Here is a 230686-nt window from a genome sequence, read left to right on the forward strand (position 1 = left end):
CCCGCGGCCGACCGCATCCGACAGGCGCAGCTCGCCGGCGTGGCCCATCGCGCCGACGTAGAAGCTGGCGATCTGGCGGTTGTGCCGGTCCGTCGACACGAAGAACGACGCGGTGTGCACGCCGTCCACGGCCTTCACGTGCGCCGTGTCCACGCCGGCGGCCTCGAGCCGCGCGCGGTCCTCGGCCCAGTCCTGGCCGACGGTGGCCATGACGGCCGGCCGCTCGCCGAGGAGCGCCAGGTTGTAGGCGATGTTCACCGCACAGCCGCCCGGCTCGCGCCGCAGGCTGTCGACGAGGAAGCTGACGGAGAGGACATCGAGCTTGTCCGGGATGATGTGCTCGGTGAAGTCGCCCGGGAAGGCCATGATGTAGTCGTTGGCGATCGAGCCGGTGACGAGGATGCGCTTCATGCGGCGGTGGCCTCCCGGGGTGGCGCGGACATCGCGCCGGTGGCACCGCCGCTCGGCGTCGCGGCTCGGGCGAGCGGCGCGGCCGATCCGTGATCGCGCGCGCCGGCGTTCGCGACGGCGTCGCGCAGGCCGGCGGCGAAGGGCGGCCGGACGACGCCCTCCTCGGTCACGATCGCCGTGATGAGGGACTGCGGCGTGACGTCGAACGCCGGGTTGAAGGCCGGCGTTCCGTCCGGCGCGACGGCATGCCCTTCGACATGGGTCACCTCGTCGCCGTCCCGCTCCTCGATGACGATCGCCTCGCCGCCGGGCGTCTGCAGATCGATGGTGCTCGTGGGCGCGACGACGTAGAACGGCACGCCGTGGTGCCGCGCCAGGATCGCCAGGCCGTACGTCCCGATCTTGTTCGCGGCGTCGCCGTTGGCCGCGATCCGATCCGCGCCGACGAGCACGGCGTCGATGCCGCCCTGCGCCATCCGCCACGCCGCCGCGCCGTCCACGATGAGCGTGTGCGGGATGCCGAGCCGTCCGAGCTCCCAGCACGTCAGCTTGGCGCCCTGCAGCCGCGGCCGCGTCTCGTCGACGATCACGTGGACCCGCTTGCCGCCCTCGTGCGCCGCACGGACGACGCCGAGCGCCGTGCCGTAGTCGACCGTCGCCAGGGCGCCGGTGTTGCAGTGGTGGAGCACCGTCGCCTCGTCGGGCAGCAGGGCCGCGCCATACGCACCCATCCGACGGTTCGTCGCGATGTCGGCGTCGGCGATCGCCTCGGCCTCGGCCAACAGCATGGCCGCCGTGTCGCGCCCGCCGCTGCGCTCGAACGCGTCGAGCATCCGAGCGACGGCCCACGCCAGGTTCGAGGCGGTGGGGCGGGCGGCGATCAGCGTGGCGGCGGCCGCATCGAGGTCGGCGCGGAGGCGTGCGCTGTCGTCCATCCCTACGGGCTCCGACGTGCGCGCCGTCGACAATTGCGCCCGCGATTCGCGCGCCGCCAGTGCCATTCCGTACGCCGCCGCCGCGCCGATCGCGGGCGCGCCGCGGACGGCCATCGTGCGGATCGCGTCGGCGACGGCGTCGACGGAGCGGAGCGCGATGACCTCGTGGCGGGCGGGCAGGAGGCGCTGATCGATCATCTGAACGGCGTCGTCCGCCCAGAAGACGGTGCGGGTGCTGTCGATGGTGGGGATCCCTCGCGGCTGGGGTCGGGGCGGAGCGGCCGGGGCGGCCACCGCGCAAGGGCGATGGTGCGCGCCGGGCCGGCGCAAACGGCGGGCGATTGTAGCATGCGGGCAGAAGGGGCCACAAGGCGATCGGATCGTCGCTGGACTATCCTCGCTGGACTGTCCCGCGATCGCCGCGGAGCGCGGAGTCCACAACCGTCAACGGTGCGCGCGCGTACGCCGTGGCCGGCGGAGTTCATTCACGAGGAGCGACGAATGGCCGAACTACAAGCCTGGCCCAAGCACTTCGCGTCGTGGTGCTTCCACGTCGCGGCGGACGACGAGAGGATCACGACGCTCAACGTGCCGTGGGCGCTGTCCGGCGGCTCGTTCGAGCTCGACGGAAAGCGCTTCGAACTCGTCCGCGCGCCCAACTTCGGCAACTTCCAACTCGTCGGCCCGATGGGCGTCGAGGCTTCGGCCGCCAAGCCGAGCGCCTTCGTGCGGCGCTATGCCGTGGAGTACGGCCGGCGCCGCTGGACGCTGGAGGCCGCCCAACCGATCGCGCGCCGCTTCCGCCTCGTGGAGGACGGCGCGGTGATCGGCGACGTCGCACCGAACGCACCGATCAGCCGACGCTGCCGGATGAGCTGGCCGGACGATGTGCCGCGTCAGGTGCAGGTGTTCCTGTTTTGGCTCGTCGTGCTGCAGTGGCGGAGGGCGTCGCAGCATTGATTCCGGCCTGGTCAGGTCGCCCGGCGGCAGCCGGGCCGTCGTCGTCCGCACCTCAGTTGACCCTTCGTATCGCACCGCACAACACACCGGGAGTGAGTTGCAGATGACCGATACCGTCCATCGTCCTTCCGTCTCGCCGCAGGCGTCCTCACGCCCGCCGTGGTCACCGCGCGGCAGCACCATCGTGGCAGATGTTATCGTTGGCGTAGCCTTGAGCGGCGTGTTCGACTCTGTGCTGACCGATCGACTCGGGATCCTTCCACTGACCGCAGAGGCTGCGTCGATCGCGCTGGTCGTGTTGATCGTAGCGGTCGTCACCGTGCCCTGGTGGGCGGCGCTTGCCCGGCGGCGGCCAATGCCCAAACTGCCCCCGGTCGTTCCGATGGAGCACTCCTCTGCCTTGCGGAGACTCTATCGACGCTTCGGATGGGTCCCGCTCGCGCCACCCATCGCGCTCGGAGCTGCAATGGAGTTTGGCTTTCGCCTCAACGGAATGTCGGCGGCCGGCGATGCTGTGGTGACCCTCGCGATGGTTCTGGCGCCGTTGTCGTACATCTATTGGAGCGGAGACCGGTACCGCTAGCCCTCGCCCGCGCCCCGTTCGGCCTGCGCCGTTGGCGGTGGCGACAGGGTCGCGGTCGTCGTCATCGGGACCACTCAGGCGTCCGTCGGCGCCGCGTCGTCGACCGGGCCGAGGACGTCGTCGACGGCCACGACGATGTCGGGGAACGCCGCCGGGCGCAGTTCGTCGCCGCGGCCGAAGCGCTGCTGGAGGCGGTAGCCGGCGGCGTCCGGGTCGCGGTGGACCTCGACGGTCGCAGCGTTCAAGTCGACGAGCCAGACCTCCACGATGCCGGCGGCGGCGTAAAGGGGCAGCTTGATGTAGCGATCGAGTCTGAGCGTCGTATCGGCGACCTCGATGAGCCACAGCACGTCGGCGGGCAAGGGATGCGCCCGGCTGTAGAAGTCGTCGCGCAGCTTGAGGATCGAAAGGTCCGGTTCGGGCTCGGACCAATCATCGAGGCGCACGGGGTCTTGTACGCCGATGATCACCCGTCCCTGCAGCAGGCGGAGGAGCAAGCCATTCAGCCGCTTGACGCACCCGGCATGAGGGCTGTTGATCGTCATCTTGAACACCACCTCCCCGTCCAGGAGCTCCGTGCGCGCCCCCGGCTCGATCAAGCCGACCTCCGCCATCCGGTGGTAGTCGTCCACCGTGAAGCGGCGCCGCACGGTGAGCAGAACGGGGTCGTGCGTGATCGGTCCGCGGTCGGCGCCCGGGACGCGGGCGTCATGCGGTGTAGCTGGCCTCGACGTTTCTACATCGGGGGCCGGAAGGGTGGGCGCGATCATCGTCGCCTCCTGTCGCGAAGGGGTGGCCGGGTCAGTGTAGCAGCGCCGGTGCGACGATGGCTTGGACGTGGCGGTAGAGGCGCCAGAGCTCGGGGACGGTGTGGCCGGGGTCCTGGAACGGGTCGAGGTTCACATGGCTGAAGACATCGAACGTGCGGGCGCGCGCCAGGTGGCCGAGCGGTTGGGCGGCGGCGTTCAGCGCGTCCGTTTCGGTCGACGGGATGAGCGAGTCGCCGATGTCGTTCATCGTGAACAGCGGCGCGCGCAGGCGGTCGAGGTGGGTCGCAGGGGAGAGCGCGGCCAGGCGGGCGCGCACGGCGGGCGGCAGGCGATCGATCGCCCGCAGCGCGCCGTCGTACGTCACATCGTCGCCGAGCAGATCGGCGATCACGATCGGCCCGTCCGCGTCGTCGATCTGCTCCAGGAGGTGCAGCCGGATCACGCGCTCGCTGAGAGGGTCGACTGGCCACGGTACGGGCGTGCCGGACGGCACGCAATCGACGTTCGGCGGGCAGACGATGTCGCCGCGCGGCTTGTGCCCGCTCACGACGGCCGCCACGAGCGTCTCGAGCCGGTAGTAGCCGCCGAACCACGCCACCCAGGCCACATCGTCGGCGATCGTCGGCTCCTCGGCGGCCAGCAGCGCGAGCGACGCCCCGACGCACACGCCGAACAAGCCGATGCGGTCAGGGTCGACGTCCGCGCGGGCCGCCAGCTGACGGTACGCGGCGACGAGCATCGCCACGGCGTCGGGCGTCAGGCGCTCGGCCCGCAATTCTTCGTTGGCCGGGATGAGGACGAGGAAGCCGAGCCGCGACAGGCCGTCGCCCAGCTTGCGGACGCGCGGGTCGTCGCGGGCGGCCTGGTTGATGCCGAGCGAGACGACGATGGCCGGGAACGGGCCCGATCCGCGAGGCACGTAGACATCGGCCGGCCATCCCGGCGCGGTCGGGACGGTTGGCGACGACGGGTCGACGATGCGGATGTCCTCGCGCACCGGGGCACGCGTCACCCACGTGAGCGGGCGGACGGTCACCGGCGGCATGAGGTCGGGCATGAACAGGAGGGTACGGAACGCGACCCGTCCCGCCGGGACGAGCGTCGCCAGGGCGACGGCGGCCCCGGCGACGGCGGCGAACACGACAGCCGCACGACGAAGCGTGCGGCGTCGCCGGTCGATCACCGGCCCTGGCCGCCGAGCACCCGATAGCGGAAGCAGTCCACCGTATGGTCGTTCACCATCCCGACGGCCTGCATGTGGGCGTACACGATCGTCGGGCCGACGAACTTGAAGCCGCGCGCCTTGAGGTCCCTGGAGAGCGCCTGCGACGCGGGCGTCTCGGCGGGCAGCTCCGCCATCGACCGCCAGGCGTTCTGGACCGGGCGGCCGTCGACGAAGCGCCAGAGGTAGGCGTCGAACGTGCCGAACTCGGCCTGCACGTCGAGGAATGCCCGTGCGTTGCCGATGGCGGCCGCGATCTTGGCGCGGTTGCGGATGATCCCGCTGTCGCCGAGGAGGCGCGCAGCGTCGGCGTCGCCGTAGCGGGCGACGGCGTTCGCGTCCCAGTCGGCGAAGGCGCGGCGATAGCCTTCGCGGCGGCGGAGGATCGTCAGCCAGCTCAGGCCGGCCTGGGCGCCCTCGAGGATGAGGAACTCGAAGTGCTTCCGGTCGTCGTGGACCGGCACGCCCCACTCGGTGTCGTGGTAGCGGACGTAGTCCACGTCCGTCCCGCTCCACTGGCAGCGAACGATCCCGTCGCCGTCATCGGCCATCGAGCGCCCTCCCCGGTGTGACTTGCCTGCCGCGCGTCCCGCCGCTTGAATGATGCCATGGCAAACGACACGAATGGGGACGTCGGTGACACCGCAGTCGACGGCACCTCCGCCGAAGAGCGCGCGGCCCGCGCGCAGCGCCTTGCCGAGATCGCCCGCCCCACCTCGCGCGACCGGGCCAAGGCGTGGCAGTCGCACATCGACCGGGCGATCGCCGAGGCGGCGGAGCGCGGGGCGTTCGACGACCTGCCGGGCAAGGGCAAGCCGCTGGCCTTCGACACCGAGGTCGACGACGACATGTGGCTGGCGAACCACATGCTCAAGGGCCAAGGCTTCCGGCCGGCCTGGATCGATCGCGCCCAGGAGATCGCCGCGGAGGCGAAGGCGATCACCGCGCGCGTCGACCGCTTCGTGGCGGACTGGACCGGCGCCGGCGCGGCCGTGAACGCCACGGCCGCGCGCGAAGCCGCCGTGGCGCGCGTCTCGGCCGAGATCACCGACCGCATCACCGCGCTGAACCGGAAGATCGATACGCACAACATCGATGTACCGAGCGGAAATTTGCAGCGACGACGGGTGGCGGCGGAGGATGTGATCGCCGGGCTGCGGCGGCGGGTGGGGGTGTAGGATCACGTTGCAGGCGACGATCCCGCGCGCCGTGCGTCCATGACGTCGGCGCCGCGCTGGCGCACGCCGGCCGCCCTTGTGGCCGCCTCGCTGCTCGCCGCCGTGGCCGCGTGGTGGCGGGCGCCGCTCGGTGTGCCGGCACCCGACGCAGCGGGCGGGGCGGCACGGCCGGCACCGGCGATGTCGTTCCCGGCATCGTCGGGCGGGTCGGCATCGTCGATCAGGACGACTCGCTCGCGACCATCGTCCGCCTCGACAACCGTTTCGGCGATGTCGTCCCCCACCCCGGCGCCCGGCACTGGCCCCGACACCGATCGCGCGCCCCGCGGCTCACCGGCCGCACCGGGTACGCCCTCCACCGACGCGGCACCCTTCGCCTTCGTCCCCGACACCCGCCCGCCGGCCGACGTCGCCGCCTCGCACGTCGGCCCGACGGTGGCGGCCGCGGTCGTGCACTGGCACGCCGCGCGGACCGCCGCGGCGCAGATCGGGGCCGACGGGATCGCGGGGACGCCGGAGGCGATGACGGCGGCGGCGGCGGATGCGGCAGACGCCTACGATCGCTTTGCCGCGGCGGTGCCGGTGCTGGCCGACCAGGCCGCCCTCGGTGCGGGCGGCGCGCTGAGCCTGGCGGGCGACGATGCGAGGGCGGCAGCCGCGTTCGCGACCGCGGCGGCAGGTGCGGGGGACCGGGCGACGGCCGTGCTCGCGCGGATCCAGCTGGGCAACGCGCGCCTGTCGCAGGGCCGAGCCGACCTGGCGCGCGCCGCATACGCCGACGCGCTCGATCACGTCGAGGACGACGGCAGCCGGGCGCAGGCGATGGCCGGGCTCGTGGCGGCGGAGCTGGCGGCAGGGGACGGGAAGGCCGCGGTGGCGATGCGGCTGCGGCTCGTGCGCGAGCTGCCGGGTTCCGCGCCGGCAGCGGTCGCCCTCGAACAACTGCGCGACGCCGGCGTCGCGGTAACGGTGCAGGAAGAGGCGGCGGTCTACCGGGCGCAGGGCGACACGGCGCGCGCGGACGCACTGCTCGACGGGGCGGTCGTCGGTACGTCGGCGGGCACATCGGCCGTCGCCGCGGACGAGGCGGCCTGGCTGGACGCGCGGGCCAGGGAGGCCGAGGGGCGGTACGAGGAGGCCGCGGCGGCGTTCGCATCCCTGGCAACCGACCACCCGGCGTCGAAACGCGTGGCCGAGGCGCTGTGGCGGCGGGCGTGGCTGGCGCTGGTCGGCGAGGCCGGCGGCGACGCGGAGGCGGTCGCCAGCCTGGACGCACTGGCGGCCCGGCGACCCGACGACGCACGCGCCGGCGAGGCGGGCGTGCTGGCGGGCATCGTGCTGTGGCAGGCGGGCCGGGGCGGCGAAGCGGCGGCCCGCTGGCGGGAAGCGGCGGCGCGGGCGGAGGCCGCCGACCGGTTCGTCGACGCGGCGCGCGCGCACTTCTGGCTGGGCAAGGCGGCCGGCGGTGCCGACGAGGCGCAAGCCCATTGGCAGCGGACGATCGAACTCGACCCGCTGGGCGACGGGGCGGCGCGGATCGTCGAGCTCGGACGGCGCGCGGACGACGGCGGCAGCCACGACGCGTCGTTGGCCGGCGGCGCAGCCGGCCGATCGCTTGGCAGCGCCGAAGCCCAGTGGCTGTCCACGTGGATGACGGGCGTCGACGCGCCCGGCTGGCAAGCGGCGCAGCAAGCGGCGGCGACCCGGTTCGACGTGGTGCGCGGCGCGGCGTGGCTGGCGCTGGGCGAGCGGCCGCGGGCGCTGGCGGCGTGGCGGGCGGCGATCCGGTCGGCGGCGCCGGGCGACCGGCTGGCGATCGCCCGCATCGCGCTGGGCTTGGGGGTGCCGTCCATCGCCAGTTCGGCCGCCGAGCAGGTGCTCACCGCTGCCCCGGCGGGGGCGCGGGCCGCAGCTCCCGTCGCCGTACTGGAGCTGGCGTATCCGCGGCCCTGGCGCGACGAGCTGGCCGCCGCCGCAGCCGAGCACGCGGTGCCCGTCGACCTTCTGGCCGCGCTCGTCCGTCAGGAGAGCCGCTGGGAACCGACGGCCCGGTCGGGGGCCGGCGCGCGCGGGCTGACGCAGGTCATGCCGGCGACGGGCCACGGGATCGCCGGCTCGCTCGGCGTGGCCGGGTTCAGCGAGGAGCAGCTGGACGATCCGGCCCTCGCGCTGCGCTTCGGCGCCCAGTACCTCGGCGTCCAGCTGCGTCGATTCGACGGCCGGGAAGCCGTGGCGCTGGCCGCATACAACGCCGGGCCGGGCAACGCGGCGGGGTGGTGGGCGACGGCGGGAGGGGACGTCGACGTCTTCGTCGCGCGGATCACGTTCCCGGAGACACGGCGGTACGTGCGAGGGGTGATCGCGGCCGAGGGGGTGTATCGGCGGCTGGGCGGGCGGTGATGGGGGGCGGATGCGCGGGATAGGTGGAATACGGTGGGTGACGCCCATCCATCGCACTGTGCCCATGGCCGCGCAGCGCGCGGGCGCTCCGGCCGAGGAAGTTGTTGTCGTGCGTCTTCTCGCGTGACTCCGATCAGGGAGTTGGGCGCGTCGTCACGTCCGCCGAAGGTAGGCCAGCCAGTACACCGCCGCCACGAGCAGCGTGCCGCCGACGATGTTGCCGGCCGTGACGACCGCCACGTTCAACGCGATGCCGGTCGCGCTCACTTGCTCGGGGGCCAGCAGCCAGGCATACGGCAGGAAGAACAGGTTGGCGATCGAGTGCTCGAAGCCCATCGCGACGAATGCGGCCACCGGGAAGACGATCGCCACGATCTTGTCGACGACGCTGCGGCCGGCCATCGCCAGCCAGACGGCCAGGCAGACGAGCCCGTTGCACAGGATCGCGAGCGCGAACATCGACAGCGGGCTGAGTTCGGTCTTGTAGACGCCGATGGCGACAATTGTTTGGCCCACGGCGCCCTGGCCGAGCGTGTGGACGCCGCCCAGGTACGCGAGCGCGACCGTCCCGAGCGCGCCGACGGTGTTGCCGGCGTACACCAAGCCCCAGTTGCGCAGTACCGCGCCAAACGGCAGCAGGCGCGATGCCCAGGCCATGGCGATCAGGTTGTTGCCGGTGAAGAGCTCGGCGCCGGCCACGACGACAAGGATGAGCCCGAGGCTGAACGCGCCGCCGCCCAGCAGGCGTGTCGGCCCGAACCCGAGCGTCGACCCGCTCATCACGACGCTCGACAGGAGGGCGCCGAGGGCGATGAACGCGCCGGCGAGGACGGCGAGGACGCCGGTGCTGACGGCATCGCGCCGGCCCTTGGTGACGCCGACGTCGCGGACGCGGCGGGCGATCTCTTCGGGCGTGTAGGCGTCGAGGGTCGGGTCGGCGGACATGAGGCTCCCGATGTGCGCGACGGTCCATGTGAACGGCGGCGCCCAACCAGCCACAGGCCGCTGCATCGCGACCGGGTGCGCCGGACCCAAGTCCGGCACGCTACCTTACCTCCCTCGAACGATCGGCGTCAATCCCTTGCCTGGCGCGACGGGTGGCGTCCGTTGACCGCGGCGCGGCCATGGGTCAAACTTCCGCCCCATCCCCACCAGCCTGTCGATGACCTGAACCCAAAATAGGGGCAAGCCATGGACGGCGCCAGAGCCGGAATCGCGATCGAGCCGATCTTCGATCACCTTGACGTCCTGCCGATCGCGCTGGCCGTCGCGGCCGTCGCGCTCACTGTGACCGTCGGTCGCGCCGTCGTTCGACCGCAAGTCGGAGGGGGGGGCGCCCTCCGCTCGCTGCGCGCCCTCGGCAACCGCCGCTTCACCCTCCTGTGGATCGGCCAAACGGTCTCGCGGATCGGCGACTACGTGTACGAGATCGTCCTGGCGTGGTGGATCCTCGAGCTCACCGGCTCGGGCGCGGTGATGGGTTCGGTACTGATCGTCTCCTTCTTGCCCGTGGCGCTCTTCACGATCATCGGCGGTGCGGTCGTCGACCGGGTGTCGCGGTTGGGCGTCATGCTCGTCAGCGACGTCGTGCGGGCGGTGGCGGTGCTCGGGGTGGCGGCGTGGGCCTACGCTGGGCACCTCGAGCTCTGGCCAATCTACGCCCTCGGGCTGCTGTTCGGTGTGGGCAACGCGTTCTTCGGCCCGGCCTACTTCGCGCTCGTGCCCGAGCTCGTGGACGAAAAGGACCTGCCGAGCGCAAACGCGCTGACGAGCATGAGCTTCCAGCTGGGCCGCATCGCCGGGCCGGTGATCGGCGGGCTGATCGTGGCGGCGGGCGGGACCGAGCTCGGGCTGCTGCTGAACGGTCTGTCGTTCGTCGTCGCGGCGGCGTTCCTGGTGCCGCTGATTGGGCGGATGCGGCGGGTGGCAACGCCGGACGCGACGGCGGACGCGACGACGGACGCGACAGTCGAGCCTGCAACAGCGCTCGTCGTTCAGCCCGGCAGCGATGCGACGGCGATGATCCGGGACGCCCTCGAGCCGGCGATCGCCGAGGTGGGCAGCGGCGACGGCGACGGTGTCCTCGTCGTCGGCAGCGGCGGCGACGGCAGCGACGGCGGCGGGGGAATCGACGGCTCGCAACGTCCGCATTGGCTGGACGACGTGCGCGAAGGCTACGCCGTCGTCGCCGGCTCGCCGATCGTGCGGACCGGGATCCTCGTGAACGCAGTGGCGGCGGCCTGCCTGGTCGGGCCGTTCGTCGTGGCGATGCCGTTCCTCGTCGACGAGCGGTTCGACGGCGACCCGCGCGTGTTCGGCTTCCTGCTGGCGTTCTTCCCGATCGGCTTCGTGCTCGGCAGCCTGTGGGGTGGGCGGCACGACAAGCTGCCCCACCGCGGGCGGATCATGTACGGCGGCATCGCGCTGGCGGCGGCGATGCTGGCGCTGTACGGCCTGCCGGTGCCCCTGTACGTGCTGGCCGCGGCGGCGCTCGTCAACGGCTTCTGCCTCGAGCTGACGGGCCTGGCGTGGGTCGGTCTGCTCCAGGACCACATCCCGGGCGACAAGCTCGGCCGCGCGGCCAGCTTCGATCAGCTGGCGGGCTTCATCACCGTCCCGATCGCGTTCGCCGCGGCCGGTTGGGCGACGGACCTGTACGGCGCGGCGCCGACGTTCCTGGTGGGCGGGTTGTTGGCGGCGGTGTTGGCGGTGGGGGCGCTGGCGATACCGGCGGTGTGGCGGGCGTCGTAATCCCGCGCGTACGTTCGACCCGATCCCGCGTCGTTCGCGACGATGGGCACCCACAAGGGGTGCCCCTACGGGGTGATTCCGAGATCCGCCAACAACCGCCCCAGAAACGCCGCGTCCCCGAACCGCGCCTCGCCCGCCGTCGTGTCGATCTGCGATCCGGTCTGGCGGACGGCGACGATGCCATGCTCGTCGAGCACGTACAGCCGCTGGATGCCGGCGCCCTTGGCGGCGACGACGCGGGCGGGCCGGCCGGGGGCCGGGCGGTCGAGGTCCGTGAGGAGCCACCACGTCAGGCCGTACGTCGGGCGGACGTCGCTGCCGATGAAGCACTCAGCCAGCAGGTCCGCGCGCACGAGCTGGCGGCCGTTCCATCGGCCGTGCTGGCGGACGAAGTCGCCGAACTTGATCCACTCATCGGCCGTGAACTGGGCGCCGGAGGGCAGGCGCGGCATGCCGTCCGTGCCGCGGCGCCAGACGTCGTAGCGGGCGCCGATGGGCTCGAGAATGCGGGCGTCGAGGTAGGCGAGCGGGTCGGCATATCGCCCCTGGAGCTTGCGGCGCATGAACTCGCCGAAGGCTTGGTACGGGACGGGGCCGTACTCGAACGTCGTGCCGGGATCGGACGTCGCCGGCGCCGCAATCGCTTCGGCGTACGTCGGGACGTTGCCGACGGCGCCTGCGTCGAGGCCGCTCGTGAGGCTGAGGAGGTGGCGGACGGTGATCTTGGACTTGCGCGGATCGCCCTGCCACTCCGTGACGGTGCCGGCGACGACCTCGTCCCAGCCGGTGAGGATGCCGTCCTCGATGGCGGCGGCGGCCATCACGCCGCTGAAGCTCTTTGTGCCGCTGGCCAGGGCGTTGGCTTGGTCGGGCGAGCCACCGTTCGGGTAGTCGGCGCAGACGGGCACGCCGTCGCGGGTGACGTAGAGGGAGACGCCGTCGGCGGCGGCGCTGTAGGCGGCGGCTTGGGGGCAGGCGGCGGAGGTGAGGGGGGGCGACGTCGGGGCGGCGGCGGGTGGCGTGGCGGTGCGGGTCGCGGCGGTGGCGGTGGGCCACCGCGTGGCGGTCGGCGACGGCCGGGCGGTGGTGGGCAAGCGTGTGGCGGCCGGCGGCGTCTGCGCCAGTTCGGTTGCGCGCTCGCCCGCGAACGGACTTGTGGGTTCGGCGCCGGCGTGGGCGATGGGGAGCCAGAGGCGAGCGTCAGCGTGGGTGGATGTCGGCCCGGCGACGGGCGTCGGGGTCGATGTCGGCACGTCGGCGATGGGCTGGCGCGCCTCGAGCGTTCGGCAGGCGGCGCCGGCGCAGGTGTGAAGTTCGCGCACCCAAGCCGATTGCACCGCGAGGAGTTCCTCGTGGGCGGTCGCGGCGAAGTTGTCCAGTTGGTGGGGGTCGGCGTTGTTGTCGTACAGCTCACGCTCGCCGGTGGCGTGTTCGATGTACGTAAGGCGCGAGGTGCGGAGGGCGATGTAGGTGGCGGAGGAGACTTGGGCGGCGGAGGAGGTGCGCGAGAGGCCGAGGAGACCGTCGGGGCGCGACGGCCTAAGGCCCTCTCCCCCCGACCCACTCCCCCAAGTCTGGGGGAGGGGGAGGATGCTTAGCGGCGATAGGCCAGGACGTTCTTGGCTTCGGGCAATCTGATCGCCGTCCGGCGGCTCGAAGAGGCCGGCGCGGGCGCTGGCGACATCGCCGTCCCGTCGGGCGACGGCCGTCGCTTCGACGCCCCGCTCGTTCTCGAACGGGTACTGTTCGACGAGGAACGCTTGGCGCCACGTGCCCGGCGCGGGAATCCCGTCGATATCGTCCCTCAGGTACGGCGCAAACGAGCGCCCGTCGACGAAGTCCGGCACGGCCGCGCCCCCCAGCTCGGCCAGCGTCGGTGCGATGTCGACGTTGCCGGCGAGGACGTCGTCGACGACGGTGCCCGCAGCGATGCCGGGACCGCGGATGTAGAACGGGACGTGGATGTCCTCTTCGTAGGCGGTCTGCTTGCCCTGCGGCAGGCGGTGCTGGCCGATGTGAAAGCCGTTGTCGGAGGTGAAGATGACGTACGTGTTGGCGAGTTCGCCGCTGGATTCGAGGGTGGCGATCAGGCGGGCGACCATCTCGTCGACGGCCATCATCGATAGGACACGGTTGCGGTAGAGCTCGTCACCCGTGGTCATCTGGCGCGCATTGAGGGGCGGGCGGGCGGCGAGGGCGGCGGGCTTGTCGGAGACGTCGGCTTCGTTGTACGAGCCGCCGCGGGGCGCCTTGAGGTCGGGGAGGAGAGCGGCGTGGCGGGGGGCCGGGTCGGCGGGGGCGTGCGGGGCGTAGGGAGTGATGAAGGCGAAGAACGGCGCTTCGGCGGGAGCGGCGGCGGCGATGAAGGCGTCGGCCTTGGCGGCGAGGACGTCGGTGATGTGGTCGGCGGGCGTGCGGCCGTAGCGGACGAGCGTGCCGTTCTCGTTGAGGGTGTAGTTGTAGGAGCCGTACGGGTTGCCGGCGGCCGGGCTGAACCACTCCGACCAGCCGGCCGGGATGTGCGTGTCGTCGCCGACGAGCGGGTAGCCGTTGATGTACTTGCCGATGAGGGCGGTGCGATAGGACGCCGCCTGCAGCCACGTCGCCAGCGTGGACGACTCGAGGCCGAGCGGCACCATCCGCTCGTAGCCGCCGGTCGCGCCGCCGTTCGTGTAGACGCCGTGGTTGTGGGTGTACTGGCCGCGGAGGTAAGTCGTGCGCGACGGGCAGCAGAGGGAGTCCGTCACGTAGTAGTCGTCCAGCGTCGCGCCCTCGTCGGCGATCAGGCGGTGGATGTTCGGCGCGTACTCGCGCGCCATCGTGCCGAGGTCGGTGTCGAGGTCATCGGCCAGGATGAGGACGATGTTCGGCGAAGGAGCAGTCTGAGCCGCCGACGTCGTTGTGATTGCTGATGTCGTTCGCGCCACCGACCCGGCCAGGGCGAGCACGACGGTACCCAATCCGAAGCCAATCAAACGTCGAGTGGCGGGCATGTCCGTCACCTCAAACTCGGGGGGCGCGGGGGGCGCCGTGCGGTTGAGGGAGAGAACGCGCGGGCGGAGCGGTGGTTAGATGGCGTTCGGCCGCACTCGGATCACAAGCTCCGGGCGGTCGTACTCGTTCACCCGCCGCGCATCGGGCGGAATCGCCATGTTGCTGCTCCGGAATCTCCACATGGAATCGTGACAGGAAGCCACATTGTGTCGGGTAAGCACTCCACATTGCTTTACCGCCATCCACCACGTTGCGTTCCTGAAGCCGCGACCCCGCCGTTCCCGCAACCTCACCGCTCCCTCCGCCCCTCCCCCGCCCGCCGCGCCGCCCGCGCCGCCGGCCGCTTCGCGCCCTCGTCCCACCGGAGGATCGTCGACACCGCTTCAGCCCCCCCACCCGATCGCCCGTGCCGCCGCCCCGCCGACGGCGACCGCGCCCACGCCCAGCACGACGTTCGCCGCGCCGTTCGCCGCGGCCCGCGACACCGCACCGCTGTTCAGGAACGCCACCGTCTCGACCCCGAAGGCCGAGAACGTCGTGAACCCGCCGAGCACGCCGACCAGCACGAACAGCCGTGCCCCCTCCGCCCCCAAGCCCCGCGACGCGATCGCCGTCACGAACGCCCCGGCGCAGAAGCAGCCGAGCACGTTGACCGCCAGCGTCCCGTACGGCAAGCCGCTGCCGAACGCACGCGTGGCGGCGCTGGATAGGGCATAGCGCGCCATCCCGCCGAGCGCGGCGCCGGCGGCGACGAGGAGGTACCGCTGCAATTCGCACCCTCCGACGACTGGTTCCACAGCGACGACAACCGGCAAGCGTTTCCGCACTTGCCGCTCCGCAGACGATAATACCTCCTCGTTCGCCGCGCCACCGGAGGCCCACATGCCCAGCGACGATCGATCCGCCGTCGTCCCCTCATCGGACGACCCGTCGGCCCGCGCCGAAGCCCTCCGCCGCGAGATCCGCCGCCACAGCCACCTCTACTACGTCCGCGACGCCCCCGAGATCTCGGACGCCGAGTATGACGCACTCTTCAAGGCGCTGCAGGACATCGAGGCCGCCCACCCCGACGTCGTCACGCCCGACACGCCGACGCTGGCCATCGGCGGCCCGCCGGTCGATGCCTTCGGCAAGGTCCAGCATCCGCACCCGATGCTCTCGCTGGACAACGCGTTCAGCGCCGAAGGCGTGCGGACGTGGGGCGAGCGGGTGCTGCGGCGGCTGGCGGAAGTCGACGGCGATGCCGCCGCGGCGGCGCGAGCGGCGTCGCTCGCCTACGTCCTCGAGCCCAAGGTCGACGGCGTGGCCGTCGCGCTTCGCTATCGCGACGGTGTCCTGGTCCAAGGTGCGACGCGGGGCGACGGAACGCTCGGCGAGGACATCACCGCCAACGTCCGCACGATCCGCGGCGTCCCGCTGCGCGTCCCGGCCGTCGACGGGCCGCTGCCCGACGGCGTCGCGGTCCCGCCCGATCTCGAAGTGCGCGGCGAGGTCTACCTGCCGCTCGATGGCTTCGCGGCGATGAACGAGCGCGCGCTCGCCGTCGAGGGCCGGACGTACGCCAACCCGCGCAACGCCGCCGCCGGCAGCCTGCGCCAGCTCGATCCGACGATCACCGCGTCGCGCCCGCTCCGGCTGATCACGTACGGCGTGCCCGACCCGCACGCGCTCGGCGTCGCATCCCACTGGGACCTCCTGAACGCCCTCGAGGCGATCGGCCTCCCCGGCAACCCCGACCGCCGCCGCTTCGCCGACCTCGATGACGCGCTGGCCTACGCCGATGCCTGGCTGGCGCGCCGCGCATCGCTGAACTACCTGGCCGACGGGATCGTCCTCAAGGTCGATGCGCTCGACCTGCAGGACGCGCTCGGCAGCGTTTCGCACCACCCGCGCTGGGCGATCGCCTACAAGACGGCGTCCGAGGAGGCGACGACGGTCGTCGTGGCCATCAATGTGAACGTCGGCCGGACCGGCAAGCTCGTGCCGCACGCCACGCTCGCGCCCGTCGGGATCGGCGGCGTGACCGTCAGCCAGGCCACGCTCCACAACGAGGACTACGTCACCGAGCGCGACATCCGCGTCGGCGACACCGTCCTCGTCAAGCGGGCCGGCGAGGTGATCCCGCAGGTGATCAAGGTCGTGCCCGAGCTCCGGCCGAGCGACGCGCTGCCGTGGCACATGCCGGACCGCTGCCCGGTCTGCGGCGAGCCCGTTACGCGCACGCCGGGTGAAGCCGACACGTACTGCACGAATGCCGCCTGCCCCGAGCAGCTCGTCCGACACGTCGAGCACTTCGTCGCCCGCGGCGCCATGGACATCGACGGCCTCGGCGAGAAGCTCGTCGCCCAGTTTGTCACGGACGGCCTGATCGCGGACGTCGCCGACCTGTACAACCTCGTCCCCGCCGACCTCGAGGGCCGCGAGGGCTTCGCCGAGAAACGGATCGCCAACGTGATCGCCGCGGTCGACGCCAGCCGCCACCGGCCGCTGCGGCGCCTGCTGATCGGCCTCGGCATCCGCCACGTCGGCAGCACGGTGGCCGCCGCGTTGGCCGGCGCCTTCGGCAGCCTGGACGCGCTCGCCGGGGCCGACGAGACGGCGCTGACCGCCGTGGACGGCGTCGGCCCCGAGATCGCCGCGTCCGTCGTCGCATGGTTCGCCGTGCCGCGCAACCGTGCGCTCGCCCAGCGCCTGACCGCGGCCGGCGTGCGCGTCGCCGACCCGGACTGGACGCCGCGCGCGGCGGTCGAGGGTGGAGGCGACGGCGGCGCAGCGAATGGGGCGGCGGGCCCGCTCGCCGGCAAGAAGCTCGTCCTGACCGGCACGCTGCCGACGATGACGCGCGAGGAGGCCGCCGCACGCATCGAGGCCGCCGGCGGCAAGGTCGTCGGCAGCGTCAGCGCGAAGACGGATTACGTCGTGGCCGGCGAGGCGGCGGGGTCCAAGTTGGCGAAGGCGCAGGCGTTGGGTGTGGCGGTGATCGACGAGGCGGGGCTGATCGACCTCGTTGGAACGGGCATTCCAATGTAGGAGCACCCCTTGTGGGTGCCCCTACGGGGTGGTTGCGGTGGTCTCCGGCGTCGCCGCGGGCGTCGGCGTGGCCGGCGCCGGCGTGTCCGTCGGGATCGGCGTGCCGAGGGCGCGGCTGTACTCGCGCTCCAGGAGCGGCAGCATTGTCTCGTAGTCCACGTAGCCCGGGATCTGCTCGGCGTGCTCGCCGGCCAGCAGGATGAACCACGGCGTGCCGTTGATCTCGCGCTCGAGCGCCGTGTCGGCCAGCTCCTTGACGATCGGGCGGTACTGCTGGGACTCGACGCACGCCGTCAGCTTGTCCATGTCGACCCCTTCGACGTCCTCGGCCACCTTCAGGATCTCGGCCATCGAATCGGCCTCGTCCTGGGCGTCGGCGGCTTCGGTCAGGTCGTCGAACGCCTCGTACAGCGCGTCATGCATCGCCCAGTACGCGCCCTGCTCGCCGGCGCAGTGCGCAGCCTCGGCGCCGATGACGGCCGGGAAGCCGTGCATCGTCAGCGGAAGGTCGAAGAACTGCAGCTTGGCCTTGCCGGTCTCGATCCAGTCCTTGCGCAGTGACGGCATCGTCTCGTCGAAGAACTGCCTGCAGTACGGACAGCGGTAGTCAGAGAACTCCATGATCAGGAGCGGTGCGTCGGCGTCGCCGTCCTCCGGCAGCGTGAACGTCTCGGCCAGCTTCTCGACCGTGGCGTTCGGCGTCGGCTCGGGCGTTCCCTCGCCATCGGACGCCATGGCCTCGCCGATCTCGGCGGCCAGCGTGCCGCTCATCGGCGTCGAAGCAGCGGCCGCATCGGCCCCGGCCGTCGCCGTTCCGCCCTCGTCCGACTCGGACGCCCCGCCGCCGCACGCCGCCGGGGCCAACAGAAGTGCCGCCATGAGCAGCGCCAGCACGACAGATGATTTCACGCGTTCAGACTCCTCTTGGCGGGGCGTGGACCGGTCCATTATAGGGCGCGGCGGGAACGGATCGACAACGGTGTCGCGTGCGCGGGCCGGCATCCCCGACCGTATGCTATCATCGCTCGGCTGGACGGATTCGGATCAGGAGACAACGATGGACGAGACCCAAGCAGCGGCGGTCGATGGGCCGCTGGGCAATACGACGCAGCTCGATACGCCGGACGAGCGTGTCATCGAGATCGGCTGGCAGGCACTGCTCCTGCCCGTGCTGGCGGTGGCTGTCGTCGTCGCCGGCTGGTACCTCGGACGGATGATCGGCGGCGGCAAGGTCGTCGAGACGCTTCCCCCGCCTGCGCCGGTCGTTGCCGTGCCCACCAGCCAGGTCGTCGTGATCGGCCCGGACGGCCGGCCGATGCCGATGACGGGCAGCTCCGGGATCACCGACGCCGGTGTGGACCCGTACGCCCAGCCCGACCTCGACAACGACCCGACGATCTTCCCGCTGCGCGAGGTGTCCCACCCGCTGCTCGACAAGCCGGTGCCGGACTTCACGCTCACGCAGCTCGACACCGGCGAGGACGTCAGCCTGTCGTCGCACGCCGGCAAGACGGTGCTCGTGAACTTCTGGGCCACGTGGTGCCCGCCGTGCCGGCGGGAGATGCCATGGCTGCAGAAGGCGCACGACAACTACAAGGACCAAGGACTCGTGCTGCTGGCCGTCGATGGCGGCGAGAAGGTGCCGCCGAGCATGGCCGAGGAAACAATCCAGCGCTACGTCACGCAGAGCGGCCTGACGTTCCCGATCCTGTGGGGCGATGCCGCCTACCAGCTCCAGAACGACTGGAACGTGTACGGCCTCCCGGCGACGTTCCTCATCGACACCGAGGGCGTCGTCCGCCTGGTCCACACCGGCATGTTCCCGAACAACGCCACGCTGGACCACGAGGTCCGCAAGGTGTTGGGCCTCGAGGAACCTGCGTCGTAGGTTCGAGGAGGGCACGGCGTGCCGTGCCCCTGCGATCAATCCGATGCCGCCCTGTCGCCCGCCGATGACGACACCGCCGGCGCCTTCTGGCGCCGCGCCAGCGCCGCCAGGCTGATCTCGCGCGCCAGGATCTCCTCGACCATCTCGCGCTCGTAGCGGTCGGACAAAGTCTCGCGCGGCCGGAGCAGCAGGTAGATCACGCTGCCGATGCCGGGCAACGCCAGCACGAGCAGGACGGACAGCAGCCGCAGCGCCCGGTCGCGCGTCCGGGCGGCGGCGTCGCGGGCCGTCCAGAACCCCACGCTGAACACGAGCAGCGCCAGCGCGCCGCCACACAGCGCACCGAGGGCGGGCAACAGGGCCGAGATGGAATCGGGCATCGTCGGCGGGACCTTTCGGGCGGGCGTCGGACCCGGGCGCTACGTCGGCGCGGCGGAGCGGGTGCCGCGGAGGGCGATTATAGGTAGCCCGCCCGGCGCGGTATAATCGCCCCTACCGGTTGCATCGACGTCGTCGTCGCGCCGGCCGAGGTGAGGAGCATCCCGATGGTCGAGGTCAAGGTCGAGAGCATCCGGGTCAGCCTGATGAACCAGCAGCGGCTGGTGCTGCTGCGCGAGAAGGACGGCCCACGCTTCCTGCCGATCTGGATCGGCCCCTTCGAGGCCGACGCGATCACGCTTGGCCTCCAGCACACCGAGATCGATCGACCCCTCACCCATGACCTCCTCCGCGGCGCGATCGAGCAGCTCGGCGCCCACGTCCACCACGTCGTCGTCAACGAGCTGGCCGATGAGACCTACTTTGCCCGGATCGTCGTCACCCGCGGCGACGAGACGATCGAGATCGACAGCCGCTCGAGCGATGCCATCGCGCTGGCGGTGCGGGTTGACGTGCCGATCTACGTGGCCGACGAGGTGATGGCCGCCGCCGGCCAGCTCCCGACGGCCGAGCCGGACGAGGTGGCCACCGGCGCTGCCCGACCGCCGGCCGCCCGGTCGGCAGCCAGTGACGAGGACGGCCTCGACGTCTTCCGCGACTTCTTCGAAGAGCTCGATCTCGGTGACTTCGGACCCCCAGCCGACGGCGAGGACTGACCTCGGCGCACCTCCCAGGCCCTCGAGGCCCCTTGGCCCCCGATGCTCGATTCCAACACGGTCGCCCCCGCCAACCTCGACGCCGAGCAGGCCGTGCTCGGTGCGCTCCTGATCGACCCGGCCGCCGCGCCGCAGGTCGTCGGCTTGCTGCAGCCCGACGACTTCTTCCGACCGGCGCATCAGAAGGTCTTCGGTGCGATCACCGAGCTGTTCCGGCGCGGTCTCGCGGTCGACTATCTGACCGTCGCCGCCGAGCTCGAGCGCGCGAACCAGCTCGTCGACGTCGGCGGCAGCGCCTACCTGACCGAGCTGATGGCGCACACGCCCGTGGCGCACTACGTGGAGCACTACGCCGGCCTCGTCGAGCGGGCGTCCGTCATGCGCCGCCTGATATCGGCGGCCGGCAAGATCGCCCAGATCGCGTGGCAGGACGACGCCGAGACCGTCGAGGAGACGATCGACGAGGCCGAGGGCGTCCTGTTCAACGTCTTCAAGGACCGCCAGCGCCGCGAGCTGCTCTCTTTGCGCGAGATCATGGATGCCTACTTCGAGCGGATCGAGGACATCCAGGCGAACCGCGAGTCCATGCTCGGCACGCCGACGGGCTTCGTCGACCTCGACCGCCTCCTCGGCGGGCTGCAGCCGTCCGACCTGTGCATCGTCGCCGGCCGGCCGGGCATGGGCAAGACGAGCTGGCTCCTCTCGGTGGCGGCGAACGTCGCCATCGAAACGGGCCTGACGGTGGCCGTGTTCAGCCTCGAGATGAGCGCCGAGCAGCTGGCGCAGCGCTTGCTCGCCTCCAAGACCGGGATCTCGGCCCAGGATCTTCGCATGGGGCGGATTCGCAACGACCGCGACCTCGAGCTCCTGACCCGGGCGATGGGCGAGCTCGCCGGCGCACCCCTCTACATCGACGACACGCCCGGCATCTCGCCCTTCGAGGTCCGCGCCAAGGTCAGGCGCCTCGTCTCCGAGCGCGGCGTCGACCTCGTGATCATCGACTACCTCCAGCTCATGCAGGCCGGCAAGCGCGTCGAGAACCGCGTCCAGGAGATCGGCCTCATCTCGCGGAGCCTGAAGTCCCTCGCCCGCGAGCTGAAGGTGCCCGTCATCGCCGCCAGCCAGCTCTCGCGCGCCGTCGAAAACCGCGCCGACCGCCGCCCTCAGCTGTCCGACCTGCGTGAGTCCGGCGCGATCGAGCAGGACGCCGACATCGTCCTGTTCCTCTACCGCGACGCCGAGGCCGGCAAGGAGACCGAGCGGTCGAACATCACCGAGGTCATGGTCGCCAAGCACCGCCACGGCCCGACCGGACAGATCGAGCTCGTGTTCATCGGCGCCGAGACGCGCTTCGCCGACCTGGCCAAGGCACCGAGTGGCGCCGCGCTCGAGGCGCCACCGGCCGGCTGGGGCGCCCCGTGACGGCCCGGCCGACGCGCCCAACGCCCGGGCCGGCGATCTCGCGCCGCCCCGGCCCTGCCGGCAGCGCACGCCCCGCCGGCGAGGCCGCCCGCGACCCGCGCGCCGCCTTCGGCTACCCGTCCGGCGCCCGCACGACGCCCGTGCCCGACGTGCTCTTCAGCCGCGACCTCGCCGCGCTGGCCGACCCGCTGGCGCTGCGCGTCCTCCTCTGGGCGATCTGGCAGGTCCACCGCCGCCCCGCCGGCGCCCCACCGGCCGTCCGCGCATCCGACGTCGCGTCCGACCTCGGGTTGCGGCGGGCGGCCGCCGCGCGCCTCGACGCCCCGGCCGGCGAATCGTCGTCGCGCACGGGTGCCGCCGCGACGGCGGCGATCGGTGAGGCGTGCCGCGTCCTCGTCGCCCAAGGCCTGTTGCTCGATGGCGGCGGCTGGTACGCCGTGAACGACCGCGCCGGGCGGCAGGTGATCGACGACGTGGCGGCCGATCCGGGCCGCTGGCCGGACCTGGCGGCGTTGGCGACCTCGTCGAATGCGACGTCGTCGTCGCTCGCCGCCGGGCAGGCGGCACGCATCGCGATTCCGACGGAGTCCGACGAACAGGCCGATCCGGCTGATCGACCGAACATCTTCGTCCTGTACGAGCAGACGATCGGCATGGTCAGCCCGATCCTGGCCGACGAGCTCGCCGAGGCCGCGGCCACCTATCCTGCGGCGTGGCTCACGCACGCGTTCCGTCTGGCGGCGGCTGCCGGCGCGCGGAAGTGGAGCTACGTCCGGGCGATCCTCACGCGCTGGGCGCGCGAAGGCTATGACGGAGATGACGATGAAATCGCTGGGCGACGCGCTGAGACCTCTCGCCGACCCGATAGCGAAGGCCCGTACGCGGCTTGGGTCAAGCACTAGCGCGGACGATGCCGCGGACGACCGCGCGTCCGGACCGCCGCCCTGCCCGATCTGCGGCGGCGTCGGCTGGCTGCGCCACGACGTCCCGGTCGGCCACCCCGAGTTCGGCCGGGCCTACCCGTGCCGCTGTATCGCCGACGATCTGGCGGCGCGGCGGGCTGAGGGCGTGCGGCAAGCATCGCATTTGGCGGCGCTGGACGGGATGACGTTCGAGACGTTCACGATCGAGGCCTCCGGCAACTCGCCCGAGTCCGCCGCCAGCCTCCACACGGCGATGACCGAGGCGCGCGCGTTCGCGGCGCAGCCCAAGGGCTGGCTCGTGCTGTGGGGCGGCTACGGGACGGGCAAGACCCACTTGGCGGCGGCGATCGCCAACGCCCGGCTGGCGGAGGGCGAGCCGGTCCTCTTCGTCGTCGTCCCCGACCTCCTGGACTATCTGCGGGCCGGATTTGCCCGCGATGCGGACGGCGACCTCGACGCTCGGCTCGAGGCCGTCCGCGGCGCGCCGCTCCTCATCCTGGACGACCTCGGCACGCAGGCGCCGACGCCGTGGGCCGGCGAGAAGCTCTTCCAGATCCTGAACCACCGCTACACCCACCAGCTGCCGACCGTCATCACGACCAACGTCGCCCCCGACGCGTTCGACGAGCGCCTGCGCTCGCGCTTCGGCCACGCCGGATTCGCCAAACAGATCGACATCCGGACGATCGACTACCGCCTCGGACTGCCGCACGAGTCGGACGAGCTCTCGAGCCTCCATCTCTATGCCGATCAGACCTTCGCCACGTGGAACGTGCGCTCCGGTTATGTCCAGCGGACGGAAGCCGAGCACCTCGCCCGCGCCCAGCACGAGGCATACACCTGGGCGATGAACCCCACCGGCTGGTTCGTCATCCTCGGCGCACACGGCGTCGGCAAGACGCACCTGGCCGCGGCCATCGCCAACGCGTACGTGGCCAACGGCGGCGACGCGCTCTTCGTCGTCGTGCCCGACCTCCTCGACCACCTCCGCAACACGTTCAGCCCGAACAGCAAGGTGGACTACGACCAGCGCTTCGACGAGGTCCGCCGAGCGCCCCTGCTCGTCCTCGACGACCTCGGCACGGAGAGCGCGACGCCGTGGGCGCAGGAGAAGCTCTTCCAGCTCCTGAACCACCGCTACGCCGCCCGGCTGCCGACCGTCATCACGACGACGAGCAACCTTGACAACCTCCACTCCAGCCTGCGCACGCGGATGTTCGACCGGCGGCTCTGCACGCTCTTCGAGATCGTCGCGCCGCCTTACCACGGGCCGACGACGCCGAGCGCCGCGCCCGGCGCGGCCAGGGGCGGTGGGCGGCGGCGTTCGGCGTGATCGACAGCGTGATCGACCGTGTGATCGGCGACGGTTCCGCCGGATGATGACCTTCCCGCCCCGCCGCATCGTCCTCATCAAGCCATGCTGCATCGGCGACGTCCTGATGGCGACGCCGCTCGCGCGCAGCCTCAAGGCCGCCTGGCCGGACGCGCGGATCGATTGGGCCGTCGGCGACCACAGCCGTCCCGTTCTCGTCGGCAACCCGGACATCCACGCGCTCGTCGACGCAACCGGCACGCAGCGCGGGGATCTGCGCCTGGCGGCCGTCGCCCGGCTCGTGCGCACGCTGCGCAGAGGCGGGTACGACGCGGCGTTCATCGCCGAGCGCTCGCCGATCCCGGCCCTGATCGCCCGGCTGGCCGGCATCCCGGTGCGCGTCGGGCTTGACAGCGGCGGACGCGGGTGGCTGCACACCGAGGGCGTGCCGACAGCGCCCGCCGATCCGCGCCACGAAACCGAGATCTATCTCGATCTGGCCCGCGCCGTCGGCGTTCAGGCAGCTGATCCGCGCCCGGTGTTCGTGCCGTCGGCGGGCGACGAGGCGGCGGCCGATGGGGCGATCGCGGCCGCCGCGACACCGATTGTCGCGGTCGGGGCGGCCCCCGCAGCGCCAAGCGGCGTGCGGACGCCGGCCCTGCCTCGGCCGTGGCTCGTCATCCACCCCGGCGGCGGCCAGAACCCAGGCGCCGAGCACCTCGCGAAGCGCTGGCCCGCCGCGGGCTTCGCCGGGATCGCGGCCCGGTGGGCGGGCCTTGGCGGCACGGCGCTCGTCGTGGGCGGGCCGGACGACGTCGCGCTGGCAGCCGACGTGGCGGCGGGTGCCGCGACGTTCGGGACGCACGCCGTCGACGTGGCCGGCCAATTGTCACTCGGCGCCACCGCCGCGCTCATCGCCCGCGCCGATGCCTACCTCGGCAACGACAGCGGCGTGGCGCACCTGGCTTCGGCCGTCGGCACGCCCTCCGTCGTCGTCTTCGGGCCGACGAGCGCGCTGCGCTACGGGCCGGTGCCGGGGGCGGGCGAGGCGGTCACGCCGGGCGGCTGGGGGCGGCCGATCGAGGCGGTGACGGTCGAGGCGGTGTGGGATGCCGTGCGGCGGGCACACCGGACCGCGCGCGACTGATCTCGAATGGCGGAAACAGAGGGCCGACGTCCACCGCGGCGCCCTGGGACGCCTGCGCAACGCCCGCCCCCCATACTCCCCATGCTGGCCAGCACCACCCACGCTTCGACGATTCGTTCCACCGACGATTCGTTCCACCAAGGGAGGGTCAACATGGTTCAACCACGCCGCAAGAGCGCCCGCGCCGTCGCGCTGACGCTGGCGGTCACGGCCGCGGCGACGGCGGTGTTCGTCGCGGCTCTGCTCGGCAGTCGCCGGATCGCCGAGGTCCGCGAACGCGATTCCGACGCCGGACCCCGATCGGGTTCCGCCGTGCGCCAGCCGATGCTCGGCGCCACGCTCTTCGCCCCGAGCGCCGTCCTGAATGCCGACGTCTCGGGCGGCATCCCGGAGAGTTCAACGGAGTCCGAGTGGTACGTCAAACACATCGCCTTCCTCGGCGACGGCGACGACATCGTCTACACCGTCAACAAGGCGTATCCGAACCCACCGGCCCTCTTCCGGCTGGCATTCGATCCGGCAGCGCAGGGCTACGCGGCCACCGGCATGGTGCTCGCCGGCCTCGACGGCGGGCAGCGCGCCTACATCGACATCGCCGCGATCCCGAACAGCGACGGCGTCGTCGCGCACGTCCAGTCATGGGACATGGCGGACCTGAACCGCAGCGTGACGGCGCCGCGCGATCTCTTCCACCTGAGCACGGACGGCACCACGATGACGAACCTCACGGAGGGCTGCTGCATGATCGACGGGTACGCGCTCACGCCGGACGGCCGCTCCGTCATCGGCCTCGACGCCGGGGGCGACCTCCTCCGGATCGACATCGCCACACGCGCGTCGACGACGATCGCGTCGGGCCTCAAGACTCCGGTCGGCGACGGCGGCGGCGCGTTCGACGTCTCACCGGACGGCAGCCGTATCGCGCTGGCGGCCATGTCCGACCTGGACAGCAGCCTCGTCCAGATCATCGACAGCACGACCGGAACGCCGATCGCCCAGGTGCCGCTGCCGGGCGAGGCGATGCCGGACGTCGGCTTCGACGCTGCCGGCGCGCGGCTGTACGTCCTGCGCGCCAAGGCCGGCCACCAGACGGCGGCGGGCGCGGCGACGTACCAGACCGACCTGGCCGTGTATGACTTGGCCGGCCGGACGCTGACGCACGTCGCCGACCTGACCCGCGCCACCGGCCAGACGGCGCTGCCGGGCGAGCTCGTCATCGCCGCGAACCGCGTCTTCGTCGTCCAAGGCGGCACGTTGTACGAGATCGACACGGCCACCGGCACGGCGCACCGGATCTCGGCCGCCGGCGTGACCGTGCTCGGCAACGTCATCGCCCGCCCGGTGTCCGGCGGGCTGCGCGTGGCGTATGTGAAGAGCGAGCCGGTCGTCGTGAACGGCGTGACGCAGCACGTCAAGCAGCTGATCGAGACCACCGTGCTGCCCTGGTAAAAGATCGCAAGCACCGGCCCGCCAACCACCGACCGGCAGCGACGACGCCCCCCAACCGGCTCAACATCCAACTTACACTGGGAGTGAACGATGTGCTCGCGCAAACGGAGTGCAGCGATCGGCGTCGCGTTGTCGCTGATCGCGGATCTTGGCATCGCCGCCGGCGTCTCGGCGGCCGGCCTGTCACAGCCGGCGCCGGTTCCGCTGCCGGTTCCGTATATCTCGCAGCTCTTCTTTCAGGACAAGTGCACGTGCGACTGCCAGGGCGGCACGTGCCCGACGCACTGCCGCAGCACGTCGCTGAACGGCCACAACAACTGCGGGCCGGCATCCGTGGCGATGATCGTCGAGGCGAACGGCCGCCGCCCGGCCGGCGTGAGCGATCAGGCGTTCGTCGCCCAATTGCGGCAGACGATGACGGGCCGCGCGGACGGGCCGTGCAACCCGCCGACCGACTGGGACGACCTCGACCGGGGCGCCGCCGCGCACGGCCTCTGCTTGCGCGAGCAAGCGATGGGCATCGCCTCGATCGAGGCGATGAACCGGAGGTGCATCCCGGTGATCGGCCTCGTCAGCACGTCGCCCGCCAACTTCCCGGGCCTGGACAATGCCGACCTCCACAAGAACCGCAACGGCCGGTTCGGCGACCACTTCATCGTCATCGTCGGCTTCGACGGCGACAACGTGCGGTTTCTGAACCCGCTCGTCGCGCCCGTGCCGAGCCGTTCGAACGCCGTGCGAACGACGTCGCGGGCCGTCATGATCACCGCGCTCCAAAACGCGCAGCCCGGCGATTTCGGCCACGGCTACGGCGATCCGCTCGGCGGCTGCGACGGCGTTGGGCGGTGCAATCAGGGCGTGTCAGGCAGCGGGGCCGGCAGCAGCCCCGGCCCGCGGCCCGTGTTCGACATGATCGAGATCAGCCTTGGCCATACGTGCAGCGACGACGCGTTCGCGTTCTTCTTCAAGCGGCCGGAGCACGGCGGCTTCAACGAGCGCCGCAAGGTGACGCTCCACGCCCGCGCGACGACCGGCCGGTTCACGACGCACATCGTCCAGATGCCGGCCGAGAAGGGCTGGAGCGGCACGATCGAGCGGATGCGGATGGATCCGGTGGACAACCACGGCGACGACAGCTGCCTGGTCGGCCTGAGCTACCTCTGGCTGCGCGACGACGGAGGGCAGACCGGGCGATTCTTCCCGTTCTTCGAGCGCGCCGGCATCCCCGGCCGCCCGCTCGGCCGACTGCTGGACTGGCAGACGACCGGCGGCAGTCTGGAGGACCAGGGCCCGTGCTGCGAGCCGAACGGCCAACCGCGCCGGTCGTGGCTGCTCGAGGTCACCGGCGATGACCCGCAGATCCAGAACGACCGCATCGACCTCGACACCGGGCGGGATGGCTAGTACGCCACCACTGTAGAGCAACGAATCAACGGCTGAAGCCGTCGCTGAGGGTGGCGCTGCGCGCCACCGCGCGCCTGCCTTCGCAGGCGCCAGGGCGGACGGACATGGCATGAAAGAGGGGCCGGTGCGTAACGCACCGGCCCCTCCAGCTTCTGCTTGTACCGACCTTGCTGTCGCTTCGTCCGCTCCGCTAGCGCGTCGTCCGGTTCGCCCGGAGCGCGCGGCGGCGGGCGCGGCGTTCGGCCTTCTTCTTGGCCAGACGGCGTTCCTCGCTCGGCGGGGTGAACCACCGTTTGCGGCGGTACGTGCTGAGAATGCGGGACTTGGCGACCTCCTTGCGGAAGCGCTTCAAGAGACCCTCGAAGCTTTCGCCGGGCCGCGAATCAACAGACATGTGCCATCACCCCCTTCCCTGGCTGGTTGCCGAACGGCGAGTCTAGCACGCGGCCGCGCGGGCCGCCAGTTTCAGTGCACGGCGCGCCAACCTCGACCACGCCCGTCGCAATGATCCGGGCGCAGCCCGCGGACTTGTGCCGCCCGGCCGCCTTCGACTATCCTCCGCCGGCGCGCGGCGCCACGTGCACCGATGAGGTCGAACCGCTTGGAACAGTTCCTGTGCGGCTGGTATTTCTACGAAGCGGTCCTCGCCGCGCTGATGGCAGCTTCGGCCGGCGGCCGAACGTGGCTCGGCCGGTCGGGGATGGCCGCCGCGGTCTTGGCCCTCTACGTCCTGCTCGCGCAGCGGGACGTTGTGGCCACCCAACCCACGGTGTTCCTGGCCGCCAAGATCGCCGTCCCGGTGGTCGGCATCCTCGGGCTCGTGTTTGCGCGGCGCTCCGACACCCGTCAGATCGCGCTGTTGCTGGCCTTCTCGGGATCGGTGCCCGTCGTGCTGTCGTTCGTCGATATCCCATGAACGGTCGCATGAACGATCCTTTGCGTGATCCTCTGCGTGATCCCATGGCCGACGCGTTGTCCCCCTGTGCGGCAGTGGCCGCATGACGCCCGACCCGCGCCGCCCCCGCCGCACGCCGGCCGACGCCGGCGCATGGGCCGATCGGCTCGAGCGCTGGCTGGCCGTTTATCGCGCGCGCGTGGATGCGCTCGTCGACGAGGCGCCCGACGCGTTCCGCAGGGCGGTGCGCCTGGCGCGGCAGCCGAAGGTCATCGAGGCGACGCTGGCGATCGCGCTCGTCATCGTCGGCGGGCGGGTGGTGCGCTGGGCGCTCAAGCCGGAGTCGCGGGCGTGGTTCAAGACGGTGACCGGCGAGGAGTCGCTCGTCGAGGGCATCAAGGGCGTCGGGGCGTTGGCGATGCTCCAGCTCACACAGCCGCGGCTCCAGCTGGCGCCGGACGCCCCGATCGACCATCTGGCCGTCAGCCCATACGGGGTGAACACGTTCCTGCAGCTGGAGCCGGACGAGGAAGTGGTCAAGCGTTCGTTCGAGCGGATGCGCGCTGCCGGGATCGGCTGGGCCCGGCAGCAGTTCCCGTGGGAGGACATCGAGATCCACGCCCGGGGAGACTTCGAGGACCGACGCAACGATCCGGCGCGTCCCGCGTGGGACAAGTACGACCGGATCGTCCACTGGTCGGATGTGTACGACGTCCAGCTGCTGGTCCGGCTCGACAACCCGCCCGACTGGGCTTACGCCGACGTCGCGGCCGAGGGCGAGGCGCGGATGGGCCCGCCGAGCGACCTCGCGGACTATGCGAACTTCGTCAAGGCGGTGGCCGGGCGCTATTGCGGGCGGGTGCGCTACTACCAGATCTGGAACGAACCGAACATCTATCCCGAGTGGGGCGAGCGAAAGCCCGATCCGGCCGGTTACGCCAAGCTGCTGAACACCGCCGCCGCCGCCGCGCGCTCGGTCTGCAACGACGTCGTCGTCGTCAGCGCCGCGCTCTCGCCGACGACCGAGCAGTCGGATCGCAACGTCAGCGACCTGGACTTCCTCCGGGATCTGTACGAGCTCGAGCAAGTCGACGCTGCCGCGTACCCCAACGGCTACTTCGAAGAAGGCTTCGACGTCCTCGGTGCCCAGGGCTTCGGCCTCTGGACGGGCCCGACCGACCGCCGCGCCAGCGCCGACCGCACGAACTTCAGCCGCGTGCTCCTGCTGCGCGACATCATGGTCCGCCACGGCGACGAGGCGACGCCGATCTGGCTGACGGAGTTCGGCTGGGACAGCCCGCCGGAGAAGGCCGAGGACGGCACGCCGTTCCCGGCCACGTACGGCCGCGTCACCGAAGCGCTGCGCGCCGAGTACACCCGCGATGCGTACGAGCGCCTCCAGGACGAGTGGCCCTTCGTCGGCGTCGCCTGCCTGTGGTTCCTGCGGCGGCCGGATCGCGAGTGGCACAGCCGACCCGAGGGCTGGTTCCGGCTCCTGGAACCCGACTGGACGGAGCTGCCGGCCTACGCCGCCGTGAAGGAGATCGGGCGACGCTCGCCGCGTCTGATGCGCGGCCGCCACGCAGTCACCGACCCGGCCCTGTTCTACTCCGGCCCTTGGCGCGACCCATCCGACACGGATCTCGGCCTCGCCACGCGTTTCGGGAGCACGAGCGCCGAACTCAACTTCAGCTTCCGCGGCACCGGCTGGCGCCTCGTCCTCGACCCGTACAGCCGCGGCACGGCGCCGCAGGACGACGAGGGCGACAAGGTCGAGGAGGACGAGGGCAAACAGGGCCGAGCACGACACGCCTGGCCCGCGGTCGCACACGCGCAGGGCGCGACGGCGCCGCCACCGGCGCCGCTCCTGACGGCGCGCGCAATCGTCGACCGCGCCACCCTGGTGCCCAGCGTCTCGCCCTCGCCTCCTGCAACAACCACGCTCGCGACCACATCGACGCTGGCCACGACCGCCACGCTCGCCACCAACTCGACCGCGGCAACCACCCCGACGCTCGCCGTAACGTCCACCGCTGCCGTGACCCCAACGCTCTCCCCGCCGACGCCAACGCTCGCAGTCACGGCGACGAAGGCGTCCGACCTCGCCCCGTCGGCGACGCTGACGGGGACCACGCCGCTGACCGGCCCGATCACGCTGTTCGTCTTCCGCGACAGCGTCACGCGCACGGTCACGATCGCCTCCGGCGAGGCGGAGTACGGCGAGGACGACCTGCCGTTCGGCGACCACAGCGTCATCCTGCGCATCGACGCGGGCGAACTGCCGCTGGACGAGGTGCGGATCACGGCGCCCGATCCACCGGACCCGCTCCGGCCGCTCAAGCTCGGGCTGCTGCGCTGGGCGCTGTACATCGCCGCCGCAGTCGCCGCGGTGCTGGCCTTCCGCCGCTTCCGCCGCCGCACGATCGCGCGCGCCGCCGCGGCATGAGCGACCGCGGCCGCGGCGCGCGGGCCGATGCGGCACGGTGGGTTGTCGTTGCGCTGCTGCTCGTCGCCGTTGCGCTGCGCGGCTTCCGTCTGGCCGACGCCGACATCTGGTGGGACGAGGCCCTGGCGGTCTGGGCGACACGCCAGGGCCTCGCCGAGGCCACGCGCTGGACCGCGGGCGATGTCCATCCGCCCCTGTTCTTCTGGTCCCTCCGGCTCTGGCTGCGCCTGGTGGGCGACAGTCCGTTCGCGCTGCGGCTGGTCGTCGTGTTCACGGGCGTCGTGCTGACCGCCCTCGCCTGGCCCCTCGGCCGGCGCCTGGCCGGCACGTCGGGCGGCGTGCTGGCCGTCGCCGCCGTCGCCACGTCCCGCTTCCTGGTGTGGTGGTCGATGGAGCTGCGGATGTACGCGCTGGCGGGGGCGTGCTTGATGGCGGCGACGTTGGGGGTGATGCGGTGGTTGGAAGGGCGAGGGCGGGGCAGGGCGAGATGGGATATGGCGTTGTATGTCGTCGGGGCGACGGGGGCGCTGTACAGCGTGTATTTGGCGGGGGCGGGGCTGGTGGCGCTGAACGTTGTCGTCGGGTGGCGATTGTTGCGTCGACGGCCCGAAGCCCTCACCCCCCGACCCCCTCCCGAACCCCGCTTCACCTACGGTGCGGCGGGGACCCCGTCGAACCGTTCGGGGCAGGGGGAGGATGCTTGGCGAAGGACCGTCGAATGGGCGGCGGCGCAGGTGGCGGTACTTGTCGCGTTCGCGCCGTGGGCGATCTATGCGGGCGGGCGGATGTCGTCATGGCGGGTCGTTCAGGACGGGCCAAGCCTGTGGTTCACCGTCAAGCTGTGGCTGACGTTGTTGGCGACCGGCGTGTCGACGGATATCGACAGCGCCTGGCCTTGGGTCAGCACATTCACCCTCACCCTGGCAATCGCCTGGCTCATCGCCACGCTCGCCCGTCGTCCGTCCACCCCGCCAACTATCCTCCCCCTCCCCCAGACTTGGGGGAGGGGGTCGGGGGGAGAGGGCCTTAGGCCGTGGACCACTACGTCCGACACCCGCCTCATCACCCCCCTCCTCCTCGCCCTCCTCCTCATCCCCCCCCTGTCCATCTGGGCCATCACCCAACCCCGCTCCTTCTTCTACAGCCCGAACGTCGAAGCGCGCTACTTCGCGCCCTTCGCGGCCCCCGCCCTGGTCGTGGTGGCTGCGATCATCGCCCGCGCGGCCACTCGCCACCGCTCTGCCTGGGGACTGGCGGTCCTCGTGCTCGCCCCCTCGCTCGCCCACCTCCCCGCCTACTACGCCCCCCGCCGCGCCACCGACACGCTGCCGACGATGTCCCTTGCCATCTGGAGCCAGGCCGAGCCCGGCGACGTCGTCGTGCTCGTCAGCGGCAACCGCTACCCGCTGTGGCTGTACCACTACGGCCGGGAGTGGGTGCAGCCGCTGGGCAACCCGCGCTACGAGTTCCCGGCGGACGCGCCGCCACGATGGGCCGATCGGCCGCCCGTCGTCCTGTTCCCCGACCGCGGCAGCGAGACGTTGGCGGGTCACGACGACTGGCAGGCGAAGCTTGATGGGATTGTCGACGCGCATCCGCGGGTGTGGCTCGTCGAGTATGGGCGCGATTTGCAGGATCCGAACGACGAGGTCGAGGCGTGGCTGGCGGGGCGATTGAAGCGGGTGCTGTCGGAGGGGTATGGGGCGGACGCGCTCCACCTGTTCGCCCGCGAAGACCGCGAGCCGGCCGTCCGAGCGCTCAGCGCGCGCTGGCCCGGTGCGACGCTCCTCCACAGCGATCCGGCACTGCGAGGGGCACGCTTCCCCAACAGGTTGGCGATCGGTTTCCGCCCCGCGCGGCGCGCGTACGCGGGCGAAATCGTCAACGCGACCCTGTTTCCGATGCCCGAAACGCGGACCTCTCTCGCCAAAGCACCCGACGGTTCGACCTTCACAGCCTGCCAGATGAAGGTCGTCAGCACGGTCGACCCTGGCGACGGCTACTACCGCGCCGATTGGACGATGTCGGCCACGGCAAATGTCACAGACGTATCGCCCCGGCGCCGAGTCCGAGCCTCGCTGTGGATCGATGCCACGGGACATCGCCATCTCGTTGAGGTCAGCGGCTGCGGCGAACCGTGGCTGCCGATCTGGCCGCTCGATGTCCTACGCCGCTGATGCCGGCAGCCTAATCCGTCCACTCCAACTCCACCTCCCCAAACCGCACCGTGTCCCCTTCCCCCACCCCGTGCTCGCGCAGCACGTCCAGCACCCCGTCCGCCTGCAGGATCCGCTGGAAGCGCTCGACCGCGTCGCCGTTCTGAAAGTTCGTCATCGCCGCGATGCGCTCGACCCGTACGCCGGCCACGCGCCACGCCCCGTCCTTGTCGCGCCGCACGGTGAACGCTTGCTCGTCGACGGCGCCGGGGCGGAGAACCGGGATGGCCGGCGCGGCCACCTCGGGCGGCGGCAGCGACCGCACCAGGCGGTGGACGTGGCGCAGGAGGTCGTCGACGCCGGACATCGTCAGCGCGCTGATCCCGTGGACGTCCGCGGCGCCGGCAGCGGTCAAAGCGGCGCGCAGCTCGGGCAGGCGGTCCTCGACGTCCGGCAGGTCGAGCTTCGTGACCGCCACCACCTGCGGCCGGGCTGCCAGCGCCGGGCTCGATGCGGCCAGCTCGGCGTTGATCGTCCTGTAGTCGGCCGCCGGATCCGCCGCGCTGCCGTCGACGAGGTGCAGGAGCAGCCGCGTGCGCTCCACGTGGCGCAGGAAGCGATCGCCCAGTCCGGCACCTTCGCTGGCGCCCTCGATCAGGCCTGGGATGTCCGCCAGGACAAGCGTGTCGTAGCCGATGTCCGCCACGCCGAGGTTCGGGACCAGCGTCGTGAACGGGTAGTCGGCGATCTTGGGCTCGGCCGCCGTGATCGCCGCCAGCAGCGTGCTCTTGCCCGCGTTCGGCAGGCCGATGATCCCGACCTCGGCGATCAGCTTGAGGTCGAGCCGGATCCGCCGCCTCTGGCCCGGCTCGCCGTTCTCGGCCTCGCGCGGCGCCTGGTGCGTCGGGCTCTTGAAGGCGCTGTTGCCGCGCCCGCCCCGCCCGCCCTTGGCCACCGTGAGCGTCTGGCCGTGGGTCACGAGGTCGCCGATCAGCTCGCCGGTGTCGGCATCCCAGACGACGGTCCCGCACGGCACGGCCAGTCGGAGCGCCTCGCCGTTCTTGCCGTGCCGATCGTGGCCGCCGCCGTGTCCGCCGCGACCGGCGGCGTGGCGCTGCGTGAAGCGAAAGGTGTACAGCGTGTTCTGGTTCTCGTCGGCCACCAGCACGACGTCGCCGCCCTTTCCACCGTGGCCGCCGTTCGGACCTCCGCGCGGCACGAACTTCTCGCGGCGGAACGCGACGGCGCCGTTGCCGCCGTCGCCGCCCTCGACGTCGATCGTCGCTTCGTCTAGGAACACGATTTGGCCTCGAATCGGGTGTGCCTCAAGTGGCCGCTCACGGCGCGGCCCGTTCGGCCCGGGCGAGGTTGAGCGCGGGCACCGTCGCGGCGTCGCCGGCGGGCGGCGCCAGGTGGGCCAGCCGCTCGGCGACGCGCTCGAGGTAGGACCGATCCGTCACCGTGAACGCCGCCGGCTGGTCACTGTCGACGTCGATCTCGCCGATCGCGCTGCCGTCCGGCGCGAGGATCGGCACGACGATCTCGCTGCGCGTCGAGGCGAAGCATGCCAGGTAGCGCGGGTCGGCCGCCACGTCGTCGACGACGATGGTGGCACGCTGCTGCACCGCTGCGCCGCAGATCCCTTCACCCACCGGGATGGCGACGTGCTCCGTCGGGTGGCCGACGAACGGGCCGAGGTGGAGGACATCGTCCCGCACCAGATAGATGCCGGTCCAATGGAAGTGCGGGAACTGCGCACTCAACGAGACGACGGTCGTTGCCAGCACCTCGGGCCAGGCCGCCGCACGATCGGCGCGCTGCGCGTCAAGGTAGGCCAGCAGGGCGTTGGCACCGCCTTCCGCACCGGCCAGCTCAGGTTGGAGTGTCATTGAGATTCCTCATCGCGCGACCGCGCGGCGGTTTGGGACGACCGAAGAGGCCGACCCCGTATGCTATACTCGCCCGGCCCCAGGTCCAACAACGCCCCGCCCGTTCCATCCGGCTCCGACATCCCTGTGCGTGATCGCCGCACCCTCGCGGAAGCCGCTCGCCGCCGACCAGGTTCCCATGGCCACCACCCGACCGCTGCCCACGATCCCGGCGCCGGCGGCCCGCCCCCGCTCGAGCTGGCTGCTGCGCATTCTCTTCACGCTCGTCGTCCTCTTCCTCGGCGCCGAGCTCGTGACGCTTGGCGCGATGGTCGCCTTCGCCGGCCTGTCGTGGCGCGACAGCGCCGTGCCCGTCGCGCCGCCGGACGCGACGCCCGCCGCGGTCGTGCCGGAAGCCGACGCTGCAGCGGCCGCCGCGGCCGGCCCCGGCGTCTGGGACCGCCACGGCCCGGTGAACATCCTGCTGCTCGGGATGGACCGCGACATCTGCGAGGGCGCCGACCCTGAGTCCACGGCCAACCGCACGGACACGATGATCGTCGTGCGGATCGACCCGCGGACGGCCAAGGTGACGATGATGAACCTGCCGCGCGACCTCTGGGTGTTCGTGCCCGGCCACGGCAGCCAGAAGCTCACGACGGCGCACTACTGGGGGGAGGCCGAGGGATACGAGCCGGACGGCGGCCCGGGGCTGGCCAAGCAGGTGATCTGGGACAACTTCGAGATCCCGGTCCACCGCTATGTGCGCGTCGACTTCGACGGCTTCCTGAAGATCGTCGACGCCGTCGGCCCGATCACCGTCGATGTTCCGCCCTCGCCGGGCGATCCGACGGTGGGCCTCCACGACGACATGTATCCAACGGCCGACTGCCAGCACATGACGATCGACTTCCCGCCGGGCCCCAACGACCTCGACGGGGAGCGTGCGCTCCAGTACGCCCGGTCGCGCTACTCCACCAGCGACCTCGACCGCTCGAAGCGCCAGATGCAGGTCCTGATCGCGATCAAGAAGGCCGGCATGCGGCCCGGCGTCATCCTGGACCTGCCCAAGCTGATCCCGGCCCTGCAGGACACGGTCGACACCGACCTCACCCCGCGGGAGATCTCGTCGCTGGCCCGCATCGCGCTGCGCATCGGCGACGGCGACATCTACCGCATGCCGATCGACGAGCGCGTCGTCTACCTGGATTCCGTCCCGTCGGGCGACAACATGACCTCGATCGTTCGCCTGATGCCGGCCGAGTGGAACCTCGTCCGCAGCGCCTTCCTGGCGATGGAGCCCGACCCGCTCGTCACGCCGACGCCGACCCCGACGGACGTCGTTCCGCCGACCGTCCCGCCGGAGCCGTAGCCCGGGCGACGGATTCGTCGGCCCCGTCGCCCGCAGCCAAAGGGCGCGGCATGCGGCGAGCGGGCGATGGGATGCGGGTGATGGGATGCGTGTGAGCGGAGAGGGGCTCGAACCCCCGACCTCCTCGGTGTAAGCGAGGCGCTCTGACCAACTGAGCTATCCGCCCGGACGAACGCTAGGCCGGGCCCACCAAGGGCCGGGCCGACGCGAGATCGGGCCATTGTAGCGCGCCCGGCTCCGGCGCCGGCCCGTCACATCGGCCAGAGCAGCGGGACCAGGAAGAGGACGACGGCCATCAGGATGAACGTCAGGGGAAAGCCGACCTTGACGAAGTCGCGGAAGCGGTACTTGCCCGGCCCGTACACCAGGATGCAGGACGGCTCGAAGGGTGTGATCAGCGACACGGATGCCCCGAGCATGATCGCGATCGCGAACGTGCGCTCGTCGGCGCCGAGCGACCGGGCCGCATCAATGGCGATCGGTAGCACGACGAGGGCCGCGGCCGCGTTCGACATCGGCTGGGTCAGGATCAGCGTCAGCGCGAAGAAGCCCGCCAGGACGACGCGATCCCCCCACGGCTGGAGCGCGCCGACGATGCCGTCTGCCAGGAAGCTCGCCGCGCCGCTCTGATCCATCGCGATACCGAATGCCGTCATGCCGCCGATCAGGATGAGCAAGCGCCAGTCGATGAACTCGTAGGCCTCGTCCATCGTGATGGCGCGCGACAGCACGGCCCACAGAGCGGCGGCGAGGATGCCGATCGGCAGCGGGACCCAGCCGAGGAAGCCGAGCACGAGCGCCGCGCCGAATACCCCAGCCGTGATCAACCCGCTGCGGGGCGACGCGTAGAGCGCGGGATCGAGTTCCTCGAGCGTCCAGAGGTCGGGATGGCGGCGCAGATAGGTCAGGCGCTCGGTCGGTCCCTGAACGAGCAACAGGTCGCCGGTCTGCAGCACGACGCGCGACAGCTCGTCGACCAGGGAGTGGCCGTGCCGGTAGATCGCCAGCACGGTGAGCCCATAGCGCTCACGGAAGTTCGCCTCCTGGAGGTTGCGGCCCTGCAAGTCCGATTGCGGCGTGACGATCATCTCGACGACCCGGATGGCATCGCCCTGCGCGCCGAGGTCGGACAGCTTGGATTCGGGACGGATCTCGATGCCGGCCTTCGCCTTGATCTTCACCAGATCCTCCGACCGCCCCTGCACGAAGTACACGTCGCCGGCCCGGATGACGGTCCGCGGCTGCGGCATGAACGTCGTGCCGTCGCGGGCGACCTTGAGGACGCGCACGCCCATCGCCGCCAGGTCGGAGCCGAAGATTCGCTGCCCGATGAGCGGCGAGCCCTCGGGGACGACGACCTCGCTGAGGTACTCCCGGATCTCGTACCCCTCGGCCAGCGTTTCCGGCTTGTGGTCGGGCAGCAGGTGTCGACCGATCAAGAGCATGTAGGCGATGCCGACCACGACGATGACGATTCCGACGGGCGCCAGCTCGAACAGGCCGATCGGCCGCATGCCGTGGCGCGCGATGTAGCCGCTGACCGCCACGTTCGTCGAAGTTCCGATCAACGTGCACGTGCCGCCGAGGATCGAGGCGTAGGCGAGCGGCATCAGCACCTTCGACGGGCTGACGTTCATCTTGCGCGCGACGCCGAGGACGGGCGGCAGGAACACCGCCGTGGCGGTCGTGTTGTTCGCGAACGCCGAGACGGCGCTGACGAGCGCCATGACCGCGAACACGAGCCGGTTCGTCCCGCCGCGGGCCAGCATGTGCAGGCGCGCGCCGAGTGCATCCATGACGCCGCTGCGCTCGAGGGCGCCGCTGATCACGAACAGCGAGGCGAGGATGACGAGGATCGAGTCGCTGAAGCCGGCGAACGCCTGGTCCACCGTCAGGACGCCGCTCATCACCAGGGCGATGAGCATGATCAGGGTGATCACGTCGACCGGCACCTTCTCGGTCGCGAACAGCACGATGGTGACCCCGAGCAGGCCGAGGACGATCGCGATCTGCATGCGGCGGGCTCCGCGGGCACGTCGGGGGAGTGCTAGTACCCCACCACTGAACACGCTCGTGGTGGCTACCAGAGATACGGAACCCGGAGAATCTGCAGTGGTGGGGTACTAGTCTATCATCACACCCCGCCCCCGGCGACGCGCGCCGGAACGCGCCGCGCAGAGGAGACCACGATGGGCGTGATGTCCACCGATACCGTCGACGGCACCGTTCGCGCCGGCGGCGCGAAGCCCCGCTTCAAGTGGGAGGATCCGTTCCTCCTCGACGACCAGCTCTCCGAGGAAGAGCGGATGGTCATGGGCGCGGCGCGCGACTACGCCCAGGCCAAGCTCATGCCGCGCGTCCTCATGGGCCACCGGCACGAAACGTTCGACCGCGCCGTTTTCGAGGAGATGGGCGCGCTCGGCTTCCTCGGCCCGACGCTGCCCGAGGAATACGGCTGCGCCGGCGTCGGTTACGTGAGCTACGGCCTGATCGCCCGCGAGATCGAGCGCGTGGACTCGGCCTACCGTTCGACGGCGAGCGTCCAATCCAGCCTGGTGATGTACCCGATCTACGACTTCGGGACCGAGGCGCAGCGCCGGAAGTACCTGCCCAAGCTCGCTTCCGGCGAATGGGTCGGCTGCTTCGGCCTGACGGAGCCGGACCACGGCAGCGACCCGGGCGGGATGATCAGCCGCGCCGTCAAGGTGGACGGCGGCTACAAGCTGAAGGGCGCCAAGACCTGGATCACGAACAGCCCGATCGCGGACGTGTTCGTGATCTGGGCGAAGACGGAGGACGACGTGATCCGCGGCTTCGTCCTCGAGGCCGGGATGCCGGGCCTGTCCGCCCCGAAGATCGAGGGCAAGTTCTCCTTGCGCGCTTCACCGACGGGCATGATCGTGATGGAAGACGTCTTCGTGACCGACGACCACCTCCTGCCGGGCGTCGAGGGTCTGAAGGGTCCGTTCAGCTGCCTGAACAACGCGCGCTACGGCATCTCGTGGGGCGTGATGGGTGCGGCCGAGTTCTGCTGGCACGCCGCGCGGCAGTACACGCTGGACCGCAAGCAGTTCGGCCGGCCGCTGGCGGCCAACCAGCTGATCCAGAAGAAGCTGGCCGATATGCAGACCGAGATCACGCTCGGCCTGCAAGCGTCCTTGCGCGTCGGCCGCCTGAAGGACGCCCACCAGGCGACGCCCGAGATGATCTCGCTCATCAAGCGCAACAACTGCGGCAAGGCCCTCGACATCGCCCGCGTCAGCCGCGACATGCACGGCGGCAACGGCATCGCCGACGAGTACAACGTGATCCGCCACGTCCTGAACCTGGAAGCGGTGAACACGTACGAGGGGACGCACGATATCCATGCGTTGATACTGGGGCGCGCGCAGACCGGGATCAGCGCGTTCGAGTAGGGGGGGGGGGGGGGGGGGGGGGGGGGGGGGGGGGGGGGGGGGGGGGGGGGGGGGGGGGGGGGGGGGGGGGGGGGGGGGGGGGGGGGGGGGGGGGGGGGCGGGCCGCCCCCTTAACGCCTAGGGGCACCCCTTGTGGGTGCCCTCCCGCCCGCGCCACCTTACCGCGCAATCACATCACGCGAACATGTCCGCGACGCGGATCGCCACATCCGGCGCCGCCAGCGCCGTGACGAAGTCATCGCCCGCGAAGCGACCGAACTCGGCGTACGCGCCGGCGCCGGCGCCGGCGTCGAGCCGCAGCACGAGCACGTCGCGCGCCTTCAGATCGACGATCCAGTACTCGGGGATGCCGGCTCGGGCGTACTCGGCGCGCTTCTCGACCCGGTCGCGCTTGATGCTGCGGCTGTCCGGTGACACAACCTCGACCGCCAGATCAGGAGGCTCGGCGATCTCGCCAGCCAGCCGATCGAGATGCGCCGCTGTGTAGAAGCCGATGTCGGGTTCTCTGATCGTGCCCGCACGCAAGTGCACCGGCATGGGCGCGGGTACTGCCTGACCGGCGGTCGATCCGAGCAAGCGGCGCAGAATCCGGGCGACGATCAGCTGGTGGGCTGGAGTGGGCATGTTGTGGATCACAAGCTTGCGACCGACGAGCTCGATGAACGCGTTGCGGTCACCGATGAAGGACACGTACTCCGCCTCGGTCCAGTGACGCCCTTCGACCGACTGCCGGAGCGACTCGACATCGTGTCGTTCGGTGGTTCGGGTCATGAGTTGGCACCCCCTTGCTTGCAAGCATTCGAAGGGTAGCATCCCCGACCGAGGCACGGAAGGTCGCTCGCGCCACGTTCGCGACAGGCTGTGGACACCGCAGCGACGCACATGCGCTCGCGTAGAAGGGTCGGATCTGTCCGCCAGCCTCGCCGTCGCGTGTTGTATCTTCCGCGCCGGCCGATCGCGCCTCCCTTCACCGCCGCGGCCGGCGCGTCCCGCTCTCGCGCGTGTGCTACGCGGGTACGAAGGACTCCAACCACGATGCGCCGAATCCCCCTCCCCTCGCTCGCCCACGCGATCGGGCTCGCCGTCGTCGCCACCTTGGCCCTCGCGGCCCTCTCGACGCGACCCGCCCTCGCCCAGCCGCCCCCGACCGTCTCGTCGTGCATCCCGCGCCCGGACGCCGTCGCCGAGCCCGGCGTCCTCGCGCCCGGCGACGTGACGCACGTCACGCTGCGGTCCGCGTTCGACGGCTGCGGGGTCATCTCGAGCGAGCTTCGTATCGTCCTCGTGCTCGACGGTTCCGGCTCGATGGCCCGAGATCACGCGATGGTGAAGGCCGCTGCCGTGGCCCTCGTCGATGCGCTGAAGATGCCGGAGACGCCGGGCACTCAGGTGGGCGTCGTCGGGTTCAACAGCACCGCCAAGGTGTATTGCCAGCTAACGAACCGTCGCTCTCAGGCGGTCGGCTGCATCCAGCGGATCGGCGCCGTGGGCGACACGTGCATCGACTGCGGGATCAAGGCGGGCATCGGCGTCCTGAGCCACGGGCGGACCGACGCAACCTTCCGCGACCGGTTGCGAGAGGTGATGATCGTCCTGTCCGACGGCGAGAACATGAGCGGCTGTGGCACCGTGCAGGCCGCCGCCGGGCAGGCGAAGGCGCAAGGGATCCACGTCTTCACGATCTGCCTCGGCGGCGGCTGCGACGTGGCGTGCATGCGATCGATCGCGACGAACCCGCGTTCGTTCTTCGAGGCGCGCCAGGTCGGACAGGTCGGCAGCATCCTCGACCGCATCCGCGAGCAGCTCGACACGGGCTGGCTGCGGCGGCTGGTGATCTCGGCGACGCTGACCGCGGACATGACCCTGATCGAAGATTCGTCCTCCCCGCCGGCCGCATCCGTCAGCCCCGATAACCGCACACTGCGCTGGGACAATTCCGACGTCTGGCTGCCGAGCGCGGAAGTTCGATTCACCGTTCGCGTCCCGGCGGCGAGCGGCACCTATCCGATCCTCACCACCGCGTCCGCCGTGTTCACCGATGTCGTCCACGCGGGCGGGGCGTTCGCGTTCCCGATCCCGCGCGTCGAGGTGATCATCAATCCCCCGACGCTCACCCCTGCCCCGGCGACGCCGACGTCGGACCAGCCCCCGCTCCCGACAGCCATCGGGCCGACGGACACGCCCGCGCCCCCTGGGCCGACCGCCACACCCGCACCGCCCGACCCGGCCGTCTGCCCCCGCCTCGCCGCACGCCTCCCCCAAGCCGCCATCGACGCCGCCCTCGCCGACCCATCCCGCGTCGGCGGCTGGGGCGTCCCGTGCCGCGTCGGGCAACCCCTCGGTCCGATGAACCCGCCGCGGCGCTGGCTGGACCTGCGGAACGGGAACCTGCCGTGGCATCCGGTGTTCAACGGGGTGGTGTTCAAGTGCGGGTGCGGCTGAGGTCGGCACATCGGCCGATCCATCGGCCAACACGCCGAATCCGCGTTCTGTCCGCCCAACCTACCCCAACCCCGCCCCCCGAATCGCCTCTATGCACCGCACATAATGCGCGTCCTCATCGACTCCCATCTCCTCGATCCCCAGGGCGATGTCCTCCCGCGACACCGCCGCCGCGAACGCCTTGTTCTTCAGCTTCTTGCGCACGCCGCCCGCGTCCAGCGACGCCAGCCCGTCCGGCCGCACCTTGCCGCACGCCACGATGAACCCGGCCAGCTCGTCGCACGCGAAGAGCGCCTTGGCCAGCGGCGTCGTCCGCGGCACGCCGGAATACGTCGCGTGGCCCAGGATCGCCTCGATGATGCCCTCGTCCACATCGCCCCGCTCCCGGAGGTGCGCGACGCCGACGAACGGGTGCTCGGCCGGCGTCGGATGCCGCTCGTAGTCGAAGTCGTGCAGCAGCCCGCACGCCGTCCAGCGCTCGACCTCATCGGGCGCCAGCTCAACTGCGTACGCGGCCACGCAGGCGGCAACGGCCTCCATGTGGTGCCGCAGCGCCGGGTTGGCCGTCCATGCGTGCATGAGCCCGCGGGCATCGTGGGCGGAGATCGAACTCGTCATCGATTCGTCCTAACAGGAGACGCGGGTTCAGCGGCACCACCCCGTCCGTCGATCCTACCACCATGTCTCGCCCCCGTCACCGCCCAAGATGCCACCCCCCGCGGCCACCACGCCCACCCCCCGCGTAGGGGCGACGCATGCGTCGCCCGAAGACCCCCCGCCCCACCCCCCACCCCCGTCCAAACACCCCCACCCCTCGTGTTCAAACCCGCAAGGCGGTGCGCACTCCGCCGTCCTATCTCCCGTCGCCCGTCCACCCATCCGCTTCGAGCAAGCCCCATCGTCGACGACAAGGAGTCCTTGCCCATGTCCCGCCCCTACGCACTGCCGACCCGACCGCTCGTGGTCCTCGTCGCCGCCATCGCCGCCGCCACCGCGTTCATCGCATGGCCCGCGCCGTCCCACCTCACCGCCGCCGCGCCCGACGACACGTCCGCCGTCGACCGCGCCGCACTTCCGGACGACACGGCCAAGGGCGATCCGGCAGCCGGTCCGAACGCGGCGCCCGCGTCCCCGTGCGTCGCCATCGCCCGCCGCGAGCCCGCCCACACCGCGGCCCGTGTCGGCGAACCGCTGACGGTGACGATCCGCATCGACACCGCCTGCCAGGGCGAGCCGTTCCCGGTGAACATCGTCTTGGCCGTCGACACGTCGCTGGAGATGGCCGCGCCGGCCGGCGACGCCGCGCGAACGGCGATGGAAGCCTGGCTGGGCGACCTCGGTCTTCCGGACGGCCGCGGCATCCGGATCGGCGTCGTCGGCTTCGGCTCGAAGGTGACGCTGACGTGCAAGCTGAGCGACACGCAGAGCGTGATCCGCGCCTGCCTGAACCGCCTCGGCACGAGCGGCGCCGCCCGCCCGGCCGTCGGCCTGGCCGAGGCGACCGCACTGCTGCGGCGCAGCCGTTCGACGGCCCCGCCATCGATCGAACCGCGCGAGATCATCCTCCTCGTCTCGGCCTGGCGCAACGATCCGAACACGCGCGGCAACGCCGGCTGCAGCGAGGTGGTGCAGACGGCCGGCACGGCCAAGGGCCGCGGCATCCTGCTGGCCACGCTGGCCGTCGGCGCGTCGGCCGATGCGCCGTGCCTCCGCTCCGCCGCCACGTCCCCGCGCTACGCCTTCTCGACCGCGGTCGCCGGCCCCGCCGCCGCGTTCGCCGGTCTGACCGAGGTCGTCGACCGCACGACCAGCGACCACCAGACGATGTTCGTGCAGCGGATCGCGGTCACCGACACGCTGCCCTCGTCCGTCGCGCTCGTCGAGGGCAGCGCCAGCCCGCCGCCGGACGTGGCCGACACCGCCGCCGGCAAGGTCGGCTGGACGGTGCCCGTCGGTCCGTCGCGCTCCGTCACGCTGAGCTACCAGGTGACGCCGTTCGAGGCGCGCGGCATCGGCCTGCCCCGCCGGAGCACCGGGCTGTTCCAGGATGGGCTCGGCCGCCGACGCTCCTTCCCGCTCCCGACGATGCTGCTCGAGGTGGCGGGGCCATGAGGGCGGAACCAGCGAACGCCGACGACCCCTGCACCCATCGGAGAACCTCGATGCCCATCGTCCCCACGACATCGCCGCGTAGAGCCGTGTGCCGACTGCACGGCTGGAGAGCAGTCGATCCGTACGGCGGCCCCGCCTGCATGGGCTGTCGGCGCCTGAAGCGACAAGCCGTCCCGATTCCGGTGTTGTGGTGGGCGGTGAGCCATCCGTCGCAGGTACATGGCTACGGCATCACGTGCAACCCCAATGTGCCCATCGGTCCAACAAATCCGTTTCGCAACAAACTGACGCTCATCAACCCGAACGTGCGATACCATCCCGTGTTCAATCCGTTGGTCTGGCGGTGCGGCTGCCGGTGATGGGCGGCGGCGATTCGGTCGGACCACCCGTTCTCGACCGATAGCGTCGCGTCGGCTCGATTTCAGGGTACCATGCCGCCATGGACTCTCCCACGCCGAACCGACGCCCCAGCGCCGGCCTGATCAACCGCTCGGCCATCCCGCTGGCCATCGCGTTGGCCGTCGCTGCCGTCGCGATCGGCATCCGGCAGGTGAGCCAACGCCCGGCCGACGCCCTCGTCGGCCCGAAAGGCGCCATCACCCCCACCCGCCCGCCCTACGACCCCGTCCGCTGGCCCACCGCCGCCGCCGGCGTTCCACCGCCCCCGGCCGCCGTCGTCGCCCACGGCGCCGCGTTGTACGATGCGCACTGCGCGAGCTGCCACGGCGTGAACCTCGAGGGCCAGCCGGACTGGAAGCGCACGCTGCCCGACGGTTCGCTGCCCGCCCCGCCGCACGACGTCAGCGGCCACACCTGGCACCACGGCGACGGCGAGTTGCTGCGGATCATCGCCGAAGGCGGAGTTGTCTACATGCCCGAGTCGAAGATGCCGGGGTTTGCCGAGGTGATGAGCGACGACGACATGCGCGCGGTGCTGACGTTCATCAAGTCGTCGTGGGGCGCCGAGCAACTGGCGTGGCAGGCACAGATTACGGCGGGCGAAGTCGGCCCGCAGGCGGCGCCGTGAGCCGCCCGGGCCAAGCGGCGCATCGGCGAACCTGGCGCGCCAGGCGATTCATGCGGACCGTCCTGGCCGTCGTGGTCATCGTCCTCACCACGGTCCTCTCGACGGCCCTGGCCATCGCCAGGCGCCCGGACCTGCGCGCGCAGAACGTCGACGCGCCGACGACGGCCCCCCTCGCGCTGCCGTTCGTCGGGCGCGGCGTCGACCTCGCCTCGCTGCCCGTGCCGCCCACCGCGCCGCCGACCGCGACGCCCTCCGCCACATCGTCCGCCTCCGCCACGTCCTCGGCGACTGCTACACCGACCGCGACGTCGACGAACGCCCCGACCGCAGCGCCCACCGCCGCACCAACCCCTGCCGTCGCCGTCGACGGCCCCGCGTCACCACCGCCCACTACGACCTCCACGTCGAGGCGGGCGTCGGCCTTGACGGCGCCGACATCGGACGACTGCTCGAATCCGCGTACCCGCAGCTGGCCGCGTTCTTCGGCGGAGAGCCGCCGGTCGTCGGGCCGACGGGACGCCTGCCCGGAAAGATCTTCGGGACATCGGCGGCGATGGCGGCCGCGATGGCCGCGGACGGGATCACGTACGGTGGCGGGGGCGGCTACTACCATCCGACGAATCGCACGTTCTACGCTTTCGCCCAGCCAAGCGCCTTCTTCACGCGCATGCTCATCCTCCACGAGGCCACCCACCAGTTCCACTACCTGAGCGCCACCGGCAACCACGGCTACAGCGGGTTCTGGTTCGGCGAGGGCCTGGCCGAGCACTTCGGGATGCACAACTGGGACGGGACGCGCCTGGCGATGGGCATCGTCCCCGCGATTTCGCTCGAGGACTACCCAGCCCAAGCGCTGGCCGAGTTCGACGCGAAAGGGCACGACCTCGCCGCCCTCGTCGCCGACCGCGCCGGCTGGACGCGGCCGAGCGGCTGGGGCGTCGTCAGCTGGCTGATCGATGAGCGGCCGGAGGGGGCCAAGGCGTTGTTCGATCGATTGAACCGCCGCGAAGATCTCGCGGCCTCGTGGACCGCCGTCTTCGGACCGGTCGCCGACGCCGACGCCGCCGCCTACCGCGCCTGGCTGACCCGCCACCAACAGCCGTGGCGCGAGGTCTGGCGCGCGTTCGAGCAGCGGGGCGATGCGCTCATCGGCGCGTCGGGCGTGAATGCGATCGCCGTCCGCAAGTGGGTCGCCGACGCGCAGCCCGACACGGACGACGACGATCCCGCATCTGCCCCCCTCGCCGTCTCCCTCGAGCCGCTCGCCGGCCCGCTCCGCGCCGGCATCATCGTCGGCTACACGGACGCGGCCCACTTCGTCGTCGTCCAGCTCCTGGCCAGCCGCGACATCTGGGCGTTCCGCATGTCCCCCGCCGGCTGGCAATGGCTCGCGGGCGCGCGGGCGCCGGATGCGGACCCGGGACGTGCGGCGGGGCGCGACGTGCTGGAGGCGCGGCCGGTGGACGGCGGGGGGTGGACGGTGGCTGTGAACGGCGCGGACGTGATCACGGTGCCGGACGAGGGGCTGGTGGGGTTGAACGTGGACGGGTGTACGGTGGCGTTTCTGGGGGTTGAGGGGGGTTGAGGGCCTTAGGCGGCGCAAGATGCCGAATTCGGGCTCGGCGGTCCCAGGACGATGTGGTTCGGTTCCCAACGTGATGTCATGATCCCCCACGGCCCGTGTTCTATCCCCCATGACACCGACCGACCGCGCGATGCCCCGGCTCATGCGCCCCGCCCTCGCCGCGACCCTCGCCCTGGCCGCGGCCCTAGCGCTTCTTGCGGCGGCGCCCGCCGCGACGTCGCACGCTGTCCGCACGCACGCCCCCGAGCCGACCGCGACGCCGTTGCCGCCTTGCGCCGTGACGGCCACCCGCGCCGTCGAACCACTCACGGCGCGCGTCGGCGAGACGGTCGACGTCACCGTGGTGCTGGGGGCGCGGTGTCCGATCGAAATGTTTCCGCTGCATATCGTCTATGTCGTCGATGCATCGGCGGACATGAAGACCGCCGAGGGCCGCGAGGTGCTGCGGAGCGTGCGGCGATCGATCGCCGCACTGACTCCGGACGATCGAACCGTCCTGCGCATCGGCATCGTCGGCTACAACTCGCGTGCCGCGGTGAGCTGTCCGGTGAGCCGCGACACGAGCGCCGCGATTCGGTGCATCGACCGCATCCGGCCGCGCGGCGAAGCGCGCCCGGAAGTCGGCCTCGATCGCGCGCTCGGGCTTCTCACGTATGCCCGCGCCCTTGGCGGCGGCGATCGGAACGCCATTCGCGAGGTCATCGTCCTCGTCGCCCGGCAACCGCGCGGCGTATCCCAGTGCAGCGGCGCGCTCTCGGCCGCCGGTCACATTCGCGGTCAGGGCATCCTCCTCGTCACCGCCTGCGTCGGCGACAGTTGTGACGACGACTGCATGCAGAGCCTGGCCCTGACGCCCCGCTACTTCCTCGATTGGCGGCCGCCGCAGGCGATCGAACAGCAACTCGATGCGTTGTTCCGGTCGATCACCAGAAACTTCTCCAACTCTCTCCGCCTCTGGTCCATCGCGATCACCGACACGCTGGCCACATCCGTGACCCTCGTCCCGAACAGCGCCCGACCCGAGCCAAACACCACCGGCCAGGCGCCGACGACGCTCGTGTGGCGACCGACCCACGTGCCCAAGGAGGGGTGGACGATCACCTACCGCGTCCGCCTCGACGCAATCGGCAAGATCACACTGCCCGCCGGCGGCAGCGGCTCGTTCATCGACAGCCGCCACCGTTCCGGACGATTCGATGTCCCACCCCGACACATCGATGTCCTGCCGTAACGTCCGTCCTTCCTGGCACCAGCGCAAGCAGCCGCGCGGTGGCGCGCAGCGCCACCCTCCCCCTGCGCCCAATCTGCACACCCTGTCGCCTCTCTGTCGCGCCAACGGCCCAAAACCCCCTTGACGCCCGCCCACAACCGCGCCATCCTACCGCCGCGGCCGCCTCTGCCCTGGCCGCAGCCGCCCGTTCATGCCAAGGAGCCGCCGATGGCCGGTCGCACCGCCCCGCGACCCCCCCGCCGCGTTCGATACGCCCGCCACGCCGATGACGCCCATGTCATCGACGACGCCAACGACGACGCGCCCCCGCCCACGTTCGGCCGCGCGCTGTTCGTCGCCGTCGTCCTGTGCGGCGTCCTGTCGGCCGCGCCGTCCGTCCGCGTCGGCACGGTGCAGGCGCAGTCGAATCTCGACGACTTCGTCTCGGCCTGCGCGAACAACGGCGCCGACCCGTGGCTCGTCACGGCGGCCTACCCGCGCGGCAGCTCGGGCGATGGCGAGGCGGCGCTCGTGGCGTTCCACGACACGCGCAACAACTCGGACCACCGCACGCTGGCCACGAGCGGCCAGATCGGCGCGGCCTACGGCCTGGCGTTCGATCGCCAGCGCGCCGTGCTGTACGCCGGCGCGTTCCACAAGCGCGGCACGCACTTCGGCCCGGCCGGGCCGGGCGGGGTATACGCGTACGACGTTCGAACCGGGCAGCTGAGCACGTTCGCCACCGTCCCGAACGCCGGTGCGGACAGCCACAACGCCGGGGCCAACTACTTCCCGGACGCGGCCGCCCGCAACGGGGCCGGCAAGATCAGCCTGGGCGATGTCGAGCTCTCGGCCGACGGCAAGGAGCTGGCGGTCATGAACCTGAACGACCGCCGGATCTACCGCTTTAGCGTGGAAGGCGCCGCCCTGCTGGGCAGCTTCACCCACGGCGCATCCAACCAACCGTGGGCCGGCGATGCCCGCCCGTTCGGCCTCGGCTGGCACGACGGCCGGCTCTACCACGGCGTTGTGAACAGCGCCCAGACCTCGCGGCGCAACAACGACCTCGAGGCGCGCGTCTACAGCAGCAACGCCGACGGCAGCGACATGCGGCAGGAGGCGCGGACGATCCTCTCCTTCGACCGCGGCTGGATCTGGCCGGGCGACGGCGAGGCCAAGTGGCAGGTCTGGCGCGACCCGCCGGGCACCGTCGATGACGACCACGGCCGCTACCCGCAGCCCATTCTGGCCGACATCGACTTCACGGACGGCGGCGATCAGATGGTCCTCGGCTTCCGCGATCGCTTCGGCGACCAGACCTTCTACACCACGCCGCCCAACCAGCCGCCGCCCGGCGAGCGGATCTACAACACGCCGGCCGGCGACATCCTGCCCGCCTTCCGGAAGAACGGCGCTTGGGAGATCCAGATCTCGCCCGAGTACTACGACGGCGACTTCGGCCCGCAGCGCGACAATCACCAGGAGACCAGCTACGGCGGCTTGGCCGTCATCCCGTGGGCCAACCGCGTGGCCTTCGCCGGCAACTCGCCGCAGCGGATCAGCTCCGCCGGCGTCACGTGGCTCTCGACCACCGGCGGCGACGCGCAGGCGCGCGAGGAGCTCTACGTCTTCGGCCAGGGCGACAACTTCGGCAAGGCGAACGGCCTCGGCGACATCGAGCTCCTGTGCGCCCAGCAGCAGGTGACCCCCACGCCCGCCCCCAGCGAAACGCCGTCCGCCACCGCCACCGTCCCGACGGCAACGGCGACGAGCACGCTCACTCCGACGCTGACCGCCACCACGACGGCAACCACCGTCGTCACGGCCACGTCGACGGTGACCGTCACAGCCACCGCCGTCAGCACCGAAACGCCCACGACGATCCCGTCGCCGACAGTGGTCATGACGGTCACCGTCCCGGTCTCCCAGACCACGCCCATCGTCGTGACCGTCACCTCGCCACCTGACACCCCGCGCCCACCCGACACCCCGGATGCGCCCGAGGAAGAGCACGAGGAGCGCAAGGACACTCCCCAGGAGCAGCCGCAGCCGACGCCCGTCGAGGTCGGCCCGACGCCGCTGCCGGGCTGGCCCCGCACGGGCGGCGGCGGCACGGCGCACCTTCGCCTGCCGCGGCGACTCGGCGGGGATGCGTCGTGGCTGTGGGTGATGATGTGCGTGGGGGTGGCGGTGGTGCGGAGGCGGCGGTGGGGGCGGATGCCGCGGGTGCGCGTGGTGATCGTGCGGCGGTAACCCCTATCCGTCCTATCCGTCAGCGCCTGCGGCGCTGTCACCATTGGGTCCCAAACGCGCCTGGGGGAGGACAGGCGCGCCTCAGCGCGCCGGGAGGGGTTGCACCCCCTACGCCCTAACCCCCAACGCCCCCCCCTCATACGTCACCCCGAGCGGCCCTATCTCCACCCCCGGCGCCCCCGCCTCGACCCTCCCCGCAGCCCACGCCGCCATCCCCAACCGCCCCGCCACGTCGACCACCGTCGCCGCATCCGCTGCCGCCGCGTACACCGCGAACCCGGCGCCCATGTTCAACGTCGCATACGACTCACGGTCATCCAACCCTGCATGGTGCCGGATGAAGCGCAAGACGGCCGGTACCGGCGGCAGAACGTCCAGCACATACCGCAGGTCGGCGCGAGGCGCGCGCATCAGCTTGCGCCAGCCGTGGCCCGTCACGTTCACCAGGTAGCGGATGTCCACGCCGGCCTCGAAGAGTGCGGCGACGAGCGACGCGTAGATCGGTGTCGGTGCCAGCAGCGCCTCGCCGAAGCAGTGCTCCCCGACCGGCGTCGCGTACCCCTCCGGCAGCCGCTCCGCCACCCGCCGCGCCAGGCTCAGCCCGTTCGCGTGGATCCCGGTGCTTTCGATCAAGACGATCCGATCCCCCGCGGCCAGTCGGTCACCGAGCACCAGCCGCTCCTTCGGCGCGATGACGCCGATCGCCGCCCCCGCCAGATCGATCGTGCCCGGTTCGATGATCCCGGAGAGCGCCGGCGTCTCGCCCCCGCCCCACGTCGCCCCCGCCAGAACGCACGCCGCCGCCCAGCCGTCGACGAGGTCGCGCGCCCGCTCGCGGTCGTCGAACCACGCCCCGTCACCCACGGCCCAGTACGCCGTGACCACCTGCGGCGCGGCGCCGACGACGATCAGGTCGTTGACGATCATCGCCACGGTGTCCTGCGCCAGCGCGTCGTAGTGGCTGCGGCCGGTGATCGCGCGCGTGGCATCCGCCACGAGGCTCTTGGTGCCGAGGCCCTCGATGACCATCGCGCGATAACGGTCGCCCTCGTCCCAGACGAACGCGCTCTCGCCGCGGCTGGCGGCCACTTCGGAGTGGTCGAAGCGCGCCAGGGCGCCGGCGGTGGCGGCGGCGGCGCGCTGGGCCATGACCTTGGCGGGGTCGAGGGAGGTGTAGTCGACGCCGGTTTGGGCGTAGGTTAGGGGTTGCGTCAGCAGAGATGGGGTGTCCGGGTCGGGGGCGCTCATGGGCGGAGTATCGTCGTGGGTCTGGTTGGGGTCAACGATCGCACACGCGCGCTGCGCACCAAGTTAACGGTTGCGCGGCGGCCGCGCGGCGGTGAACCGCGGTTGCACGCACCGCGGTACACGGTATGCTGGCGCCACGCCCTTCGCACCGCCGCCGCATGATCCAAGGAGCTTCCGATGCCCTCCACCGACCCCACCGCCCCGGCCGGCCGACCCAGCGGCAGCCGCAGCCCCCGCGCCGGCCTCCCGATGCTCATCGCCCTCCTCTCCGTCACCGCCCTCGCCGCCGGCATCGTCACCCGCATGTTCCCCAGCCTGCCGACGCGCCAGGCGGTCGGGCCGGGCGAGCGGTTGCTGGAGGAGGTGATCGTCGACGAGTTCGCGATCAAGGCCGAGGCGAAGGCGCTGGAGCACGTCGTGCTGCAGCTCGATCTGCAGAGGGACTGCCCGTGGCCGGACTGCACGGTGCCGTGGGGGCACGTGCCGACGTTCACGCTGTTCGATGACGGGCAGGTGATCTACACGGGCACCGGAGACTTCCCCCGCTACCTGGTGCAACGAGGCATGGCCCTTCCCGAGGAGTGGACGCCGCTGCTCCAGCAGATGTCGGCGCTCATCGACGCATCGATGTCCCCGTTGTCCCGTTTGTCCCCGACGACGCCCTGCCCGGCGAGCGGCGGGTGCAGGGGCGCGGACGTCATCGTCCGCATCCGGCGCGAGGGTCGACTGGAGACGTACGCCGCGTCGGAGGGCAGCGATCCGGTAACCGTCGATGCCTTCGAAGCGATCGTCGAACGGATCCAGGGCTGGCCGCCGCCGATCGACCGCCAGGTGTTCACCCCGAACATGGAGACGGTCTGGGATGTGACCGGGGGGGCGGCGGATGCCTATGCCTACCCGGCGCCCCCGCCGCCGTACAACGACATGTCGTACTTCTCGGAGACGCAGCTGCCCAGCGAGCAGTTCCCGGTCATGGTCGAGATGGGCCGCGGAACGCAGCTGCACGACTTCGACGCGAATGCACGTGGGGTCGACGATGGGACGGATGCCGACACGTTCCCGTCGGCGTACGACAACGGAGTCCCGGAAGCCTACTGGTATCGGCCCGAGGGCCACTGGCTGATGCGCCCGGTGTTCGACCGTGGCGGGGTCCCCATCGCCAAGGAACCGATGAAGCTGGCCGTCGTGCCGTGGATCTACCCGAGTGAGAACGTCGAGGTCCAGATGGTCGTCGAGGCCTACGCCGAGGCCCTGCTCAACGCCGCCGTCGCCCGCGCCGTCCACGACGCGACGGCCGAGGCCCTCCTGTTTCCGATCCCCGACGAGACGGACTTCCCAGAGGCACACGACATCGCGATCACTGCCATCGCCGAGCCGCTTCGATATGTGCTTCCCACCCCCTTCCCCACCGCCGCTTTCGTGCAGTGGTCCGACGACGGCCGCCCAACCCTCCCCACCGCCCGCGGCATCCAAACCTGGATGCAGTGGTACCGCTACGACGAGGACCGCGCCGCCCTCATCCGCCTCCGTCAGGCCGGCTTCGAGTGGTTCAAGCAGCGCTTCGCCTGGGCCGACATGCAGCCCACCGGATCGCAGGGGATGGACACGGCGCACAGCGACCTCTACATCCAGACGGTGAACGACCTCGGCGGGCGGGTGATGATCCAGCTGGCCGTGCCGCCCGCGTGGGCGGTCGATGCCGGGAGCGACGACCCGTTCAACCTGATCGTCTGGGAGCGGTTCGTGAGCGCGTTCGCGCTGCGCTACAGCGGCAAGGTGGACGCCTACGAGATCATGAACGAGCCGAACCTGGCCCGCGAGTGGGGCGGGGCCCCCGATCCGGCCGCCTACGCGCGCGTCCTGAAGGTGGCGTACGACGCGATCAAGTCCGCCGACAGCAACGCCGTCGTGATCAGCGCCGGCCTGGCGCCGACGGGGGACCGGATGCCGGAGGCGATGGGGGACGACACGTTCCTGCGCGAGCTGATCGAGGACATGGACGGGACGATCGATGGCTACCTTGATGCCATCGGCGTCCACGCGGCCGGCTTCAAGGCCGCGCCCGCTGTATCTCCCGACGAGGCGGCCGCCAGCCCAGAGCTCGGGGGTCACCGGACGTTCACGTTCCGGCGAATCGAGGACCTGCGGGCGCTCATGATGGAGCGGAGCCGTGCGTACGCGCCGCTGGTCGTCACGGAGTTCGGCTGGACCGTCGACCCGCGCCCGGCCTCGCCGTACCACTGGGCCGCCATCGATCCGATCGAGCGTGGCAAGTTCATCGCCACCGTGTTCGAGCAGAACACGGCCCTCTTCGAGAACGATATGTGGCTCGGCGGCCCCATGATCCTCTTCAGCGCCGCCGACCGCGCCTGGACCGCCGACGACGAGGCGTTCTGGTGGGCGGTGGCGGATGCGGATGGGAATGTGGATGGCGCGGTGCGGGAGGCGCTGGGGATGGGGACGAACGAGTTCTCGGACGACTGACCGCCCAGGGGCCGCGTGACCGGCCCCGAAGCACGACTGCCGAGCGGCGAACCCAACCCCTGCCGAACCACAATAGGAATCGCGCCGGACCATGGATGGTTCGGCGCGATTCCTATTGCGGTTCGGCACGATTCCATCCATGGTTTCGCGCGATTCCTTGGTTGGATCGGCGAACCTCCATGATCGGAATCCGTTATCGGTGCCTTCGTCGTGCCGATGCACGTTCGACATCGTCTTGAACCAGGTCGGCGTTGATGGCGATCGCTGCCGTGGACCCGGCGCCGGCAGCGCTGATCACTTGGGCGCGCGGATCGACCACATTGCCCGCCGCCCATATGCCGGAGACGCTGGTGCGGCCGGTGGCGTCGACGGCAACGAACCCGGCCTCATCGAGGGCACAGCCCAATTCAGAGAGCAGACCATCGGCGTGCGGGCGATTGCCGGGTCGGATGAATACTGCCGTTCGCGCGATCACCCGACCGTCGGTTAGCTCGACGCCGGTCATCCGGTCATCTTCGACGACCAGGCGCGCGACCTCACCGCGGATGATACGGATCGCTCGTGCTTCCAGCCGTGCTTCTTCGGCTGTGGTCAGATCATAGGTGTGGCGGAAGAAGACGACGTCGTCGGACCACTGCCGGACCAGCTCTGCGTGCAGCGTCGAGCCGGGCTGGGTGCCCAAGACCCCGAGGGGTTGGTCGCGCACCTCCCATCCATGGCAGTACGGACAGTGCAAGAGGTCACGGCCCCATCGCTCGCGCACCCCGGGGATCTCCGGCAGCTCGTCGTCCACCCCGGTCGCGATCAGGATGCGCCGCGCCGTCAACACCGTGCCGCCAGCCAAACGAACGGAGAATCCGGGCTCGATCCCTCGCACCCGATCCTGAAGCATTTCGACACCATAACCGATGACCTCGGACCGCCCCACGCCCAAGAAGTCGCCCGGCGGCATCCCGTCGCGGGACAAGAACCCTTGCATGTGAGCTGCGGGAGCGTTGCGTGGCGCTCCCGCATCGACCACGACCACCCGGCGTCGGGCCCGGCCCAGGACGAGAGCGGCGCTCAAACCGGCCGCTCCACCCCCCACCACCACCACGTCATGCGGCTCGGCTTCCATCCCGGTCACCTCTATGGTTCGATGTGCGGGTGCCGGACGTCACCAGCTCGACGCCCCAGAGTCCACGGCATCACCCCACGCCGATGACCACCTTGCCCTTGGCATGACCCAGCTCCAGATAGGCGATGGCCGTCGGAATCTCGGCGAACGGATAGCGTCGGTCGATCGCCGGGCGCACCTTGCCGCTCTCGATCAGTCCCGACAGGAACGCCAAGTCCTCGGCGGTCACATGCGCCGCCACCATGGCGATGTCCTTCCCGCCGCGGAGCGCAACCCCCATCATCTTGGGGACGCTGGTGAACCCCGTGACAGCCGCCTTGCCGCCTGGAGCGAGCGCTCGTTTGAGATCAGGCACCGAACGGTTCCCGATCGTGTCGAGAATGCGGTCGTAGCGCTCGCCGCTATGGGCGAAGTCGGTCGTCTTGTAGTCGACGACGTGATCGGCGCCGAGCGAACGAACCAGATCGACATTGGCGGAGCTCGTCACGGCGGTCACTTCGGCCCCGAATGACTTGGCGATCTGGACCGCGAAGGAGCCGACACCGCCGGACCCACCGTTGATCAGCACCTTCTGCGTCGCATCGATCGCCCCATGGTGTCGAAGCCCCTGGAGCGCGGTCACACCAGCCATCGGCACGGCAGCCGCTTCCTCGAAGGACAGGTTGCCGGGCTTCGACGCCATCACCCCCACGGGTACGGCAACGTACTCTGCGAAACATCCGTATCCATGGTCCAGGAGGTTGGCGTAGACCTCGTCACCCGGCTTGTATTGGGTAACGCCGTTGCCGACCGACTCTACCTGCCCGGCGACGTCCACGCCGAGAATCGGGTTCTTCGGCCGTAGCCAGCCCAGGACCGCACGCGAGAAGAGGGGCTTGGCGCGCATGGAGTGCCAGTCCGCCGGATTGACGGATGTCGCCAGTACCCGCACAAGGACTTCATCGGCGTCCGGTACAGGCTTCGCCACCTCCACCATCCGAAGCGCTTCCGGCGGTCCATACGTTTCCCCAACGAGGGCTTTCATTCTGTACCTCTCTGTAATACGCCGCGAACGACACGCCGCGGACGACCTTTACCCTGTCGTCACGTCCGCCGGCGACTCCAGTCCAGCGGTGATGGGAGACGGCTTGAACCCCTTGACGACGAGGTAGATGCCGAGGGACAACTCCCAGATGAACTCCGGGATCGTCGCAAGGCCCTGGATCGACGAACCGCGCGGGGTCAGGCCCAGCATGACGGCGATCCCCGATGCCATGATGAGCGGACCGCCGATCAGCCCGAGTATCGCCATGCCTCGCGGCACGAGACCGGATCGAACCATCAGCCAGCCAAGGATGAGTCCATTCGCGAGGCCGGCGAAGAAGCCTGGCCCAAGCAGGAACGACCGATCATAGATCGCGACGAAAACCTCGCCGATGTCATTCGTGCCTGTGCCTTCCTGCCGCATGAACACGAACGTCAGGACGCTCACGATCCCGATGGCGATGAACACACACTCCATGACCCGGGCGGTGACGTAGCTGAGCGCGCCTGCTTCGCTCTGCCGCTTGAGGATCGGGTAGAACACCACGGCGGTACCGATATTGGCGATGATGAGGACGATCTCGAGGACGGCCCCCAGGGCTAGTACTCCACCACTGAACATGCTCGTGGCGGCCACCAGAGTAGGGAACCCCTAGAATCCACAGTGGTGGAGTACTAGGCTGGTCGTCGGGTCGGCACCTGTCCCCGTGATGAGGCCGGGGTTCTCCCGCATCGGGGCATACAGGAAGAAGTAAGCCGGGATCGATGTGGCGAAGGTGATGATCCAGAGCCAACCTGAAAGTGCAGCGGTTCGCCGCAAGTTCATGGGGTCCTCTTCCTTCCAATCGAGTGATCGTCGATTCGGCGGCGGACGTTCGTCCTACCACCCCTCATGCGTTCTGCGGGATCGCCCGCAGGTCCGGACAGAGCGGCTGTCGCTCTCTGGTCACGGCTTCGTCCCCGCCCGCGCCCGACGCGACAGTGGTCGCCGGCACGTTTGCGGTAGCTTGCGCGAAGTGGATCCTGCGCGATGGTAACACACGCAAGCTCGTGTCGACCGGCTCGTGAGCGACCGGCCGGCGACGTACGGGCGCTCGACAGGAGGGCGGGCTCGCGGGGTGGCATCGTGCGCCCATGGAGCGAGCGCCACACGTCCCGGATCGGTGTGGGCCTACTCCGGCATCCGACGATCGCCCTCCGGCTCGCGCCCATTCCGATCGCACTCTCCGCTGCGTTGCAGACCACGCCCCCCAAGTTAACGGTTGCGCGGCGGCTCCGCGGCGGTCGAACGCCCCCCTCGCGCGCCCCAAACCCCGTTACATTGGACGCCAGCGTTTCAACCGCTGGCCCGCACCGCCCACCCCGTGGACCGGCCGTGAGCCAGCACCCGACCGAGGAGGTCAACACGGTGTCCACGTTCCTCGAAGCATTCCAAGCCTTCGGCCCGCGGTTGGTCTACAACCGTACGGCCACCACCGCCGAGGTCGCCCAGACGCTGGCCGGCCGCACCGGCCTGAAGCACGGGCAGGCGCTCATGGTCCTGCGCGAGCTGCACGAGGTGCTCCTGCAGTACGGGGCAGGCGGCACGCCCGTCGAGCTCGACGGCATCGGCCGCTTCCGCCCGACCATCCTGCGCGACGGCAAGCTCACGTTGCGCGTCGTCATCGACGCCGAGCTGGCCAACGGCCTGAACCGGCTGGACAGCTACCGCGGTGAGGTCGTCAACCGCGGCCACATCGGGCTGGATGACGCCGGGTACAAGGCGCTGTGGGACGCCGCGCATCCGGACAATCCGCTCGAGCTGCCGGCGAAATCGGCGCGGGTGGCGTAGGCTCCGGGGCGCGACGATGCGCGGCGCGTAGGCCCTGGGGCGCGCAATCGACAGCGGCGGACCGGATGGGTCCGCCGCTGTTGGCGCCGCGGGTCGGATCGTCCGGTAACTCGGAACAAGGGTTGTCGCTCCTCACAGCATCATCCATCGATTGATGGACGCCAAGGACGTCCGCAATCATCCTCCCAGAACGCATCGAGTGGTCGGAAATCCACCACGGCGTGGTGGAATCCCGTAGGTGGTGGACGAGGTCTACCCGCCGTCCTGACGTTTCGCTCGATCTCCGACGCAGGCCGTCAAGCGGCGGCGGAGGGTGCGGCATCGCGCACACGGACCACCCTCACCCGCTGTCCTCCGCCTGACCAATGATTTCCCAGCGATCCTGCAGGACCAGTGCGGTCCGGATGAGGCCGGCGTGCGAGTATGCTTGCGGCGTGTTGCCCAGAGCCAGGACTGCGTCCGGGTCGAACATCTCCGACAGCAGTCCCGTCGGACCGCAGCACGAGAGCATGTCTTCGAACAGCGCGATCGCGTCGTTCCGACGGCCGATGCGCCAGAGCGCTTCGGCGAGCCACGCCGCGCAGATGTGGAAGCCGCCCGCGTCGCTGCCGGAGATACCGTCCGCGAAGCGGTACCGAAACACCGTCGGTCCGCGGCGCAGATGCCGCTCGACGAACTCGACGGTCGACACCACCCGCGCGTCGTGCGCCGGCAGAAGTCCCGAGATCAGCACCCACAGCGATGCCGCATCCGCCTCATCGCTCCCGTAGGCGGCGGTGTACGCACCGACACCCGCATGCCACCCGCGCGTCAAGACATCGGCAGCGATCTCGTCACGCAGCTGCGGCCACTTTGGATCGACGGCTCGTCCCAGATGATCGGCGATCCGCACGGCCCGGTCCACCGCCACCCACGCCAGCACCTTGGAATGGAGATGGTGCCGCACGCGGTGCCGGTGTTCCCAGATGCCGGCATCCGCCTCCGTCCAGCGGCTCCCCACCGCAGCGATCAGCGTCTCGACGAGTGCCCACCACCGGTCGGCGAACGGCACGCCCAGCCGCGCCAACGACCCCATCAGGTCCAGGACGGCGCCGGCCACGTCCAACTGCAGCTGCTCGGCCGCGGCATTTCCCACGCGGACGGGTCGCGAGCCGAGGTAGCCGCACAGGTGGGCCAGCTCGCCCTCGCCCGGCGGCCACTCGCCGCCCACACCGTACAACGGCCGCAAGCTGCCCGCCGCGGGCTCCATCCGCTGGAGGGCGAGCCAGTCGACGAAGCCGATGGCGTCCGCCGTATCGCCCAGCCGGATGACGGCCTCGAAGGCGTAGGCGGCGTCGCGCGGCCAGCAGTAGCGGTAGTCCCAGTTGCGCACGCCCCCCGGCGCTTCGGGCAACGATGTCGTCGCGGCCGCGACGGGCGCGCACGTCGGCGCATACACCAGCCCGCGGAGCACGCGCGCCGAGACCTCGATCGGGTCCGCCCAACGGGGCGGCAGCGCCAGCGGCGGCGCAGCGGCCCGCCAGGCCGCGGCCACCTCGGCCGGCGCAGGCGCTTCGCCCTTGGCGCCCACGCGCAGCACGAGCCGCAGCGGGCCCTCGAGCTCGAACTCGGCGCTCGCGGTGTGATGCTCGCCCTCACGGGCGATGGACCACACGACGCCGGACGATTCCAGGTGGTGGGGGGTCACCACGCCCGCAATACCCAAGCCCGTTGCCTCGGGCACGAGTCGCGCCGGCCGGCGCGCGAAGTCCGGGCGCGGGGCGAAGAGAATGCGCACCCGGGTGCCCGGACGGGACGGGCGCAGCTCGCGCACGAGGATCGTCCCGTCTTCCACCGGCACGAGGGCATCGTGCACCACCAAGTCGTCCCAGGTCGTGGCGAGCACGAGCGACCCGGGCAGGTAGCTCTGTTGCCCGGGCGCCGTCGTTCCGGCGGGCCGCACGAGCCACCGTCCGGCCGTCGGACCGCCGAGCAGGCTGGCGAACAACGCCGGGCGGTCGAACCGCTCGGGTGCCAGCCAACAGATGGTGCCGTCCGGAGCAACGAGCGCCGCCGTGTGGCGATCGGAGAGCAGCGCCAACTCGTCGATCGCGGCCGGCACGGTCTGCGCCAGGGCGCGGCGGCGGCCTTCCGCCAATCGCACCAGCGCCTCGGCAGCGGCGGCCGGGTCCGGCAGCCGGAACGCGGCGCGGGTCCGGCCCGGACCGATCTTGATGCCCACGTCGGCGCTGCCCAGCACGGCGAACGCATCCTCGTCCGTCCGGTCGTCACCCAAGCACAGCATGCAGGTGGCGCCCAGCTCGGATCGCAGCCGCGAGAGCGCGAGCCCCTTGTCGGCCTGCACCACCGACAGCTCGACGACCCGCTTGCCTCGCCGCGACCGAAGCAGACCCGGCGGTCCGTGTTGCCGCAGCATCGGCATCCTGCGCGCCAGTCGAGCCAGCGCCTGGGCGGCGTCGGCGCGGTCGGCGCAGCGATAGTGCAGCGCAACGGAAGCGTCCTTGCGCTCGACGGTCACGCCACCAAGCCCTTCCGCCACCGTCGTCATCACCTCGCCCACGTGCTTCAGCAGTCGGCGGGCGGGCTCGTCCAACATGCCCGCCGTGCCCGGCTCGAACTCCGAACCGTGACCGCCGACGCGCAGCACTTCGGCGGACATCGTGCCGAGCCGCATGTCCAGATCGACGAAGGCACGGCCGCTGATGACCACCACATGGGTGTGCGGGAGACGCGCCAGCAGCAGCAGCGCCCGGCGCGCACGTGGCAGCATCGCGGCATCGGCTGGATCGTCGACGATCGGAGCGAGGGTTCCGTCGAAGTCGACGGCGACGAGCAGGACCGGGGTCGACATCAGGGTGCCCAGGGCGTCGTCCACGCCGCTCAACGTACCGCGTCCTTCATGCCGTGGTGCCGGGCGCCGGTGCGGTGATCGCATCGAGGGCGCGTCGGGCCCAGTCGTGAACGTCCTGGCGCTGCGCGGCCGTCCGCAGCGCACGCATCCGGCGCCGCTGTTCGGACTCCGGCATGTCGAGCGCCCGCTCGTAGGCATCGGCCACGCCGTCCACATCGTACGGGTTCACCAACAGCGCCTGTCGCAGGTGCCGAGCGGCACCGGCGAACTCGCTCAGGATGAGCACGCCCAGATTGCGCACCCGCGCCGTGACGAACTCCAACGCCACGAGGTTCATCCCGTCGCGCGGCGGCGTGACCACCATGATGTCGGCGGCGCGGTAGTAGGCCACGAGCTCGTCGATGTCCAGCCGCGCATATTGATACTGCACGGGCACGCGACCCAAGCGCGCGTACCGTCCGTTGATCGAGCCAACCAACTGTTCGATCTCGCCCCTTGTGGCGGCGTAGTTGAGGGCCATCTCACGGCTTGGGACGGCCACCTGCAGGAACACGGCGTGCTCGGCGAGGTCAGGACGGCGCTGCAGGAGCGTCTCGAATGCGCGCAGCCGCGGCCGGATGCCCTTGGTGTAGTCCATCCGGTCCACCCCCAGGAACAGCCGCCGCCCCTCCAGAAGGCCACGAATCTCCGCCATCTTGTTCAACGTGTTCTCCGCCCGCGCCAGCGCCACGATGTTGTCGGTGTCGATTCCGATGGGCAGTGCGTCGACCCGGATGGGGCGCCCGCCGTGTACGAGCCCTCCCCGCGTCCGCCACGCACCGGCAAGGCTGCACGCGGCGGCTCGGAAGTGATCGGCATCCTGGCGGGTCTGGAAGCCGAGCGCATCCGCGCCTAGGAGCCCGCGCAGCAGCTCGGCGCGCCACGGCAGCTGGGCGAACAGGTCCGGCGACGGGAACGGGATGTGCAGGAAGAGTCCGATCCGGACATCCGGGCGAAGCTCGCGCAGTCGTCGGGGCACCAGCGCCAGCTGGTAGTCGTGGACCCACACCGTCCCGCCCGGTCCGGCCGTCTGCGCGGCCAAGCCGGCGAAACGGTCGTTGACCGTCTGGTAACAGTGCCACCAGTGACGATGAAACGTCGGGAGGCGGATGCGGTCGTGAAACAGCGGCCAGAGCGTGCCGTTGCTCATGCCGTGGTAGTAGTCGCGCACCTCGTCGTCGCCGAGCGGCACCGGGACCAATCGGATGCCGCGCGGGCTCGTGCTCGGCAGGCCCGACGCGGAGCCGCCCGGCCAGCCCACCCACGCGGCCCGCCGCTCGCGCATCACAGGCTCGAGCGCCGCAACCAGGCCGCCGGGCGAAACGACCCATCGGCTCCGGAGTCGCTCGACGGGCAGTCGGTTGGCGACCACGGTCAGATCCACGCTCAGATCAGCGGACAGTCTAGCGGTCAGATCAACGCTCAGATCAATCGTCCACCTCGCAATCTCACGCGCCGGGCCCGCAAGCACGGTGCGGAGGGCGAGGTCCAGGCTACCAGCCCTTGGCCGATCCGGCAACCACCTCGGCGACGGAACGAGCGCGGTCGACCGCCCGGCCCGACACAAGCCACCGCCCGGAGCGCCTGCGTCGCCGGAGGTTGAGGCGTGTGAGGGGCATAGCAGGGTGATCCTGGGGTCGGAGGAGGCCAGAGAGTCTCCGATCGTTGACGCGTATCATGTACGGTGGCCCGTCCACCCGGACGAGGGCGTACGCGCACCCTGAACCGAGTCGCCCGTGATCGACATCGACAAGGTAAGCGTTGTCTATTGGGGTTCCTTATCGCATGTTTTCGTTCCAATACTACCGGAACCCCCATCATCGAGATCGCGCGACGTCAGGGGCAACGGGTTGAGCTGCGGCCGGCGGCGTAGTGCACGGTTCGCCGTCGCGATCGCGCGAAGACAACGCACGGCCGATTGGACCTACCCCACCACCGTCTTCACGTTCACCCACTCCATCACCCCCCACCGCCCCAGCTCCCGCCCGTACCCGCTCGCCCCCACCCCGCCGAACGGTAGCCGCGGATCCGATCGCACGAAGGCGTTCACGAACGCCGCGCCGGACTCCAGCCGCTCCCGGGCGATCGCCTCGCCCCGCGCCGCGTCGCGCGTGAACACGGCCGCGCCTAGGCCGTAGGCCGATGCGTTCGCCAGCGCGACGGCATCGTCCTCATCCGCGGCCTCGACGATCACCGCCGCCGGGCCGAACAGCTCTTCGTCGAACGCGGGCATGCCGGGCCGCACGTCGCACAGCAGCGTCGGCGGGTAGAACGCGCCGGGGCCGCTCGGCACCACGCCGCCCATCACCAGCCGCGCGCCGGCCGCCGCCGAATCGACCACCTGACGGTGCAGCGCATCCCGCAGATCGCGGCGCGCCAGCGGGCCGAGCGTCGTCGCCTCGTCGTGCGGATCGCCCATCACCACCGCCGCCAGCCGCTCGATCACGCGAGCCTCGAACGCCGCGCGCACGGGCGCCTCGACGATGAAGCGCTTGGCGGCAATACAGCTCTGGCCGCCGTTGATCATCCGCCCCGTGACGCACGCCGCCGCAGCAGCGTCGAGGTCGGCGTCCGCCAGCACGACGTAGGCATCGCTCCCGCCCAGCTCGAGCACCGACTTCTTCAGGTGCGCACCGGCCAGCGCCGCCACCGCCCGCCCGGCGCGCGTGCTCCCGGTGAGCGTCACGCCGGCGATGTGCGGGTGGGCGATCAGCTCGGGGACGATGCCCGGATCGGCATCGATGTCGATGAGCGGCGCCTGGAAGACGCCCGCCGGCAGCCCGGCGGCCGCGAACACGTCGACCAGCGCCAGCGCGCAGCCCGGGACGCTCGGCGCGTGCTTGAGGATCACCGTATTGCCGGCCGCCAAGGCCGGAGCCGCGAATCGCACGACCTGCCACAGCGGGAAGTTCCACGGCATGATCGCCAGGAGCACGCCAAGCGGCCGGTAGCAGACGTAGCTCGTCGCGAACTCCGTGGCCACCGGCTCGGGCGCCAGGAACTCGGCCGCGCGCGCCGCGAAGTACGCGCAGCCCGTCGCGCACTTCTCGACCTCCGCTCGTCCCTCCCGCACCGGCTTGCCCATCTCGTCGGCCATGAGCGCCGCCAGCGCATCGACGCGGCCGCGCAGCACGTCGGCGACCGCGTCGAGCACCCGGCAGCGCTCCGCCGGCGGGACGTCGCGCCACGCCAGGTAGGCCGCATGGCCCATGTCGACCGCGCCCCGCACGTCCGATGCCGTGGCGGCCGGATAGGTGGCGATCACTCGACCCGTCGCCGGGCTCATCGCGGTGAGGGACATGGCATCAGCACCCCCGTGAAATCGGCGCCCAACCTTGCGCTATCCATTGACCGCACTTGCGTGTTCTATCCCGTGTCCTCACCGCAACCCTCACCGCACCAACCCCACCAACACCGAGACGCGTGCCTTCCCCCGTACGCGCCTCGCCTCCCTCTCCCAGGCTGAGCCGCTCGGTCGCACCGCGATCGAGCGGCTCAGCCGTTTTTGGCGGGGGTGTCGCCGCGGCGTCACGGCCGATTGCGATCCGCTGCGCCGCCCGACCCGCCAACCCCCGCTGCGATCCCCGCCGCGATCCCCGCCGCCACGCGCCGGTGCCATTCCGCCTTCGGGTGGCCGTCCACGGGAAAGTACAGCGCGTCGTCCGTCGCGCCGTTCATATCGGTCAGATCGATGGAACGGACGCCGCTGTCGGCGAGGAGCCGGCGCATCCGGGCCACGTTGGCCGCCGCCCCGTCGGGGTAGCGGAGGGGCAGGAGAACGACGTGGAACGTGGCCCCCGCGGCCCGCGTGACGCGGTCCATCTGGCGGACGGCCGCCTCGGTGTTCGCCCACTCGATGTCGATCAGCGCCGGGTCGCCGGCCGGGAGCGCGTCGGCCAGCCCGATCAGCCGATCGAACTCCGGCCGGCCGCCCTTCACGCGGTACAGCGGCAGGCGCTGGTGCGAGCGCTCGACAAGCTCGAGCCACGACGGGTCGGGGCCGTTGCGGCTGATGTGGAAGTCCAGCCAGCCGTACAGCACGCGCTCCAGGCCCGGCTCCGACGGCGCGATCTCGTCCAGCCACGCCATCGCCTGCATCGTCCCGTAGCCGTTCACGCCGCGGTTGCGCACGTCCATGTACGGCCAGTGGTCGCGCTGCAGGACGGCCGGGTACGGCACGTCGTCCGCCACACCGTGGCCGAAGGTGAACGAGTCGCCGAAGATCTCCACGACCGGGCGGCCGGCGGGCGCGTCGCGGTGGGCCGGGATGTCCCGCGCGCCGCGGGCGTCGATCGAGTACGTCGCATCGAACTCGTCCGTCCGCAGGTGGCCGACGGCGCCCGGCACATGCCTGTGGCCGCGGATCGGGTCCGCCGTCATGTAGCCGGACGGCGCCAGCGTCGGCGCCGGCTCGCCCGCCTGCCGCACCCGCTCGAAGCCTCGCCCGAGGTCGATGCCGGCCATCCGCGCCGCGACGATCCCGACCACGACAGCCGCGATGACGCCGCAGCCGACGGCGGCGAGGCGGAAGGCCAGTGGGGGGGGCGCCGCTCGTCCATCGTCCGGCGGCATCGGCATCAGTCCGGCGACGTCAGCGGCGCCGGCACGATGTCCGACAGCGGGCGGCCGTCCGGCGAGGCGTCCGCCTTGTCGACCAGGATGCCGCCAAGGACGAGGACGTCGATGTCGGAGTGGACGAACGTCGCCAGCGCGTTGGCGGGGGTGTCGACCATCGGCTCGCCGCGCAGGTTGAAGCTCGTGTTCAGCAGGACGGGCACGCCGGTGCGCTCGCCGAACTTCTCGATGATCCGGTGGTAGGCCGGGTTCGCGTCGCGCCGGACCATCTGCAGTCGGCCGGTGCCGTTCACGTGCGTCACGGCCGGGATCTCGACCCGTTTGGCCGGCGGGATGTCGGCCACCATCAACATGTACTCGGCCGGGCCGATCCGATCGCCGTCCGGCAGCACGAAGTACTCCCGCGCCCGCTCCTCGAGCACGACCGGCGCGAACGGCCGGAACGGCTCGCGGAACTTGATCTTGACGTTCACGATCTCCTTCATCTCCTCGCGCCGCGGGTCCGCCAGGATGCTCCGGTTTCCGAGCGCACGCGGTCCCCACTCGGAGCGCCCCTGGAACCAGCCGACCACCCCGCCGCCGACGAGGACGTCGACGACGCGGTCGTACAATGCTTCGCGGTCGTCGTACGCCGTGTAGCGCAGGCCGAGGTCGTCCAGCACACGCCGGGAGGCCGCATCGTCGTACTCCCGGCCCCAGTAGGCGTGGTCCATGACGAACCGCCGCGGCCGCTGCAGCACGCAGTGCTCCGCCCATAGCGCCGCGCCGAGCGCGCCGCCCGCATCGCCGGCGGCGGGCTGGATCCAGACCTCTTCGAACGGACCCTCGGACACGATCCGCGCGTTGGCCACGCTGTTCAGCGCGACGCCGCCCGCCAAGCACAGGCGCTTGGCGCCGGTGCGGTCGTGGGCCCGGCGGGCGAGGCCCAGCATGATGTCCTCGGTCACCCGCTGGATGCTCGCTGCGACGTCGGCGTAGTACTGGTTCGTCTCTGCCGCCGCATCGAGCCGGTCCGGGTGCGTCCGCGGCGTGTGGAACTCGCTCTCGCCGCGGCGGGCCGGGCCGAACAGCGCGGTGAATCGGTCGTTGTACGTGCGCTCGGTCGAGCGATGGAAGCTGAAGTAGTCCATGTTCAGCCGGAACGCACCGTCGGATGAGAGGTCGACGAGCCGCCACACCTTGTCGACATGCTTGGGCTCGCCGTACGGCGCCATGCCCATCACCTTGTACTCGCCCGAGTTCACCCGGAAGCCGAGCCACGCCGTGAAGGCCGAATAGAGCAGCCCGAGCGAATGCGGGAAGCGAATCTCGTCCAGGAGCTCGATCCGCGACCCGCCCCCGTTCCAGTCCGCCGTGCCGCGCCCGATCGTCGTCGTCTGCCACTCCCCGACGCCGTCGCACGTGAGGATCGCCGCCTCGTCCCACCGCGTGCAGAAGAACGCGCTGGCGGCGTGGGACATGTGGTGGTCGGCGAACAGGATCTTGTCCGGCGGCACGCCGAGCTTGTCCTGGATGAGGCTCTTCACCCAGAGCTTCTCGTCGAACCACGCCACCATCGACTCCCGGAACACGGCCCATGTGGCCGGCCACGACGTGAGCGTCGTCTGCAGGATCCGATCGAACTTGCGCAGCGGCTTCTCGTAGAAGACGACGTAGTCCAGGTCAGCCGCCGTCAGCCCAGCCTGTTGCAGCGCGAACGCCACGGCGCGCTCCGGGAAATCGTGATCGTGCTTGCGGCGGCTGAAGCGCTCTTCCTCGGCAGCCGCGACGAGCAGACCGTCGACGAGGAGAGCGGCCGCGGCGTCGTGGTAGTGGCATGACAGGCCGAGGATGTTCATCGGGGCGGCTTCATCGGAGCAGCCTCATCGGCGTGGTCCATCAGAACTGCCGCCGCGCCGCGTCGAGGCCGTCGGCCTGTTGGTCGGCGTCGATCCAGGCGGCGGTGCGGCGTCGCAGAGCCAACGGATCCTTCGTCGCGCGGCTGTAGAGCGCGAACGGCACGAGGATCGTGAAGTAGAACACCGTCATCGCCACTCGGCCGACGAGGTCACCCACGGCGTGGCCGAAGCGCTTCCAGAGCCGCCACGCTTCCCGAGGTCCTCGCACGAGCGCGACGATGGCGAACACCGTCACGACAGCCGCGAGGACCTTGAGGAGCAGCATCGACGAACGCGCTTGGATCGGGTTCGACTAGAAAAGCGAGTAGATGAACGGCCCGACGCCGGACGCCGAGGCGAAGACCAGGAACAGCCCGAACCCGACGAGCACGACGACCATCGGGATCAACCACCACTGCTTCTGATGCCGCAGGAACGCCACGAGCTCCCGCGCGGTGCCGGCATTCGTCCACATGTTGCGCAGGAGGCGTCGCACATCGCACCTCGGATCGTTCGGCGGTGGCGGGGCAGGGCGGGGCGGGGCGGGGCGACGGTATAACACATCGGGGCAGGAGGGAGCAACGTAGGGGACGGACTACGGGCAGGCACGTGGCCTGCCCGTAATTCCTTGCGAAGGACCGAGTGACCGGCCGCCAGAGGCGGCGCGGACAGATGGAGAGTGATCGTGGACGCGTATAATGTTCGACAGCATGCCCGATCGGAAGAGGGCGTACGCCCACTCTGAACCGAGTCGCCTGTGATCGACATCGACAAGCAGGTTGCCTATTGGCGAGACGTAGCGGACGAGGACTGGGTGGTCGCATGCTCGCTGATCCGTCAGCAGCACACCCGTCATGGCCTGTTCTTCGCTCATCTCGCGCTGGAAAAGGCGATCAAGGCGCACGTCTGTCGGGTCACTCGCGATCTGGCGCCGCGAACCCACAATCTGGTGCGCTTGGCCGAAGTCGCGAGTCTGCGCATGTCGGATGAGCAGATCGATGTGCTCGCGGAGTTCAACGCCTTCAGCCTCGAGGGCCGCTACCCCGAGCAGCTCTCGGCGCCACCAACCGCAGCGGAAGCGATGGACTGTCTCGAACGAGCGGAGCCGGTGTACGCATGGTTGATGCAACAACTGTAGTCGTCGTGCGGGCCTACTTGACGGCACTCGAGCATGCGGGCCTTGATGTGTCCTGTGCCGTCGTGTTCGGATCGCATGCCGCTGGTGGGGCGAGCGAGTGGAGCGACATCGACGTCGTCGTTGTCTCACCCGCGTTCGACGCCCCGCGCGACCACGGGGCCGCCGCCTTCCTTTGGCGCGTCGCCGCCCGCGTGGACAGCCGGATCGAGCCGATCGCGTGCGGCGCGCAGCAGTGGCAGGACGATGACACGAGCGCGATCATCGAGATCGCGCGGCGGCATGGGCAGCGGGTGGAGATGCGGCCGGCGGCCTAGTAGTGGCGCTGCGACACCCCATTCCCAGATCGCGCCCATCACATCGCCCGCTCACCGCCCGCCCCACCACACCGCCCGATCACACGGCAGCTCCCGCGCGATCTGCCGGTACACCTCGGCCAACGCGGTCGCATCACCCGCGTGCCTGACCTTGCGTGGGTCGTCCACGAGCTGAGCCAAGAACGCCGCGTCCGCATCGCCCCCAAGCCCCACCGCCAGCACGTCGATCCCCGCCCGCCGCAGCGCCCCCGCCGCGTCCACCGCCGCCTGCGGCTCCGCGTCCTGCCGCCCGTCCGTGAGCAGGACGACGGCCTGCTTCGCGTCCGGACGCGGGCTGGCGAGCATCGTGCCGAGCGCGAGCGCCAGGCCGCTGTCCATCCGCGTGCCCGCGGAGAGCGCGATGCGGTCCACGGCGCCGACGAACGCCGCGCCGTCCGTCGTCAGGCCGATCATCAGGCGCGCGTCCGTGCTGAACGTCACCAGGCCGACGCGGTCCTTGCCGAGGCGGAGCATGTCCACGAACGCGCGCGCCGCGTTCTGCGCGGCGGCCAGCTTGTCGCCGGTCATGCTGTTGGAGGCGTCGAGGATCAGCAGGACGTCCAGGGGTTGGAGTTCGGGTTGGCACGGGGCTTCGCGGAGGACGAGCGGGAGGTAGATGCTGGCCGGCGCCGGCGTGGGTGTGACCGTCGGCGTCGGCGTGATCGTCGGCGTCGGGGTCGGCGCGACGACCTCGATGTACGGGATCGGGAACACGAACTGGCGCTGTGCGCCGTCCGCGTCCGTGGAGTCCGCTACCGCCAGCCGGTTCGTCGGGATGCGGCGTCCCGTGCGCAGCGGCCGCACCCGCAGCGAAAGCGTGATACCGGTGCTGGGCAGTACGCCCCGTCCCCACGTCACGCGCCCATTCCCGACGCCCGCGGGCGGGAACGACGAGTCGGCCACGTACTCCACGTCCGCCGACAAGGCATCGTTGATGACGAGGTTGCCGATCCGGCTGGCCGTAATCTGGTGCGCCAGCTGAGTGAAGACCAAGTACAGATCGTCCGCCGTCCAGGTGGCGAAGTAGTGCACCGGACTGCTCGCGATCGGCCGCAGTACCCAGTGCGAGGGAGGGCTGCCAAATGCGACAACGAAGATCTGGATCCCCGCGTCCTTCGTGCGCTGGGCCTCGATCTTGGTTGACGGGCCCTCCATGCCGCCGTCAGACATCAGGATGATGATCGGGATCGCTGACGAATTTCCAGCTGTCAGAAGGTGGTCCCTTGCCTTCGCAATTCCAGAGTCGATGCTTGATCCATCGCCCGCCTCCTCCTGAGAATCACCGAGCAGGGATCCGAGATCGCGGTGCTCATGCGAAAGCTGGCTGACAACTGAAGCCCGCGCGCGGAACACCACCATTCCCAATCGGTGCCGCTGTAGGTCGATCGCCTTGTCAAAGTCGTTGAGCGCCTTTCGAATCACCTCCGCCGCTTCGGTCATGGAGGAAGAGTTGTCCACCACCAGCACAATGTCGGCAGCGAGCCCCGTGTCGGCCATCGGGCAATCCGCCCGCAGGGTAAGCGTGATGCCGACGGTGTTCCCAAGAACTACCGTCGATGGTCCGGCGCGCTTGTCGCCCATCATGATGCAGCTTGAGCGGGACGGTGTTGGCGTCGCCCCAATCAACGGTGTCTCGTCCGACAGCGGGTCGAAGCGATAAAGCACCCGCTTGCGCGCGTCCAGAACATACACGCGAAGCTGTTCGTCGATTCCGACGTCCGCGATCTTAAACGGTGCGCCGTTCTCCTCTGCTGGCCAGCGGACGATCAGGTTCCCGCTCGCCAACTCGCGCAGCTCCAGCCAACCGTCCCACATCGCAGTCACCACAATGCGGCCCACCTGCTCGTGATCGACGACCGCCACGAACTGCGGTCCGACGGCGTAGCCCGCCGCCACGTCGGCCAGCGGTGTCCCATCGGGAGCAAAGCGCTGTAGGCGCTTCTCGATCAGGTCTGTAGCCACAAGCTCGCCATCGGGATAGATCGCGATATCGAACGGCCATAGCTCGCTCTTCGATGTGCCCGTCACCACCAACCCCGGCACGCCGGTCAAGGCATCGTGCCAGCGGATCTTCTTATCTGAGCGGAGAGCCACCGCCAAGTTGCCGGTGCTCCACGCCACACGACCCATCCCACCGCAGTTGCACGAGACATCCCACGGTGGCTGCAGCTGTCGGGTCCAGGTCCGTGCGGACGAGGTGGTCCGAGGCCGTGATCATGACGACGTCATCAGTCGTCGGACCAACAGCATCGACGCTGACGAGCTCCGAGGCGACCGGGCGTGCGCCGAGTTGGACGAGCTGGCGGTCGTAGGCAACGATCCGCCGCTCTTCATGATCGTAGACCACGACGCCGTCGCTCGTTGCCGTGCCCAAGCGCATCGAGCCGTCGCCGCAGGCAGTCCACCCGCGCTGCGTCGGCTTGTCAGGCATTGCGCCGTCGGGCGGACCCGCGTGGACCGTGGCAACGGGTTGATCGGCCGCATCGAGCCGGGTCAGGACAAGACCGTCGTCGTCCGCCCCAAGAGTGACCATCCCTTGGCTTTGCGCAGCACCGCTGAGCGGCCAAGCCTCGATCGTCGACGCTCGATAGGACACACCGGGCAGCGGCACGTCGCTCACTCGGCGCCCCGAAGCGTCCACGACAACGTGATGAACCGTGCTCGTCGCAGCGTCGACGGCGATCACGTGCACGGTCGTCCCGACGGCGTCGATCGCGAGCGGCTGCAGGCGACCGATGTCGACCATCTTGTCCGTGTATGGGCTCACGGTCTGTACGTGAACCGTGCCGTTCTCTTTGATCGATGCCACCCGGTCCGCAGCCACCATGTCGAACGAACCGGCCTGACGACGCACCACGGAGATCAGCAACTGCCGGTCCGCATTGATCGCGCCGGAGCGGTCGCTGATAAGGATCGTGCCCGGTTGGACCAAGTAGACCTCGCCCCCGAACATCGCAAGATCTGTGAACTCGGCCCCGATGCGGAGCGTGCTTGTAACCGTGCCTTCGGGTGACCGCAATTCAACATAGGTCGGGCGATACCCCAGCTGCGGCCTGCCGTTCTCGATCGCGAAACGAGTCCAAAGCACGGCAACGTCGCCATCAGGCGATGCATCGATCGCAATTGGAACAAGCACACCACCGCACGCCAACTGTGCAAGCTGATGCCGCCACCGCTCCCGCTCGGTCCCATCCGCGTTGAACACCACAACCGTGTGGCTCGTGAAGTCCGCCACGTACATCGTGCCTTCGGGACCGAGGGCTACGTCCGTCGGTAGGAGCCGCTCGCCGGGCACGTGGTCGAGGGATACCGAGGCGGCGAGGCGGTAGCTGCGGGGAACGCCAACGTCGCTCGCTGCGTCAACGGCCGCCGCCGTCGGCCGCGAGTCGGGCACGCCCGCCGTGCGGCCGCTGCCCCGTCCACTTCCGATCGCAAGCGCGCATCCGATCGTGACGGCGAGTCCGAGCCATGCGCTCCTGTCCCAGGCGACATTCCTGAGCACCACGGCGCACCTCCTGATCCCTCGACAGCAAACGGGGACGACGACACCGTGAAGACGCGGTCGCCGCACATGCAGACTACGGCCGACGATTGGAGTCGTCAAGGCATTGTTGGGCAGCGACCCACCGACCCTCCCCGCATTGGCCCCCCACCCCCCACGCGGTACAATCACCCCCGTGCCGTCGACCCTCCCGCCCCCCGGCGCAGGCGGCGAGCACGCCGTTCGACAACCGCATGCTCCTCCCGAGGCGCAGGTTGCCACCCTTCTCGCCTGGACCCGGCAGCGGCCGGGCCGGGACGGTCCGTGGGCAGTCGCCGCGATCGCTCGGGCGCTGTCGGTCCGCACGTCCAATCGACGACCCTGCGGCCACGACGCCCGATCGTACGGTGCCGCACGAGCCGTCCAGACATGGACGGCTTTTTCGTTGCGTGCACGTGTGCGCCTTCGCGCCGGCGGCCCGCTCATCGGAGGCTTGCGATATGAGCGCCCAGATCCCGCCCGCATCCGTCGATCCCGCCGTCGTGGCCGCCGGCCGCTCCAAGGTCACCGTCCGCACCGTCGCCGCCAAGCGCAAGAGCGGCGACGCGATCACGATGCTGACCGCCTACGACTACCCGTCGGCCCAGATCGGCGACGCCGCCGGCATGGACATGCTCCTCGTCGGCGACTCGCTGGCGATGGTCGTCCTCGGCCACGAGAACACGCTCTCGGTCACCGTCGACGAGATGCTCCACCACTGCCGCGCCGTGAAGCGCGGCGCCGCGTCGGCGATGCTCGTCGGCGACATGCCGTTCATGAGCTACCAGGTGGACGTGCCATCCGCGCTGCGCAACGCCGGCCGGTTCCTCCAGGAAGGCGGCATGGACGCCGTCAAGCTCGAAGGCGGCCGGAGCGTCGTGCCCCAGGTACAGGCGATCGTCGCGGCCGGCATCCCGGTCATGGGCCACATCGGCCTGACGCCGCAGAGCATCCACGCCCTCGGCGGCTTCCGCGTCCAGGGCAAGACCGCCGCCGAGGCCAAGCGCCTGCTGGACGACGCGCTGGCGCTGCAGGCCGCCGGCTGCTATTCCATCGTCCTCGAGAGCGTCCCGGACCGACTGGCCGCCGACATCACCCGCCGCCTAACGGTCCCGACGATCGGTATCGGCGCCGGTGCCGGCACGAGCGGCCAGGTGCTCGTCTTCCACGACGTCCTCGGCCTGTTCGAGCGCTTCACGCCCAAGTTCGTCCGCCGCTACGCGGAGCTCGGCGTCGCCGCCCGTGACGCCATCAGGCAATACGCCGACGACGTCGCCGCCCACAGCTTCCCGGCCGCCGAGCACACGTTCACGATGAGCGACGAGGCCTGGCAGGCGTACAGCGAGCTGGCCGACGGCCCGGCCGGCACGGCGACGTCCGCTCGCCGCCGAACGGGCGTCGCCGCGCCGACCTCGACGCGCTAGCCGACACCGCTAGGCCGCCGCGATGAACGAACCGCGCCCGCCGATCACGATCCTCGGCACCGGCGCCCTCGCGATGCGCTTCGGCGCGACGCTGGCGCGCGCCGGGCACGCGGTGACGCTGGCGGGGACGTGGGCGGAGGGGTTGGCGGCGATGGGAGGGCGGGGGATCGAAGTGGTGGAGGAAGGTCCGCTTCCCCCGGCGGCCTACGGCCCCCTCCCCCCGACCCCCTCCCCCAATTCTGGGGGAGGGGGAGGTTGGTTTGCCGGGGTGGAGACCATCGACCTCTCGGCGAACAAAGTGCCCCAGTCCTCCCCCCCCCAACCCGTGATCCTCCCCCTCCCCCAGAATTGGGGGAGGGGGTCGGGGGGAGGGGGCCGCAGGCCGTCGGGGATCGAGAGCCGTATGCCGTCGGCGGAAGCGGACCTCAGCCCATCCCGTTACCTCCTCGTCCTCGTGAAGTCCCACCAAACCCCACGCCTCGCCCCCGTCGCTGCCCGCCTCGCCGCCCCCGACGGGCTGATCGTCACCCTCCAGAACGGTCTCGGCAACGCCGAGTGCCTCGCCGCCGCCGCCGGCCCCGACCGCGTCGCCGTCGGCGTCACGACGCTTGGCGCGGCGGTCGCCGGGCCGGGGCGCGTGCGGTTCGGGGGGGACGGGACGGTGACGATCGGGCGGTCGGCGGCGACGGCAGCGCGCGTGGACGCCCTCGTCGACATCCTGGTCGCCGCCGGCATCGACGCGGCCGCGACGGACGACATCGCCCCGACGGTGTGGCGCAAGCTCGCCGTGAACTGCGCGATCAACCCTCTCACCGCCTACCTCGGCGTCCCGAACGGCCGCCTGCTCGAGGATCCCCAGACCATCGCCCTCCTCCACGCCGCCGCCGCCGAGGTCGCCGCCGTCGCCGCCGCCCTCGGCATCCCCCTCGACGCCGACGTCGCCGCCCTGGCCGAGGCCGTCGCCGCCCGCACCGCCGCCAACCGCTCGTCCATGCTCCAGGACACGGACCGCGGCGCCCCGACCGAGATCGACGCGATCAACGGCGCCGTCGTCCGCGCCGGCGAAACGGTCGGCGTCGAGACGCCCGTCAACGCCGCGCTGTGGCACGCGATCGTCTCCCTCACCGCCGACGACGCCGCTTCGCCGCGTCCTCGCGACGTCGGCTCGCTGATCGAGAGGACCGCTCGATGTCCGTGACGTTCCTCGCCAACCCAGCCCAGCTGCGCGACTGGCGCGCCGCCCTCCCCCCTGCCGCCACCATCGGCTTCGTGCCGACGATGGGCTACCTGCACACCGGCCACGCCTCGCTCGTCCGGCGCGCCGCAGCGGAGTGCGATCTGGCGATCGCCAGCATCTTCGTCAACCCGAGCCAGTTCGACCGCGCCGACGACCTGGCGGCATACCCGCGCGATCTCGACCGCGACCGCGCGCTGCTCGAGGCCGCCGGCTGCCGCGCCGTCTTCGTGCCCGAGGCCGCCGACATCTACCGCCCCGGCCACCAGACCTGGGTCGTGCCGGGGGACATCGCCTCGCCGCTGGAGGGCGCGTCGCGGCCGGGGCACTTCCGGGGTGTCGCGACGGTCGTCCTCAAGCTCTTCCACCTGGTGCAGCCTACGCGGGCCTATTTCGGCCAGAAGGACGCCCAGCAGGTGGCCGTGATCCGGACGATGGTCCGCGACCTGGACGTACCGGTCGAGATCGTCCCATGCCCGACCGTGCGCGAGCCGGACGGGTTGGCGATGTCGAGCCGGAACAGCTACCTCACGCCGACGGAGCGCGCCGCGGCGCCCGTCGTGTACCGCGCGCTCGAGGCGGCGCGCATCGCCTTCGAGGCCGGCGAACGCGATGCCGAGACCCTTCGCGCCATCATGCGCGCTGTCGTGGCGACCGAGCCCCTCGCCCGGCTGGACTACGCCAGCATCGCCGACGCCTTCACGCTCGCCGAACTGCATGGCGCCGAACTGCAACGCCCCGAACCGACGCGCGCCGAAGGCGGGGCCGTCGCATCGATCGCCGTGTTCCTCGGCCGCGCGCGCCTGATCGACAACCTTCTCCTCCCGGCACCAACGGCCCCGGCCGTGCCCGCCCGCCACTAGGAAACAGCCACCGTGCACCGAACGCTCCTCACCGGCAAGATCCACCGCGCCACCGTCACCGGCGCCGACCTGCACTACGTCGGGTCGATCTCGGTCGACGCGTCGCTGCTCGATGCCGCCGGCATCCTGGCCCACGAGCGCGTGCAGGTCGTGGACGTGACGAACGGCAACCGGCTCGAGACGTACGCCATCCCGGCGCCGCCGGGCAGCGGCACGATCCAGTTGAACGGCGCCGCGGCGCACCTCGTCGAGGTCGGCGACCTCGTCATCATCATGGCCTACGGCCTGTTCGGCGACGCCGAGGCGCGCGACTGGCAGCCGCACGTCGTGCACGTCGACCGGCACAACCGCGTCGTCGAGGTCATGCACGGCGTCGTCGGCGGGGCGTACGAGACGTGCTGAGGTGATGGTCGGTCCATGCGTCGCCCGCGCAGGGGTTGACAGCCGCCGCGTTCCATGATAGGCTGCCGCGCAATTCGACGAAAGGAGGCGCACGCGATGATTTTCGACCGGCCGTTCGGCACTTCGCCCAAGGCATGCGTGCGCCTGGACATCGTGTAGTCAGCGACGTCTGATCATCAGACCTTTCGCGGCCACGGGGCACACGCCACCGTGGCCGTTTTCGTTTCCACCGGCGCTGCGTGCCGGACCTCGAACGCCACGGTGACTTCCACCGCGGCGTTTTTCGTTGCCCGTTCCCCGCGCCGACCCGGCTGTGACGCCGCCCCATGCCTGACGCCGAATCGCATTCCACGACCCAAGGAGTCTTCGACGATGCGTTCCAACAGCTTCCGTTCCCGCACGCCGCGGGTCACCAACACGTTCATCGCCAAGGGCGGCCGCCAGCGGCCGCCGGATCCATGGTCCCGATCGAAGCAGCGCCCTCCCGGCCGCGACGCGCAGGCTGCCGAAGCCGCCGCGCCCGCCGCGCCGCCCCCTTCGCAAGGCGAGACGCCCCATGAACCCAACCACGCCGGCTCAACCGCTGACGTCGCCGCCACCGCCGCATCGGACGACATCGTCGGCGCCACGAACGCCGCACGAACGGACGCCGCCGACGGCGCGGCGGCTGATCCGCCACTACCTCCGTCCGCACCACGCTAGGATCGCCGTCCTTGCCGTGCTGCTGCTCGGCCACATCGGCCTGCAGCTCGGCATCCCGCAGTTCATCCGCGCGTTCATCGACCGCACGGTCGCCGGTGCGCCCCCATCGGCGCTCGTGGGCATCGCGGTGGCGTTCCTCGGCGCGGCGGTCGTCAACGAGCTGCTGAGCGCCGCCGTCACCTGGATGGGCCAGGACGTCCGATGGCGGGCGACGAACGCGCTCCGCGCGGACCTGACGCGGCACGCGCTGCGGCTCGACCTGACGTTCCACGGCGCCCAAACGCCGGGCAAGATGATCGAGCGCCTGGACGGCGACGTCACCGAGCTCTCCAACCTCATGAGCGACTACGCGTTGCGGGCCGCGGGCAACGTCCTTACCTTGGTCGGCGTCCTCGTGCTCCTGGCGCGCGAGGACGGCTGGCTCGGGCTGGCGTTCCTTGGCTTCGTCCTCGCCGTCGGCGCCACGTTCCGGCCGATCGCCCGAGTGGCTGTGCCGGCGTGGGCCGTGTCCCGGGAGGCGAACAGCGAGTTCATCGGCTTCATTGAGGAGCGCCTGCACGGCACCGAGGACATCCGGGCCGCCGGGGCAGTGGGTTGGACGATGGCGCAGCTGCAGCACGCCACGGGCCGCATGATGCGCGTCGAGCGGCGGGCCTCGCTCCTGGGCAGCTCACTGTGGATGGCGACGGTCATCCTGTTCACGGCGGCGCACGCGCTCGCGCTCGGCTTCGGCGCCCACCTCTACGTCAGCGGCGCGATCACGATCGGCACGGTTTATCTGATCTTCCACTACACGGAGATGCTGCGGCATCCGTTCGAGATGCTCGTCGAACAGCTGCAGGACCTGCAGCGGGCGGCCGGCAGCTTGAAGCGCGTGACGGAGCTGCTCGGCACTCCCTCACGCGAGACGGACGTCGACGCACCGCAGCGGCTGCCGGCCACGCGGGCGCTGGGGGTGCGGTGCGAGGCCGTGGGCTTCCACTACCCCGACGGCGCGGCGGTCCTGCAGGACGTGTCGTTCGATCTGCCGCCGGGCCGCGTCCTCGGCCTGCTGGGGCGCACCGGCTCCGGCAAGTCGACGCTGGCGCGGCTGCTCATGCGGCTGTACGACCCGACGTCGGGCGTCATCCGGCTGGGCGAGGTCGATACGCGCGCGGCGGCGCTGGCCGAGGTGCGTGCGCGCGTCGCGTTCGTCACGCAGGACGTCCAGCTGTTCAGCGCCACGGTGCGCGACAACCTGACACTGTTCGACCCCTCCGTTCCCGACGCGCGCGTGACCGACGTCATCGCGTCGCTCGGCCTCGGCGGCTGGCTCGAGGCGCTGCCGGACGGACTGGACACCGAGCTGCAGACGGGCGGCGGCGGGCTGTCGGCCGGCGAGGCGCAGTTGTTGGCGTTTGCCCGCGCGTTCCTCAAGGATCCGGGCCTGGTCATCCTGGACGAGGCATCGGCGCGGCTCGACCCGGCCACGGAACAACGGATCGAGGTCGCCGTCGACCGGCTGCTGCACGGGCGGACCGGCATCGTCATCGCCCATCGCCTGGGGACGGTCCACCGCGCCGACGACATCCTGATCTTGGAGGACGGCCGCGTGCGCGAGTACGGCGACCGCGTGGCGCTCGTCGCCGACCCCGCGTCGCGCTTCCGGGCGCTGCTGGCCACGGGCCTCGAGGAGGTGCTCGCATGACCGCGAATGTCGATCTGGAAGACATGGTGGAACTCGCGACGGCGCGCCCGCCGAGCACGTGGTGGATGGCCGCCAAGCTCGGGCTGGCGTTCCCGAGGATGTGGCTGGCCGACGCGGTGGCCTGGGGCATCGTCTGGGCGTCGCCGCTGGCCGTCGGGATCGTGCTCAAGAACGTTCTCGACGGGCTGACGAGTGCCGAGCCGCTGGCCGCGCTGCCGTGGGGCATTGGCGCGCTCGTCGCGTTCGCGGCGCTGCGGCTCGGCGCGATCGTCGGCGGGATCTGGGTGAACATGACGTTCGTCAACCACGTGGCCGTCCTGCTGCGCGCCAACGTCATGGACCGCCTGCTGGCGCGCCCCGGCGCGCTGCCGCTGCCCGAACCGCCCGGCAAGACCGTCAGCCGGCTGCGGGACGATGTCCGCGACATCATGTGGGCGACGGAGTGGACGGTCGACCTGGTCGGCATGTGCACCGTCGGCATCGTCAGCCTGATCGTCCTCGTCCGGGTCGACGCCGTCATCACGGCGCTCGTCTTCGTGCCCTTGATCGGCGTCGTCTGGCTGGTGCATCGGCTGCGGAGCCGGCTCATGCACTACCGCGATGCCGCCCGCATCGCCACGGCGCAGGTCACGGGCTTCCTGGGCGAGACGTTCGGCGCCATCCAGGCCGTCAAGGTGGCCGGCGCCGAATCGCCCGTCGTGGCGCGCTTCGACCGCCTGAACGAGACGCGGCGCACGGCGGCGATGGCCGACACGCTCTTCTCGGCGCTGCTGAACAGCGTGTTCGTCGGCGTCGTCAACCTCGGCACGGGCCTGATCCTGCTCATGGCCGCTTACCGCATGCGCTCGGCATCGCTGAGTGTCGGCGATCTGGCTTTGTTCGTCTTCTACATCGGCGTCGTGGCCGACAGCACGTTCGCGTTCGGCAACCTGCTGGCGCGCCACAAGCAGGCCGGCGTGTCCCGCGACCGCCTGACGCGCCTTCTGGACGGCGAGCCGGCGGAGTCGCTCGTCGCCCCGCGTGTCCTCGACCTCGGCGATCGGCCTCCGGTGCCGGCGGTCGTCGCCCGGCGCGGCGCGGACCGGCTCGATGACCTGTCGGTCCACGGCCTGACGTACCGCCACCCGACGACCGGCCGCGGCGTGTCCGACATCGATCTGCATGTCTCAAACGGCGAGTTCGTCGTGATCACCGGCCGCATCGGCGCCGGCAAGACGACGCTCGTTCGCGCGCTCCTCGGGCTGTTGCCGCCGCAAGCGGGCGAGGTGCGATGGAACGGTCGGGCCGTGGCGATCGACGATCTCCACGCCTGGATGGTCCCGCCGCGCGTGGCCTACAGCGGCCAGGTGCCGCGCCTGTTCTCGGACACGCTGCGCGACAACCTCCTCCTCGGCCACGCCGCCGGCGACGATGCCCTGGCCGTCGCCCTCCACACCGCCGCGCTGGACGCCGACGTCGCCCACCTGGACGGCGGCCTCGACACGCGCGTCGGTCCGCGCGGCGTCAAGCTCTCCGGCGGTCAGCTCCAGCGCGCCGCCGCCGCCCGCGCGCTCGTCCGAACGCCAAGCCTGCTCGTCTTCGACGACCTGTCGAGCGCGCTGGACGTCGAGACCGAGGCGGAGTTGTGGCGGCGGTTGTTTGCGCGGGCAGGGGATCGGGCGACAGCCGATCTCGCCTCCTCACAGGCGTCGCCAACTCGCAACGGCGGTCGGCACCATGCCGTCGACCCTGTGGATGACGGCGCGACGGCCGGACCGCCCACCTGTCTCGTCGTATCCCACCGCCGGCCCGCGCTCCGCCGCGCCGACCGCATCGTGCTGCTGGCCGAGGGGCGGGTCGAGGGGGTGGGGACGTTGGACGAGCTGCTGGCGGTGAGCGGGGAGATGCGGGCGCTGTGGGCGGGGGAGGGGGAGGGGGACGACTTCACTTGACCGGCGCTACCGACCGATCTCGACGATGGACCGGCCTCGGCAGATCCCTCATGCCCCCGCCATCCAGTGAAACAGCAAGTCCTGCTCAAACGTCTCTCCCCCCGCCTCATGGATCAGCCGCAGCAGCTGTGCCCGGTGGTCCGTGCCGTGGTTGCAGACGTGCAACAGGATCTGCCACGTCGCCAGCGGCAGGCCGGGGATCGGCTGCGCCGCGACATCGGCCTCGGTCAGCCCGGCGGCGAACGCCTCGACGGCCGCCAGCGAGCGCTCGACGAGCGGGGCGACGGCGGCCCGGTCCGGAAACTCGTCGACCGGCGGCCTGGCTTTGCGCTCGCCGCCCCGGAGGCCGTGCAGCCAGCCGATGTCGACCATCGCCAGGTGCACCAGGTGGTTGCGGATGCTGCCGTGGCCGTAGTCGACGGGGGCGACGAAGGCCTCCGGTGAGAGCGTGGCCGTCGCGTCCCAGACGCGGCGGTTGAGGGCGACCTCGTAGGCGAGCATCGTGCGGAGGAGGTCGAGCGCGGCGGGTGCGGCGGGGGTCTCGACAGCGGGCGCGGTCATCGCGATTCTCTTTCGGGAATATCGACGCATGCGAACGAATGTTCGCAATCGTACCCCCCGGAAGCCCAAAACGGCCCCCCCCACCCCCCCCCAAAAACCCCGCCCCCCCCCCGGCGGCCCCAACCCCGCCCCCGGCGGGGGGGGGGGCCCGGCCGGCCCCCCGCCCCCCGCCCCCCGCCGGGCCGGCCGGCGCCCCCCCCCCCCGGCCCCCCGCCCCCAAAGCACCCCCCGGGCGGGCCCCGCGGGCCCGCCCCCGGGGGCCCCGCGCGGGGGCCCGCGGGGGGGGAGGGGGGGAGCGCGGGGGCCGGCCCCCCCGGGGGGCCGCGGGGGGGCCCCCCTTCCGCGCCCCCGGGGCCCCGCCCCCCCCCGGGGGGGGGCCCCGGGGCAACCGGGACCCCCCCGCCCCGGGGGGCCGGGGGGGGGGCCCCCCCGGGGGCGGCGGGGGGGGGGGCGCGCCCCGGCCCCCCCGGGGGGGCCGCCACCCCCCCCCCCCCCGGCCGGGGGGCCCCCCCCCTTGGGGGGAAAAAAAAAACCCCCCCCAAACCATCACCCCACCGCGAACAACATCCCCACCCCGCCCACCGCCACCACCGTTCCCACCACCGCCTGCCCCGTCACGTGCCGCCCCCGCGCCGCCTCGACGGCCAGCACGAGGATCGGCGAGATCGCCATCACGGCCGACGCCAGCCCGACGGGCGCCTCGCGCACCGCATAGAGCGAGAGCCAGATCCCGATGAACGGCCCGCAGACCGCCCCCGCGGTGATGAGCGCCAGCGCCCGCCGGTCCCGCCAGGCGCGGACGACGTGCGGGATTCGGCCGCGGACGAAGGCCAGCAGCCAGAGGATCACGGCCGCGATCAGGATCCGCCCGAGCGTCGCGGAGAGCGCGGAGTAGTCGCCGACCATCGCCCGCTTCGAGGCGACGAGCCCGGCCGCCTGCCCGAGCGCGCCGACGAGCCCGAGCACGACGCCCCGCGTGAAGAGCCGCGCGTCGTCCGCGCCCCGCCCGCCGGGCGTCCGCTCGGCGACGACGATCGCGACGCCGCCGACGGTCAGGACGATCGCGGCCACTTGGAGCAGCGCCAGGCGCTCGCCGAGCAGCCCCCAGCTGAACAGCGTGCCGAGGATCGGCGCGAGGGCCATCAACAGGGACGGCAGCCGCGGCCCAAGAAGGACGTAGGCCTCGAAGAGCGCGATGTCGCCGACGACGAGGCCGGTCAGGCCGGACACCGCCAGCCACCGCCAGCGCTCCGCGTCGGCATCGATCGGCACCGGTGCGCCGACGAGCAGCCAGTGCGCGGCGCCGAGCAGGGCGATCGCGATGAGCAGCCGCGTGAGGTTGACCGCTTCGGAGCCGACCCGCCGGCCGCTCGCGCTGAAGAACAACGCCGTGCCCGTCCAACCGATCGCGGTGCCGAGGGCCGCGACGAGGCCCAACGTCGTCCCCGAGATCAACCGCTGGTGCTCCCCTGCCCCATCCGCCGCGCCAACCGCCGCGTGGCCGCCCGCGTGCTCGGGTCGAACGCCTCCAGAGCCTCGTCGGCCAGCCGGTCGAGGAGCCGGGCGGCCTTGTCGGGATCGCTGCGCCGGACGGCGAAGTCGCCGTCGTCGTACGTCACGAACTCCCGGCTGGCGTTGATCGCCTCGGCCCGGACGATATAGGCCACCGTTGGATCGGTCACCTTGCGGCGGCGGCCCATCCGGCGCTTGCGCACCGTCTCGACGGCCGCCGTGGCATCCGTCAGCACGTCGCTGCCGCCAAGGGCCATCCACGTTCCGACGTCGCGCGTGAGCAGGAGCAGGGCGTCGCGCTCCTCGTCGGGCGAGTGCGGGAAGCTGATCCGGATCGTCAGCGGCTCGGACGCCGTGACCTCTTCGACGCCGCGCGCGGCGTCCGGGACGACGAGCACGGCCGTCACCTCGTACGTCCCGGGCTCGGCGAAGCTGAAGCCGGCCGCGCCGAACGTCAGGTTCAGGTTGGCCGAGATCGTCGCGCCGTCCGGCAGCTGATCGGCCGCCGGATCGCCGGCGTCGAGTTCGTAGTCGCGCAGGACGATCGGCTGGAACACCATGGCGCCGCGCGGCGCGAAGAGGCCGGCGGCGGGGGCGGCGCCGGACGACGCGCGTTCGGCGACATCGGCGGCGCTCGGGAAGGCATCCGTCGGGCCGCGGTCCGTGCCGTCGAGACGGCGGAGGTAGATGCGGAGGTAGCCGGCCTTGGGGTCGAGGTAGAAGGACGGCAGGTCGCGCGGCGCGCCGCCGTGGTTCGCCAGCTCGGCGGACAGGTAGACGGGCTGGGCGTAGCTGAAGACCGTGCCCGTGGCCGGCGGGACGAGGGTCAGCGCGAGACCGGTCGACCGCTCCGCCGGCTGGAATGGCGCGGCGTTGTCCGTCGGCTGCCAGTAGCGCGCGCTGTGGAACGGCAAGCCGCCGGGCACGACCGCCGGCCACGGACCGTGGTGCAGGAACGCCAGCTCGTCGGGGTCGAACGTGAAGCCGAAGTCCTGCCAGAAGCGCACACGCTGGTTGCCGCCGAGGTAGCGCCAGTCGTAGTTCATGAACGAAGTCGAGTCCGATCGGGCGATCTCGGCCTCGAAGCGGTGGGCCAGGTTCAGCGCGTGGCCCAGCTCGTGGACGACGGTCTGCACCGTCTTGCGCTCCGGGCCGGCCACATGGCCTGCGATCGGCGCGGTGAACACGGCGGCGCCTTGGCGCGGCAGGCCGTTCGCGTCGTCGATGCCGGCATCGAACATGATCCCGAAGACGCGCGGGTCGCGGCACGCGCCGAGCAGGAGAAGGTGGAGATGCCAGTCGCGCCGCGTCGTCGTGGCGGCGGCGAAGCGCGTCATCAGGCCGTGCAGCTGCGATTCGTCCCAGCCCGTGGCCGTCGACGGGACCGTCGCCGGGTTCGTCGCGATGACCGTCGCCACGCCGGCCGTCGCCAGGCTGGACTCGACGGTGACGGCCGAACCGGCCGCGTCATGCCATGTCGGCAGCGCCGCGACGCCCTCCTCGCGCACGACCTCGATCGCCAGCGTCCGCAGCGCCGCCCGCTGCCACCGTGCCGCGAGGACGACCGAGCGCCCGGCGACAAGCGCACCGAGCGGCGCGTCCAGGCGGACCGTGACGCTGGCCTCGGTCGCCGATGTGGCCGTCCATTGCACCGTGCCAGTGGCGGTCCGCCCGCCCTCGTCCTGGCCGATGGCGGCGACGAGCGCTTGGCCGGGCCGGACCACGACGCCGGGCGCGCTGGCGACGGATGCCTCGAACCGGCGCTCGGTCGACGGGGCAACGCCGGCCGTGAACAGATCCAGGCTGAGCCGGCCACCTTCGGCCTCGAGCCGCAGCTCGCCCTCGAGCCCCGGCGCCGAGAGCGCCCACGCCCCGTCGCGCAGCGCAACGCCGGCGGCAGCGGCATCGGCACCGGGCGGCCGCTGCCAGCCGAGCACGGCCAACCCCTCACCGACGAGCGTCACCGCGCGGGCCAGCGCGTCCAGACGCGCCTGCTCCACGGCCGTCAGCGGTCGGCCGAGGCCGCGCAGGTGCTGATGCTCGGCGAACAGCTCGTCGCGTGCGGCCGCGATCCGGTCCTCGGGAGTGATGGCATCCGGTGGCATGCGGACGAGGATAGCGGTGCTGGGCGGTGGGGGGAAAGCCGTGGGATGATGGGTTCGAAAGATTTCGGGTCAGGCGCATCGCCTGAGGCCCTCACCCCCCGACCCCCTCCCCCAAGTCTGAGGGAGGGGGAGAATCACGGGTTGGGGGAAGAGAATAGGAGCATGTGACGTGAGGCTCTCCCGCCAAACGATCTGGATGGCCATGTGGACCCTGCTTGCGGCCGCACTTCTGGCCGGGTGCCGAGCTCAGCCGGCCGGTTCGGCGGCGACGGTCGAGCCTTCGGCCACCGTTCGTGCCGACGACGCGGCCGGCCACGACGTCGGCACGAACGCTGATGCCCACCGACATGACGGCGAGGCCACCGGTGCGACCGCCCTCGGCGCCACCGAACCGGTCACCGGCCCCGTCCATCCCGGCACGGCCGCGATGGCCCGCCGGCTGGCGACGATGATCGAGGCGATGCCGGTCGAGGAGGACATCTTCAGCAGTGAGCGGCGTCTGGCGCAGATGCTGGCGCTGCCCCGCCCGGCGGATGTTGGCGAGCAGATCGAGGAGCGGTTTCGGATCGGCAACGAGCAGCTGAGCGCCGGCCAGCCGGAGGCGGCGGCCGCGACGCTTGGAGAGGCGCGCCAGGCGCTCGAGCAGCTCGGCCACGACCTCGCGACCTCGAGGGCGCTGCGCGACGTGACGTCGCTCGAGGCCGTGAGCTGGCTGCGATGGGGCGAGGTGCTGAACTGCGCCGTGAACCACAACGCCGACTCGTGCCTCCTGCCGATCCAGGGCGGTGGTGTCCACACCGACCGCCGCGGCGCCGACCGCGCCGTCCAGCTGCTCGATCCGCTGATGGCAGCGGACGGGACCGACCTCACGAATCGTTGGGTGCTGAACATCGCCCACATGGCCCGCGGGACGTGGCCGGACGGGCTGACCGAGGCCATGCGCATCCCGCCCGCGGCGTTCGCTTCGGATGCGGACATCGGCCGATTCATCGACGTCGCCCCCGCCGCCGGTCTCGCCCCGGCCGACCAGGCCGGCGGCGCGATCGTCGACGACTTCACGGGCGATGGGAACCTCGACGTCGTCGTCTCGTCCGTCGGGCTGCGCGATCCGCTGCGGTTCTACGTCAGCCGCGGCGACGGGACGTTCGAGGAGCGGAGCGGTCCGGCGGGGCTGGCCGGGCTGACGGGCGGGCTGAACCTCGTGCAAGCCGACTACGACGGCGACGGTTGGCTGGACTTCGTCGTCCTGCGCGGCGGCTGGACGCAGCCGGCGCAGCCGCTGCCGAGCTCGCTCGTGCGGAACCGGGGCGACGGGACGTTCGAGGATGTCACGGAGGCGTCCGGAATGGCGAACCGGCACCCGACGCAGACGGGCGCATGGGGCGATTACGACAACGACGGTGACCTCGACTTCTACGTGGGCAACGAGACACACGGCAGTGCGACACAGGGCAACGCTTCGCAACGGGGCACCGTCCCCCACCCCAGCGCACTGTTCCGCAACAACGGCGACGGCACGTTCGACGAAGTTGCGGCGGCGGCCGGCGTCGACACGCCCGGTTTCACGAAGGGCGTAACGTGGGGCGACTACGACAACGACGGCCGGCTTGACCTCTACGTCAGCCGCCTCATGGCCGCCAACGCTCTGTTCCACAACCTGGGTCCGGACCCCAACGGGGTCTGGCGATTCGAGGACGTGGCTGCCGCAGCCGGCGTGACCGAACCGCTGCTCAGCTTCCCGGCGTGGTGGTGGGACCACGACAACGACGGCTGGCTCGACCTGGCCGTCAGCGGCTACGGCGACCGGGACGGGTCGAACGACCGCAACGGCTCCGCGGCGGCCAACGTGGCCGCCGACGTCCTCGGCCTGCCGACGAACGCCGACCGCTTCCACCTCTACCGCAACCGACGGGACGGGACGTTCGAGGACGTCGCCCCCGCCGCCGGCGTGGACGGCGTGATCTACACGATGGGCGGCAACTTCGGCGATCTCGACAACGACGGCTTCGACGACTTCTACCTCGGCACCGGCAACCCCGACTTCCGGAGCCTCCTGCCCAACCGGATGTTCCGCAATGCCGGCGACGGCACGTTCCAGGACGTGACGACGTCCGGCGGCTTCGGCCACCTCCAGAAGGGCCACGGCGTGAGCTTCGCCGACATCGACAACGACGGCGACCAGGACGTGTACGAGGACCTGGGCGGCGCGTACGACGGCGACTGGTACCCGAACGTCCTGTTCGAGAACCCCGGCCACCCCGCGAACCACTGGGTCACGCTGCGTCTGAAAGGCCCCGGCTTGAACCCGTCGGCCATCGGCGCGCGCGTCACGGTGCGGGTCGCCACGGCCGGCGGCCCGCGCACGGTTCACCGCGTCGTCGGCTCGGGCGGGAGCTTTGGCGCGAACAGCCTGCAGGTCGAACTTGGGCTGGGCGCGGCGACGGGAATCGAGCACGTCGAGGTGCGCTGGCCGGGCGCCGTCGAAGGGGTGGAGGCGTTCGCGGGTGTCGGAATGGACGCGGTCTGGCGGTTGGAGGCAGGGACTGGGACGGCAGAGGCGGTGCAACAGGCGGCGTTTCGGTTGGGCGGGGGGTAATTGGTCCGGCTAATTGGTCCGGCGGCCACCATCCGACCGTCGGGACCCCGCACCGAGGCCCGCATAGGGGCACGGGGCGTGCCGTGCCCCTATGCAGCGGATTCCGCGACGCCGTCGCCTGACTGTGGCACGTCGCTCGAGCGACTGCCAGAGTGGGCTGCCTGAACTACGGACAAACCGTCATCGCCCTCCCCAACCCCCCATACACCGCCACCAGATCCTCCGCCCCCGGCGCCGCATGGTACCGCCCCGCGTCGCCCGCGATCTCCGTCAACAGCACCGCGTCCACATCGTCCCCGAGTCCCACGGCGTGGAGGACGATGCCGGCCGCGCGCGCTTCGGCCGCCGCGGCGAGGGCCGGGGCGATGCCGGTCGACGGACGGCCGTCCGTGACGACGATGATCGCGCGGACCGCATCGGGGCGGTCGTCGCCGAGGGCGCGGGCGGCCGTCGCGATCCCCGCGTCGAGCGCGGTGCCGACGCCCGTCGTCAGGGCGGCGACGGCGGCGGTGGCGGCCGCGCGGTCGGCGGTGAGTGGGAGCGACAGCGCCGCCTGCCCGTCGAAGGCGACGACGGCGACGCGGTCGCCGTCGCGGAGTGCGTCGATGAAGGCGAGGGCGGCGGCTTGGGCGGCGGCGAGCTTCGTCGGTCCGCCGGCGGTCGTCGGCGCGTTCATGCTGCTCGAGATGTCGATCGCCAACACGACGTCGAGCGCGGCGCGGGCGGTCGTGCACCGGCTGACGTAGCCGATCGGCAGGTAGGCGGGGCGGAGCGGGGCGTCCGTCGGGGTGGCGGTCGGGATGGGCGTCGCAGTGGCGTTGGGCGTCGGCGTCGTGGTGGCCGTCGGGACCGGCGTGGCGGTGGGCGGGGCGATCACGTCGACCTCGGGGACGGGGAAGGTGAGGGAGCCCGGGTTCGCCCAGCCGTCCGTGTAGTCGGCCCATGCCCTCACGTTCGTCGCTTGCCGCCCGGTCGTCGTCGGGATCAGGCGGTACATCAGCGGCTGGCCGGTGTAGGCGACATCGGTGAGGTCCCACGACAGCGTGCGCGTGGCCGCGTCGAATGTGGCGGGCGGGACGGCGCTGCCGGGGACGTAGTCGAACGCGGCAGGGATCTCGTCGCGCACGGCGGCGCTGGCCAGGAGTGCGGCAGGGCGGTCGAGGAGCGAGACACGCTGGTAGACCGGGACGGCCGCGCCGGTGCCGCCGCCCTGGTTGCCGCCCGGGCCGCCGCCGCCGAACAGGTTGAGGACGTCGAGATCGCTCGAAGCGAGGAGCGCCGAGTCGCCCGAGCCGTTCACGACGACGACACGCGCGCCCATCGCCCGCAGCGCCTCGGCAGCTGGCTCGGCGTCCTGCTGCTCCTCGCACGTCGTCCGCTCGGCCTTGATGCAGTACTGCGCGCCGATCAGGACGACCACCGGGCGGCCGCCGGCAGGGGCGCGGCTCAGCTCGTCGGCCGCCTCGACGAGGGCGTTGCGCTCGCTGGACTCGTTGCCGCCGCCGGCGTTCAGGGACTCGAGGGACGTGATGACGCGTGAGACATCGTGCGTCCAGCGCTGGCTGAACTCGGTGTTCACGTAGTAGGCCATCAGGCCGATGTTGTGGCGCTTGAAGTCCGCCAGCCCGACGACCGCCTGCGTCGCGCGGATGAAGTTGTTGGACTTCGTGTTCACGACGAGGAGGATGTTCGACGGCTCCTCGACGGCGCCGCACGACCCGGTGATGTCCAGGGTGACCGTGATCGGCTGGCCGACGCCGACCGTCGCGGGGGCCGCGGTCTTTGCGCCGTTGGCGATGCACGTCTTGCCCGCGAGCACCTCGCGCGCCGGCCCGCCGTCGGAGGCGAAGACCGAGACGACCGAGGCGAGGCGGTCGGCGACGTAGACGCGGCCATCGGGCGCGACGGTCAGGTCGGCCAGGTTGCGGGCCTGCGCATTCTCGTTGGGCCGCGCGTTGAACCGGGCGCGCTCCGTCCCATCGGCGTCCAGGCGAACGACCTCGCCGCGGGAGGTGAGAACGAAGAACGTGCCGTCCGGACCGCCGGCGATCCGCCAGCTGTCGCTCGGGCCGGTGAGCGTGCGGGCGATCTTGCCGTCCTTGCCGCGGACCTGGATCTGGTCGCGCAGCGCATCGAGGACGTAGATCGTCCCGTCGGCGCCGCTGCCGACGTCGGCGTACAGCGCGTTGCGGTCCGTGCCGCCGAGGGCCCACGCGGCCTTGCGGCCGCGGCCGAGGCGCTGGAAGGCCAGCAACTCCTGCGCCTCGTTGTTCAGCATGAGGAGGAGATCGTTCACGGGATCGAAGTGCAGCTCGGTGACCTCGGCGCGGGCGGGGGCGGTCGTCGTCCAGACAGGGACGAGGTAGTCGATCGGCTCGCCGTTGTACGTGCCGGAGGCCATCGTGAACAGGCCGAGGCACGGCGTGTCCGTCGGATCGGCGCGGTTGCCGGTGTGGCACGTGCCGTAGCCGATGACGCCGTCCGCCGTGCCGTCGCCGGTGGCCATCGTGAGCGTGACGGAGACGGCCTCGGTCGGGAACGTCTCGAACGGGAGGACGATTTCGGGCGCGCCCGCGCCGGAGTAGCGGCGGACGCCCCGGAAGTCGCTGATGAAGAGCATGTCGTCGGAGACGGCGTCCACGCGGCCCGGACCGCGGAACGTGTCCTCGTCGATCGGCTGCATCGCCGACACGGTCTGGACGGCGGCGAACGAGCTGTCGACGTAGCGCACGACGGCCGGCCGGCGCTCGGCGTTGGGATCGGTGCGGTCGAGGGTGAAGGTCGACATCGAGTAGAACAGGCCGGCGCGGGCGTCGACGTACGGGCTGAAGAAGCCGGTGACGTTGGCCGAGGCCTGCGGTCCGCGCAGGAACGTGACGGCGCCGTCGTCGATCAGGCACGGGAAGGCGAGGAGGGTGTCGTCGTCGATGACGTCGATGTCGCGGCCGGAGCAGCTGCGCTGGCGGGCGCCGAAGCCGCCGGGGCCGGCGGGCGGACGCCCACCGCCACCACCGGTCGTCTGGCGGTACTTGGCGTCGGTGAGGTCGAGGGTGCGCAGCAGCCGGACCGGTACGTCGCCGCCCGCGCCGGGCGCCTGGGCCGGGCGACCGTCGACGTCGCGGGCCGGCGCGGACTCGGCATCGACATCGGTGCCTTGCGCAGGACCGGCAGCGACATCCGGCAGCGGCGCGTCGAGGTGGAAGACCTGGATGCGCGTGCCGTTGCGGTCGCCGACATAGATATCGCCCGACGGCGCGACCGAGACATCGACGAGCTGTCGGAACTTGCCCTCGCCGCTGCCGCGCTGCCCGAAGCTGAACTGCTCGCGTCCGGCGGAATCGAACGCGCGGACCCGGCTGGAGAGCACATCCGCCACCCAGAGCCGCCCGTCCGGTCCGAGCGACATGCCGGCGGCGTAGATGTCGGTCCAGGACGTCAGGTAGCCGCCGGCACGGTCGTAGACGACGATCCGGTAGCTGTCGCCGTCCGCCACGTACACATGCCCGGCGACCTCGTCGACCTCGATGCGGCGCGGGTCGCCGAGCCGGGCGGGTCCGGTGCCGTCGCCGCCGAACGTCTTCGTCCACGTGCCGTCCGGCGCCATCATGCTGATCCGGTTGCTGCCGGCGTCCGCCAGGTAGACCGTGCCGTCGTCGGCGGCGGCCAGGCCCTGCGGCTGCATGACGAGGTCGGGCGTCGCGGCGGTCTCGGGCCACTGGTCGATCATGCGGTAGGCGAGCATGTCGGCGGGGGCTTGGGCGCGAGCCGGGGCGTGGGGCGCGACGGCGCCGGCGAGGGTCGCGGCGACGAGGATGGCAATGGAGATGGTGACGGGGATGGTGACGGGGACGGCGACGGGAACGGCGACGGGAACGGCGAAGCGGGACGCGGCGCGGAACGGGCGGGACACGCGCGCGGTTCGCGGCAAACCCATGGCAACACTCCTGATTACGGCGCATCGGCCAGCGGCTGGGGGGCGGGCTGGGCGGATGGTGGGGGGCGTCGGTGGGGACGCGGGGGTATTAACGCCGCTGGAGGTTGCGATGGGGAGGTGGAGATGTAAACGGTGTGTAACCGCGCCACCGCGATCGCACCGCGCACGAACGCGCGAACGCCGTGAACATTCGCGTCAGCGCCGCGGGCCGGAACAAAACCGGTCACCGCTCCCCAAACAACCGGCGCCGGGCCCACGGCGGCAGGGCCGGGGGGCGGCCGGCGGGAGGGGCGGGGCGGGCGGCGCCACGGCGCCCCGGCGCGCGGGGCGGGGGGCGGGGGGAGGGGGGGGGGGGGGGGGGGGGGGCGGGGGTGGCGCCGGTAATCGAACTCGATGCCGTGGCTCTCTTCGCCGTCGGGCGTGATGTTGTAGTGCGTGATCACCAGGTTGTCGGGCGCGCGCAGCTCGAGGGTGGTGCGCCAGCCCCAGTCGGGGCCGGGCGGTGCGGGGTAGTGGCCCAGGACGTTGGGCATGTCGGCAGGTGCGCCGCTCTGTCCCAGCGAATACATGATCCGCGTGCCGTTGTGGTGATCGTTCACCCAGGCGGACTGCCACCGCTTGTCGTCGAGCGAGTAGCCGATGATCGCCAGTCCCAACATCGGCTCGCCGCCGAGCGAGCCTTCGTACTCGTGCACGAGGAACGAACCGTCCAGCGCGAGCCGGGTGGATCCCTTGACCGGCGACTCGTCGCCGAGCTGGCCCGGTTCAAACCAGGTGCGTGCGGTGCCCAGCCACTCTCCGGCCATCGAGGCCAGTTGGGCGTGCGGGCCGTCGTGCTTCGACTGCTCCAGATTGCTGGTCATGATGGCGCCTCCGCGGCTCCGTTCGAGCAGATGATCCGCGGACCCACGCGGCTACCGGCGCAGCCACAGGATCGGGACGATCGATCCTACGCTCAGAAACTCCGGATCGCCCGTAAGTAACGTCGCCTTGGTCTCGATCGCGAGCGACAATGCGAACGCATCCGCGTAGGCGATCGAAAACTGTGCCTTGAGGTGGGCGGCGGCCAACGTGCGCTGCCGATCCGCATCCACGACCTGAATCGGCAGCGCGTCCACCGCCGCGATCAGCCGCTCGGCCATGGGAAGCCCGCGCTCCCGTTCGGTGACGTAGATGGCCTCGCCCAGGTTGATGACCGAGAGGTAGAGATCCAGTTGGCCTGCTTGCGCCCGAGTCAGAACATCACGAACGACCGCTGCGTCCGGCTCGTCTTCGAAATGCGCGAACAGCGCGAAGCTGTCGAGGACGAAGCGCGTGCGATCAACCGTCGCGCTCACGTTCGTCGGCCCTTTCCGCCAGCAACGCGTCGGTCAACGAGGTGGTTCCCTTCAGCATGCCGGCAGAGTCCGCGATCGGATCGATCAAGGCCGGCACGATGGCGATGACCCCGCCGTAATCGACGATCTGTACATGCTGGCCGGGTTGCAGCCCGTACCGCCGACGCAGTTCGGCCGGGATCACGATCCAACCCTTGGCCGATATGACCGCGGATGCCATGATGAACCCCTTTGTTATACCAATTGCCTCGGAAGTATAACGCCCTGGTGCTTGTCCGGCAATCGGCCGGAGCGATGCCGGCACCACTAGCGACGGTTGCGCGACGGTCGCGCAGCGGTCTTCACGCGATGATGCCGGCTCGAACATGCTTACACTGGCGGCTCAACCGTTTGCGACTGCAACCGCCGCACTCCGAACCAAGGAGACTCCGTCGATGCCCCCTTCAACGTCCGCCGTCACCGCTCACCGCACCACCATCCTCCGATCGTTCACCATCGGCCTCTCCCTCGTCGTGGTCATCGTCGCCGCCGGCTGCGCGCCGGGAATGCCAACGGATGGTCCCACATCGACCGAGGAACTTGCGCAACCCGTGCCGACGATCGCCCTCCCGCCCGATGTCGTCGTCGCCTGGAGCGCGGACGACGGCCTGTGGGTGCAGGCGGGCGTGTCGCCGTCGCGCCGCATGACGGACACGGTCGCCGCCTTGACGGCGACGCTCTCGCCCGACGGCCGACACGTCGCATTCCTTTCCGCGGCGCCGGACGGCTTCGACCTGCGCGTCGCGAACGTCGCCGACGGCACTGTGCGGACGCTCGCCTCCGGCGCGCAACTGGCGCACGACGTTCCGGCGCCGGCGGACATGCCTACCGGTACCGTCACGCGGATCGAGCGAAGCTATCTCGGCTGGCTGCCGGACAGCACCGCCGTCGGCTTCACGACCGTCGCCGACGGTCCGGGCGACTTCGGCGGGTGGCGCCCCCGCAACGACCTTTGGCTAGCGCGGCTGGACGGCGATGCACCGACCGAGGTGCTCGCGGCCGGCCAAGGCGGCCACTTCGTGTTCTCCCCCGACGGGCGCCACGCCGCGATCACCCGCCGCGACGGCTCGACGAAGTCGCCCAACATGGACGCCGTGTATCGGGCCGACATTCCGGACGGTGAAGTCCGCGTCCTGCTCACGCATGCGACCGTCAGCAGTGGATCCGATTGGCAGACGCACAACGTGCCGCAGTGGACGCCCGATGGCGCGGCGCTCCTGGTGGCGGTACCCGCCAATCTTCCCGCCGCCAACGACGGTTGGGCCGAGTACGACGACCCGTTCACACTGCTGCGTCTGTCGCTCGACGGCACCCCGACCATCGTCGCCGAGGTCGGACCGGGATCGGTGCCGTGGACCCAGTACTATCACGGCTACTGGTCACCGGACGGTCGGTCAGTGGCCTACCTGGCGCCACCGGTCGTCGACTCCGATGCGGCGACGGCCTACCCGCCCCCGACGACCGGCCCGCCGACCGGGCCGCGGACACTCGTCATCGCGGGCGGCGACGGCGCCGATCCCGTGCCGTACGATGATGTCGCCGACCGTCCGGTGCTCCTCGAGTGGTCGCCCGACGGCACGCGGTTCGTCTATCGCGCCCGCACGGTGGATCACGGTCAGGGCGCGCCGACGCACCCGCTGCTGCTCGGCGCGCGCGGGGCGCTGCCGCGGCCGCTGGACGGCATCGACACTTCGCGCGATGCGCGCGTGCGCTGGCTCGATCCCGCCCACGTCCTGCTCATCGCGGCCGATGGCCTGACGGTGCTGCGGCTGAATGACGACGGTGCAGTCATCGGACGCGGGGAAGTGGTGCGGGGAGCCGTGGGGTTCGGGGATGCGGCGTGGGTACGCGCGCGTTAGGGCCGTCATCGTGGCATCGAATGCGCCTTACAGTGACCAGCAATAGCAGCTCAACCGCCGGACTAACATATCAGATCTGATGGGCCGAGTGCGCCCGCCCCAGCAGGACGCCGCACCAGCACCAAGGTCAAGCCTTCCCCGTCCCAACGTTCTGAGCCGCGCAGCCGACGACCTGCCGACTAGCCGAACTGGCTCTCTCTCTGAATCGCCGCGCCGTTGACCTTGGCGCCAACCCTACATCGGCGCACCGACGAGTTGCCCGCTCACGTCGTTCGCCCCCCACCTCCCGTCGCACAGATCGTCGCATGCACCTCGTTCGTCAGCCGCTCGACCGCGATCGTCAGCTCGGTGTTCTTCTCAAGCAACGTGCGCAGTTCCGAGGTGTTCTGGAAGGTGTGCATCGCCAGCTCGGAGTTGATCTGGTCCTCGCGCTTGGCAGCGATCAGCAGGATGGCACCCTGCAGCCCGGCGACCATCGACAGCATCAGGTTGAGCAGGATGTACGGGTACGGGTCGAAGCCGCCCTTCGCGCCTGCGGCGCCGATGTGGAGGACGGAGTTCACCGTCATCCAGACGCCCATGAACGCCAGGAACAGCAGCACGAAAGGCCACGAGCCCATGAGGTTGCGGACGTGGTCGGCCGCGCGCTCGCCGCGCGTGAGCTGATCGTGTCGCCGAACGCCGGGGTGAAGGTGCCAGCGCGTGGACCATGGCATGGTCGACTCCATCGTCGAGGTGAAGGTAAGTGAGCGAGGCAGAATCGTCGGGCAGACATGATTCAACCACCCTCGCGGCCCGAGGCCAAGCGTCGAGAGCAGCCCTACGGCGATCGCACCGCAATCACGCTGCGTGCGCCTGCCGCGTCGACACGCACGGCCGTCGGATACAATTCGCCCCATGCCGATCTACCAGTACCTCTGCCCCCACTGCAACCGCATCTACGACTTCCTCTCCCGCACCGTCACCCCTGCGCGCGACCCTGTCTGCCCGCGCTGCTCCTCGACCAACCTGACCAAGCAGGTCTCGCGCTTCGCCGTCGTCCGCGGCGGGCGCAGCGGCGAGGACGACGGCTTCGGCGATGACGGCGGCTTCGGCAGCGGACCCGATCCGCTCAGCGATCCGCACAACGCGGCCGAGATGGAACGCCTCATGGCGGACGCCGAGCACCTGGACGACAACAACCCGCGCGAGCTCGGCCGCTTCATGCGCCGGATGACGGAGCTGGCGGGCGAGCCCGTCGGCCCGGAGATGGACGAGGCGCTGCGCCGGCTCGAAGCGGGCGAGGATCCGGACCGGATCGAGGACGATATGGGGGACATCATGGGCGAGCTGCCGCCGGACGGCACGCACGACGGGCCGGCGGGGGATGCCGCGTACGTCGAGCCGCAGGCGGGCGCGTCAAGCGGTGATGGCGGCGATGGCGAGGTTGACGTCGCCTCCGCGGCCGGCGGGACGGTCAAGCGGGGGCGGCCGGTGAAGGATCGGGGGCTGTACGAGCTGTAGGCCGGCGGCTCGGATCGGTGGACATGGATGGCGATCACACCGGATCGACGGGCGCCCCACGTTCCAACGGGTCGAACGCGCGATTCAACGGGATCAGAAGGACCCATCAACGGCATCAAACCGTCCATCCAACGCCGTTAAGTTCAACCGTCACCTCCTTCGTCAACGCCCAACGCGCACCAAGCAACGCTCGACGCGTACCGAACGCGGAAGCCGGCCGACGCGTCCTCGCCATCGGCCGGCTTCCGCCCGCGCGTTGACGTGCTACTTCAGCACGCCGCGCTCCAGTGCGCTGTTGACCAGTTCGACGAACCCCTGCCGATACCCCGCGCCGTCCGCCCCTCGCCCGGCCGCCGCCATGTCGCCCACCATCGCCCAATCCGCGCTGCCCTTGAACGGCGAGTCGCGCAGCAGCATGCCGAACGCGGCGACGGCGGCGGCGAAGCGCAGTTCGGTCGTCGCATCGGCCATCGCCTGGCCGCCGTCGATGACCGGGACGGCCATGCGGGCGCTCGCCGCGCCGTCCGGCTGCTTGTAGCGCAGCTTGACGACGAGCAGCTCGCCCGCCGCGCCCGGATCCGCCGCGGCACCCTGGTAGCGAAGCGGGTCGATCTCGGGCGTCGGCGTCGGTGTGACGGCCGGGTCGGGCGTCGCCGTCGGCGGCATCAAGCCGGCGAGAGCGGGGTCCCACGTGGCGGAGGGCTCGGGCGTCGGCGACGCAACCGCCGTCGGGACGGCGCCGCCGGCCGGGACGACCTCGTACAGTGCCGTCATGCTGTGACCGGCCCCCATCTCGCCGCCGTCCTTCGCATCGTCGTTGAAGTCCTCGGCCGCCAGCAGCCGGTTCTCGTAGCCCAGCAGGCGGTAGCCGGCCACCGTCGCCGGGTTGAACTCGACTTGCAGCTTCACATCCTTGGCGATCGTCACCAGCGTCCCTCCCAGCTCCTCGACGAACACCTTGCGTGCCTCGGCCGGCGTGTCGATGTAGGCGTGCTGTCCGTTGCCCCGGCCGGCGAGCGCCTCCAGCATGTCGTCGCGGACGTTGCCCGTCCCGAAGCCGAGGACGGTCAGGAAGACCGGCTTGTCCGCGCCGCCCTCCTTCGCCCGCGTTTCGACGAGCCGCTTGAGCTGCTCGGGATCGTCGACGCCGACGTTGAAGTCGCCGTCCGTGGCGAGGATGATCCGGTTCACGCCCCCGTCGATATAGGCCGAAGCGGCGACGTCGTACGCCAGCGCGATCCCATCGCCGCCCGCCGTAGAGCCGCCGGCCTCCAGCCCCTCGATCGCCGCGGCGATGGCGGCGCGGTCGTGGCCGGCCGTCGGCGGCAGCACGAGGCCCGAGCTGCCGGCGTAGACCACGATCGACACCCGGTCGTTCTCCTTCAGCTGGTCGATCAGCAGCCGCAGCGCGAGCTTGACCAGCGGTAGCTTGTTCTCGACCTGCATCGAGCCCGAGACGTCGAGGAGGAACACCAGATTGGCCGCCGGCCGCGCGTCGTTGTCGATCGCCCGCCCCTTGATCCCGATCCGCACGAGGCGGTGATCCGGCGCCCACGGCGCTTCGGCGGACTCGATGTGCACCGCGAACGGGTCGTCGCCGCTGGGCGGCGGATCGTCGAAGCGGAACGCGTTCAGGAGTTCCTCGACCCGCACCGCGTCACGCGGCGGCCGGTCGCCGGCCGTCAGGAAGCGACGCACGTTGGCGTACGAAGCGGAGTCGACGTCGAGCGCGAACGTGGACAGCGGCGCGCCGGCGGCACCGAGGAACGGGTTGTCGTAGATCGGCGCGTAGCGCTCGCCCGACGGGTCGTCCTCCTGGGCGGCCCGCCCACCCATCGGCAGCCGAAGCGGCAGCTCGCCCATGTGCGTCGCCGGCGCGCCGCCGTTGCCGTAGCGGGCGGGGGCAAGGTCGGGGAACAGGCCGTTCACCGTCGCAGATCCGCCGCCACCAAACATGGCGACCGGTGCCGGCGCCATCGCACCGCCCGTTCGCGGCGCCAGCGGCACGGGCGTCGAACGGAGGAGCGCGGCGAGGGCCGTCACGGTCACTTGGAGCGGTGGAGCGACGACCGGCGTCGGTACGGCGGACGGCGTGTCGGGTGCGGCCGCGATGACCGGAGGCGTCGGCGCGGCGGCGGCGGCGGTCGGTGAGGACGGGGGTGCGGGCGGCAGCGTCGGCGCGCTGCGGCAAGCGGCGGCGGCGGCGATGACGGCGGCGGCGGCAACGACGGCGGACAGGACGGAAGGGGACAGGACCGGAATCGTGGACATCGGCCGGGACATTGAAGCCTCCTCGCGCTCGGCCATGGATCAGGGCCCCATGATGTGCGAGGATTCCGTGCAATTGGTGGGCCATTGACCGCCGCGCGACCGCTGATTGCCCGACGCTGGGGCTTGGCTCCCCCGCGCGAACGGCGCCTACGGCCCAGTGTTCGTTCGCACGCCCCGAGGCGATCTGCCTACGGCACGAACGCCACCGGCAACACCACCCACCCTCGTCCCGGCACAGGCACCGTCGGCACGGCGGCCGTGGGGCGCGGTCCCGGACCGGGCGTCGCTCCGCCGCGTTCCCCTTCGATCAGGTCCCACAGATCGCACTTCGCCGCGCGCCATCCGGCCGTCATCGCCTGCTTGGCGCCCAGCAGCATGCCGTTGTCGGCAGCTGGGTCGTACCGCGTCCACGCGACCGGGTCGTCGGCTGCTTCCCCCGCCGCTGCTGCCGCACCGGCCCCGGTTCCTGGCTCATCCAGTGCCGCGACCCGCGCCCAGTAACCCTGCATCGCCGCCGCCAGTTGACGCGCCTCGGGCGTGAGCGCGGCGCCGAGCGGGCTGGAGAAATCGGCGAAGAGGAACGGGATCTCCGCGCCGTGATGGCTGCCGAGGTCGCGCTGGCGCGCGAGGGCTGTGACGAACGCGTAATGGTAGAGCCACGTGGGGTGGCCGATCGCGGCGCGCGCACGGGCGACGCGGCGGGTCGGGCAGACGAAGCCGGCGTCGCCGGTGACGTCGGCGAGGGCAAGCCACGGCGCGTCGTACATGGCGACCGGGTACAGGGCGAGCACGGCGGGTGCGCTCGCACGATAGAGACTGCGCACCGTCGCTTCGTAGCCCGCCGCGGTCAGCGTCGCTTTGAACGGCAGCGCGAAGACCGTGCCCTCGTCGGCATTCGCGCCGAGGACGAAGGGCACGCGGCTCGCCGGGCCGTCTCCACGGGCGAGGGCCTGCATGGGCGGCTCGGGCAGGGCGTGACCGTCGATGACGAGGTCGTAGGTTTCGGCGCCCGGGTTCAGGATGCCGATCTCGCCCGGCAGCGCCGCGAGCACGGCGGCTGTGGGCAGCGCGCGCAGGCACGCGCCGACGTCCGGTGCGGCTGCGCATCCGGCAGCCGCGGCGAAGCGCCCGCCTTGGTCGGTGGCCGGCGGCAGCGGACCCGCACCGTCGAGGCGGCGAAGCGCATCGCGGCAGGCGCCGCTCTGCATGATCGCCCCGTGGAACAGGCCGGCCGCCAGGGGCGATGCGAGCAGCGCGCAGACGCTGACACCGCCGGCCGACTCGCCGAAGATCAGCACCCGTTCCGGGTCACCACCGAACGCCGCGATGTTGTCCTGCACCCAGTGCAGCGCCTGGATCTGATCGAGCAGCCCATAGTTGCCGGCGCCGGGCGCCGAGTTCGGTTGGTCGATGAAGGCCGGGTGGGCCAGATAGCCGAGCGCCCCGAGGCGGTAGTTGGCCGTCACGACGACGACGTTGCCGTTCGTCGCCAAGCCCTTGCCGTCGTACAGCGGATCGACGGCCGATCCCTGAACCAGGCCGCCGCCGTGGAACCAGACCATCACGGGCCGCCGGGTCGTGCCGTCGCCGCGGTCCGGTCGCCAGATGTTGAGCTGGAGGCAGTCCTCATCCCACGCGGGCGGCGGCGCATCCGGCCGCAACGCCGAGCCGCCCGTCTGCGGGCACGCCTTTCCGATCGTCGTCGCGTCCAGCTCCAACGCCCGCAATGCCGGCGGCTGGGGCGAACGCCAGCGCAGGGCGCCGGTGGGCGCCTGCGCGAACGGGACGTTCTTCCAAGCGATCGCCATCCCGTCGAACGCGCCGCGGACCGCACCCTCTGTCGTGAGCGCGACGAGCGGACTGTCGAACTGTGCGCCCACCGGCGGGCGTGGGGACATCACTGCGCCGGACGCAGCCACGGCACCCACGGCGATCGCGACGGCCACGGATCGACGGGCGAAGTGCGTCGGGCGAATGCGTGCGGGCATGGCGGGTCCTCCGAAGGGTTGGATCGCTTCTTCGGCTAGAATAGCGCCTCCGGCGGCGGGCGATCCATATGCCCCGCCGCTGTTCGCGTCCCCGAGGTCCTCCATGAGCCGCGTCCGCTTGCAGAAGGCCGAAGCGATCGTCCTCAAGCGCCACGATTACGGCGAGGCGGACCGGATCCTCACGGTCTACACCCGGCAGCAGGGCAAGATCACGGTCATCGCCAAGGGCGTCCGGCGGATCGCCAGCCGGAAAGCCGGGCACGTCGAACTCTTCACGCACGCCCAGATGATGCTGGCCGAGGGCCGCAACATGGACGTGCTGACCCAGGCCGAGATGATCGAAGCCTTCCCCCGCCTGCGCGACGATCTCGTGCGGATGACCTACGCCTACCACATCGCCGAGCTCGTCGACCGCTTCGAACAGGACGGTCACCCCAGCCCTCAGACGTTCCAACTGCTGCGCGATTCCCTGGCCGCGCTCGGCGATGCCGACGACCCGTTCGTCGTGGCGCGCTACTTCGAATTGCGCTACCTGAGCCTGATCGGCTACCGCCCGCACCTCTTCGAGTGCGCGCAGTGCGCAACGTCCCTCGAACCGGGCGCCGCCGTATTCAGTCCAGAGGCCGGCGGCGTCGTCTGTCCGGCATGCGCCCGGGCGGTGTCGGACGGACTGCGGATCGACGATGCCGCGTTCCGCGTCCTGCGCTTTCTCCAAACGCGTGAGATCGGCTTGATCCTCCACCTCGTGCTCCAGTCCGGCACGCGCGGCCAGGTGGAGCAGGCATTGCACGGCTTCGTGCGCCACCATCTCGAGCGCGAGCTGCGCAGCGTCGAGTTCCTGAACGGCCTGCGGCGCGTCGCACGCACCGTCGACCTCGCACCCTCGGCGCGCGCCCGGCCCGACACCGTCGGCATCGACGCTGGCGCCGATCGATCTTCAGATCCCGTGAGCGATCCTATGAGAGATCCCATGAGCGACCCTGTGCCCGATCCCGCGAACGACCCCGTGAGAACCGCCGAATGACCACACCCGTCGCATCGACCTTCCAGGACCTCGTCCGCCGCCTGACCGACTACTGGGCCAGCCAGGGATGCCTGGTGTGGCAACCCCACAACGCCGAGGTCGGCGCCGGGACGATGAACCCGGCGACCTACCTCTTCGTCCTTGGCCCGGAGCCATGGAACGTCGTCTACCTCGAGCCGAGCGTCCGTCCCGACGATGCCCGCTATGGGGAGAACCCGAACCGCGTCGGGCGGCACCATCAGCTGCAGGTGATCCTCAAGCCAGATCCCGGCGACCCCCAACAGCTCTACCTCGACAGCCTGACCGCGATCGGTATCGACCTGACGAAGCACGACGTTCGGTTCGTCGAGGACAACTGGGAGTCGCCGGCTCTCGGCGCCTGGGGCCTCGGCTGGGAGGTCTGGCTGGACGGCCTCGAGATCACGCAGTTCACGTACTTCCAGCAGGCCGGCTCGATCGACCTCGAGCCGAACAGCGTCGAGATCACGTACGGCCTCGAGCGGATCGCGATGGCGCTGCAGGACGTGGCGCACTTCAAAGACCTGCGCTGGAACGAGCACACCACGTTCGGCCAGCTCGTGATGGACTACGAACAACAGACCAGCCGCTACTACTTCGAGCTGGCCGATGTGGATCGCCTGCGCCAGATGTACGAGCTATATGACGCCGAGGCACGCGCCGCCCTTGACGCCGACCTCGTCCGTGTCGCCCATGACTACACGCTGAAGTGCAGCCACATCTTCAACGTCCTGGACGCCCGCGGCACGATCGGCGTCACCGAGCGCGCGCGCTACTTCGGGCGGATGCGCGAACTGGCACGGCTCACGGCCCACCATTGGGTGGCTCAACGACGGGAACTCGAGCACCCACTTCTCCACGGGGCAACGGCCGCCTGGGTCGCCGGTGCGGCCGGTGCGGCCGGCGAGCCGACTGCGACACCGCCTTCATCATCCGCGGCCGCGACACCTCCAACGGAATCGGCCGACTTCGTCCTCGAGGTCGGCGTCGAGGAGCTCCCGCCCGCCGATCTGACGAGCGCGCTGCAGGCCCTGGCGGAGCGCATCCCACCGCTATTGGCCGACCTTCGGCTGACCGCCGACGAGGTCGTCGTTGAAGGGACCCCCCGGCGGCTCATCGTGACGGTGCGCGCGCTCGCAGCGAACCAGACCGCACTCGAAGAGTACGTCGTCGGTCCACCCGCCGCGGCTGCCTTCACGCCGGACGGTCGCCCGACACCGGCCGCCGAGGGTTTCGCGCGCAAGCTCGGCGTGGACGTCACCGCCCTGGAGACCGTCGAGCGCGGCGGTGAGCTGCGGGCGGCCGCGGTCCGTCGCGAGACAGGGCGTGCGGCCAGCGACGTGCTGGCGGAGGCGCTGCCCGCGGTGCTCGGCGGCCTGCCGTTTGCCCGCGGGATGCGCTGGAACGCCTCCCGTCAACCGTTTTCCCGCCCGGTGCGTTGGATCGTCGCGCTTCACGGCAACCACGTCGTGCCGCTCACGTTCGCCGGCCTGGTTGCCGACCGCACAACGCACGGCATCCGCCCCAGCGGATCGCCGCCAATCGCGCTGGCATCCGCCGAGGACCACCGCAAGCTCATGCGGACGCTCGGCGTTCTGACATCGCCCGCGGCGCGGCGCGACGAGATCCACCGGCAGGTAGCCGCGGCCGCGGCCACCACGGGAGGTCACGTCCCGGACGATCAGGGCCTGCTGGACGAGGTCGCCGGCTTGGTCGAGCAGCCGCGCGCGTTCGTCGGTCGGTTCGACGACGCCTACCTGTCGCTGCCCGATGTCCTCCTCGTCACCGTCATGCGCAAGCACCAGCGCTACTTCCCGGTCCGTGCCGCCGACGGCCGCCTGCTGCCTGCCTTCATCGCCGTCGCCAACGGTGCCGGCATCGACGAGGCGGCAGTGCGGCACGGGAACGAGGCCGTGCTGCGGGCGCGGTTCGCGGACGCGGCGTACTTCTGGGCCCAGGACCGCAAGCACGCGCTCGACACGTTCACGCCCAAGCTGAGCGGCCTGATGTTCCAATCCGAATTGGGTTCAATGCTCGACAAGGTCGAGCGCCTGGAACGGCTGATGCCGGCCCTGGCCGCCTTCCTCGACGTTGGCGACGACGACCTTGCGACGTCGCGGCGAGCGGCGGCGCTCTCGAAGAGCGACCTCGTGACGTCGATGGTCACGGACTTCACGAGCCTGCAGGGCGCGATGGGCCGCGAGTACGCACGCCTGAGCGGGGAGAGCGAGGCGGTCGCGACGGCCATCTACGAGCACTACCTCCCGCGCGGCGGTGGCGACGGGCTGCCCACGACGCCCGCCGGCACGCTGCTGGCCGTCGCTGACCGCCTCGACAGCCTGATCGGCCTGTTTGCCGTCGGTCTCAAGCCGACAGGGGCGCAGGATCCGTATGGCCTGCGGCGGGCGGCCCTCGGAATCATGCGGCTCCTGAGCGAGGGCGTCCTGTCGTTCGCCGACACCCGCCACAGCGTGGCGACGCTCATCGACGAGGTTGCCGCCCTGTTGCCGGTTCCGGCGACGCCTGCGGTGAAGGACGACGTCGCCGCGTTCATCGCCACGCGCTTCGAGGTCCAGCTGCGCGACCGCGGCCACGCGCCCGATGCGGTGTCGGCGGTGCTTGCTGTGCTTGCCACCCGACCGAAACAAGCCGTCGCCGTCGTACGCCACCTGGAATTGCAGATCGCCGATCCGGGCTGGTCGACCACTTTGACGGCATACGCTCGCTGCGCCCGGATCGTGCGCGGCCGCGACACGGCGGAGCGGTTGCCGACGATCGAAGAGGCGGCCGCGCAGCTGAACAGCCCGCCGGAGCGAGCACTGATCGAGGCGATCCGGGCAGCGGGGAAGGTCGATGACGATGACGCGGACGGTATCTTCCGTGCGCTTTCGGCGCTTGCCGCGCCGGTGACCGCCTTCTTCGAAGGGGTGCTCGTGATGGACGAGGACCCGGAGGTGCGGGCGGCGAGGCTGGCGGTTGTGCGCTGGGTCGCGGATCTTCCGCGGCACGTGGCCGACCTATCGAAGATCGAGGGGTTCTAGCACACACGCGGGCCTCACGGATGGTGCGGATCCTCCCGATTCGGACGATGGGCATGGCATGGCATGCCCATACCACCGATCCACGTTGCGAGCCCACTTGCGTTGGCGTTCGTCACCGCCCACCGCCAGCATCCAGCCAAGCCTGCGCCTTCCCGACGAGCACGCTGCCGCCGGCCGCCATCCAGCGCTCGTACGTGGACGATGTCGCGTCAGCGCGCTCGCGCCACATGCCGCCGACCCAGTCGATATAGTGCCGTGTTTCGTTGGGCAGGCTGCCGTCGCGCTGGTAGCGCATGGCGGTTCCGGGACCGCCGTTGTAGGCGGCTGCGGCGAGCGTGACGGACTTCGACCAGTCGGGGTCGTCGGCCTGGCCGAACGACTTCAGCTGCTGCGCCAGGTACCAGGCGCCGAAGTCGATCGCCACGGCCGGTTCGTTCAAACGCGAAGGGTCGAAGGCGCCAAGGCCGCGCTGGCGGGCGATGTCGCCGGCGGTGGGGGGCATGACCTGCATGAGCCCTGTGGCACCGGCATGGCTGCGCGCCGACGGGTGGCCGCCCGACTCCACGAGCGTGATGATCGCCAACAGGTCGGCGGCGACGCCGTGTGTGGCGGCGGCGGCGTTCAGGAGTTCGGACCACGACAGCACCGGCTCCGGCAGCCACGGGATCGCGACCGCTTCGGCGGCGGACGGCGCGGCGGAAGCGCGAACGGGGGCGTCGCCGATGGCGGAAGCGACTCGGCCGGCGGCGGCGTCAGGGGCGGCACGAACGGCGTCGGAGCCCGCCAATCCGGTGGCGGTCAGGCCGTCGTCTGCCGCTGCGGCGACATCAGCCGCGTCGCGCCCCGCGTCCACGGGTTCGAACGGGACGACCGATGCCGCCGACGAGGCGCCGCCGGCCGAGGACCCACCGTCGAACGCAAGGACGGGCGGATCCCCCGCGTGCACGGTGACGCCGCCGGCAGGAACGAAGCCGCGCACGTCATGGCCGTCGATCTCGGCCGCGACCCAGTAGTCGACGCCGCTCGCCCAGGCATCACCGAATGCCACGCGTCCTCCGATCCCAACCCGTGTGCCCGCCGGCAGCAGGGCCACCGTCTCGCCACCGCCTGGCTCGGTTCGCACGGCGACACGTTCCTGTACATCCCCGGCGGCAAAGCTCATGAACACCGGCGCTTCGACACCGTTTGAATGGGCGTCGGACGGCGTACCGCGCAGGCTGCCGACAAGGGCCGCCACCCCCAGCGCTCCGAAGGCGATGGCGACGACGGCGGCCGGTCGCAGGCCGCGCAGGACGACCGGCCGCCGTGGGACGCGGACCTCGAGGGTGGGTATCGAATCGAACGTTGGGGTGGCGGCAGCCATGGCGCTGAATCCTTGGGTTACGGGCGTGCGACGGTTCCGCCCGGGGAGCGACAAGTATAGAACGGATGTTCTACATGTCAATCCCCGTTTCGGGGCCATGCCCTGCCAAGCGTGCGAAAACTTGCCATCCGTGGACCGCCTCCCTATCGTTATCGTCAATTGCCCGCCAGGCAACGTGCCTTGCGGGCTCGTTACCAGCGCTTCATCCTCCGCTTGCTCAGCGCCAGACTGCTTTCAGGTTTGCCGTCGTCGAGTAGGGTGGCCTCTTGGGTCCCCGTGAGCGGAATGCTGATCGTGCTTCGCTCATGAGAGGAAAACCCATGACCACCTTTGCTGAGCTCGGCCTTGCCGAGCCAGTCCTGCGCGCGCTTGCCGAGCGGGACTACACCACCCCTACGCCCATCCAGATCGACGCGATCCCGGTCGCGTTGGACAAGCGCGACCTCATCGCGTGCGCCCAGACGGGCAGCGGTAAGACCGCCGTCTTCGCGCTGCCGTGGTTGCACCACCGCTACAACGATCTCCAGCGCAATGCCGGCTCGCAGGGCCGCCAGCCCGAGGCGCTCGTCCTCGTGCCGACACGCGAGTTGGCGATTCAGGTTGCCGACGCGTTCGCCGCATACGGCAAGCACGTTCGCTTTCGCGTGACGGCTGTCTACGGCGGCGTCGGTTACGGCCCGCAGACCACCGCTCTGACGCGCGGCGTCGATGTCCTCGTCGCCACGCCGGGCCGGCTGATCGACCACCTGGAGCGCGGCAACGTCCGCCTCGACGGCGTGAAGTACCTGGTCCTCGACGAGGCGGACCGGATGCTCGATCTGGGCTTCCTGCCGCAGGTCCGGCGCGTCCTCGAGGACGGCCGCGTGCCCAAGGCTGGACGACAGACGCTCCTCTTTTCGGCGACGATGCCGCCGCAGATCGCCGCCCTCGCCAAGGACTATCTCCACAACCCTGAGCGCGTCGAGGTCGATGCCCCGAACACGGCGGTCGATCGGATCGAGCAGCGGCTCTACCCGGTGGCGCAGGACCAGAAGCCGGAGTTGCTGGCACGGCTGCTGCGCGACGAGGAGGTCGAAGCGGCCCTCGTCTTCTGCCGGACCCGCCGGCGTGCCGACAAGCTGTCAAAGGCCTTGAACCAGGCCGGCCTGACGAACGCCGCGATCCACTCCGACGTGGCCCAAAACAAGCGCGAGCAGATTCTGGACGCGTTCCGCTCGGGCAAGTTGCGGCTGATGATCGCCACCGACGTCGCGTCGCGCGGTCTCGACATCCCTCACCTGTCCCACGTGATCAACCTCGACGTGCCGACGATGGCGGAGGACTACGTCCACCGCATCGGCCGCACCGGCCGGGCCGGTCGCGAGGGCATCGCGATGACGCTCTACTCGCACACGGACGAGGCGCTATGGCAGGCCGTCGAGGCCCTGACCGGCCTCAAGCTGCCGCCGATCAAGGTCCCCGACTTCGACTATATGGTCGACGACTCGGAGCCGCTGTTGACCCGTCGCCAGCAAGCCGACCGCAACCGCGTCGCCCGCGCCGCCGGCCAAGGCGCCCCGCGCGCCCGCGGCGAGCGGACGCGCCAGCCGGCCGGCCGCGCACCGGTTGCCGGCACGCCGGTCGCCCGGTCGAACGGCGGTCGATCGACGTCCCAGGCGCCCGCTCGCGCGGCAGCGCCCGTCGGCGGCGGACAACCGAGCCGCGACGGTCGTCGCTCGGACGGTCCCGCCCGCAACGGCGACGGCCGGCGCTCCGACAGCGGTGGGCGCGCGGACAACGGTTCACGCGGCAGCGACGGTCGGCGGGCGGTGGGTGCGCCGCGCACCGGCGCCGGCAACGGGAACGGCGTGTCGCGCCGCGAACCGGCGGCCGCGTTCGGCGGGCGACCGGCGCCGCGCCAGGATGACCGCCGTACCAGCGAACCGCGCCGCGACGACCGCCGGCCGACCGAGCCGCGCCGCGTTGCGCCGGCCGATGGCGGCGGCCGCCCGGTGCCGCCGGACCGGCAGGCCCGCGGCGTCGTGAACATCGGCATCGAGCCGCGACGCCGAATGACGCCCGAGGAGCGGGCCGCGCTCCTGGCGAGCGACGGTCCGACGCGCCGCGACAGCGACCGTTAGACCGGCTGGGTCAGTCCAGATGGCGCGCATCGAGGTCTCACACGCTTCCGTGCTCGACGCCCCGGCGTCGTCGGTGTACGCCGTCATCGCCGACTACGTCGACGGCCACCCGCGCATCCTGCCGCCGCGCGTCTTCCACGACCTCACGGTCGAGGAAGGCGGCGTCGGCGCAGGGACCGTCATCCGCTTCGGCATGCGCGTGCTGGGCGTCGATCGCTGGATCCGCGCCCGGATCACGGAGCCCGAGCCGGGCCGCGTCCTCGTCGAGTCCGGCCTCGATGGGAACGACGTCGTGACGACGTTCACCGTCGATCCGCTGGATGGCGGGCAGCGGGCGGCGGTGCGGTTCGATACCGTCTGGACGGAGCCCGGCCTTGCCGGCTGGGTCCAGCGGCTCGTCGCGCCGCTCGTCCTGCGGCGGCTGTACGCCGAAGAGATGGCCAACCTCGAGCGCGTGACACTGGGGCCGGCGTAGGACCGCGGTCGGACCGGCGTATGGGCCGGTCGCGCCGCGGATGCAGATCATTGGTGTGACGGTCGACTTCGGCAAGAGAGACAGTGGCACGTATTATGCGCCGCTGTCTCATCGCGTCCGTCGCAGTCGCGCGCCAAGGAGGTCTACGTTGCATCCACCGATCTTCGGACCATTGTTCCCTGCCATCGCACTGCTCGACATGGCAGTCCCGATCGCGGTGAAGGCCTTCTCGTTCGGACTGGCGGCCGCCGTGTACCTCGTGGTGATCATCACTGTCGGCGAGGGGGTCGTGCTGCGTTGGCTTGACCGGTCGCAACGTTGGCCGGCCATCTGGAAGGCGGCGGTCGCGATGAACGTCATCTCCACGATTGTCGGCATCGTGTTCAGCCGCTCGGGCAGCGCGCTCGTGGAACGGCTCAGCGGGCTCCAGCCCTTTGCCTCGCCCTACGGGTACGCCGAGAGTCCGTCGGACCCGGGTGCCCTCGTCGCCTGGTTCGGTGCGTTCGCGTTCCTGTGGCTGGTCACGGTGCTCATCGAGGCCGTCGTCCTGCATCTCGTCCGCGGCGACGGGCGCTGGCGGCGATCTCTCGGCCACGCCGCCGTGGTCAACGCTGTCAGCTACGCGCCGCTGGCGCTCGGCCTCCTCGTCGTATTGCAACGAGTCTACGGCGGCGAGTACTAACCGTCTGACCGCCGAATCTGCCTCGAGGAGACGACACCATTTTCGTCGCCCCACCCCCGATCACCGCCAACGCGGCCACTGTCAACCCGGCGCACGCATCGCGCCGAAGGGTGCCGTTCATGCACGCCGCCGCGGTCCCACCGCTCCTCGGCCTCACCCACGCCGTCTCCGATGGCGCCGCCGGCCTCTCCTCCTCGGCGCCGTCGCCGCCGCCGAAGGACCCCAGTCCGCCGTCCTCATCGCTCTCTTCTACAACGCCCTCGCCTTCGCCACCCAGCCGTTTGTCGGCTGGGCCGTCGACCGCGTCGGTCGGCCGCGGGCGGCGGTGCTCGTCGGTATCGCTTGCGGCGCCGCCGCGGTCATCGCGCGGCCGCTCGATGCGCTGACGGCGGTCGTCCTGGCGGGCATCGGATCGTCGCTGTTCCACGTCGGCGGCGGGGCGATGACGTTGGCGGCCGCCGACGGGCGGGCGGCGCAGGCGGGCGTGTTCGCGGCGCCGGGGGTCGTCGGGCTGGCCGTCGGCGGGGCGATGGCGGCGGGCGGGTGGACGGCCGGCGGGCCGTGGCTCGCGCTGTTGGGGGCGCTCGCGACCGTCATCGCGCTGCTGCCGGCGGCGTCCGTCGATCCACGGGACATCTCGCGGCCGGTCGAGAAACGACGCGATGGCGATGCGCCGGGTCAGAGCGCGTCGACGTCGGGCCGCGCTGCGGCGCATCAGCTCGAGCTGCACGACCTCGTCATGGCGCTGCTCCTGATGGCCATCGCGCTGCGGTCGACGGTCTGGACGGCCGTGCAGTTCGTCTGGGCGGGCCAGCACTCGGCGTTGCTGGCGCTCGCGCTGGCGGCCGGCATCGGCAAGGTCGTCGGCGGTTTCGCGAGCGACCGGTTCGGGCGGCGCAATTGGGCGCTCGGGGCGCTGACGACAGCCGCAGCGCTCCTGTCCTTTGCCGACCAGCGACTGGCGCTCCTCCTTCCCGGGGTCGCCCTGCTCCAATCGGCGACGCCGGCGATGTGGCTCGCCGTCGCCGACCGGCTGCCGGGCCGCCCCGCGCTGGCGTCGGGCCTCGTCTTCGGCGGCGCGATCGCGCTGGGCGGGGCGCCGCTTTGGCTCGGCCTGCCGACCGCGCTCGGGGCGGCGGTGGCGCTGGCGGCGGCGGGGGTGTGGTGGCTGAGCGGCGTGTCGCCGCCCGGCGCGGCGCCGCTACCGCGCGAACCGTGACCCCCATGGCAGCAGCGCGCGCCCGTCCCATGCGGGCCTGACCGTCGCTGTCGGCGCGGGGGTCGACGGAGCGGTCAACGTCGGCAGACGATCGGGCTCGGCGCAGACCTGCCGCCACCAATCGCTCTCGCCGTCGACGGGCGGGCAGCGCGCCAGGAAGACCGCCGAGCCCCCGGACACGTCGACCGCGCGCTCCGAGCGCACGAACAGGATGCCCTCGTCGTCGGAAGTCGTCGTCCAACGGTTGGGTTGGGTGCAGGGCATGAAGCACACGACGTGCGTCGCGCGCGGTTCGAGGTCGGTGGCCAGCAGCTCGAGGCGCAGCGGCAGCGTGCCGGAGATCGACAGGTACGCGGTCGCGACCCGCTCGCGTGGCACGCTGGCACTTTGCACCACGGCGCGAACGACGCCGTCACCGTCCTGGACGACGACGTGCGCCGCTCTGGCGCCCGGTCGATCCGTGCGCCCGCGGCTCAAGAACACCGGCAGCGCCGTCCGCCCGGTGTCCGTCACCGTCAGCGCATGGACCAGCAGGTGGTTGCGACCGGCGGTCGACGAACTGCGCGACGCGCTCTCGACGCGCCACATTCCCGGCTCGGCCGGCGTGCCCTCCAAGCCACTTGCCCCCGCGTCGCGGTTCGCGCCGTCGACCCAGTAGCGGTGGCCGGGACCGCCGATGGCCGTGAGGCCCGCGTCCAACGGCGCGAGCGCGTGCATCGTCAGGCGGCCGCCGGTGCCGTTGTCGAACGTAAAGCGGTCGGCATCGGAATGCAGGATACCGTCGTCGACCGTCCCTGTGTCGACGACGGCGTCATCGAGCGCCGGACGCCCGGGCAGGTGCAGCGTGAACCGCGGCGGCGACGTGCCGTCCGTCGTCCGGACGCGGTCGGTGACGACGACGAGGTCGGGGCGGAGGAAGACGATGTCGCGCTGGACGGACTCGACCTTGGCGACGTTGCCGGCGGTCGCGTGGGCCATCGAGTTGTAGGCGGACGTGAGGTCGCTCTCGATGACGGTATAGGCCGGCGCATCGGCGAAGGCGTCGATGCGGCCGGCCTCGAAGTGCAGGCCGGCGCCGACGTTCGCTCGCCACTCCGACACGCTCTGCATGCACTGCGCGCAGCCCCCGCGGGCGTAGGTATGGATGCGCTGGCCGCCGTCGTTGACCTGTTGGGAACCGAGCGACGGATGCTGGTCGAACGTCTCGCCGATCCGCGGGATGAGCAGCGTGTTGTGCGCAACCGTGCGCATGTAATACGCCTCGCGGTGCGGCGTGCCCCAGTTGGCGTACACCCCGGCGTCGACGGTCAACGGCCCCTTGCGCCAGAGGTCGAGGTGGCCCTGGTCCAGGTGCTGGTGCCCGGTGAACCACTTGCCGGCCCGGTAGCCGAGCGTCGTCTCGCCCACGCCCCAGCCGGAGCGGGCGATGACGTAGCCGAGGTCGTCGCGCGCCCAGATGCGGCCGAGGGGCGGCGGGTCGCCTGGGGCGTTCGTGTCGTCGGGCGCATGGGACGGCACGTCGAGCGGCAGGTTGTACGGCAGGCTGTAGCGGTGGATCGGGTGGTACGTCCCGTCGCCGCCCACGAACGACCAGTCGGACTCGAGATCGCGGCCCCACTTCGCCAGCACACCGTCGCCGTACACGCGCGCGATGCTGTCGACGAACGGCCGATACTGTTTGTTGGGCCATGACTGCCCGGTCGGCATGTCGCCCCCGCGCAGCAGCGTGCGCTTGCCGTTCGGACCGTACGCATCGAGCGTGCCGTAGAGCACGTGGTGGCCGAGACCGCGCAGCCAATCGCCTTCATCGACGGCGATCGTCTCGAACAAGCTGGCGTGCGCCGGCGTGTCGCGCTCGACCGACGAGTCCCAGGCCCGCAGCGCGTCCATGACGTACTGGCCGGGCGGGTCGGCCGAGAAGAAGTGGCTCCGCTCGTAGTTGTAGCCCTCGGGCCATGCGCCGCCGACCACGGCGTAGGCCTCGAGGGCTCGGCCGCGGAAGCGCTCGACCGCCGCCTGCAGGAGCGGTCCGCAGCCCGAGTGATCGTCGTCGCAGGCGAGCGCCATCAGCGCGAGCGATGCGGCGAGCGAGGTGTAGCCGTGCCACAGGTGGGGGCCGTTGGAGTCGAGGACGCTCCGGACCGCACCTCCGCAGTCCGCCCACATGCCGTTCATCTGCCGGCGTTCGGCGGCCGACAACGTGTCCCAGATCCAGTCGTACGCCAGCGCGTAGCCGCCCCACGTGCTGTGCTCGACGCCGACGTCGCCCGAACCGCATGTGTTCCACGCCAGGAGCTCGGTCCTGACGCGCCCGGCGGCGGCCACGTCGCCGACGAGAAGGTAGCGCATGGCATCGTCCAGGATGTGCCGGCCGCCGATCAGCTCGCACTGTCCCTTCAGCTCGGGCCGCGCGCAGGCCGCACGCAGCTCGTCCAACGAGACGCCGCGATACCCCCCCACGATCAGGCGCGGATGACCGCCGAAGATCGTCGGCTGTTCCTCTTGCGCCGCGCGTTGATGGCCCACGCGCAGCGCGAGAGGCTGGCCCAGCGAGGCGTGGGCGTCGGCAAGCCCGGCAACGCTGAGGAACGCCAGCGCGACGACCGCTCGACCACTGGGCCAACACCGGGTCATGATCGCCTCCCGACACGCGCGGGGTCGTGTTCGAGGCCAAGGTTACACCCAGACGGCCGCGAGTCAGCCCCAATTGTAATCAAAGTGTAAATTCCGACGCCCGGCGACCGATCGGCTATCCCTGTCTCCGGCCGACAGTGTTCATCCCCAGGGGTTCATCCCCAGGGCGTCATTCGGATGTCGTGACGACGTCCAGCCTTCGATTCATGTCGATCCATGTCTTCCGGACACGCTCCATGGCACCGAGCGGACGGCCGGCGCCGGATCGACGCGCTGAGCACGGGAGGTGAGTCGCATGGTCGGAAGAAGCACGGGGGTGCGATCGAAGTGGGCATCGCTTGGCGCGGCGTTCGTCGCGTTGGTGGCGATTGGTGCGGTGCAGGTTGGGGTGCTCGGCCGAAGCACCCAAGTGTCCAGCGCCAAGCCCGCCGTCCAGGATGTGACGACGTGCAACGCCGAGACGCAGAAGTCGATCGCCCCGGAGACGGTGGCGCTCGGGAGTTCCGTGGACGCCACGCTCGTCGTCAGCGTCACGTGCGGCGCCAAGCGCCTGCCGGTCGACCTGATCATCGTCGGCGACGACTCGTTGTCGATGACGCGTGCGGACGTGGGCGGCGGCGCGGGTGGACGGCCGACGGCTACTCGGCGCGTTCCCCCGCCGGATGAGACGCCGGACCCGCGCGCCACGGAGGACCCGGGCGGCGGGGTCGGTGGTACGCCTGGGAGCGGCAGCAACCGCGACGAGCCGGCCTTCTGCGCCAACGTCGGCGGGGGCTTCCAGCCGACGGCCACGAACACCCCGCGGCGCCCGCCGCGCCGAACCGCGACGCCCGACCCGCAGGCCGGGCGCGAGATCGCGCTCGAGCCGGCCGGCGAGGAAGACCTGCTGCGTGACGAGAAGACGTTCGTCCGCGACCTGCTCGAGCAGCCCGTGATCCAACGCGACATGGCCTCGGACCGGCTGCGGATCGGCTTCGTGTCGTTCGCGGCGCAGGCCAAGGTAAAGATGAACCTGACGAACGATCCGTCCGACGTGTCGAGCGGCGCCAACCGGATGCGCGGATTCGACCTCTCGAACCCGAACGCAGGGTTGAAGGAAGCGGCGAAGTTCCTGAACGGCAACTCGAGCCGCGCCAATCTCGGCGACGACGGTCGGGTGACGATCGTCATCCTCATGAGCGACTTCCAGTTCTGCCTGAAGGATCTGCGCGGTTCGGAGCTCGACCGGACGACGCACGTCATCTCCGTCGGTTTCGGCCGCAATCTCAACCGCAAGAACCACCGGTCGTTCGCCACCCACGGGAGCATGGTGCTCGAACCGGGCGAGGTGAAGGCGATCATCGAGCTCTATGAAGACGTGTTGGCCGCGCCCAAGCCCGTCGCGCTGACCGACCTCAAGGCCAAGGACCAGGTCGCGGCGAACATGACGCTCGACCCGGCTTCCGTGGACCCCGTGACGGCGACGATCACCGGCCAGCTCATCGAATGGCAGCTGCCCACCGGGACGATGCCGCAGACGCTGACGTATCGCGTCGCGCCGCAGGAGCCCGGCGTCTGGCCGATCAGCGACAGCGCCGGCATCGAGTGGACGGACAGCGACGGCTTGAAGGGCATGATGGACTTCCCGGCCGCCCTCGTCGAGGTCATCCCGCAAACCGCAACGCCGACGACGGTCCCGACGAGCACGCCCACCGATACGCCGACACCCCTTCCGACCGCCACCGCCACCGCGACGCCGACGGCAACGCGGGTGCCGAGCGACCTCTACCTGCCCGTCGTGTTCCGCAACTGGCCGGAGTGCCGTCCCGAAGAGCAGACGATCGACGTCGCGCTCGTCATCGACACGTCGATCAGCATGGCGGACCCGACCCATCCGGGCGGCCCGCGGAAGATCGACGCGGCGCTCGCCGCGGCGCTCGAGATCGTCAACCTGCTCAAGCCATCGGACCAAGCGGCCGCCATCGGCTTCAACGCGACGAGCCATATGGCGGCACAGCTCACGAGCGACAAGGCGGCGCTTGCGGCCGCGCTGCAGACGCTGCCGGCCACGCAGGCTGCGGGCACGTTCATCGATACCGGCCTGCAAGCCGGCACCGAGGAACTGCTGAGCGCGCGTCACCGCTCGGAGAACAAGCGCTCGATCATCCTCGTCACGGACGGCGCGCACTCGGGTCCTGACATCCAGCTCGTCCACAACTGGGCGCAGACCGCCAAGAACGCCGGGATCGCCGTGATCACGGTGGGCCTGGGAAGCGACATCGACGAGGCGCTGCTGCGGCAGGTGGCCAGCGACCCGGCCCTGTTCTACCCGGTGCCCGACGCCGCCGACCTGCTGCGCATCTACCGCGAGGTGGCGCGCATCATCCCGTGTCCGTAGTCCTGACCGCCATGGCCTGAGTTCAGTCCGCGTTCGCGTGATGGAGTGATGTGGAACACGATGCCGTACGCCGGTCGCCCTCTGAGGCGACGGGCGTACGGCATCGTCGCGTGATTCGGTGTATCCTGCCGCCGCCGCGCACACCGCCGGCGCGCCGATCCCGCCGTTTCACCTACAGCGCCTGGAGCCGACCGTGCACCCTGCCCATCCGTCCACTCGTCCGGCCGCCGTGTCGTCGTCGAGCCACCGCGCCCGCGCGTTCGCGACGATCGTCGCCACCGGCGCGCTCGGCGTTCTCGCGCTGTCGCTCGGCGCCTGCGAGAATCCCACCGCCACACCCGCCGAGCCGACCGCTCTGCCCGCGACGGCCGAGCCGCCGACGGATGTGCCGCCGCCGACCGCCATCGTGACCCCCACCGCCACGCTGACGCCGACGGCCGTCGCCGCGCCGACGCTCCCGCCGCCTCCCCCGGTCGTTCCGACGACCGCCGCCGTCGCCCAGCCGACGGTCGCCGCACCTGTCGTGGCCCCGACGACCGCACCGGTGCCGACGGCCAACAGCGGTCTGCCGGTCATCGAGTTCTATCCGGACAACGGCCAAGCGAATCTCGGCAAGGATCAGCTTTGCACGGCGGTGAACTGGCGCACGGAAAACGTGACGGATGTCCGGCTGCAGATCGGCGGCGGACCGGCGACGTCCGTGGCCGCAAGCGGGCGGCAGGGCGACATTTGCTTTGGCGAGGACAAGCTGAAGATCAGGCTCATCTACAAGCACACGGACGGCCGCGAGGAGAGCCGGGAAATCGACCTTACCCGCGAGGACGACTGATCGACCCGGACCGTCCGTCCCTCCGAACACGCGTCAGACCGTTCGCACCGCCCGCCAGACGTTCCAGGCAACGGCGGTGAAGATGGCGACGATCACAACGCCGACGACGAGGTTGTAGTCGCGCATCACGCGCGTGAGCGCTTGGACGTTGCCGCCGAGGACGCGGCCGAGTGCGAGCAGGCAGCCGTTCCAGATGAGCGAGCTCACCGTCGACCAGAACAGGACGATGCCGAGCCGGTAGTCCATCATGCCGGCCGCCACGAAGAAGAACGTCCGCACGCCGGCCAGGAATCGGTTCACGACGAGGTACATCGGGCCGTGGCGGTCGAAGCGGTCCAGCAGCATCGTCACGGCCACGCGCGTGCGCGGCGTAAGTCGATCGAGGCCGCGCCGCGCGACCGCCCGCCCGGCCCACCACGAAGCCGCGGACCCGGCCACCGCGCCGGCCGTCACGGTGACGAACACCGGCCACATCGGCCAGCCGAGCGCGGTGAAGAGGGCAGCGCCGGCCACGACGACGGTGTCGCCCGGAAAGGGCGGCAGGATGTACTCGAGGAACGTCCCGGCGAACAGCACGGCGAAGATCACCCACAGCGGCAGGTTGCGCAGTTGATGCAAGAGAGCGTCGATCTCCACGTCGGGTTGCCTGTCGTGCGCTGCCGTATACTTCGGGCGTCGATCGTCCGTCGGTGCCGGGAGGGGGCGATACTGTAGCACGCGCTTCGCCCGGCCCTGTTGCTCATGCGCCAGAGGGATGCGTACCCCAATGATCGAGCCCGGCCTGCCCGTTCCCGAGGTCGCCGAGAAAGGCGGGCCAAGGGATGGTGCGCCGCAAGTGCTGGACCGACGTCTGTACATGCAGTTGCAGGCCTTCGGCGGCTGCCCGGATCCCGGGCCGCTCGTCGCTGCACTGACCGCCGCACCGTTCGGCGCCGTCCTCTACGCCGACGCCGGCGACCCGCGGGGCGTCGCGCTCTTGACCTTCGCCACCGACCCGACGTTCTTCGTCGCCGAGCTGCGCGCCTTCCTGAACACCCCGCCGTTTTCCGAGCTTGCCCACAAGCCCGAGCTGACGATGTTCGGCCGGACGTACAGCCTCGGCTATGAGCCCGACCTAGCCGACACGCTCCTCGATCGCCCGCGCCGCGCCGTGCTGAACCCCGACGAGCGCTGGGCGGTGTGGTACCCGCTGCGGCGCAAGGGCGCCTTCGCCGCCGCACCTCTTTCCGAACAGCGCGAGATGCTCAAAGAGCACGGCACGATCGGCATGGCCTACGGCCGCGCCGGACTGGCGCATGACGTCCGCCTGGCGTGCTTCGGCCTCGACACCCACGACAACGACTTCGTCGTCGCCCTGACGGGCCGCGACCTGCACCCGCTCTCCAAGGTCGTCGAGGAAATGCGAAAGACGCGCCAGACATCGACGTTCATGGACCGGCTCGGGCCGTTCTTTGTCGGGCACGCGGTGTGGCAGCGGGATGGAGTGGGCGGGAACGCGTAGCGTCCCGTGATCTACGGCCCCTTCCTCCGGCGGTAAACCGTCGCACCCCCCGGGACACCCGTCCCGCTCCAGCGCGCCCCGTGTAGACAGGGCCGACGCGAACCCAAGGCCCCTCGCCCTCGTGGCGGGGGGCCTTTCTCGTTGTGCGAATTCTTGTTGGGCTTGTGCGCTTGCTGGTTGAGCTTGAGCGCTTTGATGGGTGTGATCTCTGGGATCCGCAGCGCGCCTGGATGGGCTTGACGATGCCTTGACGATGCCCTCACGCCCGCCTGACGCCCCCCCGGTAGTCTGTCGCCGCAATCAGGCACCGGGGAGGCGCGGACATGTTCGAGGGCAACTAGATCTCTGTCGACCACACCACCATGACGGCCACGGCAACCCCCGCATCGCGCGGCGGACGCCGTCTCGACGGACCCACCGATGACGAACCGCCAGCTGGGCTGGCAAGGCAGGAGCAAGGCGATGATGACGACCGATACCCCGTGGCACGAGAGCTTCATGGTCCGCCTGTGGGCGGAACCGGACGGCGAGCAGCTGGTCCTGCGGGGCAGCGCGCACAACGTGCAGACCGGGCGGACGGTGTACTTCAACACGCTGGACCTGCCGGTCGGGTTGATCCGCGAAGCCGCCGAGCGCCTGAGCGGGGCGCAGGAGCGGATGCTGTCATGAGCACGCGAAGCCCCGGCGCCAACGCGCGCCCTCCCTTGTCGGAACGAACCCCGCGTCCCAACGGCATCGGCAGCCGTAGGACGCCGGCCCATACCGCGGCCACTTCCGGCCGCGCCGCTTCCCTCGTCGCGGCGGAGCTCGCTCCGCCAACCATCTCACTGTCGGAGGTCGAGATGAACACGAAACTCACTGGCAAGCTTCTCCCCCAACTTCTGTTCGCCCTTGCGGCGGTCATGGGCCTGGCCCTTGGCGCCGCCCTTCGCGCTCCGGCGGCGCTGGCGCAGTCGGCGCCGCAGGCCGGGCCGGACACATCGCACGACGTCACCGCCCCAGATGCGCCCGCCCTGACGACGGACGTCGCCTCGGCCGGCATGGCGCCGCAGGCCGGGCCGGGGATCCCCGGGCCGAACCCGCCCGCACTGCCGGCCATCCTGCAGCCCGAGTCCGCCGCGTCCGAGGCGTTCCTGCCGATCCTCGGCTACCTCGGCAACGACGAGGTCTGCGACACCTGGGTCACCGCCCAGAACGTCGGCGCCGGCTTCACGGCCGTGTCGCTCGTCCTGTTCGGCGCGCCGGGCTTCTGCACGCCGCAGGCGGCCGGTCCGCTGAAGATCGAGTGCTCCGGCATCCTCAAGCCCGGCAGCAGCTGGAACTTCCTCGGCGCCCAGATCCCGGCCGGCGCCAAGAGCGCGCAGGCGTTTGGGCTGTCCACCAAGATGTTCAGCGATCTCGGCCTGCTCGGCTTGGTCGGCGGCGAGGACGACATCATCGCCGCCTACTTCTGCGAGACGCTGTTCTTCAACATCGTCGGCGACGCGGACGACTACCGCCGCTTCAAGTTGGCCTACGACACCGGCGGCGTGTTCGGCGGCATCCCGATGGACCTTGCCGTCGGCCAGCCGATCGCCGTCGAGGTCTACCGCCGCTGCGTCGGGCCGGACAGCCCGGGCACGATCACGAGCAAGTACGGCGCGATCGGCGGGCGGCGGCTGGGCGTGTACGACCCCGTCTACGGCGGCTACACCACGTACGTGCCGCTGCTCTACGCCGGCGCCTCGGGCTACGAGAGCTGGATGTACATGCAGAACGTCGGCTACGAGTGCAGCACGGTCGAGATCTGGTTCCAGCAGCAGGACACGTGCCTGCGCGCCACGATCTGCGAGGTCTTCACGCTCTCGCCGGGCGAGACGTACCAGTGGGCCGCCAGCGACTGCGTCGGGCCGGGCTGGGTCGGATCGGCCTGGATCCGCACGAGCCAGCCGATGGCGATCGCGATCGACCACATCGCCCCGAGCCTGTTGATGACGTACGTGGCCGGCTACGGCTACCTGCGCTACACCTTCGACGGCGAGTACACGTTCAACCCGGCCAGCCAGATGGCGTACGGCCCGCTCGTGTTCAGCGAGTACAACGGCTGGGACACCGGGATCGTCGTGCAGAACCTCTCCCACGTCGTGAACGCCAAGGTGAAGGTCTACTTCCTCGACCGCTCGGGCGACATCGTGACGACGCTGGTGGACTGGGTCTGCCCGCGCGGCAGCCAGAGCTTCTTCCTGCCGGCGATCGCCGACCTGCCGGGCAGCTGGGTGGGCAGCGTGCGCGTCGAGAGCCAGAAGTGGGCGACGCCGGGCGGCCCGGTGGTCGAGGCGCCGCCGGTGCAGGGGGTCGTGCAGCTCGTGCAGTACCCGGACATCCAGCGGCTATCGACGAACGAGGGGATCGCCTACAACATGCTCCAGGAGTACGACGCGTACGACTGGCAGCTGGGCAACCACCGCGGCGGCAGCGCTTCGGGCACGACGGTGCTGGCGATGCCGCACCTCGTGAAGGACCTGTCCAACACGGGTGTGACGGATGAGATGGCGATCACGAACTTCATCCCGGTGCCCGGCTTCACGGACTTCGCGATCTACATCTACGACAGCAACGGGCTGATGGACTACGTCTGCCAGAAGCTGAACGAGAAGCAGGTGGAGTACATCGACCTGGCGACGTGGGGCTACGTGAACAACGGGTTCAAGGGCAGCGCGATCGTGAGCGCGACGTACTGGCACCACCCGCTGTTCGACGGCAAGGGCGAGTTCCTGCGGCACGTCGTGGGCCTCGGCGCGGTGACGATCACGCGCAACGGGGCGGTGCTCTCCGCCGAGGACATGCCCGGCGACGAGGCTTCGGGCACGCTGGCCTTCCCGATCCACAACAGCTTCATGTTCATGGGCCTCGAGCCGCCGGACTGCCCGGGCCTCGACCCGGCGCCCGGCCCGGCGGACTGCCCGCTGGAGATCGAGATGGCGAGCGGCAACCTGGAGCTCGACATCCTCGACGGGCAGACGACCGAGCACACGATCAAGGTGCAGCACGGGCTGGCGGACGTGTTCCAGATGTGCGAGGTGACCGACGTGGACGTCCAGCTGAGCGTCCTGCACTCCGACGACAGCGACCTCGACGTCGACCTCATCCACACCGTCGACCCGACCGGCGTGCCGGTCTCCACGACGGCGGACCTGTTCAGCGGGATCTGCCCCGGCGGCAGCGGGATCGTGGCTGAGATCGACGACGACGCCGCCACGCTGATCGGCAGCGTCTGCGCCCCGATCGGCGGCAAGTACAAGACCGCCGGCAACACCCTCAGCCTCTTCGAAGGCGAGTTCCCCGGCGACGACTGGACCCTCCGCATCACCGACAACGGCGCCGGCGACCAGGGCAAGCTCCTCAACTGGACCATCCAGCTGCGGACGCGGACGAACTACTAGGGACGAGCACGAACCGGTAGGTTTCCACGAGCCGGTGCCGCCACCGCCGCCGAACGGGAACGGCACCCCCAGTCGCACGGACCCCACGACGACACGACATCGCACGGTTTGACCGATCGACCTCCGACAAGGTCCGACACGGGATCACCACCGCGGCCCCCTCGCCAACAACGAGGGGGCCGCGGTGCGTTTGCGGCCGACGCCCGCCATCCCCGGCCCATGTCGTCATGCCGCCGCCCCAGCACGCGGATCATTGTCTTGTCCGGCTCGGCCCGGCATCATGATCGCCCCTGTCCGACCCACAGACCCGGAGATCCCCCGATGCCACGCGCCCACCGCGGCCCGCCCCCCCGTTCACGCGCCGCCGCCCTCGTCGTCTGCGCAGCGGCCCTCGCCCTCGCCGCGTGCGACGGCGCGATGTCGCCCAACGAAGCGGATGTACATGCCCCCGCGACGCTGCCGTCCGCACCCGCCCCGACGCTGTCGCCGCCCGACGCGGAGCGCGGTCCGACATCGACGCCCGATGCGGGGGCGGCGTTCGTCGGCGGTGACAATGCAACGTTCCAGGGCGTGACGATCGTTTGGCCGGAGGGCCTGGCAAACGGCGCCGGGGTGAAGGCCGAGCCGGCGACGGCGTCCAGCCCCGACGCGGCGCCGCCGGCGACGACGTTCGTGCTGGACGGCTACGCCGACGCCGAAGCGCAGTTCCCGGCGACCGTCAAGGTCTACGCGCTCGGGCAAGGCGGGCCTGACCTGGCGGACGCCGTCGCGTCGCTCAAGTCGATTCTCGCCGAACAGCCGGCCGAGCCAAAGGTTCCGATGCCGGCGACGCCTGCCAGTCGCGTGTTCATGACCCACATCCATTATGTCGACGGCGCCGGTTACCGCGGGGTGCGGTTCGTCACACAGCTTGCCCAGGACATCCAGCCCATCAACAACGCCTCGCTCGTCTACGCCTTCGAAGGCTTGACCGACGACGGAACACGCTGGATCCAGGGCCGCCTGCCGATCGACGCCCGCAGCGATGCCGTGCTGCCGAACGCGAACATCGACGACTATGCCGGCTTTGCGCAGCGCTTCGACAGCTATCTCGTCGCCACGACCGCCGCCGTCAACGCCCTCGCGCCGTCGGACTTCACGCCGACGTTGGACGCGCTGGACGCGCTCGTCGGGGGGCTGCTGCTGCGCTGATCTCCGCCAACGGTACCCGCACCCCCTCCGACGCCACCGCCCCGGTCGCCTGCGACGGCACTGCCCCGCGCCGTCCGACCTCGACCTACGCCGTCCGACCCGCCCATGGGAAGTACTGCCGTCTGCTCGCTCCCCCCGGCACCGGCGTCGCCGGCGCGTCCGGCGCATCCGCGCGCGCGCGCACGACGCCGTGCAGCGTCGGCGTGAAGCCGGGGAAGACGCTCGGCAGCGCGGCGTTCGCCAGGCGCTTGAGGACGATCTCGCCCAAGACGTCGCGATAGTCGATCGTCACCGCCAGGTCCTCGCCGCCGGACAGCGCATCCGGCTCGAGGCCGGGCCAGATCGTGTGGACGCCCTTCACGACACCGCCGCCGAGGACGAACATGCAGTTGCCGTGGCCGTGGTCCGTGCCGTTGCCGCCGTTCTGGGCGACGCGTCGGCCGAACTCGCTCATCGTGACGACGGTCACGCCCGGATCGTCCAGCCGGCGGCCCAAGTCCGCGGCGAAGGCGGCGAGGGCCGCGTCGAATGAGGCGAGCAGGCGGGACATCAGGCCCTCGGTCGGGTCGCTCGAGCCTTGCCAGACCTGTATCGCGTGCGTGTCCCACTCGCCGATGTCGACGCACGCCACCTCGAGGCCGACGTCGGCCTTGATCAACTGCGCGATCTGCGCCAGCGACCGGCCGAACGACGTCTCGGGGTAGGCGGCGCCGTTCTCGGGCCGGTACTGCTGCGGGTCGGCGCGCTCGAGGATCGCCAGCGCCTCGAATGCCCCGAGCGCGTTCTCATCGAACCAGTCGCCCGAGCCGTAGAGCGAACGCAGGCGGGACTGGAAGGCGGCCAGGTCGAGGTCGGCGTCCAGGTGGAAGTCGGCGATGCTGCGCAGCGCGGCGGCCGAGACCGGACCGTAGAGGCTGAGCGGCAGCATGTCGCCCATCCCGACCGCCCGGAACGGCGATCCGTTGCGCGCCGCGGTGGCCTCGAGGTGGCGGCCGATCCAGCCGGTGTTCACGCTCCGCTCGCCCGGCGTGCCGCGCTCCATGTAATCCATCGCGTCGAAGTGGCTGCGCGAGTCGTCCGGCGAGCCGACGGCGTGGACGACCGCCAGCCGCCCATCATCCCACAACCGCCCGAGCCCGGGCATGGCAGGGTTCAGCGCGAAGCGGTCGTCCAGCCGCCGGCCGCTCTTGGCGTCGCCCGTCCGTGGCGCCTTGATCGCCAGCGCAGGGCGGAGGTCGTAGTACCGGCGCTCCTCGTACGGGATCACCGCCGAAAGCCCGTCCATCCCGCCTCGCTGGAACACGCACACCAGGACGTCGCCGCGCGGTGGCGCGTCCGCGGCACGGAAGGCCAGGCGGGGCATCCAAGCGGGCAGGGCGCGGGCGGCGGCGGCGGCGCTGGATGCGATCATCGAACGACGGGTTCGCAGAGCGGTCATCGTGTGCACTCCGTCATCGCCACATGAAATACGGGCTGTCGAACATCAACCCCACCACCATCGGCACCCGCTGCGCCGCGTCGTCCGCCGTGACGCGCCCCGACCCGCCGTCCGCGACGATCTCGACGAGCATCGCCCGGTCGTCGGCCAGGAGCGGCCGTGGCAAGAGACGGTCGGCCCAGTAGTCGACGATCGCCCCCGCGTCGCCGGCAACGCCGTCGGCCGCCATCTGCTCGACGAGGTCGATGTCGATGCCGCCCAAGCGGTTCTCGGCGGCGGCGAGGCCGAAGTTCCAGCGGGAGAGCATGATGTGCGCCCCCTTCCAGCGCGTACCGACGTCCGGGTAGCCGTCCGGCGAGCGCCAGCGGAAGGGCATGTGGGCCATCAGCTGGAGGTAGCGTTCAGGGCGGCCGGTGTAGTCGCCGTCCTTGGGGATCGTGAGCACGCACGACGCGTCGGCGCCGAGGGCGCGCAGCACGGCCGCCCAGTACTCCATCGGCCGCCGGATCTTGGCCGGCCCGCCGCCGCTCGGTTCGGCGACGGCGGCAGCGAACTCGGGCGATGTGAACACGGCGCGAACCATCGCCCGGATGTCGCCGTCCGCGCCGAACGCCGCCGCGACGCGCTCGACGAGGGCCACCGGCGGCTCGTCGGCGACGAGGCGGGCGCAGAAGCGGCGGGCAACGTGCCGGCGGCAGCTCGGATAGTCGACGAGCCGGTCGAGGATCTCGTGGCCCGCATCGACGCCGGTCGCGCGAATGGGCAAGCCGAGGACGGTCTTCGCGCCGCTGTCATGGTCGGCGGCACGGAATTCGAAGCGCCACGTCGCGTCGGCCCGGTTCCAGCCGGTGAAGCAGCGCGCGACCGCCTTGACGTCCGCCTCATCGTAGCCGCCGCCGACGCCCAGCGTATGGAGCTCCATCACCTCGCGCGCGTAGTTCTCGTTCGGTCCACGGCGCGTGTTCGTCAGCGTGCTCAGGTACTGCATCATCGCCACGTCGGCGGCGTCGGCATGCAGGAGGCCGCGGAAGGTGAGCAGCGCATGACGGCGCAGGACGTCGCGGTCGGCGACGGTCTGCATCATCATGTGGTAGTCGTCCATGTAGACGCTGAAGTGGTTCGCCCAGTGGTCGACGAGCACCTCGAGCAGCTGGTGGCGGCCGTGCACCGCGCGGTACAACGTCGCGGCGACGAGCTCATCGCGGATCCGGGCGCGCTGGACGAGGTCGGCCGAGGCGTCGTGGATCTTCTCGGCCGTCCAGCCGAGCGTCTCGAGCGGCCCGAGCGCGGCCTCGACCGCCGCGTCGCTCCCCGCTGCGCCGACGTCGGCGGCGAGCTGCGCGTCCAGCCAGCCGCGCGTGCCCATCGCCTCGACGCGCGCGACATCGCCCCTGCCCTGTCCGAACGTGGCACGCGACAGGAGGTGCCGCGCGGCGCCGGGCGGCGGCATCGCCCGCGTCCGCCCCGCGGCGAAAGCGACGCTCGGGCGGCGCAGCCAGTCGGCGACGTCGTCGCCGCGGAACGCGGGGCCGAGCGCGGCGGCGGCGGCAGCGGCGGAGCTGCCGGCGATCAGGCGGCGACGGGTGATGGGCATGGCTGGGCTCCTGGTGGTCTACTGCCTTCCATGGGCCCGAGGCCGACTTACGTCACCACCGCTTCGCTCACTGCGCGCCGTCGAACTTCCACTGCCCGTCTTCCTTCACGAACAGCTCCTGCCAGTCCTTGCCGTCCTTCGTGATCGTCAGCGTCGCCCGGTCGCCGTCGATCGTCTCGGACTTCACCTCGGTCCCCTCCCAGATCGCCAGGAACGACTCCGGGCCGATGCCCTCCAGCGACTGCGCGCCGAGGTCGGCCATCGTCTTCTCCATGCCCGCGATGAACTTCTCGCGCGGCGAGAGCGACGGGTCGAGGTCCGCGTGCGCCGGGTCGGCGGCGTCCGCCGCGCGCATCGTCGGACCCATCGCATCGTAGAACGCGCCCCAATCCCTGGCCCCGACGGCAGCGCGGAGGCGGTTGTAGGCCTCCGTCGGCGAGCCACGCTTGGCAGCGGATGCCGGATCGGCGGCCGACGGTTCCGAGCCCGTGCCGGGCGGTGCGACGGCCGTGCCCCCGGCAGTGGACACGTCGTCGCCGGCCTTCGGCGCCTGCGCCGGCTGCTTGCCGCAGCCGGCGGCCAGCCCGGCGGTGAAGACGAGGGCGAGTGCGAGCATGAGGGCTCTGGGCGAGGACATCAACGCATCTCCTATGTACGAGCCGACAGCTGGAAGAGCCGTAAGCTGTAGGCTGGACGCTGGAAGAGGCGGACTATGCCCGGGGACGATCCGAGCGAGCGCCGCGCGTCGCACGGCTCTGGACGAGCGCCAGCACGCCCGTCGCGAGGCCGATCGCCAAGACCGCGGCCTGCAGGATCGTCTGCATGGGGTGCCGCGTACTGCCCATGAGGATCGCCTGCACGGCGATCCAGATGAGGATGCCACCGGCACTCATGCCCGCCCAGAACCACGCGCGCGGCCGGCGCTTGAGCTCCGTGAACGCTGCGTACCCGTGCAGGAGCCCGAGCCCGAAGAGAATTGCGCCCGGAACGCGGTAATCTGCGAACGGCGTTCCGTCCAGCCAGTCCTGCGGGATGCCGAGGCCGGTGCCGTCGGGCGTCCGGATAAAGCTGTAGCCGGCCGCCACCGCATTCAGGCTGATCAGGACGAGCAGGACGATCAGCACGACACGTGTCCATCCGCTCGGTCGGATCGCGGTTGCGTCGGGCGCGCGGCTCGTCATGGCGCGATGAAACCATCGACCCGACGGTCTGTCAACCGCCCCAGCGGCACGTGCGCTTGTTGGGCCACAATGATGCGGCACCATCGCGGTGGGGTGCGGATCATCCGGAGGAAGGGCATGACGCACCTGTGTCCGGGTGATCAACCGCTGTGACCGACAGGTGGACGTGCTGCCGGGACGATTGACACGCCGTCGGGTCGATGGTTTCATCACCCCATCCTCCAGGGAGTGGCCGATGAACGACCGGAAGCGCGAGCAACAGGCGATCGCACCGGACGCCGACGCGGGGATCAGCGCATGACGGACAACGACGCCCGCACATCCGCCAACCGCCTCGGCCTCTGGGGCGCCGGGATCACGCTGCCCGGCATCGTCTTCTCCAGCCCGATTGCCGTTGTGCTCATCAGCCGGCTCTACCCGCAGCCGACGTGGCAGGACGCGCGCCACCGCCCGCGCACGTTCGTCGCCGTTGCGTTCACAACGGTGTTCGCGATGCTCATTTGCATCAACCACATCGTTCAGGCGACGTTCGTCCCGGCGCTCGTGCGGGACGGCCAGGCCATATACGCCTCGACATCGTCAGCGAGCTGACGATGACGCACCCGATCGCGCTCAGCTGGGCGATCGAGATGTGCGGCATCGGCATGCTCGGCGTGGCGACGTGGCCTTTGCCGGACGACGCGGCCCAATCGGCCGCGTCGGGATGAGGCTCGCCGCTCGGACAGCGCTGTTCGTCGCGGCCGTCACGATGCACACGCTGCCGGCGACGGGCATGGCGGCCGCTTCCCCGGGGGGGGGGGGGGGGGGGGGGGGGGGGGGGGGGGGGGTTTAGGGTGGGGGGATTAGGGGGGGGGGGGGCGGGCGCGGCGGTGGGGTTCTGCCCAGAGATAGCGAGGGCTCAATGTGCGGGAAGGCTGAAGCAGATCTCGCAGGAGCTCGGGGGGGAGGGGGGGGGGGGGGGGCGGAGCTTCCTCATCCCCACCGTCATCCTCGTCGTCGTGTTCAGCCAGCTCCGGCACTTCTTCGGCGATCGGATCAACTGGACGACGCAGGTCGTCCAAATGTGGCGCGTGCTGCCCGATGTGGGCATGCTGATGATCGTCGGATCCGTGCCGGACTACGCGCAGGGGCTGATCAAGCTGTCGTGGCTGATGCGTGGCAAGGCGGACGCCGACGAGAGCCTGGGTCGGCCACGATCGGCAGGGAGGCACTGATGCGACACCCCGTCCTCACCAACGTTTCGCCCCACCGCGCCCGGCGCGCCGCCGTGCTGGCGATCGGCCTGGCGGCGCTGATCGTCGCCGGCCCGTGGCTCGTCCGCCGCAGCGCCGACGGCCGTCCGGCAGCCGTGGCATCGGCCGCACCCGCCGTCGTCACGGTCTTCACCGTCACGCTCGCCACCGACGCCCCCGACGCCCAGCCCGGCGACGGCGCGTGCGCGACGGCGGACGGCGGCTGCACGATCCGCGCGGCGGTGCAGGAGGCGAACGCGCGACCGGAAGCCGGACCCTATCGCCTCATGTTGCCGTCCGGCGCGTACACGCTCTCGATCCCCGGCGACAGCGAGGACGCGGCGGCCGGCGGCGACGTCGACATCCGCGCGTCGCTCGAGCTGCGCGGGGACGGCGCCGGCCGGACCGTCATCCACGGCCCGAACGAGCCGCTCGACCACGCCTTCGAGGTCTTCCCGCCGGCCGTCGTCACGTTCCGCGGCCTCACGATCCGCGACAGCGCCGGCGGCGGGATCAAGAACCGCCGCGGGCAGGTCGCGATCACGGACAGCACGATCCGCGAGAACCGCGCGCACTTCGGCGGCGGGATCGCCAACGACGGCGTGATGACGATCACGTTCAGCACCGTCGTCTCGAACACGGCCGGCCAGGGCGGCGGCATCGTCCACTTCGGCGACGGGCGGCTGACGATGTACCGCACGACGGTGCAGGGCAACGGCGACGCGCAGGGCGGCGGCCTCAAGGTGCACGGCGCGCTGGACATGGCCGAGTGCACCATCGTCGACAACCTGGGCGGCCACGGCGGCGGCCTGAACCTCGCCGGCGCCGAGCCCAAGGTGATCCGCGACACGACGATCGCCCGCAACCTCGCCGGCGGCCACGTCGAGCCGCCGTGGCACGGCTACGGCGGCGGCATCTGGAGCCAGGCCGACGACGTCCGGCTGATCAACGTCACGCTGAGCGACAACTGGGGCCAGGGCGGCGGGATCTTCAACCTCGGCCGGATCACGATGACGAACAGCACGCTGGCCTTCAACGGCACGTACAGCTGGGGGGCGGCGATCAGCAACCTCGGTGCGCTGTGGCTGGTGAACAGCGTGATCGGTCCGTCGCCGCAAGGCGCGGCGTGCGACGCATCCCGCGTGCGGCTGACCTCGGGCGGCCACAACCTCGACAGCGACGGAACGTGCATGCTCTTCGAGCCCACCGACCTGCGATCCGTCGACCCGCGCGTCGGCCCGCTGGCCGACAACGGCGGCAGCACGTGGACGCACGCCCTTCTTCCGGGCAGCCCGGCGATCGACGCCGGCGACGACGATCTCGCGCCGCCGTTCGACCAGCGCGGCGGGCGGCGGGCGGTGGGCGCGGCCAGCGACATCGGCGCGTTCGAGTACGGTGCGACGCCCGGCGCGCCGACGGCAACGCCGACCGCGACGGCCCCGTCACCCGGGCCGACGCTCCGGGTCTTCCTGCCGCTTGCGATGCGGGACGCCGACCGCGGTTCACCGTAGTCCATCGCCCCCTCCGCGTCGATGTCGTTGTCTGGGATCGGGCATCTGCCGCCGCCCCCGCGGGCGCGCGGTGACCTGCGAGCCGCGCGAGCACTTCCCGGCCCACGCGATCGTGCCGGCATTGCGCCTCGCCGATTGGGTCGTCCCGCCGCTCTGAGCGCGACGCAAGCCAAGAACAAGGGGGACAACAACCGTGTTGACGATCTCCGGGCTTTCAAAAACCTACGCGGGCGGCGTGCGCGCGCTGGACTCCGTCACGCTCGACATACCGAAAGGCATGTTCGGCCTGCTCGGCCCGAACGGCGCCGGCAAGTCGACGCTGATGCGCACGATCGCGACGCTGCAGGACGCAGACTCGGGCTCGATCCGCTTCGACGGAATCGACGCGGGCAGCGCGAAGCTCGAGCTGCGCAAGCGGCTCGGCTATTTGCCGCAGGAGTTCGGCGCCTATCCGCGCACGTCGCCCGAAGTGATGCTCGGGCACTTCGCGGCGCTGAAGGGGATTCACGGCGCCGAGCGCCAACGTGTGGTTCGCGACTTGCTCGTGCGCACCAACCTGTGGGACGTGCGCAAGCGCAGCATCGACAAGTTCTCGGGTGGCATGCGGCAGCGTTTCGGCGTTGCGCAGGCGCTGATCGGTAACCCGAGCCTGCTCATCGTCGACGAGCCGACGGCCGGGCTCGACCCCGTCGAGCGCCGCCGATTCCAGAACCTCCTGTCCGAGGTCGGCCAGGACGTCGTCGTGATCCTGTCGACGCACATCGTCGACGACGTCGCGGCACTGTGCACGCGCGTCGCGATCATGGCGGAGGGGCGGATCCTTCGTGTCGGCGAGCCGCGGGCGCTGACGGCCGAACTCGACGGGCGGCTCTGGTCGGCGGCCGTCGACAAGGCCGAAACCGAGCGGCTGCGCGCGACGCTGAAGATCATCTCGACGCGCATCGCGGCCGGTCGCACGGAAGTGCGCGTGCTCGCGGACTCGGCGCCCGCCGGCATGCAAGCCGCGCAGCCGACCCTCGAAGACGTCTACTTCGCGACGCTGCAGGAACACGGCATCGACACGAGCGCGGCGTAAGCGCGATGCGTGCGTTCCTGGAGATCTTCCGCTTCGAGTGCCGGTTCCAGGCGAAGTCGCCGCTCTACATTGCGGCGGCCGTGCTTTTCTTCGCCATGCACTTCCTCACCGCGCGCAAGCTCGGCATCGACATCGGGTTCGGCGCGGCGGCGGACGCCGCGACGATTCCCCTCAACGCGGCGGTGGCGATCATCCAGAACGAGCTCGTGCTGAGCCTGTTCGCGATCTTTCCGGCGGTCGCGATCGTCGCGGCCGCCATCACGCGCGATCACGAGCGCTCGACGGCCGAACTCTTTTTCGTACGGCCGATCCGCGAGCCGAGCTACGTGCTCGGCCGGTTCGCCGGCGGGCTCGCGTTCGCGCTGCTCGCGTCGGTCGCGGGCGTGCTGGGAGGGCTGGTGTCGCTTTCCGCTCCGGGCATCGACCCGGAGAGCCTCCAGCCGTTCGCCGCGGCCCCGTGGTGGTTCGTGCTCGGCGCGGTGGCGGTGCCGAACACGGTCATCGTGGCGGCGCTCGCGTTCAGCGCCGCCGCTGCGGCGCGGTCGATCGCCGCCGCATTCTGCGTCGCGATCGTGCTGCCGCTCGTGCCGGTCGTCGCTCAGGGCTACGTCGGTCCGGACGGCCCCGGCTGGCTCGCGCTCGTGGACCCGTTCGGGCTGCTCGCCATCGTCGACGTCACGCGTTTTTGGACGGGCGCCGAGCTCGCGGCCGATCTGCCGGGCGGCGTGCTTTGGACGAACCGAGCGCTGTGGCTCGGCCTGTCGGCCCTGTCGCTGCTCGTGGTGCTCGCTCGCTATCGATTCGTCGTGCAGCGCACGCAGCCGCGGCTATGGCGCCGCCGCGCGCCGTCCGTGGCGCCGGCGCCCCCGCTGTCCGGTGCCCATGTTGCACCGCGCTTCGGGTACCGCGGCGCCCTCGCACAGCTTGGGTCGCAGCTGCGCATGGAGCTGCGGGGGATTCTGCGCAGCCCGCCGTTCTACTTCGTGGTTGCCGTCGTCGTGGTGAGTTGCGCCCAGCATTTCGCCGCGCAGTCCGCGGCCGAGCCATTCTACCTGGCTCCGAGAGAGCCTCTCACGAGCCTCATGATCGGCTTTCTCGACATCGGTCTCTCGTTGCAGCTGCTGCTGTTCATCGCCTGGTACTCGGGCGTGCTCGTACACCGTGCGCGCGAGGCACGCGTCGCGGAGATCGCGGATGCATCGCCGGCATCGAGCGCCGTCGGCGTGCTCGGCAAGATCGGCGCGCTGTGGGTCGCGCTCACGCTGCTGCTTTGCGCGGGCATCGTCACGTTCATCGTGCTGCAGGCGGCGACCGGCCACACGCGCTTCGAGTTCGGCCTCTACCTCGAGGGGCTGATTGTCTACGGCTTCAACCACTACATGCTCGTCGTGCCCGCGGTGCTCATCCACCTGCTGCTCCGGAACCGCTGGATCGGTACGCTCGTGTTCCTCGCGGCGTTCGGGGCCGTGATGTCGCTCTTCTCGCTCGGGTTCGAAGATCTGCTGTACACGTTTCGCTTGCCGACGTTCCTGCACTCGGACATGAACGGCTTCGGCCATTTCGCCGTGAGGCAGGCCTCGCTCATGGCGTATTGGTCCGCCTTCCTCGTGCTCGCAACCGTCGCTGCGTGCTTGGTCGCGCCGCGCGGCTATGACGACCGGCTCGCCCACCGCGTTGCCGATGCGCGGTCGCGCGTGACGCGCGCCACGGCGGCCGTCGCGGGAGCGGCGGCCGTCGCGTTCGCCGTGTTCGGCACCTGGATCTTCTACAACACGCACGTGCTGAACGACTACGTGACCACGCGCGATCTCGAAGCGCGCGCGGCCGATTACGAGATGCGGTACCGCGGTTACGCCGGCCTGTCGGCGCCGTGGCCGAAGGTCATCGACATGCGCGTGGACTTCTTTCCGGCGGAACGGCGCGTCGAGTCGAGCGGCACGGTGCAGCTCCGCAACGATTCGGGCGGCCCGATCGAGCTCGTCCTCGTGACGCTGAATCCCGAGCTCACCGTGAACGCGCTCGAGATCGGCACCGCCGTGCTCGTCGAGGAGGGCGCGGGCGGGCGCGTGTACCGATTCGCCGAGCCGCTGCAAGCTGGAGCGGCCGTCACGGGGGCGTGGAGTTTCTCCTGGCGTAACGATGGCTTCGCCAATTCGATGGCGAACGGCGCCGTGGCCGAGAACGGCACCTACCTCGACGGCCCCACCGTGGTGCCGGATCTCCGCTACGACGCCGAGCGTGAGCTTACGGACCCCGCGGCGCGCCGGCGGCAGGGCTTGCCGCCCGCCAGCCGACTGCCGGACCTCGACGATCCCGAGGCGCGTCTCGATACCCGCCTCCGTTTCGGGCCCGCGGACGTTCGCGTCGTGCTCGGCACCGCGGACGACCAGACCGCGGTCGGCGCCGGGGTGCTGCAACGGGAGTGGAGCGAGGGCGGTCGGCGGTATTTCGAGTACCGTACCGGGACCCCCGTTGCGCTGGCCTTCGCGTCCGCGCGCTACGTCGTGGCGCGCGATTCGGTGAACGGGATTCCGATCGAGATCTTTCACGACCCGAAGCATGCGGGTGCCGTCCCGACGATCATGAACACGGTGAAGCGCGGCTTGGCATACTACGCACAGGCGTTCGGGCCCTATCCGTTCGAGTCGTTCCGTATCTTCGAGGTTCCGCGCTACAGCACGGCGGTGGATGCACGCGCCGGCGTCCTGGCGTATAACGAAGGGGCGGGGTTCTTCTCGAAGTTCGGCGATCGTGAGATCGATTTCGTCACGGCGCATGAGCTCGGGCACATGTGGTGGGGCGGGCAGGTGCGCAGTCCGGTCCTGCAAGGCATGTACGTGCTGAATGAGACCCTCTCCAGCTATGCGGCGATCATGCTGACCGAGCACGTCGAGGGCAGAGCGACCGCTTACGCGCAGGCCGCCGCGCTGGGAACCCAATACCTCGACCTTCGCAGCCGCCAGCGCATTGAGGAGTTGCCGATCGTGCGCTCCGAAACGGCCATTGCCGGGACCAAGGGTGTGCACGCGATGGTCGCGCTGCGCGACGTGCTCGGAGCCGAGCGCGTGAACCTCGCGCTGCGGCGCTTCATCGAGACGTACGGCAACCGGCCGCCGCCGGACCCGACGACGCGCGAGCTCATCGCGGAGCTCCGGGCCGTCGCAGACGAAGCGCATCAGGCGTTGATCACCGACTGGTTCGAGCGAATCACGTTGTACGACGTGGCCGTCACGGGCGCCCAGAGTCGCGCGGCGGGCGACGCCTACGAGGTGACGATCGAAGTCGCGGCGCGGCAGCTCGAGGCCGACGGCGCCGGCGTCGAGACCGAGGTGCCGCTGTCGGCGCCTTTCGACGTCGCTGTGTTCGCTGCGGATGCGGACGACGACGCCGAGCCGATCTATCTCAGGAAGCACTGGCTCACGTCCGGCCCGCAGCGAATCGTCGTGCGCGTGCCGGCGCGGCCGGGGCGGGTCAGCGTCGATCCGTATGGCTTGAGGCTCGACCGGCGAGCTGCGGACAATGCCCGCGACTTGTAGCTCAGCCGTGGCAAGGACCGGCGAGGATAGGAGACGATAGGAATGGGGGGTGCGCATGCGAAGTCTCACACGTGACGGCGCTTCGACGCGTCGCGGCGTCGCAACCATCACAACCGTCGCAACCGTCGCAACCGTCGCAACCGTCGCGGTCCTGACGGCGATCCTGATCGCCGGCGCCACCACGTGGCCCGCCACCGCCCAGGATCGCGACGCCGCACCGACATCGCGCATCCACCTCCCCCTCGTCGCCCGCGCCGTCGACCGCCGCGACCTGCCGCCGGCCGTCGAGGCTCCACCCACCGCCCCCGCCACGACGACGTCCAGCGCCGCCCCGTCGCCCACGGCGCAGGCGGAACCGACGCCGACCGGCCCACCGCCGTCGCCCACGGTGCGCGCGTGCGCCGGCACGTCGCTGCCGGAGCGCGTGACGATCACCCGCTCGCCCATCGACAGCCCCGTGCGCGCCAGCGACGAGTACTTCCCGCTGCCCGTCGCCCCACGCGCGGACGGCAGCGCGCTCGTCGCGTGGCGGGAGCAACGATCGGCCACCGTTCGCGTCGGGACGTTCGCCGCGCACGGCGGCTTCGTGCCGCCGGCGCTCTCGTTTTCGGCCGAGGAAGTGCACGCCCTCGTGGCGCACGACGGCGGCGGCGGGGCGCTGGCGGTCGTCGACGGCGATCCCGACATCTACAGTCCGAAGTATTGCCGCGGCGCGTCGACGCCCGACAAGGCGCTGTGCGGCAAGATGGACGTCTGGCGCTTCGACGCGGCCGGCAAGACGGCCTGGCGACGGACCGTCACCGGCAAGACGAACGTCGACCGCGACGGCGCGGAGTTCGTGTGGTGGTACCAGCACACGGCGCGGCTGATCTGGACGGGCGACATGTACGGCCTCTACTACCGCAACGCCAGCTCGTCGCCCCGCCCCGGTGTGGCGGGCGAGATCGACATCCACGCTGCCGACGCGTTCCGCGTCCTATCGCCCCAAGGCAACGTCCTGACGCACGCCTGGCGCTGGGGCTGCTCGCACAGCTGGGCGGTGCGGCTGGCCTTCAACGGCGCGTTCGGCACCGCGTGCCACGGCGACGGCTACCCGAACGCCTTCCACGTCGTCGTCGCCGACCGGACGGCGCAGCTCGGCGAGGCGACGCTGCAAGCGAACGTGGACCCGACGCAGCGCGCGCTCGGCGGCCTCGTGGCCGATGCCGACGGGTTCTGGCTGCTGTACCAGGCGGCGGACCGCGGACCTTCGGGCAGTTCGCCGGGCAGCGGGGCGATGCGGCTGCACCTGGCGCGGATCGACAGTGCGGGCGTCATCGCTTCGGACGACGTTCTCGCCGCGGCCACCGACCTGCCGACGCAGTACCCGTTCCGACCCTACCTGGCCGCGTACGGCAGCGGGCAACTCCTAGCGGGTTGGCACAGCGGCGGCCGACTGCAGCTCGCCGTCCTCGACGGCCGGACGGGCGCGCTCGTCGACGGTCCTGCAGCCGCGGACGCGAAGATCGACGCGTGGAACGAGTTCATGGCCTTCCCGGACGGGGACGTCGGCTGGGCGTTCGCGGCGGATCGGGCGGCGGCGATCGACTTCGTGCGCGTCGAGGGTTGTCGTTGAGGGGACGCTACCGCACGACCTTGAAGTTGAACATCGGCGTCCCCATCGCCCCCATCAGCCGTAGCCACAGCGGCAGCAACATCTCGGTCCCGCGCGCCGCCGTGATGTCGCCGACGTCGACGACGTCCTGCCAGCCGAAACCGCGGGCCAGTTCGGCCACGATGGCCTTGGCGTCGGCGTCGTTGCCGCAGATGAACAGGCTATGGTCGCCGCCGCCGACGGATGCCGGACTCACCATGACGGCGGCGGTCACGGTGTTGAAGGCCTTCACGACAAGTGCCGCCGGGACGGCCCGCTGAATCTGCTCGGCCAGCGAGTCCGTGTCCTTGACGAACAGCGTCGGCGGGAAGCCGGCCGAGAAGTCGAGCGGGTTCGTGACGTCGATGAGCGGCTTGCCCGCCAGGGTGTCCGCGCCGGCCTGCTCAACCGCCGCCAGCGCCGCCTGCCCGCTCGTCGCCAGCGCGACGACCTCGCCGTGCGCGGCGGCCCGCGCGAGCGTGTCGAGGCGGACGGCCGGGTGCGCCGCCAGCCAATCGGCCAGCGGGCCGTTGCCCATCCGATCCGTCTCGCGGTTGGCGAGCGAGCGCGACACGTCGCGCGTGCCCATGACGACGTCGTGGCCGTGGTCCGCGAAGCCGGCGGCCAACGTGCGGCCGACGATGCCTGTGCCGAGGATGCCGATGCGCATGGTCGTGCTCCTGCGGGTAGGGGGCTCGCCGCCCGTGACACAGGATGTCGGCGAGTCGGTCTTTCGGACGCCAATCATACGGACTTGACGATGAACCGGCGCGCTGACAATATTTAGCCCTGCCTAAAATTCGGACCCGAGCCTTCGGTTCCATGCCTGTCCGCACGGGCGAAGGTCGTCAGCCACGACGACGCTGAGCCCGTACCTCAACGGAGCGATTCCCATGCGCCACCTCACCCGTCGCGCCTTCGTCCGCGAGTCCGCCATCGGCGCCGCCGCCGTCGCCGGCGGCGCGCTGGCCCTCGGCGCGGCGCCCAGGCCCGTGGCCGACGCCCATTCCGGTGCGGCGTCCGACGTTCGGCCCGACACCGCCACCGACGCCAACGTCGACGCTGCGGCCGAAGCCCACGGCGGCCACACGGTCCAGTCCACCGTCGGCGACGTCGGCCCGGACGCGATCGGCATCGACCCGACGCGGTTCCTCGAGACGTTCGACACCGGCACGGTCAGCAAGCTGCCGGACGGGCGGACGCTGCGCGAGTGGGACATCCTGGCCTTCGACAAGCAGATCGAGGTCGCACCGGGCGTGTTCTTCCCGGCCTGGACGTACAACGGCCAGGTGCCGGGTCCGACGCTGAGGTGCACGGAGGGCGATCTGCTGCGGATCCGCTTCAAGAACGCCGGCACCCACCCGCACACGATCCACTTCCACGGCTTCCACCCGCCGAGCATGGACGGCTTCGCGCCGGTCGTGGAGCAGGGCGAGAGCTTCACGTACGAGTTCACCGCCCGGCCGTTCGGCCTCCACCCGTATCACTGCCACGCCGTGCCGCTGAAGAAGCACCTCCACAAGGGGCTGTACGGCGCGCTGATCATCGACCCGCCCGGCGGCCGCCCGCCGGCGCGCGAGATGGTCATGGTCATGAACGGCTTCGACACGAACTTCGACGGCGCGAACGAGATCTACGCCGTGAACTCGGTGGCCTTCCACTACCAACGCCACCCGATCCGCGTCCGCCGCGGCGATCCGCTGCGGGTGTACCTGCTGAACCTGACGGAGTTCGATCCGATCAACTCGTTCCACCTCCACGCCGGCATGTTCAAGCTCTTCAAGACCGGCACGCGGCTGGACTTCCACGAGTTCACGGACATCGTCATGCTGTGCCAGGGCGAGCGCGCCGTGCTCGATTTCACGCTCGACGATCCGGGGCTCTACATGTTCCACGCCCACCAGAGCGAGCTGGCGGAGCTGGGGTGGATGGGGTTCTTCGAGAGCGTGGACGAGGCGGTGTGGGAGGCGGAGGCGGGCGCCGTCGTCGCCAGGACCGACGTCAACGCGACAATCGCGAGCAGCACGTTCGCGCCGGCCGCCGAACGAACAGCGTTCTGCAACGTCGGAGGCGCCTCATGAACACCGCCGTCGATACCGTCGATTCCGTCGCGACGAACCTACCGCACGGACGATCTCTCGGCCGTGCCGGCCTCGTCGCGCTCGCCGCGCTGCCCGTCCTCCTCCTGGCCGCGTTCATCGCCTATCTGCTCTTCGACCGCACGGGCCTGCCCGCCTCGAGCGCGCCGCCCCTGGAGGACCTCACCGTCCAGCGCGTCGACCTGCCGCAGCCCGGCCGGATGGAGGTCCGGGTGATGAACGGCGGCCCGTCGCCGGTGACCGTGGCGCAGGTGGCGGTGGACGACGCGTTCTGGGCATTCGAGATCACGCCGGCCGCGACGATCCCGCGGCTCGGCAGCGCGGTCATCGAGATCCCGTACCCGTGGGTGCGCGACGAGCCGCACGAGGTGATGCTCGTCACGAGCACGGGCGTGACGTTCGGTGGGGCCGTCGACGTCTCGCTGCCGCGACCGGCGCGGGATTGGGGGGCCTTCTGGCGCTTCCTGCTCCTCGGCTTCTACGTCGGCGTCGTGCCGGTGGCGCTCGGGATGCTCTGGTTCCCGGTCGTGAAGCGCATGGGCACGCGCGGTATGGCGTTCGTGCTGAGCCTGACGGTCGGGCTGCTTGTGTTCCTGTTCATCGACACGCTGCTCGAGGCGCTCGAAGTCGCGGCGCGGCTGCCCGAGGGCCTGCACGGCCGGCCGCTCGTCTGGCTGGCGGCGCTGTTGACGATCGGTTTGATCGAGGCCATCGGGTCGGGCCGGCGCGGCACGCGGTCGCCGCTGGCCGTCGCCGCGCTCATCGCACTCGGCATCGGGCTGCACAACTTCGGCGAGGGCCTCGCGATCGGCGCGGCCTACACGCTCGGCGAGGTCGCGCTCGGCGCGTTCCTGATCATCGGCTTCACGCTCCACAACATCACGGAGGGCCTGGCCGTCGCCACACCGCTGACGAAGGCCGCGCCGCGGGCGGTGCACTTCATCGCCCTGACGCTCCTGGCCGGCGCCCCGGCGATGCTCGGCACGCTCGTCGGCGCATACGCCTACTCGGATCTCGGCGCAACGCTCTTCATGGCCGTCGGCGCAGGCGCGATCGCCCAGGTGGTGTACGCGGTCTCGAAGTACTTGCTCGGGCTGATGAAGAAGGACGAGCTGCCGGGGCTCAGCCCGATCACGGTGGGCGGGTTCGCGGCGGGGGTGGCGATCATGTATGTGACGGCGTTGGTGGTGGCGGCGTGAGGGGGGGCTAGCAGGAACGGTCGTATTCCGCGCAGTCGTGCGGCCTGCGGCCCTCACCCCCCGACCCCCTCCCCCAAGTCTGGGGGAGGGGGGAGGATCACGGGTCGGGGGAAGGGACAGGGTTCCGTGCGCTGTTCGGCGCACCTGCTTATCGCCAGACGTCGTCCAGCGGTAGCACGAATCCCGGCAGCTCCGAATCCCCCGCCATGCGATCTACCCCGATCAGCAGCTCGACTTCGCGATCCGGTCGGTACACATGCACCGTCCGCTCGATCGGGTCGATCAGCCATCCCAGCCGCGCGCCGTTGGCGATGTACTCGTCCATTTTGGCCTGCACTGCGGCGAGGCGATCGGACGACGAGCGCAGCTCGATGACGAAGTCCGGGCACAGCGGAGTGAAGCCTTTCGTGGCGCCGGGCGGCAACGCGGCCAAGCGGTCGTTCGTCACCCATGCGGCGTCGGGCGAGCGAATGGCGCCGTTGGGGAGCGTGAAGCCGGCCGACGAGTCGTAGCTCGTGCCGGTGCCGTCGGCGCGTGCCCACATGTAGAGCGTGGCGCCGATCGCCTGATTACGACGGCCCGCATCGCCTCCAGCAGGTGCCATGATGATGACTGCTCCTTCGGACGTCCGCTCGATGCGCAAGTCCGGGTTCTGGCGACAGAGGTCCGCGAACGAAGCGTCGTCGACGGCCAGCGCGGGGCTCAGTTGGAGATGGATGGCGGAGCCGGGTTCGGCTAGGCGGGGTTCGATCATGGAGGACTCCCGTTCGAGTGGATTCTAGCGGTCCGCCGGCGCGCGATCCACGAATCCGTCCAGCGCCACGGTCCACACACCTTCTCGCCCCGCCGTCCGCCGCCGACCCGCACCGACGACCACGCCGTCCGGCGCCACGGCCAGCGGCACCGCTTCCGGTTCATCCGCCACCCACCGCTCCTGCCAGGTCATTCCACCGTCGCGGGAAAGCAGCGCGCTCGAGCGGTACGTGCTCGCCCGGAGAACCAACGTGCCGCCGGTCTCTCCCAGCAGGTCTGCATCGCCCAGGGAATTGTCCATTCCGTCCCAGTGGCGGTCCGGTGACCAGGCGAGGCTCCACGTGATGCCGTCGTCGATCGATCGAAACAGCCGGATGCCCCATTCCGGCCAGTGCGAACCGCCACCGTAACCGGTCCCGGTCGTCCCCATGGCCAGGAGGATGCGTGGACCACCTGCCGCGGCCGGGATGATCCAGCTCTCGTCGGCGAAGAGCCCCTCGTAACGGTAGTCGTCCACGTTGCCGCCCTTGGATCCCAACGCACCGCCGGCGCTCCAATGGTCGCCGCCGTCCGTTGAGATGAAGCACTGCGCTCCGAGATGCTCGAACGCGATCACCGTCCGGTCGCGCGCGAACTCGGGCGAGATGGCCAGCGCGGCGTAGCGCCCGATCGGCTCCCAACGCGCGCCGCCGTCCCGCGAGCGCCACGCGGATGCCGAGGGGTCGTTGTCCGCGTCGGCGTCGGGCGGCATGTCCGTGTGGCTCGTGGCGAACAGCGTCCGGTCGTGCGCGTAGTCAGGCGAGACGTCGATGTCGCGGATGTTTACCGCATCGATACCGGCGCTGGCGGGCTGCCAGGAGCGGCCGAGGTCGGTGCTGCGGAATACGCCGACGCCGGTGATCAGGCCGAACAGCAACGCGCCGCCATCCGCGCTGGCCGAGGCGGCCGGCGCGGCGACCACGGCGTCCGGCCAGGCGGGCACGCCGGCAGGATGGTTCAGCCGCCACGTCGGGTCGCCGGCACGACGGATGACCGGGTGGAACTCAGGGTTGCCGAACATGGGCGTCGGCGTCCCGTCGCGCGATGTCGTCGTGACGATGCCCGTGTAGGCCAGCGGCGTACCGCTCTCGCCGGCCGCCGGGAGAACGGCGGAGAGCGCACGCACGGTCTGGCGCGGTGCGGGCTCGTCGGCGGGCGCCGCGTCGGGCGCGATGTCGGCCGCGGCGGCTCGGTTCAGCTGGCGGTTGCGGCTCCGTCCGAAGGGCTGGTCCGTGACATCGTCATAGACGCTCAGCGGTGGACTGTCCGAGTCCCACGAGTATGCAAACGGCGGGCCGAGGCGGACGGGCGACATGTACGCGAGATCCAGAGTCGTCGGATCCGCCACCGTGTGCCACAGGGCAGCCGAATAGGTCGGTTCGTGGGAGTTGAGCGACCCGACCAGGCGTCCGCGCTGGGCGTCGAACGCCGACCAGTGCCAAGTCCACTCCGCCCCGACCAAGCGCCGACGCTCGTGTCCGCCCACCCACAGGATGTGCCACAAGCCGGCGAGCTTGTCCACCGTCCCCTCGATCAACAGACTGTCCCCCCACGCCAGCCACCCCGTGATTGTGGCGCGCAGGTTGCGCCGCTCGATCACGCGGCGCGTGTCCATTTCGAGCGCAACGATGATCGCGCCCGCATTGCCGTCCCATGGCGCGAGGTCGGTATCAGCCACGGCAACGTAGAGCACCCGGCCGTCGGCGCTGAACGACGCGTTCTTGATCGGCCCGGCCTCGCCCTCCAACGGCACGTCGAACGCATCGACCTCGACGCCCGACGCACCGTCGTGCAGCCGGACCGTCATGCCGTCGAACGTGACCAGTTGGTGCGTGACCGGACGGACCAGCGGCCATTGCCGCAACCGTGGCCACGGGGTGAAGCCGATCGCCGCCTCATCCGCCGGGTCCGGTGTTGGCAGCGCCACCCACCCCACCTCTCGCAACGTGTCCGCATCCAGCAGCCGAACGCCCTCCGCCGGCCGGTACACGTACAACCGCCGCCCCTCGCGGTCGATATCCAGCAGCCGTTCGTCCCGTGCGATGGGCACCGTCTCCAGCAGACGGCCGTCCCCCGTGGCGTACACCGCGAGCTGCGCCGTGCCGGACATCGGGCCGCTGGCGTAGATGCGGCCGGCGGGGCCGTCGACGAAGAGGGGGCTGGTGGGGATTGGCGGGGTGTGGGTCAGCTGCGGACTGGGCGGTAGGTACGCGTCGGTCGTGGCTCGGCGCGCTGGCATCGGCGCCAGCGGCGTCGCCACTCCTGACGCCATGGACATCGGCATCGGCGTCGACGTGCGCGCTTGCGGGGTCGGCGTTGCGCCGTCAGGCGCCCGCGTGCAGCCGGCGGCGAAGGCGGAGGAGAGGACGACGGCCGCGAGAACTGCGCGAAGCGAGCGCTCGACCTTCGCCGTTGATGCTACTTCGAGCCGCGTCACGACGCCCCCTGGCCGCTACCGCTCCGCCCGCTTCAACACCGGCAAGTAGATCTTCCCCCCACCCGTCCCCGGCGTCCCCGTCCCCGGCGTCGGCGTCGGATCCCCCGGCCCCCCGCCCGGCGCCCGCTCGTACGCGCCGATGTCGCACCGTGCCACGCCGTCGCGGTTGCCGTCGGCCGGGCGTGGGAGGCCGCGCTGGTCGATCGTCAGCGGCGTGCCCGACAGGCCGGGACAGCCGGTCGGGGCGCCGGCGTCGATGGCGGGGCTGCTGTCCAGGAGGGCGTGCGTTTCGGACGACCCGCCGTTCAAGGCCAGCGCGGCCAGCAGCGGCTGGGTGGACGGCTGGTCGCCGGCGGCGGTGAGCGCGCAGCTGGCGTCGCTGCCGATGTTGCGGCCATCGGACGTCGTCGCGCCCGTGCAGGCGGGCGCCTGCTCGCCGGCGGCGACGATCGTGTGACCGAGGCGCGTCGTCGCGCCGGCGGCGGTCAGGATCGCGCCGCCGCCCTCGGCCTCGGGGTCGGTGTCGTTGGCGGCGAACGTGACGGAGCGCAGCGTGACGGTGCCGAGCGCGTTGTGGATGCCGCCGCCGCCGACGTGCGCTTCGTTGGCCGAGAGCGTCACGTTCTGGAGGCCGAACGTCCCCTTGTTGGCCACACCGCCGCCGTGCAGCGCCTCGTTGTCCGCGATCAGCGACTCCGACGCCGTCCCGGTGCCCTCGTTGAGCAGCCCGCCGCCGTCGCCGCCGACGATCGGCAGCGGCTCCTCGTCCTCGCCGACCTCGGGTTCGGTGCCGGTGGCCTGGTTGCCGGTGATCCGCAGCGCCACGACCGTCAGCGCGCCGAGGTTGCGCCCGCCGCCGCCGGAGGAGGCCGTGTTGTTCGCCAGGGCCGCGTCGCGCATCTGGCCCGTGACGCCCGTCTGGACGAACAGCCCGCCGCCGTCGCGCACCGCCGTGTTCTCCGTGACTGACGTGCCGTTCAGCCCGAGTTCGCCCTTGCCGGCGAACACGCCGCCCCCGTCGCCGTACGAGGCGTTGGCGGCGATCCGGCCGCCGTGCGTCGTCAGACGGCCGTCGAACACGTAGACCCCGCCGCCGGACGACGCCTCGTTGCTCGTGTTCGCGACGTCCGTGACCGTGCCCGTCCCGCGGAGGTAGAGACCGCCGCCGAGCGCAGCCTGGTTGTCCGTCAGGGCGCCGCGGATCATCGTCAGCGTGCCCTCGTTGACCATGACGCCGCCGCCGTAGCCGTACTCGCCGAAGGCGAAGTTCGAGAAGATCTGGGCACCGGTCAGGTTCAGTTCGCCGGCGGCGTAGACCCCGCCGCCCAGGTCACCCTGGTTGCCGGAGATGACGACGTCCGTCAGCGTGGCCTTGCCCCGGCTGAACACCCCGGCGCCGTACGTGCCGAAGTTGTCGGCCACCGTACCGCCCGTCATGACGAGCGGCACGGTGCTGGCGATGCCACCGCCGTTCGCCGCCTCGTTGCCGCTGACCGTGACGCTCTCGAGCGTCAGCCCGGTGCCGCCGCGGGCCACGATGCCGCCGCCATAATCCCCGGCCGTATTGCCCTCGATGACGCTGTTCCGAATCGTCGCCTGACCGCCGTCGACGGCGATGCCGCCGCCCGACGTCAGGCTGACGTTGTCTGAAATCCGGCTGTTCTCGACGACGAGCGTGCCCGCCGACGACTGGATCGCGCCGCGTTCCGCGCTGTTCTGGTGGATGATCGTGCTTCGCCGCAGCGTCAGGCGCCCCTGGCGGTTCAGGATGCCCTGCCCCCGCACGAAGCCGACGTCCGTCACCGTCACTGCCACGTCGCCGACAATCGTCAGAACCGGGCCGCCGGCGGACCCTTCGATGAGGCTGACGGCCGAACCGGCGCCCTTGAGCGTCATCGGCTTGTCGATCGTCAGACGCTCCGCGAACGTCGCGGCGCAGACGCCCACCGTCCCGCCCGATTGAACGGCGGCGATGGCGGCGGCGATCGTCGTATGCGTTCCGCCGGTTGGGCACGCAGTGACGTCGGCGCCCGTGATCGGGCCGGCGGTCGGCGTGGCGCCGCCGACGCCCGGATCGGCCGGATCGTATTCGAACGCTCCGACGTCGCACCGGATGTCGCCGTCCTTGTTGCCGTCGATATCGCGGACGTAGCCGCGCTGGTCCGTCGTGAGGTAGTAACCGACGTAGTCGATGCACCCGACGAGGTCGCCCATGTCGACGGCGGGGCTGTCGGACGGCAGGGCGTGCGTCAGCGTGAAGCCGCCGTTGGACGCCAACGGCTTGAGGCGCACATCCGTGCTCGACTGGTCGCCCGGCGCGACGAACGAGCACGTGACCCCGCTGTCGATGTTCGCGCCCTCGCTGCGCAGTTCGCCGAAACAGTTCGACCCGTTCTGCGCGACGATCGTGTTCAGGATCGAGAGCCGCGCATCGACCTGCACGTTGAGCGCCCCGCCGACGCTGCCCTTGTTGCCGGTCAGCGTGCTCGACGTGATCGCGCTCTCGCCTTGGAACAGGTAGACGGCCCCGCCGCCGTACACGCCCTCGTTCCCCGAGAACGTCGTGTTCGTGACGTAGACGCCGCCGGTGTCCCCGAACACGGCGCCGCCGAACTCGGCCGAACGGTTGTCGGCAATCGTGGAGTTCGCGATCGCCATCGCCGAAGCGTTGAAGAACGCCCCGCCGCCACGCGTCGCCGTGGTGTTGCCCATGACGATCGAGTTGTTGACGATCACCGTACCGGCGTAGTTGAAGATGGCCCCGCCGCCCTTTCGGGCGCGGTTGTCGCGCAGCGTCGAGCGGCTGATGACGAGCGTGCCCGCGTTGAGGATCGCCCCGCCGTACGCGGCCTCATTGTCCGAGATCGTCGCCCCGCGGACACTCAGCGAGCCGCCGTAGTTGTAGATGGCGCCGCCGAACGACTCGATGTCGGCCGGCGCGGCGTTGCCGCGGATCGCGACGTCGCGGAGGCTCAGCGCGCCCTGGTTCAGAATCCCCGCTCCGGCATCGCGCCTGCCCCCGGTGACGGCCAGATCGCTGACCGTGGCCACGGTTCCGGCAGTCACCCAGATGACGGCGCCCGCCCGCCCGCCATCGATGATCGTCGCCTCGCTGTTGACGCCGCGCAGCCGGACGGCGCGGTCGAGGATGAGCGTCTCGGTGTACGTGCCGGCACCGACGAGGACGGTATCGCCGTCGGCGCTCGCCGCAAGGGCGGCAGCGACGGTGGTGTGGTCGCAGCCCCTGGCGCAGACCGTGAGGGTGGCGGCCCTGGCGACGGTCCCGCTGAACAGTGCGACGAGCACCGCGCACAGCGTGGCGCACGCCACCGGACTCTGGACAACGCGACTCTGGACAACGCGTCGGTGCATCTTTGAACGACTCCTCGATCGGCTGCGGCGGCACACGAGTGTAACAAACCGGATGACCGACCACAAGCACGCCCCGGACCGGCTGACATTGCTGACGACTGAGTCAGTGTTGGCAGGTTCTTTGCCTGTTGACTCGGCGTTGACCGGCGATTACCATCGACGCCACATATCCGGTCGGATTCCATCGTTTTTTGCGCCGATGTGTCCTCTTTGGCACATTCCGGTGTTTAAACGCCGATACGGACCAGTGCAGCTGCGTGCAGCCTTGGCGCAGGCGACGCGTGGCGCGAGACGTGCTCTTAACAGGAGGGGTGTTAGTGAACCGATCCAAATGGCGACGACCGATCGCCGCCCTCGTCCCCATCCTCATCGCGCTGTTGGCCTTCGGTGCCTTGCCCGCGATGCGGTTGGCGGCCCAGGGTGGTCCAAACCCGAACACAAGCGACTGCGATCCCAACCTGCTCTCGAGCGTCAACCCTGAGGCGTTCAGCCTCGGCCAGACGGCGCAGGTGCAGCTCACGATGAACATGAGCTGCCCCGACTACCGGCTGCCGATCGACCTCGTCTTCCTGGTCGACGTCTCGAACTCGATGACGCGCGGCAAGGCGGGCCTTGGCTCGGCACTGCCGACGACGAGCGCGCCCGGCGTGCCCGGGCCTGGGACGACGGCCAAGCCACCGGTTGAGCCACCGGTCGAGCCGCCGGTCGAACCACCGATCGAGCCGCCGGTTCAGCCTCTGCAGGCAGGCCCGATCCAGACCGGCGAGCCGGCCGAGCCACCCGGCGTGCCCGTCCCGGGCGGCGCGAACGCCGGTCGCGGCAACGGTGACCCGCCCGGTTGTGAGCAGGCAGGCGGATCGACCCCCGGCGGTGCGGGCGGAGGTGGGTCGACGCTGCCGAAGCTGCCGACCGTCGAAGGGCCGAAGACGGCCATACCCGAGAAGACGGCAGTCCAGAAGACGGCCGTTCCGGGCGAAGGAACGAGGCCCCCGGGGAGTTCGGCGACGCCCGGCGGTCCCGGCGGCGCCGGCAATGACCAAGGCGGACAAGCCGCCGAGCCGGCCGGCACCGAGGATCTGATCCGGGAGGCCAAGGAGTTCATCCGCGACTTCGTCGATCAGCCGCAGATCCAGCAGGACCTGAGCGACGGCACGCTGCGCCTCGGCCTCGTCGCCTTCAGCGATCGCGGCCGGAGGCTCATGAGCCTTACGAACGAGGGCAATCGCGTCACGGGCCGCCTGAGCCTGCTGCGCGGTAGCGGCCGGACGCGCATCGATCTCGGCATGCGCACGGCGGAGGCCGTCCTGCTCGATCGAAACAACGTGCGCCGCGCGGACAACGACGCCGACCGCACGAAGGTCGTGATCGTGCTCAGCGACGGTGCGTTCTGCGCCCGTGACCTGCGCGTCAAAGTCGACAAGCGCATCGAGGTCATGACGCTCGGCGCGGGACGCGGTCCGTACACGAAGAACCTGCGGGCGATGGCCACCGACTTGGCGTACGCGCTCAAGTTGCAGGGTGGCCGGGCGCTCAAGGACACGCAGTACATCTACACCAAGGACTTCGTCCGGACGCGCCCGGTGACGGTCGCGTCGCTCGACATGACGGCCGAACTCGAGCCGTCCATGCAGATCGTCGACGGATCCGTCAACCCGGCGGGGACGGTCGACATGCAGATCATCAAGTGGACCGCGCCGGCCATCGACTGGACGAAGCCGGTGACGCTGACCTATGGCATCCGCCCGCAGTCCGGCGGCCTCCAGAACGTCAACCACTGGGCGCACGTCACGTGGAAGGACTCGGAGAAGCGCGACGGACAAGGCGTTTTCCCGGCGCTGTACGTCGACGTGGCCGGACCGACCGCCACGGCCACGCCGGAAATCGTGCCGACGGCCACGCCTGAGCTGCCGCCAGAGCTGCGCTGACGCGCGCACGGTCCCGGCGGAGCTTCTTCGCCGGGACCGTGGCCGACAACCGTTCCGCGTGGCAGTCGCGCTGGGCGTGCTTCCTCGGAAGCACGCCCAGCGCGCGTCAGCCTATCCCCCGCACTTCAAGCTGGTGTTTGGGTCGTAGCAGATCTGTCTGCTCGCGCCCCGCGTTCTGGAGGTTCTTCATGTCGCATCCCGCTTTCCGGCGCACCCGGATGGCCGCCCTCACCTGCAGCCTCATCGGCGCCCTTGTGGTCCTTCACGGCGCGTCAGCACCGCGAGTGGTGCACGCCCAAACCGTGATCTACATCAACGACACCGATGACCCGACGAACGCAATCGGTGAGTGCGAGACCCCCAGCGACAAGTGCTCGCTGCGCGGCGCGCTCGCCCAGGCCGCACAGCTCAGCGGGGGCTTGATCATCCGGGCGTGCTTCGATGCCGCCGTCGTGCCCGGGGCGGACCCGTGCCCGACGGGCATCCGCCCGCTCTCCGCAACGACGCGCGGGTTCAACGCCGCCAAGGGCACGTGGACGATCCGCCTGACCCGCGATCGCGAGCTCCTGCTGGCGCAGGGCGGCACGTTCGTCGACTTCCACATCGGGTTCCCGTGGCGGGGGCCGCAGGACAACCGGATCGTTATCGAGTCCAGCGGGCCGAACATGGAGTCGGCGTTTCGGATCGGCAGCCAGCGCAACGTGTTGGCCGGCTTCGAGCTGCGTGGGGCGTTCAAGGAGGCGGCGATCTACATTCCGGGCGGGGTCATCGGCGATCCGGCACGTCTGAACCAGATCGGGCCGGGGCTCATCTTCGCCGGCATGCCGAACGGCGCCGGCATCAAGCTGTCGAGCGAGCTGGCGTTCGGCAACACGGTCGTCGGCAACTGGTGCGGCATCAACGGCGACGGAACGGTCGTCGATCCGGTGTTCGACGATTGCGTGATCATCGATCAGGGTGCGCACGGCAACATCATCGGCGACCTCGATCCATCGAACCGCAACGTGTTCGCCGCCAGCGTCAACGGCGGCGGCGTGATCGTCGAAGGCCCCGACGCGTATGAGAACGCGATTCAGGGCAACTGGTTCGGCATGCTGGCGACCGGGCAGGACACGCCGACGACGAAGCTGAACACCGGCGTGCAGCTCATCCTGGCTCCGCAGCGGACGAAGATCCAGCGCAACGTCATCAGCGGCAACGCGCTAGCCGGGATCTACATCTCGGACGAGGGCAGCGGCACCGAGATCGACGACAACTGGATCGGCACCGACCCCTCAGGCGTGCGATGTGTGGGCAACAAGGGCTACGGCATTCAGCTGCAGGGCGGCCCGATCGGTACGAAGATCCGCCGCAACACGATCCGCTGCAACCTCTCGGGCGGCATCCTCATGAGCGGAGCCAGCACGCGCGACAACCAGGCCAGCCAGAACAGCATCGCGGCCAACGGCGGCCCGAGGGCGATCAGCGTGATCCAGGGCGCGAACCGCGGCATCGCAGCGCCGCGGATCACCGAGGCGTTGCGAACGCGCGTGACCGGCACGGCCTGCCCGAACTGCACGATCGAGGTCTTCTCCGATCCCGACGGCGAGGCGGAGACGTACGAAGGCAGCGTCGTGTCCGGTGATGACGGCGCCTGGACGTTCGAGAAGCCGGAGGGTGTCAAGGGACCAACCGTCACGGCGACGGCCACCGACGCGGACAACACGTCGAGCACGGCGGACACCAAGTTCGTCACCGGCGACGCCCCGACACCGCCGACCACGCCGTCCATCGATCCGACGCCGACCGAGACGGCGGCAACGCCGGAGCCGACGACTCCGACCCCGGCGCCGACGACGCCCGGCACGGACGGCGGGCGCATCTACCTGCCGTGGAACGGGCGCGCGGCAACTCGGCCCTGAGGGGCGCGTGTCTGCCGCGCGGACCTAGTACTCTGTCACTGCAGAGTCTACGGACAACCACCTCAGTCGGATATCCGAAGCGTGTCCAGTGACAGAGTACTAGAAGCCTAGCGCAGCTTGCCGCCGACCGGGAGCACCTGGTAGCCCTTGGCGACGAGGCGATCGACATCGCCCAACATCCGGCGACCGTCGATGATGAGATAGGGCGGCGCGACGGTGCGGGTGATGACGTCGCCGAGGCCGCGGAACTCCTCCCAGTCCGTGGAGATGAACAGGGCGTCCGTGCCCTGGATCGCATCCACGGCCGATGGCCAATAGGAGATTCGCTCGAACAGGTGGTTGCGCGCCGGGTCGAACCAGCGCGCCGCCTCCGTGTTGGCCAGCGGATCATAGGCACGGACCTCGCGCACCCCGCGCGCCAGCAAGCCTTCGACAACCTTCAGCGCGGAGCTGTCGCGCATGTCGTTCGTGTGCTTCTTGAAGGCAAGGCCGAGCAACGCGACGCTGCGGTTGTTGAAGTTGAACCCCGCCTCGTGCGCCGCGCGGTCGAGCAGGTAGGACTTTTGGAACTCGTTGATGTCGTATACCGCCTGCAACAGGTGGTAGGGCTGGCCGTGGCTGCGGAACTGGTACATCAGCGACTGGATGTCCTTGCCGAAACAGCTCCCGCCGGCGCCGTTGGAGACGTACGATCCCCAGGTGCTGATCCGATCGTCGGCCGTCACACCCCGCTTCAGGTCCTCCATGTCGATGTCGCCAAACGTCTCGCCGAGCCGCGCGCCAATGCCGTTCCAGAACGAGATGTAGGTCAACAACAGCGTGTTGGCGACGTACTTGATCGCCTCGGCCGTCTCGGGCGTGGTCTCGATATAGCCGATGCGGACGTGGTGGTGGAACTGCGGGTATACGCGGCGCAGGACCTCGAAGTCAGCCACGTCGCCGGCGCCGACGACGATCCGGTCGGGCCGTCTCGACTTCTCGACCGCGTTGCCTTCCGGCAGGAACTCGGGGTTCGACGCAGCGCCGACATTCGCCGCGCCGTGCTCAGCGAGGATGCCCTGCAGCATGCGGACCGTGCCGATCGGAACGGTGCTCTTGTTCACGATGACGACACGCCGACTCGGATCCGCCCGCCGCGCCAGGCGCTCGGCCAGAAACGCCGCGACCGCGCGGTAGGCGGTCATGTCCGTCGAGCCGTCGAGGTTGGGCGGCGTCGGTGGCGCCATGAAGATCGCCTCGACGCCCTCGAGCGCCGCATCCACGGCGTCGGGGCCGACGAAGAACAGGTACCGCCCGAGCGTCTCGCCGATGACCTCGACGAGACCCGGCTCGTTCACGTAGTGCTCGATGCGCTCCCGATCGCCGGACGCATACGCGTCGATCTTGGCCAAGTCGATGTCATAGGCATGGACCTCGTGGCCATTCTCCGCCAGCACAGCGGCATGAGTCAGGCCGACGAAGCCCGTTCCGGCCACAACGATCTTCATCGCTAGATCCTTCTCGACGCGGGGCTGCCCAGCGGGCGGCGCAGTATATCACGGGGTCGACGCCCGGTGGTTACCGTTTCAATCATCGACGATGTTGCATATAGTGCGCAGTGCAGCTGATATTTGCACCCGTAGAAATTACCGGGCCGAGCGATGGATGGCCTATCATGCATGAGATTCATGTATCGACTACTATGTTACCGCAATTTCAGACCAAGCTACCCAAGCTGACCTACTTGATTCGATCTGGAATTTCGTATACGCTATCGCCTGTTGTTGAGCGCTCCCCATCGCGCAGATCACGAACAGGTGACCCTCTCATGGTTCGAGCGGTTCGTGCGGTTCGTGCGATGGTGATGGTGGGCGCCGTCGTCGCGCTCGGGGTGACGCACGGCGGTCGCGTCGTCGCCGGAGCGCCCGCGGCGGCCTCGCTGCCGTCGGCGGTCGAGACGCACCTTGTCATCGGTTATCGTCCGGGCGCAAGCGCCGCCGAGCTCATCCCCGTTCATGCCCGGCTCGGCGCGCGCGTGGTCCGGAACATTGTGGCCGTGCACGCCGCGGTGGTGGCCCTGCCCCTTGACACCGCCGCGGCGGCTGGCCCGCTACACACGACTCTCTTCGGCGACGAGGCGGCGGCCGCCGTGACGCCCGGGATCAGGACAGCGCATTCCACGTTGTCCCCCGGCGTCGCGGCGGCCGCACATCTCTACGCCGCGCAGCCCGAGGTGGCCTACGTCGAATCCGACGTGCCGGCCGCAATCGCCGCACCGTCGGCGCCGAGCCGCCGCCCGGCGGCGCCAACCGGCGGCTCGACCCTCGCCCGCAGCGACCCCTTCGCCGCCGACCAATGGCACCTCGACGCCACACGCCTGCCCGAGGCGTGGTCGCAGTCCGCCGCAGACGGCATCCGGATCGCCATCGTCGACACGGGCGTCCAGGTAGATCACCCGGACCTCGGCTCGGCACTGCAACCCGGCTGGAATGTCCGCGACGGCTCGAACGACACGAGCGACGACCACGGGCACGGCACCGCTGTGGCGGGCGTCGTCGCCGCCGGCGTCGGCAACGGCGTCGGCGTGGCCGGCGCCGCGCCGGGTGGACGGATCGTGCCCGTGAAGGCGCTCGGGGCCGACGGCACGGGCTGGATGTCGGACGTCGCCGCCGGGATCGTCTGGGCGGCCGACCATGACGTCAAGGTGATCGTCGTCGCCGCCGGCAGCCGTCAGCCGCTGCGCCTGCTCGCCGACGCCGTCGCGTACGCCGGTCGGCGCGGCGCGCTCGTCGTCGCCGCCGCCGGTAACGCCGGCGCGCAGTCCCTCGATCACCCGGCCGCCGATGTCGGCGCGCTGGCCGTCGGCGCCGTCGACGTCCATGGCGCGCTGACGGCGTGGTCGAACCGGGGGAACGGTCTGCGGTTGGTGGCGCCGGGCGACGACATCCTCACGACGGTCCGCGACGGGTACGCGACCGCCAGCGGCACGAGCCTGTCGGCGGCGATCGTCGGCGGCGTGGCGGCGCTCATGATCGCCCAGCGGCCGGATGCCGGACCGGACGAGATCGCACGCCGGTTGATCGCGACCGCCAACGACGATGCGCTGGCGCCGGGCATCGTCGACGCCCGCGCCGCAACGGCGGGGGATGACGACGACCGGTCACCCTCGGCCCGGCTACCCGGGTTCTGGCAAAAGATGCCGCCCGCCTACCTGCCGGCCGTGCATCGGTAGCGCGAACCGGCCGTCCGCCCCCACGGCATGGGGTCAGCCGACCATCCGCGCCAGCAGCGCCCGCGCCAACGCATCGTCCCGGTTGCCGCCGTCGCGGGCACACCACGTCTCGTAGACGGCCAGCCCCTCGGCCCCCAGCCGCTCGGCGCCAAGCACGAGGTCGGTCAGGATGACGTGGAGGCGGGCATCGACGGGGCTGGCGGTGCGCAGGTAGCCCCACCAGCGGAGAACGGGCGCCACGCTGTGCGGCCCGGCGAACACCAGTCGGGCGTCGAAGCGCGTTCGCGCGGGCGCGCTGAGGAGCGCGAGGCCGGGCCAGGCGTCGGCCGGATCCGGCACCGGTCCGACGAGCACGACCCGCTTGCCGTTGGGTGCGGCCAGAGCGGCGGCGGCGCAAGCCTCGGCAAGGATCGCTGCCTGCTCGGCAACGCTGTGGCGGTCGGTGCTGAACAACAACGTGCAGTGCGCCAGCCGCCTCGCGAACGTGGCGCGGTGGCGGTCGGCCAGCGGCCCGGATGCCGGGCCGGCCAGCAGCACGAGGGTCTCGGATGATGTCTCGACGGCGCGCACGAGCTGGTCGATCACATCGGCCTCGCCGTCGAGGAGCAGCGGCAGCGCGACCGTGATATCGGCCGGGATCGCCGCGCCGTCGGCCACGAACCGTTCCATGTGGCCGCGCTCGAGAGCGCGCGCGGCCGGCAGATCGAGACGCCGCAGCAGCCGGAGCGCCTGCGCCCGTTGCTCCGGCCGCGGGCTGAGCAGCGCCGCCTCGACCCCGTCCGACGCATTCCGCTGGTCGAGCGCCAGCAGCGCGACATGCGCGGCGATCCGCACCGTCGGGTCGAGGTCCTTCGCGGCCTCCCGCAGCACGCGCACGGCAAACGGGTCGCGTGTTTCCCCCAGCACCTCGAGCAGACGGGCGCGGTGGCTCGGCCCAAGGCTGTGATCCAGGACCTCACGCGCCACGACCGCCGTCAGTTGGTGTCCGAACGCGCGGGCGGCGTCGAGCAGGACGTCGTCGCCGTACCGGACGAAGGCGCGCACGAGCGCCGGCGCGACATCGGCCGGGCGCAACGCCGCCACGAGCAGCGCGGCCGACCGACGCACGTCCGGCGACGGGTCGAGCAGCTGACGGCCGAGGGCGTGGAACGCGATCGCCGGGCCTTCGTCCGACTGTGTGCGCAAGGGGACTGGGAACATGGGACTGGTCATCGCTCCTCGGCCGTCGATGCAAGCCGCCGCATCGGTCGGGCGGTGGTGCCGGCCCGGTGGGATTGGGCGCTCGACAGGCTACCATTCTGGCGCATCCGATCCGCGTCGACCACTCGGTCGACCCCTCCGCCGATCACAGGACAGCGTCGATATGTCACCGTTGGCCGATTCGGGATCGCCCGGACCAGAAACCGCCGACCCGCTCGCCCCGACGAACGGGGCGGACGCACCCCCGCACCCGTATGACGCGGTCGTCGTTGTCTCGTTCGGTGGCCCCGAGGGGATGGCGGACGTGATGCCGTTTCTGGAGAACGTCACGCGCGGCCGCAACATCCCACGCGAGCGACTCGAGGACGTGGCGCACCACTACGCGCTGTTCGACGGCGTGAGTCCGATCAACGCCCAGAACCGGGCGCTCGTCGCCGCCCTCGAGCGTTTGCTCGCGGCCGAGGGCCCGCGCGTGCCGGTGTATTGGGGCAATCGAAACTGGCAGCCGTTCCTGACGGACACCTGGCGGCAGATGGCCGCGAACGGGGTCCGCCACGCGGCGGCCTTCGTCACCTCGGCCTACAGCTCGTACTCCGGCTGCCGACAGTACCGCGCCGACATCGCTGCGGCGCAGGCCGCCGTCGGCCCGGGCGCGCCGACCGTCCACAAGCTGCGCGCGTTCTTCAACCACCCGGGCTTCGTCGAGCCGCAAGCCGCGCGCCTGCGCACAGCGCTCAACGGCCTGGACGAAGCGCGTCGGGCGGCAGCGGTCGTCGTCTTCTCGGCCCACAGCATCCCGCGGGCGATGGCGCAGTCCAGCCGCTACGTCGAACAACTCGGCGAGGCCAGCCGCCTGGTTGCCGCCGCCGCCGGCCTCGAAGGGCCGACGCGCGTCGTCTTCCAGAGCCGGAGCGGCCCGCCCCACCAGCCGTGGCTCGAACCCGACGTCGGCGATGTCGCCGCCGAACTGGCAGCACGCGGCGTCACGGATCTCGTCGTCGTGCCGATCGGCTTCATCTCGGACCATATCGAGGTCGTCTTCGACCTTGACACCGAGCTGGCCGAGCGGTGCCGGACGCTTGGCGTTCGATTGACCCGTGTGCCCACCGTCGGCACCGATCCGGCCTTCGTCCGCATGATCCGCGACCTCGTCGTCGAACGACAGACGCCCGGCGCACCGCGGCCGGCGCTGGGCGATCTCGGCGCAAGCCACGACGTGTGCCCGGCCTATTGTTGTTGGTACGAGCCGGCGGCCGGACGGCCGACATCCGCGAGCGACGTTGCGTCGTCGTAACGTCCTGCCAACCGCGCCGCAAAGGCGGTCGGGTATACCAGCTGTCGGCGTTCCGCCCGCGAAGCTTGCCAACGCATTCCACCCGGAGGACCTACATGCAGCACTTCTTCCGCCGCACGCCGCGCGCCGGCGCGCTCGCCGCCGCGCTCGGCGCGCTCGTGCTCCTCGCCGGACCCCGCCCGCCCACCGCCGCACAGACCACACCGCCGCTGAGGCTCGAGGCGGACCTCTGGGCGGCCTGGGTCTCGGTGCCGGCCCTGCCCGGCCAGTTCGTCGAGGCCGAGATCCGACGCCCGAACGGCAGCCGGCTGATCGGCGTCGGCAGCGGGGACGCCGACGGGCGGGCGGTGCTCGACCTCTTCAACGTCGAGGGCGGTCAGGGCGGTCCGGCGGCCGTTCAGCCGGGCGACACCGTGCGGATCGCCCAGAGCGGCCGTCGCCCGCTCGAGATCATCGTGCCGGCGCTCTCGGCCACGGTCGACGCGGTCGCCGATCGCCTGTCGGGCACGGCGCCGGCGGGCGCGAACGTGTCGATCCTGGCGCAGCTCGAACTGACCGGTCCGGACGGCGCCGTGCTGTGGCGCGACGTACCGACCCAAGCCGTGGCCGGCCCGGACGGCACCTGGAGCGCCGACCTCCGCGCCGAGGGTGTCGATCTGCCGGCCGGACGGACGCGCGGCCGCGCCTGGATCGAGACGGTCGACCACGATCGGTTCTTCGCGCGCTTCAACGACACCCGCTTGGACGCCACGCTTGGCGCGTACGAGGTCCGGGGGCTGGCGACCCCTGGCCACCGCGTGCGCGGCACCATCGCCCACACGGACGGTTCAACGACGACGCTGCCCGAGCGCGCCGTCATCGGCGACGGCGCTTTCAGCCTCGGCGCGGCGGGCTTCGGCCGCTTCGCCTCGCCCCCGCCCGACGCCCGGCCGCTGCGCGTCGGCGACCGCATCGAGCTGAAGGTGAGCGGAACCGACGGCGGTGAAGTGGCGACCCTCGCCCTTGTCCTGCCCGGAATCGCGGTGTCGATCGACACTTCGGCCGACCTCGTCCGCGGCACGGCGCCGGCCGACACGAACGTGCGCGTCGAAGCCACGTCGCTCGATGGCGTGCAGTCCGTTCGCGTCGCCCGCACCGGCGCCGACGGGGCGTTCGCGGCGGACTTCCGCGGAACGGTGGACCTCGGGCCGGGCTGGTTGGCCAAGGCCAGCGTCGAGCCGTCGCCCAGCACTTCGGCCGGCGCCGTTGCCGTCGTGCCGCAGGCACGCGTCGGCGTCGGGCTGACGTCCGTGCGCGGCTTGGCCGAACCGGGGACGCCCATCACCGTTACGCTGCGCGGTCCGAACGGGGCGCAGCGGCGGATGGAGCCGGGGCTTGCCGGCGCAACCGGGAGTTGGACGGTGAACCTGGCCGACTTCGTGCCCGGTGGCGGCGACGAGGTCGAGGTTCGTGCCGGCGACCGCATCGAGATCACCTCCATCGACGGGGACCCGGTGGTGGCCAACGTTCCGACGCTCACCGCGCTGGCGGATGCCGATACGGACAGCGTCGGCGGGACGGCGCCGCCCGGCGCGCGGCTGCGCGTCGTCGCGGCGGGCCGGAGCGTGACCGCAACGGCCGACGGGTCGGGTCGCTGGACGGCCTCATTCGCCGGCTCGCTCGACGTGGCGGCGCCCATGGGCGGCGAGGTCTGGCTGGCGGACGGCGCATTCGCGTTCTACACCACGTGGTCGGTCGTGCGGCTCAACGTTGAGCTCGGCGGCAACTTCGTCACCGGCAACGGCCCGCGCGGCCGGGCGATCGACGCCGTGCTGCGCGACGCCGACGGCAAGGTCGTGGCCACGGCGCACGGCCGCGTCTTCGACCGGCTCGCGTTCGGCGGGGCCGAGGTGATCATCATCGGCGCCGAGCAAGACAGCTTCTACCTCGACTTCCTCGACCTGACCGGCGCATCGGTACCGATCGAAGCTGGCGACGTCCTGCAGGTGACGGCGGGTGATCAGACCGTCTCGTTCGTCGTTCCGGCGCTGGACGGCGCGGTGTTCGTGGCCGACGACGTGATCAGCGGCCGCACGCGCGCCGGCGCCACCGTCCGCATCCGCGTCCAGCGCGACGACGCGCCGGCCGCCGAGGCGACGACGACGGCCGGTGCCGACGGGACGTTCAGCCACCGCTTCGCGCCCGGCGTCGACCTCCTCTACAACGACTTCGTCCAGCTCGAAGCCGATGTAAGCGGCCACCGCGTCTCGCGCTACGTCGGCAGCCCGGGCATCCAGGTCGACCTCGACCGGAACACCGTCCAGGGTCAGATCGCGCCCGACGCCCGCGTCCGCATCGAGGTCAAGCGTGGCGGCGCCGTCTTGGCCGGCGTCGAGTCACAGACCGGTCCGCTCGGGTTCTACTTCGAGATGCTGAGCGGCGCCGCGGGACGCCCGCTCTCGCTGCGGCAAGGCGACGTCGTGACCGTCACCGCGATCGAACCGTCCGGCACGGCGCTGACGATGACGCTGCCCGAGCTGACGGTGGATGCGGACGAGGCCGCGAACACCGTCGGGGGCCGTGCGACGCCCGGCGGCTCGCTGGCCGTCCTGGCGAACGACCAGGTCGGCGACTCCGCGCTCGGGTTCGGACAGGCGTGGCCCGAGATCGTCCCGTCCGGCACGTGGCAGGCCGACTTCGTTCCGGCGCTGCGCGTAAGGCCCGGGCTTGCGGTGAACGCGCAGTACCGGACACCCGAGGGGCACATCGCACTTCGCACCCGCATCGTGCCGCTCCTCAGCGCTGAGCACGGCGGCGCGAACGTCTGCGGCTGGTCCGCGCCGTCCGGCGCCGTCCGCGCCGAGCTGCGCGACGTCGCGGGGCGGGTGAAGGGCAACGGCACGACGGAGGGCGCATGGTGGGACGGCGCGTTCCACGCCGTACTGCGCGACGGCGCGGGCGCCGCGGTCACATCCGCGACGAGCGAGACCGTCTCTGCCGATCTGAGCGGCACGGCCGTCCAGGTCGCGCTGCCCGGACTCGACGTCGCAATGGACTGGACGACGCGCCGGCTGACAGGCACCGTCCCGCGCGGCGTCGCGCCCGAGATCCAGTTCCCGGCGCTGCGCTGCGGCGGCAACCTGGACGTGAACGGCTCCAGCATCCGCGTCGGCTTTCGCCTCCGCTTCGGCGCCTCGCCCGACGGCCGGGTCGACTCCGAGATCCCGCTGCCGATCGAGGCCGGCCAGGGCTTCGAGATCGCGCTCCGCACCGCCGGCGGCCATCGCGTCTTCAAGCAGTTCTGGCGAAGTCAGGTCGAGGCCTATCTGGCGACACCGCGCGCCGCCGGGACGACGAACAGCCAGGCGGCGGTCACGCTCACGCTGAAGGGCGCGGACGGCACCGTGAAAGGCACCGCCATCGGTGCCGCCGACCCGTCCGGCCGCTTCGACCTGATGCTCCGCGATGCCGCCGGCGAGCCGGTCGCGATCGCCGCTGGCGACACGCTGACTGCCGTGGGCGGTGGTGACAGCGCGATCGTGCCGATCGACGCGCTCAGCTTCGACTGGAGTCCGGGCGGCGCGGTTTCGGGCCTCGCGCCCGCCGGCCGGGACCTCCGCCTCACGCTGCGCCTGGCGGACGGTCGCCGCCTGTCGGTGCCGCGCACCGCCGACGCGAACGGCCGCTGGGCCTTCACCGCCGACGAGGTGCCGGTGCGCGGCGGGTGGACGCTCGACGACGTGACGGCCGTGCGCGTGGCGCTGCGGACGGCCGGCGGGCACAACATCATCGACCAGTCGAGCGGGTTCGAGGCGCCGGACGAGCCGCCGGCGGAGCGGGGAGGGGTGATCTACTTGCCGGCGTTGCTGGCGAAGGCGTCGCTCGGCGGGACACGGGCGGTCGCCGGCAACCCGGCGGCAGCCCTTCGATCGTCCGTTCTTCGGCCGAGGCCCCCGTGGGCAGACGAGCCGCAGTCCCGACCCGACGTCGTCGCGGACACGCAACTCGTGGTTGACGAGGCCGGCGGCCAAGCCGATCGACCGGATCGTCTGCTCATCGACGATCGTCGCCCCCGCGCGCGGCGGGGCGTATCATCTTCGCCTCAACTTGCGAGGCGGCCGACGCTCGAACGTCGGGATTCCTCACCAGCGCGCCCGTGACGGCCGACGCAGGAGAGCTTCATGACGACGTCGGTGCGAGGGCAGGGTCGCGGGTTGCCGTGGCTCGGCATCTTCCATCTGCTCGTGTTGTACGTCGTCTGGAGCACGACCTATTTGGCGATCAAGGTGGCCGTCGAGCCGGGCAGCGGCTTCCCGCCGTGGTCGATGGCCGGCTCGCGTCTCGTCTGCGCCGGGCTCATGCTCCTGGTCATCGCCAAGGTCCGCCGCCACTCTTTGCGGCTGACGCGGCGCGACGTCGCGATCCTGGCGGCGACGGGGCTCCTGTTGTGGATCGGCGGCAACGGGATGGTCACGTGGTCGGAGCAGTACGCGGACTCCAGCTACGCCGCCTTGCTCGTCGGCGCGATGCCGATCTGGGGCGCGGTGATGGAGGGCGTGCTCGACCGGCGGCGGCCGTCGTTCGCCCTCGCCACGGCGTTGCTCGTCGGCTTCGCCGGCGTGGCGGTGCTGACGGTGCCGAAGCTGCTGTCGTCTCACGGCGCCGACCTCGTGGCCGTAGTCGCGCTCCTGTTCGCCCCGCTGCTGTGGGGCAGCGGCGCCCTGCTCCAGAGCCGGCGTTCGGTGTCCGTGTCGTCGCTCGTCAGCGCGGGCTGGCAGCAGGTCTTCGGCGGCCTGATGTTCGTCGTGCTCTCGCTGGCGGCACGCGAGCCGCTGCCCCACCCGACGCCGACCGCGCTGGCCGGCTGGGCGTACCTCGTGGTCGTCGGCGGCCTGGCGTTCTTCTCGTTCGTCCTGGCGCTGCAGCTCCTGCCGGCGCGGCTCGTGTTCACGTACGCCTACGTGAACCCGGTCGGGGCGGCGCTGCTGGGGTGGTGGCTGCTCGGTGAGCCGATCACGTGGTGGACGGTGCTCGGCGCGGCGCTCGTGATCCTGGGGGTGGCGGGTGTTTTTCGGGAGCGCTACCGGGCGCGCAAGGCGAACGGGGCAGCGGATGTCGATGTCGTCGTCGCCGCGGAGCCGATACCAGTGTCGATGCCATTAACGAGCACCGCCGAGGCCCTTGCGGACCTCGGCGGCGTGGCAGGCGGGACAGGAATCGAACCTGCAACCTCCGGTGTTGGAGACCAGCGCTCTGCCAATTGAGCTACCCGCCTACATGTCGGGCTGGACCGACAGGGTCATGAATTGTATCACCGCGCGCCCGTCAAACGAACTCGCGCCGAAGCCCGATCGCCCTCAGCGCACATACCCGAACTCCGCCAGCCGCCGCCCGCCCTCATCGAACGCCGACAGCTCGCGCGGCGTCCACGTGCCGAGGCCGTCGACGTAACGGGTGAACATGCTGAACGCGGCGGCGACGAGGACGGTGTCGTGGATCGCCTTGTCGTCCGCCCCCTCGGCCCGCGCGGCGTCGATGTCGGCCGGCGCGACGGTCGTCGGGTCGCTGCGGACCTTGTCGGCGATCGCGAGGAGCGCGCGCAGGCGGGGCGTGAGCGGCGCGGTTTCCCAATCGTTGTTCACGAGATCGACGATCCCGCTGTCCGCGCCGAGCAGGTGCTTGGCGGCGGAGCCGTGTGACGCCATTCAGAAGAAGCAGTTCTGCCGCGACGAGACGAAGCTGGCGATCAGCTCGCGCTCGCCCGGGCTGAGAGAGCTCGGACCGCGCAGCAGCGCCTGGACGAACGCGCTGAGCGGGCCGCCGGTTTCGGGGTGGGCGGCCAGGAGGCCCGAGATGCCGGGCAGGCCGTCGGGGACGGGGATGTAGGCCATTGCAGGTTTCCTCGTTCGCGCGCGGTTGGGAAGGCCGATGGGCAGAACGGGCGGCGGCGTCGGGTCGATACGGGCGGCCGCGCGGAACGGCGGGAACACCTCATCGGCGCTGGGGTGATGTCGCCGCGCGATCGCGCAACCGGCGAACGTCGGGTCACGGGCGCGGCCGGCCCGTCGTATACTGACCCGGCACTCTGTCGACATCGGTGCCCTTGCTCCCTCCGAACAGCCATGAGAAGGATCTTGCGATGTCAGCTCCCCGCAGTTCGTCCGGCCGCGTCACGACCATTGCGACCGCCTCGCGCCCCACCCTCACGCTCGCACTGACGACGGCGATGGCGATGGCGATGACCGCCTGCACCGCCACGCCGACAAGCGTCGTCGAGCTGCCGCCGCCGGCGACCTTCGCCGCCGACGCGATCGCGCCGACCATGCCGGCGATGCCGGCGATGCCGACGGCGGACGCCCCGGCAGCCGGCGGAGATGCGGCCGCCAGCGTGGCTGCCCTCCAATCGGCCCTCGCGGCGCGCGACTACGATGCCCTGCAGGCGATGATGGGCGATGCGTTCGTCCTCGGCTTGTACCGTTCCGAGGGGATGACGCTCGACCCGGCCGCCGCACGCACCGCGCTCGAGACGCAGCACCTGCCGCCGGCCGACCACGCCGTCGACGCCACGGACGACCGCACCGCGTTCCCGGCGATCGACCCGCCGCTCGAGGCGATGTTCGACCCGGCGCTGATCGTCAACGCATTGCTGTTCAGCCGCGGCTGGGGCGCCGACGGGCGCGGCGAGGCGGTGCTCGTGCTGGCGGAGCGGGCGGACGGAACCGTGTATTGGCACGGGATGGTGCTGGCGCCGTCGGGGTTCGGCGGCGCGACGGGCGACGCGGCGGGCAGCGGGAGCGGCGATGGCCGCGATGTCTCCGCGGCTGCCGGCGGCCCCGTGAGCGGCGATGGCTTCGCCGTCGATGCACCGGCCGGCTGGACCGCCACGGAGAGCGGCGGCGGCGTGATCCTGACGTCGTTCGCGATGGACACGGCCGGGCACGGCGGGCTCGGGGCGGGGCAGACGAAGATCGACGTCCTCGAGCTCGTCGCCGACCCGGCGCCGGCGACGCTGGCTGCGGCAATCGCGGAAGCCACTCGTGGTATCGAGGTCGAAGAGGGTGGCATCGACTCGCCGGTGGCGCCGTTCCGCACGGCCTCGGGCCTTTCGGGCCTGTGGTATCACCACGACCTGGCGGTGATCGACCTCGGCGTCGCCTTCGTCGTCGCGAGCTGTTACGGCGAGGACTGCGGCGCGGGCGGGGTGTTTGACGCGGTGGTCGCGTCGGTTCGGGCGGAGTGACGCCCGCACAACCATCGCGAAGGTCCGTCGCCGCCGTCTGCGCTGTCGCCCTCGCCGTCCGCCTGTACGCCCTCGGCCGCCCCTCCCTCTGGTTCGACGAGCTCCTTGAGGTCGAGCGCGCCACCGGTCCGTGGCGCGCGCTCCTCTTCGGCCGCCCCATCGACCACGACCCCCCGCTCTTCGCCCTGGCGCTCCGTGGTTGGATCGCCGTCGGGCGGCTCTTCGGCTGGCCGTGGATCGGCGACGCGGTCGACGTCGCCGCTCAGCCCGGCTGGGCCGAGGCCTGGCTGCGCCTGCCGTCCGTCGCGCTCGGCGTCGCCGCGGTCGCGCTGACCGCAGTTTGGGCGGCGCGCTGGTTCGGACGACGTGTCGGACTGCTCGCGGCACTGCTCCTGGCGCTCTCGCCGCTGGCGATCTACCACAGCCAGGAGGTGAACCAGTACGCGGCGATGATCGCGGCGACGCCGCTGCTGCTGCTCCTGCAGGACCGCCTGAACGCCGGCGCACGGCGGCGCGACTGGCTGGCCTACGGCGCGCTCTCGGCCACGGCCCTCGCGACGCACTACGGCATGGTCTTCCCGCTGCTCGCCCTCGGCAGCCACCTGGCCTGGCGGTCGTGGCGCGATCCGACGCATCGCGCCGACCGCGGCCGCGTGGCCGCGTACGCGGCCACGATGGCCGCCGTCGTGGCCGCGCTCTTCGCGCTCGGCCTCGGCGCGCGGATGGCGGTGCCGCACGTCCAGCCGCGGCTGTGGGGGACGCACCTCGCCAAGGAGCTGGCGTACATCGGCGACGTCGGGTGGCGTGAGATCGTCGTCTACTTCCCGTTCCCGTTCGCAGGCGGGCCGGCGGTCGTGATCGCGAACGCGCTCGGCGTCCTCGCGCTCCTCGGGGCGGTGCGGCTGTGGCGACGCGGCGGCGGCGGGCGGCTGCTCGTGGGCGGCTATGTCGGGGGGACGTTGGCGATGACGTATGGGACGAGCTTGGTGGGGTGGTATCCGTTGGGGTATCGGTATGGGGTGTTCAATCTGGTGCCGTACCTGGCGCTCGTCGCCGCCGGCCTCGAGGGCCTCGGCGATGGGGCGAATCGGATGCGGCGCGAGCTCGGCGGGCCGGTGCGCGTCGCCCTCGTCGGCGTCACGGGCGCCGCCTTTGTATTCTTCTGGCCGCACGCCCCGTGGACGGATGTCAACCCGAGCATCCACGTGCCCCGCGAGGACATGCGGCGCGTGCTACGGCATGTACAAGAGGCGTGGCAGCCCGGTGATCGACTGTGGATCTACGACGGGGCGGCACCCGCCGTGCGGTTCTACTGGCACGGCGATCGAAGAGGTGACGTCGTCCTGCCGGGCTTCGCCCTGGATCGACCGGCCGAGATGCGGCGCATCCGCGACACGCTGGCCGCGGAGATCGCCCGACTCGGCGGCGCGCCGGGCGAGCCCGCCGGTCGGGCGTGGCTCCTCCTGAGCCACTTCGACGATGGGGACAACGTCGCGCTTTACGACATTTTGGTTGACCTGCATGCCGCGCCGGCGGACATTGTCGGCCTTTACATCGACATGTTCTGGGGGGCGTACACGATGCGCGTCGACAGCGCCCGAAGCCCTGCTAGCCCCCCATACCCCCCGGATGCCCCCGATGCCACTCCCACGCCGACCCCACGATCGCCTCGAGCCCCGCAAACCGCGGCGCCCACCCAAGGTCCCGCCGCAGCGCCTCAGATGACGCGATGAGCGTCGCCGGGTCGCCGGGCCGCCGCGGGGCGACGGTGTGCGGGATGGCGTGGCCGGTGACGCGGCGGGCGGTCTCGATCACCTCGAGGACGCTGAAGCCTTGGCCGTTGCCGAGGTTGTAGGTCAGGACGGGGTGATCGGCGAGGGCTTCGAGAGCCAGGATGTGCGCCTGGGCCAGGTCGACGACGTGGATGTAGTCGCGGACGCACGTGCCGTCGGGCGTCGGGTAGTCGTCACCGAAGACGGCGATGGACGGGCGCTGGCCGAGGGCCACCTGCAGGACGAGCGGGATCAGGTGGGTCTCGGGGTCGTGGTCCTCGCCGCGCTCGGGCGTGCAGCCGGCCGCGTTGAAGTAGCGCAGGCAGGCGTAGCGCAGGCCGTGCGTGATGTTCAGCCAGTGCAGCATCCGCTCGATGGTGTGCTTGCTCTCGCCGTACGGCGAGCCGGGCACGATCGCCTCGGTCTCGGCGATCGGGATCCGCTCGGGCCGGTCGAACAGGTTGGCGGTCGAAGAGAGGATGAACCGCCCGACGCCGCGCGCCACAGCCGCCTCGAGCACGTTGGCCGCGAGGACGACGTTGTCGCGCAGGTACTTGAGCGGCTGCTGCATGCTCTCGCCCACCAGCGTGTAGCTGGCGAAATGGAGGATGCCGTCGATGCCCGGGTGCGCGTCGAACAGCGCGCCGACGGCCGCCCGGTCCGCCAGATCGCCCTCGACGAAGGCGGCTGCCGGGTGGACGGCCGCGCGGTGGCCCTGGTAGAGGTTGTCGAACACGACGACGTCGTGGCCGGCCGCGATGAGCTCGGCCGTCGTGACGCTGCCGATGTAGCCGGCGCCGCCGGTGACGAGAACCTTCATGGGGCGGGCTCCTGGGTCGGTCGGATCGACGACGATGGCCGATCATCGCACGGCGCTGCCGTGCCGCAAAGAAAAACCCGGGGTCCGTCGCTCCGCCCCAGTCGCGACAGTCCCCAGGTTTTGTTCGGCTCAGGTGTTATCCGTCTGCCGTGACCCCAGGATAGGGTTGTCGGATGAGGGCCGCGTGAACGGCGGACGAACGGTCGATGAGGGCGCGCGGCCCACCGTCGGTCCGTCGGAATGATCGCTGGTACTTCTGTCACTGGACACGCTTCGGATATCCGACAGAGGTGGTCATTCGCAGACCCTGCAGTGACCGAGTACTAGGCAGTGACGACCCGGGCCCGCGCCACCCCATGCCCCGCCACGGCCGTCACGACGATCCGCAACCCGCGCCATTCGACGACATCGCCGACGACCGGCGGCCGGTTGAGGCGGGCCAGGACCAAGCCGCTGACCGTGTCGACCTCGTCGTCATCGAGGCTGCGCTCCAGGGCCTCGCCGACCTCGTCGAGGCGCAAGGTGCCCGCCACGTCCAGGCTGCCGTCATCGGACCGCACGACGTCCAGCGGCTCGTCAGCGCCCTCGGACACCTCGCCGACGGCCTCCTCGCACAGGTCCTCGATCGTCACGATGCCATCCGTGCCGCCGTGCTCGTCCATGACGACGACGAGCTGTGTGCGGGCCGCGCGCATGGCGGCGAGGACCTCATCGAGTTCGCTTTGGGCGCTGAGGAAGACCGTCGGCCGCACGGCGGTGCGGGTCAGCGCGCGGTCGTCGCGCACCAGCCGGAGCACGTCCTTGATGTGCACAATGCCGACGATGTGGTCGAGGTCGCGTTCGTACACGGGGTAGCGCGTATGCGTGTCGTCGGCCAGGAAGCGCCGCAGGGCATCGGGCGAAGCGCCGAGCGGAAGGCCGTCAACGCGGACGCGCGGAACCATGATCTCCTCGGCCATGCGCTCGCCGAAGCTGAAGAGGTCGCGCAGCATCTGGCCGGCCTCGGCCCGCAGCAGGCCGCCGGCCTCGCTCTCCTCCACGAGGTACTGCAGGTCGCCCGGCGAATAGAAGTGGCCCGTCGATCGCTCCCGGCGGATGCCGAGCAAGTACAGCACGCCGTTGCCCAGCCGGTTCAGCCCGATGACGAGCGGCAGGCAGACGGTTTGGATCAGCAGCATCGGCCGGGTGACCCACAGCACCGTCTGCTCCGCTTGGATCAGCGCCAGGCTCTTGGGGACCATCTCGCCGATGACGATGTGCAGGTAGGTCAGGATCGCCACCGCCACCACCACGGCCACGGCATGGGCCGTGATCGATGCCGGCAGCCACGTCAGATCATGGAACACGGGCTCCAGCCGCTCGGCGAGCTGGTGTTCGCCGTACATCCCCAGGCCGAGGCTCGCAACCGTGATGCCGAGCTGCGCCGTGGCGATGTACCGGTCCTGGCGCACGGGATCGCGCAGGATGCCCTCGACCAGCCGGGCCACCCTGTGCCCCTGCGCCGCGCGGCGCTCGATCGCGGCGCGCGGTGCGCCGATGATCGCGAACTCGGCGGCCACGAACAGCGCGTTCAGCAGCAACAGCAGCGCGACGATCGCGATCGGGCCGAAGCTCATGCGGAACCCTCAGCACCTGGCCACGGCCGGACGATGAGGGACCGAATCGCCGGCCCGTCCATCCGCTCGACCTCGACCTCGACACCGTCGATCGTCAGCCGTTCGCCCCCGTCCGGCACCGTGCCGAGCGCGACGAGGACGCGGCCGCCCACGGTGTCGGCCTTGTCGTCGGCCCACTCGACGCCCAACCACTCGGCAGCCTCGTCGAGCCGCAGCGTGCCGGGCAGGCGAACCCGGCCATCGGGCAGCGGCTCGGGGCGCGCCTCATCCGCCTTGAACTCGTCGGCGACGCCGCCCACGAGCTCGGAGAGGATGTCCTCCAGCGTGACGAGCCCGTCGACGCCACCGTACTCGTCCAGCACGATCGCCAGGCGCGCCCGACGCGCCCGGAGCTCGGCCACGATGCGGTCAGCGGTGAGCGTGGACGGAACGATCGTGATCGGCTTGATGAGGTCCTGCCAGCCGTCGGCGTTGCCTTGTCCAACAAAGCGCGCCGCGACATCCTTCGTCTGGATGAAGCCGATGCACTCGTCGATCTGGCCGCGGTACACCGGCGCACGCGTGAACGGGCTGTCGATCGCCCATGCCAGGATCGCCGCGCCGTCGCTTGAAGCCTCGATCGCATGGATGAAGCGGCGTGGGACCATCAGCTGCTTGGCCGTCCGGCGGCCCAGCTGCAGCGCTTGGCTCAGGCGGTGCTCCTCCTCGGCGTCGAGCAGGCCACCGTCCTTGCTCTCGGCGATGAGCATCGAGATCTCGTCCGGCGAGTGGATGTGCCGGTGGCCGTCGGCGGACTGCACGCCGAGCAGGCGCAGGATGATGAGCCCGCTGCCGTTCAACAACCCGATGAACCACCGGAAGACGGCCAGCGATGCCGTCATCGGCCAGTACAGCCAAAGCGACACCTGCGTCGGGAACTGCAATGCCAACGACTTGGGCACGAGCTCGCCGAACACGACGTTGAACGCCGTCAGCGCCAGCAGCGTCACCACCGTGCCCGTCGATGCCGCTGCCGCGGCCGTCCACCCGGTCCTCTCCAGCAGCGCGCCCAGCCCGTCGCCCAACCGCGATTGGCCGTACGCGCCCAGGATCAGGCCCGATAGCGTGATGCCGATCTGGCTGGCGGCGATGTAGCGATCGAGTCGGTGGCTGTCGGAGATGATCGGCAGCAGCCGGCGCGCCACCGGGTGACCCTCATCGGCCAGCTGTGCGACGCGGCTCTGGCGGACGCCGACGGTGGCGAACTCGGCGGCCACGTAAAGTGCCGTGAAAGCGGTGAGGACGACGACCACGACGAGCGCGATGGCAACGCTCACGCGCCCGCCCCGAAGCGCCGCGCACGATCAGCGCGGGCAGGCGGCGTACGTGGGCCGGCAGGCTCAACGGCGTGCATGGGCCAGAGTTTGCCGTCGGCGAGCGGCAGAGGCAAGATCGGCCCCCATTCGCCCTCCCGCCCGCACTGGCCGTGCCTCACTGGCCGATTCCCTTCGGAGCACCCGATGCCCCTCCCTCCCGTTTCCGTCCGCCAAGGCGCCATCCAGGATGCCGCCGCCGACGCCGTAGTCGTGAACCTGTTCGCCGGCGTCGCCGAGCCCGGCGGGGCAACGGGCGCCGTCGACGCGGCACTCGGCGGGGCGATCCGCGACCTCATCCGGACCGGCGACCTCACCGGCGCCGCCGGCGAGGTGAAGGTGCTCTACCCTCGCGGCGCGATCCCGGCCCGCCGCGTCCTCGTCGCCGGCCTCGGTCCGGCCGACGGCTTCGACGTACACGCCGCCCGCCGCACCGCCGCCGCAGCGGCCCGCGCCGCGCGCGACCTCGGCGCCGCCTCGCTGGCGACGATCGTCCACGGCGCCGGGATCGGCGGCCTCGATGCCGAGCGCGCGGCGCAGGCGACGGTCGAGGGGATGCTGGCGGCGCTCTATCGCTACGACGCGCCCAAGCAGAAGAAGGACGAGAAGGCGGTCAAGACGATCGAAGTCATCACGCTTGACGGTGCGCAGCTGCCGTCCGTCGAAGCCGGTGCGGCCACCGGCGCGGCCGTCGCCGACGGCGTGGCGCTGGCACGCGATCTGGCGAACGGACCGCCGAACATTTGCACGCCCGGCCACATGGCCGACACCGCACGCCGCGTCGCCGCCGACGTCGGACTCGACGTCGAGGTCGGCGACCGGGCGTGGGCGGCGGGGCACGGCATGGGCGCGTTCCTGGCCGTTGCGCAAGGCGCCGGACATGCGCCGGCGTTCATCGTGCTCAGCCACAACGCGGCCCGCACGGACGTGCCGACGCTCGTCCTCGTCGGCAAGGGCGTGACGTTCGACACCGGCGGGATCTCGATCAAGCCATCCGAGGGCATGGAGGCGATGCGCGGCGACATGGCCGGCGCGGCGGCGGTGCTCGGCGCGATGCAGGCGATCGGGCGGCTGAAGCTGCCGCTGCGCGTGATCGGCATCACGCCGTGCACGGAGAACATGCCCGACGCCAACGCCTACCGCCCGGCCGACGTGATCACGGCCTCCAACGGCAAGACGATCGAGATCATCAGCACGGACGCCGAGGGCCGGATGATCCTGGCCGACGCGCTCGTCTACGCCGCCCGCTTCCAACCGGCCGCCGTCGTCGACCTGGCGACGCTGACCGGCGCGTGCGTCGTTGCGCTCGGCCAGAACATCGCCGCCGGGCTGTTCAGCAACGACGATGCGCTGGCCGGTCGGCTGTTGGCCGCCGGGGACGCCAGCCGCGAGCGCCTCTGGCGGCTGCCGCTGTGGCCCGAATACCACGAGGCGATCGAAACGGAGCGCGCGGACATGAAGAACTCGGGCGGGCGGCAGGGCGGTGTCGCGACGTCGGCCGTGTTCCTTCAGGAGTTCACAAGCTATCCCTGGGCGCACCTCGACATCGCCGGGATGATGGAGCAGAAGAAGGGTTGGGATCTCGGGCCGGCGGGGGCCACGGGGTACGGGGTGCGGTTGCTGGTTGAGTTCGTGCGCGGGTGGGCGGTCGCATAGCGCGCGCGGCGGCGATCATCCTGACCCGGCTGGTCGGGCCATGATCTATCGCATCCTCCGCGCCTACTTTCGACTCGCGCTCAAGGTCTTCTACCGCTCGATCGAGGTCGAAGGACTGGCGAGCGTCCCGGCGACGGGGCCGGTGATCTTCGCGCCGAACCACGCGAACGGCCTGCTCGACCCGATGTTCATCGCGCTGGCCGTCGAGCGGCCGGTCTGGCTGACGGCCAAGAGCACGCTGGCCCAACACCCGCTCGTCGGCTGGCTCATGCGCGCCGGCAACGTCGTCGCGCTCCATCGCACCCAGGATGCGGGCCAGGGCGCCGACCCGCGGGCCAACCTCGCGGCGCTGGCGACGCTGGGTGAGCGGCTGAAGGCCGGCCGGGCGGTCATCATCTTCCCGGAAGGCCAGAGCCACAACGACCCCGGCCTCCGCCCGTTCAAGCGCGGCGTCGCCCGCCTGGCCTATGACCACGTGGCCGACGGCAATGCCGGGGGGCTGCGGATCGTGCCCGTCGGGATGTGGTTCGAGGACAAGGACGGCTTCCGCTCGCGCGCGCTCGTCCGCTTCGGCCCGCCGATCGACGTCGGCGCCTGGCGGGCGGCGCGTCCGGACGCGCCGGCGCAGGCGCTGACGGCCGACCTCCAGGCGGCTGTCGACGGCGCCGCGGTGACGTTCGCCGATCGACGGGAGGCGCTCATGCTGGCCTACGCCGCCGAGATCGCCGAGACGCGCGGCCGCAAGCCGGCACCACTCGGCGCCGCCGGACCGCGCCTTGGCGATCGCGCACAGCTCGTCGAGCGGCTGCGCCGCGGCTACCGCCTCCTGTCGGCGGCCGCCGCGCATGAGCTCGATCCGCTCGTCGACCGCGTCGCCGACTATCGCCGTCAGCTGCGGCGCATGGGGATCACGCCGGCGGAGGTCTATCTGCCGCTCGATCGGCCGCTGGCGGCGCGGTTCGTCGTGCGCGAGGCCGTCGTCGGGCTGGCCGGGCTGCCGTTCGCGCTGTGGGGAATCGTCACACATGCGCTGCCGGCCGCCCTCGTCTGGCTCGCAGCCCGCCTGCTGGCGCGCAAGAACGATCAGGTGGCGACGAGCGCCGTCTTCAGCGCGCTGGTCGTGTTCCCGCTGTGGTACGTCGTCACGACGCTCTTCTACTGGCTGCGCTGGTCGTGGCCGCCGGCGCTCGCCGCCACCGTCCTGACGCCGCTCTGCGGGATCGCGGCGCTCCTGTGGCTCGATCGCCTGCAGGCGATGGCCCGGCGCGCCGGGACGTACCTGCGGTTCGTGCGGCAGCCCGAGCTGCAGCGGGCGCTGGCGGACGAGGGGCAGGAGATCCTGGAGACGCTGCGGGCGTTCGAGGCGCGGCTGAGTCGCTAGTACTCTGTCACTGGACACGCTTCGGATATCCGACAGAGGTAGTTGTCCGCAGACTCTGCAGTGACAGAGTACTAGTTTGGGCCGGCGAGCCAAAGCGGCGGCGATGCCCGCGCGGCCGTCGACTCGGGGTCGGGCCGCGCGTCGGGGTCGGGCCGCGACAATCGACGTCGGCACCCGGCGTCATGGGTCCGGCGTCGGCTCGCACTCCGTGCGGATGCACTGCGCGCGCATCTCGGCCGCCAGCCGCTGACAGTCCTCGACGCTGCCCCCACGGCCGACGCAGTCGCGGTACGCCCCGTTCGACTTCCGCGTGCACGCTTCCTCGCAGTCGCCCGCCCGCGGCGGTTCCTGGGGCGTCGCGGTCACCGTCGGCTCCGCGTGCGGCGTCGCGGTTGGCGGGCGGCCCTCGGTTGGCGGCGGCGTGGGCGACGGTTCCGTCGACGGCTTGGGCCGGTCGGTCGGCGGGGGTGGTTCGGTGGGCGGCGGCGTCGAGGACGGCCGCAGCGTGTCCGTCGGAGGCGGGGGCGACGTGCGCGTCGCGGTGGCGGTGCGGCGCCGGGTCGTCGGCGTCGCCGCGGCCGTCGGGGCGAGCGTTCGCGGCGGCGGCGGGGTCGCGATCGGCGTCGCCACGAGGGTCCCCGCGGCGCGGCCGGCGAGCGCCGGGTTCGACGCGGCGGTCGGTGTCGCGCTCGGTGTGGGCGTGGCGGTGGCCGAGGGCGTGACCGTGGCGCTGCGCGCCGGCGACGTCGCACTGGCCGTCGCTGCCGCCGTCGGTGTCGTCTCCGCCACGGGCGGCGTGGTGGGCGGCCGGAAGATGCTGGCGATCAGGCCGTAGACGAGCGTGAGCGACAGGATGCCGACGGCCACCTTGGCCCACAGCGGTGGCTGCGGGGTGGTGCCGCCGAGGTCGTCGGGCGCGGCCAAGCGTGCATTGCCGGCCGGACCGTCGGGCGCGGCGGCGCCGGCGGACGAGCGGAGCTCACTCGCCAGCCGCCGGGCGAACGCTGCACGCGGCACGTAGCCCTGCGCGTCGGCGACGAGGCGGCGGGCGATGTCGGCCATCTCGGGGTCGATGCCCTCGAGCACCGGCTCGCCGTCCGGGCGGCGCGTCACGTCGTCAGCGGCGCTCATTCGAACCTCCGGGCGACACGTCGCCCAAGCCGTCGCGCAGCTTTCGCAGCCCGCGGTGCAGGATCATCTTCACCGCGCTCTCGTCCTTGCCGAGGATCGCGCCGATCTCGAGGACCCGGAGCCCGCCGTAGAACCGCAGCGTGATCGCCTCCTGCTGGTCGGCCGACAGTGTCGCAAGCGCGATCCGGATGGCATCGCGCGCCTCGACGTGCGATGCGTCGGGCTCGGCTTCCGGCGCGGGCACGGCGTGCGCATCGCCATCGTCGAGGGCTTCCGGCACGCCGTGCGCGTTCGCGCGGCGGTGGGCGATGATCTGACGGCGGGCGATCGTGAACAGCCACGCCGCGAACAATCCCCGTTCCTCATATCGTCCGATGGACTGCAGCGCGCTCAGGAAGGCCACCGAGGTGATGTCCTCCGCGTCGTCGCCGGTGGCCACCCGCGCGCGGACATAGCGGTACACGGTCGGCAAGTACCGGCGGTAGAGCGAATCGAACGCCGTCGGATCGCTGCGCGCAGCCGCGGCGAGCTCGGCGTCAGTCGGCTCGGTCACGGATGACGGCTCGGTCAAGGACGGCGGCACGGCCACGGCACGTGGCGCGCGCGGCGGAGCGGCAGGGAGCGGGATCGCTGGCCATGGCGGCAGGGTAGCATACATCACCGTATCGAATCGCGTCGGACCGCCAATCCGTCACGGTCGGCCGACGAACTGCGCCACGGCCGCCGCCGCCGCGCGCGCCGCGTCCGATGCCCACACCGCTTCGACTGCCGACCGCTCGGTCGGCGTGAGCTGCCACGACAGCGGCAGCGTGCCCGCCGCGTCGACGTGAAACACGGCATCGTCGATGTCGATCCGCACACCCTCTCCCGCCCAGCGCGCCTGCAGCAGCGAGAGCGCTTGCGCGTTCCGCAGGCCCTGAACGCTGCCGCGCGCGTTCAGCAGCGCCTCGATCGGGCCGGTCAGCGCGAAGGGCCAGCCGCGCCGAGGGATGGTCGCTCCGTTCGCACCCGCCGGCAATGCGCCATCGGACGGCGTCGCCGCTGCATCGAACGCCACCCGGATCTGCACGACCAGCACGTCCCGCCCGCCCGCCGCGTGGAAGGCGGGCAGCGCCTCATCGAGGAACGCGGTGAGGCCGGCGATGCCGTCATTGTCGAAGTAACCGCCGTCGGCGATGTGCCAGGCCGGCTCGCAGGCGCAGTCCGGGCGCGGCTGCGGGCTGATCCACGGGAACGCGGCCGAGAGGCGGGCGGCGGTGACGGCGCGCACATCGCGCTCGGGGTACGTCCCGAAGAACGTGTCGAACGGCGCCCCGTCGCCCGCCGCGGCCAGGTCGAGCGGCGTGAGGAGCATCTGGCGGCCGGTCTCGACGGCCATCGCGTTGAAGATCGGCGCCGGCATCGCGCCCCGCCGCACCGCCGCGCGCCACGACCGCAGCGTGACGGCGGCGTCATCGCGCGCCAGCGTCCGCCGCCAGACATCGCCCCATGCCTGCTCGGCGGCCCAGCCGCGGTCGTCCGCGCGCGGCAGCCACGGACCGACCGCCGGCGCCAGCACCACCCGCCAGAGGTCCGGATAGGCCAGGCCCCACGCCACCGGCCGAAGCGTCGGCTGGGCGGCCGCGGCGCGGATGGCGGCCAGCATCGCGGGCGGCCGCGGCCGCCCATCGGCCACGGGCGCCAGGTAGACGAGCGATCCGAAGCTGCCGCCCGACACCGAGCTGACCGCCCCGAGCGCGCGCGTGAAAGCCCAACCGTTCGCCTCCTCGAGCCGCGTCAGCACCGTGGCCGTCCAGAGCGCCGCCGCGCTCCCACCTCCGCTGGCCGCCACGACGACCAACCGCGGCCGCCCGGATTGCCGGGCCACCACCGCCGCCACGACATCGGCCGCCGTCACCGCGGGCGACGGCGGCGCGGTTGCCGACGTCGCCGCCGTGGCCGTCGTCGCCGCGGTCCGACGGATCTCGGCCGCCTCATCCGCCGCGGTCGACCCGTCCGTCCGATATACGTGATCCGCATCCGTCCAGGGGAGCGGCGCCAGCGCGATGAGCACCACCACGAGCAGCGTCGGCACGCCGTAGCGATCGAGCCAGAAGGCAGCGCCCGCCAGCGTCCAGCCGCACAGCGCGGCGACGATGAGCACGTAGCCGAGCGCCGGGAAGCACAGACCGCCGTCCACGATTCGAACGGCCGTGAGACAACCGTCGGGCGAACGCGCCGGGTGAAACGCGAAGCCGACGACGCCGTAGCCGAAGCCGAACACGAGCGCGCTGCCGAGCGCCCCCCGGTGGCTGCCGACCCAGCGCTCGCCGACGAAGACCGCGGCGGCGGCCACGATCGCGCCGAGCGCGAGCGCGACGACGTGCGCCGCCAGCCGTGAGGCGGCAACGGGCGGGTCGATCGACGATCGGGCCAGCGCCGTGACGACGATCGGGACCGAGAGCGCGGCGACGAGAGAGGCCGATCCGAGGGCCGGCCGCCGCGCCGGCCACGGCCACGGCGGGACGCCGCTGCGTGCCGGCGCCTTCGCCAGCACGAGGCGCGCGGTGCGGACCGCGGTCCAGGCAGCCAACGGCGTGAGGAGGCCGACGACGGCCAGCTCGGGCGTGCCGAGGACGAAGAGGTTGCCGAGGAACAGTCGCGCGGCGGGGGCGTCCGCGACGGCGGGGAGGGTGAGGAGCGTGGCGCCGAGGGCCACGGGATAGCGGAGCGGGATCAGCCAGCGCAGGGCGCGGGCCAGGGGGGCGCGTGGGTGGAGCCGGGAACGAGCGACGTCGCCGCCCGGCGGTGGGCTCACTCGCTCGATCGGAGCACCGCACGTACGTCGTGGGCGATGTCGCGCGGCGACGCCTCCGCCCCGAGCACGACGCGCAGCCGGCCGGCCGGGTCGATGAGGAACACCGTGCTGGAGTGGGCGAGCTCGGGCGTGGCGTCGGCCGCCAGTGTGGCCGTCGACCCGGCCGTGGCGGGCCAAGCTGACGACGCGTCGTGATCGCCATGCCCGTCCGATGCGCCCGGCGGCATCAGCCCGGGCGCCGGCGTCGGCGCCGGTCCGTACGCCACGTCGTACGACGCGGCCAGCGACGCGATCTCCGCCTCGGCACCGACGAGCCCGACGATCCGCGGGTCGTGGTCGGTCAGATAGCGGCGGACGACGTCGGCGGTGTCGTGGGACGGGTCGACGGTCACGAAGACCGTCGTCACGTCCTCCGCCCCATCGCCCAGTTCCGCCAGCGCCGCGCTCAGCTTGGCCAGCGTCTGCGGGCACACATCCGGACAGCGGGTGTAACCGAAGAAGATCAGGACCGCCTTGCCGCGGGCATCGGCAAGCTGGAAGCGGCCACCGTCGGCCGTGGCAAGGTCGATCGGTGCGGCGGCGAAGGGCTCGGGCAGCGCGAAACCGCTGAACTGGGAGCTCGAGGGGTCGAACAGGCGCACGCGCGGCGTGCCGTCCGTCCGGAGTCGAGCGACCATCAGCACGACCGCGGTGAAGACGACGGTCACGGCGACGCCGAGCACGACGATCCAGCGCGCCTCCGCCGGCCGCCGGCTGGTCGGCGGGAGAGCGCCGGCGGGTGGCGGCAAGTCGGTGGTCATGACAGCTCCATGGGCAGGTTCGACGATCGATCGTTCGTCGCGCATTCTAAACCACACGCGCTTCCTCGCCCCTCCTCCCGCTGGGCAGCTTCTGACACCGACGACCCCCGTCGTCCTTGCCCGTCCCGGTTGCACCGCGCCCCCAACTCCGCGGCCGTGCACCGGCTGGCCCGTATAATGCGCACCATGAACACCGAACGCCGCGGCCTGCGCCGCCTCATCCAGCGCCGCCGCATGTCGGCACCTGCTCCGCCCATCCTGAAGACCCCCGCCGAGATCGAGTCCCTCCGGCGCTCCGGCCGTCTGGTGGCCGAGGCCTTCACCCTCCTCGGCGAGGCGATCGCGCCGGGCGTGCGTCTGATCGACCTCGACGCGCGGGTCCGCGACTTCATCGTCGGCCGCGGCGCCGAGCCGCTGTACCTCGGTTACCGCGGCTCGCCGCCGACCCACCCGCCGTTCCCGGGCGTCATCTGCGCCTCGGTGAACGACGAGATCTGTCACGGCATCCCGGACGAGCGCGTCCTCGCGGATGGCGACATCGTCGGGATCGACATCGGCCTCAAGCTGGACGGGTGGTGCGGCGACAGTTGCGTCACGTTCCCGGTCGGAACGATCACAGCGCGTGCGCAGCAACTGCTCGACGTGGCCAAGACGTGCCTTGAACTCGGCATCCGCGCCGCGCAGCCGGGCAAGCACCTTGGCGATATCGGCCATGCCGTCCAGCGCCATGCCGAGCGGCACGGCTACAGCGTCGTGACGGAGTGGGGCGGCCACGGCTTGGGCCGGAGCCTGCACGAGCCGCCGTCCGTCGGGCACACCGGACAACCGGGGGCCGGGCTGCAGCTCGTCGAGGGGATGGTCTTCACGATCGAGCCGATGATCAACGAGGGCAGTCCGACGTGCGTCCTGACGCCTGACGGCTGGACCGTCGTGACGGAGGATGGCGGGCTGTCCGCGCAGTTCGAGCACACCGTGGCGATCACGGCGCACGGGCCGCGCATCCTCTCCGCCTGATCGGCGCCGATGCCAGCCGCACCGACGATCCACCTCCGCGGCCTCACCGTCCGGGCGCTGCCCGACGGTGTCGGTTACCCGTTCGACGTCCCGGCGGTCCGCACCCTCGACGCGCTGACGTTCGACGCGCCCGTCACGTGCTTCGTCGGGGAGAACGGCTCGGGCAAGTCGACGCTGCTCGAGGCGATCGCGTGCGCGGCCGGCATGATCGCCGTCGGCAGCGCAGGCGTCGGCGAGGACGGGACGCTCGGGCCGGCGCGGGCGCTGGCCAAGCATCTCAAGCTGGTCTGGAACGCGCGGACGCACCGCGGCTTCTTCCTGCGCGCCGAGGACTTCTTCGGCTACGCCAAGCGGATGAGCGCGATCAAGCAGGAACTGCTCGACGACCTCGACGGGCTCGATTCGTCGCTGCCCGGGGCATCCGACTACGCCAAGAGCCTGGCGCGCGTCCCGTATCGCCGCGAGCTGGCCGACCTCGAGCGCCGCTACGGTGAGGGGCTCGACCATCGCTCGCATGGCGAGAGCTTCCTCGCGCTCTTCCAGTCCCGTTTCGTCCCCGACGGCCTCTATCTGCTCGACGAGCCCGAGGCGCCGCTCTCACCGGTCCGTCAGCTGGCGCTGATCAGCGCGATCAAGGCGATGGTCGAGCAGCGCGGCCAATTCATCATCGCCACGCACTCGCCGATCCTGCTGGCGTACCCCGGCGCGACGATCCTCGACTTCGACCAACTACCCATCGCGCGGGTGGCCTATGACGACCTGGCCCACGTGACGCTGACGCGGGACTTCCTCAGCAATCCAGGCGCGTTCCTCAAACACCTGTAGCGCCGTCGTCCTGAAACTGCTTGACGATAAAGCGGAACAGATCGCTCTCCGTGATGATGCCTGCGATCCGGCCGTCGTCGACGACCGGCAGGGCACCGATCTTGTGGTTGACCATCAGCTGCGCGGCGCGGCCGAGCGTGTCGGTGGGCCCGATCATATACGGGTCATCCGTCATGACCTCCTTGATCTCGGGGATCTCCTCGGCCGCGCCCATGAAGCTCGCGCCGCGCGGCATCGCGGCCTCGGCATCGGCCAGCGTGATGATGCCGATCACGCGGTCGCCGACCCGGCTGACGACGGGCAGGCGCCGCACGTTCCTGCTGCGCATCGTCTCGATGGCGACGTCCACCTTGAGGTCGGCGGTGATCGTCGTGACGTCGCGGGTCATGTACTCGCCGACGGTGGTCTTGTTCATGGCCACGGGGAGGCTCCTTGCAGGTGGGTGAGAGGCGGATGGGTTAGCGGGTTGAGGGCACCGACGAACCGAGCATACCGCGTACCGCCAGCGGTAGGTAGATGGCGCCCTCGCGGGTCCCCGGCGTCTCGGATGGGGTCGTCGGGGTGGCTTCGGGCGGCGCATCGAACCCGACGCCCAGATGCGCCAGCGCACGCTTGACGAGGTCGGCGCGCATCGCTTCGTCCTTCACCATCTCGAGGCCGAAGCCGAACGTGATCGACTTCCCGGCCACGACGATCGCGCCGTCGACATCGAGCGGCAGCGCTTCGCGGCCGGCCACGGTGAACTGGACGCTCGGGTCGCTTGGGGGAACCGGCGTCGCGGCGGCCCAATCGCCGCCGGCCGGCAGGCCGGAGTACGCCCAGCCACCGTCGCCGTCCTCGAACGTCGTCGTGCTCAGCGTCTGGCCGTCCGCTGAAACGACGATGTCATCCAGGACGATGTACGTGTTGTTCTGCTGGCGCCGCGACCGCACGTAGGTAATCGCCACCTCGACCTGCTTACCGGCCCACGGCGCCAGGTCGACCGTGACCGGCTGCCAGCGGTTCGACGTGCCGCCGATCGCGTTCCAGCGGCCCGTCGTGCCCTGCGGCTCGCACGTGGCCGTGTTGCCCTCCCCGACGCGCTTCATGTAGTGGGGCAGGTGCGGGAAGAGGCCCCACCACGCCGCGCTGTTGCACGAGAGCGCCGTGCGCTCCGACGTCCGGCCGCCCGTGTCGGGCAGCGTCGTCCAGTCGTCCATGCCGACGGTGTGGGCCTCGACGATCAGCGCCTCGAAGTTCGCGCGCAGTTGATGGGCTTCCCAGAAGCTCAGCTCGGCCGTGCTCTTGCCGGTCAGGTCGATCGTTCGCTGGACGCGCTGCCATTCGTAGTCCCGGGCGTTGCCCGATTCGTCCTGCGGCAGGCCGGAGAACGCCATCTTCTCGCCGCCGTGCGGACCGAGGCCGACGCCGTCGTAGTGCGCGGCGCTTTGCGCGGCGAACTGCGGGTAGTCGGCCGGCGGGTGGCGGGCGCTCGTCAGGTCGAAGTCCGTGACGCCGTTGACGCTGAGGCTTTCGTTGAGTTCGATCGTGAGCCCGGTGAACGGCGCGACGTTGGCGATGACCTGTCCCGCGGCCGCCGGTTCGACGAAGCTGCCGCTGTCGATGCCGAGCCAGTACTGGGCGAAGTCGTTCTGGAGCGCCTCGCAGTTCGGGTTCTGCTGGCCGCACGGCTGGTCGGGCTGGACCGCGTTGTAGCGCTGGTTGGTCAGGAACGGCCGCGCCGCGTACGGACCGAGGTAGATCAACTTGCCGCCCTCGTTCATGAAGTCGCGCATGGCCAGCATCAAGTCGCGCTGCGCCGCGGACGACTCCCCGTCCGGCCAGTCGCTCGGATGCATCGCGCGGTCGTCCCCGGTGTACCAAACCACACCCTCGTAGTGGCCGAGGACACCGAGGAACGATGGGCTCGTCCGGGCGTGGGCGTCGAAGTCGTACACGTCGAATGCGACGTCGATGCGGGTCAGCGCATCCGTGTAGGCCGCGAGGTGGCGCGGGCCATCCGTCGCCGGGTAGACCGGATCGCCGCCGGTGTAGTCCTCGGCGGCGACGATGAGGACCGGACGGCCGGTGTCGTGTTCGAGCGTGTAGGTGAAGGATTCCGTCTGCTCGCCGCCGGCTTCGAACCAGACCGTCACCTTGTCGCCGGGCGCAGCGCCGCTGACCGAGCCGCGGACGCGGCGGTAGTAGACGTCGCCGGTCGCGCCGTAGCGCTCGCCGCCGTCCCACTCGACCGCCGGCGCCGCCTGCGGGGCGCCCTCGTTGATCCGGAAGCGCATCGTCACATCGCCCAAGCGGCGTTGCACGGTGGCCTGCACGGGCTGCGGGTCGCCGTAGCTCGTGGCGAACGTGTCGACGGAAATCGGCGCGGCGGTGTTGTCGAGGTGGCTGATCACGTGCGTCGGATCGAGCGCCGTCCGGGCGACGTCGAGGGCGAAGGGCAGGTTCTTCTCGAACTCGGCCTGGATGAGCGCCTCGTCATCCGGGAAGTCGAACGTGCCGCCCCCCGGCGGCGTCGACAGCTCGGGCGTGATGCAGAGCGCGTTCGTCACGGCGTGCGCGTAGTCGCATGTCTCGCCGTTCGTGATGTACAGGCCCGACGAGAGGATCGGATCGAAGCCGGGCACGGCGGGGTTCGCGCGGGTGCCGGTCAGGGCGCGGTAGATCGGGTCGTCGGCGGTCGGCGTCAGGTCCTGCCAGCCGTCCGGGAAGAGCAGGAGTTCGGCGGCCGAGTGGTAGTTCACGATGAGCTTGAACGGGATTCGCTGCATCAGGTCCTGCGCCGCCGCGATCTCCGGTTCCGATGCCGGGCCGGTTCCGCGGTACGTGTCGCTGGCCGGATTGCCGCTCGATCCGTCGTTGTCGTAGTTCCAGTGGCCCCCGAAGTTGCGGTTCGGGTCGACACCGTCGCCCTGGCTGATCTGGCCGTCGCCGTTGTTGTCGCGCACGTTCTTGCGCCACAGACGATTGCCCTCTGTGAACGTTTGCTGATAGCCGTCGGGGTTCGCGGCCACGACGAACCAAACCTCGGTCGTCTCAAGGATGCCGGTGACGGTCGGATCCTTGCCGTACTGCTCGATGAAGTGGTGCATGAGCCGCCGGTTCGTCTCGATCGCGATCCACTCGCGCGCATGCTGCAGCGAGTTGAACCACACCGCCGTCCGCGAGCCCTGCGGCACCGTCGCGCCGCCCTTCGTCACCCGCAGCGCGACGAGCTCCCGCCCCTGCACGGAGTGGCCGATGACGACCTTCTCGACGATGTCGGGGTGAGCCGCCGCGAGCGCGTCGAGCTCCTCCTTGATCCCGCCCGGCTGGTCCCACGAACGGTAGACCTTGTAGCCCTGCTGCTCCTGATAGGCGCTGAACATCCCGGCAGCCGTCTGGCCCGCGTCGTTGCGCCACAGCACGGGCTCGAAGCCGGCGGCGCGCAGTTCGTCGCGCTCGAAGAGCGACAAGCCGAGCGCCACGTGGATGTGATCGCCTTGGCGGCGGATGTCGAGCACGCCGTAGCGGCCGAGGTTCAGGTCGCCCAGCTCCGTCGTGTCGACCTCCAACGTGTAGGCGTCGACGATGCCGGTGTGTCCGGCGCGGAAACCGGAGGCGCCGCGTACGCCGACGGCGTTCGCCAGCGCGAGGGCGGCCAGGGCCGTCGTGACGAGGATGGCGCGCATGCCACGCCCTTCGGCCGCTCGGCCACGCAACACCATCGTCACCCGCCGAGCTCGTTCAGCAAGACCCATCATCGTGCTCCACCCTCCGCTGCATGGCTGCAAGCCGCCTTGTAACCCCACCGTTATCCTACAGCGTCGCCGATCGTGCAACCGTGACCGTACATGCGTGCCGGGCGGGCGGTCGTCCGATCCGTCGGCAAGCGCCGCGACGGACGTCCTACCCGATCGTCGCCACGAGCACCGCCTTGATCGTGTGCAGTCGGTTCTCAGCCTGGTCGAAGACGATCGAGGCGGCCGACTCGAAGACCTCGTCCGTGACCTCCATCTCGGCGACCTCGAAGGTATGGAAGATGTCGCGGCCGACCTTGGTGCCCTGGTCGTGGAATGCCGGCAGGCAATGCATGAACTTGGCGCGCGGGTTGTGCGTGGCCGCCATGAGCGCCGCGTCCACGCGATACGGCTCGAGCAGCGCGATCCGCTCCGCCCAGACGCTCTCGGCCTCGCCCATCGACACCCAGACATCCGTGTGTACGAAGTCGGCGCCGTCGACGGCGACGTGCGGGTCTTCGGTCAGCGTGAGCCGGGCGCCTGACGCAGCCGCACGGGCCTGGGCGGCGGCGACGATGTCCTCCCGCGGCCAGCACGCTTTCGGCGCGGCGATCCGAACGTCCATGCCCATGATGCACCCGCCCACCATGAGCGAGTGGCCCATGTTGTTGCGCGCGTCGCCCACGTACGCATACCGGACGTGCCGCAGCGGCTTGTCGGCGTGCTCCTCCATCGTCAGCAGGTCGGCCAGGATCTGCGTCGGGTGGAACTCGGCCGTCAGCCCGTTGTAGACCGGGACGCCCGCCCACCGGGCCAGCTCCTCCACCACCGCCTGCTCCGCGCCGCGGTACTCGATCGCGTCGTACATCCGCCCCAGCACCCGCGCCGTGTCCTTGATCGATTCCTTGTGGCCGATCTGCGAGCTGGCCGGGTCAAGGTACGTGACGTGCGCCCCCTGGTCGAAGCACGCGACCTCGAACGCGCAGCGGGTCCGGGTCGAGGTCTTTTCGAAGATCAGACAGATCGCCTTGCCCTGCAGCGCCCGGGCCTCGGTGCCCGCTCGCTTCGCCGCTTTCAGCGTGTGGGCAAGGTCGAGCACGTACCGAATCTCGGACTCTTCGAAGTCGAGCAGCTTGAGGAAGTGGCGGTGGCGCAGGTTGAATCCCACGGTCATTCTCCATCGGCGGGTTTCGGCGCACGCGGCCGCGCAGACGACGCGGGACGGATTGTACGCGCCTGCCGTCGGGAGGCCGTGCGATCCGCGCCGCACCGGTTTCACCGTCACGTTGACGGCTGCGTCTGCGTCTGGCATAGTGACGGTGCGCGATTCTGAACCACCCGAATCCATCGCGGGTGCAGCTCGCCGCAGCCGTCGGCTGCCGCGGCCATCGCGCACGGCGCATCTTCCGAGCGCCAAGCCTTCTCCGGATTGAGAAACATCCCCCGCCTCGGATCCGTCTTGACGCCCGTGGCGCGTCGCTTGCGGCGCGTCAAGGACTCCTTGAACCGAGCGAGCAACCGCGGCTGCGCCGCCACCGGCGCGTCCGCGCCTTGGCGCCGACGCGCCTCCCCGCCGCGCACCCTTTCGGTCGCGGCATTCCACCGCACGTGGCATCACACAGGATGACCCTACGCGAGATGAGGAAGCATGACCTCGACAACTGACGCGGACGACGCACCGCGCCCGCGGCGGCGGACCGCCGCCGCGCCGGCCCCCGACGCCGCCCCGCCATCCACAACCGACGCCGCTCCGCCCGTACGCAAGCGGCGCACCGTCGCCAAAGCGACCGAGCCGACGGCTCCCAGCGCCCCGGCGGCCAGCCCGGAGCCGACTCCGGCGCCCCGTGTCCGCCGCACGCGTGCCAAGGCTGACGAGACGTCGCCGGCCGCAACGCCGACGGCGATGCCGGCTTCGATCCCGGCTTCGATCCCGGCAGCGGCAGCCTCGGCGCCCTCCGCCGCCGCGACGGCCGCATCCGAACCGACCACCGCCCGTCGCCCGCGCACCCGCACGGCCAAGGCCGCCGACGACACGGCGAGCGCCGTGCCCGCCGCACCACCCATTGCGGCCGCCGCGCCCCCGGCCGGCGCGCCACCGCGGGTCGAGGGGATGGACGCTCGCGGGGCGGGCGACCGCTCGAACGACGCGCCGAGCGACCGCCCCGTCGATGGCGACCGCCCGGTCGGCCCTGTCGACGGCAATGGTGACGGCCGGCGAGAGGGCTACCGCACCAACCGTCGGCGCCGCCGTGGGCGCGGCGACGGCACCCGCGAGCCCGGCGGCTATGCCCGCGGCCCGGTGCCCCCGACCGGCGACGTCATCCGGCCGCGCGAGACGACGAACGAGCCGCGCGCCCGCGACCCACAGCAGCCGGGCGGCTGGCGGCGCGACGACGCGATCCGCGACACGCGCCGCACGGACGCCGGACGCGTCGGACCACGGGACGGCGGCACGCGCTACGGCAACACGGCGCGGGACGACCGGCGAACCGGCGGTCAGCAACAGGGCGGACAACAACAAGGCGGTCAGTCACAAGGCGGTCAGCAACAGGGCGGACAGCAACAAGGCGGTCAGTCACAGGGCGGACAGCGGCAGGGCGGGCAGTCCCAGAGCGACAGCCGCTACGGCGGGGGTCGCAGCGGCCAGCAGGGCGGCGGCCAGCAGGGCACGGGGCAAGCCGGCGGCGGGCGCCATGACGGCGGCCGCACCGGCGGACGGCAGGACAGCGCGCGTGGCGGCGGGCGAGTCGAAGGGCGGGGGCGGCACACCGGCCCGTTCCGCGAACGCGACGCACAGCGCCCGCCGGCCGGTCCGCCCGAGGACTGGGACGCACCGGCTCCGGGCGGCCTCGAGGTCGGGGGACATGCCGGAGCGGACTGGGTGTCCTATGAAGACCGGATCGCTGCCGAGGAGGCGCGCCGGCCTGCCGGGCAGCAGGTGACCGGCTACATCGAGCTTTCCAAGAACGGCAACGGCATCCTGCGCGCCGGCGGCTTGGCCGGTCGCACGGATCCGGTCATGCCGATGCGGCTCCTGCGCCAGTATGGCTTGCGCAGCGGCGATCTCGTCGACGGTCTGGCGCGAGGCACGCAGGTCGTCGAGGTGAACCAGGTGAACGGCCATGATCCGGTCGATCTGGCCAAGCGGCCGCACTTCGATACGCTGACGGCCGTGCACCCGGACAAGGCGCTGCTCCTGGGCGCGACCGCCGACAACCTGACCGGGCGGCTGCTCGACCTCGTTGCGCCGGTCGGGCGCGGCCAGCGCGGGCTGATCGTCGCGCCGCCGAAGGCCGGCAAGACGACGCTCCTCAAGGACATGGCCAACGGGCTCGCGCACGACCCCAAGCTGACGCTGCTCATCTGCCTCGTCGGCGAGCGGCCGGAAGAGGTCACGGACATGCGGCGCAGCACGAACTGCACCGTCCTGGCGGCCGACATGGACCTGCCGACCGAGGACCACACGCGCGTGGCCGAGATCTGCGTGGAGCACGCCAAGCGGCTCGTCGAGGAGGGCAAGCACGTCGTCATCCTGATGGACAGCCTGACGCGTCTCGCGCGGGCCTACAACCTCTCGATCAAGGGCGGCGGCAGCCGAACGCTCTCCGGCGGCATGGACGCCGGGGCGCTGCAGCCCGTCCGCAAGTTCTTCGGCGCCGCCCGCTGCGCCGAGGGCGGCGGCAGCCTGACGATTCTCGCCACGTGCCTCGTCGACACCGGCAGCCGGCTGGACGACCTGGTGTACGAGGAGTTCAAGGGCACGGGCAACATGGAGGTCCACCTGGACCGCAAGCTATCCGAGCTGCGCCTGTTCCCGGCCGTCGACATCCGACGTTCCGGCACGCGCCGCGAGGAGCTCCTGTTCGACGCCAAGATGCTCGAGCAGGTCCACACGCTGCGCCGGCAGCTCGCCCCGCTCGAACCCGCCGCGGCGCTGACGGCCATGCTGGACGCGCTGCGCAAGCAGGCGATGCCGGACGGGTCGTTGGCCGGCCGGTGAGGCCGGGTCGAGGCGCGGCGGCGCGACGTCCGGGCACGGGCAGGGTGCAGCGGATCGCGCGCTGGCTGTTCGGCGCGGCCATCGCCTACGCGATCGTGCGGGGCGCCGAGGGGGCGCTGCGGCCGTTGCCGCCGGGCATGAACGTCGACATCGCGCCGATGTCCGCCGACGATGTCGTGTTCCTGGCCGACACGACCGGCGTCAGCGCATCAGGGGACGGGCCCGCTACCGGCGCCCCCCTGCCCACCGATGTCGCCGGCGCCGATCGCGCGCGCGTCGTGGACCAGCACATTTTCGACGCCGTGTTCGAACTCATCACCGGCGCGCGCGAAGGCGTGTTGATCGACATGTTCCTCTACAACCGCTGGCAGGGCGCACAGCCGGAGCGCACGCGACCGCTGGCGAGCGAGCTGACCCAGACGGTCCTGGCGCAGAAGGCCGCGCTGCCCGACCTCGACGTCATCCTCATCACCGACCCGATCAACACGGTGTACGGCAGCGTCCCGTCGCGCGACCTCGACGCGCTGCGCGCAGCCGGCGTCACCGTCGTCGTCACCGACCTGACGCGCCTCCCGGACAGCAACCCGCTCTGGAGCGGTCCGTGGCGGGCGTTCATCCAGCCGTTCGGGCGGCGCGGCACCGGCTGGCTGCCCAACCCGTTCGATCCGAGCGGACCGCGCGTGACGGCGCGCGGCTGGTTCGAGCTGCTCAACTTCAAGGCGAACCACCGCAAGGTCGTCGTCGCCGACACGCCAGAAGGGCCGGCGGCCATCGTCACGAGCGCGAACCCGCACGACGGGTCGAGCGCCCACGGCAATGTCGCGCTGCGCGTCCGCGGCCCGGTCGTCGGCGCGATCGTCGAGAGCGAGCGAGCCGTGGCGGACATGTCGGGCATGACGTTGCCGGCCATGGACTGGGCCGCGAGCGGGGCGACATCGGCGGGGTCGACGCCATCGTCGCCGGCCCCTTCCGGCGACGGCGTGCGCGTCGGATTGATCACCGAGCGGGCGATTCGGAAAGCCGTCGTCTTGGCGCTCGATGCGGCTACGGAAGGCGACCGCGTCGACATCGCCATGTTCTACCTGTCGGACCGCCTGGTCATCCGAGCGATCCAGGGTGCGGCTGGCCGCGGTGCGGCCGTTCGCGTCCTGCTCGACCCCAACAAGGACGCCTTCGGCCGCACGAAGAACGGCGTCCCGAACCGCCCCGTGGCCGCCGAGCTGCGCCGCACGCGCGGCATCGACGTCCGGTGGTGCGACACGCACGGCGAGCAGTGCCATGCCAAGCTCGTGCTCGCACGGCGAACGGCGGGCGCGAGCGAAAGCGCATCGCCCGCCAGCGAACGGGCGACGCTGATCCTCGGCTCGGCCAACCTGACCCGCCGGAACATCGGCGGGCTGAACCTCGAGACGAACCTCGTGGTGGCCGCGCCCGCCTCGACGCCCGCCCTCCTCGATGCGACCGCGTACTTCGAGCGCGTCTGGGCGAACGCGTCCGGCGGGGCGCAGGTCTTCAGCGCCGACTACGACGCCTACGCCGACGCATCGTGGACGAAGCGCTGGCTGTACCGGTTCATGGAGGCGACGGGCGTCAGCACGTTTTGACGGCAGCACGTGGGGACGAGGGCATCCTGGCGGCCGAACGCCGACCGGAGCCTTCCGACTGCAGCATTCCGACCGCAGCACTCCGGCGACGGGGCTGCGGTGACGCACGGACAACGCAAACGGGCCCGCGGCCCAAGAGCCGCGGGCCCGTTGCCAGCCGAACGCCCAAGCGGCGCTCAGCGGTCGTTGCGGATGCTACGGGGTGTAGACGCCGGTGTCCGTGATCGTCGTCGTCGTCGTCGTGCTCGTCGTCGTCGTCATCTCGGTGGTCGACGTCATCTCGGTCGTCGTCGTGATGCCGTCCGTGGCGCTGATCTCCACCGTCGGCATGATGACCTCGATCGTCGGCAGCTCGACCGGGGCTTCGATGGCGGCCTCCGTGGGGGCGGCGGCCGGCTCCGGCTCGCTCCCGCCACAGGCGGCCAGCGCAACGCTGCCGCCCATGACCATGGCCAGGGCAAGCGCGCGCGCGGGGTGGGAAAGGTTCATGTGCGTTTTCTCCTCAGTGACCTGAAAGTGCAACGTGCGCGTCCTCACGAGTCGCGCACGAAGGGATGAGGGTATAGGTGCATCCGGTGGCGCGCAAGTTTTCTTCACGTTCGCGCACGTTCGCGGCGATCGCTCCGCGCTCGCGCCCGTTCGTGAACGGATGCTCAAGCGACGATCGCCAAGAACGTGCGCCAAGAACGTGCCGAATGGGACGAACGCACGATCACCGGGCCTCGACAGGGTCCGTGCGACTTGACGTGGCCGCGGCCGGCCCGCAACATCGCCCTCTGCCGGCCCGGCCGGTCGGATGATGCGGAGGGTCGACGAGAAGATGGCGGCTGAACCCAAGGACTGCCCATGCGGCTCCGGCGCGCGCTACAGCGCGTGCTGCAAGCCCTACCATACCGGTGCCGCCCAACCGCCGACCGCCGAGGCGCTCATGCGCGCCCGCTACAGCGCCTTCGCGACGGCCAATGCGGACTACATCCGCGACACGCTCCATCCCAAGGCCCAGAAGGACCATGACGACGACGCGGTCCGTCGCTGGGCCAAGGAGTCGGAGTGGCTCGGCTTCGAGATCGTCGAGACGCGCGCCGGCGGTGTGGACGACACGCGCGGCACGGTCGAGTTCATCGCCCACTACAAGATCAACGGCGAGGTCAACGACCACCACGAGCGGGCGGAGTTCGCCCGGGTCGACGGCCGATGGACGTTTGTCGACGGCAAGCAGCTCGCCGGCCAGCCGGTCGTCCGGGAAGCGGCGAAGGTCGGGCGCAACGACCCGTGTCCGTGCGGCAGCGGCAAGAAGTACAAGCAGTGCCACGGGCGGGCAGGAGCGGCCCAGTAACCCGCCGCCGGAACCGTCTGGGTTCCGTGTAGGGGCGGCCCCCCGTGGCCGCCCGCGTGGCCGCCCTTCCCGCAAGACGATCCGATTCGTCGACGCCCCGCCCGATCAGCCGATGCTCTCCGGCCGCTCGATTGCCCGCCCGAGCACGAGCAGCGTGCCGTCGCCTGCCGGCGCCAGCACGTAGCGGCCGGGACCAAGCGGCGGCGGCGCAACGGACATGCCGGCGCTGGCCAGCGCGATCCGGAGCGGGACGATCGGGATGATGCCCATATCCGTCAGGCTGGCGGCCGCGATCCGGAGCTGGCCGGTGTTGTCGCGCAGGAAGCGAATGGCAGGCGGGTTGCCGAGCGCACGGCTCGTCGCCTCCGGCACGCTCAGCTGCAGGCCGGTGGCCAAGCCCTGCTTCACGGTCGTGATCGTGATGTCGAGATCGTCTTCCATCGACCGCCAGGGTAGCACGGATCTCCCGCCGATGGCACTATCGCCCCCATGCTGCACGTTCACCTGAGCAACCGCGTCGAACACCTCGCCGAGCGCCTCGTCGAGGTCGTGCGGCCGCCGCTCGACAACCCGTTCGCCAACGACTGCATCGTCGTCCAGAGCCTCGGCATGCAGCGCTGGCTGGAGATGACGCTGGCCACGGCCACCGGCGTCTGGGCGAACGGCTGGTTCCCGTTCCCGGAGGCCTTCGCCCGCAAGCTGCGCCGCGACGTCCTCGACGATGCCGCCGCCGAGCGCACCTTCGACCGCACCGGCCTCGCCTTCGCCATCGCCGCCGCCATCGCCGCCGACCGCGGCGCGCCTGCCTACGCCCCGCTCCGCCACTACCTGGACGCGGGGATGGGGCCCGACGTAGAACCGTCGGGCACGTCGTCCACCCGCCTCATCGCGCTCGCCGAGCGCATCGCCGACGTGTTCGACGGCTATCAGCTCCATCGACCCGACGTGCTGCTGGCATGGGAAGCGGAACACGACGACGGCGTTCATCCCGAGGAGGGCATCGACCTTGGCGTCGACCTCAGCAGCGGACGCAGCGGCGATGGTGGGCGTGAAGTCGCCGTCGACAGCGGAATCGACGATCCCGACGACGCTTGGCAGCCTCAACTGTGGCGTGCCGTCACAGCCGCCCATCCAGACCGCAGCCGCGGCGCGCGGCAGACCGAGCGCCTGATCGCGGCGCTCGAGGCCGGTCGGCAGCCGAGCGACCCCGACTTCGCCCGCGTCAGCGTCTTCGGCTTGTCGGCCCTCTCGCCGTTGTACATCCGCCTGTTGTCCGCGCTCGCCCGCCACGTCGAGGTCAACGTCTTTGCGCTTGCGGCATCGACGGTCGGAGCGAGAGCGCTGCGCGACCACCGCGCCGTCGGCGGCATGCCGGCCGGGCGCGCGCCGGAAGCGCGCGCGATGGACGACCTCCCCGCGGCCGGCCATCCGCTCCTGCGCTCGCTCGGCACCGTCGCGCGCGAGTTCCAGCTCCTCGCCGGGTCCGTCGCGCACGAGGTCACGTTCGACGACTTCCCGGCGAGCGCGGGATCGGTCGAAGCGCCCGATCGCCTCGCCGCGCTGCACGCGCTGCAAGCCGACATCGACGCCGACGCGCCAAAGCCCCGGCCGAATGCCCTCGCCCTGCTCATCGCCGGCCAGGACACGTCGGTCTCGATCCACGCCTGCCACGGCCCGCTGCGCGAGGTCGAAGTGCTGCGCGACCAGCTCATCGCGGCGTTCGCGGCCGACAATACGCTGGCGCCGCACGACATCGTCGTTCTCACACCCGACATCGCGGGTTACGCGCCGTACATCGACGCGGTGTTCGGTGCCACGCGCCTCGACGGCTGCCGACTGCCGTTCGCCATCGCCGACCGACCCGGCCGGGAGTCGCTCGCCGTCGTCCAGGCGTTCGGCCAGCTGCTGCACGTCCTCCGCGGGCGGTTCACGGCCGCCGAGGTCCTCGACCTCCTGGCGCTGCCGCCCGTCCGCCAGCGCTTCGGCCTGCCGGCGGCCGATCTCGGGGCCGTGCGCGACTGGGTGGCCGCCGCCGGGATCCGATGGGCCGCGGACGCCGACCATCGCCGCAGCGTCGGCCAGCCCGCCGAGGACGCGAACACGTGGCGCTTCGGACTCGACCGGCTGCTGCTCGGCGTCGCGGTTGGCGAAGACGACGACGCGGACGGGGACGGCAGTGTGCGATCGAAGAGCGACGCCGATGACGGTGCGATCGGCGCCGTCATCGACCGGGCTGCCGACGGCTGTTTCCACGGCGTGCTACCCGCCCTCGACGCCCTCGCGGCGCCGCACGCGCTCGGCGCATTGTGCGCGTTCGCGGGCCATCTCGCCGCGGCCCGCGCGTCGTGCGTCGCACCTCGGCCGGCACGGGCATGGGCCACGGCGCTGACGGCGCTCCTGGCCGAGACGATCGCCCACGACGGCGCGAACGCCGCCCAGCACGGCCGCCTCCGTGCCGCGCTCGACGACCTCGCCGACCGGGCCGAGACGGCCGGGTTCGTCGGCGATCTCACGCTCGACAGCATATCGGACCACGTGCTGCAGGCCGTCGACGCCAACGACGGCGCGCGCGGCTTCCTCAGCGGCGGCATCACGTTCTGCGCCCTCGCGCCGATGCGCTCGATCCCGTTTCGCGTCGTCGCCCTCCTCGGGATGAACGACGGCGCCTTCCCACGCCCCGGCCGCCCGTTCGCGTTCGACCTCGTCCAGCGCCGCCCCCGCGTCGGCGACCGCCGCGCGCGGGACGACGATCGGTTCCTGTTCCTCGAGGCGCTGCTGGCGGCGCGCGACCGCTTCATCGTCACATTCAACGGCCAGAGCATGAACGACAACAGCCGCCTCCCGCCCTCGGTCGTCGTCAGCGAGCTGCTCGACGCGCTCGTCGCCCTCGACCCGGCGTCTGCAGCGGCCGCCGACGTCTCGGCGACCGCGGACGCGCTCGTGACTTGGCACCCGCTGCAGCCGTTCAGCCCGCGCTACTTCACGGCGTCCGCGCCGTCCGGCACGGCCCAGGCGCCGGCGGACGATCGGAGCGACGGCCGCCTCTTCTCGTACGCCACGGCGTACGTCCCCGCCGCCGTTCGACTTCTGGGCGCGCGAACGCACGCGACGCCGTTCGTCACGAGCACCGTGGCGCTCGGACGGAGGGATACCGCCGGTTCCGACGCCGACGAACCCGACATCGCCCTCGACGACCTCGTCGCCTTCTTCCGCCACCCCGCCCGCCACCTTCTCCGCCACAACCTCGGCATTGCCTTCCCGGGCGACGCGACGCCGCTCGAAGACCGCGAACCGCTCGCCCTCGACGGACTCGGCCGCCACGCCGTCGGCGACGCCGTGCTGCGCGACCTATTGGCCGGTCGGACCGCCGCCGCGGCCATGGCGCGCGTCCATGCGGCCGGGATCGCGCCGATCGGCACGCCCGGCGCCGTCGCCCTCACGCCGATCGTCGATCAGGCCGCCGCGATCGCCTCAGTCGCCGCACCGTGGCTGTCCCCATCGCACCTGCCGCCGATCGACTTCACGTTGCGCCTGCCGCCTGTCGATACCGCCCTGCTCCCGAACTTCGTCCCGAACGGCGCCGCCGTCCGAAGCGGCACGAGACTCGTCGGCACGCTGGCCGGCGTGCGCCCCGGCGGCCTCGTGCGCTGCAGCTTCGCCCGCGTCGACGTCGCGAAGACGCTCGACCTCTGGATCGAGCACGTCGTGCTGTGCGCCCTCCGGGCCCAACCGCCGGACGGTCCGTCCTCCACCCACAGCCGCCGCATCGGCCGCCCCCCCGCCGCCGATCGCAACGGCGGCGCGGCGACGATCGCCTTCGGGCCGGTCGAGGCGCCGGAGCGGGTCCTGTCGACGCTCGTCGCGCTCTGTCGGTCCGGCCAGCGGGCCTGGCTGCCGTTCCTCCCCCGCGCATCGCACGCCTTCGCCGCGGCCGGTCCGGACGACGCGCCCGTGCATACGTCGAAGGCCCTTCGCGAGGCGCGCCACGCCTTCGACCCGCCCGCGTTCGCCGGCGGCGGACGGGGCGAGGGCGAAGACGAGTGGGTGCGCCTCGTCGTCGGCGATGCCGAGCCGTTCGGCGAGGACGGCGATCCCGGCTGGCAAACCGCGTTCGCCGAGATCGCCTGCGCCGTGTATCGCCCGATCCTGGCCGCCATCGTCGCCGACGGGGAGGCGGAATGAAGCCGCTCGAGCCGTGGGGCCTCGCGCTCGACGGCACGCATCTCATCGAGGCCAGCGCCGGCACGGGCAAGACCTACACGATCGGAACGCTCGTGCTGCGGCTCGTCCTCGAAGCCGGCCTGACGATCGACCGGATCCTCGTCGTGACGTTCACCCGCGCCGCGACCGCCGAGCTGCGCGACCGGATCCGCCGGCGGATCGTCCACGCGTTGGCCGCTTGCGACGCCCCGGACCGCGAAGCCGCCGCGTCGCCCCCCGACGCCCAGGCGACGAGCAGCGGCTTCACGGGCTATCTGGCCGCCCGTCGCGCCGCCGGCCACGGCCCGGCGGACGCCGCGGCGCTCGCCGCTGCGCTGCGGGACTTCGATACCGCGCCGATCTTCACGATCCACAGCTTCTGCCAGCGCGTGCTGCAGGAGTTCGCGTTCGAGAGCGGCACGAGCTTCGAGGCGACGCTCACGGACGACGATCTCGCCCTGAAGCGCGAGATCGTGGCCGACTACTGGGCCTCGCAGACCTACGCCGCGCCGCCCGTCCTCGTCGCCCACCTCATCGACACCGCCAAGGTCACGCCCGCCACCCTTGAGCGTCTGGCGACTGCCCTCGCCCGCGCCCGCGGCCTCGAGGTGCTGCCCGCGCCGAGAGACACCGGCGCAGGGCGCGCGGACGATGGCTTGGCCGGAAGCGTCGATCCGAACGCTGGCACCGAACGGCGCATACACGATGTCGCCGTGCCTGCTGTCGCCGTGCCTGCTGTCGCTCCTGCTGTCGCTCCGGCCGTTGTCGGGGTGAACGTCCAACCGGAGAACAGCGACGCCGTCTGGCTCGACCGCGCGCTCGCCGAGTGGCACGGCTCGCGGTCCCATGCGCGCGCCGCGTTCGCTGCCGGGCGCGACGACGCCGAGGTCGTGCTCTCGACGGGCGCGGCGCTCACGCACCGCTCGCTCTCGAAGGGAAGCGTGCCGCGCTGGCTCGATCAGATCGGCGATTGGCTGGCCTCCGACGCCCCGCCGCCGGCCGTTCCGGTCCGGGCGACGCTCCTGCGGTTCACGACGGACGGCATCGCGCCGCACGTGAAGGACGGCTGCGACCCGCCATCCCACCCGCTGATCGACGCCTGCGACCGCCTCGCCGTCGCCGACGCCCACCTCGCCGACGGCCTCGCGGCGTGGAGCGAGCGCATCCGCCTCGGCCTCGCGCCGTATCTGACCCGCGAGACGCGCCTCCGCCGCCGGCGCGCGAACGCCCAGGCGTTCGACGACCTCCTCCACGACCTCGCCGACGCCCTCGCGGGCGACCGAGGCCCGCGCCTGGCCGCGAGCGCCCGCACCCGCTACGCCGCCGCGCTGATCGACGAGTTCCAGGACACGGACGACGTGCAGTACCGCATCTTTCGATCCCTCTTCGGGACGACGGCGCGTGCGCCGCAGTTGGCCCCGCATGCCGCAACGGTCAGCGCCGCGGACGCCGCCCGCGCGACCTTCCTCGCCCTGATCGGCGACCCCAAGCAGGCGATCTACGCCTTTCGCGGCGCCGACGTCTTCGCCTACCTGCGCGCCGCCGAGGACGCCGGAACGGACCGGCGCTGGACGCTGGCGCACAACCGGCGCTCGGACGAAGGGCTCGTCCGGGCGCTGAACGCGGTCTGGGCGGAGGACCGCGTCCCGCGGCCGTTCGTCTATCCGGGCATTCGCTACCAGCCGGTCGAGCACCACCACCCCAACCGCCTCTTCGCCGCCGACACCGCCGCCCCGCAGCCCCCCGTGATGATCCTGCGCCTCTCACCGGATGACCCGGGCGCCGAAACGAACGCGCAAGGCCTGCTGCAGCGCGACTGGGCCAGGCGCACCATCCCGCGCCGCGTGGCCACCGACATCGCCGCGCTCCTCGCCGCACCGCCGCTTCTGCGCGTGGCATACGATCCGGCCGATCATCGCGGCCCGCGGAGCGGCGACCGGGCCGTCGAGGCGGCACCCGATTCGACGCGGCCGATCGAGCCCGGCGACATCGCCGTCCTGACACGCACGAACCCGCAAGCCGCCGCCGTCCAGCGCGCGCTCGACCGGCTCGGAATCCCGAGCGTGCGCCACGGCGACGACAGCGTCTTCGAGACGGACGAGGCCGCTGAACTGGCCCGCGTGCTGGCAGCGGTGATCGAGCCGGGGTCAGCCCGCCTCGTCCGCGGCGCCCTCGCCACCCGCATCCTCGGCGCCGATGCCGCGCGGCTGGCGGTGCTGGCGGCCGACGAGATGGCGTGGGAAGCCGAGGTCGAGCGGTTCCGCGGCTGGCTCGAACGATGGCAGCAGGCCGGGTTCATCCAAGCCTACCGCCGGATCGTCGAGGAGGCCGGCGTGGCGGTGCGCCTGCTGACGCTGCCCGACGGCGAGCGCCGGCTGACGAACGTGCAGCACGTGGCGGAGCTGATCCACCGCGCCGCGCACACGGACGGCCACGGCCCGCGCGCGCTGCTCGGCTGGCTGGCGCGCATGCGCACGGACACCGCCGCCCGGACCGCCGCGGTCGGAGACAGCGCGCAGCTGCGGCTCGAGCGCGACATGAAGGCCGTGCAGGTCGTGACCGTCCACCGCAGCAAGGGGCTGGAGTACGCAGTGGTGTACTGCCCGTTCCTCTGGTACCGCTCCATGCACCGCAACGAGACCGAGGTGCGCTTCACCGACCCCACTGACCAGCGGCTGAAGCTCGACATCGGCACGCCGCCCGACCAGGCGCACCGCGACGCGGCCGAGGTCGACGACTTCGCCGAGGACATGCGGCTGGCGTATGTGGCGCTGACCCGCGCCAAGCACCACTGCCGGATCGTCTGGGGCCCGATCGCCGGTGCCGAGCGCAGCGCCCTCGGCCGCCTCTGCCACCCAACGCCGGGGCGGGCGGAACGCGACGGCGTCGACCCCCAGCCGGGGCTGGCGTCGGGCGAGCGCGTCAATCCCCCGCCGGCGCCAGCGGCCGACGGCGATGCGTCGTTGCCCGCCCGTCGCCAACTCGAGGACGCGATCGCGCACGTCGGCCGACGCATCGCCGACCCCGCCGCGTTCGAAGCGGATCTCGACGCGCTCGTCGCGGCCACCGCGCATGGCGGCGGCGCCATCGCCGTCCGCGGCCTCGCGACGGGCGCCGCCCCCCCCTGGCGCGCCACACCGGAAACGGGCGATCTCCCAACCGCCCGCCGTTTCGAGGGCCCGATCCCGCGCGGTCGCCGCCGCACGAGCTACTCGGCCCTCGTCAGCGCGTATCGCGGCACGCCACCCGACCCGGACGCTACGCGGGACCACGATGGCGAGGCCGGCGGCAGCGACGACTTGACCGGCACCGGCAACGACGTGATCGGAACGGTCGAACCGAACCTGCCGGCGACGAACGACGGCCACCGGTTGTCGGCGACGGCGTCCGGCCCCGCAGCCGGTCCGGCCGCCAACGCAGGTGCGTCGTTGCCGGCCGTCGTCACCTTGGACGCCTTCCCTGCCGGCGCCGACCCCGGCACGTGCCTCCACGCCGTCTTCGAGCGGATCGACTTCACGAACCCTACGCTCTGGCCGGGTGTGGCCGCCGACGCTTGCCGCCGCGCCGGGATCGACGCCGCCGCCGCGGACGTCCTGTCGTCAGCACTGGCCGAGATCGTCGCCACCCGCCTGGCCGACGGCCCAAGTGGCTTCGCGCTGGCCGACGTGCCGCGCAGCGTCCGGCTGAACGAGATGCCGTTCGTCCTGCCCATCGCCCTCGGGCATGATGAGAGGGCACGGCGCCCGTTTTCACCGGCCGACCTCGCCGCCGCGCTGGCCGCACACGGAGCGGGCCGACGGAGCGGCCGACGCCACCGGGTTGCCGCCCGGCTACGCCGACGCCGTCGGCCGGCTCGGCTTCGACGCCGTTCACGGCCACCTGAGCGGGTTCGTCGACATGGTGTGCCGCGTCGGCGGCCGGTGGTACATCGTCGATTGGAAGTCGAACCGCCTCGGATCGACGTGGGCGGACTACACGCCTCAGCGCATCGCCGGCGCGATGGCGCACCACCACTATTACCTCCAGTACCACCTGTACACCGTGGCCGTCCATCGCTACCTGCAGCGCCGCGTGCCGGGCTACCGCTACGACGAGTCGTTCGGCGGCGTGTTCTACCTCTTCGTCCGCGGCATGCACCCCGCCCTCGGCCCGAGCTGCGGCGTCTTCTTCGATCGGCCGACGGAGGGGCGGGTTGCGCGGTTGGAGGCGGTGCTGGAGGGGTGAGGGCGACCGGTGCGCGTGCGGCGTCGGGGTCGGTTCGGGCGTTGGGGTCGATTGGGGCGTTGAAGAAGGGTCGGAAGACACCAAGGGGACGGGATGAACGACGCGACGACGGATCGGGAAGGAGGTGTGGCAAGCCAGGCACGGGAGGCCGTGGTGGAGGTCCTGGCCGAAGCGGGCGTGCTGGACGCGCTGGACGGCGCGCTGGCCGGGGCGCTCGTCCGTCTTGCCCAGGTGACGGATCCACGTGTTGCGCTCGGCATCGCGCTCGCCAGCCGGGCGATCCGACGCGGTGACGTCTGCGCCGACCTGTCCGCCCTCGCTGCCGAGGCCGTGTCGGACGACGACGGCACCCCCATCGCCGGCCTGAATTGGCCCGCGCTCGACGTGTGGATACCCGCCCTCACCGCCAGCCCGGTCACGACGACCCTCCGTCCGTACGACCCCGCGAACCCCGTCGCCGCGGCGCCGACGGATGACGCCCGTCCCTCGATCCCTCGCCGCTCGTCCTTCACCCCCCTCGTCCTCCACCTCCCCGCCGGCCGCCTCTACCTCCGCCGCTACTGGTCCCACGAGACCCGCTTGGCCGACGCCCTGCTGGCCCGCGCCAACGCCGGCGACCTGCCGCACGACGCCGAGGCGCTCCGCACCGCGCTCGCCGCGTTGTTCGGCCCCCCCTCCGCCACCGTTGTTTCCACCGGCCCATCGATCGACCCACCACCGGACGCCGCCGGGGTCGACGCCCAAGCCGTCGCCGCCTGGGTCGCCGCACGGCGATCCCTCGCCGTCGTCTCCGGCGGGCCGGGCACCGGCAAGACGACGACGGTCGTGCGGATCCTGGTGCTGCTCATCGGCCAGGCCAGGGCCATCGGCTCCCCGCCGCCGCGCATCGCCTTGCTGGCGCCGACCGGCAAGGCCGCCGCCCGGCTGGCCGAGGCCGTCGGCACGGCCGGGGCCGGCCTCGCGATCGACGACGGCATCCGGGCCGCACTGCCCACCGCCGCACAGACGATCCACCGCGCGCTCGGCCTCCGGGGCGACGGACGCCGGTCGCACGACGCCGACCGGCCGCTCGCGGCCGACATCGTCGTCGTCGACGAGGCCTCGATGGTCGACCTCGTGCTCATGCGACGCCTCGTCGACGCCGTCGCGCCGGCCGCGCGGCTCATCGTGCTCGGCGACCATGACCAACTCGCCAGCGTCGATGCCGGCGCCGTGCTCGGTGACATCTGCGGCGGCGACCGCGCGCTGGCCCATCAGGCCGCGCTTGCGGACGCGTTCGCGGCGTTCGTCACGTCCGCCTCGTCGACCGACGACGATGTCGCCAACGCCGGGGGAGGGATCCGAACCACGGCTCCAGACGAGACCGTCGCGTCGCCGCGCGCCGGATCCCCACTGGCCGCGAGCGTCGTCCTCCTGACGCACAGCCGGCGCTTCGGCGCCGCCAGCGGGATCGGCCGGCTGGCTCGCGCGATCCACGCCGGCGACGCGGACGCCGCCTTGGCGCTGCTCGACGATCCCGGCACACCCGACGCGGCGCGCGCCACCACGCCGCCGGTCGGGCACGACGGGCGGTTGTCGGCCGCGCTGCGGGATGCCGTCGTCGCCGGCTATCGCCCGGTGGTGCAGGCGGCCGATCCGGCCGGACAGCTCGATGCCCTCGAGTCCTTTCGGGTGCTGTGCGCCCACCGCCGCGGGCCGTCCGGCGTCGAGTCGTTGAACGACCGCATCGTCGCGGCGCTGGCGGGCGTGCGTCACGGCACCGCGGAGCCGACGGTCAATGCCGCCCGCGCGATCATCGTTCGCCAGAACGACTACGCGATCGGCCTGTTCAACGGCGACATCGGGATCGTCGCCCGCCCGCCAGACGGCGGCGCGCGGCGCGCCTACTTCCGCATGCCGGACGGCCAGCTGCGCGACCTCTCACCCGCCCGCCTGCCGCCGCACGAGACGGCATTCGCGCTGAGCATCCACCAGTCCCAGGGCTCGGAGTTCGATGCCGTCGTCGTCGTGCTGCCCGACGGCGGATCACCGCTGCTCGCGCGTGAGCTGCTCTACACCGCCGTCACCCGCGCCCGCCAGCGCGTCACGATCTTCGGAACGGACGACACGATCCGCCTTGCGATCGGGCGGCGGTCCGTGCGGGCGTCGGGGCTGCGGGAGCGACTGTGGGGGACGTGATCCGGTGGGGAGCGGACGCTGTGGAGGACGTGACGATGGGGTTGCACAAAGGCCGTGACCGGGCTACGATACACGCCGATCACTAGCACATCTGTTCGCATTTGCACCCCAGGAGCCGCACGATGATCCTCGGCCTGCGCACGATCCTCTACCGTGTTCCGGACATCGACGCCGCCAAGACTTGGTACCGCGCGATCCTCGAACGTGACCCGTACTTCGACGAGCCGTACTACGTGGGCTTCAACGTCGGCGGCTTCGAGCTCGGTCTCAACCCGGACGAAGCGGGCGGCGCCCCCGGCCCGGGCGGAACGGTGGCCTACTGGGGCGTGAAGGATGCGCGCGCCGCGGTCAAGCGACTGCGCGGCCTCGGCGTCGTCGTCGCGTCCGACCCGGAGGACGTCGGCGGAGGCATCCTGGTGGCCACGGTGCGCGACCCGTGGGGCAATGAGATCGGGATCATCGAGAACCCGCATTTCGATCTGGGGGCGGTGTCGTAACGCACGGGCTGGAGCCTACCCGTCGCACACGCGCCGCGGGTCTGACATGCGGGCCGGGGCCTCATCGCCATCCACCACCGCGTCAACCGCCACCCGTTGGGCCACCGCGCGCGCCACGTCGCCGTCCACTCCGCCGACGCGCACCGTGACGGGGCCGTCGTCGGGGGCGACTGCGACGACGTCGAGGACGGCGTCCGGGCGGATGCCGAGCAGGGCGAGGGCGCGCAGGTCGGCGGCGTCCTCGTCGGGGACCTCGCGGACGATCAGGCGGGCGCCGGGGATGCTGTCGGCCAGGCGGGCGTGGCGCGGGGCGACGAACTCGCCGTTGCGCGGCGGGATCGGGGCGCCGTGAGGATCGCGATCGGGGTGGCCGAGGAAGTCGGCCATGCGCTCGCCCAGCGCGTCCGAGATGTGGTGCTCGAGGCGGTGGGCCTCGTCGTGCACGGCGTCCCAACCGATGCCGAGCGACTCGGCCAGGAAGGTCTCGATGAGCCGGTGGTGGCGCAGGATCTCGAGCGCCACCTTGCGGCCGATGTCCGTCAGCTGCACGCCGGCGTAGCGTTCGTGGCGGACGAGGCCCATGGCGTGCAGCCGCTTCACCATCCCTGTCACGGACGCCGGCGCAACGTCGAGGTCGCGCGCGAGGGCCGTCGTCATCACGGCCACCTCATCGCCGCCGCGGACGTAGATCGCCCGGACGTAATCCTCCATGGCCGGGCTCAGCGCCAGGGTGCGGCGGACGGGCGTCGAGGTCGGATCGGGTTCCGGCGGCATCGGCGGCACTCCTGCGGGCGGGCGAAGACGCTGGGCAAGCGTAGCACAAGGCGGACGGCTGTAATATGACGGCGTCGTCCCTCGACGATCCTGGACCGGCCGTCTGTAAGGGACCCCGGCGGTCCGGCGTCATACGTTCCGTTCGCCGACGGTTGCCAGCAAGAGAGGCCACGATGCCCAACGTCGTCCCGCAAAGCGACGTGATCATTCAGATCGACAACGTCCACAAGAGCTACGTCATGGGCAAGGAAGCCGTCCCGGCCCTGCGCGGCGTCTCGCTGGACATCCGGCGTGGCGAGATGGTCTGCCTGATGGGCCCGAGCGGCTCCGGCAAGACGACACTGCTGAACATCACCGGCGGCCTCGACTCGCCCGGCCGCGGCCACGTGACGATCGACGGCCACAACATCGTGTCCATGAAAGAGGAGGGCCTGGCGCGGCTGCGTCTGGCGACGATGGGCTTCGTCTTCCAGACGTTCAACCTGCTGTCCAACTTCACCGCCCTCGAGAACGTCGAAGCGCCGATGGTCCTCCTCGGCAAATGGCCGCGCCGCGAGCGCAAGGAGCGCGCCGAGGCTCTCCTGACCTCGGTCGGTCTCGGCGACCGCATGGAGCACTACCCGAGCGAGCTCTCGGGCGGCCAGCAGCAGCGCGTCGCCATCGCCCGCGCCCTGGCCAACGACCCGGCGATCGTCATCGGCGACGAGATGACCGGCGACCTCGACAGCGCGACCGGCTTCGAGATCATGACGCTCGTGCGAGACCTGAAGGACAAGCAGGGCAAGACGATCGTCTACGTCACGCACGATCCGCGCATGGCCGAGTTCGCCGACTACACCGTCCACCTGCTGGACGGCCGCATCGTCGACGAGGCCGCCAGCGCGATCCACCGCGCCGGCGGCCAGCACGCGGCGCACGGCGACGCCGCCGTCGCGGCCGTCGCGGCCGTCGCGGCCGACCCGCCGGACCACGACGGCGCGGCGCCGCCGTCGTCGGCGCCATACGCACACACCGCTCCCGTCGCCGAGCCGTCGCGATGATCATGACCTACATCCGGCGCAACCTCTGGCGCCGGAAGGTGCGGACGATCCTGATGGTCCTCAGCCTGATCGTCGGCGTCGGCACGCTGGTGGCGCTGAACGCGACGGTCGAGAGCTACCGCCGCTTCTACGCGGGCAGCGTCTCGGGCAAAGTGGGCGACTTCGACCTCATCCTCAGCCGGCCCGAGACGGCACCCAACCGGCTGTTCGACCCCGCCGAGACGTTGACGACGCTCGCCACGGTGCCGGGCGTCCGCACCGCGCTGCCCCGCATCCAGGGCACGGTGACGCTCATCGCCGGCGACAAACGCGGCGACACGCTCATGGTCGCCCGTCGCGCCGACGACACGCTCGGCGACATCGAGGTCGAGGAGGGCGCCGCCGACGTCGCCGTTCAGGACGGCGTTCCGGGCGCGATCGTCCTGCAACAGACGGCCGACGTGCTCGGGCTGAAGGTCGGCGACGCGGTGGAGATCCAGTACGCGCCGCCGCCGAGCCGCCTCAAGGGACGCGCACCCGACGAGGGCGCGTCACGCCGCCGAACGACGGGCACGTGGACGGTCCGGGCGATCGCGACGCAGCGCGGCGTGACCGGGCAGGACGGCAACGAGGGCGTGCTCGTCGACCTTGGGGCCCTGCAGGAGCGCTTCGGCCTAGGCAAGCTTGCCGAGCGGATCGCCGTCGACTATGACCGCAGCCTGTATGACTCGCGCGATCCGCAGCGATCGGCGTTCCGCACCCGCGCGGTCACGGACGACGTGCGCGCCAAGCTCGGCGACGCGGACTGGGTGTACCTCATGCCGCGGCCGCGGGCCGTCATCGACGGCGCAAACGCCTTCATCTTCTGGCAATCCCTCATCACGATGTACGGTGTCCTCAGCCTGTCGGTGGTGGGCATGCTCATCCGCACGCTGATCATGACGAACGTCCAGGAGCAGACGCGCGACATGGCGATCCTGCGCATCCTCGGGGCGCCGCGCAGACATCTCTTCAACATCGTCGCAGCCGAGGTGGCGGCGGTCGGCAGCCTCGGCATCGGGCTCGGTCTCGTCGTCGGACAGGCGGTGAACAACTTGGCGATCGCGCCGTTCATCGCCAACCGCGCCGGCGAGACCGTGGCCGACCTGCCGCTCGTGAGCGTCCGGGCGATCACGATCAGCGTGATCACGGCGTTCCTCGTGTTGGCCCTCTCCACATGGGCGCCCGCGCACAAGGCGGCCACGACGAAGATCACACACGCGATCAACCCCGGCGTGGCCGACGGCCTCGGGCTCGAGGACCTGGCGAAGCTGCGCGAGCGGCGGCCGGACTTCAAGGTCTCGGGCCGCGGGCTCGTCGTTCTGACCTACCCCGCCCTCGTGTTCTTCGTCTTCCCGCTGGCGTTCGACTTCGGCATCCTGTGGGTGCTGTCCGCCCTGATCTTCGGGTCGCTGTTGAGCCTGATCGTCGGCGCCGCGCTCGTTTTCTATATCGTCATCCTGCCGTTCGAGCGGCTGCTCGTCTTCGTCCTCAAGCGCTTCGCGCCGCGCATCGGCTACTTCGTGCAGCGGACGACGTTCCGCGGCAAGGTGCGCAACACGCTGATCTCGCTGATGATCGTCATGAGCGCGACGCTGCCGGCGTTCCTCAGCACGTCGCTGGCGCTCGGCATCGCGAACACGGACACGGACCAACGGCTGACGGGCGGCGCGCCGTTCGTCGTCTGGCCGGCATGGACGTTCGTCGGTCGAGCCGGCGGCGCCAGCGTTGACCCGAACCAGGCGGCGGTCAGCAACTTCCGGCCCGAGCTCCTGAACGAGGTGCGCTCCGATGCCGACTTCGGCGCGACGGCCGCGCTGACGTACGAGTTCCGGACGCGCGTCAAGGACGGCGTCGGGCTGCGCGACGCCAACGTGCGCGCCCTCGGCGTGGATGCCGACCTCCGCCCCGTGCTCTACCCGGAGGCGATCGAGATGGTCGCGGGCGACGATTCGGCCGTCGCCCGCGTGGCCGGCGAGCCGAACACGATCGTCATCGGCGCGGCGCTGGCGACGTATCTCGACCTCGGGGTCGGCGATGAGCTCGTCATCGTCGGCGGCGGGCGGGACCACGAGGTGCCGATGACGATCGTCGGCGTCGCCAAGCGGATCGGCGGTGTCGGGAACTTCACGGCCAAGCAGACGGCCGTCTGGGGCGGCGACTGCTCGGTCCTCATGGGCCTCGAGTCGTTCCGCATCCTCGCCAACGACCCGCAGCTCGGCCCGCCGGACAAGAAGACCCCGATCGTCCGCCGCCTGTTCGCCACGCACGGCCCCGGCATCGACGAGCAGCAGCTGACGAGCGATCTCCGGCTGCGCTATGCCACGCAGAACGACCTGACGATCGACAGCACGGCCGAGACCGTCCAGACGATCCGCGAGGAGTCGAAGACCGGCCAGCTCTTCCTCATCGTCCTGACCGCACTGACGAGCGTGCTGGCCGTATTCGGCGTCTTCGCCGTGATCTACGTCTCGATCTACGGCCGCCGCGGCGAGATCGGGATGATGAAGGCGATCGGCACCCCCGGCCGGCACCTGCTCGGTGTCTTCGTCGGCGAGGCGATGATCATGACGCTCTCGGCGACGCTGACCGGCGTGACCGCGGGCGTCCTCCTGGCCTACGCGCTCCGCATGTCGGAGGGCTTCCGCAACGAGCTGCCGACGCACTTCGCGATGGACGTCATCGTCGTGCCGGCGATGCTCGTCCTGATGATCCTGGCGAGCTTGGTTTCGGCCACCTGGGCCACGCACGGCTACCGCAAGCGGCCGGCGATCGCGATCCTGAGGACGCTGTAATGAACCACAATCGGTTGGCCCTTTGTGCCGTCGCACTCGCGGCGGCAACGACCGCCTGCACCGGCGACCGTCCGGCCTCGCAGCCGCCCGGCGCGGTCGGCGTGGCCGGCACGCTTGTCGCGGCCACGGCACTGCCCGGTCCCGGCACGCCTGGCGTCCGCGCGACGACGGTCGCGTCGCGGTCGATCGAGCGCGGCGTGAGCCGCGTCGTCACCGCCGACGGGGCGCTCGAGCTGCCGGAACCGCCGCAGACGCTCGCCTTCCCCAAGCCGGGCACCGTGCGCGAGGTCTTCGTGCGCGAGGGCCAGGCGATCGCCGAAGGGGATGTGCTGGCGCGGATGGACACGGCGCCGTTCGAGCTTGAGATCGCCGGCGGCGAGGCCGAGGTGGCGGCGGCTTCGGCGGCACTGAAGAAGGCGCAGAGCGGCGCGGCCCTCGATACGGCGCGCCAGGACCTCGAGCGGGCCAAGAACCAGCTCTGGTCGCAACAGATCAGCCGCGACGGCCAGTGTCAGCTGGCCAAGGTCAGGGCGGAGAACGACCCGAACCGCGATCGAGGGGACAACGACTCCGGCATCACGGCCGAGTGCGACGCCGCCAAGGCGCTCGTCCAGGCGTCGGAGGCCACGGTGCGCGTTGCCGAGATCAACCTGCGCACCGTCGAGGCGACCGCGGCCGACGACGCGGGGGTCGCTCGGGCACGGCTGCGGCAGGCACAGGTCGGGCTGACACAGGCACGCGATGCGCTGGCCCGCGCCGAGATCAAGGCGCCCTTCGACGGCGCCGTCCTGACGGTGAACATCGCCGCCGGCGCGCAGGCGGTCACCGGGCCGGCCATGACGGTGGCCCGTACGTCGCCGCTCCTGTTCGTGACGAGCAACCTGAGCGAGCGCTATGTCGGCGACGTACACGAGGGCGCGAAGGCGTCGGTCACGCTGACGGCCTACCCGGACCGCACGCTCTCGGCCACCGTCCGGCACATCGCGCCGGGTGGCACCGTGGATGCCGCGGGCGGCGTGGTCTTCAAGGTCTGGCTCGACCTCGATGACAGCGACTTGGCGGTGTACGCCGGGATGACGGGGCGGGTCGAGATCGATGCCGGGGCGATCGGCTCGGGCAGCTTCGGCGGCGACGTCGTGGCGGAAGGCGAAGCGAATGCCACCGAGACGGCGGCGACGGCGGAAACTGCGCCGTAGCGAGGCCGAACGCGATACGGGAGCGCGAGATCGTGCGGACGTTGTTGGTCATGCGACATGCCAAGTCCAGTTGGACGAACGCGCACCTGTCCGATCACGACCGGCCGCTGAACGAGCGCGGCGAGCGCGACGCGCCGCGGATGGGGCGCTGGCTGGCGGCGCACGACCTCGAACCCGACGTTATCCTGTGCTCGAGCGCCGCTCGCGCGCATGCGACGGCCGATCATGTGGCCGCCGAGACCGGCGCCCAGGCGCCGATCGTCCGCAGTTCGCTGTACGGCGGCGACGTCGAGGACTACGTGGCCGAGCTGGCGCGGCTGGCCGACGACGTCGAGGTGGCGCTCATCGTCGGACACAGTCCGACGGTGTCGCTCGTCGTTACCGAGCTCGTCGACCAGGATGAGGACATGCCGACGGCGGCGGTCGCCGTGATCGAACTGCCGATCGACCGCTGGCCGGATCTTGGCGAGGACGTCGAAGGGCGGCTCGTGGCGGTGTGGCGGCCCCGAGAGATCGCCGACGGGTCGATGTGACCGTCGCCTGCGGCGATGACCTGCCCACGCGGGCCGTATCCGCGCCACGTCGCCCCCGTTAAGTTGGGGGCACAACGCACGCGCGAGGTCGCACCTTGGCGTCCGTGCGCGGCTTGGTGCGTCTCGGTTCGCGCTGCTGCAAGGAATGGACCTCATGGACGACCCCCTTCTCCCCACCGACGGCACCGGTCACCCTTCCACCCCGCCCGTCGCTCGGACGCGCCGCGACGTCCTGAAGCTCGGCGTCGCCGCCGCCGCGGCCGGTGTGGCCGCCACAACCGGTCATGGTCCGCAGCGCGTGTTCGCCCAGCGCTACAACACGAACGGCGCGCGGCGCAGCCAGTTGGCCTACAACATGCGCTTGAACGCCGCGCTGTCCTCCCGCCTGGCCGACCCGAAGCAGACGGGCAACGGTGACGAGGCGCGCTATCCGTCGCGGATCGGCAACTACACCAAGGGGATGCCGCACAACAACCTCGGCGAGGTCACGCCATCCGCGTACACCGCCTACCTCAAGGCACTGGACAGCGGCCTTTGGCAGGACTGGGACAGCATCCCACTTGGAGGGTCCTTGGTCTTCAAGAACCCACTCGCCGGTATCGCCTACGTGCTCGAGGGTGCCGACCCGGGCTGCATGACGCAGCGCGCAGCCCCGGCGTTTGCCAGCGCTGAGACCGCTGGCGAGATCGTCGAGAACTACTGGATGGCGCTGCTGCGCGACATATCTTTCTTGGACTACGGATCCGATGGCATCGCCGCCGCGGCTGCCACCGACCTGAGCCGAATGTCGGATTTCCGCGGCCCGAAGCAGGGCAATCAGGTTACCCCGGCCACGTTGTTCCGCGGCCTAACGCCCGGCGACCTCGTCGGGCCATATGTCAGCCAGTTCATGTGGCTTGACACCCGCTTCGGCGCCGAGACCGTCGACCGTCGGATGCGAACGATGCAGCCCGGTGTTGACTTCATGACCAGCTACGCCGACTGGCTGGCCATCCAGCGTGGCGCTCCTGCACCCCAGCCCGCGCAGCCTGATCCGACGCCGCGCTACGTCCGCAACGGACGCGACCTTTCCGAGTGGGTCCACATCGACGTGCTCTACCAGGCCTACTTCAACGCCATGCTGATCCTCTTCGGCCTCGGCGCGCCGACGAACGCCAACGACCCGTACCGAACGTCGCGCACGATGTGCGGGTTTGGGACGCTCGGGCCGCCTTTTTTCGCCAGCTTGTTGGCCGCCGTCGCCAAGCCGGCGCTCGAGACGGTGTGGCACCAGAAGTGGTACGTCCAGCGCCGTCTGCGGCCCGAGGCGTACGCCGGCCGCGTCCACAACCGCCTCACCGGCGCCGCGGCCTACCCGCTGCACAACGACGTCCTGAACTCGGACGCGGTCCAGCAGGTGTTCAGCCGCCACGGCACCTACCTCCTGCCGATGGCCTTCCCGGAGGGCAGCCCGGCCCACCCGGCCTACGGCGCCGGCCACGCCACCGTCGCCGGCGCGTGCGTGACGCTGCTCAAGGCGTTCTTCGACGAGAGCTGGGTCCTCCCGAACCCGGTCGTCGCCGCGCCCGACGGCCTGAGCCTCGAGCCGTACTCGGGCCCGGCGCTGACGGTCGGCGGCGAGCTGAACAAGTTGGCCAGCAACGTCGCCATCGGCCGGAACATCGCCGGCGTGCATTGGCGGTCGGATGCCACCGAGTCGCTCAAGCTGGGCGAGGACCTTGCCATCCGCTACCTGCGCGAGGAGAAGATGCTCCTGCGCGAAAAGTTCCTCGGTTGGAAGTTCACGAAGTTCGACGGGACGCCGATCACGGTCTGAGAGATGGCCGGCACATCGCCGACGCGATGCGCCGGTTGCAGCGTCCTTATGACAGGGGTTCGGCCGGGGTGGTCGGGTCGACCGCGACGTCGCGCCACGTCACGCGCTGCTGCTCGCGGATGACGACCGTTCCGGCCGCCAGATCGCCCAGCCGCCGCGTGTGTCGGTCGGCGAACAGGACGATCAAGCCGAAGCCGTAGCCGATCGGCAGGAAGTCGGCGAAGCGAACCAAGTTGCGCACGACCGCCTCACGAAAGCCGGCCGCGCCGCCGTCCAGCCGCACGACACGCGTGCCGGCCACGCGTTTGCCGGGTGTCTGGCCGTCCCAGAGCGTCTCGAAGACGATGTAGTAGCCCCACACGATGAGGAAGAGCACGAGCGCGGCGACGGCGAACACCGCCCCGACGACCCATTCCGCGGCCGCATCGCCGGCCGATGCCGCCGCGCCGGCCGGCACTTCGTCCGCCACGGCCAGCACGAATGCCAACACGCCGCACCCGAGCGCACCGATCCCGCCGGCCAGCGCCGCCGTGTCGACGAGGGCGCCGATGAATCGGCTGCCGATGCCCGCCACGGGGTACCCGAAGGCAACACTCTCCGGTGTCTCGACCGTATAATCCGCCCGCAGGACGGCATCGATCGGTTCCGTGTTCGATCGTTCGCTCATCGATTCGCCCAGTTCGCCTTGTCGACCGCCTGTCAGGCCGCCGCCGTGCCGCGAGGTCGCCCGTGCCCGTCCGCCAGCCGTTCACCGCAAGGCGCCAAGCCGACTGGCTGGCCCTCGAGGATCTGATCGGCCGCGCCGATCGCCGCCTCGGCGCCCTCGGCCCGGCCGATATCGACCGCCTCGGCGCCCTCTACCGGCGCGCCACGGCCGATCTGGCCCTCGTGCGCCGCGACCAGCCGGACTCACCGCTGGCGATGTACCTCAACGGCCTCGTCGCCCGCGCCCACGCCCGCGTGTATCGCAGCGCACCGCTCTCCCGCCAAGCCGTCGTCGACTTCTACCGCCACGGCTTCCCGCGATTATACCGCCGCATCCTGCCCTTCACCGCCGCCGCCTTCCTCCTGTTCGCCATCCCGGCCGTCGTCGCCTTCGTCCTCAGCCGGCGGGACACCGATGTCCTGTTGCTCCTGTTCGGGGATGGGATGATGCCGCTGATCCAGCAGGTTGAGCGCGGCGAGATGTGGACCGAGATCACACCGGCGATGCGATCCGCGGCAGCCAGCGGGATCCTGACGAACAACATCAGCGTGACGTTCAAAGCGTTCGGCGGCGGCATCCTGCTCGGGCTGCTGACGGTCTGGGTCATGGTCCAGAACGGCTTGCTGATCGGTGGCATCTTCGGGCTGCTCGACCACCACGGCATGGCGCCGCGCCTCCTGGACTTCATCGCCGGCCACGGACCGGTCGAGCTCTCCGTCATCTTCGCCGCCGGTGGGGCCGGGCTGTTCATGGGCGATGCGATCCTCCGCCCCGGCCTCCGCCGCCGCGTCGACGCGCTGGCCGACCGGGCCCGCGACGCCGCGCTGCTCGTGCTCGGCAGCGCACCCCTCTTGGTGGGCGCCGGCCTGATCGAGGGCTTCGTCAGCCCGAGCGCGCTGCCGACGTGGATCAAGGCCGTCGTCGGGCTTGGCACGGGAGCGGCGCTGCACACGTATTGGCTGGTTGCGGGGCGGCAGTGCAGCGGGGACGATGTGAAGCGGCCGTAACCGGGCGGCCATCGTCATTGCACACGGTTGACGTTCGGCCAAAACTCGGCAATGCCCCGACAACATCGCTGTGCCATGATTGCCGAATCGTCCCGAGTCTCCCCGCCTGCCCAGCCTGTCTGGGGGGCCGATCCGTTCGCCGATCCGTTCAACATGGAGTTCCCGATGACCAGCCCTTCCGCCTTCCGCCCGACCCGGCCGTCGCCCGATCTCTCCCGCCGCACCCTCCTCGCCCGCCTCCTCGCGGCCGGCCCGGTCGCGGTCATCCTGGCGGCGTGCACGGGCCGAACGTCCCCGGCCGCACCGACCGAGCCGGCCGTCGCATCCGGCGCCCCACTGTCGCCCCCACTGTCGCCCCCACTGTCGCCCCCGCTGTCGCCCCCACTGTCGCCCACGCCGGCCTGCGGCGATGACGACGACCCGACGCCCGCGCAAACCGAGGGGCCGTACTTCACGGCCAACAGCCCCGAGCGCACCGACCTGCGCGAGGCCGGGATGACGGGCACGACGCTCGTCATCGCCGGCCGCGTGCTCCACACGGACTGCCGCCCGGTGGCCGCGGCGATCCTCGACTTCTGGCACTGCGACGACGCCGGCGCATACGACAACGCCGGCTACCGACTCCGCGGCCACCACTTCAGCGACGCCGACGGCCGCTGGCAGCTGACGACGATCGTGCCCGGCGTCTACCCCGGCCGGACCCGCCACATCCACGTCCGCGTCCAGGCACCGGACGGGCCGCTTCTGACGACGCAGCTGTACTTCCCGGACGAGTCGGGCAACGCCTCGGACGGGATCTACGACGAGGCGCTCGTCCTGGCGATGGCGGACGGAGCCGACGGGTCAAGGACGGGGGCGTTCGACTTCGTCGTCACGGCGTGACGCGTCGTCGCCGGAGAGAGGCGGCGCGCTCTCGGCGGCCGCGCCGTCGTACTCGATCGTCAGGAACGGCCGTTCTTCCGGCGCCTCCCACTCCCGTGTTCCGAAAACCACCACCATGAACGCGCGCCTGTCGCTCGTCTCGAGGGCGCGCAGGAGGAGACCGTTGTTGGGCGTCGCGCCGTCGACCCAGCGGCGGGCGATGGCGGTGACGTCGATCGTCATCGGACCGACGATGTCGTCCGCGGCGTGCACGCGGCCCGTGCCGACGGCCTCGCCTTCCTTGGGACGGTTCTTCCACGTCACGTTGTACTCGTCGAACGGCTTGTCCAGGCGGTAGGCCGTCACATCCCGCCATTGGCCGTCGATGTCCGTGCTCCAGCAGCCGGCGATCGCGGTGAGCTTCAGCACGGCGCGGCGGAAGGGCGTGCCGGGCGGGACGGCGCTCAGGTCGAAGCGCACGAAGCTGCGCACGATCCCGACCGTGGCGTTGATGTCGAGGCAGCCCTTGGCGTGGTAGCCGGCCCACATGCTCATGTCTCCCCCGGTCTGGACCGAAGGGAACTTGTCGCTGATGTCGGCGTCCGCTGCCGCCGCGAAGACCTTCGGCGGCCAGGAACGCGTGCGCTCGATGTTGCTCCACGGGCCGATGTGCGTGTCGTTCGCGCCGCGGACGCGGTAGTGGTACGTGCCGAAGGCGTGCCGGGAGACCGTCCAACCGTACCTGAACTCCGGCCCGTCGTACACCGTCGTCGGGCTGCCGAACGTTGCGTCGTCGTCCTCTTGGAGCTCGTAGCGCCTGGCCAGGAGGGACTCGCCCCACTCGACCGTGTAGTCGCCGTCCTCCTCCGGGTTGACGATCGGCCGGAGCACCGGCTTGTACGGCTGCGGCGGGTCGTGGCGGAGCGCCACGGGCAGGTAGGCCGGCACCGGCGCCGGCGTGTATGTCATGGTGGGCGTCCGTGTCGCTGTCGGCGGTTCGGCTTCCGTGGCCGTTGCGGTCGGGGCTTGCGTGGCGATGACCGCGGTGGATGTTGCCGCCTGCGTTGCGGCGACAGCGGTCCGGGTTTCTGGCGAAGCGGTCGGGTCTTGGTCGGGTCCCGCCCGCACGCCGAGGTCGCCCCGCCCGTTGGCCGTCAGGGCCACAGCGGAAGGACCGGCCAGCGCGGCCAGGACGGCGGCGACGAACAGCAGGCGGCGGGCACGGCGGACGACGGACATCGTTCCACGTCCTTGGGCTTGGCGATGTGCGGCGCGAGTGGCCGTCGCACGGGAGACAGCGATAGGCCGCCGGACGTTAGGCTCCGACGGGTCGCGGTGTCAACCGACAGTCTGAAGTCGGGGGGAGGTGCTCGGACCGGGCGCGGGTTCGCGCCGCCCGCCGCGGTCGACGGCGCGAGGACCCACGACTACGGCCGAAGGGCAAATGCCCATGGCAGGACGATCTGATGGTCCCCGCCCCGCGGCGGCAGAGCCGCGATCGTCAGCCCGACGACGTCCACCGTCCGGAGCGGCTGCAGGCCGGCGCCGAGGTAGATGGCCGTGTACGTCCCATCGCCCGGGTTCGTCCCGTCTTGGGCGATCTCGAGGCCGTGCACGGCGCCGAGATCGCCGAGCGGCGGTTCGAACACGACGACGAGCCGCTCCGACCAGTTGTGCCGCATCGCGCTGTACACGAGCCGCCGCAGGTCGCGAACCTCGGCGCGCCCGTCCGGCACGTCGACGACGGCGCCGATCAGCGTTGCCCAGCGATAGCTGAAGAAGCCGCGGCCCTTGCGGAGCATGAGCGACACCCGGCCGCCGTCCGCCAGACGCACGTCGTAGCGTTGGCGCGGCAGGACGGGCAAGCCGCACGGACCGAGGATCTGCTCGGGGGCGGCGTCGGGGCCGGTGGTGATGTCGGCCAGCGTGAGGATGACGTTGCCGGCGGTGAGGGCGTCGCTGTCCAGGCGGATCAGATAAGGCTGGTCCGCGCGGACATCATACAAGTAGAGACGGGCTTCGAAGCGCGCATTGCCCAGGCGATAGCGGCGCAACAGCTGGACGCGGCGATAGCCGGGTCGGCCGGCATCGTCGGTGAGCGTCACCTCGCCCGGACCCTCAGCTTCAGCCGGCGTGCCGTCGCGGCCGTCGGAGAGCACGGCGAACAGGTCGTGGGCAGCGTGCGTCGCGGACAGCGGCACCGTCGCCTCGCCGCCCGCCAAGTCGAGGACGCGCTTGGCGGCGTACTCGGCCGGCGGCGGCGACGACGGGCGCCACATCGTGCACAGCTGCAGCGCCTCGGGTACGATCGCGTGCAGCTCGGGCGCCGGCGGCGCGGTCGACGCCGCCACGAACGGGCGGATCTGCTTGAGGAGGAGCGCGTTGTCGCCGCGGCGGATCTTCCACTCCACGTCGAGCAGCACGTCGTCGCGCGCGAAGCCGCCGGTGTCGATCGGCAGGCGCGCCTTGGCCAGCAGGAGCAGCGCGCCCAACTGCCGCAACTCGTCGTCGCTGGCGACGTGCGTGCCCGGCGGCACGCGGCTCGAGGGCTGTACGCGGCGGATGCCGGTCACCGCGCCGTCGGCGTACGCGATGATGTCCCGTTCCGGCAGGTCGCCGCTCTCCGGCAGGACGACGCTGGCGTCGCCGTCCTGGGCGTTCACGATCATCTCGCCGCGGTCCGGATCCCCGTCCCCGTCGCCGGCCGACCCGCCGCTCGGATCGCCGGTGAACGCGACGCCGTTCGCCCGCTCGTCCGGGAAGGCGGGCGTAACCAGGATCGCCATCGCCACGAGGGCGGGGTCGATGCCGTAATACGTGCGCTCGGACCAGGCGCGTGGGTTCCAGAGGCTGGACCAGACGGTGCGCAGGCCGCGCTCGATCGTCCGCTCCTTGGGTTGGGTCGGGTCGCAGCGCGACGGGCCGGCCTTGTCGGCGTCGAGCGAGTCGGCGACGCAGACCGAGGTCGAGTCGTACAACCCGGCGCCGTTGAACGCGGCGCTGTCCTCGGCGTTCGACGAGGACCGGAAGCGGACCATGACGCCCGCACCGAAGACGGCGTCGATCTGCGCAGCGAGCGCGGCGACGAGGGCCGCGTCCGTCGCGCCGTCGTCGTCCAGCGCGTCGTGGACGGCGTCGAGGAGCGGGGCGCGGTAGGCGGGGTCGGCCATGAAGCGCGGATCGGCGTGGAGCGCGGCCAGGACGTCGGCGTAGGGCAGCGGCGACCCGCCTGGGGTGCGCGGATCGGGCATCGTGTTCGTTCGGACATAGCGGTCGTAGTGGTGGAACGGGATCGCGAAGCCGGGCACCTCGTGTTCGTCCGGCAGGAAGACGTACAGGCGCGCCAGGTTGGCCGCCTTGCCGCCGAAGCGCCGCGTGGCGGTGCGCAGCGGGTCCGTGATCACATCGCCGGCGGCGATCGTCGCCAGGCCGTCGAGACCGTCGTATGCCAGGTCGGGCGCCACTACGTTCACCGGCGGCGGGCGATGGGCGTCCCACCATGCGCTCGCCTCGGCCGGGCTGACGTCCGGCACGACGCGGTAGCCGGCGGCGTCGACCTCGAGGCGGACGAGCCGGCCGTCGTAGGGGGCGAAGGCCGCGTGCGCGTCGGCGACGTAAGCGTTCGGCGTCCCGCGCCGGCCGAGCCGGACGTTCAGGTGGGACAGCGGCCCCTGCCGCGCCCCGGTCACGACGCCGGCCACGACGACGTCGATGTCCGTCGGCGCGCGGTCGAGGACGACGACGTCCTGCCACGACAGCGTCCCGGCCGCCACGGCGCCGACGAGATCGTCGACGGTCAGACGGCGGACGGTGCCGTAGGCGATGCCGCGGGTGTAGGCCTCGAACGAGACGGGCGGCGGCGCGCTCGGGAAGCCGATCGGCAGGCCGGGGTGGGACCACGTGCGGGCGAGGGCGACGGCGTCCGGCTGCGTCGGCGCGTAGACGAGCGGGCGGCGGCGGAAGGCGCGGGCGAGGCGGCGGTGGAGCGCGAGCGTCTCGTCGAGCGTCAGCAGCTCGTCCGCCTCGCCGTCCGCGGTGTAGACGTCGAAGCCGTACACCGGCGTCCCGTCCGGGCCGCCGAAGCTGCGCAGGCCGCCGGCCAGGAGGCGGCGGGTGGCGCGGTGGGCGGTAATCGCGGTGTACTCGACGGGGTCCAGACCGCCGTAGCGCTCGGGGAAGGCGGCGCGCAGGAAGTCGAGGTGCAGCGGGAAGCGGTTGGCGTCCTGGAAGGCGATGTCGAACGGCGCCTCGGCGTCCGGCGCGGCGGCGGCCAGCCACTTGCCTTCGCGCCAGACGTCCGGCCGATCGACGGCGACGGTGAGCGCCGTCCAGTCGACGGCAGAGCGGACGGCCGGGCGCCAGTGGGCGGGCACGGCGTCGGAGGAAACGTCGCGGACACAGCGCACGTGGCCGGGACGGCTCTTGGGCGGCTGGAACTCCGGTCCGACGTGGTGTCGCATGACCGGGAAGGCGGTGCTGAGGTACCACGCCCGGTCGGCGGCCGGCGCCGACGGGTGGTCACCGGCCGTCGTCGTCGACGACCACCAGACGAACGGGTTCTCGCGGTCGCGCGAAACGGGCGGACGCGGGAACGCGGCGGCGTCGAACAGGCCGGCCGGGTCGCCGGGCCGGGCCAAGGACCAGAGCTCGCGGATGTTCGGCAGGCGCCAGTCGTCGTGGCCGGCGTACACGAGCCCGCGGCAGAGGGCGACTGCGGATTGCCAGTCGACCGGCCGCGCGAAGGCGTCGACGGCGCCGCCGCGGTCGTCGACGACGGCGCGGGGATCGCGGACCCAGTGCAGGGCGGTCGCGCGGTCGACGACGATGTTCTCGGCGGGCGTGTCGATCGTGCCGTCGTCGGCGTACGCGTAGTCCGAGGCGAGGCCGAGCCGGAGCGCGCCGTCGTCGGCGTTGCCCGGCCCCTCGTCACCGCCGCTGCCGCGGTAGCTCTTCGTCTGGCCGGTGCGGAAGACGGCCACGGGGTCGGAGGCGGCGGCGGTGCGGACGGGGCGGGCGGCGAACGTCCAAGCCTTGTCCCATGGATAGATGTGACCGTCGAACGCGTTCAGGTAGTACGCCTCGGCGACGGCCGTCGGGTCCGTCGTCGACGACCAGACATACGTGCTCTCCCCGTCGGCCGGCCGGCCGAAGACGAGCGGGTCGAGGGCGAACGACTGGCGGCCGAAGTCGGCGATCGTCTCGAGCTCGTCGATATTCGGCAACCGCCAGTCGTCGAAGCCGGCGTACTCCAGGTCACGTGCCGCATCGAGCGAGCCCTGCCAGCCCATCGGCACGTCGAAACGGATGTTGCCGCGGACGCCGTCGCCGTCGTCGCCGTCCAGCAGGCGCGGCCGCCGCACCCACATCAGGCCGGTGTTGCGATCCAGCGCGACGTTCTCGGCCTGCGTCGTCGGGGTCACGACGTCGGCGAACGACCACTCGGCCGCCCGGCCGCGCACGAGGTCGCCATCATCCCCGTTGCCGTCGGCGCGCTCGCCGCGGTTGCCGACGTAGCCCCAGGCTTGGCCGGTGGAGAGGAGGCGGGGGGCGGCGGCGAGGTCGTCGGCGGCGGCGGTCGGGGCGCGGGTGGGCAGCACGACGGCCGTGAGGACCAACGTCGCGAGGGCGGCAGCAGCGCTGCGGCGGGGATGGAACATCGGCGGAACCCCCTCGGAAGCACCGACAGGTAAGATGTGGTCATGATCATACGCTTTCGAATCCGCCGATATGACCACCGTTTCCCCACGCCGCGGTCCATGTGGACTCCCGCCCCGTGAATCGGTCCGCTACCAGCCGAGTCGACACCGTCGACCTCGCCGTCATCGGCGCCGGCGCTGCCGGCCTCGCTGCGGCCATCTTCGCCGCCGAACGGGCTGCTGAATTGGGCGCCGCGCTGCGCATCGTGCTGCTCGATGGGGCGGCCAAGGTCGGGGCCAAGATCCTCATCAGCGGCGGCGGCCGCTGCAACGTCACGCACGCCGGCGCGTCCGTCGACGACTTCAACGGCACCCCGCGCCCGACGGTCCGCAACGTCTTGGCGGCCTTCGACACCGACGCCGCCGTCCGGTGGTTCGCATCGCTCGGCGTCGCCCTCAAGGCCGAGCCGGGCGGCAAGCTGTTCCCGACGACGGACCGCGCGGCGACGGTGCTCGATGCGCTGCTCGGGCGCGCGGCGGCGCTCGGCGTCGAGATCCGCACGCGGTCGCGCGTCGAAGCCGTCCGACTTGCCGGCGGCGGCAACGTCGCCGGCGACAACAGCGGTGAGCGCGACAACGACATCGATGTCCGCAACGACGACGAGATCGACGGCCACGGGAACGACATCGGCTTCGCGCTCACCGTCGGCGACGACACGATCCTCGCCCGCCGCGTGATCCTGGCCACCGGCGGCCGGTCGCTGCCGCGCACCGGTTCGGACGGCGGCGGCTGGGCGATCGCGGCGCGGCTCGGCCACACCGTGACACCGACGTTCCCGGCCCTCGTCCCGCTCGTCCTCGACGGCGCCTTTTGGCACGCCGAGCTGTCGGGCGTCTCGCACCCCGCCGAGCTGACGACGGTGGCCGACGGCAAGGTCGTCGACCGGCGCGCCGGGAGCATGCTCTGGACGCACTTCGGCATCAGCGGGCCGGTCGTGCTCGATGCCAGCCGACACTGGCTGGCGGCCCGTCGAGTCGCGACGTCGGTTGAACTGCGCTGTAGCGTGTTTCCCGACAGCGATGCCGGCGCCCGTCCGCACGCCTCATTCCACGACGCGCAAGGCACCGACGGCTGGTTCGTCGCCGTGGCCCGCCGCGAGGGCGGGAGACCTGTCGGCGCTGTGCTCGGCGACGTGCTGCCGGATCGGCTGGCGCGGACGCTCTGCCGGCACGCCGGCGTCGACGCGACAACGCGGCTGTCGGAGGTGACGAAGGGCGACCGCCGCGCGCTCGCCGCCGCCATCGGCGCGCTGCCGCTGCCGGTGGTGGGCGACCGCGGGTGGGATTTCGCGGAGGTGACGGCCGGCGGCGTGCCGCTCTCCGAGATCGACCATCGCACGATGGGCTCGCGCCGCGCCCCGGGACTGCACCTGGTGGGCGAGATGCTCGACGTCGACGGGCGGATCGGCGGGTTCAACTTCCAGTGGGCGTGGGCGACGGGGTATCTGGCCGGGCGAGGAGCGGTGGCATCGCTCGTCGATGGCCCCGAACGTGCGACACGGCTGGCAACCGGGTCCGTGCACGACGCGTGACGCGGTCACGATCGAACCGCGGACCGCGTTTGACCGTTGTAGAACATCCGTGCCAAAGTGGCGCGCCGATTCGAGCCACCCGTCCACCGCTTGGAGTCCCACGATGAACGCGATGCCTGCCCCGACGTCGACCACCACGTCAACGCCCGCCCCAACGATGACCGCCACCCGCCTCATCCCCGCCCCACCCGCCGCCGTCGCTGATGCCGTCGCCGGCTTGTACGGCCTCGGCAACTGGCTGTGCGACAGCGCCCGCGTCGAAGGGCGCGCCGGCGGCGCCGTCACGCTCAGCTACACCGGCGGCCCGCAATGGCATGGCCACTGGACCGCCTACGAGAAGCCCGGCCGCTTCGGCTGGCACGTCGGCGATGCCGAGGGCCGCACGGAAAGCGCCGACTTCACGCTCCAAGAGGACGGCGACGGCACGCGGATCGACGTCGTGATCGGCGGCAACGCGGTGGACGCGGCGGCGCAGGCGTCGTGGGAGCACCGCCTGGACGACCTGGCGGAGCACGTGAAGACCGGCCGCAACGCGCGCCTGGCGCGCCGGCCGATGCTCGGCGTGGCGCCGAACTTCGGGAAGTTCGACGCGACGGACGGCGCGCACCTGAGCGGCGCGGTGCCCGGCGGGGGTGCCGAGAAGGCGGGGCTGAAGAACGGCGACATCATCGTCAAGGTCGGCGACGAGACCGTGACGAGCTGGGAGGGCCTCTCGCCGATCGTCGCCCGCCACAGCGCCGGCGACACGCTGCCAGTGACGTTCGTTCGCGACGGCCAGACGCACACCGTCGACGTCACGCTCGGCGGCCGGCCCGAGGCGGCGGTGCCGGGCGGCGATGTCGTGACGCCGGGCGACCTGCGGCACATGATGGACACGCTCGTCGGCGAGCTCCGTGAGACGCTCGACGGGATCAGCGACGCCGAGGCGGACTTCAGGCCCGGCCCGGCCGAGTGGTCCGTCCGCGAGGTCCTCGGCCACCTCCTCGTCTCCGAGCGCCACGCGCAACTGGCGATGATGCTCCGGGCCGCCGATGAGCCGCCGGTCATGTGGCCCGGCGGGCCTGAGACGGCGCTCCAGGGCATCCTGGCCGGCCGCCCGCTGGCCGCGCTGCAGGACGAGCTGCTCGGCCACCTCGGCGAGTCGCTGGCGCTCGCGGAGAAGCTGTTCGACGCGCAGGCGACGTCGCCGGTGCGGCGGTACCTGGCGGAGTCGCTGGCGTTTACGGGGGAGCATGTGCGGGATCATATCGGGCAGATCAAGGGGAATGTGGAGAGGGCGAGGGCGGAGGGGAGTGCGGTGTAGGGCGGGCTGCATTGCCTGGCGGTCGCGCCCGCGGAGCGGTGGAGCCGGCGATGTCGGTGACGAGGAAGGTGTCGGTGTGCCGACCAGGGGGTTGCAGACTATGATTTCGGAACGCAGTCCGCAGGCGCTTGCCGCCCTTTCGGATCACAAGCCACCATCGGGATCGACCGCCATGCTCACAGACTATCTCAACGCCGCCATGCACGCCGCGCACTACGAGCTGATCGAGGGCGATACGGCCTTCTACGCCGAGATCCCGGGCTTCCAGGGCGTGTACGCCAACGCGGCGACCCTTGAGGCATGTCGCGACGAACTGCGCGAAGTGCTCGAGGAGTGGGTGCTGCTGCGCGTCTCGCGCAAGCTGTCGCTGCCGGCCGTGAACGGCCTCGAGCTGCGCATCACCGAGATCGCGTAGTGCCGCCGTTCGGGCCCGTCAGCCGGCGCGAGCTTGTCCGGAACCTCAGGCTGTTAGGCTTCGAAGGACCATTTTCCGGGGGCAAACACCAGTTCATGATCCGTGGCGATGTCACCGTGCGGGCCCAACACGACGACATCGGTTCGGCGCCCAGCGGGAGTGGACGAACGGAAGCGGCTAGGGCGGCCGGCGGGCACCTCGCCACCCGTGCGCGGCGCTTCAGCGGACCGAGGATCAGAGGACGGGGGACGGCACCGAAACGAGAACCCGCAAGCCAAAGGTGTCGCTCCGGGCGTCAGGAACGCAGTGGTAGCGATAAGCGGCGCGGGAGGGCGTGGAATCTGCGTACCACCCGCCGCCCCGCAATACACGACGCACGCTCGGCCCGGTCTCCGCATCCTCCCGCCCGTCCGCGGCTTCATACGGATAGCCGTATTCCGGAACCTCATCGTCAGCCGCACCTGCCCCAAACAGGCTTGACGACCACTGGTAGACGTTGCCTGCAAGGTCTGCGACGCTCTCCGGCGTATCTCCATCTGGAAACGCCCCCACCGGGCTCGTCTGCTTCACCCACGCCTCGTACGTGTTCGCTCGCAGCCGGTCCCACTCCTCACCCCATGGATACCGACGCCCGTCCGTCCCACCTGCCGCGGCCTCCCACTCCACTTCCGTCGGCAGCCGCACCGCCAGCCCCGTCTGCGCCGCCAGCCATCCGCAATACGCCCGCGCCTCGTACCAGCACACCCCCACCACCGGCTGGGATGCATGGTTGTACCGCCCGTCCCGCCAGAACATTGGCTCCGTCTCCCGATGCGCCGGCCACTGCCTCTCCAGCACCGCCTCGAACCCTTCGTCGTCCAGTGCAAGCCAGCCCCGCCACCGCTCCAGGACCTCCGCGGCTGCGAAGTGGCCTTCCTGTTCCATTTGCTCAAACAGCGTCGGGTCGTCCTTGAAGCGTCTCTGCCATAGGCGGGAGTTGGTCTTAATCCATTCGTTCGCCAGCTCCCCCTGCCGCCAGCGGCGATCGTCCACCGTGTCCCACCACCTCAGCGCGCCGCCATGAAGCACGCCCACTCCGCGTTCGTCACCGGGTACTGTCCAATCTCGAACGCGGCTACAGTGACCTCGTGGCGCGGGATATGCGACCTGCTGGTCCCTGTGCTCCCAAAAAACGACCACTCGATCGGCTCATCCTCCCCGATCGGGTACACCCCGCCCGAGATTGCAACGAGCGGCGGCATCAAGTACGCCCCATGCGGCCCCTCCCGCCGCTCGAACCTCGGGTCCCCCAGGTCCCCCACCGCATACCCGCACGCGATCCGCTCCCGCAGATCCGCCGCTGCGTCCCGGCTGCGGTGCACCAGCGCCCACCGCAGCTCGTCCAGCAACGCCTCCGGCAACCGCGCCCGCAGCTCCGCCTGCGCCGCCGCCCGCCCCGCCAGCGCCAGGTTCGTCCCCATCACCCCCCGCACGAACGCCGCCGGATCGGCCGCCATCGCCGCCGCAAGGATCGTCGTCTCCTCCCAGCCCGTGCCCGGCAGCGGCGGAAGCGGGTCCGCTGGGTCCAGCGCGTCGATCACCTCGTCCACCGTCGGGCTTATGCGCCGCCCGCCACTCCACGCGCACCAGCTCCGGGTCGGACGTGAGGGCCAGCTGGCGGGCGGCGAAGTACTCCTGCACCAGCTGGTGGATGTACATCAGCTCCTGCGCGGCCTGATCCTCGTCCAAGACCGCGAGTGCTTCGCCGGCCGCGAGGATTGCCTCGTCCGCCGATGTGTCCAGCAGCTTCAGCGCATCGTCGTAGTCGATCCGCACCTGGCTGCCGCATCCGTCGTCTCGCGCCCGCTGCATGGCGTGCGCCAGTTCCGACAGCTTGGGGATCAGGACGCCGCGGTCGGGCAGGTCGTACGGCGTCTGCCACTTCCAGGCGGCCACGCGCTTCACGTTGCGGCTGTCGAGAATGTCGCCGGGCTCGAACAGTGCGTTCCCACGCTCCACTTCGCGCCGCAACGCCTGCCGCACGAACCCCGTGAACAGCGCGCGCGACCTGCAGGCAACTCACCGGTGGCGTCGACCTGCTCGACGAGCAGCGCCAGGAAGTACGGCGAACGCAGCACTTCCAACTGCGGGCTGCCCTCGAGCGCCGCCCAGATCTCACGCCAACGGCCGGGGCTGTACAGCGCCAGGAAGTCGCGCACCTGGTCGTCGGCGAGCGGCTCGATGCGCACCTGCGGCACGCGCAGGTCGGGCGTCGAAAGTGGCTGGCTGTAGTCCAGCGAGCGACAGCTGAAGATGACACGGTTGCCGGAGCGGGTGGCGACGAGCTGCTGCAGCCACGCCTTCCACAGCTGCACCCGCTCGCGGAAGTCGCGGTCGCTCGCGGACGGCATCTCGTTCAGGGCGTCGAGGAGGAGCGTGACGCGGCCTTCGGCGAGGAGGTCGTCGAGGGGCGGGAGGGCGGGGTTGCGCGCGGACCACTGCGCCGACAGCCACTCGCCAGGCGCGGGCGGTGGGTCGCCGGGGCGGGCTGCGGTATACGTGTTCAGCGAGACGAAGAACGTGACGCGATCACCGTCCGCCTCCCCTCGCAGCCCGGCGATGGCCGTGTCCAACTCCAAGTGCCGCAGCAGCGTCGACTTGCCGCCCCCCGGCGGCCCGAGAACGACGATCGCCGGGTCGCTCGCAGCCGAGAGCAGCGCACCGAGGTCGTCATACCGCTCCTCCTTGGCCGCCCACCGCCCGCTCGTCGACTCCTCGCCTTGGTCGATGAGGAGCGTCAGGCCCACGAAGCGGCCGTCCAGCCGGTACCGTGGCTGCGACCATTCGGCGACGCGGCCGAGGCGCCACTCGCGCCAGTCCGCGGGCTTGTGGCGGGCCAGCTCGGCGGCTTCGACGGTCGTCAGCGTGATCGCGTCGCCGGATTCGCTGCGCAGCGCGGACTCGAGGCGGGTCCACAGGCCGCCGCCGCCCGCCTCGCGTGAAGGCGAATCGGTGGCGGCGACCGCGTCTGCCTCGATGACGCGTACCCGGTCGCGCGGGTGCAGCGCCTCGGCCGTCGTCGGGGGCGTCGCGATTTCCGGCAAGCCGGGGCCTTCCAGCTGGAAGATGTGCTCGGTATGCCGCAGGTCCTTCAGCCGATGCTCACCCCAGTCGCGCAGTGCGCAGCCGTCGGGGAGGCGGTCGCGGACGATCTGCTGCGTCGCCAGCGAGACGAGCACCTGCCCGCCGTGCCCCGCGGCTTCCAGGCGGGCGACGCGGTTCACGGGTGGGCCGAAGTAGTCGCCGCCGCGCTCGTCCGCCTCGCCGGTGTGCAGGCCCATGCGCGATCGGAGTGGCGCCGCCTCGCCGAGCATCGACCAGTCGGCCGAGGCGAGCGACCGCTGGGCGTCGACCGTGGCCTCGACGGCGTCCTGGGCGCGGGCGAAGGCGGCGCAGAAGGCGTCGCCGACGGTCTTGAATACGTGGCCGTTGCGCGCTTCGATGGCCTCGCGCAGCAGGCGGTCGTGCTGCGCGAGGGCGGCCTGCATGGCGTCGCGGTCGCGTTCCCACAGGGCGGTGGAGCCGGCGATGTCGGTGAAGAGGAAGGTGACGGTGCCGGTGGGGAGGATGGGGAGAGCAGGCATGCGGGCGAGTATGCGCGAACCCGGATGCCGAGGCAAGCACCGCGCAGTCGCCCGGTCGGACCCGCTGCGTTATGATGCCGCCCATGGTCAACCTCCCGCCCGCCGCCGCCACCTGGGACGCCGGCGACCTCGGCTGCGGCGACCTCGTCATGCTCCTGCGCCCGCGCGTCCTGGCGCTGGCGCCCGGCGAGGTGCTGCACGTCGTGGCACGCGATCCCGGCGCGCCGGCGGACATGCCGGCGTGGTGCGGCCTCACGGGCCACGCCCTCGTCCACGCGGACCACCCGCACTACTTCATCCGCCGGCGCGCCATCGACCCAAGCGCGTCGCCCACCAACCTGGAGTGACTTCCCATGGCCGGATCTTTCTGTGTAAACCTGACCTATGCCAAGAACGACGCCGACAAGGCCACCGTCGCCTTCGTCGTCGCCAACGCGGCGCTGGCGTCCGACAAGGACACGTTGGTCTTCCTGTCCACCGAGGGCGTCCGACTGGCCGTCCGCGGCTACGCCGACGACGTTCACGAGCCGGGCTTCATGCCGCTGAGCGACCTCATGGCCAACTTCGCGGCGGCCGGCGGCCAGATCTACGTCTGCTCGCCGTGCTTCAAGCGCCGCGAGCTGGACGAGGGCGCGCTGGTGGACGGGGCGATGATCGTCGGCGGGGCAAAGTTGGTGGAGTTCTTGAGCGGCGGGGCGGCGTGCGTTTCCTGGTGAGCCGCACGTGACCGACCCCCTCCACCCCGACGTCACCTTCGACGGCGGCGACCTCGACTGCGGCGGCGGCCTGCTCCTGCTCATCCGTCGTCATATCGATCCGCTCCGGCGCGGGCAGCTGCTCGAGATCCGCTCGACCGAGCCGACCGTCGAGGTCGAGCTGCCGGCGTGGTGCCGGCTGACGGGCAATGAGCTGGTGCGGGTGACGAAGGACGGGCGCGAGCGGCGGTTCGTCGTGTGCAAGGGGGCGTTGGCGGAGCGGGTTGAGGGAGTAGGGAGTGCGACGGCGGCGAGAACCGATGTGTCCCATGGGTCCGATACGACGGATCCGTCGCCCGCGATGCCATCGACGCCCACCACGACCGCCACGCGATCCGCCGCCGGCGCCCGCCTCCTCGCCGGCATCGCCGCCGACCGCCGCCCCGTCTTCATCCCCGACCGCCTGCCCGAGCCCGCTCCCGCGCCGGCCATCGCCCCGCTGTCTGTCATGGGCATCGGCAGCTGGCCGCGGCCGGCGTGGCTGGGGCGGCTGCTGCACGAGCGGCTGGAAGGGCGCTTGGACGATGGGGCGTTCGAGGCGGCGGCGGACGACGCGGTGCGGCTGGCCGTCGCGGCGCAGGAGCGGGCGGGCGTGGACGTCGTGACGGACGGCGAGCAGCGGCGGGACAACTACGCCAGCTTCGTGGGCGCACGGCTGGACAACTGCCAGCTGATCCCCCTCGTCGACCTCCTGCCGCTCGTCGATGACCCGGCGCACTTCGAGGCCGAGATGCGCGCGCTCGACATTCCGGCCGCCGAAGTCCGCCACCCCGCCGTCTTCGGCCCGCTCTCCCGCCCCCGGCCGATCGCCGCCCACGAGCTGGCGTTCGCGCGCACGGTGACGAACCGGCCGATCAAGATCGCCCTGCCGGGGCCGTACCTCCTCAGCCGCACGATGTGGCTGGAGTGCGTGGCCGACAAGGTCTACGCGTCGCGCGAAGCGCTCGCCGACGACATCGTCCGCGTGCTGCGCGAAGAGGTGCACGATCTGCTGGCCGGCGGGGCCGCCATCGTCCAGTTCGACGAGCCGGTGCTGACCGAGGTTGTGTTCAGCGGCTCGCGCCCCGGCCGCAGCTTCATGTGCGGCGCGCTGTCCGACCGCCGCGACACCGCCCACGAGCTCGCGTTCGCCCGCGACCTGCTGATGCGCGTTGTCCACGGCCTCCCCCGCGAGCGCCTTGGCCTGCACATCTGCCGCGGCAACTGGTCCCGCGACGAGGCGAACGCGCTGGCGGGCGACTATCGCCCGCTCCTGCCGTTCCTGGCCGACGCGCCCGTCGGCACGCTGTTCCTCGAGCTCTGCACGCCCCGCGCGGGCGAGATCGACGTCCTAGCGGAGCTGCCGCGCGCGCTGCGCGTCGGTGTCGGCGTCGTGAACCAGAAGCTCGAGGCGGTCGAGGCGGTCGACGACATCGCGCGGCGCATCGAGCGGGCCGTCGACGTGTTCGGCGAAGGCCGGGTGCTCCTCACGCCCGATTGCGGCTTCGCGACGTTCGCGGACGCGCCGATGGCGGGGGCGGGGGTGGCGGAGGGGAAGATGGGGGCGATTGTGGCGGCGGTGGGCGGCGCCTGTCCACGGTCCGTCGCGAGGCTCGCGTGTCAGGATGACAGAATCCGCGCGGCGCCCGACTGTCGCCCCGCCCACGCCGAAAGAACCGCCCGGGGCCCCCCCCGCCCCCCCCCCCCCCCCCCGGGCGCCCCCCCCCCCCCCCCCGGGGGGGGCCGCGCCCCGGCGCCCGCCGGGGGGGGGGCCCCCCCCCCCCCCCCCCCCCCCCGCGCCCCCCACCCCCCCCCCCACACCCACCCCCCCCGCGGCGGCCCCCCCCCCCCCCCCCCCCCCCCCGCGGGGCCGCGGGGGGGGCCCCGCCGCCGGCCCCCCCGGGGGCGCGGGCGCGGGGGGGGGGGGGGGGGCGCCCGGCGCGGGGCGGGGGCCCCGGGGGGGGGGGGGGGGGGGGGGGGGGGGGGCCCGCCCCCCCCGGCGCGGGGCCCCCCCCCCCCCCCCCCCCCCCCCCCCGCGCCGCCCCGCCCCCCCCGCCCCGGCCCCGGGCGGCGGAGCGGTCCCCCCCCCCCCCCGCCCCCCCCCCCGGGGCGCGCGGCCAGCCGCCCCCGCCCCCCCCCCCCCCCCCCCCCCCCCCCCCCCCCCCCCCCCGGGGGGGGGGGGGGCGCCCCCCCCCGGGCCCCCCCCCCGCCGCCCCCCCCCCCCCCCCCCCCCCGGGGCCCCCCGGCCCCCCCCCCCGGCCCCGGCCCGGCCCCCCCCCCCCCCCCCCCCCCCGCCCCCCCGGCCGGCGCCGCCCCCCCCGCGCGCCCCCCCGCCCCCCCCCCCCCGCCCCCCCCCCCCCCCCCCCCCCCCCCCCCCCCCCCCCCCCCCCCCCCGCCCCCCCCCCCCCCCCCGCCGGCGCCCCCCCCGGCCCCCCCGGCCCCCCCCCCCCGCCCCCCCCGGGGCCGGGCGCGGGCGGGGGCCCGCCGGGGGCGGGGGGCCGCCCCCCCCCCCCCCCCCCGCCCCCCCCCCCCCCCGCCCCCGCCCCCCCCGCCCCCCCCCCCCCCCCCCCCGCGGCGGCCGCCGGGGGGGGCGGGGCCGGCCCCCGCGCCCCCCCCGCCGGGGGCGCGGGGGGGGGGGGGGACGGCGCCGCCCCCGGGCGCCCCCCCCCCCCCCCCCCCCCCCCCCCCCCCCCCGGCCCCCCCCCCCCCGGGGGGCCGCCCCCCCCGCGGCCCCCCCCCCCCCCCCCCCCCCCCCCCCCCCCCCGGCGCCCCCCCCCCCCCCCCCCCCCCCCCCCCCCCCCCCCCCCCCCGGGGGGCCGGGGGCGGCCGCCCGGGGGGGGGGCGGCGGCCGCGGGGGGGGGCGGGCCGGCGGCCCCCCGGCGGCCGGCCCCCGCCCCCCCCCCCCCGGCCCCCCCGGGCCGCCCCCCCCCCCCGCCCCCCCCCCCCCCCTCCCCGCCCCCCCCCGCGCCCCCCCCCCCCCCCGGGCGCCCCCCCCTGAACCTCCCCCCCCCCCGGGCCCACCCCCCGGCGGCCCCCCCCCGCCCCCCCCCCGGCGCCCCCCCCCCGGGCGGCGGGGGCCCCCCCCCCCCCCCCCCCCCCCGCCCCCCCCCCCCCACCCCCGCCCCCCCCCCCCCCCCCCGCCCCCCCCCCCCCGCCCCCCCCCACCCAGCGCGCCCCCCCCCACCACCCGCCCCAGCCCCCGCCCCCCCCCGCGGGCCCCCCCCCGCGGGGGCCCCCCCCCCCCCCCCCCCCGCCGGGGGGGGGCCCCCCCCCCCCCCCCCCCGCGCCCGCGCCCCCCCCCCCCCCCCCCCCCCCCCCCCCCCCCCCCCCCGCCCCCCCCCCCCCCCCCCCCCCCCCCCCCCCCCCCCGCCCCCCCCCCCCCCCCCCCGCCGCCCCCCCCCGGGGCCCCCCCGCGCGGCCGCCCGGGGGGGGGGGGGCCCCGGCCGCCCCCCCCCCGCCCCCCCCCGCGCCCCCGCCCCCCCCCGCCCCCCCCCCCGGCCCCCCCCCGCCCCCCGGGGCCCCCCCCGGGGCCCGGCGGGCCGGGGGGGGGCGGGGGGGGGGGGCCGGGCCCCGGGGGGGGGGGCGGGGCGCGCGCCCCGGCCCGGGCGGGGGGGGGGCGGCGGCGGGCGGGCGGGGGGCCGGGGGCCCGGGGGGGCGGGGGCCCCCCGCCCGGCGGGGGCGGCGGGCCCCCGGGGGGGGGGGGGCGGGGCCCCGGGGGGGGGGGGGGGGGGCCAAAGGGCGGGGGGGGGGGGGGGGGCGCCCCGGGGGCGGGGGGGGCGGGGGGGGCCCCCCGGGGGGGGGGGGGGGGGGGGGGGGGGGGGGCGGCGGGGGGGGGGGGGGGGGCCGGGGGGCGGCCGGGGGGGGGCCGGGGGGGCCGCCGGGGGGGGGGGGGGGGGGGGGGGGGCAACCCCGGGGGTGGCGGGGGGGGGGGGGGGGGGGGGGGGGGGGGGGGGGGGGGGGGGGCCGGCGCCGTCTGCGCCCGTGCCGTCCGCTGCCGACCGCTACATCGACCTCCTCACCGCCGTCCTCCTGCGCGAGGTCGGCGGCGAGCGCTACCGCGCCCCCGTGCCGACGACCCCCGCCCGCCGCTTCCTCGCCCAACTCGCCGCCCACCTCCTCGCCCCCCTCGGTTTCGCCCTCGTCCGCCCCGTCGCCGTCGACCCGGCCGCCCGCGCCGTCGGGCGCGACCTGCCGCCGGAGGCCGAGACGATGATCGGGCGGCGGCGGATGGACAACGTCGCGATGTGCGTGCGGGACGTGCTGGCGCGGGGCGTGCCGGGCGACGTGATCGAGTGCGGGGTGTGGCGGGGCGGGGCGACGATCCTGATGCGCGGCGTGCTGGCGGCGTACGGCATCGACGACCGGACGGTGTGGGTCGCGGACTCGTTCCAGGGACTGCCGGCGTCCGTGCCGGCAGCGGCAGGAGGTCGCAGTCGACATCGACAGGCGCAAGGCCTCGATGTCGCAATCAACCTCGCAATCGACCTCGACCTCGACGTCCGGCGCACGGCTCGACCACCGCGACGCCGTCGCCGAGCGCGTCCTGGCGATCCCGCTCGACGTCGTCCGCACCAACTTCGCCCGCTACGGCCTGCTCGACGACCGCGTCCGATTCCTGCCGGGCTGGTTCGCGGACACGCTGCCGGCCGCGCCGATCGCTCAGCTGGCCGTGCTGCGGATCGACGCCGACCTGTACGCCTCGACGCACGACGCGCTGACGGCGCTCTATCCGCGCCTCTCACCGGGCGGTTGGTGCATCATCGACGACTATGGCGACGGAGCGGGGTGCAGGGCAGCGGTCGATGCGTACCGCGCGGCGCACGGCATCGCGGCGCCGCTCATTCCCGTCGATCACACAGGCGTCTGCTGGCGCAAGGGAGCGGACGATGGGCACGACGAACGCGGCCACGGAAGCAGTCATGACCGCCCACGATAAGGCTGAGCGCATTCAGGCCGTCCTCGACGACCTCTACCCGTCCGTCCCGATCCCGCTCGACCACGTCGATCCGTTCACGCTCCTCGTCGCCGTCGTGCTGAGCGCGCAGACGACGGACAAGAAGGTGAACCAGGTCACGCCGGCGCTGTTCGCGCGGGCCGGCGACGCGGCGGCGATGGCGTCGCTCGATGTCGAAACCGTCCACGGGATGATCCGCGAAGTCGGGCTCGCGCCGCAGAAGGCGAAGGCGATCGTCGGGCTGTCGCGCCTGCTCGTGGAGCGGCACGGTGGGCAGGTGCCGCGGACGTTCGCCGAGCTCGAGGCGCTGCCGGGCGTCGGGCACAAGACGGCATCCGTCGTCATGGCGCAGGCGTTCGGGATCCCGGCCTTCCCGGTGGACACGCACATCCATCGGTTGGCGACGCGGTGGGGGTTGTCCGAGGGGAAGAACGTCGAGCACGTCGAGCGCGACCTGAAGGCGGCGTTCCCGGAGGACCGCTGGATCCAGCTCCACCTGCAGATCATCCAGTTCGGCCGCGACCGCTGCCCGGCCCGCTTCCACGACCTGGCGACCTGCCCGATCTGCAGCTGGGCCGCCTCGGCGGAACGGATCGCAGATGAGACGTCCCGCCTGCCGAAGGGGCGGCGCTAACCGTCCGACTGGGGGTTGGTGTCGGTCGCCGGTTTGGCGTCGCCAGCGGCATCGCTTGCGTCACTCGCATCGACGCCGCCCTCCAGCGGCGCCGCGTACAAGCGCGGCGTCTTGTGCAGCCATGCCAAATCGTCCAGCGGCCAGAAGATGGCCCACGCCCGCCCGACGATCCGCTCGCGCTTCACCGGGCCGTGCATGCGCGAGTCGGCGGAGCTGGGCCGGTTGTCGCCCATGACGAAGAACTCATCGTCCGCGAGTTCGATCACGGGCTTCGACTCAGCCGCATGCTGGACGAGGTAGGGCTCGTCGAGGCGTTCGCCGTTCACGAAGACCTCGCCGTCCTGCATCGTCAACGTGTCGCCGGGCAGGCCGACGATCCGCTTGACGTACAGCTTGTCCTCGTCCCAGGCTCGGAACACGACGACGTCGCCGCGCGCGAGCTCGCCGACGGTGCGCCACGAGACGCGGTCGACGAAGATCCGATCGCCGGGGTCGAGCGTCGGCAGCATGCTGATGTTCTCGACGATGAACTGCCGCATGACGGCCTGGATGCCGAGGAACAACAACCCGGCCATGCACAGCGCCTCGACGACGTCCCTGCCGAGGCCGCGGCGTCGACGGACCGTCGGCAACTGACCGGCCAGCGGCGCACCCTCCGCCGCCACCATCGCGTCCGCAGCCTCGTCCCACTCGGACGGCACGTCGCGGTTCACGGCCACCCAGCCGTCGCGCGTGTGGACCCACTCATACGCCACGGGGCGCTGCCCGGCGCCGGCGGTGCCGATGACGGGCGCCGATTCCGCGGGATGGATGATCGCAGGTATCCCCGCATCGTCGCCGTGACCGGCGTCACTGCCTCGGTCGTCGGTGCCGTTCGGCACGGGGTTCGGGTTGGGCCAGTCCATCGCGTCGCGCTCCATGGCGCGGAAGGGTAGCGGCGGCGGGTTAGGGCAGGATGAGACGGGACCGAATGGTAGCAGAGGCCGAGGTCTCGATCGCCCCTCGTCGCCGTCTACCCCCTCGCCCCCGCGAACCGCCGCTCCCCCCGATCCAACCGCACCCGCACCCCCAGCATCTGCTCGATCACCGGCACATACACGTCCGCCACCGTGCTCCGACTCAGCCGCACCTCACGGTCGACCGAGTAGAGTAGCGCGTTGTAGACGGCTAGGCCGCCGTAGTCGGCCTGCAGCAGCGCCAGCGTCGGCGCGATCGCCGCCACCCCGTCCGGCACGACGGCCCCGCCATGTTCGCCCGCGATGTCGGCCAGTGTCGCATCCAGCCCACACTGGTGCGCCGGAACGTCGATCCGCAGTGCGTCGTCCAGCTCGGAAAAGCGGACGAAGCAGCTGACGATCGCCGGGCTGGCGCCCACGTCGTCCCGCTCGAGGATCGCCCGCGAGCCGCCGACGAACGCGCGCGTGCCCAGCACGACGGGCGTCGAGACGCCGGCGCGCTCGTCCGTGTAGCGATGGATCATCGCCGAGTCCGTCAGCTCGTCGGGGACGGTCAGGTCGCCGCCGCGGCCGTCGTCGGCAAGCCACAGCTTGCAGTGCGCGGCCTCGCGGCTCGTCTTGGAGACAGCGACGATGTGGACGCCGCGCGCCCGGGCCGTCGCGAGCAGCTCAAGGTAGCCGGCCAGAATCGCATCGGGCAGGTGGGCGCCCGCCGGTGCGTCGCCACGCGGCGCCCCGTCCCCGGTCGCGCTCTCGCCCGGCAGCGAGTA

At 71.5% G+C, this 230686-nt stretch carries 162 protein-coding genes, 2 tRNA genes and 4 pseudogenes (2 of these 168 only partly in view); 90 read left to right on the plus strand and 78 right to left on the minus strand.

Features of this window, described 5'->3' with window-relative positions:
• Both IPG72_13425 and mtnA read right to left on the minus strand, forming a co-directional pair.
• On the minus strand, positions 1 to 411 hold the start of the coding sequence (locus tag IPG72_13425; GenBank protein MBK6769984.1) for a carbohydrate kinase family protein. 579 nt of this gene lie to the left of the window's left edge; 411 of the gene's 990 nt are visible here — the first part of the coding sequence; it begins with the start codon at positions 409 to 411; its stop codon lies beyond the left edge, outside the window.
• Positions 408 to 1544, minus strand: coding sequence for an S-methyl-5-thioribose-1-phosphate isomerase (mtnA, locus tag IPG72_13430; protein MBK6769985.1), 1137 nt, complete (start codon positions 1542 to 1544; stop codon positions 408 to 410). The genes IPG72_13425 and mtnA overlap by 4 nt, the downstream gene beginning before the upstream one ends.
• A 303-nt stretch (positions 1545 to 1847) precedes the next feature.
• Between mtnA and IPG72_13435 the strand changes: the two genes are divergently transcribed.
• Positions 1848 to 2306 carry a hypothetical protein gene (locus IPG72_13435; protein ID MBK6769986.1) on the plus strand — a complete coding sequence of 153 codons (459 nt, stop codon included), beginning with the start codon at positions 1848 to 1850 and terminating at the stop codon, positions 2304 to 2306.
• A 103-nt stretch (positions 2307 to 2409) separates the two neighbouring features.
• The gene (locus IPG72_13440) at positions 2410 to 2889 is read left to right on the plus strand and encodes a hypothetical protein (GenBank protein ID MBK6769987.1); all 480 of its coding nucleotides are present in this window, start codon (positions 2410 to 2412) and stop codon (positions 2887 to 2889) included.
• Positions 2890 to 2963: 74 nt separating this feature from the next.
• Here the strand turns inward: IPG72_13440 and IPG72_13445 are convergent, their stop codons facing one another.
• The 3 genes from IPG72_13445 to IPG72_13455 form a co-directional block, all read right to left on the minus strand.
• The gene (locus IPG72_13445; GenBank protein ID MBK6769988.1) at positions 2964 to 3548 is read right to left on the minus strand and encodes a Uma2 family endonuclease; all 585 of its coding nucleotides are present in this window, start codon (positions 3546 to 3548) and stop codon (positions 2964 to 2966) included.
• A gap of 142 nt (positions 3549 to 3690) precedes the next feature.
• Entirely contained in the window at positions 3691 to 4842 is a 1152-nt protein-coding gene (locus IPG72_13450; GenBank protein MBK6769989.1) for a dienelactone hydrolase family protein, read from the minus strand.
• A complete protein-coding gene (locus IPG72_13455; GenBank protein ID MBK6769990.1) occupies positions 4839 to 5432 on the minus strand; it encodes a DNA-3-methyladenine glycosylase I in 594 nt (197 codons plus the stop codon). Before IPG72_13455 ends, IPG72_13450 begins: the two co-directional genes overlap by 4 nt.
• A 57-nt stretch (positions 5433 to 5489) precedes the next feature.
• On the opposite strand from IPG72_13455, the gene IPG72_13460 reads away from it, so the two are divergent.
• Positions 5490 to 6059, plus strand: coding sequence for a DUF1992 domain-containing protein (locus IPG72_13460; GenBank protein ID MBK6769991.1), 570 nt, complete (start codon positions 5490 to 5492; stop codon positions 6057 to 6059).
• Between the two features lie 2 nt (positions 6060 to 6061).
• Here the strand turns inward: IPG72_13460 and IPG72_13465 are convergent, their stop codons facing one another.
• Positions 6062 to 6343 carry a hypothetical protein gene (locus IPG72_13465; protein ID MBK6769992.1) on the minus strand — a complete coding sequence of 94 codons (282 nt, stop codon included), beginning with the start codon at positions 6341 to 6343 and terminating at the stop codon, positions 6062 to 6064.
• Between IPG72_13465 and IPG72_13470 the strand changes: the two genes are divergently transcribed.
• A complete protein-coding gene (locus IPG72_13470; GenBank protein MBK6769993.1) occupies positions 6330 to 8459 on the plus strand; it encodes a lytic transglycosylase domain-containing protein in 2130 nt (709 codons plus the stop codon). The genes IPG72_13465 and IPG72_13470 overlap by 14 nt on opposite strands.
• A gap of 153 nt (positions 8460 to 8612) precedes the next feature.
• On the opposite strand, the gene IPG72_13475 is transcribed toward IPG72_13470, so the two are convergent.
• Positions 8613 to 9404, minus strand: a complete 792-nt coding sequence (locus tag IPG72_13475; GenBank protein ID MBK6769994.1) for a formate/nitrite transporter family protein — start codon at positions 9402 to 9404, stop codon at positions 8613 to 8615.
• 246 nt (positions 9405 to 9650) lie between these two features.
• Between IPG72_13475 and IPG72_13480 the strand changes: the two genes are divergently transcribed.
• Entirely contained in the window at positions 9651 to 11210 is a 1560-nt protein-coding gene (locus IPG72_13480; protein ID MBK6769995.1) for an MFS transporter, read from the plus strand.
• 65 nt (positions 11211 to 11275) lie between these two features.
• Here the strand turns inward: IPG72_13480 and IPG72_13485 are convergent, their stop codons facing one another.
• Together IPG72_13485 and IPG72_13490 are read right to left on the minus strand one after the other, a co-directional pair.
• Positions 11276 to 14158, minus strand: coding sequence for a sulfatase-like hydrolase/transferase (locus tag IPG72_13485; GenBank protein ID MBK6769996.1), 2883 nt, complete (start codon positions 14156 to 14158; stop codon positions 11276 to 11278).
• Positions 14159 to 14587: 429 nt separating this feature from the next.
• Positions 14588 to 14974: a CrcB family protein gene (locus IPG72_13490; GenBank protein MBK6769997.1), complete on the minus strand. Its 387-nt coding sequence runs from the start codon at positions 14972 to 14974 to the stop codon at positions 14588 to 14590.
• 112 nt (positions 14975 to 15086) lie between these two features.
• On the opposite strand from IPG72_13490, the gene ligA reads away from it, so the two are divergent.
• Positions 15087 to 17234, plus strand: a complete 2148-nt coding sequence (gene ligA / locus IPG72_13495; protein MBK6769998.1) for an NAD-dependent DNA ligase LigA — start codon at positions 15087 to 15089, stop codon at positions 17232 to 17234.
• 21 nt (positions 17235 to 17255) lie between these two features.
• On the opposite strand, the gene IPG72_13500 is transcribed toward ligA, so the two are convergent.
• Positions 17256 to 18143: a thioredoxin domain-containing protein gene (locus tag IPG72_13500; GenBank protein MBK6769999.1), complete on the minus strand. Its 888-nt coding sequence runs from the start codon at positions 18141 to 18143 to the stop codon at positions 17256 to 17258.
• A 148-nt stretch (positions 18144 to 18291) separates the two neighbouring features.
• On the opposite strand from IPG72_13500, the gene IPG72_13505 reads away from it, so the two are divergent.
• Positions 18292 to 19122: a TlpA family protein disulfide reductase gene (locus IPG72_13505; protein ID MBK6770000.1), complete on the plus strand. Its 831-nt coding sequence runs from the start codon at positions 18292 to 18294 to the stop codon at positions 19120 to 19122.
• A 35-nt stretch (positions 19123 to 19157) separates the two neighbouring features.
• On the opposite strand, the gene IPG72_13510 is transcribed toward IPG72_13505, so the two are convergent.
• Positions 19158 to 19502: a hypothetical protein gene (locus IPG72_13510; GenBank protein ID MBK6770001.1), complete on the minus strand. Its 345-nt coding sequence runs from the start codon at positions 19500 to 19502 to the stop codon at positions 19158 to 19160.
• Positions 19503 to 19667: 165 nt separating this feature from the next.
• Here IPG72_13510 and IPG72_13515 point away from each other — a divergent pair, with 165 nt between their 5' ends.
• The 7 genes from IPG72_13515 to IPG72_13545 all read left to right on the plus strand — a co-directional run bounded on the left by IPG72_13515 (position 19668) and on the right by IPG72_13545 (position 27873).
• Positions 19668 to 20216, plus strand: a complete 549-nt coding sequence (locus tag IPG72_13515) for a bifunctional nuclease family protein (protein MBK6770002.1) — start codon at positions 19668 to 19670, stop codon at positions 20214 to 20216.
• Between the two features lie 42 nt (positions 20217 to 20258).
• The gene (gene dnaB / locus IPG72_13520) at positions 20259 to 21638 is read left to right on the plus strand and encodes a replicative DNA helicase (protein ID MBK6770003.1); all 1380 of its coding nucleotides are present in this window, start codon (positions 20259 to 20261) and stop codon (positions 21636 to 21638) included.
• Entirely contained in the window at positions 21635 to 22540 is a 906-nt protein-coding gene (locus IPG72_13525) for a DnaD domain protein (GenBank protein MBK6770004.1), read from the plus strand. Before dnaB ends, IPG72_13525 begins: the two co-directional genes overlap by 4 nt.
• Positions 22461 to 23894, plus strand: coding sequence for an ATP-binding protein (locus IPG72_13530; protein ID MBK6770005.1), 1434 nt, complete (start codon positions 22461 to 22463; stop codon positions 23892 to 23894). Before IPG72_13525 ends, IPG72_13530 begins: the two co-directional genes overlap by 80 nt.
• Positions 23895 to 23937: 43 nt before the next feature.
• Positions 23938 to 25020 (plus strand): glycosyltransferase family 9 protein, encoded by a 1083-nt coding sequence (locus tag IPG72_13535; protein MBK6770006.1) that lies wholly within the window; start codon positions 23938 to 23940, stop codon positions 25018 to 25020.
• Between the two features lie 153 nt (positions 25021 to 25173).
• Positions 25174 to 26469 (plus strand): hypothetical protein, encoded by a 1296-nt coding sequence (locus IPG72_13540; protein MBK6770007.1) that lies wholly within the window; start codon positions 25174 to 25176, stop codon positions 26467 to 26469.
• Between the two features lie 90 nt (positions 26470 to 26559).
• Positions 26560 to 27873 (plus strand): C39 family peptidase, encoded by a 1314-nt coding sequence (locus tag IPG72_13545; GenBank protein MBK6770008.1) that lies wholly within the window; start codon positions 26560 to 26562, stop codon positions 27871 to 27873.
• Between the two features lie 190 nt (positions 27874 to 28063).
• On the opposite strand, the gene rpsU is transcribed toward IPG72_13545, so the two are convergent.
• Positions 28064 to 28267: a 30S ribosomal protein S21 gene (gene rpsU, locus IPG72_13550; protein ID MBK6770009.1), complete on the minus strand. Its 204-nt coding sequence runs from the start codon at positions 28265 to 28267 to the stop codon at positions 28064 to 28066.
• A 192-nt stretch (positions 28268 to 28459) separates the two neighbouring features.
• On the opposite strand from rpsU, the gene IPG72_13555 reads away from it, so the two are divergent.
• The 3 genes from IPG72_13555 to IPG72_13565 all read left to right on the plus strand — a co-directional run bounded on the left by IPG72_13555 (position 28460) and on the right by IPG72_13565 (position 33391).
• A complete protein-coding gene (locus tag IPG72_13555) occupies positions 28460 to 28789 on the plus strand; it encodes a hypothetical protein (GenBank protein ID MBK6770010.1) in 330 nt (109 codons plus the stop codon).
• A gap of 82 nt (positions 28790 to 28871) precedes the next feature.
• Positions 28872 to 31214, plus strand: coding sequence for a hypothetical protein (locus IPG72_13560; GenBank protein MBK6770011.1), 2343 nt, complete (start codon positions 28872 to 28874; stop codon positions 31212 to 31214).
• Positions 31211 to 33391 carry a glycosyltransferase family 39 protein gene (locus tag IPG72_13565; GenBank protein MBK6770012.1) on the plus strand — a complete coding sequence of 727 codons (2181 nt, stop codon included), beginning with the start codon at positions 31211 to 31213 and terminating at the stop codon, positions 33389 to 33391. The genes IPG72_13560 and IPG72_13565 overlap by 4 nt, the downstream gene beginning before the upstream one ends.
• A 10-nt stretch (positions 33392 to 33401) precedes the next feature.
• On the opposite strand, the gene obgE is transcribed toward IPG72_13565, so the two are convergent.
• Complete coding sequence (obgE, locus tag IPG72_13570; GenBank protein MBK6770013.1) at positions 33402 to 34685, minus strand: GTPase ObgE; 1284 nt, start codon at positions 34683 to 34685, stop codon at positions 33402 to 33404.
• Between the two features lie 22 nt (positions 34686 to 34707).
• Positions 34708 to 35259 (minus strand): GAF domain-containing protein, encoded by a 552-nt coding sequence (locus tag IPG72_13575; protein MBK6770014.1) that lies wholly within the window; start codon positions 35257 to 35259, stop codon positions 34708 to 34710.
• A 178-nt stretch (positions 35260 to 35437) separates the two neighbouring features.
• On the opposite strand from IPG72_13575, the gene IPG72_13580 reads away from it, so the two are divergent.
• A complete protein-coding gene (locus IPG72_13580; protein MBK6770015.1) occupies positions 35438 to 36610 on the plus strand; it encodes an LCP family protein in 1173 nt (390 codons plus the stop codon).
• Positions 36611 to 36702: 92 nt separating this feature from the next.
• Here IPG72_13580 and IPG72_13585 read toward each other — a convergent pair.
• Both IPG72_13585 and IPG72_13590 read right to left on the minus strand, forming a co-directional pair.
• A tRNA-Val gene (locus IPG72_13585) sits at positions 36703 to 36776 on the minus strand.
• Positions 36777 to 36861: 85 nt separating this feature from the next.
• The gene (locus IPG72_13590) at positions 36862 to 38625 is read right to left on the minus strand and encodes an SLC13 family permease (GenBank protein ID MBK6770016.1); all 1764 of its coding nucleotides are present in this window, start codon (positions 38623 to 38625) and stop codon (positions 36862 to 36864) included.
• A 183-nt stretch (positions 38626 to 38808) separates the two neighbouring features.
• Between IPG72_13590 and IPG72_13595 the strand changes: the two genes are divergently transcribed.
• Positions 38809 to 40026, plus strand: coding sequence for an acyl-CoA dehydrogenase (locus tag IPG72_13595; GenBank protein MBK6770017.1), 1218 nt, complete (start codon positions 38809 to 38811; stop codon positions 40024 to 40026).
• Between the two features lie 174 nt (positions 40027 to 40200).
• On the opposite strand, the gene IPG72_13600 is transcribed toward IPG72_13595, so the two are convergent.
• Entirely contained in the window at positions 40201 to 40797 is a 597-nt protein-coding gene (locus IPG72_13600; protein ID MBK6770018.1) for a Uma2 family endonuclease, read from the minus strand.
• A gap of 264 nt (positions 40798 to 41061) precedes the next feature.
• On the opposite strand from IPG72_13600, the gene IPG72_13605 reads away from it, so the two are divergent.
• Positions 41062 to 42468: a VWA domain-containing protein gene (locus IPG72_13605; protein ID MBK6770019.1), complete on the plus strand. Its 1407-nt coding sequence runs from the start codon at positions 41062 to 41064 to the stop codon at positions 42466 to 42468.
• A 60-nt stretch (positions 42469 to 42528) separates the two neighbouring features.
• Here the strand turns inward: IPG72_13605 and IPG72_13610 are convergent, their stop codons facing one another.
• Positions 42529 to 43086 carry an HD domain-containing protein gene (locus IPG72_13610; GenBank protein ID MBK6770020.1) on the minus strand — a complete coding sequence of 186 codons (558 nt, stop codon included), beginning with the start codon at positions 43084 to 43086 and terminating at the stop codon, positions 42529 to 42531.
• 306 nt (positions 43087 to 43392) lie between these two features.
• Here IPG72_13610 and IPG72_13615 point away from each other — a divergent pair, with 306 nt between their 5' ends.
• Positions 43393 to 44580, plus strand: a complete 1188-nt coding sequence (locus IPG72_13615) for a VWA domain-containing protein (protein MBK6770021.1) — start codon at positions 43393 to 43395, stop codon at positions 44578 to 44580.
• A 439-nt stretch (positions 44581 to 45019) separates the two neighbouring features.
• Positions 45020 to 45607: a cytochrome c gene (locus IPG72_13620; protein MBK6770022.1), complete on the plus strand. Its 588-nt coding sequence runs from the start codon at positions 45020 to 45022 to the stop codon at positions 45605 to 45607.
• Here IPG72_13620 and IPG72_13625 read toward each other — a convergent pair.
• A complete protein-coding gene (locus tag IPG72_13625; GenBank protein MBK6770023.1) occupies positions 45570 to 45998 on the minus strand; it encodes a hypothetical protein in 429 nt (142 codons plus the stop codon). The two genes, IPG72_13620 and IPG72_13625, sit on opposite strands and share 38 nt — an antisense overlap.
• 162 nt (positions 45999 to 46160) lie before the next feature.
• Between IPG72_13625 and IPG72_13630 the strand changes: the two genes are divergently transcribed.
• The 3 genes from IPG72_13630 (at position 46161) to IPG72_13640 (ending at position 50655) form a co-directional block, all read left to right on the plus strand.
• Positions 46161 to 47192: a hypothetical protein gene (locus IPG72_13630; protein MBK6770024.1), complete on the plus strand. Its 1032-nt coding sequence runs from the start codon at positions 46161 to 46163 to the stop codon at positions 47190 to 47192.
• Between the two features lie 130 nt (positions 47193 to 47322).
• A complete protein-coding gene (locus IPG72_13635) occupies positions 47323 to 48423 on the plus strand; it encodes a VWA domain-containing protein (GenBank protein MBK6770025.1) in 1101 nt (366 codons plus the stop codon).
• Between the two features lie 207 nt (positions 48424 to 48630).
• The gene (locus tag IPG72_13640) at positions 48631 to 50655 is read left to right on the plus strand and encodes a hypothetical protein (GenBank protein MBK6770026.1); all 2025 of its coding nucleotides are present in this window, start codon (positions 48631 to 48633) and stop codon (positions 50653 to 50655) included.
• 108 nt (positions 50656 to 50763) lie between these two features.
• On the opposite strand, the gene IPG72_13645 is transcribed toward IPG72_13640, so the two are convergent.
• A complete protein-coding gene (locus IPG72_13645; protein ID MBK6770027.1) occupies positions 50764 to 51903 on the minus strand; it encodes a phosphoribosylformylglycinamidine cyclo-ligase in 1140 nt (379 codons plus the stop codon).
• A gap of 177 nt (positions 51904 to 52080) precedes the next feature.
• On the opposite strand from IPG72_13645, the gene IPG72_13650 reads away from it, so the two are divergent.
• Entirely contained in the window at positions 52081 to 54387 is a 2307-nt protein-coding gene (locus IPG72_13650; protein ID MBK6770028.1) for a cellulase family glycosylhydrolase, read from the plus strand.
• A 193-nt stretch (positions 54388 to 54580) separates the two neighbouring features.
• On the opposite strand, the gene IPG72_13655 is transcribed toward IPG72_13650, so the two are convergent.
• The 3 genes and pseudogenes from IPG72_13655 to IPG72_13665 all read right to left on the minus strand — a co-directional run bounded on the left by IPG72_13655 (position 54581) and on the right by IPG72_13665 (position 57353).
• Positions 54581 to 55504 carry an NAD(P)/FAD-dependent oxidoreductase gene (locus tag IPG72_13655; GenBank protein ID MBK6770029.1) on the minus strand — a complete coding sequence of 308 codons (924 nt, stop codon included), beginning with the start codon at positions 55502 to 55504 and terminating at the stop codon, positions 54581 to 54583.
• 70 nt (positions 55505 to 55574) lie between these two features.
• Entirely contained in the window at positions 55575 to 56528 is a 954-nt protein-coding gene (locus IPG72_13660) for an NAD(P)-dependent alcohol dehydrogenase (protein ID MBK6770030.1), read from the minus strand.
• Positions 56529 to 56576: 48 nt separating this feature from the next.
• Positions 56577 to 57353 (minus strand): annotated as a pseudogene (locus IPG72_13665) (DUF4386 domain-containing protein).
• 549 nt (positions 57354 to 57902) lie between these two features.
• On the opposite strand from IPG72_13665, the gene IPG72_13670 reads away from it, so the two are divergent.
• Positions 57903 to 58358 carry a hypothetical protein gene (locus tag IPG72_13670; protein ID MBK6770031.1) on the plus strand — a complete coding sequence of 152 codons (456 nt, stop codon included), beginning with the start codon at positions 57903 to 57905 and terminating at the stop codon, positions 58356 to 58358.
• Positions 58359 to 58698: 340 nt separating this feature from the next.
• Here IPG72_13670 and otsB read toward each other — a convergent pair whose 3' ends face one another.
• The 7 genes from otsB to IPG72_13705 form a co-directional block, all read right to left on the minus strand.
• Positions 58699 to 61242, minus strand: a complete 2544-nt coding sequence (gene otsB, locus IPG72_13675) for a trehalose-phosphatase (protein ID MBK6770032.1) — start codon at positions 61240 to 61242, stop codon at positions 58699 to 58701.
• Between the two features lie 13 nt (positions 61243 to 61255).
• Positions 61256 to 62662 (minus strand): trehalose-6-phosphate synthase, encoded by a 1407-nt coding sequence (locus tag IPG72_13680; protein ID MBK6770033.1) that lies wholly within the window; start codon positions 62660 to 62662, stop codon positions 61256 to 61258.
• 510 nt (positions 62663 to 63172) lie between these two features.
• Positions 63173 to 64549 carry an NAD-dependent succinate-semialdehyde dehydrogenase gene (locus IPG72_13685; GenBank protein ID MBK6770034.1) on the minus strand — a complete coding sequence of 459 codons (1377 nt, stop codon included), beginning with the start codon at positions 64547 to 64549 and terminating at the stop codon, positions 63173 to 63175.
• Positions 64550 to 64776: 227 nt separating this feature from the next.
• Positions 64777 to 65820, minus strand: a complete 1044-nt coding sequence (locus tag IPG72_13690) for a hypothetical protein (protein MBK6770035.1) — start codon at positions 65818 to 65820, stop codon at positions 64777 to 64779.
• Between the two features lie 5 nt (positions 65821 to 65825).
• The gene (locus IPG72_13695; protein ID MBK6770036.1) at positions 65826 to 67661 is read right to left on the minus strand and encodes a hypothetical protein; all 1836 of its coding nucleotides are present in this window, start codon (positions 67659 to 67661) and stop codon (positions 65826 to 65828) included.
• A 40-nt stretch (positions 67662 to 67701) separates the two neighbouring features.
• Entirely contained in the window at positions 67702 to 67986 is a 285-nt protein-coding gene (locus IPG72_13700) for a hypothetical protein (protein ID MBK6770037.1), read from the minus strand.
• A gap of 27 nt (positions 67987 to 68013) precedes the next feature.
• Entirely contained in the window at positions 68014 to 68196 is a 183-nt protein-coding gene (locus IPG72_13705; GenBank protein ID MBK6770038.1) for a hypothetical protein, read from the minus strand.
• 261 nt (positions 68197 to 68457) lie between these two features.
• Between IPG72_13705 and IPG72_13710 the strand changes: the two genes are divergently transcribed.
• Both IPG72_13710 and IPG72_13715 read left to right on the plus strand, forming a co-directional pair.
• Entirely contained in the window at positions 68458 to 68838 is a 381-nt protein-coding gene (locus tag IPG72_13710; protein MBK6770039.1) for a HEPN domain-containing protein, read from the plus strand.
• Between the two features lie 47 nt (positions 68839 to 68885).
• Complete coding sequence (locus IPG72_13715; GenBank protein MBK6770040.1) at positions 68886 to 69152, plus strand: nucleotidyltransferase domain-containing protein; 267 nt, start codon at positions 68886 to 68888, stop codon at positions 69150 to 69152.
• A 51-nt stretch (positions 69153 to 69203) separates the two neighbouring features.
• Here IPG72_13715 and IPG72_13720 read toward each other — a convergent pair whose 3' ends face one another.
• Positions 69204 to 71312: a VWA domain-containing protein gene (locus IPG72_13720; GenBank protein ID MBK6770041.1), complete on the minus strand. Its 2109-nt coding sequence runs from the start codon at positions 71310 to 71312 to the stop codon at positions 69204 to 69206.
• Positions 71266 to 72696, minus strand: coding sequence for a hypothetical protein (locus IPG72_13725; protein MBK6770042.1), 1431 nt, complete (start codon positions 72694 to 72696; stop codon positions 71266 to 71268). The genes IPG72_13720 and IPG72_13725 overlap by 47 nt, the downstream gene beginning before the upstream one ends.
• 476 nt (positions 72697 to 73172) lie before the next feature.
• Between IPG72_13725 and panB the strand changes: the two genes are divergently transcribed.
• From panB to IPG72_13755, 6 genes are all read left to right on the plus strand, one after another.
• Positions 73173 to 74135, plus strand: a complete 963-nt coding sequence (gene panB / locus IPG72_13730; GenBank protein ID MBK6770043.1) for a 3-methyl-2-oxobutanoate hydroxymethyltransferase — start codon at positions 73173 to 73175, stop codon at positions 74133 to 74135.
• Positions 74136 to 74157: 22 nt separating this feature from the next.
• Positions 74158 to 75333 carry a 2-dehydropantoate 2-reductase gene (locus IPG72_13735; protein MBK6770044.1) on the plus strand — a complete coding sequence of 392 codons (1176 nt, stop codon included), beginning with the start codon at positions 74158 to 74160 and terminating at the stop codon, positions 75331 to 75333.
• Positions 75324 to 76232, plus strand: coding sequence for a pantoate--beta-alanine ligase (locus IPG72_13740; GenBank protein ID MBK6770045.1), 909 nt, complete (start codon positions 75324 to 75326; stop codon positions 76230 to 76232). Before IPG72_13735 ends, IPG72_13740 begins: the two co-directional genes overlap by 10 nt.
• A gap of 12 nt (positions 76233 to 76244) precedes the next feature.
• Positions 76245 to 76634, plus strand: coding sequence for an aspartate 1-decarboxylase (locus tag IPG72_13745; GenBank protein MBK6770046.1), 390 nt, complete (start codon positions 76245 to 76247; stop codon positions 76632 to 76634).
• A gap of 556 nt (positions 76635 to 77190) precedes the next feature.
• A complete protein-coding gene (locus IPG72_13750; GenBank protein ID MBK6770047.1) occupies positions 77191 to 79023 on the plus strand; it encodes an ABC transporter ATP-binding protein in 1833 nt (610 codons plus the stop codon).
• Positions 79020 to 80954, plus strand: a complete 1935-nt coding sequence (locus tag IPG72_13755) for an ABC transporter ATP-binding protein (protein MBK6770048.1) — start codon at positions 79020 to 79022, stop codon at positions 80952 to 80954. The genes IPG72_13750 and IPG72_13755 overlap by 4 nt, the downstream gene beginning before the upstream one ends.
• A gap of 48 nt (positions 80955 to 81002) precedes the next feature.
• On the opposite strand, the gene IPG72_13760 is transcribed toward IPG72_13755, so the two are convergent.
• The 3 genes from IPG72_13760 to IPG72_13770 form a co-directional block, all read right to left on the minus strand.
• Complete coding sequence (locus tag IPG72_13760) at positions 81003 to 81515, minus strand: DinB family protein (protein ID MBK6770049.1); 513 nt, start codon at positions 81513 to 81515, stop codon at positions 81003 to 81005.
• A 546-nt stretch (positions 81516 to 82061) separates the two neighbouring features.
• Complete coding sequence (locus tag IPG72_13765) at positions 82062 to 82970, minus strand: EamA family transporter (GenBank protein ID MBK6770050.1); 909 nt, start codon at positions 82968 to 82970, stop codon at positions 82062 to 82064.
• Positions 82967 to 85132 carry an acetyltransferase gene (locus IPG72_13770; protein MBK6770051.1) on the minus strand — a complete coding sequence of 722 codons (2166 nt, stop codon included), beginning with the start codon at positions 85130 to 85132 and terminating at the stop codon, positions 82967 to 82969. Before IPG72_13770 ends, IPG72_13765 begins: the two co-directional genes overlap by 4 nt.
• 196 nt (positions 85133 to 85328) lie before the next feature.
• On the opposite strand from IPG72_13770, the gene IPG72_13775 reads away from it, so the two are divergent.
• A complete protein-coding gene (locus tag IPG72_13775) occupies positions 85329 to 87728 on the plus strand; it encodes a CRTAC1 family protein (protein MBK6770052.1) in 2400 nt (799 codons plus the stop codon).
• Between the two features lie 166 nt (positions 87729 to 87894).
• Here IPG72_13775 and IPG72_13780 read toward each other — a convergent pair whose 3' ends face one another.
• The 4 genes from IPG72_13780 to IPG72_13795 are packed head-to-tail and all read right to left on the minus strand — an operon-like array spanning position 87895 to position 93219.
• Positions 87895 to 91662: a VWA domain-containing protein gene (locus tag IPG72_13780; GenBank protein ID MBK6770053.1), complete on the minus strand. Its 3768-nt coding sequence runs from the start codon at positions 91660 to 91662 to the stop codon at positions 87895 to 87897.
• 14 nt (positions 91663 to 91676) lie between these two features.
• Positions 91677 to 92528 (minus strand): DUF1579 domain-containing protein, encoded by an 852-nt coding sequence (locus IPG72_13785; protein MBK6770054.1) that lies wholly within the window; start codon positions 92526 to 92528, stop codon positions 91677 to 91679.
• 48 nt (positions 92529 to 92576) lie between these two features.
• A complete protein-coding gene (locus tag IPG72_13790; protein ID MBK6770055.1) occupies positions 92577 to 92999 on the minus strand; it encodes a type II toxin-antitoxin system VapC family toxin in 423 nt (140 codons plus the stop codon).
• Positions 92983 to 93219 carry an AbrB/MazE/SpoVT family DNA-binding domain-containing protein gene (locus IPG72_13795; protein MBK6770056.1) on the minus strand — a complete coding sequence of 79 codons (237 nt, stop codon included), beginning with the start codon at positions 93217 to 93219 and terminating at the stop codon, positions 92983 to 92985. Before IPG72_13795 ends, IPG72_13790 begins: the two co-directional genes overlap by 17 nt.
• Positions 93220 to 93433: 214 nt before the next feature.
• Here IPG72_13795 and IPG72_13800 point away from each other — a divergent pair, with 214 nt between their 5' ends.
• Positions 93434 to 94897 (plus strand): hypothetical protein, encoded by a 1464-nt coding sequence (locus IPG72_13800; protein MBK6770057.1) that lies wholly within the window; start codon positions 93434 to 93436, stop codon positions 94895 to 94897.
• A gap of 263 nt (positions 94898 to 95160) precedes the next feature.
• Here IPG72_13800 and IPG72_13805 read toward each other — a convergent pair whose 3' ends face one another.
• Positions 95161 to 95517 (minus strand): DUF1003 domain-containing protein, encoded by a 357-nt coding sequence (locus IPG72_13805; GenBank protein MBK6770058.1) that lies wholly within the window; start codon positions 95515 to 95517, stop codon positions 95161 to 95163.
• Between the two features lie 277 nt (positions 95518 to 95794).
• Between IPG72_13805 and IPG72_13810 the strand changes: the two genes are divergently transcribed.
• Positions 95795 to 96400, plus strand: a complete 606-nt coding sequence (locus IPG72_13810; protein MBK6770059.1) for a zinc ribbon domain-containing protein — start codon at positions 95795 to 95797, stop codon at positions 96398 to 96400.
• 264 nt (positions 96401 to 96664) lie between these two features.
• Here the strand turns inward: IPG72_13810 and IPG72_13815 are convergent, their stop codons facing one another.
• On the minus strand, positions 96665 to 98683 hold the full coding sequence (locus IPG72_13815; protein MBK6770060.1) for a VWA domain-containing protein: 2019 nt from the start codon (positions 98681 to 98683) through the stop codon (positions 96665 to 96667).
• Between the two features lie 176 nt (positions 98684 to 98859).
• Positions 98860 to 100659, minus strand: coding sequence for a carboxylesterase family protein (locus IPG72_13820; GenBank protein MBK6770061.1), 1800 nt, complete (start codon positions 100657 to 100659; stop codon positions 98860 to 98862).
• 103 nt (positions 100660 to 100762) lie between these two features.
• Between IPG72_13820 and recO the strand changes: the two genes are divergently transcribed.
• Together recO and IPG72_13830 are read left to right on the plus strand one after the other, a co-directional pair.
• Positions 100763 to 101683: a DNA repair protein RecO gene (gene recO, locus IPG72_13825; GenBank protein ID MBK6770062.1), complete on the plus strand. Its 921-nt coding sequence runs from the start codon at positions 100763 to 100765 to the stop codon at positions 101681 to 101683.
• Positions 101680 to 104742 carry a glycine--tRNA ligase subunit beta gene (locus IPG72_13830; GenBank protein ID MBK6770063.1) on the plus strand — a complete coding sequence of 1021 codons (3063 nt, stop codon included), beginning with the start codon at positions 101680 to 101682 and terminating at the stop codon, positions 104740 to 104742. The genes recO and IPG72_13830 overlap by 4 nt, the downstream gene beginning before the upstream one ends.
• A 112-nt stretch (positions 104743 to 104854) precedes the next feature.
• Here the strand turns inward: IPG72_13830 and IPG72_13835 are convergent, their stop codons facing one another.
• Entirely contained in the window at positions 104855 to 106105 is a 1251-nt protein-coding gene (locus IPG72_13835) for a transglycosylase SLT domain-containing protein (protein ID MBK6770064.1), read from the minus strand.
• 320 nt (positions 106106 to 106425) lie between these two features.
• Between IPG72_13835 and IPG72_13840 the strand changes: the two genes are divergently transcribed.
• The 3 genes from IPG72_13840 to IPG72_13850 all read left to right on the plus strand — a co-directional run bounded on the left by IPG72_13840 (position 106426) and on the right by IPG72_13850 (position 110601).
• Positions 106426 to 108225, plus strand: a complete 1800-nt coding sequence (locus tag IPG72_13840; GenBank protein MBK6770065.1) for a DEAD/DEAH box helicase — start codon at positions 106426 to 106428, stop codon at positions 108223 to 108225.
• 19 nt (positions 108226 to 108244) lie between these two features.
• The gene (locus IPG72_13845; GenBank protein ID MBK6770066.1) at positions 108245 to 108700 is read left to right on the plus strand and encodes an SRPBCC family protein; all 456 of its coding nucleotides are present in this window, start codon (positions 108245 to 108247) and stop codon (positions 108698 to 108700) included.
• 497 nt (positions 108701 to 109197) lie between these two features.
• On the plus strand, positions 109198 to 110601 hold the full coding sequence (locus IPG72_13850; GenBank protein MBK6770067.1) for an MFS transporter: 1404 nt from the start codon (positions 109198 to 109200) through the stop codon (positions 110599 to 110601).
• Here the strand turns inward: IPG72_13850 and IPG72_13855 are convergent.
• Positions 110584 to 113235, minus strand: coding sequence for a heparinase II/III family protein (locus IPG72_13855; protein ID MBK6770068.1), 2652 nt, complete (start codon positions 113233 to 113235; stop codon positions 110584 to 110586). The genes IPG72_13850 and IPG72_13855 overlap by 18 nt on opposite strands.
• Before the next feature lie 316 nt (positions 113236 to 113551).
• Between IPG72_13855 and IPG72_13860 the strand changes: the two genes are divergently transcribed.
• Together IPG72_13860 and IPG72_13865 are read left to right on the plus strand one after the other, a co-directional pair.
• Positions 113552 to 115612: a VWA domain-containing protein gene (locus IPG72_13860; protein MBK6770069.1), complete on the plus strand. Its 2061-nt coding sequence runs from the start codon at positions 113552 to 113554 to the stop codon at positions 115610 to 115612.
• Between the two features lie 118 nt (positions 115613 to 115730).
• Complete coding sequence (locus IPG72_13865; GenBank protein ID MBK6770070.1) at positions 115731 to 116441, plus strand: hypothetical protein; 711 nt, start codon at positions 115731 to 115733, stop codon at positions 116439 to 116441.
• A gap of 33 nt (positions 116442 to 116474) precedes the next feature.
• On the opposite strand, the gene IPG72_13870 is transcribed toward IPG72_13865, so the two are convergent.
• Positions 116475 to 117077 (minus strand): VTT domain-containing protein, encoded by a 603-nt coding sequence (locus tag IPG72_13870; protein ID MBK6770071.1) that lies wholly within the window; start codon positions 117075 to 117077, stop codon positions 116475 to 116477.
• Positions 117078 to 117207: 130 nt separating this feature from the next.
• Here IPG72_13870 and IPG72_13875 point away from each other — a divergent pair, with 130 nt between their 5' ends.
• The 4 genes from IPG72_13875 (at position 117208) to IPG72_13890 (ending at position 122555) form a co-directional block, all read left to right on the plus strand.
• Complete coding sequence (locus IPG72_13875; GenBank protein ID MBK6770072.1) at positions 117208 to 117942, plus strand: chlorite dismutase family protein; 735 nt, start codon at positions 117208 to 117210, stop codon at positions 117940 to 117942.
• A gap of 420 nt (positions 117943 to 118362) precedes the next feature.
• Positions 118363 to 118611 carry a hypothetical protein gene (locus tag IPG72_13880; protein MBK6770073.1) on the plus strand — a complete coding sequence of 83 codons (249 nt, stop codon included), beginning with the start codon at positions 118363 to 118365 and terminating at the stop codon, positions 118609 to 118611.
• Positions 118612 to 118784: 173 nt separating this feature from the next.
• The gene (locus IPG72_13885) at positions 118785 to 121364 is read left to right on the plus strand and encodes a hypothetical protein (protein ID MBK6770074.1); all 2580 of its coding nucleotides are present in this window, start codon (positions 118785 to 118787) and stop codon (positions 121362 to 121364) included.
• Between the two features lie 321 nt (positions 121365 to 121685).
• Positions 121686 to 122555 carry a hypothetical protein gene (locus IPG72_13890; GenBank protein MBK6770075.1) on the plus strand — a complete coding sequence of 290 codons (870 nt, stop codon included), beginning with the start codon at positions 121686 to 121688 and terminating at the stop codon, positions 122553 to 122555.
• Between the two features lie 85 nt (positions 122556 to 122640).
• On the opposite strand, the gene IPG72_13895 is transcribed toward IPG72_13890, so the two are convergent.
• From IPG72_13895 to IPG72_13910, 4 genes are all read right to left on the minus strand, one after another.
• Positions 122641 to 123993 carry a DUF1501 domain-containing protein gene (locus IPG72_13895; protein MBK6770076.1) on the minus strand — a complete coding sequence of 451 codons (1353 nt, stop codon included), beginning with the start codon at positions 123991 to 123993 and terminating at the stop codon, positions 122641 to 122643.
• Positions 123994 to 124006: 13 nt separating this feature from the next.
• Positions 124007 to 125587, minus strand: coding sequence for a DUF1800 domain-containing protein (locus IPG72_13900; GenBank protein ID MBK6770077.1), 1581 nt, complete (start codon positions 125585 to 125587; stop codon positions 124007 to 124009).
• 67 nt (positions 125588 to 125654) lie between these two features.
• On the minus strand, positions 125655 to 126224 hold the full coding sequence (locus IPG72_13905) for a hypothetical protein (GenBank protein ID MBK6770078.1): 570 nt from the start codon (positions 126222 to 126224) through the stop codon (positions 125655 to 125657).
• A gap of 73 nt (positions 126225 to 126297) precedes the next feature.
• Positions 126298 to 126768, minus strand: coding sequence for a hypothetical protein (locus tag IPG72_13910; GenBank protein ID MBK6770079.1), 471 nt, complete (start codon positions 126766 to 126768; stop codon positions 126298 to 126300).
• Positions 126769 to 127065: 297 nt separating this feature from the next.
• Here IPG72_13910 and IPG72_13915 point away from each other — a divergent pair, with 297 nt between their 5' ends.
• The 6 genes from IPG72_13915 (at position 127066) to IPG72_13940 (ending at position 135737) form a co-directional block, all read left to right on the plus strand.
• Complete coding sequence (locus IPG72_13915) at positions 127066 to 127359, plus strand: hypothetical protein (GenBank protein MBK6770080.1); 294 nt, start codon at positions 127066 to 127068, stop codon at positions 127357 to 127359.
• Positions 127360 to 127766: 407 nt separating this feature from the next.
• The gene (locus IPG72_13920; protein ID MBK6770081.1) at positions 127767 to 127982 is read left to right on the plus strand and encodes a hypothetical protein; all 216 of its coding nucleotides are present in this window, start codon (positions 127767 to 127769) and stop codon (positions 127980 to 127982) included.
• Entirely contained in the window at positions 127982 to 129511 is a 1530-nt protein-coding gene (locus tag IPG72_13925) for a hypothetical protein (protein MBK6770082.1), read from the plus strand. The genes IPG72_13920 and IPG72_13925 overlap by 1 nt, the downstream gene beginning before the upstream one ends.
• 193 nt (positions 129512 to 129704) lie before the next feature.
• Positions 129705 to 130586 carry an ABC transporter ATP-binding protein gene (locus tag IPG72_13930; GenBank protein MBK6770083.1) on the plus strand — a complete coding sequence of 294 codons (882 nt, stop codon included), beginning with the start codon at positions 129705 to 129707 and terminating at the stop codon, positions 130584 to 130586.
• 5 nt (positions 130587 to 130591) lie between these two features.
• On the plus strand, positions 130592 to 134122 hold the full coding sequence (locus IPG72_13935) for a hypothetical protein (GenBank protein MBK6770084.1): 3531 nt from the start codon (positions 130592 to 130594) through the stop codon (positions 134120 to 134122).
• A gap of 55 nt (positions 134123 to 134177) precedes the next feature.
• Positions 134178 to 135737: a hypothetical protein gene (locus tag IPG72_13940; protein ID MBK6770085.1), complete on the plus strand. Its 1560-nt coding sequence runs from the start codon at positions 134178 to 134180 to the stop codon at positions 135735 to 135737.
• A gap of 7 nt (positions 135738 to 135744) precedes the next feature.
• Here IPG72_13940 and IPG72_13945 read toward each other — a convergent pair whose 3' ends face one another.
• Positions 135745 to 136425, minus strand: a complete 681-nt coding sequence (locus IPG72_13945; GenBank protein MBK6770086.1) for an NAD(P)-binding domain-containing protein — start codon at positions 136423 to 136425, stop codon at positions 135745 to 135747.
• Between the two features lie 223 nt (positions 136426 to 136648).
• Here IPG72_13945 and IPG72_13950 point away from each other — a divergent pair, with 223 nt between their 5' ends.
• Together IPG72_13950 and IPG72_13955 are read left to right on the plus strand one after the other, a co-directional pair.
• Positions 136649 to 137836 (plus strand): multicopper oxidase domain-containing protein, encoded by a 1188-nt coding sequence (locus tag IPG72_13950; protein ID MBK6770087.1) that lies wholly within the window; start codon positions 136649 to 136651, stop codon positions 137834 to 137836.
• Positions 137833 to 139053, plus strand: a complete 1221-nt coding sequence (locus IPG72_13955; GenBank protein ID MBK6770088.1) for a ZIP family metal transporter — start codon at positions 137833 to 137835, stop codon at positions 139051 to 139053. The genes IPG72_13950 and IPG72_13955 overlap by 4 nt, the downstream gene beginning before the upstream one ends.
• Positions 139054 to 139201: 148 nt before the next feature.
• On the opposite strand, the gene IPG72_13960 is transcribed toward IPG72_13955, so the two are convergent.
• Genes IPG72_13960 through IPG72_13970 form a run of 3 tightly spaced genes read right to left on the minus strand, consistent with a single transcriptional unit; the run spans position 139202 to position 145654 of the window.
• Entirely contained in the window at positions 139202 to 139807 is a 606-nt protein-coding gene (locus IPG72_13960; GenBank protein ID MBK6770089.1) for a Uma2 family endonuclease, read from the minus strand.
• A gap of 24 nt (positions 139808 to 139831) precedes the next feature.
• Complete coding sequence (locus tag IPG72_13965; protein MBK6770090.1) at positions 139832 to 142282, minus strand: exo-alpha-sialidase; 2451 nt, start codon at positions 142280 to 142282, stop codon at positions 139832 to 139834.
• A gap of 15 nt (positions 142283 to 142297) precedes the next feature.
• Positions 142298 to 145654, minus strand: a complete 3357-nt coding sequence (locus tag IPG72_13970; protein MBK6770091.1) for a hypothetical protein — start codon at positions 145652 to 145654, stop codon at positions 142298 to 142300.
• A 317-nt stretch (positions 145655 to 145971) separates the two neighbouring features.
• Here IPG72_13970 and IPG72_13975 point away from each other — a divergent pair, with 317 nt between their 5' ends.
• Together IPG72_13975 and IPG72_13980 are read left to right on the plus strand one after the other, a co-directional pair.
• Positions 145972 to 147579 carry a VWA domain-containing protein gene (locus IPG72_13975; protein ID MBK6770092.1) on the plus strand — a complete coding sequence of 536 codons (1608 nt, stop codon included), beginning with the start codon at positions 145972 to 145974 and terminating at the stop codon, positions 147577 to 147579.
• Positions 147580 to 147767: 188 nt separating this feature from the next.
• Positions 147768 to 149480, plus strand: a complete 1713-nt coding sequence (locus IPG72_13980) for a hypothetical protein (GenBank protein MBK6770093.1) — start codon at positions 147768 to 147770, stop codon at positions 149478 to 149480.
• A 107-nt stretch (positions 149481 to 149587) separates the two neighbouring features.
• Here the strand turns inward: IPG72_13980 and IPG72_13985 are convergent, their stop codons facing one another.
• Complete coding sequence (locus IPG72_13985) at positions 149588 to 150967, minus strand: UDP-glucose/GDP-mannose dehydrogenase family protein (protein MBK6770094.1); 1380 nt, start codon at positions 150965 to 150967, stop codon at positions 149588 to 149590.
• Positions 150968 to 151317: 350 nt separating this feature from the next.
• On the opposite strand from IPG72_13985, the gene IPG72_13990 reads away from it, so the two are divergent.
• On the plus strand, positions 151318 to 152691 hold the full coding sequence (locus tag IPG72_13990) for a S8 family serine peptidase (GenBank protein MBK6770095.1): 1374 nt from the start codon (positions 151318 to 151320) through the stop codon (positions 152689 to 152691).
• Between the two features lie 33 nt (positions 152692 to 152724).
• Here IPG72_13990 and IPG72_13995 read toward each other — a convergent pair whose 3' ends face one another.
• The gene (locus IPG72_13995) at positions 152725 to 153891 is read right to left on the minus strand and encodes a HEAT repeat domain-containing protein (GenBank protein MBK6770096.1); all 1167 of its coding nucleotides are present in this window, start codon (positions 153889 to 153891) and stop codon (positions 152725 to 152727) included.
• A 163-nt stretch (positions 153892 to 154054) separates the two neighbouring features.
• On the opposite strand from IPG72_13995, the gene IPG72_14000 reads away from it, so the two are divergent.
• The 3 genes and pseudogenes from IPG72_14000 (at position 154055) to IPG72_14010 (ending at position 160245) form a co-directional block, all read left to right on the plus strand.
• Entirely contained in the window at positions 154055 to 155185 is a 1131-nt protein-coding gene (locus IPG72_14000; GenBank protein ID MBK6770097.1) for a ferrochelatase, read from the plus strand.
• A gap of 95 nt (positions 155186 to 155280) precedes the next feature.
• The gene (locus tag IPG72_14005) at positions 155281 to 159324 is read left to right on the plus strand and encodes a hypothetical protein (protein MBK6770098.1); all 4044 of its coding nucleotides are present in this window, start codon (positions 155281 to 155283) and stop codon (positions 159322 to 159324) included.
• A gap of 21 nt (positions 159325 to 159345) precedes the next feature.
• Positions 159346 to 160245, plus strand: a pseudogene (locus IPG72_14010) (EamA family transporter).
• Between the two features lie 118 nt (positions 160246 to 160363).
• Here the strand turns inward: IPG72_14010 and IPG72_14015 are convergent.
• Together IPG72_14015 and IPG72_14020 are read right to left on the minus strand one after the other, a co-directional pair.
• Positions 160364 to 160439 (minus strand) — tRNA-Trp (locus tag IPG72_14015).
• 82 nt (positions 160440 to 160521) lie between these two features.
• Positions 160522 to 161055, minus strand: coding sequence for a peroxidase-related enzyme (locus IPG72_14020; protein MBK6770099.1), 534 nt, complete (start codon positions 161053 to 161055; stop codon positions 160522 to 160524).
• A 248-nt stretch (positions 161056 to 161303) separates the two neighbouring features.
• Between IPG72_14020 and IPG72_14025 the strand changes: the two genes are divergently transcribed.
• Positions 161304 to 162404 carry a hypothetical protein gene (locus IPG72_14025; GenBank protein ID MBK6770100.1) on the plus strand — a complete coding sequence of 367 codons (1101 nt, stop codon included), beginning with the start codon at positions 161304 to 161306 and terminating at the stop codon, positions 162402 to 162404.
• Positions 162405 to 164012: 1608 nt separating this feature from the next.
• Here the strand turns inward: IPG72_14025 and galE are convergent.
• The 3 genes from galE to IPG72_14040 form a co-directional block, all read right to left on the minus strand.
• Positions 164013 to 164996 carry a UDP-glucose 4-epimerase GalE gene (gene galE, locus IPG72_14030; GenBank protein ID MBK6770101.1) on the minus strand — a complete coding sequence of 328 codons (984 nt, stop codon included), beginning with the start codon at positions 164994 to 164996 and terminating at the stop codon, positions 164013 to 164015.
• A 323-nt stretch (positions 164997 to 165319) separates the two neighbouring features.
• Positions 165320 to 166612, minus strand: a complete 1293-nt coding sequence (locus tag IPG72_14035; GenBank protein ID MBK6770102.1) for an HlyC/CorC family transporter — start codon at positions 166610 to 166612, stop codon at positions 165320 to 165322.
• Positions 166609 to 167928, minus strand: coding sequence for an HlyC/CorC family transporter (locus IPG72_14040; protein MBK6770103.1), 1320 nt, complete (start codon positions 167926 to 167928; stop codon positions 166609 to 166611). The genes IPG72_14035 and IPG72_14040 overlap by 4 nt, the downstream gene beginning before the upstream one ends.
• A gap of 183 nt (positions 167929 to 168111) precedes the next feature.
• Here IPG72_14040 and IPG72_14045 point away from each other — a divergent pair, with 183 nt between their 5' ends.
• The gene (locus tag IPG72_14045) at positions 168112 to 169620 is read left to right on the plus strand and encodes a leucyl aminopeptidase (GenBank protein MBK6770104.1); all 1509 of its coding nucleotides are present in this window, start codon (positions 168112 to 168114) and stop codon (positions 169618 to 169620) included.
• Positions 169621 to 169660: 40 nt separating this feature from the next.
• Positions 169661 to 171001 carry a 1-acyl-sn-glycerol-3-phosphate acyltransferase gene (locus IPG72_14050; GenBank protein MBK6770105.1) on the plus strand — a complete coding sequence of 447 codons (1341 nt, stop codon included), beginning with the start codon at positions 169661 to 169663 and terminating at the stop codon, positions 170999 to 171001.
• Positions 171002 to 171181: 180 nt separating this feature from the next.
• On the opposite strand, the gene IPG72_14055 is transcribed toward IPG72_14050, so the two are convergent.
• The 4 genes from IPG72_14055 to IPG72_14070 form a co-directional block, all read right to left on the minus strand.
• Positions 171182 to 172132 (minus strand): hypothetical protein, encoded by a 951-nt coding sequence (locus IPG72_14055; protein ID MBK6770106.1) that lies wholly within the window; start codon positions 172130 to 172132, stop codon positions 171182 to 171184.
• Positions 172119 to 172685, minus strand: coding sequence for an RNA polymerase sigma factor (locus IPG72_14060; GenBank protein ID MBK6770107.1), 567 nt, complete (start codon positions 172683 to 172685; stop codon positions 172119 to 172121). Before IPG72_14060 ends, IPG72_14055 begins: the two co-directional genes overlap by 14 nt.
• A gap of 138 nt (positions 172686 to 172823) precedes the next feature.
• Positions 172824 to 174929 carry a hypothetical protein gene (locus tag IPG72_14065; GenBank protein MBK6770108.1) on the minus strand — a complete coding sequence of 702 codons (2106 nt, stop codon included), beginning with the start codon at positions 174927 to 174929 and terminating at the stop codon, positions 172824 to 172826.
• Positions 174926 to 175729: an SCO family protein gene (locus IPG72_14070; GenBank protein ID MBK6770109.1), complete on the minus strand. Its 804-nt coding sequence runs from the start codon at positions 175727 to 175729 to the stop codon at positions 174926 to 174928. The genes IPG72_14065 and IPG72_14070 overlap by 4 nt, the downstream gene beginning before the upstream one ends.
• 234 nt (positions 175730 to 175963) lie before the next feature.
• Between IPG72_14070 and map the strand changes: the two genes are divergently transcribed.
• A complete protein-coding gene (gene map / locus IPG72_14075) occupies positions 175964 to 176743 on the plus strand; it encodes a type I methionyl aminopeptidase (protein ID MBK6770110.1) in 780 nt (259 codons plus the stop codon).
• 27 nt (positions 176744 to 176770) lie between these two features.
• On the plus strand, positions 176771 to 177568 hold the full coding sequence (locus IPG72_14080) for an AAA family ATPase (protein MBK6770111.1): 798 nt from the start codon (positions 176771 to 176773) through the stop codon (positions 177566 to 177568).
• Here the strand turns inward: IPG72_14080 and IPG72_14085 are convergent.
• From IPG72_14085 to argF, 3 genes are all read right to left on the minus strand, one after another.
• Positions 177555 to 177956 carry a CBS domain-containing protein gene (locus IPG72_14085; protein MBK6770112.1) on the minus strand — a complete coding sequence of 134 codons (402 nt, stop codon included), beginning with the start codon at positions 177954 to 177956 and terminating at the stop codon, positions 177555 to 177557. The genes IPG72_14080 and IPG72_14085 overlap by 14 nt on opposite strands.
• Before the next feature lie 70 nt (positions 177957 to 178026).
• Positions 178027 to 181236, minus strand: a complete 3210-nt coding sequence (locus IPG72_14090) for a zinc carboxypeptidase (GenBank protein MBK6770113.1) — start codon at positions 181234 to 181236, stop codon at positions 178027 to 178029.
• A 217-nt stretch (positions 181237 to 181453) separates the two neighbouring features.
• Entirely contained in the window at positions 181454 to 182458 is a 1005-nt protein-coding gene (gene argF / locus IPG72_14095; GenBank protein ID MBK6770114.1) for an ornithine carbamoyltransferase, read from the minus strand.
• Positions 182459 to 182932: 474 nt separating this feature from the next.
• On the opposite strand from argF, the gene rho reads away from it, so the two are divergent.
• Together rho and IPG72_14105 are read left to right on the plus strand one after the other, a co-directional pair.
• The gene (rho, locus tag IPG72_14100) at positions 182933 to 185284 is read left to right on the plus strand and encodes a transcription termination factor Rho (protein ID MBK6770115.1); all 2352 of its coding nucleotides are present in this window, start codon (positions 182933 to 182935) and stop codon (positions 185282 to 185284) included.
• The gene (locus tag IPG72_14105) at positions 185281 to 186888 is read left to right on the plus strand and encodes a phospholipase D family protein (GenBank protein ID MBK6770116.1); all 1608 of its coding nucleotides are present in this window, start codon (positions 185281 to 185283) and stop codon (positions 186886 to 186888) included. Before rho ends, IPG72_14105 begins: the two co-directional genes overlap by 4 nt.
• A gap of 195 nt (positions 186889 to 187083) precedes the next feature.
• Here the strand turns inward: IPG72_14105 and IPG72_14110 are convergent, their stop codons facing one another.
• Positions 187084 to 187377, minus strand: a complete 294-nt coding sequence (locus IPG72_14110) for a hypothetical protein (protein ID MBK6770117.1) — start codon at positions 187375 to 187377, stop codon at positions 187084 to 187086.
• Between the two features lie 307 nt (positions 187378 to 187684).
• Between IPG72_14110 and IPG72_14115 the strand changes: the two genes are divergently transcribed.
• On the plus strand, positions 187685 to 188224 hold the full coding sequence (locus IPG72_14115) for a YchJ family protein (protein MBK6770118.1): 540 nt from the start codon (positions 187685 to 187687) through the stop codon (positions 188222 to 188224).
• A 105-nt stretch (positions 188225 to 188329) separates the two neighbouring features.
• Here IPG72_14115 and IPG72_14120 read toward each other — a convergent pair whose 3' ends face one another.
• Positions 188330 to 188665, minus strand: a complete 336-nt coding sequence (locus IPG72_14120) for a hypothetical protein (GenBank protein MBK6770119.1) — start codon at positions 188663 to 188665, stop codon at positions 188330 to 188332.
• Positions 188666 to 188713: 48 nt separating this feature from the next.
• On the opposite strand from IPG72_14120, the gene recC reads away from it, so the two are divergent.
• The 3 genes from recC to IPG72_14135 all read left to right on the plus strand — a co-directional run bounded on the left by recC (position 188714) and on the right by IPG72_14135 (position 199323).
• Complete coding sequence (gene recC, locus IPG72_14125) at positions 188714 to 192406, plus strand: exodeoxyribonuclease V subunit gamma (protein MBK6770120.1); 3693 nt, start codon at positions 188714 to 188716, stop codon at positions 192404 to 192406.
• Positions 192403 to 196941, plus strand: a complete 4539-nt coding sequence (locus tag IPG72_14130) for a UvrD-helicase domain-containing protein (protein ID MBK6770121.1) — start codon at positions 192403 to 192405, stop codon at positions 196939 to 196941. The genes recC and IPG72_14130 overlap by 4 nt, the downstream gene beginning before the upstream one ends.
• Positions 196942 to 198948: 2007 nt before the next feature.
• Positions 198949 to 199323, plus strand: coding sequence for a VOC family protein (locus IPG72_14135; protein MBK6770122.1), 375 nt, complete (start codon positions 198949 to 198951; stop codon positions 199321 to 199323).
• Positions 199324 to 199338: 15 nt separating this feature from the next.
• On the opposite strand, the gene IPG72_14140 is transcribed toward IPG72_14135, so the two are convergent.
• Positions 199339 to 200097, minus strand: a complete 759-nt coding sequence (locus IPG72_14140) for a metal-dependent transcriptional regulator (protein ID MBK6770123.1) — start codon at positions 200095 to 200097, stop codon at positions 199339 to 199341.
• Between the two features lie 203 nt (positions 200098 to 200300).
• On the opposite strand from IPG72_14140, the gene IPG72_14145 reads away from it, so the two are divergent.
• The 5 genes from IPG72_14145 to IPG72_14165 all read left to right on the plus strand — a co-directional run bounded on the left by IPG72_14145 (position 200301) and on the right by IPG72_14165 (position 207495).
• On the plus strand, positions 200301 to 201137 hold the full coding sequence (locus tag IPG72_14145; protein MBK6770124.1) for an ABC transporter ATP-binding protein: 837 nt from the start codon (positions 200301 to 200303) through the stop codon (positions 201135 to 201137).
• Positions 201134 to 203950, plus strand: coding sequence for an ABC transporter permease (locus tag IPG72_14150; protein ID MBK6770125.1), 2817 nt, complete (start codon positions 201134 to 201136; stop codon positions 203948 to 203950). Before IPG72_14145 ends, IPG72_14150 begins: the two co-directional genes overlap by 4 nt.
• Positions 203950 to 205146, plus strand: a complete 1197-nt coding sequence (locus IPG72_14155) for an HlyD family efflux transporter periplasmic adaptor subunit (protein ID MBK6770126.1) — start codon at positions 203950 to 203952, stop codon at positions 205144 to 205146. The genes IPG72_14150 and IPG72_14155 overlap by 1 nt, the downstream gene beginning before the upstream one ends.
• A gap of 32 nt (positions 205147 to 205178) precedes the next feature.
• On the plus strand, positions 205179 to 205679 hold the full coding sequence (locus IPG72_14160) for a histidine phosphatase family protein (protein MBK6770127.1): 501 nt from the start codon (positions 205179 to 205181) through the stop codon (positions 205677 to 205679).
• A gap of 298 nt (positions 205680 to 205977) precedes the next feature.
• Complete coding sequence (locus IPG72_14165; GenBank protein MBK6770128.1) at positions 205978 to 207495, plus strand: vanadium-dependent haloperoxidase; 1518 nt, start codon at positions 205978 to 205980, stop codon at positions 207493 to 207495.
• Positions 207496 to 207541: 46 nt separating this feature from the next.
• On the opposite strand, the gene IPG72_14170 is transcribed toward IPG72_14165, so the two are convergent.
• Entirely contained in the window at positions 207542 to 208162 is a 621-nt protein-coding gene (locus IPG72_14170) for an RDD family protein (protein MBK6770129.1), read from the minus strand.
• Between the two features lie 62 nt (positions 208163 to 208224).
• Here IPG72_14170 and IPG72_14175 point away from each other — a divergent pair, with 62 nt between their 5' ends.
• On the plus strand, positions 208225 to 209208 hold the full coding sequence (locus IPG72_14175; GenBank protein ID MBK6770130.1) for a stage II sporulation protein M: 984 nt from the start codon (positions 208225 to 208227) through the stop codon (positions 209206 to 209208).
• Positions 209209 to 209373: 165 nt separating this feature from the next.
• Complete coding sequence (locus IPG72_14180; protein MBK6770131.1) at positions 209374 to 210090, plus strand: hypothetical protein; 717 nt, start codon at positions 209374 to 209376, stop codon at positions 210088 to 210090.
• Here IPG72_14180 and IPG72_14185 read toward each other — a convergent pair.
• Together IPG72_14185 and IPG72_14190 are read right to left on the minus strand one after the other, a co-directional pair.
• Positions 210052 to 211308 carry a DNRLRE domain-containing protein gene (locus IPG72_14185; protein ID MBK6770132.1) on the minus strand — a complete coding sequence of 419 codons (1257 nt, stop codon included), beginning with the start codon at positions 211306 to 211308 and terminating at the stop codon, positions 210052 to 210054. The genes IPG72_14180 and IPG72_14185 overlap by 39 nt on opposite strands.
• Before the next feature lie 188 nt (positions 211309 to 211496).
• The gene (locus IPG72_14190) at positions 211497 to 215726 is read right to left on the minus strand and encodes a DUF1566 domain-containing protein (GenBank protein MBK6770133.1); all 4230 of its coding nucleotides are present in this window, start codon (positions 215724 to 215726) and stop codon (positions 211497 to 211499) included.
• Between the two features lie 116 nt (positions 215727 to 215842).
• On the opposite strand from IPG72_14190, the gene IPG72_14195 reads away from it, so the two are divergent.
• The 3 genes from IPG72_14195 to IPG72_14205 all read left to right on the plus strand — a co-directional run bounded on the left by IPG72_14195 (position 215843) and on the right by IPG72_14205 (position 219015).
• Positions 215843 to 217297 (plus strand): aminoacetone oxidase family FAD-binding enzyme, encoded by a 1455-nt coding sequence (locus IPG72_14195; GenBank protein ID MBK6770134.1) that lies wholly within the window; start codon positions 215843 to 215845, stop codon positions 217295 to 217297.
• Between the two features lie 103 nt (positions 217298 to 217400).
• A complete protein-coding gene (locus IPG72_14200) occupies positions 217401 to 218600 on the plus strand; it encodes a PDZ domain-containing protein (GenBank protein MBK6770135.1) in 1200 nt (399 codons plus the stop codon).
• A gap of 172 nt (positions 218601 to 218772) precedes the next feature.
• The gene (locus IPG72_14205) at positions 218773 to 219015 is read left to right on the plus strand and encodes a type II toxin-antitoxin system HicB family antitoxin (protein ID MBK6770136.1); all 243 of its coding nucleotides are present in this window, start codon (positions 218773 to 218775) and stop codon (positions 219013 to 219015) included.
• 234 nt (positions 219016 to 219249) lie between these two features.
• Here IPG72_14205 and IPG72_14210 read toward each other — a convergent pair whose 3' ends face one another.
• The 3 genes from IPG72_14210 to IPG72_14220 all read right to left on the minus strand — a co-directional run bounded on the left by IPG72_14210 (position 219250) and on the right by IPG72_14220 (position 222638).
• On the minus strand, positions 219250 to 220047 hold the full coding sequence (locus IPG72_14210) for an SUMF1/EgtB/PvdO family nonheme iron enzyme (GenBank protein MBK6770137.1): 798 nt from the start codon (positions 220045 to 220047) through the stop codon (positions 219250 to 219252).
• A gap of 14 nt (positions 220048 to 220061) precedes the next feature.
• Positions 220062 to 220604, minus strand: coding sequence for an SUMF1/EgtB/PvdO family nonheme iron enzyme (locus IPG72_14215; GenBank protein MBK6770138.1), 543 nt, complete (start codon positions 220602 to 220604; stop codon positions 220062 to 220064).
• A 351-nt stretch (positions 220605 to 220955) separates the two neighbouring features.
• A complete protein-coding gene (locus tag IPG72_14220; GenBank protein ID MBK6770139.1) occupies positions 220956 to 222638 on the minus strand; it encodes an adenylate/guanylate cyclase domain-containing protein in 1683 nt (560 codons plus the stop codon).
• Positions 222639 to 222721: 83 nt separating this feature from the next.
• On the opposite strand from IPG72_14220, the gene IPG72_14225 reads away from it, so the two are divergent.
• The 6 genes and pseudogenes from IPG72_14225 (at position 222722) to nth (ending at position 228960) form a co-directional block, all read left to right on the plus strand.
• Positions 222722 to 222985, plus strand: a complete 264-nt coding sequence (locus IPG72_14225) for a sulfurtransferase TusA family protein (protein ID MBK6770140.1) — start codon at positions 222722 to 222724, stop codon at positions 222983 to 222985.
• A gap of 6 nt (positions 222986 to 222991) precedes the next feature.
• On the plus strand, positions 222992 to 223354 hold the full coding sequence (locus IPG72_14230) for a DsrE family protein (protein MBK6770141.1): 363 nt from the start codon (positions 222992 to 222994) through the stop codon (positions 223352 to 223354).
• Between the two features lie 7 nt (positions 223355 to 223361).
• Positions 223362 to 224942: pseudogene (locus IPG72_14235) on the plus strand (sulfurtransferase TusA family protein).
• A 2435-nt stretch (positions 224943 to 227377) separates the two neighbouring features.
• Positions 227378 to 227776: pseudogene (locus tag IPG72_14240) on the plus strand (macrocin O-methyltransferase).
• 55 nt (positions 227777 to 227831) lie between these two features.
• Entirely contained in the window at positions 227832 to 228308 is a 477-nt protein-coding gene (locus IPG72_14245) for a class I SAM-dependent methyltransferase (protein ID MBK6770142.1), read from the plus strand.
• Positions 228292 to 228960, plus strand: a complete 669-nt coding sequence (nth, locus tag IPG72_14250; GenBank protein MBK6770143.1) for an endonuclease III — start codon at positions 228292 to 228294, stop codon at positions 228958 to 228960. Before IPG72_14245 ends, nth begins: the two co-directional genes overlap by 17 nt.
• On the opposite strand, the gene lepB is transcribed toward nth, so the two are convergent.
• A complete protein-coding gene (gene lepB / locus IPG72_14255; protein ID MBK6770144.1) occupies positions 228957 to 229865 on the minus strand; it encodes a signal peptidase I in 909 nt (302 codons plus the stop codon). The two genes, nth and lepB, sit on opposite strands and share 4 nt — an antisense overlap.
• Before the next feature lie 107 nt (positions 229866 to 229972).
• A protein-coding gene (locus IPG72_14260; protein MBK6770145.1) for a DNA double-strand break repair nuclease NurA crosses the window boundary here: on the minus strand, positions 229973 to 230686 show its 3' portion. It continues 444 nt past the right edge of the window; 714 of the gene's 1158 nt are visible here — the last part of the coding sequence; its start codon lies off the right edge, out of view; it ends in the stop codon at positions 229973 to 229975.

This window comes from Candidatus Avedoeria danica (assembly GCA_016703025.1).
Lineage (GTDB): Bacteria > Chloroflexota > Anaerolineae > Epilineales > Epilineaceae > Avedoeria > Avedoeria danica.

Coding starts and splice junctions, on each gene's coding strand:
- IPG72_13565 (MBK6770012.1), top strand. CDS start 31,211: ATGAGCGACCGCGGCCGCGGCGCGCGGGCCGATGCGGCACGGTGGGTT.
- IPG72_13845 (MBK6770066.1), top strand. CDS start 108,245: ATGGCGCGCATCGAGGTCTCACACGCTTCCGTGCTCGACGCCCCGGCG.
- IPG72_13470 (MBK6769993.1), top strand. CDS start 6,330: ATGTCGTCCCCCACCCCGGCGCCCGGCACTGGCCCCGACACCGATCGC.
- IPG72_13630 (MBK6770024.1), top strand. CDS start 46,161: ATGGCGGCCGCGATGGCCGCGGACGGGATCACGTACGGTGGCGGGGGC.
- nth (MBK6770143.1), top strand. CDS start 228,292: ATGACCGCCCACGATAAGGCTGAGCGCATTCAGGCCGTCCTCGACGAC.
- IPG72_13815 (MBK6770060.1), bottom strand. CDS start 98,683: ATGTCCCGGCCGATGTCCACGATTCCGGTCCTGTCCCCTTCCGTCCTG.
- IPG72_13755 (MBK6770048.1), top strand. CDS start 79,020: ATGACCGCGAATGTCGATCTGGAAGACATGGTGGAACTCGCGACGGCG.
- lepB (MBK6770144.1), bottom strand. CDS start 229,865: ATGGACTGGCCCAACCCGAACCCCGTGCCGAACGGCACCGACGACCGA.
- IPG72_13750 (MBK6770047.1), top strand. CDS start 77,191: ATGAACCCAACCACGCCGGCTCAACCGCTGACGTCGCCGCCACCGCCG.
- IPG72_14180 (MBK6770131.1), top strand. CDS start 209,374: ATGACCAGCCCTTCCGCCTTCCGCCCGACCCGGCCGTCGCCCGATCTC.
- IPG72_13605 (MBK6770019.1), top strand. CDS start 41,062: ATGCGCCGAATCCCCCTCCCCTCGCTCGCCCACGCGATCGGGCTCGCC.
- IPG72_13505 (MBK6770000.1), top strand. CDS start 18,292: ATGGACGAGACCCAAGCAGCGGCGGTCGATGGGCCGCTGGGCAATACG.
- IPG72_13480 (MBK6769995.1), top strand. CDS start 9,651: ATGGACGGCGCCAGAGCCGGAATCGCGATCGAGCCGATCTTCGATCAC.
- IPG72_13890 (MBK6770075.1), top strand. CDS start 121,686: ATGCCACGCGCCCACCGCGGCCCGCCCCCCCGTTCACGCGCCGCCGCC.
- IPG72_14025 (MBK6770100.1), top strand. CDS start 161,304: ATGTCAGCTCCCCGCAGTTCGTCCGGCCGCGTCACGACCATTGCGACC.
- IPG72_13875 (MBK6770072.1), top strand. CDS start 117,208: ATGATCGAGCCCGGCCTGCCCGTTCCCGAGGTCGCCGAGAAAGGCGGG.
- IPG72_13555 (MBK6770010.1), top strand. CDS start 28,460: ATGAGGTCGAACCGCTTGGAACAGTTCCTGTGCGGCTGGTATTTCTAC.
- IPG72_13540 (MBK6770007.1), top strand. CDS start 25,174: ATGGTTCAACCACGCCGCAAGAGCGCCCGCGCCGTCGCGCTGACGCTG.
- IPG72_14000 (MBK6770097.1), top strand. CDS start 154,055: ATGTCACCGTTGGCCGATTCGGGATCGCCCGGACCAGAAACCGCCGAC.
- IPG72_13830 (MBK6770063.1), top strand. CDS start 101,680: ATGACCACACCCGTCGCATCGACCTTCCAGGACCTCGTCCGCCGCCTG.
- IPG72_14130 (MBK6770121.1), top strand. CDS start 192,403: ATGAAGCCGCTCGAGCCGTGGGGCCTCGCGCTCGACGGCACGCATCTC.
- IPG72_14200 (MBK6770135.1), top strand. CDS start 217,401: ATGAACGCGATGCCTGCCCCGACGTCGACCACCACGTCAACGCCCGCC.
- IPG72_13650 (MBK6770028.1), top strand. CDS start 52,081: ATGCCCTCCACCGACCCCACCGCCCCGGCCGGCCGACCCAGCGGCAGC.
- IPG72_13925 (MBK6770082.1), top strand. CDS start 127,982: ATGCGACACCCCGTCCTCACCAACGTTTCGCCCCACCGCGCCCGGCGC.
- IPG72_13980 (MBK6770093.1), top strand. CDS start 147,768: ATGTCGCATCCCGCTTTCCGGCGCACCCGGATGGCCGCCCTCACCTGC.
- IPG72_13960 (MBK6770089.1), bottom strand. CDS start 139,807: ATGATCGAACCCCGCCTAGCCGAACCCGGCTCCGCCATCCATCTCCAA.
- IPG72_13655 (MBK6770029.1), bottom strand. CDS start 55,504: ATGGAAGCCGAGCCGCATGACGTGGTGGTGGTGGGGGGTGGAGCGGCC.
- IPG72_14190 (MBK6770133.1), bottom strand. CDS start 215,726: ATGTTCCATCCCCGCCGCAGCGCTGCTGCCGCCCTCGCGACGTTGGTC.
- IPG72_13740 (MBK6770045.1), top strand. CDS start 75,324: ATGTCCGTGACGTTCCTCGCCAACCCAGCCCAGCTGCGCGACTGGCGC.
- IPG72_13560 (MBK6770011.1), top strand. CDS start 28,872: ATGACGCCCGACCCGCGCCGCCCCCGCCGCACGCCGGCCGACGCCGGC.
- IPG72_13510 (MBK6770001.1), bottom strand. CDS start 19,502: ATGCCCGATTCCATCTCGGCCCTGTTGCCCGCCCTCGGTGCGCTGTGT.
- IPG72_13840 (MBK6770065.1), top strand. CDS start 106,426: ATGACCACCTTTGCTGAGCTCGGCCTTGCCGAGCCAGTCCTGCGCGCG.
- recC (MBK6770120.1), top strand. CDS start 188,714: ATGCTGCACGTTCACCTGAGCAACCGCGTCGAACACCTCGCCGAGCGC.
- IPG72_13985 (MBK6770094.1), bottom strand. CDS start 150,967: ATGAAGATCGTTGTGGCCGGAACGGGCTTCGTCGGCCTGACTCATGCC.
- IPG72_13775 (MBK6770052.1), top strand. CDS start 85,329: ATGGCCATGTGGACCCTGCTTGCGGCCGCACTTCTGGCCGGGTGCCGA.
- panB (MBK6770043.1), top strand. CDS start 73,173: ATGAGCGCCCAGATCCCGCCCGCATCCGTCGATCCCGCCGTCGTGGCC.
- IPG72_14115 (MBK6770118.1), top strand. CDS start 187,685: ATGATGCGGAGGGTCGACGAGAAGATGGCGGCTGAACCCAAGGACTGC.
- IPG72_13455 (MBK6769990.1), bottom strand. CDS start 5,432: ATGGCCGATGACGGCGACGGGATCGTTCGCTGCCAGTGGAGCGGGACG.
- IPG72_13575 (MBK6770014.1), bottom strand. CDS start 35,259: ATGACACTCCAACCTGAGCTGGCCGGTGCGGAAGGCGGTGCCAACGCC.
- IPG72_13835 (MBK6770064.1), bottom strand. CDS start 106,105: ATGGCTGCCGCCACCCCAACGTTCGATTCGATACCCACCCTCGAGGTC.
- IPG72_13615 (MBK6770021.1), top strand. CDS start 43,393: ATGTCCCGCCCCTACGCACTGCCGACCCGACCGCTCGTGGTCCTCGTC.
- IPG72_13955 (MBK6770088.1), top strand. CDS start 137,833: ATGAACACCGCCGTCGATACCGTCGATTCCGTCGCGACGAACCTACCG.
- IPG72_14090 (MBK6770113.1), bottom strand. CDS start 181,236: ATGCGCGCCATCCTCGTCACGACGGCCCTGGCCGCCCTCGCGCTGGCG.
- IPG72_14045 (MBK6770104.1), top strand. CDS start 168,112: ATGCCCCTCCCTCCCGTTTCCGTCCGCCAAGGCGCCATCCAGGATGCC.
- IPG72_14070 (MBK6770109.1), bottom strand. CDS start 175,729: ATGACCACCGACTTGCCGCCACCCGCCGGCGCTCTCCCGCCGACCAGC.
- IPG72_14050 (MBK6770105.1), top strand. CDS start 169,661: ATGATCTATCGCATCCTCCGCGCCTACTTTCGACTCGCGCTCAAGGTC.
- IPG72_13905 (MBK6770078.1), bottom strand. CDS start 126,224: ATGTCCTCGCCCAGAGCCCTCATGCTCGCACTCGCCCTCGTCTTCACC.
- IPG72_14225 (MBK6770140.1), top strand. CDS start 222,722: ATGGTCAACCTCCCGCCCGCCGCCGCCACCTGGGACGCCGGCGACCTC.
- IPG72_13580 (MBK6770015.1), top strand. CDS start 35,438: ATGGCCACCACCCGACCGCTGCCCACGATCCCGGCGCCGGCGGCCCGC.
- IPG72_13780 (MBK6770053.1), bottom strand. CDS start 91,662: ATGGGTTTGCCGCGAACCGCGCGCGTGTCCCGCCCGTTCCGCGCCGCG.
- IPG72_13620 (MBK6770022.1), top strand. CDS start 45,020: ATGGACTCTCCCACGCCGAACCGACGCCCCAGCGCCGGCCTGATCAAC.
- recO (MBK6770062.1), top strand. CDS start 100,763: ATGAGCCGCGTCCGCTTGCAGAAGGCCGAAGCGATCGTCCTCAAGCGC.
- IPG72_13515 (MBK6770002.1), top strand. CDS start 19,668: ATGGTCGAGGTCAAGGTCGAGAGCATCCGGGTCAGCCTGATGAACCAG.
- IPG72_13530 (MBK6770005.1), top strand. CDS start 22,461: ATGAAATCGCTGGGCGACGCGCTGAGACCTCTCGCCGACCCGATAGCG.
- IPG72_13915 (MBK6770080.1), top strand. CDS start 127,066: ATGACGGACAACGACGCCCGCACATCCGCCAACCGCCTCGGCCTCTGG.
- IPG72_13660 (MBK6770030.1), bottom strand. CDS start 56,528: ATGAAAGCCCTCGTTGGGGAAACGTATGGACCGCCGGAAGCGCTTCGG.
- IPG72_14140 (MBK6770123.1), bottom strand. CDS start 200,097: ATGCCGCCGGAACCCGATCCGACCTCGACGCCCGTCCGCCGCACCCTG.
- IPG72_13800 (MBK6770057.1), top strand. CDS start 93,434: ATGCCCCCTTCAACGTCCGCCGTCACCGCTCACCGCACCACCATCCTC.
- IPG72_13950 (MBK6770087.1), top strand. CDS start 136,649: ATGCGCCACCTCACCCGTCGCGCCTTCGTCCGCGAGTCCGCCATCGGC.
- IPG72_14150 (MBK6770125.1), top strand. CDS start 201,134: ATGATCATGACCTACATCCGGCGCAACCTCTGGCGCCGGAAGGTGCGG.
- IPG72_13590 (MBK6770016.1), bottom strand. CDS start 38,625: ATGCAGATCGCGATCGTCCTCGGCCTGCTCGGGGTCACCATCGTGCTG.
- IPG72_14135 (MBK6770122.1), top strand. CDS start 198,949: ATGATCCTCGGCCTGCGCACGATCCTCTACCGTGTTCCGGACATCGAC.
- IPG72_14230 (MBK6770141.1), top strand. CDS start 222,992: ATGGCCGGATCTTTCTGTGTAAACCTGACCTATGCCAAGAACGACGCC.
- IPG72_14205 (MBK6770136.1), top strand. CDS start 218,773: ATGCTCACAGACTATCTCAACGCCGCCATGCACGCCGCGCACTACGAG.
- IPG72_13640 (MBK6770026.1), top strand. CDS start 48,631: ATGGCCGGTCGCACCGCCCCGCGACCCCCCCGCCGCGTTCGATACGCC.
- IPG72_13690 (MBK6770035.1), bottom strand. CDS start 65,820: ATGCCGCCGGACGATGGACGAGCGGCGCCCCCCCCACTGGCCTTCCGC.
- IPG72_13855 (MBK6770068.1), bottom strand. CDS start 113,235: ATGACCCGGTGTTGGCCCAGTGGTCGAGCGGTCGTCGCGCTGGCGTTC.
- IPG72_13885 (MBK6770074.1), top strand. CDS start 118,785: ATGAACACGAAACTCACTGGCAAGCTTCTCCCCCAACTTCTGTTCGCC.
- galE (MBK6770101.1), bottom strand. CDS start 164,996: ATGAAGGTTCTCGTCACCGGCGGCGCCGGCTACATCGGCAGCGTCACG.
- map (MBK6770110.1), top strand. CDS start 175,964: ATGTCGGCACCTGCTCCGCCCATCCTGAAGACCCCCGCCGAGATCGAG.
- IPG72_14245 (MBK6770142.1), top strand. CDS start 227,832: ATGTCGCAATCAACCTCGCAATCGACCTCGACCTCGACGTCCGGCGCA.
- mtnA (MBK6769985.1), bottom strand. CDS start 1,544: ATGATCGATCAGCGCCTCCTGCCCGCCCGCCACGAGGTCATCGCGCTC.
- IPG72_13700 (MBK6770037.1), bottom strand. CDS start 67,986: ATGCTGCTCCTCAAGGTCCTCGCGGCTGTCGTGACGGTGTTCGCCATC.
- rho (MBK6770115.1), top strand. CDS start 182,933: ATGACCTCGACAACTGACGCGGACGACGCACCGCGCCCGCGGCGGCGG.
- IPG72_13945 (MBK6770086.1), bottom strand. CDS start 136,425: ATGCGCATCGGCATCCTCGGCACAGGCATCGTCGGCCGCACGTTGGCC.
- IPG72_13770 (MBK6770051.1), bottom strand. CDS start 85,132: ATGCCACCGGATGCCATCACTCCCGAGGACCGGATCGCGGCCGCACGC.
- IPG72_13600 (MBK6770018.1), bottom strand. CDS start 40,797: ATGACCCGAACCACCGAACGACACGATGTCGAGTCGCTCCGGCAGTCG.
- IPG72_14170 (MBK6770129.1), bottom strand. CDS start 208,162: ATGAGCGAACGATCGAACACGGAACCGATCGATGCCGTCCTGCGGGCG.
- IPG72_13735 (MBK6770044.1), top strand. CDS start 74,158: ATGAACGAACCGCGCCCGCCGATCACGATCCTCGGCACCGGCGCCCTC.
- IPG72_13900 (MBK6770077.1), bottom strand. CDS start 125,587: ATGCCCATCACCCGTCGCCGCCTGATCGCCGGCAGCTCCGCCGCTGCC.
- IPG72_13460 (MBK6769991.1), top strand. CDS start 5,490: ATGGCAAACGACACGAATGGGGACGTCGGTGACACCGCAGTCGACGGC.
- IPG72_13940 (MBK6770085.1), top strand. CDS start 134,178: ATGCGAAGTCTCACACGTGACGGCGCTTCGACGCGTCGCGGCGTCGCA.
- IPG72_13475 (MBK6769994.1), bottom strand. CDS start 9,404: ATGTCCGCCGACCCGACCCTCGACGCCTACACGCCCGAAGAGATCGCC.
- IPG72_14085 (MBK6770112.1), bottom strand. CDS start 177,956: ATGACCCGCGACGTCACGACGATCACCGCCGACCTCAAGGTGGACGTC.
- IPG72_13935 (MBK6770084.1), top strand. CDS start 130,592: ATGCGTGCGTTCCTGGAGATCTTCCGCTTCGAGTGCCGGTTCCAGGCG.
- IPG72_13820 (MBK6770061.1), bottom strand. CDS start 100,659: ATGCCCGCACGCATTCGCCCGACGCACTTCGCCCGTCGATCCGTGGCC.
- IPG72_13695 (MBK6770036.1), bottom strand. CDS start 67,661: ATGAACATCCTCGGCCTGTCATGCCACTACCACGACGCCGCGGCCGCT.
- IPG72_14220 (MBK6770139.1), bottom strand. CDS start 222,638: ATGCCTGCTCTCCCCATCCTCCCCACCGGCACCGTCACCTTCCTCTTC.
- IPG72_13685 (MBK6770034.1), bottom strand. CDS start 64,549: ATGTCCCTCACCGCGATGAGCCCGGCGACGGGTCGAGTGATCGCCACC.
- IPG72_14110 (MBK6770117.1), bottom strand. CDS start 187,377: ATGAACCTTTCCCACCCCGCGCGCGCGCTTGCCCTGGCCATGGTCATG.
- IPG72_13995 (MBK6770096.1), bottom strand. CDS start 153,891: ATGTTCCCAGTCCCCTTGCGCACACAGTCGGACGAAGGCCCGGCGATC.
- IPG72_13610 (MBK6770020.1), bottom strand. CDS start 43,086: ATGACGAGTTCGATCTCCGCCCACGATGCCCGCGGGCTCATGCACGCA.
- IPG72_13895 (MBK6770076.1), bottom strand. CDS start 123,993: ATGACCGCTCTGCGAACCCGTCGTTCGATGATCGCATCCAGCGCCGCC.
- IPG72_13645 (MBK6770027.1), bottom strand. CDS start 51,903: ATGAGCGCCCCCGACCCGGACACCCCATCTCTGCTGACGCAACCCCTA.
- IPG72_13805 (MBK6770058.1), bottom strand. CDS start 95,517: ATGGGCTCGTGGCCTTTCGTGCTGCTGTTCCTGGCGTTCATGGGCGTC.
- argF (MBK6770114.1), bottom strand. CDS start 182,458: ATGACCGTGGGATTCAACCTGCGCCACCGCCACTTCCTCAAGCTGCTC.
- IPG72_13435 (MBK6769986.1), top strand. CDS start 1,848: ATGGCCGAACTACAAGCCTGGCCCAAGCACTTCGCGTCGTGGTGCTTC.
- IPG72_13595 (MBK6770017.1), top strand. CDS start 38,809: ATGTCCACCGATACCGTCGACGGCACCGTTCGCGCCGGCGGCGCGAAG.
- IPG72_13880 (MBK6770073.1), top strand. CDS start 118,363: ATGACGAACCGCCAGCTGGGCTGGCAAGGCAGGAGCAAGGCGATGATG.
- IPG72_14035 (MBK6770102.1), bottom strand. CDS start 166,612: ATGAGCTTCGGCCCGATCGCGATCGTCGCGCTGCTGTTGCTGCTGAAC.
- IPG72_14120 (MBK6770119.1), bottom strand. CDS start 188,665: ATGGAAGACGATCTCGACATCACGATCACGACCGTGAAGCAGGGCTTG.
- rpsU (MBK6770009.1), bottom strand. CDS start 28,267: ATGTCTGTTGATTCGCGGCCCGGCGAAAGCTTCGAGGGTCTCTTGAAG.
- IPG72_13970 (MBK6770091.1), bottom strand. CDS start 145,654: ATGCACCGACGCGTTGTCCAGAGTCGCGTTGTCCAGAGTCCGGTGGCG.
- IPG72_13795 (MBK6770056.1), bottom strand. CDS start 93,219: ATGGCATCCGCGGTCATATCGGCCAAGGGTTGGATCGTGATCCCGGCC.
- IPG72_13990 (MBK6770095.1), top strand. CDS start 151,318: ATGGTGATGGTGGGCGCCGTCGTCGCGCTCGGGGTGACGCACGGCGGT.
- dnaB (MBK6770003.1), top strand. CDS start 20,259: ATGCTCGATTCCAACACGGTCGCCCCCGCCAACCTCGACGCCGAGCAG.
- IPG72_14055 (MBK6770106.1), bottom strand. CDS start 172,132: ATGAGCGCCGCTGACGACGTGACGCGCCGCCCGGACGGCGAGCCGGTG.
- IPG72_13440 (MBK6769987.1), top strand. CDS start 2,410: ATGACCGATACCGTCCATCGTCCTTCCGTCTCGCCGCAGGCGTCCTCA.
- IPG72_13760 (MBK6770049.1), bottom strand. CDS start 81,515: ATGACCGCGCCCGCTGTCGAGACCCCCGCCGCACCCGCCGCGCTCGAC.
- IPG72_14005 (MBK6770098.1), top strand. CDS start 155,281: ATGCAGCACTTCTTCCGCCGCACGCCGCGCGCCGGCGCGCTCGCCGCC.
- IPG72_13910 (MBK6770079.1), bottom strand. CDS start 126,768: ATGACGAGCCGCGCGCCCGACGCAACCGCGATCCGACCGAGCGGATGG.
- IPG72_13535 (MBK6770006.1), top strand. CDS start 23,938: ATGATGACCTTCCCGCCCCGCCGCATCGTCCTCATCAAGCCATGCTGC.
- IPG72_13810 (MBK6770059.1), top strand. CDS start 95,795: ATGCCGATCTACCAGTACCTCTGCCCCCACTGCAACCGCATCTACGAC.
- IPG72_13635 (MBK6770025.1), top strand. CDS start 47,323: ATGCCCCGGCTCATGCGCCCCGCCCTCGCCGCGACCCTCGCCCTGGCC.
- ligA (MBK6769998.1), top strand. CDS start 15,087: ATGCCCAGCGACGATCGATCCGCCGTCGTCCCCTCATCGGACGACCCG.
- IPG72_13545 (MBK6770008.1), top strand. CDS start 26,560: ATGTGCTCGCGCAAACGGAGTGCAGCGATCGGCGTCGCGTTGTCGCTG.
- IPG72_14155 (MBK6770126.1), top strand. CDS start 203,950: ATGAACCACAATCGGTTGGCCCTTTGTGCCGTCGCACTCGCGGCGGCA.
- IPG72_14185 (MBK6770132.1), bottom strand. CDS start 211,308: ATGTCCGTCGTCCGCCGTGCCCGCCGCCTGCTGTTCGTCGCCGCCGTC.